Genomic DNA, 227,773 nt, shown 5'->3' with positions numbered 1-227,773 from the left:
CCGGGCAGGCCCTGGCGGACGTGCTGGCCGGCTGGTCCGACCGGCCGGTGCATCTGGTGGTCGGCATGAAGCAGACCAAGGACGCCGCCGGCTTCCTCTCCCCCATGCTGCCCCATGCCGCCAGCGTGCAGGCGGTGGCCGAGGCGGGCCAGCATCTGGCCCTGCCGGTCGAGGCCATCATCGCCGCGTCGTCCGGGCGGGCCACGCCCGGCCCCACCCTGCGCGCGGCGCTGGGACGGCTGACGGGCGAGCCGGCGCGGGTGGTGATCTGCGGCAGCCTGTATCTGGCGGGGGTGGCGCTGGAACAGGATGGGTGGCGGGCGGGTTAAGGCCACCACCATGAAGGTCATCTTCGACACCGACCCCGGCGTGGACGACGCCATGGCGCTGCGGTTCCTGACCCGCCGGCCGGAATTCGAACTGCTGGCCATCACCACGGTGCACGGCAACCTGGACGTCGATACCGTCACCCGCAACGCGCTGTGGCTGGCCGGCTGGATGGGGCTGTCCGTGCCGGTGGCACGCGGGGCGGAGGCGCCGCTCTGCCGGGACGCGGGCCGGGGCGCGCCGCATGTGCATGGCGCGGGCGGGCTGGGCGACCTGACCCTGCCCGACCCGCTGGACCGTACCGCCGATCCCCGCCCCGCCTGGCAGGTCATCGTCGACCTGGTGCGCGCCCACCCCCACCAGGTCACGCTGATCGCGGTCGGGCCGCTGACCAACCTGGCGCTGGCACTGCGGCATGACCCCGCCATTGCCGGACTGGTGGCCGGCGTCAGCCTGATGGGCGGGGCGTTCGGCATGCACGGCCATACCGGCAACATGTCCCCGGTGGCAGAGGCCAATATCCTGTCCGACCCCGAAGCCGCGGATCAGGTCATGACCGCGCCCTGGCCGGTGTCGATCCTGGGGCTGGACGTGACGCAGCAGGTGGTGATGGACGCGGCCTACCTGGACCGGCTGGGCGCGCAGGGCGGGGCGGACGGTGCCTTCCTGCGTGGGGTGTCACGCTTCTACCAGGCGTTCCATGAGCGTTCGCGCGGGCTGGCGGGGATCTTCGCGCATGACAGCCTGGCGGTGATCCATGCCATGGCGCCGCACCTGTTCACCCTGCGCCACGGACCGGTCCGGGTGGTCTGCGGGGGACTGGCGGACGGCCAGACCATTCAGAAGCCCGACGGTTTTCCCTGCCCCCCCACCGCCGCGTGGGACGCGTTTCCGGCGCGGGCCGTGGCGGTGGACGTGGATGTCGCGGGTGTCCTGGCGTTGTATGCGGGGACGTTCGGGGTGTCCTGATCCGTTCAGGGACGATGGTCCGGATGCATCGGGCCGGCGGCGCGGACCCGTCCGACCGTGATGCCGTTCCAGTTGCGCAGGTCATGCTGCGCCAGGCCCCGCAGCACCGGATTGTCGCGGGCGTCGGGCCCGAGGAAGCGCATCAGCAGGGCGGCCATCGCGACCTCGGCCGCGCGGGGGGCGCCGTCATGGCATTTCACCGCGATGCCCAGCCCCTGGTCCGGCAGGCTGGCGGCCATGATGCCCTCGGCCCCCATCTTGCTGAACACGGCGGGGCCCATTTCCTGCATCAGCACACTGTCGAAGCGACCGGTGCCGCCGACCATGAAGGGCGCCGCGGCCACGGCGGCGCGCAGGCGTGCCGCCGCCCGTGCCCGTTCTGGGCCCAGCCCGTGCCCGGTGCCGAACCGGGCGAAGCCGTGCGCCAGCGCGCGCAGCGGAATGGCGTAGGTCGGGATCGAACAGCCGTCGATGCCCATGTTGTCCGGGCCGTGCGCGGCCCCCGTCACGTCGGCCAGCGCCGCCGTGACCTCGCGCATCACCGGGTGGTCGGGATGAATGTAACCGCCCAGCTTCTGGTCCTGGTCGCAGGCCAGGCAGACGAAGCCGGCATGCTTGCCCGAGCAATTGTTATGCAGGGCCGAGGGCGCGCCGCCCGCGCGGGCCAGCGCATGGGCGGCATCGGCATCGACCGGCCAGTGCGTGCCGCATTCCAGGCAGGCGGCGTCATGCCCGGTGCGCGCCAGCATCCGCGCCGCGACGGCGACATGCGCGGCCTCGCCGGTATGCGAGGCACAGGCCAGGGCCAGTTCCTCGTCCTCCAGCCCCAGCCGGCCGGCGGCGCCGCTTTCGACCAGCGGCAGGGCCAGGAACGCCTTGACGGCCGAACGCGGATAGGTCGGGCGGTCGATATCGCCCAGCGAAAACACCACCTTGCCGGCCGCGTCCACCACCACGGCAGTGCCGGCATGGCGCGATTCCACGCGCCCGCCGCGCTCGATCTCGGCGATGGCTGATTCCATGGGAGTATCCTTGGTCTGGGTTACACGTTGCCGGTCAGGAAATAGCACGGGCTGCCCGAGCTGCGGGTCGAGTCCGGATCGTCCTCGATCAGGTCGTCGATCATGAAGCGCTTCATGCGCAGGACGGCGATATCCGCGGCCTCGTCCCCGACCATGTCGGCGTCGTCGGCCAGGACGGCCAGCCAGTACGGCACGCCGCCGCGTTCCGTCAGCAGCAGCGGGTTGCGGCGACTGGGCGCCAGGCCGTCGCGCAGCATCGCCTCGGCGTCCCGCCCGGTTGCGATATGGTAGAGATAGCTGTCGGCCGGGTCCGAGGATTGCAGCCCGCGATAATGCACGCGCGCCAGTTGGACGGACTCGGCGTCCAGATGCTCGGCCCGGCGCCGGGGCGGGGCCGGGGCAACCGGTTCCGGCGCAACGGGTTCGGGGATGGCGGCAGGAGGCCGGGTGAACAGGTCGTCCTGGCCGATCTCGGCCGCCGCGCGCGGGGCGGCTGGCACGGCGCGGGCGCGGGGCGGCTTGCGGCGCGCTTCGGGTGTCTCGATGGCGGGCAGCGGCAATTCGCCGGTGCCCGCGCGGATGCGCGCCATGTCGATGCTCCGTCGCAGCGTGGCGCCCAGGCTGTGATGCGGCCCGGGGCGCGGCAGGATGTCCGCCAGGGTCTGGCCGCCGCGCCGGCGCCAGAACAGGGCCAGCGCGCGCATGGCGTCCGATGCCGCGATCCGCGCCACCGGACGGCCCCGCGCGTCGTCGATCCGGAAGATCATGCGCCCCGTATCGCGGGCCCTCAGCCCGGTCGGCCGGACCCTGTAACCGTTCTTCACCATGCCCTCGATTGTAACGTCATCCATGGCAACGGGAAACCGCCCTACGCCGCGTCCCTGCAGGCGGCGCACAGCCCTTCGGCCTCGACGGTCGAATGCCGCACCGTGAAGCCGATGGTGCGCGTGGCGTCGACCAGCGCGTGCAGGATGCCGTGATCGTCCAGTTCGGTCACCTGGCCGCAGCCGGTACAGATCAGGAATTGCGCCGCATGCGGATGGTCGCCGCAGGCCCGGGTTCCATCCAGCGCATGGGTGCAGCCCACGAAGGCGGACAGGCGTTCGATCTTGTGGATCAGCCCCTGTTCCAGCAGGAAATCCAGCGCGCGATAGACGGTGGGGGGGGCCGCGCTCTTCTTGTCGGTGCGCAACCCGTCCAGCAGGTCGTAGGCCCCGACCGGCCGGCCGGCATCCAGGACCAGGCCCAGCACCTGCCGCCGCAAGTCGGTCAGCCGGGACCCACGCGCCGCGCACAGCCGTTCGGCGTTATCCAGCCAGGTCTCGGTCCTGTCGGCGAAGCTAAGTCCTGTCATGCCGGCTCGCGACGCGCCCCCTTCATGCTGTGTCCCCTGCCCGGTTTCCATACGCCGGAAAGCACGCTATATGAAGGCTCGATATTTGTTACATTATAACATAGTCTGTCCCGTGCCAGCTTGTCCCCCCTCCCTTTTCCGTTCCGGATTTTCCGCCATGCTCCGCGTCGCCACCCTGGCCGTCCTGCTGTCGTGGGCGCTGGCGGGGGCCTGCGGGCCCGCGCGCGCGGCGGGGCCGATCGCGGTGGTGGCGGCGGAGGCGGTGTGGGGCGACATCGCGCGGCAGGTCGGCGGCCCGGACGTGGCCGTGACCACGATCCTGAACAACCCGGCCACCGACCCGCATCTGTTCGAGGCCAGCCCGTCCGACGGGCGGCGGGTCGGGGCGGCACAGATCGTGATCGCCAATGGCGGGGGGTATGACGGGTGGATCGACCGGCTGACGGACGGTGCCGGCCCCGCCGCGAACGGCGCGCGTCCCGTGCTGCTGACGGTGGCGGGGCTGGCCGGATGGCGGGACGGCGACAATACGCATTTCTGGTATGACCTGTCCGACGTGCGGACCTTCGCCACCGCCTTCGCCGCCGCATGCGGCGACATCCTGCCCGACCATCGCACGGCGCTGCAGGCGCGGCTGCACCAGTTCCTAGACACGCTGGCGCCGTTGCAGGCACGGATCGACGGCATGCGGGGCCGGTATGGCGGCACGCCGGTCGCGGCGTCGGAGCCGATCTTCGGCCTGATGGCGCGCGTCACGGGCCTGGCGATGCGCGACGAATCCTTCCAGCACGCCGTGATGAACGGCACCGATCCCGCGCCGTCGGACGTCGCGCGGGTCGAGGACGACCTGACGGCACGGCGGGTGCGCGTGCTGATCCTGAACGACCAGACGGCGGGGCCGGCGACCGACCGGCTGGACCAACTGGCCCGCGATGCGGGCATTCCGGTCCTGCGCGTGGGCGAGAGCCTGCCGCCGGGCATGCGCTACCAGGACTGGATCGCCGACGTGCTGGACCGCCTGGGGCAAGCCCTGGCCCGGAAGCCGGCATGAGCGGAATCGCCAGCCCCGGCGACGCGCCGCCGGTCCGGTTCGACCGCGCCACGTTGCGCATCGGGGAGCGCACCATCCTGTCCGATGCCAGCCTGACGGTGCCGGCAGGGGCGTTCGTGGGCGTGCTGGGACCGAACGGGGCGGGCAAGAGCAGCCTGATGCGGGCGATCCTGGGCATCGTGCCGGTGCCGGACGGGCGGATTTCGGTTTTCGGCCGCCCGGTGGGGCGGGGCAACCACGATATCGGCTACATGCCGCAATTCCAGGCCCGGCCAGCCCCGCGCCTGGACGGCCGCAGCTTCATCGCCGCCGCCCTGCATGGCGAGCGCTGGGGCCTGCCCTGCGACTGGCGCCCGGGGCGCCACCGCCGGCGCGATGCGGCGGAAATCGACCGGGTGCTGGACCTGGTCGGGGCGACGCACCTGGCCCGCCGGCCGATCGACCATCTGTCGGGCGGCGAGCGCCAGCGCCTGCTGCTGGCGCAGGCCCTGCTGGGGCGGCCCCGCCTGCTGCTGCTGGACGAACCGCTGGCCAGCCTGGACCCCCATCGCGCGCGGGACGTGGTGGCGCTGGTGGACCGCATCCGCCGCCGGCTGGGCATCGCGGTACTGTTTTCCACCCACGACCTGAACCCGCTGCTGGGGGTGATGGACATGGTGCTGTATGTCGGGCGCGGCGCGGCGCGGCTGGGGCCGGTGGACGAGGTCGTGACCGGCCCGGTCCTGAGCGCCCTGTACGGCACGCCGGTCGAGGTGATCCGCGCGGGCGGGCGCATCTTCGTCGTCGCCGACGGCGCGGACGCGCAGGCCAGCGACTTTTCGATCTTCGAGCCGGGGCGGTAGCATCCATGTTCGCCTTCGAATTCATGCGCCACGCCTTCGCGGCCACGGGGATCGTCGCCGTCCTCGCCGGGCTGGTCGGCTATTTCATGGTGCTGCGGGGCGAGAGCTTTGCCGGCCATGCGCTGTCGCATGTCGGCTTCGCCGGCGCCACCGGGGCGATCCTGCTGGGGGTGCCGCCGCTGTGGGGGCTGATGACCCTGACGGTGACGGCCGGCGTGGCGATGGGGCTGGGCGGGCGCGGCACCACGCAGGGGCGCGACGTCGCGATCGGGCTGGTCCTGTCCTGCACGCTGGGGTGCGGCCTGCTGTTCCTGCATTTCCTGACGACATCGGCCACGCGGGCCACCGCGCTGCTGTTCGGCAACGTGCTGGGGGTGGACCGGGCCATGCTGGGATGGCTGGCGCTGCTGGGGGCAGGGTGCGTCGCCGCGATGGCCGTGCTGTCACGGCCGCTGCTGTTCGCCAGCCTGCAGCCCGAAACCGCCGAGGCGCGGGGCGTGCCGATGCGCGCGGTCTCCACCATCTTCCTGGCCATCGTCGCGGTCGCGACGGCGGAATGCGTGCAGATCACCGGCGTGCTGCTGGTCTTCGCCCTGATGGTGGGGCCCGCCGCCACGGCGCAGCGCCTGACGGCCACGCCGGGCTGGGGGATCGTGCTTTCGGTTCTGCTGGCGGTGGCCGAGGGCTGGGGCGGGCTGGCACTGTCCTGGTGGACCGACTGCCCGACATCGTTCTGGATCAGCGTGCTGAGTACCGGGGCCTATCTGGCCGCCTACGCGCGCAGCCGCGTCCGTCAGTAAACGCGCGTCGGGCCGTCACCGGCGCGCATAGGCAGACAGGCGGTCAGAGGTCGTGGCCGCCGTGGGGCAGGACGTGATAGGTGCGGTTGAAATAGACCAGCCCGCCGAGTGCCGCCCCCAGGCGGATGGCATCGACCACCCCGAACATGACGCTGTGGGTTCCGACCTCGACAATCCGGTCGATCCGGCAGTCGAACGACGCCATCGCCTCTTCCAGAGCCGGAGCGCCGCTCGTCATCGTCGTCCAGTGGCCGACGGTGAAGCGTTCGTACATGTCCATCGGCCCGGCGAAGGTGCCGGAAATGTCCCGCTGCCCGGCCGAAAGGACGTTGATGCACATCGCCCCGCCGGTGTGGAAGGCGGTACGCGCACGGGCCGAACGGTTCATGCAGACCAGCAGGGTGGGGGGCGCGTCGGTGACGGAACAGACGGCGGAGGCGGTGAACCCCACCGGATCGTCCAGCGTGCCGGTCGTCACCACGTTCACGGCCGCGCCCAGCCGCGCCATCGCGTCCCGATAGGTCTGGGAATCCACCGTCATGTCCATGCCCTTCCTGCCGTCGTCCGTGTCCGTCTGGTCCGTTTCGACGGGGCGACACACCAACGCCGCATCTTCTGTCATATTATCGCGCAAGGGAAAACAGGAGGAAACCACCATCATGGATGCCGCCATGGACGCCGACACGCTGCTGATCACCCGCCAGGGCCGCCTGGGGCGGATGACGCTGAACCGGCCGAAGGCGCTGAATGCGCTGGACAGGACGCTGTTCGCGCGCATCGCCGCCTGCCTGGCGGACTGGCGGGAGGACCCGTCGGTCGAAACCGTGCTGATCGACAGTTCCAGCCCGCGCGCCTTCTGCGCCGGGGGGGACCTGCGGGCCATCCATGCCACGCTGGGCGCCGCCGGTCCGGCGGCGGCGGCGTCGATCTTCCGCGACGGCTACCGGCTGGTATCGGTCCTGGCGGGGTATCCCAAGGCCGTGGTCTCGTTCATGGACGGGATCACGATGGGCGGCGGGGTGGGACTGGGCGGCCATGTGCGGCACCGCATCGTCACCGAACGGGCGGTGGTCGCCATGCCCGAGACCGCCATCGGCCTGACGCCGGACGCGGGCGGGTCGTATATCCTGTCGCGCGCGCCGGGCCTGTCCGGCCTGCGCCTGGCCCTGACCGGCGGCCGGATGCAGGGCGGCGAGGCCGTGGCGGCGGGCTTCGCCGACCGGATGCTGGCGGCGGCGGACCTGCCGGCCCTGGCCGAAGGCCTGGCCCGCCGGCCGGCCGGCCAGGTCGTGGACATGGCCCCCGCCGCGCCACGGGACGGGGCGTGTCCCGACCATGCGGCGATCAATACGCTGTACGACGCGCCGGACGTGGCGACGATCATCGACCGCCTGGACCGCCACGGCGCCCCCTGGGCCGAGGCGGACCGCGCGGCGTTGCGGCAGGCATCGCCGCTGTCGCTGCGCGTGACGTTCCGCGCGTTTCATGCCGCGCGGCGGCTGCCGGACCTGGATACGGTGCTGGAACAGGAATACCGGCTGATCGCCAGCCTGCTGGAGCAGCCCGATTTCGCCGAGGGCGTGCGGGCCAAGATCGTGGACAAGGACAACGCCCCGCGCTGGATGGACAAGGCGGCATGGAGCGATGCGGCGATCGAGGCGTTCTTCGCCCCACGAGCGGACTCGTTGGACCTGCCGATCTTTTCCTGACTCGTCTCAAGAGTTTTTGGTGACACAAGATGCCCCTTTCACCCACCTACCGCCCCGCCCGCAATCACCTGACCCTGGGCGATGCGTTCTACGACCCGGTGGCGGCGGCGGATTTTCCCGCCCATATCCTGCGCTTCCGCAACCAGGAGGCCGCGGCGCAGGTCGGGCTGGACGGCCTGACCGACGCGGAATGGATCGATCATTTCGGCCGGTTCGTCCCGCTGCCGGACAACCTGCCGACACCGCTGGCCCTGCGTTATCACGGGCATCAGTTCCGGGCGTACAACCCCGACCTGGGCGACGGGCGGGGGTTCCTGTTCGCGCAGGTGCGCGATGTGCGGGACGGACGGCTGCTGGATATCGGCACCAAGGGCAGCGGCCGCACGCCCTGGTCGCGCGGCGGCGACGGGCGGCTGACGCTGAAGGGCGGGGTGCGCGAGATCCTGGCGACGGAAATGCTTGACGCGCTGGGGGTCGAGACCTCGCGCAGCCTGAGCGTGATCGAAACCGGCGAGGCGCTGCATCGGGGGGACGAGCCCTCGCCCACCCGGTCATGCGTGCTGGCGCGGCTGAGCCATTCGCATATCCGCATCGGCACGTTCCAGCGCCTGGCGGCCCTGGACGACCAGGCCAGCCTGGCGCACCTGGTGGCCTATGTGATGGACACCTACTTCCCCGACCGGGCCGGCGCGGGCGATCCGGCGCTGGCGCTGTTCGACATCGTCTGCGCCCGCGTCGCGCGCCTGGGCGCGCAATGGATGGGGGCGGGGTTCGTCCACGGGGTCCTGAACACCGACAATATCAACGTCACGGGCGAAAGCTTCGATTACGGCCCGTGGCGCTTCCTGCCCCGCTACGATCCCGGCTTTACCGCCGCCTATTTCGACCACTCCGGCCTGTACGCCTTCGGCCGCCAGCCGGAGGCCCTGCTGTGGAACCTGGCGCGGCTGGCCGAATGCCTGCTTCCGCTGACGAACGTTGACGGCCTGCAGAAGATTTTCGACGATTTCCCAGATCGTTATGGAAAAGAGATGAACGGCGTGATCGTGAAACGCCTTGGCCTGTCATCACTTTCCGAAGCCGATGACCGCGCGCTGGCGGCCGCGGCATGGCGCTTTCTGGAACGATCGGCCATTGGATTTGAATCTTTGTTCTTCGACTGGTATGGTGGAACGGACAGCAGGCACCGTGCCGCGAACGGCCCCAATGCCCGCCTCTACGAGGGTGCGGATTTCGAACCATTGCTTCGGCAGATCGAATCCCATCCTGCCCGGCCGGGCCTGGATCTTTCCGATCCCTATTTTTCCCGGGCCACGCCCTGCACGATGCTGGTCGATACCGTGGAGAGCATATGGCAGCCGATTGCAACCGATGACGACTGGGGCACGTTGCACACCATGCTGGACACGATCGCACAGATGAAGGCGGCGCTGTCCGGGCCACCGCCGGGATCACCCGCATGAAGCCATGTACCGTGGCAAGGGGTGTGGCAGGAAAGTGAGCCTCTTTCCGAGCAAGGAGAACAGGATGCAGAATTTTTCACCGCAGGCCCCTTCGGTTCCCGCCCTGTCCGATTTCGAGGTTTCGGACAATGCGGGGCGGACGCTCTGGCTCGCAGCCGCCGTGGCCGCCATCTGTGGCGGCCTCTACGGCTACGACACCGGTATCATTTCGGGTGCGTTGCTTCTGATTACCCGGGATTTCCATCTGGGCAGCCTGTATCAGGAACTGGTCGCCTCCGCGATCCTGGCGGGGGCGGTGCTGGGCGCCGTCGGCACCGGCTGGCTGTCGGAACGGTTCGGCCGCCGGACGTCGGTCATGATCGTCACCGCCGTGTTCGTGACCGGCGCGCTGGCCTGCGCCGCCGCCCCGGATGTGGACATGCTGATCGCGGCACGCGTCTATCTGGGGCTGGGGGTCGGCGGATCGACCCAGGTGGTTCCGATGTATATCTCGGAACTGGCGCCGGCGGCCCGGCGCGGCAAGCTGGTCACGCTGTTCAACGTCGCGATCGGGATCGGCATCTTCGTCGCCAACATCATCGGTTTCGCCGCGCGCGACGCCTGGGGCTGGCGGCCGATGATCGCGGTCGCGGCCCTGCCGGCGGCACTGGTATTCGTGTCCATGTTCTTCCTGCCCAAGAGCCCCCGCTGGACGGCGGAAAACGAGGGACTGGATTCCGCGGTCACGCATCTGGCGCGCGTGCGGACGTCGCGCAAGGAAGTCCGCAAGGAAATCCGCAGGATCCACGAAGCCGCGGAAGACGTCGATGACGCGCATCGCGGCTGGCGCGGCCTGATGCAGCCCTGGGTGCGCCCGGCGCTGGTCGCGGCGCTGGGGGTGGCCTTCTTCACCCAGTGCGGCGGGCTGGAGATGATGATCTATTACGCCCCGACCTTCCTGTCGGACGCGGGCTTCGGCCATTCCTCGGCGCTGCTGGCCAGCCTGGGGGTCTCGATGGTCTATCTGGTCATGACGATGCTGGGCTCGGCGATCGTCGATCATGTCGGCCGGCGCCGCCTGATGCTGATCATGGGGCCGGGATCGGTGGCCAGCCTGCTGGGGCTGGGGCTGATGTTCGCCATCCATCCCGACAAGGGCAGCGTCGGAAGCTGGATGATCATCGTGTTCCTGCTGATGTTCATGGCGTTCAATTCCGGCGGCATCCAGGTCGTCGGCTGGCTGCTGGGGGCGGAAATGTTCCCGCTGTCGATGCGCGGCACCGCCACCAGCCTGCACGCCGCGACCCTGTGGGGCAGCGACCTGCTGGTGACCAGCACGGCGCTGACGCTGGTCAACCTGATCTCGCTGGGCGGGACGATGTGGTTCTATGCCGGGGTCAATCTGGCGTCGGTCGCGTTCATCTACTTCCTGGTGCCAGAGACGCGCGGTGCATCACTGGAAGACATCGAAACCGCCCTGCATGAGGGGCGCTTCCGGCCCACCAGGGGCCATACCGCGATCGTCGAGACCTGACACCCGGCCCGGACGGGGCGGCGTCCGTGTAGAGCGGCGGCATGAAACATGCCATCATGCCGCCGACAGGAACAGCACACCGCCCGGAACCCTCGGCCATGACCAGCATCTTCGTCGTCTCGGCCGTACGCAGCGCGATCGGCGGTTTCGGGGGCGCCCTGCGCGGTACCGCCCCTTCGGTGCTGGCGGCGCGGCTGATCGCGGCCGCCGTGGACCGGGCCGGGCTGCCGGCGGATGCGGTGGGGCAGGTGGTGCTGGGACAGGTGATCCCGACCGAACCGGCCGATCTGTACCTCGCGCGCCACGCTGCGCTGCGGGCGGGCCTGCCGGTCGAGACGGTGGCGATGAACGTCAACCGGATCTGCGGTTCCGGCCTGCAGGCGATCATATCGGCCGCGCAGGCCATCCGCCTGGGCGATGCCGATATCGCCGTCGCCGGCGGTGTCGAAATCATGAGCCGCGCGCCCTACCTGGCGACCGATGCCCGTTTCGGCGGGCGGCTGGGCAACCAGACCCTGCTGGACCTGCTGGTCGGCGCGCTGACGGACCCGTTCGACCACGTGCATATGGGCGTCACGGCGGAAAACGTCGCCACCACCCACGGCATCACCCGCGCCATGCAGGACGACCTGGCGTTCGAAAGCCACCGCCGGGCGTCGGCGGCCATCCGCGCCGGCCGGTTCGACGGCCAGATCGTCCCGATCGAAATCCGCGCCAATGGCCGCGCCACGCTGTTCGACCGGGACGAGCATGTGCGCCACGACGCCGTCCGGGCGGATTTCGATGCCCTGCGCCCGGCCTTCCGCAAGGATGGCGGCACGATCACGGCCGGCAATGCGTCAGGGATCAATGACGGCGCCGGCATGGTCGTGCTGGCGTCCGGGGACGCGGTGCGGCGGCTGGACCTGACGCCGCTGGCGCGACTGGTCGCCTATGGGCACGCGGGGGTGGAACCGTCGCAGATGGGCATGGGCCCGGTCCCCGCCACCCGTCGCGCGCTGGATCGCGCCGGCCTGGGCATCGCGGACCTCGACCTGCTGGAAATGAACGAAGCCTTCGCCGCCCAGGCCTGCGCCGTCAGCCGGGTGCTGGAACTGGACCCCGCACGGGTCAATCCGAACGGCAGCGGTATCTCGCTGGGCCACCCGATCGGGGCCAGCGGCGCCATCGCCACCGTGCGCCTGGTCCATGAACTGGCCCGCATCGGCGGGCGCACCGGGCTGGTCAGCCTGTGTATCGGCGGCGGGCAGGGGATCGCGGCGGTGTTCCAGCGGCCGTGACGGCCGGGCTACAGGATGGCCTTCAGGCGCGTCTCGACGGTTTCGCGTAGTGTCGCGGCCTCGGGCCTGTCCATGCCGGCCAGGGTGCGGGCCATGGCCTGCAGGATGTCCGGGGTTGCCGTCCGGGCGGCCTGTTCCCACAAATGCAGGGCCTGGTCGGGCTTGCCGGCTTCCAGCAGGAACGTGGCGTAATTGTGCTGGCCGCGATAATCGCCCCCTTCGGCCGAGCGCCGATACCACGACAGGGCGGCCTGCCTGTCCCGCGGGATGGTCCAGCCTTCTTCCAGGAAGCGGGCGTAGAGGTTCATGGATTTCGCATGCCCCGCATGGGCGGCCTGCCGGAAACAGGCCAGGGCCGTGGCAAGGTCCTGCGTGACGCCCAGGCCGCGCATGGTCAATATGCCCAGATTGTACCGCCCCCACTCATCCCCCAGTTCGGCGGCCCGGGCGTAGCATCGGGCCGCCTGCTGGAAATCCTGCCGGCAGCCCCAGCCGAAATGGAAACAGCGCCCCAGCATGTTGTGGCCGGGCCCGTACTGGGCGTTGGCCGCGATGGTGAACCAGGTCCGGGCCGCTTCCGGGTCGCTGGGAACATAGACACTGTTCAGCAGGATCTTGCCCCACAGCACCTGTTCCAGCGTATGGCCTTTCTCCGCCTGCTGCCGGATCGCCTCGATCTCGGCAGGGAGCGGCGCCCTGGGCTGGGACCGGGGCTGACGGCGGCGCAGGCGGGCTAGAGCACGCACCACTGCCTCATCAGGTTGTGGTAGCAGTTCGTCAGGTTCAGCACCGCCAGGTCGTCATCGGGCAGGCGCGTCCTCAGGTCCATGATGGTCCTGTCCAGTTCGAACATGATCCGGCGCCGCGCTTCATCCGCGATCATGGATTGCGTCCAGAAGAACGAGGCAAGGCGGGAACCGCGCGTCACCTCGTTGACGCTGTGCAGGGCCGTGGTCGGATAGAGGACCATGTCCCCGGCGGGCAGCTTGAGCTCCTGCGTGCTGCCGGGCTCGTGCAGCACCAGTTCGCCGCCGTCATATTCATCGGGTTCCGACAGGAACAGGGTCGATGACAGGTCGGTGCGAACGCGCGCCCCGGTTTCATGGATCGGGCGGATGGCGTTGTCGACATGGGCCGCGAACGACATTCCGGCATCGTACCGGTTGAACAGCGGCGGCACGACCCGCAGCGGCAGGGCCGCGCTGTTGTAGGTCGGATTGCGGCCCAGTGCGCGCAGGACGATATCGCGCATTTCCCTGTGCGCATCGGACGAAAGCGGGATCTGCAGGTTGTTCTTGACCATGGCGGACTGGGGGCCGGCCGTGACCCGGCCGTCCACCCATTCCGCGCCGGCCATGATCTGGCGGCAATGCGCGACCTCCTCCACCGTCAGGACCGAGGGAATATGGATCAGCATCGTGAAAACCTTAATAGGTGGCCGAGATGTTGAACAGGAAAGCCCGGCCGGTCGACGGCGTCACGCGGTCGCTGAACAGGTTCGAATAATTGAGCCTGTTGGCAAGGTTGTAGCCGTTCATGGCCACTTTCCAATGCTTGAGGAAGCTGTGCGAAATCATCGCATCCCATTCAACGGTATCCGGTACCTTCGCCGTATTGGCGGGGTCGAGCCAGACGCTCTGCCGCCAGGTCAGGCCGCCGCCGAACGTGACGTTCCATGGAGTGGCCGGTGCGATCGTATAGGTCGACCAGAATGTCGCCGAATTCTTCGGCGCATATTGAATGCGCTTGCCGACATCCGCCGCCGTGGCGGACGCGATCGTTTTCGCATCATAATATGCGTAGGTCGCAATCACGTTCCAGTTCTTCAGGATTTCGCCGGATGCGCTCAATTCGAATCCCTGGTTCCGCTGGCGGTCGCTCGACGGCGTGACGTCACCGGTGGTCGGATCGGTCAGAAGGGAATTGCCTTTTTCCAGCCTGAAGGCGGATACGGTAAAGCCCATACGACCGTGGAAAGCATTGTATTTCGCGCCGATTTCGTAAAGGCTGCTGCGTTCCGGCGCGTATCCTTCATTCGTCGCCCGGAGCGGTTCGGAACTGTTGGTGACATACAGGCCGAGAGGTGTGGTCGACTGTGCCCAGTTGAAATAGACCATGGTGTCATCATTGGGCGTGTACATCAGGTTGACGGTCGGATTGTAGGTATCCTGGTTCTGGCCGTAGGAAACGCCCGTGCCGACCATTCCCTCGTTGGCGGAATAATGGCTGTCCCAATGGTCCCAGCGGAAACCGGCGCGGGCCGAGAACCACGGTGCGAACCAGACCTGATCCGAGAAGAAAGCCCCGACATCGGTCGCAACGCCGGTTTTGTGAAGCGCGCGTCCGACACCGCTGATATTCACAAGGTTGCTGCTGTATTGGCCGACATTCCCAAGCAGGAGTCCTGGCACGAAATTGGTCGGATTGACGAGGCCGGTCGTGTCGGTCTGCGTTCCATTCAGGCCATTGTAGTTGTAGGCGTAATTCGTACGACGGTCATAGACATGGGCCACGTCCCACCCGGCGATGATCTGGTGCTTCAGCATGCCGGTATTGAATTTCGCAATCGCTGACGCGACGTTCTGCACCGACCAGTCGTTCTGCTGGTAGGGTTCCGGACCACCCAGATGGCCACGGCGATCGACAAGCGCGCTGGCGGGATCGTTTCCGAAATATGCCGCGTTACACGTGGCATTACACCCTTCCCACGACGCGGAGAAATAACGCTGGTACATCCCCCCCCGCAGGTCGTCATAGAAGGTGATATGGCTGTTGAATTCGTGCTTGAGATGCGCCGACAGCATATCGACGTTCGAATCGTCCTGGTCGTACTGCGTGCCGTACCAGTTGTTGCGATTCACGCCGAATTCGGTGGCCGGACGGGCGATGGTCGTGCCGGGCTTGGTCAGCAGCGGCACGCCGTAATCGGGAATGCGGTTATCGGTCTGATGGAAATATTCAATCGTCAGCGTCGTGGGCTTGCCCAGGCCGAAGGCGATGGACGGCGCGATACCCCAGCGATGGGAATAGACGTCGTCACGCCCGACCTCGTCATTTTCATTGCCCATGCCGGCGATGCGGATGGCCGTGGATTCGCCGATCTGCTGGTTCACGTCCAGCGTCCCGCGGTAATAGTCCGCCGAGCCGCCGGAAAACTGGCCGCTATAGCTGTTCCCCAGATGGGGCATCTTGGTGACCATGTTGATGGCGCCACCGGTGGTGCCGTTTCCGAAGACCTCGGACGACGGTCCCTTGATGACCGAAATATGGTCATAATCGAAACTGTCGCGGCTATAGACGCCATAGTCGCGCAGGCCATCTTCATAGATATCGTTCTGCGCCTGGAAGCCGCGGATCAGGAACTGGTCGCCGCTCATCCCGCCTTCGCCCTCACCGACCGATGCGGTAATGCCGGGCACGTTTCTCAGCGCCTCGTCGAGGGTTTTCACGTTCTGCTGTTCCATCAGCACCTGCGGCACGACATTGACGGTCTGCGGCGTGTGCATGACATCCTGCGGCATGCGGCTGAGACCGATATCCTGATGCAGGATGTTCATCGGACTGCCAACGACAGTCAGGTTTTCTTCCGTCGGGGTAATGGTGCTTGTCGTCCCCGGCGGGGCATAGAGCGGCCGGGCGGCCGTCGTGCCGGTCGCGGCGACGGCCGGGGCAGGGGCGGCCTTCGCCGGATTATGCGCCGCCGCCTTTCCCGCAGCAGCCGCCTTGCCGGCGGCGTGGCGATGATGCTTGGGCTTGGATGTCTTGGTGTCGGTTGCCGCGTCGGCGGCATGGACGTGAATCCCGGAATAGAGCAGCGCCAGGCCCGCCATGAACGGGGCGGGATAAATACGACGGCGGATCAGGGAAGGCGGCATTCTGTCGTTCTCACAACCACGGATAGGTGGCTTCGTTAAAACCACAAATGCGAATTACTCACAATTGCAAAATGTGTCGGGGTGGGGTATCCTTAAGTATATGTTGCTGGTGGGTTAACGTTTTCTAATATGACCGTTTTAATTCACTATTTGGAACGGTCTTATCCAGGAACAGAATAGGGGGCGCGACTGTCTTGTTTCACCACATGAAACAGGAGGTTGCGGTCGAAAGAGAGGAAAGCGCGAGGCCGATGCGGGGCTGGTTGTGGTGCGCGACGACGCTGATTGCCGTGCTGGTGTTCGGTATCACATTGTTTCCGTCCCATGACGCCTTCGGCGTTCTGTACGTGCTGGTCATCGTGCTCGCCGCCGATCGCGCGACCATGCGGATGCTGCAGATGATCGGCGCGGCCTGCGTCGTGCTGGAATGCGCGGCCTTCTCGATCGTCCATCATGGCGGCTCCTTCGACGGCGCCTATGCGCGGCTTGCCCTGAGCATCACCGCGACGATTGTCGTGACGATCCTGACCATTCGCAATAAACGGGCCAGGGACGATCTGGCGCGCCACGCCCGGGCGCTGACGCATGCGGATCGCATTGCCACGCTCGGGCATCTGGCGCTGTCGATCGCCCACGAGGTCAACCAGCCCCTGTCGGCGATGACGACCCTGGCCTTCTCCGGCGGCCGATGGCTGGACCGGACACGTCCCGATCTCGACGAGGCCCTGTCCTGTTTCCGCCAGATCGAGGCCAACGGCAGGCGGGCCGCCGACATCGTCGGGCATGTGCGCGAACTGACCCGCAAGGCGCCGGTCGCGCGGTGCCCGCTGGACCTGAGACGGATCGTCGAGGATACGATCGCCCTTCTCCAGTCCGAGACGACGGCGCGCCGGGTCGTGGTGCAGAAAATCTTTCAAAACGACCTTCCCATGATCCACGCGGACAGGATCGAAATTCAGCAGGTCGTCGTGAATCTGATGATGAATGCGGTACAGGCGCTGGAACCGGTGGCCGGACGGCGCAGGACGATCACCGTTTCCCTGCGGGCGGACAGATCCCGTCCCGGCGCCATCGAAATGGAAATCCGGGATACCGGGCCCGGATTTTCCCAACCGGACCCGAATGCGCTGTTCGAGCCTTTCGTCACCACCAGGCCGGACGGGATGGGAATGGGACTGGCGATCTGCCGGAACATCGTCCGGTCGCATGGCGGTGCGATCACGGCCGCAAACGGCACGCCCTCCGGCGCCGTCATAACGGTCAGGCTGCCCGCCGCGCACGCCACGGCGGCGGCAGCGGCATGAGCGGGCAGGCACCGGAAGACCGGCCCCGGCCGCATGTCGTCGTCGTCGATGACGATGCCGGGGTGCGCGCGTCGCTGGACAGCCTGTTCCGTTCCGCCGGCTTCACCGTGACCCTGTTTGCCGACCCGCACGCCTTCCTGAAGGCCGGCGTGCCACAGGGGCCGTGCTGCCTGGTACTGGACGTGAAGCTGGGCCGGATCGACGGCCTCGACTTCCACGAGGCGATCGTCGACGCGGGACTCCGCATCCCGACCATCATCATGACCGGTCATGGGGACATTCCGATGGCCGTCCGGGGCATGCGGACGGGGGCGATCGATTTCCTGGCCAAGCCGTTCGGCGACCAGGCGATGCTGTCGGCTGTCTCGGACGCGGTGGAGACATGGTGGCGGCAATGGCGCCAGGACCAGGGCGCGGCCGACGCCCGGCAGCGTTACGCCACCCTGTCGGCGCGCGAGCGCGAAGTCATGGCCCTGGTCGTCGCGGGCCTGATGAACAAGCAGATCGCGGCCCGTCTTTCCCTGAGCGTCGTCGCGATCAAGGCCCATCGCTCCGGCGTCATGAGGAAGATGGGCGCCGATTCCCTGGCCGACCTGGTCCGCCTGGGGGAAAGGCTGGGCGTCCGGGACGAGGAGGTCAGCCGGTACGGAAAGGTCTGACGATGCAGACCATCAGGACCGCATGACCACCCGTTCGCTGACATCCGGAACCGTGAAGCCGAACACCTGTCCATAGAAATCCAGTTCCAGGTCCAGCGCGCGGCGTATGGTGGCCTCGCGCCGGAAGCCGTGGCTTTCGCCGGGAAATTCATAGTGGGCATGGGGCACGGCGTTGCCGGACAGGGCCGTTGCCATGGCGCGGGCCTGTCCGGGCGGAACGACGGCGTCGTCCAGCCCGTGCAGGAACAGTACCGGGACCTGGATTCCCGTGGCCTGCGTCAGGGGCGAGCGGGCCAGGTAGGTGGCCTCGGCCGCCGGATAGGGGCCCACCAGGCTGTCCAGATAGCGGGATTCGAACTTGTGGGTTTCCTGCGCCAGGGCGCGCAGGTCGGTGACGCCGTACAGGCTGGCCCCGGCGGCGAACAGGCTGGACCGCGCCAGCGCCAGCAGCACCGTCAGCCCCCCGGCGCTGCTGCCGCGAATGGCGATGCGATGGGGGTCGACGCGGCCGTGCTCGATCAGGAAGCGGCAGGCGGCGATGCAGTCCGCCACGTCGATTTCGCCCCACTTCCCCTCCAGCCGACGGCGATAGGCACGGCCGAAGCCGGTCGATCCGCCGTAATTGACGTCCACCACGGCGAAGCCGCGACTGGTCCACCATTGCACCTTGAAGGAAAACGCCTCGCTCGCCCGGCCGGTCGGGCCGCCATGGGCCATCACGATCAGGGGCGGCTTTTCGTCCGCCGGGCCGCGAAAGCGGCTGCTGGCCGGGGGGTAGAAGAACGCATGGCCCCGCTGCACCCCGCCCGGCGCGTCGGGCAGCGGGAAACGAATCGTCTCGGCCCGGGCGATGTCGCCGGGGGCCAGGTCCAGGACCGCGGCGGCCCGCAGGGTATCCGGCGGCGCGCCCACGCGGCCGTGCACCACCGCCGGAGGGCCGTCCGGCGGGGTGTCGATCCACGCCAGCGATCCGTCCGCCAGCGGGGCCGGGCATTGTGCCGGATGGCCGAATGCCACGGCATGGACCCTCATGGACGGGTCCGGATCGTCCTTGATCCGGATCGTCCGCGCCTCGCCATGGTCGATCGCGATGGCCAGGATCGATCCGTCCGGCAGCGGACGGTAGCTGCATTGGCCGAACACCCAGTGCGGCAGGCCGATCTCGGCCGCCATCGGGGCGACGGGTTCGGGGCCGCCGCCCGGCAGGGTGAAGCGCCACAAATTCCACCAGCCGCTGCGGTCCGACGCCGCGTACAGGGCCCGTGGGCCGGCCCAGGCGGGTTCGATGACCGATTCAGGATCGCCGTCGCCCGCCAGGGTGCGCGCGCCGGCCAGGGTGCCGTCCCGCTCCAGACGGCCCACGCGCAGGCGTGTCGCATCCCACGGCATGGCGGGATGGTTCCACTCGATCCAGGCCAGATGGGCGCCATCGGGCGACGGGCGAGGCGAGCTGACGAAATCGGGGCCGGACACCAGGACCTGCCCCGCCTGCGTGGCCGGGTCGCCGCCCGCCAGGGGAAGTGCGACCAGCGCCGAGACCGGCTCGCCGCCCGCACGGTGGTCCTCGCGCACGCAGAACAGCCGTGCGCCGGCGGGATCGAAGGTGAAATCGGCGAAGCGCAGGCCGGCCACCGTGCTGATCGCCCGCGCGGGTCCGTCGGCCTCGATCACCCAGACGCTGCCGTCGGGGCGGTGGCTGAAGGCGATGCGGCCGCCGGATACGGCATAGGCCCCGCCCCCATATTCGTGCACCCGCGTGCCGACATCCAGCGGCGGCGGCGTCAGGTCGACCGCGCCGGTGCCTGCCGTCCAGCGGACCAGCACCGTCCGCCCGGCTTCCGAGGGGCGGGTTTCCAGCCAGAGGATCGCATCGCCATCGGCCTGCACCGCCGACAGCCCCACCGTCCTGCCCGCGACCAGGGCGGTGGTGACGGCGGACGGCCAGGTGCCAAAGGGCTGCGTCAGGACGGACGCCCCCTTCGCGACGGTCGGATCTGTCATGTGTGTACTCCTGTTCCGCTGTTCCGTTCGTCGTATTGACTTGACACGGAGCCGGCCAGACGGTTCCTCAGCCTGTTCTTCGCAACAGGTCAGGTCCGGTCCGCTGGTTCATCAGTTCGAATCCCTCTTCATCCAGTACGGATACGGCGTGATCGGCGTGATCGTCATGCTGGAAAGCATGGGCCTGCCGCTGCCGGCCGAAACGCTGATCATATCGTCCGCCCTGTATTGCGCGGCCACGCACCGGCTGGATATCGGCTGGGTCGCGGTGGCGGCCGTCCTGGGTGCCATCATGGGGGACAATTTCGGCTATCTGATCGGGCGCACATACGGCTATCGCCTGCTGGAACGGCACGGGTCGAAAGTCTACCTGACGTCTCAGCGCCTGATGCTGGGACGCTACCTGTTCCGCCGCCATGGCGGCAAGGTGGTCTTCTTCGGCCGATTCATCGCCATCCTGCGGGTCTTCGTGGCCCTGCTGGCGGGCGCGAACCACATGCCATGGCACACGTTTTTGCTGTTCAACGCGCTGGGCGGCATCGGCTGGGCGGGTGGATACGCCTATGGTGCCTATTTCCTGGGCCATCAGGTGCTGAGCATTTCGGGTCCCGTCGGGGTCGCCCTGGGCGTGCTCGCGACGCTGGTCATCGGCGGCAGTTTCGTCTTCCTGAAGAAGAACGAACGGCGCCTGACCGAGGAAGCGACCCGGGAGGCCGAACGGGAACAGCAGAAGGAGCCTGCGCGATGAGCGTACCCCTGAAATGGACGATCGACCGTGCCCCCGACCTGACCGGCCGCGTCGCCGTGGTGACGGGGGCGACCGGCGGGCTAGGGTACGAGACCGCATGCGGCCTGGCGTCGCGCGGGGCCACGGTCATCCTGACCGGGCGCAATGCCGATCGCGGCGCCGCCGCCCTGGCGGGGCTGCGGACGCGAGTTGCGGATGCGCGCGCCGAATTCATGGTGCTGGACCTGGCCAGCCTGCGGTCGATCGCCGATTTCGCGGGCGACCTGACCGAGCGGCTGAAGGGGCAGGGACCGGGGGCGGTGGACATCCTGGTGAACAATGCGGGCGTGATGGCCCCGCCCCGGCGACAGGAAACCGAAGACGGGTTCGAACTGCAGTTCGGCACCAATTACCTGGGCCATTTCGCCCTGACCGGGCGGCTGCGGCCGCTGCTGGTCCGGGCCCCGGGCGGGGCGCGGGTCGTCACCGTCGCCAGCCTGGCGGCCCGGCAGGGGCACATCACGTTCGACGATCTGCAGGCACGGCATCGCTACAGCCCCTTCGGGGCCTACCAGCAGAGCAAGCTGGCCAACCTGATCTTCGCGCTGGAACTGGACCGGCTGGCACAGTCCGGGGGCTGGAAGCTGCATTCCATCGCCGCCCATCCGGGCTGGTCGCAGACCGACCTGGCCATCAGCCGCTCGGCAGCGCGGCAGGGCGTGGCGGAACGCCTGCTGCGCTGCCTGACGGAGGTCGCGTTCCGGACGCTGGGCCAGTCGGCCGCGGCCGGGGCGCGGCCGATCCTGTTTGCGGCAGCGGGGGCCGAGGCCGTGGATGGCGGGTATTACGGCCCCGGGGGACGGGGCGAACGGCGGGGCCGGGTGACGGATGCGCGCGTCCCGGCGCAGGCCCGCAACCTGCCCGTGGCGCGCCGCCTGTGGGCGGTGTCCGAGCGGCTGACCGGGGTGGCGCTGTCGTAGGGAAGCCGGAATCGGTTTCCAAAGGCCCCCGGCCTTTGGCGGGGCATGGGGCAGAGCCCCATATCTATCACGGCACCAGGATCGTACTCCCTACCGTCGTCCGCGCCTCCAGCGCCCGCTGGGCTTCCGCCGCGTCGGCCAGGGCGAAGCGCTGGCCGATCCGCACCGAAAGCACACCCTGCGCGATCAGCCCGAACAGTTCCGCGGCGCCTGCCAGCAGCGCCGGACGCTGGGCGATATAGGTCGTCAGCCCCGGCCGGGTCAGATACAGGCTGCCGCGCGTGGCCAGCATGCCCACCGAAATGCCCGTGATCTCGCCCGACGCGTTGCCGTAGCTGACCATCAGTCCGCGCGGTGCCAGGCAATCCAGGCTGGCGACGAACGTGTCCTTGCCGATACTGTCATAGACGACGGGCACCATGGCGCCATCCGTCAGCTTGCGCACGCGCGCGGCCAGGTTGTCGTACCCGACCAGGATGTCGGACGCCCCGTTCTGCCGGGCCAGTTCGCCCTTTTCCTCGGTCGACACCACGCCGATCATCCGCACGCCCAGATACCGCGCCCACTGGCACATCAGCAGGCCGACACCGCCCGCCGCCGCATGGACCAGGATCGTCTCGCCCGGTTGTACCGCATGGACCTCGCGCAGCAGCATATGCACCGTCAGGCCGCGCAGCATGCAGGCGGCCGCGACTTCGGACGAAATGTCGGGCGGCAGGGGCACGACGCGATCGGCCGCGATGGTGCGGCATTCGGCATAGCCGCCCAGGGCGGTGGGATAGGCCACCCGGTCGCCGGGAACCAGGTCGGCCACGTCCTCGCCCACGGCGAGCACGGTTCCGGCCCCTTCCATCCCCGGGATGGCGGGCAGGGTGGGCAGCTTGTACAGCCCGGTGCGAAAATAGATGTCGATGAAATTGACGCCGATCGCCTCCTGCCGGATCAGGATTTCCCCCCGTCCGGGCACGGGGCTGGGCAGCGTTTCCAGCTTCAGGACTTCGGGCCCGCCGTAATCATGGATGCGAATCGCCCTGTACATCGCTCTCTTCCTTTCCGTGGTGGCTGTGTCAGGCCGTCTCGTGCGCGTGGGCTGGAATGGGGGCGCGTTCCAGGCCCAGAAGATAGAGCTTGTCGGTCAACCCGCCATCGCCGGAATAGCCGCCCAGGCCCTGGACGGAGACGACGCGATGGCAGGGAATCAGGATGGGAATGGGATTGACGCTGTTGGCGTTCCCGACCGATCGGGGCGAACCGCCGGCGATCTGCGCGATCTGCCGATAGGTCCGGGTCTGGCCCAGGGGTATGGCGCGCACCGCCTGCCATACCGTGCGCTGGTAGGCGGTGCCGTGCGGTGCCAGGACCAGGTCGGCGAACGGGTCCGGCGCGCCGTCGAAATAGGCGTCCAGCCGATCGCAGGCGTGGCGCAGCAGGGGGTTTTCGTCCTGGTCGCGGCCCCATCCCCAGTCCAGCGCGATGATCGCCCCGTCTTCCTCGGTCAGGGTCAGGTCGCCGATGGGCGAGTGCATGGAAAGCTGCGGCATCGTCGTATCCCAGGTCATCCGCCACGGTGCGGAACGCGCATATCGGTTCGGTCGCGTATTCTGTACTCTTCCGCCGCAGGATGCGACATGCAAGAGGGATCACGCACACGCCGGGACAACGGGGACAGGACAGATGCCGACCGAACAGATGCCGATCTTCGCGCTGGCGACCGGGGCGGGACGCGCGGCCATCGCCGTCATGCGCCTGACCGGGGCGGGATGCGGCGACATGCTGCAACGGCTGTGCGGCCCGCTGCCGCCGCCGCGCCAGGCATCCCTGCGTGGCCTGTGGCGGCGTGACGCGGCGGCGGCGCCGGTGCTGCTGGACCGGGCGCTGGTGCTGTGGTTCCCCGGTCCGCGCAGCTATACCGGCGAGGACAGCGCGGAGCTGCACCTGCATGCCGGCCCGGCGGTGATCGCGGGCGTGGCCGACGCGCTGGTGGCACTGGGCGCACGGCCGGCGGAGCCGGGCGAATTCACCCGCCGTGCCTTCGCCCATGGCCGACTGGACCTGATCGAGGCCGAGGGCATCGCCGACCTGATCGATGCCGAGACCGAAGCGCAGCGGCGGCAGGCCCTGGACCAGGCGGACGGGACGCTGAGCCGGATCTATGACGGCTGGGCGGCCCGGCTGCGGACCCTGCTGGCACATCAGGAGGCACTGATCGACTTCCCGGACGAGGACCTGCCGCCCGGTGTGGAACAGGCGCTGCTGGATGACCTGACGGCGCTGCGGTCCGAGATGCAGGCCCACCTGGACGATGGCGGCCGGGGCGAGAAGCTGCGCAGGGGGCTGGTCTTCACCATTGTCGGGGCGCCCAATGTCGGCAAGTCCAGCCTGCTGAACGCGCTGGCCGGGCGGGACGCGGCCATTGTTTCGGCCATTGCGGGGACCACGCGCGATGCCATCGAAATCCGCGTGGTGCTGGGCGATGTGCCCGTGACCCTGATCGACACCGCCGGCCTGCGCGAGACACAGGACGAAATCGAGGCCGAGGGCGTAAGGCGGGCCCTGTTTCACGTGAAACATGCCGACTGCGTGATCGCGATGTTCGACGGCGAGACGGTGCCCGACGATATTCCGGCGGATGCGATCAGGGTGCGGAACAAGGTCGACCTGGCACCGGTGCCCGCCGGGGCGGATGCGATCGGGATCAGCGTCCGGCAGGGCACGGGCATGGACGCGCTGCGCACGGCGCTGGCCGAACGCGCCCGGGCGCTGACCGCGTCAGCGGCCGGCCCGCCGCTGACGCGGGCCCGCCATCGGGCGGCGATCGAAGAAACCGCTGGCCATCTGGCCGCCGCGTTGGATATGCACTGGCCAGAGATGCGGGGCGAGGAAATGCGCCTGGCCATGCGCGCCCTGGGGCGCCTGACCGGGGCGGTAGGGGTGGAGGATCTGCTCGATACGGTGTTCGGGCAGTTCTGTATCGGGAAGTGAAGGGGTGTTCTTTTTCTTCAGAAAAAGAAGCACTTAAACGGGGGCAGGCAAACGTGACGACCGAGTACGATGTCATCGTCATAGGCGGAGGCCACGCAGGGTGCGAGGCCGCGGCGGCGGCGGCCCGGTGCGGCGCGCGCACCCTGCTGCTGACCCATCGGCGGGACACGATCGGCGCCATGTCGTGCAACCCGGCCATCGGCGGCATCGGCAAGGGCCACCTGGTGCGCGAAATCGATGCGCTGGACGGGTTGATGGCACGGGCCGCCGACCGGGCGGGAATTCATTTCAAGCTGCTGAACCGCTCCAAGGGGCCGGCGGTGCATGGCCCCCGCGCGCAGGCCGACCGGTCGCTGTACCGCCGCGCGATCCAGGATCTGCTGGCCGAAACCGCGAACCTGGACATCGCGGAAGGGGCAGCCGGCGACCTGATCGTGGACGATGCCGGCCAGGCCGCCGGCGTGGTGTGCGAGGACGGGCGACAGTTCCGCGCCGGGGCGGTGGTACTGACCGCCGGCACCTTCTTGCGCGGCGTGATCCATATCGGCCATGACAGCCATCCGGCCGGCCGGGTGGGGGAACCACCGGCCCACGCGCTGGGCGAGCGGCTCCAGGCGCTGGGCCTGCCGATGGGGCGGCTGAAGACCGGCACCCCGGCCCGCCTGGACCGTACAAGCATCGACTGGGACAGCCTGGCCGAGGACCGGGGCGACGCGGTGCCCGAACCCTTCAGCCGCCTGACGCAGGCGATCGACAACCCGCAACTATCCTGCCGGATCACCGCCACCACGCCGCGGACCCATGCGCTGATCCGCGAACACCTGCATCTGTCGGCGGTCTATGGCGGGGCGATCGCCGGGCGCGGCCCGCGCTATTGTCCGTCGATCGAAGACAAGGTGGTGCGCTTCGCCGAACGCGACAGCCACCAGATCTTCCTGGAACCCGAGGCCCTGCCGGGGAACGCGGGCGGCGACCTGGTCTATCCCAACGGCATTTCCACCAGCCTGCCGGCCGATATTCAGGAACAGCTCATCCATTCCATTCCGGGACTGGAACGCTGCAGGATCGTCCGGCCCGGCTATGCGGTGGAATATGATTATGTCGATCCGCGCGCGCTGGCGCCGACGCTGGAGCTGACCGCGCTGCCGCGCCTGTTCCTGGCCGGGCAGATCAACGGCACGACGGGGTATGAGGAAGCCGGCGCCCAGGGGCTGCTGGCCGGCCTGAACGCCGCGCGGCGGGCCGGGGGCGGCGAGGGGATCGCGATCGATCGCGGCGCCGCCTATCTGGGGGTGATGATCGACGACCTGACGACGCAGGGCGTGTCCGAACCGTACCGCATGTTCACCTCACGCGCCGAATATCGGCTGAGCCTGCGGGCGGACAATGCCGATTTGCGCCTGACCGGGCAGGGGATCGGGTGGGGCTGCGTGGGCAGTGCGCGCGCGCACCTGTTCACGGCGGAACGTGACGCCATCGACACGGCGATGCAGCGTGCGGGGGCCGAAAGCTTCCTGCCCGACGCATTGCAGCAGGCCGGGATCACGGTATCCGCCGACGGGCGCCGCCGCACCCTGCTGGACGTGCTGGCCACGGCCGCGACCCCGGATGCGATCGCGCGCATCGCCCCGTGGTTCGCCGCCCTGCCGTCGCGCGTCAGCCGCCATGTCGAAACCGAAGCCCGGTATAGCGGCTATCTGGTCCGCCAGGCGCGCGAGATCCGGCAACTGGAGGCCGAAACGCGCATCACCCTGCCGGCCGACCTGGATTACCGGCGCATCGGCGGGCTGAGCAGCGAGATGCAGGAACGCCTGGCCGCCGCCCGCCCCGCCAGCTTCAGCGCGGCGCAGCGGGTGCCGGGGATCACGCCCTCGGCACTGATGGCACTGCTGTCGCATGTGCGGCAGGTGGCATGATGTTTCACGTGAAACCACAGGGGGGCAATGGCGTGCCGGATGCGCTGCGGGCGAAGCTGGACCGGTTCGCCGAAATCCTGACCCGCTGGAACAGCCGCATCAACCTGGTCTCGCCCCGGGACCTGGCACATCTGTGGGACCGGCATATCGCGGACTGCCTGCAACTGGCGTCGCTGATCCCGCCCGGCGTGCGGCTGGCCGACATGGGGTCGGGCGGGGGCTTTCCCGGGCTGATCATCGCGATGGCCACCGACGCGGACGTGACCCTGATCGAATCCGACCAGCGCAAGGCCGCCTTCCTGCGCGAGGCCGCGCGCGCGGTGGGCGCACGCGTCACCATCATCGCCCGCCGGATCGAGGACGCGGACATACCGCCCGTGCAGGTCGTCACCGCCCGCGCCCTGGCCGCCCTGCCTCAATTGCTGGAATGGAGCAGCCATTTCCTGGCCCCGGATGGATTTTGTCTGTTCCTGAAGGGCCGAAATGTCGAGGATGAGTTGACCGCTGCCGCCGCCGACTGGCACATGGCGGTATCCCGATTGCCAAGCCGCACCAACGCGGACGGCACCATTCTCAGACTGGGTGATATCAGGCGTGTCAGACACTCAGAACGCGCGCCGGGTCGCTGACGCCGCGCGCGTGCCTCGCATTCTTGCCCTGGCCAACCAGAAGGGCGGCGTCGGCAAGACGACCACGGCCATCAACCTCGCCGCCGGCCTGGCGGCGCAGGGTCTTTCCGTCCTGCTGATCGACCTCGACCCGCAGGGCAATGCCTCGACCGGCCTGGGCGTCGGCTACGACGCGCGTCGCCTGGGCACCTATGCCCTGCTGATGGACGACGCCGCAGCCGCCGACCTGGTCCAGGCCACCGAAATCCCGAACCTGGCGATCATCGCCGCCGATACCGAACTGGCCGGCGCGGAACTGGAACTGGTCATGCAGGACCGGCGCGAATTCCGCCTGCGCGATGCCATAGCCCGCGTGGGCAGCGGGTACGACGTGATCCTGATCGACTGCCCGCCCAGCCTCGGCCTGCTGACGCTGAACGCGCTGGTGGCGTCGGACGGGGTCGTCGTGCCCCTGCAGTGCGAATTCTTCGCGCTGGAAGGGATCAGCCAACTGGTGCGCACGATCGACCGCGTGCGCCGCGCCTTCAATTCCGACCTGCATGTCGCGGGCATCGTGCTGACGATGTACGACCGGCGCAACAATCTGTCGGAACTGGTCGCCGCCGATGCGCGCGGCTTCTTCGGCGATCAGGTGATGGACACCCTGATCCCGCGCAACATCCGCATTTCCGAGGCCCAGAGCCATGGCCGCTCGGTCATGGCCTATGATGCGAAATCCAGCGGTGCCATGGCCTATCAGGCGATGGCCAAGGAACTGATCGCCCGCATGAAGCTGGCGAAACCGAAAGGGAAGGCGGTCCGGGCATGAGCACGAAGAAGGATCAGGCCCGTCCGCGCCTGGGCCGGGGCCTGGCGGCATTGCTGGGCGATCAGGCGCCCACCGCCATCGCCCGCGTTTCGGGCCGCACAGAACAGGACCGCGCGGGCACGCTGCCGGTCGACCTGCTGGAACCCGGACCGTTCCAGCCGCGCCAGGTCATGGAACCCGATGCCCTGGCGGAACTGGCGGATTCGATCCGCACGCGCGGCATCCTGCAGCCGATCCTCGTGCGGCCGCACCCCGACCACGCCGATCGCTACCAGATCATTGCCGGCGAACGCCGCTGGCGCGCGGCCCAGATGGCATCCCTGCACGAGGTCCCGGTCCATATCCGCGCCCTGGATGACGGGGACGCCATGGCCGCGGCCCTGGTCGAAAACCTGCAACGCGCCGACCTGAACGCGATCGAGGAAGCCGAGGGCCTGCAGCGCCTGCTGCAGGATTACAGCCTGACGCAGGAAGAACTGGCCGGCGCGCTGGGCAAGTCGCGCTCGCACGTCGCGAATATGGTCCGGCTGCTGAACCTGCCGCCGCCGGTGCGCGCGGCACTGCGCGACGGCAAGCTGACGGCGGGCCATGCCCGCGCGCTGCTGGGCCATCCCGACCCGGTCGCGGCCCTGAAAATCGTGCTGGAGCAGGGGCTGAACGTCCGCCAGACCGAGGCCCTGATCCAGAAGGCCACCCGCCAGCAGCAGCAGGCCCCCGCCAAGGCCGCCGAACGCAAGGACCCGGAAATCCAGGTCCTGGAACGCGACCTGTCCGCGCGATTGGGGCTGAAGGTGCAGATCGCCTTTGACGGGCGGGGCGGGTCGATCCGTATCCTGTACCATTCGCTGGATCAGTTCGATACGGTCCTGGCGCGGCTGAACGGGTGAGGTCGAGGCATGGTCCTTCGGAACCATGCCGACCGACCGATATGACAATACAGGGAATTTTTTTCGATAAACCGCTTGCCCTGTTCCCGATGCGCTGTTAGAAGCGCGTCACCCGAGAGGGCCACTCCATGGGCGCATAGCTCAGTTGGTAGAGCAGCTGACTCTTAATCAGCGGGTCCAAGGTTCGAGTCCTTGTGCGCCCACCATGGAGCCCCGGGTTTTCTTCCAGCCGAACATCCGCACATCATCATCGTGCGCGCCCCGTCATGTTGCGGCACCATCACATCGCATCTATGGTGTCATCTCGTCCTTACGGGCGATCCTTATCCTTGATGTAAGGTTGCCCTTTTGTGGACGTCACGCCTGCACAATGCTGCGCCGCGGCGCCTTGCTGAACTGGTCGCAGCGTCAGCTTGAAGCGTCATCCCAGACGCCGGGCCGCTGTCCCTATCCCCGTTACCATCCACGCCATCCGCACCGCCCTGGAATTCGCCGGGGTGGAGTTCATTGCGAAGAATGGTTGGGGGAGCAGGCGTGAAGGTGAGGAAGAACAAGGAGCTATCAGCATGAGAAACGGATTTTTCGGTAAGGCTGGCATTCTGGCGATTGCGGGAATGCTGCTGGGGCCGATGTCTCAAGCTATCGCGAACGACACGAATTCATGCATCTCGGGCGCCTGCCAGACTGCCGAAAAAAGCTGGCATACCGTGAAGAACGGAACGGTCAACGCCGCCCACGACACGGCTCAGTGGAGCGAAAAGGCGGGCAGGAAAAGCTGGAACACGGTACGCGACGGGTCCGTCGACGCCGCTCACAACACGGCGAAGTGGAGCGAAAAGACCAGCGGCAAGATCGGCAAATGGGGACAGAACACGGGCCGGAAGGTCGGACATTGGGGGTCGGATACCGCCAAGGACACCAAGACCTTCTTCACCGGTCACTGAGCACCGAATACGCCGCTTGAAAGCGGCCGGTCTCGAATTCGGCACCGGACATGGCGGTGGAGCGGCCCGGATCGCTCTGCCGCCTGGATAATCGAAGCGCCTGGACCCAATCGCGACCTGCTCTGAGCGTCGCGTTCGCCGGAATCGGCGCGAACCCGGGCTGCCGCCACGCATTCCCTGAATTTCACGCGCTCCGGGCCCGTTTGGCCGTCGGCCCTGCCGGGCAGGCGTGCCGCGACATGCGGGATCGATACCCCCTGCCTGGGCGGCAATCTGTGTTAAATTTTACAACAGATAAGGCGGATAGGCATCGAAATGCCTATAAGATAAATTCACATTTAATCGAGCAGATGATACACGGGAGTCGAATCGTTGTTTCCATAAACAACTATAATAAATAGTATAATGGAGCCCCCATCGTGCCTTCCATCCGCTCCCTCGCTCCGGATTTCGCACCTGCCGGCAGAAGAACGCCTCTGGCAGGATATCGTCTCCACCCCCGGCATGCGTTGCTGGCGGCCTCGATCCTGACAGCGCTGCCGATCGCGCAGGCGATGGCGGCGGACGAAACGGCGGAAACCACGGCCTCGCAGGATACCGCCAGGAAGCGCGTCGCATCCTCCAGCCGCCAGCGTGCGCAGGCGGCCGACGGCGCGGCCCAAATTGCCGTTCCGATGCAGGCCGCCCGGCCGGCCGATACCGGCGAGGCCATCATCGTGACCGGCACGCGTGAGATCGGGAAGAAGGCACGCGACAGCGTGGCGCCGATCGATATCGTATCGGCGCGGCAGCTTGCGCAGACGGGGCAGCCGACGCTACGCGAGGCGCTGGGCCAGTTGCTGCCGTCGCTGACGCTGCCGACGGGCGGCTTCGATACCGGCGCGCTGACGTCGGCCTTCAGCCTGCGCGGCCTCAGCCCCAACGAGACGCTGGTACTGGTGGATGGCAAGCGGCGCCATACCACGGCCAACCTCTATGCCGATGGCGGCCCGCAGCAGGGCACCACGCCGGTCGATATCGACATGATCCCCATGGCGGCGATCGACCATGTGGAGATCCTGCGCGACGGGGCTTCGGCGCAATACGGGTCCGACGCCGTGGCGGGGGTGGTGAACATCATCCTCAAGAAGCAGGACCATGGCTTCAATGCCGAGTCGATCACCGGCATCACCGCTGCCAAGGACGGGTTCCAGCAAGGTGTGTATCTGGATGGCGGCGCGAAGCTGGGGGCGCGCGGGTTCGTCCATGTCAGCGGCGATTTCGTGCACGAGGACCACACGTTCCGCAGCGCGCCGGACCTGCGGACGGGGACCAAGATCAACAAGATCCAGGGCCGGCCCGAGCAGACGCGCGAAAGCCTGGCGATCAAGGCCGGGTACGACCTGACGGACGATATCCAGGCCTATGCGCTGGCGACCTATGCCCACCGGCATGCCGAGGCATACCAGAATTATCGCCTGCCCGGCTCGCTTGCAGCCTATCCGCTCTATGCCGCCATCTATCCGGACGGCTATTCGCCGCTGGAGACGATCGATGAGGATGACTGGGAGGTCACGGCGGGCGTGAAGGGCGTCCTGCGGGGATGGAACTGGGACCTGTCCTCGGTCTATGGCCGCGATTATGACGCGATCGGGCTGAAGGATTCGGCGAATTTCGCGGTCGCGGCCGCGACCGGCCGCACGCCGACGGTCATCCAGGCCCAGGGGTTCAACAATTCCCAGTGGAGCAACACGTTCGATATCAGCCGGGCGTTTCATGTCTCCGGTTGGCCGCACAGCATCAACGTCGCCGGCGGGGCGACCTATCGCTACGAAAGCTACTCGGTCGGCACCGGATCGCCCGATTCGACCTATGGCAGCGGGTCGGACGCGCTGGCCGGGACCAATGCGGGCAATGCCGGCAATTTCAACCGCGATGTCGTCGGCGGATATGTCGATGTCTCCACGCATCTTCTGAAGAACTGGCAACTCGATCTGGCCGGGCGCTACGAGCATTATACCGATGTGGGGGACACCGAGACCGGCAAGGTGTCCACGCGCTATGATGCGTTCAGGTGGCTGGCGTTCCGCGCCACGATCTCGAACGGGTTCCATGCGCCGACGCTGGCGCAGGAGCATTACAGTTCGCTGACGCTCTCGCCCACGGCCGCGCGCGGGCTGATCGCGGCCAATTCGCCCGGCGCGCTGGCCAACGGCGCGGCGCCGCTGAAGCCCGAGCGCTCGACCAACGCCACCGGCGGCATCATCGTCGAGCCGGTACGGAACCTGCACGTGACGGTCGATGTCTATCAGATCAATCTGCGCGACCAGATCCTGCCGGGCGGCAACATTACCGGCAATGCGGCGCGTTCCGCCCTGACGATGAACGGCTTTACGCTGCCTGCCGGATCGGATCAGTGGACGGCGGCCTCGCTGTCGACCAACTGGTTTGCGAACGTGGCAAGCACGCGCACGCAGGGGCTGGACCTGACGGCGACCTATCCGACGCGGCTGGGCGATGTCGGGCGGATCGACTGGGATGTGGCCATCAACCTCAACCGGACCCGCCTGAGCCATCAGACGGACGCCGCGACGGGGCAGCCGCTCCTGTCCGCACAGAGCGTTGCCTACATCACCACGGCCTATCCGCGCAGCAAGATGATCTTCGGCGGGCGCTTTACCCACGGGGCCTGGACGGTCGGCGTGCATGAGATCCGCTATGGCCAGACGACATCGCAACTGACCTATTATACGGGTGCGGCCAATACGGGCTCGCTCTCCAGCACGGTGTTCCTACCCTTCCGGAACACACCGAAATTCATCACCAATCTGGACATCACCTATCGCGCCAACCGCAACTGGTCGTTCACGCTGGGGGCGAACAACCTGTTCGACGCCCGGCCCAGCCGGGTGCCGGACGGGAACCGCTATCTGGGCGTGCCGCAATACTACATGAGCACGTCGCAGCTCGACATGAATGGCGGATATTACTACCTGCGTGCCAATTTGACGCTGTAGCAGTCTGTCACTGCGTGGAAGCGGGCTCGCACGGGCCCGCTTCCATGACGGTTGGCATCAGGCGCGGGGCACTGTCCCTGGATCGACGCGGACGCGACCTATCTGCGGTCCGCCAGGTCAGCGACACCGTCGAGACGATCCGCGATGCTGGCGATCAGGTGCTTCACATCGTCGCTGGCCTGAGTCTGATCCAGCAGGACAGCCACCTTTTCGATGTCGGTCTGCAATTCGGAAATCAGGCCCTGGAGTTGCGTGCGCACTCCATCGTCATTGTCGGTATAGTCTCTCATGACGGTCTCCCGGTTCCGTATCGTTTCTACGACAGGCCGAACCGGGTAGGCCAGTAATAGAAGCCTAGCCAACAGCAAAAGGTCGCTTCACGTCAATTGGCCGGACGCAGCGCGAACCGTCCCGGTCCTGCCGCCGCCAGGGCCAGAAGACCGCCGATAATGCTGATATTCTTGTAGAAATGGATCATGTTGTCGTAGCGCATCATGCCGGACATGGACCAGAATGGATGGCCGATCAGGCCCGTTACCAGCGTATAGGCCGCCAGAACCAGTGCGATCGGCACGGTCAGCACCCCGGCGAGGACCGCAAGGCCCAGCCCCAGTTCGGTTACCGTCGCGACCGCCGCCGCCAGGGCCGGAAAGGGGACGTGGGTCTGGGCCATATAGGCAACGGCGCCGGAAAAGTCGGTCAGTTTCCCCCAGCCCATGATCAGGAACAGGGTGGACAGCAGAATGCGGGCGGCCAGCAGCATCGTGTCGCGCATCTGCGCGTTCAGCATGAACATGACAAGGATTCTCCAATAAGCGCGGGACCCGGACCTCGGGCCTGGCACGCCGTGCCGCCGTGTGTCCGTCTGTCTGTTCGAAACCGTATCGATGCTGACCGCCAACAGAAATAGAAACGACGTAAACTCATCGTTTCCTTATTTTACAGGATTCGCAGCCCGCTCGTCAGGACCGCCGCGCATCCTGCGCCAGACGTTCCACCAACGGGGCCAGGCGCTGCACGATGACGCCGACACCGGCCGGATTGGGGTGGATGTGGTCCGGCTGCTCCAGTTCGGGATGCGCCGCCACGCCCTTCAGGAAGAACGGGTCCCACATGATGCCGGGCCGGTGCGACAGCCGGTCGAACACGGCGCGGAAGGACTGGCCGTAGGACGCGCCCATGTTCGGCGGTGCGTACATGCCCGACAGCAGCACCGGCACATGCGCCTGCCGCAACCGGTCGAGAATGGCGGTCAGGTTCCGTTCCATCCGCGCGGGCTCCAGCCCCCGCAGCCCGTCATTGCCGCCCAGTTCCACGATCGCGGCATCGGGCGCATCGCCCAGCGCCCAGTCCAGCCGTGCCAGCGCATCCGCGCTGGTATCGCCCGACACGCCACCATCCAGGATAGTGATGCCGCCCCCCTTTTCGTCCAGCGCCGCCTGCAGGCGCGGCACGAAGCTGTCGGCGTGCGCCAGGCCGTAACCGGCCGTCAGCGAATCCCCCAGCGCCAGGACCCGGATCGGCCGGTCGGCGGCCCGGGCGGGCATCGCGGCCGCCGGCAGCAGGATCAGCCACAGAAAAAGGGCTCGGGCCATCCGGCCGCGCCATGTAGCGTAGCGGGCGCAGGACCACGCAATGTCGGAAGGATAGCGCATGGACGGCGACAGGTTCCCGAACGGACGGCCAGCCCTGGTGGAGGCGGATGACCTGTGGCTGACAGTGCCGGCCCGCCCCGGCAGGGTCAACCCGCGCGACGGCGGGGCGCGGGGTGACGGGGCGCTGACGATCCTGCACGGCGTCAGCCTGCGGGTGGCCGAGGGCGAGGCCGTGGGCCTTGTCGGCCCGTCCGGATCGGGCAAGACGTCGCTGCTGATGCTGCTGGCGGGGCTGGAACGTCCGACGCGGGGCACGATCCGGATCGCCGGCACCCGTCTGGACACGCTGGATGAAAATGCCATGGCCCGCTTCCGCCGCCAAACGACGGGCATCGTCTTCCAGTCCTTCCAGTTGATCCCGACCATGACGGCGCTGGAAAACGTGCTGGTACCGCTGGAACTGGCCGGCCGGTCGGACGGCATGGCGGCTGCCACCGCATCCCTGGACGCGGTCGGGCTGGCGCATCGGCTGGGCCATCTGCCCGCCGAACTCTCGGGCGGCGAGCAGCAGCGCGTGGCCCTGGCCCGGGCATTCGTCACACGGCCGCGCCTGCTGCTGGCCGACGAGCCGACGGGCAATCTCGACACCCGCACCGGGGCGGCGGTGGTGGATCTGCTGTTCAGCCTGCAACGGCAATACGGCACCACGCTGCTGCTGATCACCCATGACACGGCCCTGGCCGCGCGATGCGGCCGCTGCGTGCAGGTGCGCGACGGGCACTTGGAAGACGGGCGCCTGGAATCGGAACAGCCGGCACGGCCGTCCGCGCCGTGATCCGGGACCCCGACCGGAAACCCGTCGCCGCCATGCTCGCCACCCTGCGGCTGGCGGCCCGGCTGGCGCTGCGCGACCTGCGGGGCGGAATCGGCGGCATGCGGATCGTGCTGGCCTGCCTGGCGCTGGGGGTGGCGGCGATCGGCGCGGTGGGCGGCCTGCAGGGCATGATCCATGACGGCATCGCCGGCCAGCAACGCAGCCTGCTGGGCGGCGATCTGTCGATCGAAAGCAGCGATCCGTTTCCCGCCGAGCTCGCCACCTTCGTCACCGCCCACGGCGCGCGGGTCTCGGAAATCCTGCGCATGCGCTCGATGCTCTACGCGCCGGGCGGGCGGATGCTGGTGGAACTCCAGGCCGTCGATGCGGCCTATCCGCTGGTGGGCACGGTCACGATCACGCCGCCCGGCCCCCTGGACCGCGCTCTGGCCGCCCCGGGGACCGTCCCGGCCGCGCTGCTGGCCGATCCGCTGGTGATCGCGCGGCTGGGGCTGGCGCCGGGGGCCGCCGTGCGGGTCGGGTCGGCCCAGTTTCGCATGGCCGGTACGCTGGCCCACACCCCCGACAGCGCGACCACGGTGGTGCTGGCGCCGGCCGTGATGATCGCCCGGCCGGCCCTGGACGCGGCCGGGCTGTTGCAGCCGGGGGCGCTGGTCAACCGGGCGCTGCGCATTGCGCTGGATGGCCCGGACCAAGGACGCGCCGCCCGGGCACAGGCCCTGGCCGGGGCAATCGCGGCCCGCTTTCCCGACCAGGGATGGCGCATCCGTGGCACCGCCGACGCGGCGCCGGCCCTGACCCGGACGATCGACCAGATCGCGCGCTTCCTGCGACTGATCGGCCTGACCGCGCTGCTGCTGGGCGGGCTGGGGGTTTCGGCGGGGGTCACATCATGGCTGGAAGGCCGGGGAGGAACCATTGCCATCCTGCGCTGCCTCGGCGCACCCAGCACGCTGGTCTCGCTGACCTTCGGGCTGCAGATCGCGGTTCTGTGCATCCTCGGCATCGGCGGCGGCATGGTGCTCGCCCTGCTGTTGCCGCCGTTGGCCGTTCATGCGCTCTCCGGCCTGCTGCCGCTGACCGCGACACTGGCACCGCCGGTGCGTCCGGCGCTGCTGGCCGGTCTGTTCGGCGTGCTGGTCGCCCTGCTGTCGGTAATCCTGCCGCTGACGCGGGCCAGCGCGATTCCGCCCGCCGCCCTGTTCCATGACCAGGGGCGGCAGCGGCCGCTGGGGCGGAGCGGGCGCCTTCGTGCGGGACTGGCCATGGCGGCGTGTGCGATCCTGCTGGGCGGGCTGGCGGGACTGCTGGGCGGCGATCGCCTGTTCGTCGCGGGATTCCTCGCCATCGCGCTGGCGGTGGGCGGGGTCCTGGCACTGGCGGGCGGGGCGCTGCGCCGCGTCATGGCGGCCCTGCTGCCCCGCATGGGCACCGATCGCGGGGTGTTGCGGCTGGGCCTGGCCCTGTTCGCCCGCCCGGGTGCGCCGACCGCGCGCTTGATGGTGGCGCTGGGCGCCGGGCTGACCGGCATGGCGACCATCACGCTGGTCGAGGGCGCGATCATGGCCCAGTTGCGCGACCAGATGCCGCGCAACGCCCCGGCCTTCTATTTCGTCGACATCCAGCCCGCCGACCTGGACCGGTTCGATACCCTGGCGCGGTCCCAGCCTTCGGTGCGCGCCATCCAGCAGGTGCCGTCGATGCGCACCCGGATCGTCGCGGTCAACGGCGTGCCGGCCGAACGGGTCGCGGCGACGCCACAGACGCAATGGGCGCTGCGGGGCGACCACGGACTGACGCTGTCGGCAATGCCCCCGCCGGGCACCCAACTGGCCGAGGGCACATGGTGGCCGGCCGATTATGACGGGCCGCCCCTGCTGTCGCTGGATGCCGGGCTGGCTCAGGGGTGGGGGGTACGGATCGGATCGGTGATCCGGCTGAACGTGCTGGGCCGGTCGATCGACGTCCGGGTGGCCAATCTGCGCCGCGTCGCCTGGCGGTCCCTGCAACTCAACTTCGCCTTCGTGGTGTCGCCGGGCCTGTTGTCCCATGCGCCGCATACCTTCGTCGCCACGCTGGCCACCGATGGCCGGGCGGATCGGGACGCCGCCGTGCTGGCCGCGATCACCGACGCGCTGCCCGGCGTGACCGGCATCCGGGTGGCCGACGTGCTGGCCGAGCTGGGGACGCTGGTGGGCCGGCTGGCCGCCGCCCTGACCGCCGCGTCCTCGATCATCCTGATGTCGGGCGGGCTGGTGCTGGCGGCGACGCTGGCGGCGGGGTGGCGGCAGCGCGTCACCACCGCCGCCACCCTGCGCGCGCTGGGTGCCGATTCGGGGCAGATCCGCACGATCTGGCTGGTCGAATTCACCCTGCTGGGGTTCACGGCCGGCCTGGCCGCCACGATCCTGGGAACGCTGATTGCCTGGCTGGTGACGCGCACGGTACTGCAGATGCCCTGGACCGCCGACTGGACGGCCCTGATCGGCACGATGGCGGGAACGCTGCTGGTGACGACGCTGTGCGGCATGGTGGTCTGGCGCCGCACCTTGCGGCAGGCGGTTCGCAGCACGCGGGGACGAAGCACATAATGCGGCACGCCGCTATCGGGGAGTCCCGATACCGGCCGATGCCGCGATCACCATGTCCGAAAGAAAACAGGCGGAGGAACTGGTGGAGCCAATCGGAATCGAACCGACGACCTCCTGAATGCCATTCAGGCGCTCTCCCAACTGAGCTATGGCCCCGCCGGCACTGGCGCCGTCATCCGACGCCGTGCGAGTGCGCGGGGTATAACCGTGGGTCGGACGCTTGGCAAGCCCCGGGGGTGATATTTTTGGAAGGGCAGGTCAGGCTGTGTCCTTGTCTCAGGAAAGGACAACACCATGCTGGCGCAGGAACCCCAGCAGCGGCAGCAGAGGCAGGCCAAGAATGGCGGCGTGCTCACCCACGATGCCGTCGAACAGGTGAACCCCGCATCCTTCCAACCGATAGGCTCCGACCGAGGACAGGATCGCGTCGCCCTCGATGTCGAGATACGCGTCCAGGAACGCTTCGGAAAACGGGCGCATCGTCAGTTCGGGCCGCGCGACGTGGCGCCAGATCACCTGCCCGTCGCGCATGACCACGACCGCGCTGTGCAGCACGTGCATCCGTCCGCGCAGCCGCCATAACTGCGCCCGCGCGGCCTGGCGGTCGGCCGGCTTTTCGAACCATTCGCCCTCGCAGGACAGGATCTGGTCGGCCCCGATCACCACGCAGCCGGGATCGCGAATGCGCCCGCCCTTCAGTTCGGCTAGCAGCAGGGCGCAGGAATCGGGCGACAGGCCCGCCGCCCGGGCCGATTCCCGGACCCCGTCCTCATCCACGCGGGCGGGGCGGCATTCGACGCATAATCCCGCCTGTTCCAACAGGATACGGCGCGTGGCGGACTGGCTGGCCAGTACTATCAGGGGCGACTCGGCCTGTAGAGGTCCGCCCGGTAGTACTAATGACGAGTCGCTCATGCGCTGGCTCTCCGTACTCGAAAAATGAAACCCTGTGTCCGGCCCGAACGAGTACTGGGGTACATGGGGATAGTACTCCAGACACTTCTTGAGCGTACCGAGTACCGTGGACAACATCCCCGGACGCCGACACGGTGGGTTGTACACAGCCCCTTGTCGGCAGTTTCGGGATAACTCCGATAAGCGGTTGAAGATCAGGCTTATAGAAACTGTACACCCTGTGGGAAAGACGGGGTACGTTTTTGGAAACGTGGGTACCCCGCCATCCACAGGCCCTATCTCCCTCTCCAGGATTTCTTTCTTCTTATTTCATGTTTAGAGGTGGGTCCCGAAATCCGGTGACGGCGTACCGGACCTTGGCGCGTGGTCCTGTCATCCTCGATGAAAGTACGGGATATTCCCGTGAGTGAACGGGATCGAACGACCATGGCTGAAACCACGATGACGGGCAGGCGATGACGGATACAGGCAAACCCCTTCTGCGGGTCCTTCAGGGCGAGGCCGTATGGCCCCCGCCGATCTGGCTGATGCGTCAGGCCGGACGGTACCTGCCGGAATTCCGTGCCCTGCGCGACCAGGCCGATTTCATCACCCGATGCATGACGCCCGACCTGGCGACGGAAATCACGCTGCAACCGATCCGGCGCTACGCCATGGACGGGGCGATCCTGTTTTCCGACATTTTGATCCTGCCATGGGCGATGGGCCAGTCGCTGGATTTCGTGGCCGGCAAGGGACCCATCCTGGGCGCCATCCGCAGCGAGGCCGACCTGGCGCGGCTGGACCCGAAGCGCGTGCCCGACGCGACGGCCCCGGTGATGGAAACCCTGAGCCGCCTGCGCGCGATTCTGGATGGGCCCGATCCGATCGGCGCGGCCCAGGGCGGGCGCGTCACCCTGCTGGGCTTCGCAGGCGCGCCCTTCACCGTGGCGTGCTACATGGTCGAGGGCCATGGCTCGCGTGAATTCGATGCCACGCGCGGCATGGCCTATTCCGATCCGCTGCTGTTCGACCGGCTGATGGCGACGCTGACCCAGGCCACCGCCGACATGCTGGTCGCGCAGATCGACGCGGGGGCCGAGGCCGTGATGCTGTTCGACAGCTGGTCCGGCCTGCTGCCGCCGGCGCAGTTCCGCCGCCACGTCATCGCCCCGACCCGCGCCATCGTGCAGGAGATCCAGGCCCGCCGCCCCGGCGTGCCGGTCATCGGCTTTCCGCGCCTGGCCGGGATCATGGCGGCGGAATATGCGCGCGAGACCGGCCTGCGTGTCATGGCGCTGGATACCGGCGCCGACATGGCGGCGATGGCCGGCCTGCTGCCGCCCGGCATGACGGTGCAGGGCAACCTGGACCCGCTGCTGCTGCTGGCGGGCGGCGATGCCATGGCGCAGGAAGCCCGCGCCATTCGCGATGCGATGAAAGGGCGGCCGCACGTCTTCAATCTCGGCCACGGCGTGGTGCCCCCGACGCCGCCCGAACATGTCGGTGATCTTGTGCGCACCGTCAGGGAGGTCTGAGCATGGAGCCCGGAACATCATGGCCCGCGGCGACGCTGCCCCGGTCGGTCCGGCCGGACGGCCGGCTGCGGCTGGTCATCTTCGATTGCGACGGCGTGCTGATCGACAGCGAGGGCCCGTCCTGCCGTGTCGTGGCACGGGAACTGCGCCAGATCGGCGTCGAACTGGATGACGAAGCGGCGGTGGAACGCCTGGCCGGACGGGCCCTGACGCGGATCAAGACCGAAATGGAGGCCGAAACCGGCCGCGTGCTGCCCGATGACTGGGCGGCGGTGGTGCAGCAGAAGCTGGTCGAACTGATGCAGCGGGAGGCCCGCGTCATCGATGGCGCGCACGGCATGCTGACGGCGGTGATCGGCCTCGACCTGCCGGTGCGGGTCGGTTCCAACTCCTCGATCGCTGAGATGGACGTGAAATTCGCCCGGACCGGGCTGGATCGCTTCGTCGCCGACCGGATTCACTCGGCGCGCGACATGGGCAAGCCGAAGCCCGATCCGGCCGTCTACCTGCATGCCGCCGAAATCGAAGGCGTTGCCCCGGACGAATGCATCGTCCTGGAAGATACCGACACCGGCGCCAGCGCCGCCCGGGCGGCCGGCATGGCCTGCGTGCTGCTGCGCCCGCTGGACCTGCCGGCGCCCGACTGGCCGGGGCTGTTCCGTATCGCGCATCTGTCCGAATTCGCGCCGTTGCTGGAACGGATCCTGGCGGCGCAGGCATCAGGCGGAACACGGTCTTGATCCTGGGTTTCCTGCCCTGGCTGGCATGGTTCAAGGCGCTGCATGTGATGTCGCTGATCGCATGGATGGCCGGCCTGTTCTACCTGCCGCGCCTGTTCGTCTATCACTGCCAGGTGGACCCTGCATCGGCCGAGAGTGCCCGCTTCAAGGTGATGGAACGCAAGCTGCTGCGACAGATCATGACGCCCGCCATGCTCTGCACCTTCCTGTTCGGCATCCTGCTGGCGCTGACGCCGGGTACCGTCGATTGGCATGCCGGCTGGTGGTACACCAAAATTGCCGCCGTACTGGGCCTGGCGGGTTTTCATGGCGCCTGCGCCGGCTGGCGGCGGGGGTTCGAGCAGGACCGTAATACGCGATCCGAAAAATTTTACCGTGCGGCTAACGAAATTCCGACCGTGCTGATGATGGTCGTCGTTATCATGGTGATTGTTCGTCCCTTTTGAAGGGGTTCTCCTTCTTCAGAAAAAAGAAGGGAGAACGCCACGCAGGAGGATGGAATGACAGATCATGTATTCAGCTCCGACCGGTTGAGCGTCCGGGTCGCCGAACACGGGGCGGAACTTCAATCCCTGACCGACGCATCGGGCCAGGAACGGATCTGGGCGGGCCTGCCGGCATGGCCGCGTCATTCGCCGGTTCTGTTTCCCATCGTCGGCCGGTTGAAGGACGACACGGCCTGGATCGACGGCCGCCCCTTTCACATGACCCAGCACGGTTTCGCCCGCGACCGGGCCTTTCGCTGGCTGGACCGGAAGGCCGACGGCTGCGCGCTGATCCTGACGGATGATGCCGAGAGCCAGGCCGTCTTTCCCTTTCGCTTTGCCCTGACGCTGGAATACCGGGCCGAGGGCGACAGGCTTCATGTCGGCTACAGGCTGCAGAATCCCGACACCGGACGGACGCTGCCGGCCTCGCTGGGCGCGCATCCGGCCTTTGTCTGGCCGCAGCGCGCAGGCGTGGCCAAGCGGGATCATGTCCTGGAATTCGACCGGCCCGAACCGGCGCCGATCCGCCGGATCGCGAATGGATTGCTGCTGCCGGAACATTTCGCGTCACCGATCGTCGGGCGTACCCTTCATCTGTCCGAGGACCTGTTCGCGGACGATGCCATCATCCTGGATGCGCCGGCCAGCAACCAGGTCCGTTTCCGTGCGCCGGATGGCACGGGATTGGCCATGGAATGGCAGGGCTTTCGCGAGCTGGGACTCTGGATGAAGCCCGGGGCGGATTTCCTGTGTATCGAACCCTGGCACGGGTTTGCGACACCCGTGGATTTTTCAGGTGATTTCGATACAAAGCCGGGCCTGATCCATATCCCGCCGGGTGGGGAATGGCGTGGATCGTGGTCGATGACGGCCGAGTACGCCTCGTCTTAGGGAAAGGCCGGGCTCTGCCCGGACCCGGCAGGGCATGATGCCCTGCACCCCAGACGAATGGGTTTCCATAGGGGCAGGTTCAAGGACAGGGTTTTTACCTATCTCTTTCGATAGAAAGCCGGGTTTCATGTGCGGACGTTTCGCCAACGACCTGCCGAAGGATCTGATGCAGCGGATCTTCCGGACCACCGGACCGGCGCCGGAATGGATGCCGTCATGGAATATCGCGCCCAGACAGCCCGCGATGGTGGTTCGCCGCCATCCGGCCAGCGAAACATTGCGTCTGGACCTTCTGCTTTGGGGATTGGTGCCGAACTGGGCGCATGAGATGGGGCGGCAGCCGATCAACGCGCGTGCCGAAACCGTGGCGGAGTCCGGGATGTTTCGCGCGGCGTTCCGCTCGCGCCGGTGTTTGGTTCCAGCCACGGCCTATTACGAATGGCGTGCCGGCCCCACACCCCGGCAACCCTATGCCTTCGCGCGGCGCGACGGCGCCCCGATGGCCCTGGCCGCGGTGTGGGAATCCTGGGAGCATGAGGGCGATATCCTGCGCAGCTTCGCCATCATCACCACGCGCGCCAATGACAGTGCCCGCCCCATCCACGATCGCATGCCCGTCGTGATCGCGGACCAGGATCGTGACATGTGGTTTCACGCGCCGCCCATGGTCGCGTCCACCCTACTGGCGCCCAGCCCCGATGCAGTGCTGCATGCCTGGCCGGTCGGAACGCGGGTCAATTCCGTGCGCAATGACGGCCCCGACCTGATCGCCCCCATGCCGGACGGCGCGCCGTCCGGGCCGTGCTGACGATGCGTGTCATTCCGTGGGGAACTGGAACCGTTCGAACCGGTGCAGCATGTCTTCGATCCGGCCCTTGTGGGCGTCCGAACCGGGACCGATCCAGGTCCATTGCTGAATCTGCAGGCTGCGGCGCCGCCGATCGGCCTTGAGGTCGATCGCCGCCACGATCGTGTCGCCGACCAGGACGGGCAGGGCAAAATAGCCGAAGACCCGTTTTGCCTTGGGCACATAGGCCTCGAACCGGTGATCGTAGCCGAACATCTGCCGCAGTCTCCGGCGCTGGATGATCAGCGGATCGAAGGGGGACAGGATGTGAACCGGCGCGTGGTCCATGGGGGGCAGGGGGGCTAGGTCCTCGGGGCGGGCCCAGTGTCCGGTCCTGCCCGCATCCTCCAGGGCGACCGGCACCAGGTGGTTCCGGCGCACCCGGTCTTCGATGACCTGGCGGATACCGGCCTTGCGTGGTGCATCCAGGTGACAGATGGACTCCAGGCTGACGACCCCTTGTGACCGCAGGGCGCGGTCCAGCAGGTAATCCAGGGTCCGTCGTTCCGATACCGGCCGGGGCGGGGTCTCCCAGCCGAAATGGCGGTTTGTCAGCTCATAGGTCTTCAGCATGCCCGCTCGCGCGCTGACGGCCAGGGCACCGGTCAGGAAGGCCAGTTGCAGGGCGCGTTTCGAGGGCTTCCGGCTGGCCCAGGCATGATCTTTCTCGACCAGCACGTCGTCGTCGATATCGCGGATCGACAGCGCGCCGTCCCGGCGTACGCGGGCCAGGACCTTGCGCAGATCCTCCGGCGTAACGGTATCGAACCAGCTTCCGGGTGACTGCCGCCTCTGCCGCATATCCGCCAGGAAGAACCGCAGGTCCCGGGTGGGAACGTAGGACAGGGCGTGCGTCCAGTATTCAAAGACGGTCTTGTCGATGCTCTGCGCCTGGTGCAGATGTTCGCGCCGGTAATCCGGGATGCGTGACCACAGGATATGATGATGGCAGCGTTCGATGACGTTGATCGTATCGATCTGCACATAGCCCAGATGTTCCACGGCCCGGCGCGTGGCGTCCGGCCCGCTGCCGAAGGGTGCTGGTTCGTCCAGTCGTTGGGCGTGCAGCCAGATGCGCCGGGCCTGGGCCCGGGTCAGCGGATGGGGAGACATGGAGGGTGTTATCTTCTTTTGTCTTGCGAAAAAGAAGAGGAAAGCGGGACTATCGCCCGTCGAACAGCGCGAAATCCGCGCGATAGAAAGCGCGGATCCGCTCCTGCTGCCGGTCCGTCAGGGTCAGGGGATAGGAGCGGCTTTCGTTCAGATGCGGCAGGCGCAGCGTACGCAGTTCCGGTACGCGATCGGGCAGGTGCGAGATATCGCGCAGGTCCGTGATGTACCAGGATTGCGGGCGGAAGATATGGTCGATGTGATAGAGCGAGCGCGCCTGCTCCAGATGATCCAGCGCGTCGTCGACCGAACCGAACCGCATATAGCGGTCGCGAAAGGGCGGTGCGACGTTGCGGTGCCGGCTGCCGCCATCGCGCGCATAGCGATAGGCCGAGGCGAACCGTTCCACCGGGTCCCGCAGGATGGCGACGCTGGGCAGCGTCCTGGCCAGACGCGGCGCGACGTCGAGGAACAGGCGCATCGATTCATGCGACAGCGCCCGGCCATACAGCGCGGTGGCAACCGAGGTCCCCGCGTTCTTCGGCACGTGGATGAACAGGATGCCGCGCCGGGCGATCACGTCGATGCGTTCCTGCCGTTTGGTGCCCAGAGGCAGGCGGACGCCGATTTCCGATGCCCATTCGTGAAGGTCGGTCTGCGGACGCCGATTTCCGATGCCCATTCGTGAAGGTCGGTCTGTAGCCGGAACCCCATCAGCCGCGTGACATGGCCGAACAGCGGCAAGGCCGGTCCGGTCGCCTGAGACCGGCGAGCGGCACTTTCTCCTTGTTGCAGCGCGAGAGCGGCCTTGGGGGAGGTGGGCATGCTTCTCTCCAAACCGCGCGAAACGGAGGTGGTCCCGGCAGGACATGATGGAATGAAGTCAAGCCATAACAGAAAAAAAGATTTTAATACTCGAAACAATAACCATGTTACATTATGAAATTCCGAGCGTTACATTTGAAACATGACATGATCTGACGTAAATATATAAACTGAATGATATTGTATATGTCATTATGATTTTGTTATTTATCCGTTTATAGGCATGGAATAGTCGTTTCAGACTGTCTTGTGGCGAAGCGCCGCTCATCGCGTGCCACGGTATCGAAAGATTCCCCACTCACCATAAAATAATATCTTGCAATTCATTCATGGATGAATGCCAATAAGGTAATTGAAAGAAAGAGGACGAACAGTCCCGATGCCCCTTGGTCGCCTTGGTCGCCTTGAACGCCGCACGGCAGAACCGTGTCCCGTCCAATTAAGGATAAGCGTCAGTGGGGGGTCATGATGAACGATAGCCATAATCAGTCCCTGGAGGCGCACGTCGCCCTCCTGGAAAGTCGTGTCGCGACAATATCGTCGTGCCTCGACCGCTATCCCCTGTCGGAGATGGGACGTCGCATTGGCCTGCTGACCCAGGTCATGCATGGAATGGCCGGGACGCTGCGCCAGCTTGTCGCAAAGCACCGGGACGCGTCGATGATGGGCGGGACGGTACATCCGCGCCGGCGCGCGGCGTCCCGCCCCTGAAGCGGGTAGCCGCTTCGGGACGAGACGCCGGATCGCTGGGTGGTGGTGCTGCTGCCCCGGCTATTTGCCGCGGGGGGCACCCGGTTTGGCGACGCGGCCGGCCACGTCGGTGTCGCGGAGGTCCAGCAGCCGATCGGTGCCGGTCTTCGTCGAGCTCTTGGCGTAATGCGCGGCGCCGTAATGCGGGGCCTTGTGCCGGCCCGGGGTGTGTTTGTGGGGGTGGCCTTTGGATGACATGACTGCCTCCTGGTTGACCATCGACACATGGTCGTCCGGTCCGGATTGGCCAGGATGCGCCGCCATCACGATCGCGGGAAGTGGAACGGGGCCGAACTCGAGTGGGTCCGGCATCACAGGCTGACGCCGATCTTCGGGGCCAGCCACGCCATGCCCAGATACAGCAGGACCGTCAGGCCGCATCCCAGCCCGAGCGCCATGTAGAACTGCACGCCATGGCGCATCATCCACGGAATCAGCAGGAACATGGGCAGGGACGGGATCACGTACCAGAAGGTCGCGCCGACATGGGATTCCATCCGGACCGGGTCCTTTGTCTCCAGCCACAGCCAGATCATGCCGAATACCGAGATCAGGGGCAGGGACGCCACCAGGGCGCCCAGCCCCGGATAACGCCGCGCGATGGTCGAGACGAGCGCGATCAGGAGGCCGGATAGCGCGGCCTTCAGAATGAAGAATATCATGGACCGTCCTTCAGGCATCGCGTCCCGCTGATGCCCGGAACGATAGTCTCCGTTCTTTTTCGTCAGAAAAAGAAGAAATTATCTTCCAATGATTTTCTGTGAAGATTGTCGGCCAGTGGTGGAGCTGAGGGGAATCGAACCCCTGACCTCCTCATTGCGAACGAGGCGCTCTCCCAACTGAGCTACAGCCCCACTGCCTGACGGGGTGGATAAATAACGGGCGCCCGGCGTTTGTCAAGCGGCGATCAAAGCGGGGACGGTACGGGGTCGCGCCCGATTCCGGGCGGGGTTTCGGGTCGGTCCGCGGGGCACCGTCGCGGGCGGGGGCGGTGTTGTGCGGCTGGTCCGGCTTCGGTAGGATTCCGCCCTGCCACCGACGGGGAACGCTATCTTGCTCACGCTTGTCTTCAGCCTGCTGCTTCAAGCCATCAGACTGTATACGTGGGTGATCATTCTCTCCTGCGTGTTCAGTTTTCTCTACGGTTTCGGCGTCCTGGACACGCGCAACCCGATCGTGTGGAACATCGGGCGCTTTCTCAATCGCCTGACCGAGCCGGTCCTGCGGCCGATCCGAAATATCCTGCCGGTCATGGGCAACATGGATTTCAGTCCGCTGGTCCTGTTGCTGCTGATTCAGTATGTGCTGATCCCGTTGGTCCGGCAGCTTTACTATACGTTGGTCTTTAACGCGCCACTCTGACCGGATGTGATATCGCCCATCATCGTCTGGACAGAATGGCGGCCCATGCTTGCGACGACAACAGGAATAGGACCCGAAACATGACCCGTCATTTCGCGACCCTGTCGCTTGCAGCGGCCCTTTCGGTGGCCTCCGTCGCCTCCCTTTCGGCGGCGCGCGCCCAGATGCCGACGATGCCCGGCATGCCCGGGGGCAGCATGTCCGGCATGGCCATGGGCGGCGGCAGTGGCGTGGGGATGATGGGCCTGCCGTCCGTGTCGTCCGCCGGTCCCAGCAACCTGGCCGGTCTTCTGGGCTTCTGCGTGCAGAACAATTACCTGGGGGCCAGCGCCGCGTCTCCGGTCATGAGCAGCCTGGGGCAGAAGGCCGGCATCAACGGCCAGGGCGACAGCCAGTACCAGGCGGGGCAGAACGGCATCCTGAACACGGGAAATGGCGGCACGTTCTCGCTGGCCGGCGCGGGACATGGTATCAAGCAGCAGATGACGCAGAAAATCTGCAACATGGTGCTCAGCCGCGCCCAGTCGATACTGTAATGTAATACGGTTCGGGCCCTGCCCGAACGGGGCAGGGGCCTCGGTCCTTGCATCACAATTCGGTGATAAGACAGGGGCAAAGCCCCTGATCCCTATCCCCCGATTTCAAGCATGACCTTGGATGCGGCCTGCCGGTTCGACGATGCGTCGAAGGCCGCCGCGTAGGCGTCGAACGCGAATTCATGGGTCACCAGCCCGTCCGCGATCTGCGGATGGGCGGCCAGCAGATCCAGTGCCTCGGCGAATTCGGCGTCGAAGCGGAACGTACCGCGCAGGTCCAGTTCGCGGGCGATGATCTGCGCCATCGGCACTTCGATAGTCCCGGGCGGAAACATGCCGACCTGCACCAGGACACCACCACGCCGCGTGTGGGCGATGGCGAACGGCAGGGCCGCGACGACGCCCGTGGCTTCGAACACGATGTCGAATTCCTCGTCGCGGGAGGCGTCCGGCGCGGGCGCGCCGGTATTCCACGTCTCGGTCGCGCCCAGGCGGCGGGCCACCGACAGCGGGAAATCATGCAGGTCCGCCGCGACGATCCGCGCGGCGCCCCGTACCGCCAGTCCCGCGACGATCAACGCCCCGATCGGGCCGGCCCCCTGGACCAGAACCGATTTGCCCGCGCACGACCCGGCGCGGGCAATCGCGTGCAGCGCCACCGCGAACGGTTCGGCCAGCGCGGCGCGGCGCAGGTCCAGCCCAGGCGGCAGGCGGTGCAATTGCGACGCCGCCACGGTCATCGTGCGGCGGAATCCGCCCTGCGTGTGCGGCAGATAGGCCGCGCTGCCGAAGAACCGCATGTTGCGGCACAGGTTATGCAGCCCGCGTCGGCATTCGGGGCATGTCCCGCACGGTTTGGCCGGATGGATGGCCACCGGCTCTCCCGCTTGCCATCCGTGGACGTCGGGGCCGCAGGCTTCGACGGTGCCCGAGACCTCGTGCCCCAGCACCATCGGTTCCCGCAGGACCGACGCGCCGACCCCGCCATGGCGCAGATAATGCATGTCGGACCCACATATTCCACCCCAGGCGATGCGGACACGCACCTCGCCCGGGCCGGGCGGCGGGGTCGCGATCCTGTCCATCCGCAGGTCGCCCTTGCCGTGAATGACCAGCGCATCGTGGGTCGAAAGATCTGTCATGTTGGTATCCCGCACAGGAATGGGACTTTTGAAACAGTCCTTTATCGGTCGGGCTGGTGGGATCGAAATCACGATAAAGTAATTCCCCATTGGGATCGTATGGCCGATGATACCGTTCACATTCCCCAGGCCGAATATCGGGGAACGCATGAACGGAGGACGAGGCATCATGGCGGAACAGGCAGGGGCAGGGATTATCAGGTCGGACGATCCGGCGCTGGCGCGCGATCTGGAACGGATCGCCCGGCAGGAGCGCGAACTGATCCTGCCGGGCCTGACCGAGGAAGACGCGTGGATCATGGGCTGCTGGCTGCGCCAGACAGCCAATGAGCGCCGGCATCCGATCGCGATCGACATCCGCCGGGGTGGCCACACGCTGTTCAGCGCCAGCCTGGACGGGGCGACGCCGGACAATCTGGGTTGGATCGCGCGCAAGGCCCGCGTGGCGGCGCGCTTCCACCGGTCCTCGTACGCGGTGGGCCTGCAGCTTCTCCAGGAAGGCAAGACCATCGCCGAGCGGTTCGGCCTGCCCGAGGCCGAGTACGCCCCCTTCGGCGGGGCGTTCCCCCTGCGCGTGCGCGGGGTGGGGGTGGTCGGCACGCTATGCGTCTCCGGCCTGCCGCAGCGCGAGGACCATCGGCTGGTGGTGGAGGCCCTGGCGACCTTCATCGACGTGCCGCTGGATACGATTCAGATACCATCCTGAAAAAGACTGAATAATTTTGCACTGCACAAATACGAATTTGTGAACCGGTTGGGGGTGGCGCGCTCTTGCGGGGCTGGTGACGATGGCCTCTATGATCGAATCTCGTATCCTGTCGGGACCAGCGGACGCGCTGCCTGGCAGGGGCGGATTGTCAGGATAGCCGACCGTCATGGCGGGGTAAGCCGAGGGACCATCGTTCCATCCGGACAGACCCGTTCCGCCGCGCGGTATTCTGCCGGTCGCTCATCCGGGTCTTTACGACAATCAATAATACGAACAAGGACCGGGGCCTGGTGCCTCGAAGGAGGACGGTATGACGCATCCGACCGGATGGGGTCTGATAGGGGCAAGCAACGTCGCGCGGGAGTGGATCATCGACGCGATCCGCGCCCAGCCCGGCAGCGACGTGCGCGGAGTGCTCAGCAGCGATGCCGGGCGCGGTGCGGCGTTCGCCGAGGCCAACGGCATCGCCTATCACACGACGTCCCTTCAGGACCTGCTGTCCAGGCCGGACATCGACGCGGTCTATATCAGTACCAACAACCGCCTGCATTTCGAACAGACCATCGCCGCCGCGCGGGCGGGCAAGCATGTCATGTGCGAAAAGCCGCTGGCCCTGTCGGTCGATGACGCGAGCGAGATGGTGCGCGTCTGCCGCCAGTCCAACGTCGTGCTGGGAACCAACCACCATCTGCGCAATGCCGCGACCCACATGGCCATCCATGGCCTGATCGAGGACGGGCGGATCGGCGGCCTGATCGCGGCCCGGTTGTTTCACGCCAATTTCCTGGCCGCCGCGCTGCAGGGATGGCGCGTCAACGACCAGGGTGGCGGGGTGATCCTGGACAGCACGATCCACGATATCGACACGCTGCGTTTCCTGTTCGATGAAAACCCCGTCAGCGTCTTCGCCATGACGCAGAGCGGGCGCCTGGCGCAGGACGGGATCGAGGACGGCATCATGGCCGTCCTGCGCTTTCCCGGCGATGTCCTGGTGCAGATTCATGGCGGATATACCACGCCATTTTCACCGGGCGGCGTGGAGATCATGGGCGAGCGCGGCATCATCATCGGCCGCGATTGCATGAGCCAGCGGCCCATCGGCACCGTATCGGTGCGCGACGGCGAGGGCGAACATGACATACCGTTGAAGCATCATAACCTTTATCATCGCGCCTTCGCCCTGTTCACCGCCGCCATCCATGGTGACGGCCGTCCCGCCGCCACGGGCGAGGACGGTGTGGCATCGCTGGGTATTGCGCTGGCCCTGCGTGAATCCGCCCGCACCGGACGTGAAATCGGGATCAACCTGCCATGAAACAGCCAGTTCTCGCCGGGGTGGCCCAGGCAGGCGTCCCCCCGGGCCGGTCCCGCACGCCGAACCGCGAGATGGAGCTGTCGCGCCCCGAGGTCACCACGGCCGACCTGCGCCGCGCGGCCTGGACCAGTTCGCTGGGCAGTGCGCTGGAATATTACGATTTTGCCTTGTACAGCCTGGCGGCGGCCCTGGTCTTCGGGCCGCTGTTCTTCCCGCACCAGGGGACCAGCATCGGGCTGATCGCCAGTTTCGCGACCTATTTCCTGGGGTTTGCCGTTCGCCCCATCGGCGGAATCCTGTTCGGCATGGTGGGCGACCGGTTCGGGCGCAAGCTCGTCCTGCTGCTGACGGTGACGCTGATGGGCGGTGCCAGCACCGCCATCGGCCTGGTTCCCACCTATCAGACCATCGGTATCTGGGCGCCGATCCTGCTGATCGTGCTGCGCCTGTTGCAGGGTCTGGGCGCGGGGGCGGAGCAGGCGGGTGCGGCCGTGCTGATGACGGAATATGCCCCCAAGGGCAGGCGGGGTTTCTATGCCGCCCTGCCGTTCCTGGGCATCCAGATCGGGACCGTGATCGCCGCCATCGTCTATTTCGCGCTGCTGTTCCACGTGACCAATGTACTGCAGAGCTGGCTGTGGCGCCTGCCGTTCCTGCTGAGTTCCGTCATCCTGATCATCGCGCTTTATATGCGATTCAACCTCAAGGAATCGCCGGCTTTCGCGGAAATCGAGGAAGAGGAACATGCCCGGGCCATGTCCCTGCCCGAAGTGGTCCGGGAATCGTGGAAGACGATCCTGCTGGGCATGGGCCTGCGCATGGCCGAGAATGGCGGATCTTCGATCTATCAGGTCCTGGCCGTCAGTTATTCGGTCAATGTCGTGGGTATGCGCAATGCGACCGGCGCGCTGTCGCTGCTGTGCGCCGCGATCGTGGGGGCTTTCGTGGTGCCGGCCGCCGGCCTGCTCAGCGACCGGTTCGGGCGCATTCCCGTCTATCGCGGGTTCGCCATCCTGCAGATGCTGGCCGCCCTTCCGGTCTGGTACGCGCTCAGCTTCGGCTATCTGCCGCTGACGATCGCGGCGCTGTCGCTGGCGCTGGGCTGTGCCACCTGGGGCATGTTCGGTACCCAGGGCGCGCTGCTGCCGGAAATGTTCGGGTCCCGCCATCGGTATCTGGGCGTTTCCCTGACGCGTGAGGTTTCGGCCGTGCTGTCCGGCGGTATCGCGCCGCTGGTCGGGTCCGTGATTATCGCGGTGGTGACCAGCCACGATGCCGGTGCGGCCCGTCCCGGCCTGATCGCCTGGGTGCCGCTGGCACTGTATGTGATGGTGCTGGCGGCCATCACGATCGTGACCACGCTGTTCGCCCCCGAACCGCGTGACCGTGATTTGCTGGACCGGCGTGACCTGATCAATAGCTAGGGTGTGGGTCCTCGTTCTTTCTTGAATACAGAAGATTCCATCTTCCCTGGGCAGCACAGGAGCATGTGTGTGACCGTTTCCACCGACCCACTGGTTGATCAACTGACTGAAGCCTTCCTGCGGGTCCGTGCCGGCGCCCCCCCGCTGGCCCACGTGCCCGAAGGGTGCGAGGTTCCCTCGGACGACGTGGCGTATCGGGTGCAGCATGCGACCATGCATGCCATGGGTGACCGGATCGCGGGCTGGAAGGTCGGCGCCCGCACGCCGGATTCCGAACCGTTCGCGGCCCCGATCCTGGCCGCGACCCTGTTCGACGGCGAAACCGTGCTGCCGCCCGGCTTGTGCCGGCTGATCGGCGTCGAGGCCGAAATCGCCTATCGGTTCGGGCACGGCCTGCCGCCGCGCGACGCGCCCTATACGACCGCGGAGGTGTGTGATGCGATCGTGTCGGTCCACACCGCGATCGAAATCATCGATACGCGCTTCGCCACCGCCGGCAGCCAGCCCGCGCTGGACCATCTGGCGGACCAGCAGAGCCACGGCGCCCTGTTCGTCGGCCCGGGGATCACCGACTGGCGGTCCCTGGTACCGGTGGAGGAACGGGTGATCCTGACGGTCGGCGACAAGGTGGTGGACGATCACGTCGGCGGCAATTCGGCCGGCGATCCGATCCGCACCCTGGTGTGGCTGGCGGCGCATGCCGCGCGCTATGCCGGGGGACTGGCCGCCGGCACCATCGTCACCACCGGATCGACCACCGGCACCCTTTTCGTCGAACCCGGCACGCGGGTCAGCGCGACATTCCCGCATCTGGGCACATTGTCGCTGACCTGCGGCTGAGTCCGCCTGCTCATTGGGGCCCATGGCGGGCCCTGAACCGGAGAACATGAATGAAACCCGATATTCTTCTGATCGAGCCGATGATGCCGCAGATCGAGAAGGCCCTCGACGATGCCTATACCGTGCATCGTTTCACCGACGTCGCGGCGCTGGCGGGCGTTGCCGGGTCGATCCGCGGCATCGCGACCGGCGGCGGCAGCGGCGTGCCGGCCGATGTGATGGCGGCCCTGCCTGAACTGGGAATCATCGCGATCAACGGGATCGGGACCGACGCGGTGGATCTGAACGTGGCGCGCCAGCGCGGCATCCGCGTCACGACGACGCCGGGCGTGCTGACCGCCGATGTCGCCGACATGGCGCTGGGCCTGATCCTGATGGCCTGCCGGGGCCTGGGCACCGGCGACCGCTATGTTCGCGCCGGATCGTGGGGCAAGGCCCCGATCGCGCTGGGTCATACGGTGACGGGGCGGAAGCTGGGCATTCTCGGCCTAGGGCAGGTCGGGCGCGCGATCGCGGCCCGGGCGCGGGCGTTCGACATGCCGATCGCCTATCACGATATCCGGGAAATTCCCGAGAGCGGCTATACCTATTTCGCCGACCTGACCGAGCTGGCGCGGGACAGCGACGTGCTGGTCGTGGCGGCGTCCGGCGGCGCGCAGTCGCGCAATATCGTCGACAAGACGGTGCTGGAGGCCCTGGGTCCCGACGGCGTGCTGATCAACGTCGCGCGCGGCACCGTGGTGGACGAGGACGCGCTGGTCGCGGCACTCCAGGCCGGGACACTGGGCGGCGCCGGGCTGGACGTGTTCCAGCATGAACCCCATGTGCCCGATGCGCTGAAGACGATGGACAATGTCGCCTTGCAGCCCCATCGCGCCAGTGCCACGGTGGAAACCCGTCTGGCAATGGGCGACCTAGTCGTTCGCAACCTCGCCGCCTGGTTCGCCGGGCAGTCGCTGCTGACCCCGGTGGTGTAGCATAACGTACCCGGTCCTGCTCCCGCCCCGGGGCCGCCGGGGCAGGAACGGGACAAGGTCCGTGGCCCATCATCCATCGCCTGGCATGTCATCGCTCCCAGACACTGGGCCGCGCATGTTGGCCCATGTCATTCTCGATGACGTCGATGATGGGCTGGGGGCCGGCCGGGTCCGGCGGAACGATGTCGCCCAGGCGATCGCCGACCTGCACCAGACGGCCCGCTTCGTCCCCCAGGGACTGGTCGGGCCGTTCAACCTGCATCTGTCGGTCCAGACCAACGGCCTGATCTTCGATATCCGCAGTGTGCAGGATGTGCCGCTGCGGATCTATCGGGTCTCGCTGACCCCATTCCGCCGCCTGATCAAGGATTACGTCCTGCTGGTCGACAGCTTCGACCAGGCGGTGACCGAGGGGAATACGATGCGCATCCGCGCGATCGATATGGGCCGGCGCGGGCTGCATAATGACGGCGCGGCGCTGATGATCGAACGCCTGCGCGGCAAGATCGACATGGATGAGGAAACGGCCCGGCGGCTGTTCACGCTGGCCTGTATCCTGCAGCAACGGCGCTGAGAGGTCGGGCTCTGCCCGAACCCGGCAGGGCATGATGCCCTGCACCCCGGACGAATGGGTTTTCAAAGGGCAAGGTCCTTGCCGACATCTACAGCCATCCGTTGGCGCGGGCGATCCGCCCGGCTTCGATGCGGTTGGCGGCGTTGAGCTTGCCAGCGGCGGTCGAGAGGTAGTTGCGCACGGTGCCGGGCGACAGGCCCAGGCGGCGGGCGATGTCCTTGTTGGAAAGGCCTTCTTCCGCAAGGCGGAGCGCGTCGCGTTCGCGGGCGGTCAGCGGGTCGGCGCCGGCGTCCCAGGCGGCGGCCATGAGGTCGGGGGGAATGAAGGTCCCGCCCGTGGCGACGGTGCGGATGGCGGCGGCAAGCTGTTCCACCGGGGCGTCCTTCAGAAGGTAGCCGCGTACTCCGGCGGTGCGGGCGCGGGCGAGGTAGCCGGGGCGCGCGAAGGTGGTGACGATGATCGTGCGTGTCGGCAGGCTGGCCGCGGCGATATCCCGCGCGACGTCGATGCCGCTCGGGCCCGGCATTTCGATATCGGTCAGCAGGATGTCGGGGACGAGGGTGCGGACAAGGTCCAGCGCCGCCGTTCCGTCCTTCGCGCGGCCGATGATGGTCAGGTCGTCTTCCAGTTCCAGCAGGGCGGCGATGGCCCCGAGCACGAGCGTCTGGTCTTCGGCGATGACAAGACGGATCATGCGGGCACCGTGGCGACAAGCCGGATGCCCTGCCTGCCGGCCTCCGGCGTGCCGGGCTGAAAGGCCAGCGCGCCGCCCGCGGCCGCCAGCCTCTGGCGCATTCCGGTCAGGCCCCGTCCTTCCGTGAAACTGCGTCCGTGGCCGTTGTCGCATACGGACAGGCGGGCGGTGCCGTCGTGATGGTCCAGCTGAATGACGCAACATGTGGCTTCGGCGTGGCGGATGACGTTGGTGACGGCTTCGCGCAGGGTCATTGCGAGGACGGCGCCGGCATCGGCGGGGATGGCGGCGGGGTCCCCGGCAAGGGTCGAGGCGATGTTCGCGGCTTCAAGGGCGGCGGTGGAGGCGGCGATTTCATGCGCCAGGCTTCCTCCGGCGTGTCCGGCCAGGGCGGCACGGATTTCGGCCAGGCCCTCGCGCGCCAGGGCGGCGACGGCGCGCATCTCGGCTTCGGCGGCCTCGGCGTCCCGGGGGGCGAGCCTGGCGGCGAGGTCGGCCTTCAGCGCGGTCAGGGTCAAAGCGCGGCCGATGACGTCGTGCAGGTCACGCGCGATGCGTTCGCGCTCGGCCGTCCCGGCAAGGCGGCGGACTTCTTCCTGGCTGGCCAGCAGGGCCTGGGTGCGTTCATGGAAGGCCACCCGCGACATGGTGCTGCCGCCGATGATGATGACAAGCAGGATTCCGGGGAACCACCACAGCACGGGCTGGTGCCAGGCCAGCCCGGCCAATGCCGTCGCGACGGCAATGGCCGCGACTGTCGCGACGGCGAAACGGACGGGTCGCAGGTGGCCGGCCACGGCGCTGGCGTAGATCGGGAAGACGGTCCAGCTGCCGAACGGGGCGAGTGCGATGCCGATGCCCAGCATGATGCCGGCACAGGCCAGCAGCGGCAGGTCGGTGAGGCGGTGACTGACAAAATACACCGGCAGGAACACGGCCAGCCCGATGGCCGAGGCGATCAGGTCGGTCGCATGGGGTGGCTCCCACGCCCAGGGCAGGACGTAGAAGATCAGGTAGACGAGCCAGGGCCATGGCCCCTCCCACCAGCGCTCGCCCCGTGTGTGCATCGTCGGATCGTTGCGTGTGGCGGGGGCGGGCGTCAAGCGGCGCTCCTGCGCCAGCCGGCCCGGGCCCAGAGGAAGGCGGCGGCTGTCATGGCCAGCAGGGCGGCGGCGTGCGTGGCGACGGTTCCGATCGTGTCGGCGCCGACCAGGAAGCGGGCCAGTTGCCCCAGGTGGTACGAGGGCAGCACCTCGCCGATGGCGCGCATCCACCCCGGCAGTAACTGCGAGGGAAACCACAGGCCGCCCAGGATGGCGGACCCCAGGAACAGGACATTGGCGAGTGCGACCGCCCCCTTTGCGCTCATGCGCATGCCGATTCCGAAGCCGACCAGGGCGAACGGGATGGCCGATGCGAGGTGGAGCAGTGTCAGGGCGCCCCATTGCGCGGCGGTCAGCCTGACACCGGCAATCAGGCTGAGGGCGTCGATCAGCATGATGGCGGCGGCCGTGGCGGCAAGGGTGGCGACGAGTTTCGCCGCGACATAGGCCCCGGCAGGCATGGGGGAGGCGCGCTTGAGTTCGATCAGCCCCTGTTCGCGTTCCGACGCGATGCCGGCGCCGAAGCCGAACAGCGCCGGACCTATGGCGGCAAAGACGCCATAGGTCGCCAGGGTGGCGGTGGCTTCCGATGGCGACGGGTGCGCGGGGATGGCAAGCGTGAACAGGGCGTAGAAGGCGGCGGGGGTCAGGACGGTCGGGACGATGAATTGCGGCAGGCGCCAGGAGCGTTTCAGCTCGGCGGCGCATTCGCGGCCATAGATGCCGGCGGGCAAGGCGAGGTCGGTCATGCGGCGAGGCCCTTTTCCGGGGTGAGGAGGATGGCGATGGCGTCTTCGAGCGTGGCGTCGTGGATGCGCAGGGCGGCCAGGGCCGGGTCGCGGTCGCACAGGCCGCGTGCGGTGGCGACGGCGTCGGCGGTGACGAGGCGGAGGTCGGCGCCGTCACGGACGGCCTCGCGCACGGCGGGGAGCGTCGCGGCGATGGCGGGCGGAAGGGCGGACCGGCAGCGGATGACCGAGCCGCCGGTGCGGGTGCGCAGGGCGGCCGGGGTATCGTCGGCGACGATCTGACCGGCATTCATGACGACGACGCGGTCGGCGAGGGCGTCGGCTTCCGCCAGGTCGTGGCTGGTCAGCAGGATCGCGGCCCCGTCGTCGGCGGCATCGCGGACGGTGCTCCACAGGGCGCGGGCGGAGGCGCGATCCATGGCGGCGGTGGGCTCGTCGAGAATGAGCAGGTCGGGCCTGCCGCAGATGGCGAGCGCATACTGCACGCGGCGGGCCTGGCCGCCCGACAGGGCGGCGCAGCGGCGGTGGGCGAGATCGGACAAGCCGGCGAGGGCAAGTGTCTCGGCGACGGGGCGCGGACGGCGGTAATAGCCGGACTGGAGGGTGACGAGTTCCGCGACGGTCATGGCGTCCGGCAGGCCGGCGGCCTGGAGCATGACGCCCATTCTCGCGCGGGCGGCGGCCCGGGCGGGGTCGAGACCGAACAGGCGGGCCTGACCCGCGTCGGGGCGCAGACGGCCGGTCAGCAGGCCGATGCCGGTGGTCTTGCCGGCGCCGTTGGGGCCGAGAAGGGCCGTGACCTCGCCGGCCCCGAGTGTCAGGCTGAAATCGCAGAGTACGGTCTTGCCGACCAGTCGTTTCGTGACGGCCGACAGGCAGGCCGGTGGTGGCTGTGTCATGGGGTCCTCCTCGGTGTTCGAGTGTGGAGGACGTGGTCCTGGCGAGGAATTGCCGGGTGTCAGGTGCCGGGCATGACATCTGTCATGGTGGTCTGTCCGGAATGGTCTCTCGTTTTGAAGGAAAGGAAGCCTTCGTTCAGAAAAGAACGAACGGTTCAATCTGCCGCCGAACTGACCACCAGTTCGATCTCGATCAACGTCGCCGCGTCGGTGAAGCCCGGCACCCGGCGTAGCGTCGTCGCGGGGCGGCCGGTTCCGAAGGCCTCGCGCAGCAGCGGGAAACAGGTGGAAAAGGCATCTGTATCGCGCAGCATGAAGACAATGCGGGTCACGTCCTGCATCGCATATCCGTCGCGCGCCAGGATGGCCGCGCCATGGTCCAGGGCGATGCGGCATTGCTCGACCAGGTTGGGGGCCGGACGCCCGGTCGTGGGGTCGATCCCTGTCAGGTGCCGAACATGGATGTCCTGTCCCATCATGCGGTGCGCGATGCTCCTTCGCCGGATGTATCAATAACGAACCTGAAAATAACAAAAGTGTCATATTGTGTTCACGATAAAATTCAACCCCGGCAAGGCGATTTCGAGGAATCATGGAACCGTATCCATCGCAGAAGAATCAGATTCATGCCGGCTGTGCCGCTAGGCGCGGCCCCCGGGGGGTAGACGGCCACCAAACGGACAGCCAGGGCGTGCTGCTGCTGGGGCCGCCGGGGGCGGGCAAGTCCGACCTGCTGCTGCGGCTGGTCGATGCGGGCTACGACCTTGTGGCCGACGACCGGGTGGACCTGGCCGGCGGCTGGGCCTCGGCCCCCGCTGCCCTGGCCGGTCTGATCGAGATCCGGGGCATGGGCATCGTGCGCATGCCCTTCCTGGCGCGGGCGCGGCCCGTGCTGGTGGTCCGGCTGGTCGGACCGGACGACCGGCCCGACCGGTTGCCCCTGCCGGCGCACGATCCGGTGACCGGCCTGCCTGAAATCCGGCTCGATCCGGCGCTGGCCTCGGCGGTGGCGCGGGTCAATCTGGCTCTTGACTGCCAGCATGGACGTTGCAAAATTTTAACGTCCGAGCAGATGTGATGCCGATGTGATGCCTGTGTGTCCTTTTCATGGCGGTGCTTTGGGTGTCAGATGGACGTTGACGCATCATTCCCTTGCGGTGCGGCGACTGTTCTCGGGTCCGGAACTGTCCGGCCCGTTGTTCAGCCAGGATTTCCCGTGACGGATTCTTCACATGACGGAGTACCGGCGCCGCGTCGCATCCTGCTGGTCACCGGTCTGTCCGGGGCGGGAAAATCCTCGATTCTGCGCATTCTCGAGGATCTGGGATACGAGGTCATAGACAATCCGCCGCTGGGCATGATGGACGAGATCGTGACCCGCGCGGAACAGCCGGTCGCGATCGGGGTGGATTCCCGCACCCGGGGCTTCGACGCCGCCGCCGTGCTGGCCGCCCTGGGGCGGCTGCGCGTCAATCCCGACCTGCAGGCCGAGCTGATCTATGCCACGGCCGAGGAAAGCGTGCTGCTGCGCCGTTATACCGCCACGCGGCGGCGGCACCCGCTGGCCATGCGCGGTACGGTCAAGGAAGGGATCGAGGCGGAAATTGAACTGACCGCGCGGCTGCGGGCCGCCGCCGACATGGTGATCGATACCTCCGACCTGCCGCCGCCCGAACTGCGGCAGGTCGTGGAAATGCGCTTCGCCCCCCGCCATGACCGCATGGCCGAAGGGCTGACCGTCGCGCTGATGTCCTTCGCCTTTCCCGCCGGCCTGCCGCGCGAGGCCGACATGGTGTTCGACGCGCGGTTCCTGCGGAACCCCTATTACGATCCCGACCTGTCCGTCCGGAATGGGCTGGACCAGGCGGTGGCGGACTATGTGGCGTCCGACCCCGATTATCCGCGCTTCCTGGACCAGATCGACGGCATGTTGGGCCTGGTGCTGCCGCGCTTCGTGCGCGAGGGCAAGAAATACGCGACCATCGCCATCGGCTGTTCCGGCGGCCGCCATCGCTCGGTCACGCTGGTCGAGGCGCTGGCGCGGCGCCTTGCGGCCAAAAATCTTGCGGAACCCGGTGGAACATGCGACAGCCCCGGGAAACCTGCCCATATTGAAAAGGGCGCGGCCCCGACCGATGTGCAGTCGGGCGGCGCGGATGCTCAGGGTGCGTGGCCGATCATCGTCATGCACCGCGAACTGGCCCGGCAGGGGCGATCTAGCTGGCGCTGGGCCAGCCGACCGAGGGAGCACGCGGCGGACGTGGTGGAAGGGCAGTATTCCTCATGATTGGTATGGTCCTCGTCACCCATGGCGAGCTCGGCGACACGCTGAAACGCGCGATGGAGCACGTGGTGGGGCCGCAACCCCAACTGGCTACCCTGAACATCGAGGCTGGTGACGATCCCGTCCTGCGACGCGCGGACCTGCAATCGGTGATCGCCGGCGTCGATACGGGTGATGGCGTCCTGCTGCTGACCGACATGTTCGGCAGCACGGCCTCGAACCTCGCCATTTCCACGATGGAAGCGGGCCGGGTGGAAGTCCTGGCCGGCGTCAACGTGCCGATGATGGTCAAGCTGGCGCAGATCCGCAACGGCCACACGCTGGAGGAATGCGCGGACCTGGCCGAGGGCGCGGGCCGCAAATACATCTCCACCGCCTCGCACCTGCCGCCGCAATGCCTGGGGGGCGCCCGGAGCTGCCTGCTGGGCGAACGCCCCGCCGACATGCCGCCGCAGGCGCTGTACCGTCCTGCGCCGCGGCGGGTCGCCATGGGCTGACCGGGCATGTCCTCGCCCGGCATGTCGGCTCCTGGCGGGCTGGACCCCCAGGACCCCGATGTCCTGTCCGTGACCCTGACCATGGTCAATCGTCGCGGGCTGCATGCGCGCGCGGCGGCCAAGCTGGTGACGGTGGCCGAGCAGTTCGACGCGAATGTCGAGGTCACGCGGGCCGACCAGACCGTATCGGCGCGCTCGATCATGGGCCTGATGATGCTGGGGGCCGGTCGGGGGGAATCCATTACCCTGATGGCCACGGGATGGGATGCCCATGCGGCGATCGAGGCCCTGGTGGCCCTGATCGAGGCGGGCTTCCATGAAGACGACTGACGCCGCCGGCCCCTCGTCCGCGCCGCGCCGGCGGGCTGCCGGCCGGCGGGGAACGCGGGCGGAACACCGGCTGTCCGGCGATGCCACGGTGCGCGGCATCGCCATCGGCCCGGCGGCGGTGGCGCTGGAAAGCCCGGCGCCGGATATGGATCCCGACGCCCGCGCCGCCGACCCCGCACCCGAGCTGGAGCGCCTGGCCGAGGCCGTGGAACGGTCGGTGCGGCAGGTCGAACGCCTGCGCGACCGCCTGGCGGTGCTGCCCGAGGACAGCCAGATCGAAATCGGATCGCTGCTGGAGGTCTATCGCCGGATGCTCGGCCCGTCGCGCCTGCAGCGCGGCATCCGCCGCCGCATCGTCCAGGACGGACTGACAGCCGAAGCCGCCGTCCGGCAGGAAACCGAAAGCCTGGCCCTGGCCCTGCTGGGCGGGGCCGACGCCCCGGTGCCCGAGGGCGAGGACGCCGCCGCCGCCCAGCGCCGCGCGGGCGAATTCCGCGAAATCGGCCGGCGGCTGCTGCGCAACCTGGGGCGCATGCCCTTTCGCTCGTTCAGCGCGCTTCCCGAGGGCGCGGTGCTGGTCACCGAACAGTTGCGCCCCGCCGATGCGGCGCTGATCGACCCGTCGCGCATCGTCGCGGTCGCGACCGAGGAAGGGGGCGCCACCGACCACACCGCCATCATGCTGCGCGCCCTGGGCATTCCCGCCGTGCTGGCCGCCCACGGGCTGATGGCGCGGGTGCGCGAGGGGGCCACCGTGGTGGTGGACGGCACCGCCGGGCTGGTGGTGGTGGACCCGACCGAGGATACGCTGGCGGCGGCGCGCGGCGGGGTGGCCGAACATGCGCGCGAACGCCAGGCGCTGGGCCGGCTGCGCCGCCTGCCGGCCCGCCTGTCCAGCGGCGAGAAGCTGCATCTGCAGGCCAATCTGGAACTGCCGGCCGAACTGGCGCTGATCGCGCAGTCCGGCGCGTCGGGCATCGGCCTGCTGCGCACGGAATTCCTGTTCATCAATGCCGAAACCATGCCGGACGAGGACAGCCAGGCCGCGATCTATTCCGAAATCATCACCGCGATGGCAGGGGATACCACCACCATCCGCGTGGTGGACTGGGGCGGCGAAAAGCATAGCGAGGCCCTGAACCGCGCGGGGCTGGACCGTGACGGCGACAACGTCAATCCGGCGCTGGGCGTGCGCGGCCTGCGGCTGCTGCTGCGCCATCCCGCGATCCTGGAAACCCAGTTCGCCGCGATCCTGAAGGCGTCGTCCGCCGGGCCGATGCGCGTCATGCTGCCGATGGTCACGACCGTCCCGGAACTGCGCGAGGCCCGCGACATCTATCAGCGCGTCGCGCGCCGCCTGCGCCGCCGGGGGGTGAAGCTGGGTGACAGCCTGCCGCCGCTGGGCATCATGGTCGAAACCCCGGCCGCCGCCATCATGGGCGATGCGCTGGCGCAGGAAGCCGAATTCCTGGCCATCGGCACCAACGACCTGACGATGTACACGCTGGCGGCCGATCGCGCCCTGGCCGATGTCGCGTCCCTCTACCAGCCGCTGCATCCCGCCGTGCTGCGCCTGATCCAGACGGTGACCGAGGCCGCGCTGCGCCAGTATCGTCCGATTTCGATCTGCGGGGAAATCGCCGGCGATCCGCGGGTGGTGCCGCTGCTGGTCGGGCTGGGCCTGCGCAGCTTCTCGATGACCGCCTCCGCCGTGCCCCGGGTGAAGCGCAGGGTGCGCGCCCTGTCGTTCGAGGACTGCCGACGGCTGGCCCACCGCGTGATGGAATCCCCGGACGTGGCCGAAGTCCTGTCCCTGATCGACGCCTTCGCCGCGGGGGGGTAGCGGTCATGGATGGTCCGGTTGGCATCGGGGACCTTCACGCCGTCGAACTGCCGTGGCGGGACCCTGATGACGTGCTGTGGGCGTGGCGGGACGAACCGTGGCTGGCCTGCCTGGACAGCGGCGGGCCGGCGGGGCCGCGCGCGCGCTGGACCATCCTCTGCCGCCGGCCGCGCCAGGTCCTTGAATGGCGGGACGGCGGGGCCCCGCTGGCATCTGATCCGCTGGCGGCCCTGCGCGCCCTGCTGCCGCCGGCCGGATCGCCGCCCGTGACCGCATCCGGCGAGGCCCTGCCGTTCGCGGGCGGGGTGATCGGCTTCGCCGGGTACGGGGTGGGGCGGCGCCTCGAAGGGATCGCGACCCGCCACGTGGCCGATCCGGCCCAGCCGGACCTGGCGGCGGGGTTCTATGACCATGCCGTCCTGTTCGACCGTGTGCGGCGGCGCGCCTACCTGGCGACGATCCGCCCCGATCCGGACCGGCTGATCGCCGACGTAAGCGCCGCGTGGGCGGCCATGGAGCCGGCCCCGGCCCCCGCCGCCCTGCCGCGCCTGGCCTTCGCCGCCGACCAGGCGCCGGGGCAGTACGCCGCCGCGGTGGCGCGCGCGGTGGAGCGGATCGCGGCGGGCGACATCTTCCAGGTCAACATCACCGGGCGCATGGCCGCCCGCCGCCCGCCCGGCCTGACGGACGGCGCCATCTACCGGGCCCTGCGCCGGGCCTCGCCCGCGCCGTTCGGGGCGTGGCTGGCCTGCGGGCCGGGTTTCGGCCTGCTGTCGGCCTCGCCGGAGCGGTTCGTGCATCTCGGCCCTGACGGGGTGGCCCGCACCCGGCCGATCAAGGGCACCCGCCCGCGCGGCGCCACCCCGGCACAGGATGCCGCCCGCCGTGTCGAACTCGCGGCCGATGAGAAGGAACGGGCGGAAAACCTGATGATCGTGGACCTGATGCGCAACGATCTGGGTCGTGTCGCGCGGATCGGCAGCGTCGGTGTCCCGGAACTGCTGTCGGTGGAGACCTTCACCCATGTCCATCACCTGGTGTCCGAGGTCACGGCCACCCTGGCCCCGGGACGGGATGCCATCGACCTGCTGCGCGCCACCCTGCCGCCCGGATCGGTGACCGGCGCGCCGAAGCACCGCGCGATGCAGATCATCGACGAACTGGAATCGTCGGCGCGGCAGGCCTATTGCGGGGTGGTCTTTCGCATCGGCACCGATGGCGCGATGGACAGTTCGGTCGTCATCCGCGCCCTGGCCACGACGCCGGATGCGATCGTGGCGGCGGCGGGGGGCGGGATCACGATCCTGTCGGACCCCGGGCGGGAATATGCGGAAATGTGCCTGAAGATCGCGCCGCTGCTGGCCCTGTTCGGGGCCGAGCCGGCCGGGATGGCGTCATGACGATGCTGTGGCTGAATGACGGGCTGGTCCCGGCGGACCGGGCGCGGATCGATCCCGCCGATCGCGGCCTGACCCTGGGTGACGGACTGTTCGAGACGATGCGCGTCGCGGGGGGGCGCATCGCCCATCTGGCCCGGCATCTCGACCGGCTGTGCCAGGGTGCGGACCTGCTGATGTTTCCGGGCCCCGACCTGGACCGGATCGAGGACGCGTTGCGCCAGGTGGTGCGGCACAATGCGCTGGCCGAAGGCGCGCTGCGCCTGACTCTGACGCGCGGCTGCGGCCCGCGCGGCCTGTTCCCGCCCGCCTCTCCGCAACCCAGCCTGCTGATCGTGCCCTTTCCCCCGGCGCCCGCCCCGGGACCGGCCCGCCTGGTGGTCAGCACCCGCGTCCGGCGGGATGCGGCATCCCCGCTCTCGCGGGTCAAGAGCCTGAATTACCTGCCCAACATCCTGGCCCGGCTGGAGGCCGAACAGCGCGGCGCGGATGACGCGCTGCTGCTGAACGCGGCGGGGCGGGTGGCCGAAAGCACGGTCAGCACGGTGCTGGTCCATCACCAGGGGCGCCTGGTCACGCCGCCGGTCGGCGACGGCGCCTTGCCGGGGATCGCTCGCGCCGTGCTGCTGGCGGCTTGCATGGTGGAGGAGGCCTCGCTGATACCCGACGATCTGCGGGGGGCAGGGGGTGTGGTGCTGGTCAACAGCCTGTCGGTGCGTCCGGTTGTCAGTCTGGACGGGATGGCGTTGTCTGTTCTGCCGGGGTTGGTCGAGGACATTCGGGCGTGTGTACAAGGGCTCAGCCCTTGACCCGCCAAAGGGCCGAGCCCTTTGGAAACCCAATCGTTCGGGGTGCGGGGCATCATGCCCAGCCTTGCTCCCGTGGTCCAGGTTGGATAAGGACGCGGGCTTTGCCGCCCGTCCATGTGAAAGGTCGCTTCCCGCGATGACCCAGACGCCCGTGCCGGTCCGCCGCGCCCTGATTTCCGTTTCCGACAAGGCGGGGTTGCTCGACCTCGCCCGCGCCCTGATCGCCCATGGGGCGGAAATCCTCTCGACCGGGGGCTCGGCCCGTGCGCTGCGCGAGGCCGGACTGAAGGTGACCGAGGTGTCGGACCATACCGGCTTTCCCGAAATTCTCGACGGGCGGGTGAAGACCCTGGTGCCGCAGATCCATGGCGGCATCCTGGGCCGCCGCGACCTGCCGGCCCATCTGGCGCAGATGGACGAACACGGGATCGCGCCGATCGACCTGGTCGCGGTGAACCTCTACCCGTTCGAGGCCACGGTGGCCTCCGGCGCGGGGGAAGAGGACTGCATCGAGAACATCGATATCGGCGGCCCCGCCCTGATCCGCGCGGCGGCCAAGAACCACGGCCATGTCGTGGTGCTGACCGATCCGGCGCAGTACGGCGCGGTGATCGACGCGCTGGCCCAGGGCGGCACCACGCTTGCGGCGCGGCGCGCGCTGGCCGGCGCGGCCTATGCCCGCACCGCCGCCTATGATTCCGCCATCGCGGCGTGGTTCGCCGTGCAGCGCGGCGACGTGCTGCCGGAACGCCTGGCCGTCGCGGGCCTGCGCCGCGAAAGCCTGCGCTATGGCGAAAATCCGCACCAGCAGGCGGCCTTCTATGCCGACGGCAGCAGCCGGCCCGGTGTGGCCACCGCCCGCCAGGTGCAGGGCAAATCCCTGTCCTACAACAACCTGAACGATACCGATGCGGCGTTCGAGGCCGTGGCGGAATTCGACGGCCCGGCGGTGGTGATCGTCAAGCACGCCAATCCCTGCGGCGTCGCCACCGCCGATACGCTGTCGGCGGCCTGGGACCTGGCGCTGCGCTGCGATCCGGTCTCGGCCTTCGGCGGCATCGTCGCGCTGAACCGCACGCTGGACGCCGACGCCGCCGCGCGCATCGCGGCCATCTTCACCGAGGTCATCGTCGCCCCCGACGCGACGGAGGAGGCCCAGGCGATCCTGGCGAAGAAGAAGAACCTGCGCCTGCTGCTGACCGGCGCGATGCCCGACCCGTCCGTGGGCGGGGTGGCCATCCGTTCGGTCGCCGGCGGCTTCCTGGCGCAGACCCGCGACAATGGCCGGATCGTCCCCGCCGGCCTGAAGGTGGTGACCCGCCGCGCCCCGACCGAGGCCGAGATGGCGGATCTGATCTTCGCCTTCCGCGTCGGCAAGCATGTGAAGTCGAACGCCATCGTCTATGCCAAGGGCCAGGCGACCGCCGGCATCGGCGCGGGGCAGATGAGCCGCGTGGACTCGGCGCGCATCGCCGCGATCAAGGGGGCGGAAGCCGCCCGGGCCGCCGGCCTGGACCAGCCGCTGACGACGGGCAGCGTGGTGGCGTCGGACGCGTTTTTCCCCTTCGCCGACGGGCTGGAGGCCGCGATCGCGGCCGGCGCCACGGCGGTGATCCAGCCGGGCGGATCGATCCGCGATGACGAGGTCATCGCCGCCGCCGACCGGGCGGGCATCGCCATGGTGTTCACAGGTATGCGCCACTTCCGGCACTGATCCGACGCAAGCGGGGATTGTCGCGCCGGGCGGGATCGACTTGACTGTTCCGCCCCACGCACGACGACCACGCAGAGACGAGACCAGGCATGGAAATGTTCCAGGATATGTTCCGCCGTTTCCCCCTTCTTCCGGTGGCGGCCGGCCTGTCCGTCCTGCTGGCCGGATCGGCGGCCGCCCGGCCGTCGGCCGCGCCCGCGCGTCCCGCCGCAGCGCCCGCTGCCGCGGTGTCCACGGGGCAGCCGGTTTCGGCCTACGACTTTTCCCCGCTTCCCGTCACCTCGGGCACGGTCGCGCATTACCTGCCCACGCCGGCGGGTGACGTGGACGGGCTGATCCTGACCGACGGGACGGAAATCCTCTGCTCGCACGAACTCGGGCTGGCCATTGCCGGGCTGGTCAAGCCGGGCGACCGGGTTTCGGTCAGCGGCCTGCGGGGCCGTACCCTGCCGATCGTGCGGGCCTATGCGGTCGATGGCCCGCGCGGCCGCCGTATCGAGGATGCGGGGGCCGTCTCGGTCCGCCTGCCCACGCCCACCAGCGGGCCGGACATCGTGGTGGACGGCACGGTGCGCGCGCCGCTCTACAGCCTGCACGGGCAATTGATCGGCGCGGTGATGCAGGACCACAGCGCCATTTACCTGACGGCGGCCGAGGCCGCGCGCCTGGCCGCCTGGCTGCAGCCCGGCCGTCCGCTCTATGCCGTGGGCAACGGCAGCACCGGCGCGTTGGGAACGGCGATCGACGCGCGCGACATCGGGCCCTCGGCCGGGCAGACCATGCGGGTCGCCCCTCCCGACGCGCCGATGCCCGGCGCCTTCCCCGGCAGCGCGGCCTATGACGAGATCCCGGGGGCGAGTGCCCACCCGTGACACAATTATGCGTTCGCGGCATGACAGTTATGTTATGAATGCATATACGTCACGAATGCATGCAACCCGGGACGGAACATCCCTGTTTTCCCCAATATCAAATACGACCGGTCGCTTGACAGCCTCATGCCGCGTCGTTAGCTAGCGCCTGCACCTGCCTGGAGGTGTGAATTTTGGGTAAGGATACGGACAGTTCCCGTCAGTCCTTCGACGCGCGCCTGCGGCAGGCCCGGGACCGGAATATTTCCGGCCGGGAGACGCAGGGGGCGACGACGCAGGGCAGCGACATGTCTGTCCTGGGGTTCGCCCTCAGGGCTGGCACCGAGATGGTCTCCGCCCTTGTGGTCGGCGTCGCGGTCGGGTGGGGGCTGGATCGATGGCTGGGCAGCCGTCCGGCTTTCCTGATCCTGTTCTCGTTCCTGGGCGGTGCTGCGGGTGTGCTGAATGTCTGGCGTCTGGTCAGGCCCATGGACACGCCGGGGGACAAGCCGGATCCGTAGGCGGGCCGGCGCGGTAGAGGGAAGACGAAGTTGGCGGCTGGATCCACCATCGACGCACTGGGTCAGTTCGAACTCCATCCCGTCCTGGGCGGACTGGGCGAATCCTTGCGCTTCAGCCAGTCGCCCGTCATGATGATCGTGGCGTCCGTCCTGGTCCTGGCGTTCCTGTATGTCGGCATGCGTCCCGCCGCCATCGTGCCCGGCCGCCTGCAGGCGGCGGCGGAAATCTGCTACGATTTCATCCATGACATGGCGGTGGACACGATCGGGCCCGAGGGTCGGGCGTTCTTCCCGTTCATCTTTACGCTGTTCTTCTTCATCCTGGCCGGCAACTATCTCGGCCTGCTGCCCTTCTCGTTCGCCTTTACCAGCCATATCGCCGTGACGCTCGCGCTCGCGCTGCTGGTGTTCGTGCTGGCGGTCATCGTCTCGCTCAAGGCGCAGGGCCCGAAGTTCTTCGCGCATTTCATGCCGGCGGGGGCGCCCGTCGCCCTGGCCCCACTGCTGGTGCCGATCGAAATCCTCTCATTCCTTTCCCGTCCCGTCAGCCTGTCGATCCGTCTGTTCGCCAACATGGTCGCCGGTCACGTGATGCTGGAAATGTTCGCCGCCTTCACGATCATGCTGGCCGGGCTCGGACTGTTCGGCGACGTGCTCGCCGTCGGGCCGGTGGTCATCAATGTCGCGTTGATGGCACTTGAATTGCTAGTGGGTGCGCTGCAGGCCTATGTCTTCGCCATTCTCACCTGCATCTACCTGCGGGAGGCGGTCGCGCACTGATCGCGACGTATCCCCAGCCTCTTTGAACGCCTGAACAACCAAGGAAAGCCTCGCTATGGACATCGCTGCAGCCCGGGAAATTGGTGCCGGTATCGCCGTTATCGCCCTCGCCGGCGTCGGCATCGGCCTGGGTAACATCTTCTCCACGCTGGTCAGCAGCATCGCCCGCAATCCGGCCGCGCGTCCGCACGTGTTCGGCCTGGGCATGCTGGGCTTCGCCCTGACGGAAGCCGTTGCCCTGTACGCCCTGCTCATCGCCTTCCTGATCCTGTTCGTCTAAGAACGGAGGCCGAAATGGCACGTTCCGCGGTGTCGATCACCCGCAAGGCGGCGTCGCTCCTGACGTCGTCCGCGCTGGCCCTGCCCGTTATGGCGATGGCCGCGCCGGGCGCGCGCGCCGTGGGCATGCCGCAGCTTGATTTTGCCAACCCCCTGATCATCGGTCAGGTGGTCTGGGGTGGCGTGATCTTCCTGGTCCTCTACCTGCTGCTCAGCCGTTCGGCCCTGCCGAAGGTTGACCGGGTGCTGGCCAACCGGCGCCAGACGATCGAAAACGACCTGGATATCGCCCATCGCGCCAAGGATGAAGCCGACGCGGCGGTGGACGAACTGCACCAGGCCCGTCGCGCCGCGATGGCCGAAGCGCAGGCCAATGTCGAAAAGGTGGTCGAGGACGCCCGTCTCGCCGCCCTTCACGAGACACAGAACATGAATGCCCGCCTCGCGGCGGAAATCCGTGATGCCGAGGCCCGGGTGGCCGCGGCGCGCGCCGCGGCCCTGGGGTCGCTGCGCCAGATCGCGGACGATACCGCGCAGGCCTTGGTTCATCAGCTGTCCGGCACGTCGGTTCCGGCCGACCAACTGGCCCGCCGGGTCGACGACGCCGCGACGGCGCACGGTTTCTGATCGCGGACGCAAAGGAACAGGTCCAAGACCATGCTGCATGAACCCCGTTTCTGGTCGGCCGTCGCCTTCGTCCTCTTCTTCGTCCTGTTCGGCAAGAAGCTCTGGACGCCGCTGGCCGCCGCCCTGGACAGCCGCGCCGACCGCATCCGCGCCGACCTGGACGAGGCCGCGCGCCTGCGTCGCGAGGCCGAGCAGATGCTGGAAGACGCGACCCGCGAGCGTGAAACCGCGATGGTCGAGGCCCGCGCCCTGGTCGAGCATTCGCTGATCGAGGCCGCGCGCATTGCCGACGAGGCCCGTCGCGAGGCCGAAGCCGTTGCCACCCGCCGCGAACAGATGGCCCGTGACCGCATCGCGGCCTCGGAACGCAGCGCGGTGCGCGAGGTCCGGCAGGTCGCGATCGACGTGGCGATCCAGGCCACGCGCGATGTGCTGGCCACGGCGCTTCCGGCCGGCGCGGACCATGCGATCGTCGATCGGGCGATCGCCGACCTGCCGTCGGCCCTGTCCCACCGCGCCGCCTGACCGGGGTCGCCCTTCTGACCGTGTCCTCATCCCCTGATCGTTCGGAGCCCGTCCTTTCGATCGTGGCGGCCGTCCTGAACGAGGCGGAGAACATTCGGCCCGTCTGTGCCGAACTGGCCGAATCGCTCCGCTCCCTGCCGCCGTGCGAAGTCGTCTTCGTCGATGACGGCAGCACCGACGGCACCGTGGACGCCCTGCTGGCTGCCCGGGCCGAGGGTGTGCTGCCCGGCCTGCGGGTCCTCTGCCACGATCGCCGGCTTGGAAAATCCGCCGCCCTGCGTACGGGGATCGAGGCCGCGCACGGGCGCTGGATCGCGACGATCGACGGCGACGGGCAGGACGATCCTTCGGAAATCGCCGATATGCTGGACCTGGCGCGGAATGCGCCGGGCCGCGCGCCGCTGGTCGTGGGTGTCCGGCTGCGGCGCCGCGATACGCTGTCGCGCCGGTTTGCGACGCGCTTTGCCAACGGCCTGCGCGGCCGGCTGCTGCGCGACGGCTGCCCCGATACCGGCGCACCGCTGAAGGTATTCCTGCGCGCGGATTTCCTGCGCCTGCCGCAGTTCGAGGGGCTGCATCGCTTCCTGCCCGCGCTGCTGGGGCGGCAGGGCGTGCCCCTGCTGTGCCGGCCGGTGCGGCACCGCAACCGTCTGCACGGGCATTCCAAATACACCAACCTGAACCGCGCGCTGGTCGGTATCCGCGACCTTCTGGGCGTGATGTGGCTGAACAACCGCACACGGCTTCCCCATCATATCACCGAACGCTAGGGCGCGGCGGATGACGCGGCTGACCTTGCGGCATTACGTCATGCTGGCGTTGTGTACGTTCATGATCTTCCTGCCCGGGCGGGCCAGCCTGCCGCCCCTGGACCGGGACGAGCCGCGCTATATGGAAGCCAGCGCGCAGATGCTGCGCAGCGGCAATTTCATCGATGTCCGGTTCCAGGACCAGCCGCGCTATCTGCAGCCCGCCGGCATCTACTGGCTGGAGGCCGCCTCGGTCGCCGCCACCGGCACCCTGCGCCAGCATGCGGTGTGGGCCTATCGCATTCCGTCGCTGCTGGCGGTGACGGCCGTGGTGGTGCTGACGGCCTGGATCGGCGCCACCCTGTTCGGTCCGGCCAGCGGTCTGCTGGCGGCGGGACTGCTCGCCGTGTCGGTGCTGACGACGGCCGAGGGCCGGATGGCCACCATCGACACCACCCTGCTGCTGGCGGTGCTGCTGGCGCAGACGGGGCTCCTGCGCGCCTATCTGGACCGTGAACGCGACCGGCCGACGCCGCTTTCGGCCGCGCTGCTGTACTGGACGGCGCTGGGGGTGGGGCTGATGCTCAAGGGGCCGGTGGTGCTGATCCCGGGCTTCGGCACGCCGCTGGCGCTGGCGCTGGTGGAACGGCGCATCGACTGGTGGCACCGGCTGCGGCCCGCGTGGGGCTGGGCGGTGATGCTGGCGATCGTCCTGCCCTGGTGCGTCGCGATCGGGGTCGTCAGCCATGGCGATTTCTTCTCGCGCGCGGTGGGAACCAATTTCCTCGGCAAGGTGGCCCATGGCCAGCAGGCGCACGGCCTGCCGCCCGGGTATCACCTGCTGGCGTTCGCCATCGCCTTCTGGCCCGGCTCGATCTTCGCGGCGATGGCGCTGCCCTTCGTCTGGGCCCGGCGGCATGCGCCGCCGGTGCGTTTCCTGCTGTGCTGGATCGTGCCGCACTGGCTGGTGTTCGAAGCCATCGCGACCAAGCTGCCGCATTACGTGCTGCCCACCTATCCGGCGATCGCGATGCTGACCGCGGCGGCGATCATGACCATGCCCGACCGCTGGTCATGGCCGGCCGCGCTGTGGGGCCGGGTGGTGCTGGCGGTGTACGGCGTGCTGTGGCTGGTGCTGGGGGTCGCGCTGTCCGTGGCGGGGCCTGTGCTGCTGTGGCGGCTGGAGCATCGGGTGGAGCCCGCGGCGCTGATCGTGCCGCTGGGCGCGTTGCCGCTGGTGCTGGTGTCCGCCTGGCTGCTGGTGGGGCGCCAGCCCCTGCGGGCCGCCATGGCGGCGGTCGCGGCGGCGGTAATCATCCATGTCGGCCTGTTCGTGACCGTGATCCCGAACCTGCAGGCGATCTGGCTCAGTCCGCGCCTGGCCGCGCTGGTGGACGATTACCGGCCGTGCCCGGATACGATCGTGGCCTCGCCCTCGTTCTCGGAACCCAGCCTGGTGTTCCTGGTGGGGCAGAATACGGCGCTGGTCGATCCCGTTGCCGCGGCCGACCTGCTGCGCGACAACCGGGCCTGCGGCCTGGCGCTGGTGGACCGCCGCGACGAACCGGCCTTTCGCGCGCGCCTGCGGCGGGACGGCCTGAACGTGATCGAATTCGGCCGCGTCGCGGGGCTGAATTATTCGACGGGCAAGCATCTCGATATCGGGCTGTTTGGACCGACACCCCCATAAAAAAGCCGGGCTGTGCCCGGACCCGGCAGGGCATGATGCCCTGCACCCCGAGGATAAGGACTCACGCCGTGACCGGATTGCTGCGCGTGTTGACAGGTCTGGCGGTCCTGTCCCTGTCCGTCCTGTCTCCAGCCCGTGCCCAGGTGCCGGACACGGTGACGGTCATTCTCGACTGGTTCCTGAATGCCGATCACGCGGCGCTTCTGGCGGCCGACTATAGCGGCGCGTTCCGCCGGCATGGATTGCAGGTGCACCTGATCGCCCCGTCCGATCCCGGGTCCCCCGCGCGGCTGGTGGCGGCGGGGCAGGCGGATCTGGCGGTGTCCTACGAAACGCAGCTGGGCATGCTGGCCGAGCAGGGGATTCCGCTGGTGCGGGTGGGCACGCTGATCGACACGCCGCTGGATACGCTGATCACCGGGCCGGACATTCATTCCCTGAAGGACCTGAAGGGCAGGACGATCGGGATTTCCATGGCGGGGGTCGACGACGCGGTGCTGGCGGCCATGCTGGGGTCGGTCGGGCTGTCCCTGTCCGACGTGCATCAGGTCAACGTCAATTTCCAGTTGGAACAGGCCCTGATGTCACACGCGGTCGATGCCGTGATCGGGGCGACGCGCACCTATGAACTGATCGACCTGCGGCAGAAGGGATTCGCCCCCGGCGCGGTCTATCCCGAGGAACATGGCGTGCCGCTGAATGACGAACTGATCTTCCTGGCCGCGCGCGACCATGCCCATGACCCCAGGATCGTCCGCTTCATGGACGCGCTGGAGGAGGGGACGAACGTCCTGCTGAACCATCCGGACGATATCCTGGCCCAGGCCGTCCGGGAGCATCCCGAACTGGATACGAAGCTGAACCGTGCCGCCTGGACGGCGACCCTGTCGCGCGTCTGCAAGCAGCCCTCGGTCCTGAATGCGCGGCGCTATCGGGCGTTCATGGCATTCCTGCGTGCCCGCGGCGTGGTGCATCGGGACATGAACCTGTCCGACTACGCCGTCGATCCGGCTGACGGCACGCCGTAGGCGGAAAGCTCGGCGTCAGGCAATCCGGTCGGCGACGGCGGTGGCGACCATCAGCGCGGCAACCAGCGGCAGGAAGGCGACCATCGGCAGGACCGACGCGACGTCCATCGAGTGGGCGACCAGATTACCGATTTCCTGAATAAGCATTATCCAAAATCCTATGGGTTGGTTTCGGGCGGAACCAACACCGAATTCCTGCCCCACGCAACAGGAAAGAAGAGGGAGGCAGGTGACTGGAAAATGCATAGTAAACAATAAACGAATATTCTGTTCATTCTTTGAACATGAGAATGTTTATTGATTGGAGTCGAAAAACACGCCGTGCTGAATCGTGACGCGTTTCTATGCGATCGTGGGGAGATCATCAGGGTTCGACGGAAGAAATGATCAATAAATGGGCATTGTGCACATTTATTGATCTTATGCGTTTGTAATGAAAAATTCGTGCTTCGACGCGGTCGTCTAGATCTTCGGCTTGATCGATCGTGCCCAGGATGTGGTCATCCGCAACCCATGCCACGCCAGCAGGCTGTCGCACAGGAACATGGCCAGCGCCCCCACGGTACAGCACAGCGCCACGCCGAACATCACGACCAGCCACGATGCCACCGAGGAATCCCGCAGGCTGCCCAGGAACAGCACGAAGGCCGCGCCGCAGGCCGACGCGCCGCCGACCGCGCCCAGCAGGATGGCGGCATCCAGCAGCAGCGTGCGCCGGTGCAGATGGCCCAGGTGCCGGTGCAGGTGCCGGCGTTCGGACGGCGTCTTGGTCTGCTCCAGCGTCTCGTTCGCCTTCTCGATATGGTCGGACACGCGCGCCAGGCGGGTATTGAACAGGTTCAGCAGCGTCCCGATCCCCGACAGCATGAAGATGGGGGTCAGGGCGGTCTGGATCAGGTGGGCGACGGTGTCGACCGGCTCGTCGGGCAGTAATCCGGGAAAGGGGGACACGGGGCTTCCTTGACCTGGGGGCGGGCCTGCTGGTGGATTGAGGTATGTTGGTGTTGAAGCCGTTCGGCCTGCGGAATGCAACCGGGGAATGGCTGTTCGTCTTGCGCCGTCCGCCGTGCGCGGGCCACTCTGGAATGCAGGAGGCCCCCGATGTCCCATAATTATGCGACGCCGATGACGCCCGAACGCCGGCTGGCCCGGCTGCTGTCGCGCATCCCCGACGACAGGATCGTGCGGATCGAGAAGACGGCCGATCCGCATGGGGCCCTGCGCTGGCGCGCCGCGATCGGGGGGGCCGACGCCGCCCCCGGCGACGCGCCGGACTGGAGCGCGTTCTGCGATACCATGCCCGACGCGCTGGAGGCCGCATGGAGGGCGGTGCGCGGCGCAGGTCCGTAGGGGCGGGCTTGAGTTCCGGCGGCCGGCGCCTATTGTGACGGACCAGGCTGGACGGACCAGGCTGGCGCGTGCCCGTGGATTGTCCGACATGACCCATCATCAGGTTCCGGCAAGCTTTACAGTGACGCTGTCCTGTCCCAACCGGCCGGGCATCGTGGCGGCGATCGCCACCACGCTGTACGAAGCCGACGGCAATATTACCGAGGCGCAGCAGTTCGACGACGTCGAAACCGGATTGTTCTTCATGCGCGTCGTCTTCAGTATTCGTACGGACGGCGAGCGCCTGGACTGGCTGCGGGCGCGGCTGGGTGCCGTGGCCGAACGCTTTCACATGAACTGGACCCTGCATGACCGCGCGGTGCGCCGCCGCGTCCTGCTGATGGTCTCGAAATTCGACCACTGCCTGGCCGACCTGCTGTACCGCTGGCGGATCGGCGAGCTGCCGATGACGCCGACGGCCATCGTCGCCAATCATCCGCGCGCGGCCTATGGCCATATCGACATGGCCGATATCCCGTTCCACCACCTGCCGGTCACGCGCGACAACAAGGCCGAGCAGGAAGAGCGCCTGTGGACCCTGGTGCGGCAGACCAATTCCGAACTGGTGGTGCTGGCCCGCTATATGCAGGTCCTGTCGGATTCCCTGACCGCGCGGCTGTCGGGGCGGTGCATCAACATCCACCATTCCTTCCTGCCGGGCTTCAAGGGCGCGCGGCCCTATCACCAGGCGCATGCGCGGGGGGTGAAGCTGATCGGGGCGACGGCGCATTACGTGACAGCCGACCTGGATGAAGGCCCCATCATCGAACAGGATGTGGAACGCGTCAGCCATTTCGATACGCCCGCCGACTTGGTGCGCAAGGGGCGTGACATCGAACGTCGCGTCCTGGCCCGCGCCGTACGCTATCACCTAGATGATCGTGTGATCCTGAACGGCAACAAGACGGTCGTGTTCGGTGATTGACGCGGAGGAGGTTGCTTTATCGTATTGACTGATCTGGCATATTCTCCGTAACGTTTCGTCATGATATTGTCCTGGGTGATGAATCGTTGCCCGGACGGGCCAGTGGACGGCATCGCGGTCCGTGTGCCGGCGGCCGGCTGCGGAACGTTTTTCCTGCTTCGTTTCCTTCCCATTTTTCGGACCAGTACCGGTCGCCGGACCCTTCATGACAGGTGGATATTTCTTCAGCGGTTCGGCGGAGTCTGAATTGAATGGCGAGACATGGCGCTTCTGACGGATTCCTCGCAATTCTCCGGTGTCATGCCGGGCACTTTCGCCGTGGTCCCGATCATGTCTGATCGGTTCGTCTGTCTTCTCGACCCATCGGGCCGTGTCGCGGCCTGGGGCGCGGACGCCCGCAACCTGACGGGCTATACGGCCGACGACATGCTGGGCCGTCCTCTGGCCGCGCTGTTTTCGCCGTGCCGGGGCGCCGGGGAAACAGGGGCCGCCCTTCCGGTCCAGGGACAGGCCGAGCGGGTCGAACTGATCGCCCGCAGGGACGGCACCCGGTTCCACGCCCGCATCGAATGTCATGCCCTGGACCATTCCCGCCATATCGGCGCGATCCTGGCGGACATGCCGGCGGCCGTCGTCGTGGTGCAGGATGTGTCGGCGGCGGGTGGGCCGGCGCAGGGTGCCGATCCGGCGCTGCGTCCGGTCCTGGACCGGATTCCCGACGGCATCGCCCTGTTCGGGGCGGATTGCGGCCTGCTCTATCGCAATGACCTGTTCGGGAGCACGCTTGCCCTGCCGGATGACCTGCTGTGGCCCGGTACCCAGGCCCGGGCGATCATGGCGGTGCTGTCCGGCGATACCGCGCGGACGGCGGACGGTGCGTGCGACTGGACGACCGAAATCCTGCGGCAGGGGCGGTCGCTGCGCCTGTCCTGGACCGGGCTGCCGGATGGGCGCCGGCTGCTGCTGTGCCGGGACCTGACGGACCTGCGCCGGTCGGAAAGCCGCGCGCGCTTTCTGGAACAGCATGACGATGTCACGGGTCTTGCCAACCTCCCGGGATTGCAGACGCATCTCCAGATGTTGTGCGAACGGCCGTCGGAACGCTTTACGGTCCTGTATTTCGACCTGTTCGGCTTCAAGCGCATCAACAACACCATGGGCCACGCGGCAGGGGACGAATTGCTGCGCCTCGTCGCCGACCGGGTGCGCCGGTTGATGGAGCCGGACGACGTCGCCGCCCACATCCGGGGCAATAAATTCGCGCTGGTCATGCGGGCGGAACAGGATAGCGACATGATCTGGGCGCACGCGCAGCATCTGCGCAGCGTCCTGTCGCGCCCGATGTCGGTCCTGGGCCACGACGTCACGGTCGGGGTCGGGATCGGCGTGGTGCGCTTTCCCGCCGACGGCAGCGATCGCGATACCCTGATGTGGAACGCCGATATCGCGCTTCAGTATGCCAAGGACGGCAAGGGCGAGGGAATCCGGTTCTACAATCCGGTCATGGACCGCATGCGCCAGAAACGCATGGACCTGGAACGCGACCTGCAGCGTGCGCTGGCGCAGGATGAATTCGTCCTGTTCTACCAGCCTTTTCTGAATATCGGGACCCATCGCATCGTGGGTGTCGAGGCGCTGATCCGCTGGATGCATCCCGTCCGTGGCCTGATCCCGCCGGGCGACTTCATCCCGGTGGCCGAGGGCATGGGCCTGATGTACGATATCGGCGTCTGGACGCTGAACACCGCATGCCGTCAGGCGTCTGCCTGGCCGGAGGATATCGTCGTTTCGGTCAATGTGTCGGCGGCGCAGTTCCGGCATGACGGACTGGTCGAAACCGTGGCCCAGGCGCTTCTGGGGTCGGGGCTGGATGCCGGGCGCCTGGAACTGGAAATTACCGAAACCGCGATGATCGACGACGTGCCGCGCGCGGCACGGGTGCTGCGGCAGTTGCGCGAGATGGGCGTGAAGATCGCGCTGGACGATTTCGGAACGGGGTATTCCTCGCTCAGTTTCCTGCAGAGCCTGCCCTTTACCCGGATCAAGATCGATCGCAGCTTCGTCCGCGAACTGGGCCAGGGTGTCGGCGACGGGGCGGCGATCGTGGGGGCGATTACCAGCCTGTGCGGCAGCCTGAACGTGGTCGCCACCGCCGAGGGCGTGGAAACGCAGGAACAGTTCGATTACCTCAAGCAGATCAATTGTTCCGAAATCCAGGGCTTTTTCATCTGCCGGCCCCGTCCGGCCTCCGAAATCCAGCCGCTGCTGGATCAGATCAACTGATCGTCGCCGGGTCCCGGATCCGTCCGGTGGCCGCAATGGCGGGCATAGTCGCTGGGCGTCAGGCCGGTCAGCGCCCGGAAGCGTGCCGTCAGGTGGCTATGGCTGCTGAAGCCGCACAGGCCTGCGATCCGCTTCGGGGATTCGCCCAGGCGTAGCAGATGCCGGGCGCGTTCGATGCGCAGGCGCGTCAGGAACTGGTGCGGGGTCTCGCCATGCGACTGGCGGAAGGCCCGTGCGAAATGAAAGCTGCTCAGCCCCGCGGCCATGGCCAGATCGTCGATGGACAGGGCCCGGTCCATCTCGGCGTCGATCAGGGCGCGGACCCGGCGGAAGGCCGCGACCGATAGCCCGCCCCGTCGTGGCAGGTCCAGCCGCCGGTCGGTCATGTGTGCCAGAAGATAGGACAGCAGGTCCATTCCCGCCTGTGTCACCGCGACACGGTCCGCCGGCTGGGCCCAGTGTCGCGGCAGAATGGCCGAACGGATTTTCGCCTCGATCCCGGCATGGCGGAAATAGGCATCCTCGCGCAGGCTTATGCGGGCGGGGTCCAGGTCGAACATTTCGGATGTCGCACGGTCGAAAGCGTGCGGCGCGATATAGAGATGGAACATCCGGATCGGCCCGCTGACGTCCCAGTCGCTGGTGGCACGTGCGGGCATCAGGCACAAATCTCCCGCGCCATTGCTGCATTTCCAGCCTTGATCAAGCCTTTTCCGGAATCCTTCGCCGTGTTCCAGGTACAGGCTCAACGTATGATGGTTGGGGGTGTCGTACCGCGTCAGGGCGACCTCGTCGCGGTCCCATATGGCAACGGCCAGCCCTTCGCCGACATGGGCCGACGCGCGCAGCGTCGCGTCGGTATCGTGCAGGGTGCGAAAGATCGTCAGGTCGGCCAGTTGTGTCATCGCGAGCGGCCATGGGGGTGGGGACTGGAGAGGGTATCATAGAGCGGGTCCTCACGGACAGGACAGGTGGCCGCGCGAACCGGATCGCAACAAAGCGCAGGATTCTGACAGGCGCGGCCACTCCGGGACCGGCGCGCTTCGCTAGAGTGCGCGAGGCAGGGCCGCCGGCCCGGTCATGATCTTGTTCCAAGGATAAGGCGTCACATGCTGGGTGTGCTGTTTTTCGCCGTCGTGCTGATCTGGGGCACGACATGGTTCGCCATCCACGTGCAGGTGGGCAGCACGCCGCCGGAAACCGCGATCTTCTGGCGCTTCCTGATCGCATCGCTGACACTGGGGGGCTGGCTGGGCCTGGCCGGGCGTCTGCGTCGGGTGCCCCTGCGGCTGCATGCCTGGCTGGCCCTGATGGGTGCGTGCATGTTCTCGGGCAATTTCCTGGCGATCTACGGGTCGGAGACCTACCTGGCCAGCGGCACGGTGTCGGTCATTTTCAGCCTCGCGACATTGTTCAATACCCTGAACCAGTGGCTGTTCTTTCGCCATCGTCCCAGCCTGCGCGGTATTGCCGGCGGCTGCATCGCGATTCTGGGCATCGTGTTCATGACCGGCATGGCCGGGGCAGGCGGGATCTCGCGGACCGGGGCGCTTCTGGCATTGGCGGGAACGGCCCTGTTTTCCTGCGGCAACATGGTGTCGCGTCGCGTGGTGATGGCTGGCGTGGACCTGCCCAACGCGATCTTTCGCGGCATGGCCTGGGGCTGTGTGTTCCTTGCCGTGCGCCTTGTTGCCGGTGGCGAATCCCTGGCGGGTTCGACCGACCCGGCATGGATCGGGGCATTGCTCTATCTGGCGCTGCCCGGATCGGTGGTGGCGTTCCTGGCGTATCTGCATCTGGTCCACCGGATCGGTGCCGACCGGGCGGCCTATACCACCATCCTGTCGCCTGTCGTGGCGCTGGCGATATCGATCCTGTTCGAGGGAACGCGCTGGACGTCGGGCATGACGCTGGGGATCATCCTGGTCCTGCTGGGCAATCTCGTGACCTTCGCCCGGCCCGGCCTGCTGCGCCTGCCACGCGCTGTGCGGTTATGACCAGTCGCAAGGCAGGCCGATATCATACGGCGATGCGCAGCGGAAACGGGGCATCGCTTATCACAAGCGGCAGGTGGCCCGATGCGTCGCCGTCATGCTGGACCGGGGCGCAGGCGGGCGCGATCAGGCGGATATGCGACGCCCGGACGCGCCGCATGCCCGGCACCTGATCGGGGCGGTCGCGCAGCAGGCCGAGCCCCGCCCTGGCCATCTGGCCCGTCCCCGGCGCATCCAGCAACGTCACGGAAAATCCGCGCCGCAGGGGCGTGGCTTCGGGCGCCAGGACGTGGCGCCCCCCATAGAACCGTCCCTTGGAGACGACGACTCCGAACGTCCTGCATGCCTCGCCGTCGATCGTGACATGCAGCGGGGGGAAATCGTAGCGGCCGGCTTCGCGGATGGCCTGCACGGCATAGGCGGTGCGGCCCAGCAGGCGCTTGCCGCGCAATGACACGTGATGCACGACCTGCGCATCGAAGCCCGCGCTGGCCATCTGCATGAACAGGCACGTCTGTGTGCCGGTCTGAAGCTGGCCCGGCCATATCGTGCGAGATGCGCCCGACAGCAGCGCCCGGGCGTTGTCGGCCGGCGCGAACGGAATCCCGAGTTCATGGGCCAGGACGTTGGCCGTGCCCAGGGGCAATACGCCCATGGTCAGGTCGGACCCCGACAGGCCGTCGGCGACCTCGGAAATCGTACCGTCGCCGCCTGCCGCCACGATATGGGTAACGGTCCCTGCCTGCCATGCGGCGCGCGACAGGATACGGCCATGCCCGGCATGGGCCGTCGCCGCCACCGTTACCGCCGCGCCCGCTGCCTCCAGGCATCGGACAAACTGTCGCAGCCGGCCCAGGCGTCGCCGTCCCGCCGTGGGATTGTAGATAACCAGAATACGCATTCAGGCCGCCAAGGATGATCCGGTCGATCAGTACCCGGATGTGTCCACGCGGCCAAGGGGGACAGGGCGGGGATTTTATGCGTCCTGGGTTCCCGCCGGCACGCGGAACCGGTCTCCGTCAGGTATTCTGGGGGGATATGGTCTGGAAACCATATGTCTCATAGCGGGTTTTCACGGTTCCGTTCGCGACGTCCACCACCATGAACCCTTCCGGGGTGCCGTAGCGCGTTCCGTGCCACCAATTGCCGCTGACGGCCCCGCCGGTGATGTAGGGCACACCATGCCAGTCGATCCGCTCCAGGATATGCGTATGGCCCTGGAACACGCCGATGACGTTGTACCGATCGAACAGCGGCAGAACCTCGTAGGCGTTGACGACGCTCAGGCCGTGATGGGCGGCCGGTCTGGCCGGCGGGGCCGCGTAGTCCTCGACAGCGGTGACGAGGGGGATATGTGTGACCACGATGATGGGCGTACCCTCGGGCTGCGCGGCCAGATCCTTTGCCAGCCATGCAAGCTGGACCGCGTCGATCCGTCCCTCGTAGGCGCGATCGGCCGTGATTCCGATCGAATCCAGGACCACCACGTGGACACCCTTGTGGTCGAACGCATAATAGAGGCGGCCGAAACTGTCCTCGAAATATTTCTTGCCATATAGCGGATCGGTCGGCCGCGCGCCGCTCTGGGTATAGACCCCGAAGCAGTCGTGATTGCCGATCGTGTGATGGACCGGCAGCGTCAGGTCGTCCGCCGTGCGCTTGTAGAGATCCATCAGCATCGTGGCGCGCCCGGCATTGACGCCCAGCGCGTCGAAGACGTGATCGCCGCCCTGGATCGCGAAATCCGCCGGCACCGACCGGGCCTTGGCAAACGCCATGTGGCACCCGCTGTTCGCGTTCAATTCCGGCTGGAGGTGCGTGTCGGTGATGAACAGGAAGGTGAACGGTTCATGCGCGCGCAGCGGCGGGCGGCTGGGCACCGACGCGAACGCGCCACCCGTGCCCGTCAGCGCCAGGCCTGCACCCAGCGCGAGAAAGGAACGTCGGTTAACGTGAAGCATGAACAGCGTACCCCGTATCAGGCATGGATCACCGGCCAGGAAGAAAACTGCGGATATTTTTGTAAAGATTCAACGGTTTCATAAATGTTTCACATTGTCGGAGACGGCAGTTTCAGATCCGCCAGCGATCGGTTCAGGACCCAGGCCAGGCGCACCCCGGCCTTTTCCAGTTGCAGCGTCGCGGTGTCGCGCGCGGCGGCGTCATAGCCCGGCGGCAGCGATACCGGCGCCGCGTCGGGATCGCATCCGCTCGGTGCGTCCAGGTGATAGGCGACGTCTCGTGCCAGGCTGAAGCTCTCCTCGGCCCATTGCCGCGCGTCACCCTGCGACCATTCGTTCTTCTGCGCGACCGTGATTCGCGAAAACAGCGTGTCGGCGAAATGGCGTGCGTCCGGGTCGATTTCGCTGACGGTCACCGAATCCCAGTAGCTGTGCAGATTGACGGTGCGCGGGCCGCCCATCGCCAGGCGCACGCAGTTGCCGCCCTTGTCGTGCCGGTCGGCCGCATGCAGCGGCTGATGAATGTCGCCAACGAAATGCACCACATATTTCAACGCCAGCACCCGTTCAGCCGGGGTTGTGGCGGGATCGGCCAGTTCGCGGGTGAACTCTTGAAGCTTGTTGACGACGCAATCCTGGGCCGGTCCGGTGCTGGCCGGCTGGGCGGAAGGAAATCCGTAGCACGCCTGCGCCAGATCGGGCCGGTCGATTTCCAGGTCGACGAAATGCCAGGAACCGGTTTCCTTGTGACCGGCGGCGCGCCACGCATCGGCCCAGCTCGCACGGGCCGCCAGGTCGGGCGCCGTCAATGTGTCATGGTCCTGTGCCAGGATGGCCGTGACCTTCTGCCGGGTATCCGGCGACAGATAATCCCAGGCCAGATCGGCGACGATCGCGTGGCCTTCCCGCCCCCAGGCGCGGGCGGCATGGTCCGGCAGCGTACCGGCCAGCGCCAGCAGACCCACGGCGAGCAGACGCGTCATGCCGCGCCGGAAGCGCGAATCGTGTGACATGCCGATTTTTCCTTCGATTTTCCCATTGATGGCCTGGAGTGCCGCACTCTCAAGCAGGCTCTAGTTAGAGGCCGGGCCGTGCCGAGGCCACTCCTTTTTTCCGGGACGGTCGCAAATTCGCAAAAGGCCGGGGACCTTGCCCGCGCCGGTGGGCGCTGAATCGCGGTTTTGTGAAGATTAAATGAAACTGCGATTCGGAATGGTGCAAATCGAAACAATTTTTAATAGATGGTCACGCAGACCGGCCTCGGGGGGTCGTCTTACAGAAATGTTTTGAAATACGGCCACACGGAATAGGGGATATTCCATGCGTTGTCGCTCGCTCTGGGCTTTCTTTTGTTGTTCGACTATCCTGACTTCCCATGCCCTGGCGCAAACGGGGGCACCGGCCGTGGTGTCGAGTGTTGCGCCCACCGCTGGCGCTCAGTCCAAGTCCCCGTCCCATCCCGGGAAGGCTCCATCGGACAATAATGACGCGCCTTCGATGATGGGGGCGACGGCGCCGACGGACGCCCGGGGCGAAGTCGTGGAGGTGCATGGTTCGCGCCATACCGCCGTGGGCGGCGGCATGATGACCCACGAGGATGCGGCGAAGTCCCGTTCCACGGTCACGGCCGAGTTCATCGCGAAGCAGACGCCGGGCCTGAACCCGATGCAGCTCATCCAGTATCTGCCGGGCGTGAATACGACATCGGTCGATCCGCTGGGCATCAATGGCGGCGAAATGACGATGCGCGGGCTCAACCAGAGCCAGATCGGTTTCACGCTGGAAGGCTTTCCGATCAACGATATCGGCAACTATGCCGTCTATCCGCAGGAAATCGTGGATTCCGAAAACCTGCGCATGATCAATGTCGAACAGGGTTCGGCCGACCTCGACAGTCCGCACATCAGCGCCACCGGCGGCGCGGTCGATATGTATCTTATCGACCCCACCGACCATTTCGGCGGCACCGTGGATGGAACCTACGGCAATTACAATTCCAGGCGGATTTTCGGCCGCGTCAATACCGGGTTCATCGGCAACACCAATCTCAAGGGCTTCGTGTCCTTCTCCGCCGCCGACGAACATTCCTGGCGTGGCCCGGGCGATCAGTCCAAGCTCCATGGCGAAACCAAATGGGTGAATGCCTGGGGCAATGGAAACGTGATTTCCTTCTCGCTGATCGGGAACCAGAGCGAAAGCACCCTGTTCCCGTCGATGTCGCTGGCGAACTGGAAGAAATACGGCGCCTACTATACCTATGACGTGAAATGGAATCCGAAGGCGCCGGATGCGAACTACTACCAACTGCATCGCAATCCGTTCACCAATATCTATGCCAGCGCGCCTTCGACCTTCACGCTGACGGACAACCTGACGCTGACCGAAACGCCGTATTTCTGGTACGGCAACGGGAACGGCGGCGGTGCGTACAACGAGAGCCTTACGAGCCAGCAGTGGGGCGCGCAGAGCCTGACGGGCTCCATCGGGCCTTATAATGCGTCCAATACCAAATCGATGCTGCTCTATAACCCCTCCAATACCCAGACCTATCGTCCAGGCGCCGTTACCAAGCTCAGCCTGCATACCGGGATCAACCGCCTGACGGTGGGGTACTGGTTCGAATATTCGAAGCAGTTGCAGACCGGCCCCTACAGTCTGGTCAACATGGCGACCGGCCAGCCCTACGACGAATATGGCGGCGGGCCCAACATGGTTCTCTCGAACGGGATGACGGCCGAGTACCGCGACACGCTGACGCAGACCCGCATCCATACGATGTTCATCGATGACAGCCTGTCGCTGCTGCACGGCCGGCTGACGATCGAAGGCGGGCTCAAATATGCCGTCGTCGACCGTGACGGGCATAATTTCCTGCCGGACACGTCGACCGGTCCTTATATCCATGGGTCGTGGCAGGAGCCGCTGCCGGCCGTGTCCATCCGCTACAAGATCAACGACGAAAACCAGCTCTTCGCGTCCTCAACGACCAATTTCCGTATTCCGATGAACACGTCGCTGTACGATTCCGGAGCCTACAAGCAGGGCGTCGGCTACACCGCGAAGGCCAATGCCGACACCAAGCCGGAAATTTCGATCTCGGAGGAATTCGGCTGGCGCTATCAGGGGCCGCTCCTCAACAGCACGCTCAGTTATTTCCATTATAACTTCACCAATCGGCTGTATACGCAGACGCTCATCGACCCGAGCGGCGCCATTTATACGCGCAGCATCAACGGTGGCGGCTCCCATGCCGACGGCGTCGATTTTGAAGTCGGGACGCGGCCGATCCTCTATCATCTCCGTCCCTATTTCTCGGCTGAATATGTCAATGCGCGGACGGACAGCAACGTGGGCGCCGGAAATGGCGACTATGTGTTCAGCAAGGGCAAGTTCGCGCCCCAGACACCGAAATATCAGCTCGCTTTCCACCTGGATTATGATGACGGTCACCTGTTCGGCGGTTTCGGCCTGAAATACGTCGCCAGGCAGTATTCCACCTTCAATAACGACCAGTCCATTCCGGACTACCTGACGATGGATGTGAATGCGGGCTACCGCTTCAAGGATGTCGGTCCGCTCAAGGCGCCGACCTTGCGGCTCAACCTGCAGAACATCACGAACAATCATTATCTGGGCTTCGTCCATGGTACGTCTGCCAACGCCCTGCCGACCACGGGTGTCTATGGAACGAAGATTGCCGGGGCCAGTACGTCCTTCGACGTCGCAGCGCCGTTCTTCGTCGGCGGCACGGCGAGCGTGGATTTCTGATCTGCCGGCCGGTGACCGATTTTTACGGTTGCCGGTTGTCCCCATCCCGTCGGCGTCCCACCGACGGCCGGACAGGCCGGATGTTCTGCTGACCTACGTGTTTGGTCCCGGGATTTGGTGGTGCATTATTTTCACATGAGTGGAAGGATGCGCTATGGGCCAGGTTCACCACGGAAGCGCCACGACGACAGCGGCAGTCCGTCGAGCGATACAACATAGTCAAGAGAGCCTGAGGGTTCTGGCGAAACGCTACGGGATCAACCCGAAGACGGTCGCCAAATGGAAGGGGCGGACCGATACGTCGGATCGACGCACCGGTCCGAAGGTCGCATCCTCAACCATCCTGTCGACCGAAGAAGAAGCGATCGTTGTGGCCTTCCGTCGCCATACCCTGCTGCCTCTTGATGATTGCCTTTATGCGCTTCAGGCGACGATCCCGCATCTGACGCGATCTTCCCTGCACCGTTGTTTTCAGCGCCATGGGATCAGCCGCCTGCCCGAGACCGAAGGCGACAAACCAAAACGGTCGAAGTTCAAGAGTTGTCCGATCGGCTATTTTCACATCGACATTGCTGAAGTCCGCACTGAAATGGGGCGCCTTTATCTTCTGGTGGCGATCGACCGGACCTCGAAATTCGCTTTTGTCCAATTGCACGAGAAAGCGACACGTCGCGTTGCCGGTGACTTCCTGCGTGCTCTGGCCGCTGCGGTTCCCTACCGCATCCATACCGTGCTGACCGATAACGGCACGCATTTTACCGATCCGGCCGGCAATGGATGGACACCCGAAGACATCAAGGCCATGCGGGCGGATGGTGTCCTGTTCCGGTGCCACTCTTTTGAACTGGCCTGTGCTGATCTCGATATCGAGCATCGACTGACAAAGCCGCGACATCCCTGGACGAATGGCCAGGTCGAGAGGATGAACCGCACGATCAAGGACGCCACCGTCAAGCGCTTCTACTACGAAACACATGACCAGTTGCGTCAACACCTCGCCGACTTCGTTACCGCCTACAATTTCGCCCGCAGGCTCAAGACCCTGCGCGGCCTCACTCCATATGAATTCATTTGTCAGCAGTGGGAAAAAGAACCATCACGGTTCATACATAATCCGCACCACCAAATCCCGGGACAAAACACCTACGTCGGCATGAACGAAGGCCCGTCATGGCTGAATGCCCGGGACGCCAGGCGGGCTCCGGTCGCCCGTAGCAGGTGAGTGGCATCTTGTGCGAATCTACTGATTCCAGCCATGCACCAAGATGGAGGCGATCATGACATCGAATAACCGCAGGCCGTCCGAACGATGGACCTGAGACCCGTTCCCTCAGGCTCGGAGCATGTGGGCGATGGGCCGCAGGGTATGAATGCAACCGGCCCCGAGGCGCATTCCGACGTTCCTCCCGCGCGGGGCTGGTCGCTCACCGTCACCCTGCTGCTCGGCGTGGCAGGCATGCTCGACTTCATCGACCGGTTCGTCTTCTCGACCGCCAACGACGCGATCAAGCACGACCTTCATCTCTCGGACGCGACGGTCGGCCTGCTGGGCGGGACCGCCTTCGCGCTGCTCTACGGCGTGATGATCCTGCCCTTCGCCCTGATCTCCGATCGCGGCTTCGCCGCGCGCATGGCGTCGATCGGCATTGCACTATGGAGTGTCGCCACCGCCCTGATGGGACGCACGCATGGAATCGCCGCCATGGCGACCACCCGCGTCTGCGTGGGACTGGGGCAGGCGGCGTTCTCGCCCTCCTCCGCAGCCCTGAATGCGGCGTATTCGACCCCCGCGAAGCGCAGCACGTCGTTCGCGATCTCCTACGGCGTGTCCTATCTTGGCTATATCATCGGGCTGGCGGGTGGTGGCTATCTGGTCGAGCACATCGGCTGGCGCGCGACCTTCGCGGCCGTCGGGCTTGCAGGGGTTCCGGTCGCGATCCTGATGCTGCTGTTCGTCCGCGAGCCGCGGATACCGCGGGCGAGCCGGGGCGGGGAATCCTGGCTCACGTTGCTCGCCAACCGGCCGTTGCGCGACCTGCTCCTCTACGGTGTCACCAGCCAGGTCGTGAGCTACGGCGTCACCTTGTGGGGCGTTTCCTTCTATATGCGGTCCTTCGGCCTGACGGCGGGCCAGGCCGGTACGTGGTTCGGCCTCGGGATCGGAATCGCGAGCGTCGTCGGGACCTTCATCGGCGGACCGATCGCCGACCGGGTAGCAAGACGCACCGGTTTCGGCGGCGCGATGCGCTTCGTCTTCTGGGCCTACCTCGTCTCCCAGCCCTTCCAGATCGTCCAGGTGCTGACGCACTCGCTCGATCTCTCGCTGACGATGCTGGTGCTGAGTGCGACGATCTCGGCTTTTTGCACCGGCCCGATCTACGGAGCAATCCCGAGCATCGTGCCGGCACATCGCCGCGCGGCGGCGGTGGGGCTGTATGCGCTGCTCGCCAACGCAATCGGTATCGGGCTCGGCCCCCCGCTCTTCGGCTGGATCAGCGATATGCTGACGCCGCATTTCGGCATCAACGCCCTGCGCATGTCGCTGCTGGTGGCCGCCATCCTCAGCTTCTGGCCGGCGGTCCACCTCTTCCAGTTGCAACGCCGGTTCCGGGGGTAGAGAACGGGGTGGGATGCCCCGCCCATCTTCAGGCCCTGATAGCGCGAGGATGGCGTGTGTCCGGTAATTCCGGCGGGGCGGCATGCGACTATACGAGTTCGCAAGCACACAGTCGCTTACCGGCCGAAACCGCTAATTTTGGAAAACTTTAAAAGGAGAATGGCGCACCCGAAAGGACTCGAACCTCTAACCCCCAGATTCGTAGTCTGGTGCTCTATCCAATTGAGCTACGGGTGCCGCTTGGGGCGCTGTTTAACCGAGTGCTGGGGAAACGGCAACCCCCTCCGGTTCATTTTTTTTCGTGTGGGTTTCGGTGGGGCGGGGTGGGGGTGGAACCGGGCGGGGTTCGGAGGGTTAGGCCCGTGGAGCATCCGCGCGGCGCGTTCGGGTCGTCGTCGGCGCGTGTCTTGAAGCGGGCAGCGAAAGGGGCGTCATGACCGGGTTCCGTCCATCTCATGTTCTCGTGATCGCCTGTCTGGTCTGCCTGGTCATGGCCGGGGGGGCGGCCCGGGCCGCTTCGGCCGGCGGTCTGCGGCTTTGCGGCGAGATGCCGGTCTTTCATGACGAGTTCGATGACCTCCGGCTCTCGGCCTGGCAGTTGGGGGGGGCGCGCTGGATCACCCATACCCCGTGGGGAGGGGATTTCGGGGATGCGCGGTTTACCGATCCCGGCCCGGGCTCCGCCTTTTCCGTCCATGACGGTATCCTGTCGATCGCGGCGCGCAAGGATGCCGCCGGGCGCTGGACGGCCGGCCTGCTGGCGTCGGCGGACGGGGCCGGCAACGGCTTCACGGCGATGTACGGATATTTCGAAACCCGCATGAAACTGCCGCCCGGCCCCGGTACATGGGTCGGGACATGGCTGAACGAATCGGCTCCGAAGGACTGGATGCTGCCGACCGTCGAAATCGACACGATCGAATATTATGGCCAGTTCACCGACGGGTTTCACACCACGGTCCATGTCTGGCACGGGCGGTCGTCACAGCCGGACGGGGGTGCCGGGACGATCATCAAGGTGCCGGCCCATTCCCTGGTCGATGATTTCCATACCTACGGCACGCTGGTCACACCGCGATGGATCACCTTCTACCTCGATCGCAAGGAAATCTGGCGCAGTCCGACCCCGCCGGAACACCGGTCGCCGTTCATGTTCCTGATCAACCTGGCGCTCGGTTCGGGCTGGCCGATCGACAAGACCCTGAATCCGGCCATCATGAAGGTGGATTACGCCCGCGTCTATCCGGCCGCCGATCCCGCCGCGTTCGCCCGTTGCCTGGTGGGACAGGCGCATTAGGACGACCCAGGTTTTCAGGTCCGTCTTGTTTCAAGGACGCAGAAGATGTTCGAAAGAGTCGTTTCAAACCTGGGTCGGCTGATCGGCACGATACCGGCGCTGTACAGGCGTCCGAAGGACGACACGAAATACAACCCCCAGATCGACGGGCTGCGCTGCCTGGCCGTCGCTTCGGTCCTGCTGTGGCATGGGGGATTGCGGATGGTGCGCCATGGCGACTGGATCGATCCCACCGGGCGGAACACGGGATCGCTGTACCGGTTCCTGCCACATGGCGAGATCGGGGTCGTCCTGTTCTTCATGATCAGCGGACTGATCATCGCAAAACCGTTCCTGAGCCAGCCCGATCGCCGGATCGTACTGGGCAAATTCTACTACCGCCGTATTCACAGGATCTATCCGCCCTACATCATTGCGCTTGTCCTGTTCAGCATTCCCGTGTTCCTGGATTTCGTTCACGCCAACCATGCATGGGTGATTTCTCCGACCGAGAGTTTCCTGGCCAGCCTGTTCTATGTTCACGGAATCGTCTGGAATGCGTCCTCGATGTTCATTCCTCCGCTGTGGTCGCTGGAGGTCGAGGTGCAGTTCTACCTGCTGTTTCCCCTTATGATGTGGATCTACCGGGCCATGGGGCCGTCGCGGATCGCGGCGACGATGACGGCCATGGTGCTGTATGTCGCGGTTTTGGGGTACGTCCATAGCGTGTTCCCGTTCGACGGGCGGTTCCGCTATGGCGTTTTTGCACATCTTCCTTATTTCGTCATGGGAATCGTTGTCGCCGACCTTGTCCAGACCTATGGTTACGCCATGCGGACCAGCCCGCGCCGGTTCGACCTGGTTTTTGCCGTGGGCATCGTCCTGTTCCTGCTGGTCGGGCTGGCATTTACCCGGGTCAATGCCGAAGCGCGGCAGGCCGTGCCCTATAGCGGGCTGGAGGCCGCTGCGATCGTCGCCTGCGCCCTGGTGATGCTGGGTGCCATGTATGGCGGACGATGCCGGAGGATCTTTGCGAATTCGTGGATCTGCCTGACCGGGACGATGTGTTATTCGATCTATCTGGTGCATGTGCCGCTGATGGAAGCCATCGAGCGGCTGGTTCTGCATCATCTGCCGCTGGAATCGGTCGTGCCCTGGTGGGCCGTGGATGCGATGATCCTGTTTCCTTCGGTATGGGTCGCCGGTCTGGCGTATTATATCCTTGTGGAACGGCCCTTCATGAATCGGGAAACGCGTCCTGCTCCGGTCGTTCCGGCCGGGGGGACGCCGGTCGAGGGGGCGCCGGCGTTGCGGGTCTCGGGCCCTACGGCGTAACCCCGCCCCGGGCGGGTATGGCATGGTCCAGCAGGGCGCGCAGCATCGCCCCGGTATCAGGGGCGGCATCGGGGCGCTGCGGCGTGCGGTGGTAGGTTGCGTTGGCGCGCACGGCCGGTGTGCCCTCGACGGTTGCCAGGCCCTGGACGAAGACCAGGCTGCGTGTGATGCGCAATGTTTCCGACCGCAGTTCGACCCAGGCGCCGTGCGCGACCGGCGTCAGGAAATCCAGCCCCAGCGACACGGTGGGCAGGAAATCGGTCCGCAGATCCTCGCGGAACAGGGCGGCCAGCGCCAGATAGACGTCGCAGACGGTGGCCAGCTTGCCCCCGTGGCAGATCCCGCCCCGGTTGCAGAATGCGGTCGTGACCCGAAACCCCCCGATCAGTTCACCGGCTTCCAACCCCACCAGGAAGCCGCCGCTTGCGGTGTTGAACCCGCCGGGAAAGGGTTCAGGCATGGGTATGAAGCCGGGCGGGGGCGGCAGTGTGTCCTTGCCCGTGTCTGTGTCCGTGTCTGGGGCCATGCCGGATCTCCGTCGTGGCGGGTATGGCGGTGTTACGCGCCAGCGTCGTCGCGGGATGCCGGGCGGGCGCAAAACACTGCGTGACCGGGGCCCGTTACGTCGCCAGCAGGATTCGCGCGGCTTCGGTGGCGACATCGTGGCGCAGGCGCACGATGCCGCGGCCGCCGCCGCCGCTGGGGTGCACCCGGTTGGTCAGGATCAGCACGAAACTGTCGCTGGCCGGGTCCATCCACAGCGACGTGCCGGTGAATCCGGTATGGCCGAACGAGCCCACGGGGAAGATATCGCCGCGCGGCGTGGAATAATGGGTGCGGATGTCCCACCCGATGCCGCGCAGGTCCGGCTTGCCGGCGGGCTGCTGGGGCGTGGTCATCAATACCAGGGTTTCGGGCTTCAGCGGATAGGCGCTGGGCCGTCCGGCCCGCCGGTCCAGCAGCGCCTGGGCGTAGATGCTCATGTCGGCGGCGTTGGAGAACAGGCCGGCATGGCCCGCCACGCCGCCCATCCGCCGCGCCGTCGGGTCGTGGACGATTCCGCGCAGCATGACCCCGTCCGCATCGAACTGGGTCGGCGCAATGGCGGGGCGCCATGCGGCGGGGGGCAGGAAGCGCGAATGGGTCATGCCCAGCGGGTCCAGCACGCGTTCCTGCACGGTGCGGTCCAGGGGCTGGTGCGACAGATGTTCGACCAGAAGCCCCACCGTGATGAAATTGATGTCGCTGTAGACGAACCGCTCGCCCGCCGGGTGGTCGGGGCGCGTGTCCATCACGCGGCGCACGGCTTCGTCCTTGCCGGTCCAGGATGTGGACAGGTCCAGGTCGGGCGGCAGGCCCGAATAATGGGTCAGCAGGTGGCGGATCGTGATGTCCGCTTTGCCGTTGCGTGCGAAATCCGGCAGGTACCGGCAGACCGGGTCGTCCAGCCGGAAGGCCCCGGCCTCGAAGAACTGCATGGCCGCGACCGTGGTCGCCACCGGCTTGGTCAGCGACGCCATGTCGTACAGCGTGCCCTCGTCCAGCGGCTCTGCCGTGGGCAGCAGGGCACGCCTACCATAGGCTTGGTGATGGACGATCGCCCCGCCATGCGCGATGACGACGACCGCGCCGGGAATCTGCCTGTCCGCGATCGCACGGTCCACCAGCCGGTCGACCGGGGCGAACGGGCGGGCGGGGGCGGCGGCGCATCCGGCGGCCAGTCCCGCGCCTCCGGCCGCGACCATCGCCCGCAGGATCGTCCGGCGGCCAAGATCCGTCATGGCGTCTGTCATGGTGTCGGCCGCTCCGTCGGCTGGTCGGTGGGGATGGGGTCCGGGCGCAGGCGGCAGGCGCCGCCGATCGCCAGGCTGGCCGCCACGCCGATCGGGACCAGCCAGGGAAAGGCGATGGCGTGTCCCCCGGGATGCACGCCCAGGATCAGCGCCGTCATGATCGCCAGCGTGCCCAGGAAGGCCGCGACCGCATCGCGCTGCCGCGCGCCGCGGACCAGCAGGCCCAGCAGGAACGCGCCCAGCAGCGCCCCGTAGGAATAGCCCGCGATCGACAGGCCGAAGATCACCACCGACTGGCCGGTGGCCGAGAAGCACGACGCCGTGACGACCAGCATCACCGCCCACGCGGCGGTAATGGCCCGCGACAGCGCCACCGCGCCGGATCGCCGCGTCAGGCGGGTGGGCAGCAGGTCCGACAGGGTCGATGCCGTCATGGCGTTCAGCGCCGAGGCCAGCGATCCCATCGTCGCGCTGACGATCCCCGCGATCAGCAGCCCCGCCAGGGCCGGCGGTAGGTCGCGGGCGATGAAGGCGGGAAACAGCGCGTCGGGCGAGGGCAGGCCCAGCGCCGCCGGCGATGCCCCGCCATGGCGGAGCCATAGCAGCACCCCCACCGCCGACAGCAGGCCGAACAGCAGCGTGACGACGATGGCGCTGCCGATCATCGCGGCCTGGGCCGCGCGCAGCGACCGGGCCGCCAGCACCCGCTGGACCATCAACTGGTCCGTGCCGTGCGACGCCATGGACATGATGGCCCCGCCGACGATCGCCGTGACCGGGGCGTAGGGCGAGGTCAGGATCGCGCCCCCCCGCTGGAACAGCGCGAACCGCCCCGCCAGCCAGGCCGCGTGCAGCGATGTCATGTCGAGCGATCCGGCGGCATCCCGGGGCAGCAGCAGGGCGACGCAGAACGCGGCCCCTGCGGCATACACGCCGAACTGGATGCTGTCGGACCACACGACGGCCCGCAACCCGCCGATGGCGGTATAGAGCGCGGTCAGCGCCGTCAGCCCGATCAGCACCGGCATGCGCCCCGCCGGCAGGTGCGCCGCCGCCAGCAGCGCGCAGATCGGCAGGGTGGAGGCGAACAGCCGCACGCCCTCGGCCAGCAGCCGGGTCAGGAGGAACGCGCCGGCCGCCAGGCGCTGCATGTCCCGTCCGAACCGGTGGCCCAGATATTGATACGCGCTGGCCAGGCTGCCCCCGGGGCCGCCCCGCATGTAGAGCGGCAGCAGGATGCGCGCCACCGCGATCCGCCCGACCAGATAGCCCAGCCCCAGCCCGACGAAGACCATCCCGCCGCCATAGGCCACGCCGGGGACGCTGACGATGGTCAGGGTCGATGTCTCGGTCGCGACGATCGACAGGCAGATCGCCCAGGTCGGCATGTCGTGGCGGCCGGCCAGATAGTCGGCCGCGACATGGCGGCCGCGCGACAGGCCCAGCGACACGGCGGCCAGGACCAGCAGGTACAGGCCGATGATGACGGGTTCGGCGTGGGGCATGGCGGCGCGGTGGTACTCCCGTGGCGGGGGGCAGGGCAGGGGAAGGGGCCGAGGGGGGCGGGTCGGGAACTTTGGCCCTTCGCCGGGGTTTGCGAGGATATCAACCTATAGAGGAGGTTTTCATGCATCACGACCGTTTTCCGGCATCCAGCCTGTCCCGTGCTGCGTTGCTGGTGGTGGCGATGCTCGGCCTGGCGGGGGGATTGACCGCGTGCAACACGGTCCGCGGGGCGGGCCAGGATGTCAGCTCGGTCGGCCATGATGTGTCGCGTGGGGCGAACGCCTCGCAGAACGCGATCACCAAGTCGACGGGGGCGTCGCCCCGGTAATTCATGCCCTGAACGGCGGCCGGAACGGGACGCGCGCGCGTCCCGTTCCGCATTCCGTCCGGCATTGCCCGCGTGGCAGGCCCGCAGATGGGCCTTGCATTTCCACCGGTCCTTTCCCAATAATAAAAACGTTCCGGTCCTTGCGGCCGGTCGAATTGACGTTCTCGGGGCGGGGTGAAAGTCCCCACCGGCGGTATTTGCGCCCGGTCATCAGGCCGGGGTGCATCAGCCCGCGAGCGCCCGCCAGGCCTTTGGGCATGGCGGGGACAGCAGATCCGGTGTGATTCCGGAGCCGACGGTTACAGTCCGGATGATAGAGAACGATGCCCGCCCGGGCGTGCCGCGCTGTGTCGTGGTGCGTCGGCGGGTCCGTACGCCCTGGGTCCGTCCGGATGGATGGGACCGTTCGTGTTGGCTGCGCACTTGCGAGATTCGGGGACCGTGGAGGCCGCGCATGACGCGGCCGGCCGTTCCGTGTCCGCTGCCGCCCTCGCCCCCCCTGTCGATCCGGCCCGCATCGCGCGGGCCTTCCGTGCCGCGCTGGCCGAGGCCGCGCGGTATATGGGTGCCACCGCCCCCAACCCCCCCGTCGGCTGCGCCATCCTGGACGCGCGTGGCGAGATCCTGACCGTCGCCGCCCATCACCGGGCCGGCGCCCCGCATGCCGAGGCCCTGGCCCTGCGCCAGTGCGCGGAACAGGGGCTGATGGATCGCGCGTCGGTGGCCGTCGTGACCCTCGAACCCTGCAACCATACCGGCCGCACCGGCCCGTGTTCCGAGGCGATCCTGGCCTCGCCCATTCGCACGGTCTGGGTGGGCGCCGCCGATCCCAATCCCCGCGTGGCCGGGGGCGGGGCCGCCCGGCTGCGCGCGGCGGGCTGCGCCGTGTATGTGCTGGGGGAAGCGGGGGGCGAGCTGCTCCCCGATCCGTTCCCCGAACTGGCCGCTGCGTGCCGGGCGCTGATCGCCCCCTTCGTGCACTGGTCGCGGACCGGTCGCGCGTGGCTGACGGTCAAGCAGGCGGTCGATGCGGACGGATCGATGATCCCGCCGGCCGGGCGGACGACCTTTACCTCCGACGCCGCGCTGACGCTGGCGCACCGGTTGCGCCGGGCGACCGATGCCGTCGTGACCGGCAGCGGCACCGTGCTGGCCGACCGGCCGGGCCTGGATGTGCGGCGCGTGGCCGACCATGCGGACCGGGCCGCGCGGCCGCTGGTCGTCTGCGACCGGCGGGGGCGGGTGCCGGAGGACTGGCGCGCCGCCGCCAGGGGGCGCGGGTTCGACGTGCGGACCTGCGACGATATCACCCGGCTACCCGCGATGCTGGGGGCCGACGGCGTGCTGTGGGCGCTGGTCGAGGCCGGGCCGGCCCTGCTGGATGCGCTGCGCGCGGCGGGGCTGTGGGATGACTGGCTGACCATCGGGGTCGGCCCGGACGGGACGGAACGGATGGATGTCGCCGTCCGCTGCGGCACGGATACGCCGCTGCGCCTGTTCGCGGAACTGGCGGCGCCGGGGACGGCACATCCAGGGACGGTACATGGGGAGGAAGCATGTTTTCCGGCATCATAGAGCATCTGGGCACCGTCACGGCGGCGCGGCGCGGCGACCGGTCGCTGCATGTCGCGGTGGCCACGGGCATCGGCGACCTGTCGATGGGCGAGAGCATCGCCGTCAACGGCGTGTGCCTGACGGTGACCGCCTATGACGCGGCGGGCAATGCCTCCTTCTTCATCAGTTCGGAGACCCTGGAGCGCACCAGCCTGGGCCGCCTGGCCGAAGGCAGCCGCGTGAACCTGGAACGCGCCGTCACGCCGGCCACGCGCCTGTCGGGCCATATCGTGCAGGGCCATGTGGACGGCACGGCGCGCCTGCTGTCGGTCGAGGATGCGGGCGAATCCCGGCGCATCGTCTTCGGCATCCCGGCCGCGCTGCGCCGCTATCTGGTCGAGAAGGGTTCGATCACCCTGGACGGCATCAGCCTGACGCTGAACGAGATCGGCGAGGTCGGAACGGGTGCGGGCGGCGCGGAGGAATTCCCCGTCGCGCTGATGATCATTCCCCATACCTGGACCCATACCACGCTGGGCACCCTGTCGCCCGGCGATGGCGTGAATGTCGAGGTCGATGTCATCGCGAAATATGTGGAGACCCTATGCCAGTACCGGTGATGAGTCCCGGCCTGCGGACCGCGGTGGCGGCGATCCGGGCGGGCGGCATGGTGATCCTGGTCGATGACGAGGATCGCGAGAACGAGGGCGACCTGGTGATGGCCGCCGACATGGTCACGCCGCAGGCGATCAATTTCATGGTCACGCACGGGCGCGGCCTGGTCTGCCTGCCGCTGGAGGCCGAACGGGTCGAGCAGCTTGGCCTGTCGATGATGACGCAGGTGAATACCTGCCCGCGCGAGACCGCCTTCACGGTGTCGATCGAGGCGCGCGAGGGTGTGGAGACCGGCATTTCCGCCGCCGACCGCGCCCGGACCATCCAGGTCGCGGTGGCGGACGGCGCGGGACCTGCCGACCTGGTGTCGCCCGGGCATATCTTCCCGCTGCGCGCGGTGCCGGGCGGGGTGCTGGCCCGCAACGGTCATACCGAGGCCTCGATCGAACTGGCGCGCATGGCGGGCCGCGCGCCGTCCGCCGTGATCTGCGAGATCATGAACGAGGACGGGTCCATGGCGCGGATGTCCGACCTGCGCCCCTATGCCGAGCGGCACGGGCTGCCGATCCTGTCGATCGCGGAACTGGTGTCGTGGATGAAGACCCAGGCCGGACAGGCATCCGGGCAGGCCGCTGGCGATTCCGGGGAACGGATCGAGACGGTCGCCGAGGCCGCGCTGCCGAGCTGCTATGGCGGCGAGGACCTGATGATCCACGCCTTCCGCGCCGCCGATGGGACCGAGCACGTGGCGCTGGTCAAGGGCGATCCCGCCGCCGCCGGCGCGGTGCCGCTGGTGCGGCTGCATTCGGAATGCGTCACGGGCGACGCGCTGGGCTCGCTGCGCTGCGATTGCGGGGCGCAGCTCCAGACCGCGCTGGCGCGTATCGGCGCGGCGGAAAGCGGGGTCCTGCTGTATCTGCGCGGGCATGAGGGGCGCGGTATCGGCCTGGCGAACAAGATCCGTGCCTATGCGCTGCAGGATCGCGGGCTGGACACGGTGGACGCCAATCACCGCCTGGGCTTCGAGACCGATGCGCGGGACTGGAGCGCCGCCGGCGCCATCCTGCGCACGCTTGGCGTGCGGACGCTGGACCTGATGACCAACAACCCGGCCAAGGTCGTGGCGGTGGAGCGGCACGGCTTTACCGTGCGCGAGCGCGTCGCGGTCGAGATCCCGCCCAATCCCTTCAACCGCGCCTATCTGGACGCCAAGCGTACCCGGATGGGACACCATCTCTGCTCCACCGTCAGCGCGGCGGCCGAGTGAGGCGCCGCAGACCACCGACCGGATAGAATCGACATGAGCACCAATACGCCGTCTTCCTCGCCCGACCTGACCTTCGCGCGGCCGCCGCGCCTGGCGATCGTGGTCAGCCGCTTCAACGAAACCGTCACCCACGGCCTGCGCGACGGGGCGCTGGAATGGCTGGGCGAGCACGGCATCACCGTCGCGGACGACGACGTACTGTATGCCCCGGGCGCCTACGAACTGCCGCTTCTGGCCCAGACGCTGGCCCGTACCGGCCGCTATGAAGGGGTGATCTGCCTGGGCTGCGTGATCAAGGGCGACACGGCGCATTTCGAATTCATCAGCCTGGGCGCCGCGATCGGCCTGATGCAGGCCTCGCTGGCGACCGAGATCCCGGTCGCGTTCGGGGTGCTGACCACCTACACCGACGAACAGGCCGTGCTGCGCTCGCGCACCGACGAACATAACAAGGGGCGCGAGGCCGCGGCCGCCTGCGTCGAAAGTCTGGCCTTGATACGCAAAATCAAGGGCTGATACGCTGGCCTGACACGGGTCGGCGCCACCGCCGGCCCATGGTCCCGGGGGGCCGGGCGGCGGGGGCGCGGAATGAAGCTGGTGACGTTGACGGCCGGACTGTTCGGGGTCGCGCTGACGGTCTGGCTCCTATCCCGCTTCGGCGTCCACGCAATCGCGCATCTGGTGGCCCAGGGGGGCTGGGGCATCCTGGCCGCCATCCTGTTCCATACCGTGCAGGTCCTGCTGTCCGCCGGGTCGTGGCGGGCGATCGCGGGCCAGGACCGGGCCGGCCTGCCGCTGCGCGATTACGTCGCCCTGCGCTGCGTGCGCGAGGGTGTGAACAACCTGCTTCCCGTCGCCCAGGTGGGGGGCGAGGTCATATCGGCCCGCCTGCTGGCCCGGCGTGGGGTCGGGCTGCGCCGGGCCGCCGCCGCGACGATCTGCGACCTGACGATCGAGCTGCTCAGCCAGGTCGTCTTCACCCTGCTGGGGCTGGGCCTGCTGCTCTGCCTCGTCAAACGCTCCACGGTTACTGATGAACTGGTCGAAAGCGCGGGGGTCGCGCTGGTGCTGGGGGCGGTCTGCCTGGGCAGCCAGTGCCTGGGGGCGGTGTCGCTCATCGAACGGCTGCTGGTGCGCATCGCTGCCCACCTGGGATGGACGGGCGTCGAGGGCATTCGTGGACTGCATGGCGAGATCATGGGCCTGTACACCGCCCCGGGCCGCGCGTTTCGGGCAGGGGTCTATCAACTGGTCGCATGGTCGCTGGGTGCGGTCGAAGTCTGCCTGATCCTGCATTTCATGGGCCATGACCGGTCGCTGACCAGCGGTTTCGTGATCGAAAGCGTGGGCCAGGCCGCCAAGTCGGTGGGCTTTGCCGTGCCCGGCGCGCTGGGCGTGTCCGAGGGCGGGTTCATCCTGATCGGCAGCCTGTTCGGCCTGCCGCCGGCGGTCTCGATCGGCCTGTCGCTGATCAAGCGGCTGCGCGAGATCGCCTGGGGCCTGCCCGCGCTGGCCGGCTGGCAGTGGATGGAAACCCACTGGCGGGGCCCCAGCAAGCTGGATCACGGTATCGGCCTGCCCGGCCATTAGGGGCGGGGGGGCATGTACCTAAGTATTTATCCTTTATAATGTTTTTCCTCGCATGCCGATGATTGGCGCGTCCGGCGCGGGCGGGGTGACGCCGGCGGGCAGGGCTGTCCGCCGAACATGCGTCTTGCATCCTTCCGCCATCCCGGGTCAAACGATCCCCCATTGCGCGGCGTTCTGGGCGCCGCGGTCGCGCCGCCAGTTTCTCAAGGGCTGAATTACGAATCATGCTGTCCCTTCCGATCGGTCGCCTCGTGGCGTTCTGTTCCCGTCGCGCCGTGCTCGTATTGCTGCTGTTCGCGGCGCTGGTCGGGGGTGCGGTCGACTGCAGCATGCACCGGCTGGGGGTCACGACGGATACCGGCACCATGTTCTCGCGCACCCTGCCGTGGAAGCAGCGCTCGGACGAACTGGCGCGCCTGCTGCCGCAGCAGCAGGACCTGCTGGTGGCGGTGGTCGAGGCCGACCTGCCCGAGGAAGCGCAGGCGACGGCCCGCGCGCTGGCCGACCGGCTGCGGGGCGACAGCGCGCATTTCCTGTCGGTCACCCTTCCGCAGGATAATCCCTATCTGGTCCGCAACGGGCTGATGTTCCTGGATCAGAAGAACCTGGGCGGGGTGCTGGACACCGTCGTGACGGCGCAGCCCTTCCTGGGCGGCCTGGCGGCCGACCCGTCGGGGCGCGGCCTGTTCGATTCCCTGTCGCTGATCGCGCTGGGCGTGTCGCAGGGCCAGGCGAACCTGAAAGGCTTCCAGCCCGCGCTGGATGCTTTCGCCACCACGCTGGAACAGGCGGCCGACGGCCACGCCCAGCCCCTGTCGTGGGAGCGGATGCTGGCCGGCAGTCTGGCGGACATGGGCGGGAAGTTCGTCTTCGTCGTGACCCGGCCGCGCATGGATTATGGCTCGTTCCAGCCCGGCGGCGCGGCCAGCGACGCGATGCGCCAGGCCATCGGCCAACTGGAATTCGTCCGGTCGGGCCACGCCAAGGTGCATCTGACCGGCGACGTCCAGATCAGTGACGAGGAATTCGCCACCGTCGCCCAGGGCATGGTCGCGGGGCTGATCGGGTCGCTGGTGCTGGTCACGCTGTGGCTGTTCCTGGCCGTGCGGACCTGGCGGATCATCGCGCCCATCGTCATCACCCTGGTGGCGGGCCTGTTGCTGACGACGGGCTTCGCGGCGCTGGCGGTCGGCACGCTGAACCTGATTTCCGTGGCCTTCGCCGTGCTGTTCGTGGGTATCGCGGTCGATTTCGCGATCCAGTTCTCGGTCCGCTTCCGCGCCCAGCGCCTGCCCTCCGGCGCCATGCCCACGGTCCAGGCGGCGCTGGAGCATACCGGCGAGGAAACGGGGCACCAGATCCTGGTGGCCGCCATGGCGACGATGGCGGGATTCCTGGCCTTCACGCCCACCGCCTTCGTCGGCGTGGCGCAGCTTGGCCTGATCGCCGGGTTCGGCATGATGATCGCCTTCATCTGCACCGTCACGCTGCTGCCGGCGCTGCTGCGGCTGTTCCGCCCGTCGCTGGACCATCCGGCGACCGGCTTCGCCTTCGCCCGCCCCGCGGATCGCGCGGTGCGGCTGCATCGCACCCCGATCCTGAGCGTCTTCACCTTCCTGGCGGTGCTGGGCGCGGTGCTGATTCCGGTGCTGACCTTCGATGCCGATCCGCTGCATACCAAGGACCCGAATTCGGACGGCATGCGGACGCTGAAGCTGCTGATGACCGATCCGCAGACCTCGCCCTACGGGGCGCAGGTGCTGGTCCCGAACCTGCAGCAGGCCCATGCCCTGGCGGACCGGCTGTCGCAACTGCCGCTGGTCGATGACGCGATGTGGCTGGGCTCGCTGGTCCCGGCCGATCAGCCGCCCAAGCTGGCGATGATCCAGGACGCGGCCTCAATCCTGCTGCCCACCCTGGTCGTGCCCAATCCGCGTCCCGCGCCGGACGCCGATGCCCTGCGTGCCTCGGCGGCCAAGGCCGCCCGGGACCTGGGCGGCGTGCTGGACAAGCTGGCCCCCGGCGATCCGCTGCGCCGCATCCAGGCTGCACTGGCGCGGCTGTCGCACGCGCCGGACGCACAGGTGATGGCGGCGAACAGCGCGCTGGTGCGCTTCCTGCCCGGGCAGCTCGACCAGTTGCGGCAGATGCTTTCGGCGCAGGCCGTGACCCTGGACGACGTCCCGCAATCCATCCGACAGGATTACCTGCTGCCCGACGGGCGCGCGGTGGTGGCGATCCATCCCAAGGCCTCGATGGACAGCAGCACCGAACTGCACCGCTATGTCGCGCAGATCCGCAGCGTGGCGCCCGACGCGGGCGGCGATGCGATCGACGTGGTCGAAAGTGCGTCCACCATGGTCCGGGCCTTCGTCTTCGCGGCGATGTCCGCCATCGTCATGATCGCGGTGATCCTGCTGGTGGCGCTGCGCCGCCTGCTGGACATGGCGCTGGTGCTGGCGCCGCTGCTGCTGTCGGCGCTGATGACGGTCATCCTGATCGTCGTGGTGCCGGAACAGCTCAATTTCGCGAACATCATCGCGCTGCCGCTGCTGCTGGGCGTCGGTGTGTCCTTCAACATCTATTTCGTCATGAACTGGCGGTCCGGCGTCCAGGCCCCGCTGTCCAGCCCCACGGCGCGGGCCGTCCTGTTCTCGGCCCTGACGACCGGGACCGCATTCGGCTCGCTGGCGGCATCGCACCATCCGGGCACGGCCAGCATGGGGCGGCTGCTGCTGCTGTCGCTGGCCTGCACCCTGCTGGCGACGCTGATCTTCGTGCCGGCGCTGCTGCCCAAGCGTGCGATCGACGAGCGGTAGTAAAAAAGGCCGGGTCCTGCCCGGACCCGGCCGGGCAGGAGATTTCGCATCCCGATCTGTTGATCCTTGCAACCCTGCGTGTCATTCGTGCGCTAGAAATACTCCAGCCACATTTTGACATACTGGCGCGACGCCGGACGCGGCGTCCGCGAGAGGGAGATATTCGCACCGATGAGACATGATTACGTCGCCTCGATGTCCGGCGTCCGCCACTGGTTCGACTGGCTTCCCGCCCCCGTCGCCTCGATCCTGCTGCTGGTCATCGCCGCTTTTATCGCGCGTCTGTTCAGCCGTCTCATTACGGATGCCATTCCGCGCCTGCCGGGCCTCAGGCGTTTCCCGATCATTCCGCTGCTGATGGTCCGGCTGCGGCCGTCCATCCGCATGCTGCTGATGCTGCTCGCCGCCAGTGCCGCCCTTCCCGCCGCTTCGGTCGGATTGTCGAGCGAGACGCTCTACATGCTCGGCAAGGTGTTCGCGTTCCTGTTCATCCTGATCCTGGGCTTCGGAATCATCCGCGCGCTGCGGATCGCCACGGACAGCTACCTGACGCGCATGGGCCAGCGCGACCCGGGTGACGACATCACGGTCCGTTCCCACCAGACGCAGATCCGGGTCCTGCGCCGGCTGGTCGAAATCACGCTCGGGGTCATTACGGTGGCGTCGGCGCTGATGGTGTTCGATACCGTGCAGCGTTTCGGCCTGTCGCTCTTCGCTTCGGCCGGCGCGGCCTCGCTGGTCGTCGGCCTGTCCGCCCGTCCGGCGCTCAGCAACCTGATCGCCGGCGTCCAGATCGCGATCACGCAGCCGATCCGCATGGAGGACATGCTGATCCTCAACGGCGACTGGGCCTGGGTGGAGGAAATCAACGCCACCTATGTCGTGCTGCGGACGTGGGACAAGCGCCGCTATATCGTGCCGATCGCCTATTTCCTTGAAAATCCGTTCCAGAACTGGACGCACAGCGCGCCCGCGCTGGTCGGTTCGGTCTTTCTCTGGCTCGACTACCGCACGCCCATGGACCGTATCCGCCAGTTCCTGGAGGAAGAGATCGTCCATTGCCCCGATTGGGACAAGGACCGCGCCAATCTGGCCTGCCAGGTGGCCGACAGCAACGCGCAGGTCATTTCCATCCGCATCATCGCGGGCGCGGCGGGTGCGGGACAGATGTGGAACCTGTGCTGCGACGTGCGCGAGCGCATTCTCAAGCGCATCCGCGAGGAAATCCCCGAATGCATCCCCCGCGGCCGGACGGCGCTGGTCGGCGACGGGGCGGGCAACGATGCCTGGCCGGAGGCCTTGGCGGCCCCGCACGTCAATCGTCCCGACCGGGGCCCCTATACCGGCCCGAACCTGCAGGTATCCCCGCCGCGCACATAGGGGGCAGGGCGGGGGCCGGGCGCGCAGGCCCGGCCCCGGATGGCGTCAGGCGGTCTCGACCGGCTTGTGCGGCACGGCGACGTCGCGGCCGGTCAGCATCATGTGCCAGTACAGTTTGGGGAACACCTGGGTCTTGAGGAACCAGGCGAAGCGGCTGGGCTTGCGCTGGTCGTAATGGAAGCTGGGGGCCGGCACGCCGCCATACAGGAATTCGGCCAGCACCACGCGCCCGTACGACACCGTCAGCGGGCAGGCGCCGTAGCCGTCATATTTCCCGTCCAGCGGCCGTCCGTCCAGCGAGGCCAGCAGGTTCGCCACCACCACCGGCGCCTGCGCCCGCGCGGCGGCGGCGGTCTTGGCGTTGCTGGTGCCGATGACGTCGCCCAGGCCGAACACGCTGTCGAAGCGGGCATGGCGCAGGGTCGCGGCATCGACGTCCAGCCACCCGCCGCCATTGGCCAGCGGGCTGGTCTTGACGAAGTCCGGCGCGCTCTGCGGGGGGGTGACGTGCAACATGTCGAACGTGCGGGTCACGGTCGTGCTGCTGCCGTCCGGGCCCGTGACGGCGAAGGTCGCGGTGCGCTTCGGCCCGTCGACCGCCACCAGGTTATGCTTGAACTGCAGGTTCACGCCGTAATAATCGATCGCGTCCTGCAGCGACGGAATGAAATATTTCACGCCGAACAGCGCGTCGCCGGCCAGGCAGAAATCCACCTTCATGCGGTTCAGCACGCCTTCGCGGCGCCAGTGGTCGGACGCCAGGTACACGATCTTCTGCGGCGCGCCCGCGCATTTGATGGGCATCGGCGGCTGGGTGAACAGTGCCGTCCCGCCCTTCAGCGACTGGATGCAGGCCCAGGTATATTCGACCGTTTCGGCCGAATAGTTGCTGCACACGCCGTTGCGGCCCAGCGTGTCCTGCAGTCCTTCGATCTTGCCCCAGTCCAGTTGCAGGCCCGGGCAGACGACCAGGCGGCGATAGGCGATGCGCCGCCCGTCGGCCAGGGTGACGATATTCTCCTCGGGCGTGAACGAGGCGACGGTCGCGCGCAGCCAGCGCACGCCCTTGGGGATCAGGCCGCCTTCCTGGCGCAGCGTGTCCTTCAGTGCCATGACGCCCGCGCCGACCAGCGTCCATCCGGGCTGGTAGGCATGGGTGGTGGCCGGATCGATGACCGCGATCGACAGGTTGGGCCGCTTGCGCCGCAACTGCGCGGCCACGGTCAGTCCGGCCGCCCCCCCGCCGACGATCACGACCGTGAAGCGGTCGCTATCCGGGATATCCGGCTGTGTTGGGACCATGGGACACACTCCTTGCTGACGATGTCCGTGTCTGTCCGCAAACGCGGTCTGGTGGCGATCCGGCGCATGGTTGCTTGCCGGACCGCGTTTCCGGACAGACACACCAAGTATTGACCCTATCACCTTTTTCCGGAAGGGCGAGGGGGCGGCGGCGCGCGCCGGACGCGGGTCAGCCCTTGAACCAGACCTCGACCGGGCCCTGCAGCTTCATGGTCATCGGGTTTCCGCGGCGGTCCATGGTCTTGCCGACCGCCAGCCGCACCCAGCCCTCGCTGACGCAATATTCCTCGACATTGGTCTTCTCGACGCCCTTGAAGCGCACGCCCACGCCGCGTTCCAGCAGGGCGGCATCGTGAAAGGGGCTTTCGGGGTTGGCGGACAGGCGGTCCGGGGGAGTATCACTCATCGGGTTGACCTCTGCTGGTGACGATCATGGATGCTGAGATAGCGGGTGCTGACATAGCGGGTCCCGGCCACCAATCCAACCGCCCGGCCGCCTGGCGCGAATGCCCCGGGCAGCGCCTGGGGGCGGACGGCGCGGCCGGCATCGTGCGGCCCCTGGCCGAGGAGGTTCCGGTCGGCCTGACCTATAACGGCCTGGCGCATGCCGTGATGATGGCGACACCGGCCGACCTGGAGGATTTCGCCACCGGCTTTTCGGTGACCGAGGCGATCGTGCCCTCGGCGGCGGCGATCCGCGACCTGCGCGTGACCCATGCGTCGGGCGGCATCACGGTGGACATGCGCATCCCCGGCGATGCCTTCGCGCGCCTGCTGGCCCGGCGGCGGCACCTGACCGGGCGCACCGGCTGCGGCGTCTGCGGGGTCGAGGACCTGGCGGCGTTCGACCCCGCGCCGCCCCCGGTGCCGGCGGGCGGCCGCGTGGCGCTGTCGGCGGTGCGTGCGGCGCTGGACGGTCTGGCGGCGCGGCAGGTCCTGAACGCGCGGGTCCATATGGTGCATGGCGCGGCCTGGGCCGGCCCCGACGGTGCCCTGCGCCTGGTGCGCGAGGATGTCGGCCGCCACAACGCGCTGGACAAGCTGGTGGGCGCGGGCCTGCGGGACGGGATCGCGTTCGATGGCGGGTTCGGCCTGATCACCAGCCGCTGCTCGTATGAAATGGTGCAGAAGGCCGCGATGGCGGGCCTGACGGTGCTGGTGGCGATTTCCGCCCCCACCGCCCGGGCGGTGGACATGGCGCATGCCGCGGGGCTGACCCTGGTTGCGCTGGCGCGGCACGACGCGCAGATTATCTTCACGCATCAAGGCCGGATCGACACGGCCGCCTGATCACGCAAGCGGGGGGCATCCATGTCCGACGAGGTGAAATTCCGTCCCTACACCCATCCGGCCGGCGGCTGGGGGGCGGCGAAGGCTACGGCGCGGGTCCTGCTGGAACAGAGCGTGGTCACCACCGGGTCGCGCGCGCTGCTGTCGATGAACCATCCCCACGGGTTCAAATGTCCCAGTTGCGCCTGGCCCAATCCCGACCGGGAAAAGACGCTGGAATTCTGCGAAAACGGCGCCAAGGCCCTGGCCGTCGAGGCGACGAAGCGGCGGATCGGGCGTGATTTCTTCGCCGCCCATACCGTCACCGAACTGATGGAACGCAGCGATTACTGGCTGGAGCAGCAGGGACGGCTGACCGAGCCGATGCGCTACGACGCGGCGACCGACCGCTACGTGCCCTGCGACTGGGACGCCGCGTTCGCGATGATCGGCGACGCGCTGCGGGCGCTGGACCATCCGGACCAGGCGGAATTCTATACGTCGGGCCGCACTTCGAACGAGGCCGCGTTCCTGTATTCCGTATTCGTGCGGGAATTCGGGACCAACAATTTCCCCGACTGCTCCAACATGTGCCACGAGCCGACCAGCCGGGGCCTGCCGGCATCGATCGGCATCGGCAAGGGCACGGTGATCATCAACGATTTCGCCCATACCGAGGCGATCTTCATCATCGGCCAGAATACCGGCACCAACAGCCCGCGCATGATGACCGAGCTGGTCCATGCGCGGAAGCGCGGCGTGCCGATCGTCGTCATCAACCCGATGCCCGAACGCGCGCTGATGCGCTTCACCGAACCGCAGGACCCGGTGAAGATGGCGACGTTCGGTTCGACCGAGATCGCCAGCGAATTCTGCCAGGTCCGGATCGGCGGCGACATCGCCGTGATCAAGGGCATGATGAAGACGCTGCTGGAACTGGATGACGCGGCCCGGGCGGCCGGCGCGGCGCGCCTGCTGGACGTCGATTTCATCGCCGCCCACACGGATGGCTTCGACGCGGTGGCGCAGGATGCGCGGGCCACAAGCTGGGCCGACATCGTCGCGGTGTCGGGGCTGGAGGAAGCGCAGATCCGCCGCATCGGTGCGATCTATGCCCATGCTGGCGCCAGCATCGTCTGCTACGGCATGGGCATCACCCAGCACCAACAGGGCGCGCGGGCGATCCAGCAGATCGCCAATCTCCTGATGATGAAGGGGAATTTCGGCAGGGCCGGGGGCGGGATCTGCCCGGTGCGCGGCCATTCCAACGTCCAGGGCGACCGCACCGTGGGCATCGACGAAAAGCCGACCCCCGCCTACCTGGCCCGGCTGCAGGCCGCCTTCGGCTTCACCCCGCCGAGCGAGCATGGCCACCATGTCGTCGAATCGGTGAAGGCGATGATCGACGGGCGCGCGCGCGTCTTCATCGGCATGGGCGGCAATTTCATCCACGCCATCCCCGACACGCCCATCGCGTACCGGGCGATGGCGACACTGGACCTGACGGTGGGCATCGCGACCAAGCTCAATCGCGGCCATCTGGTCCACGGGCGGCAGGCGCTGATCCTGCCCGTCATCGCGCGGTCGGAGATCGACATCCAGGCCAGCGGCCCGCAATTCGTGACGCTGGAGGACGCGATGTCCAATGTCGGCGCGTCACGCGGTGTGCTGGAGCCCGCCAGCCCGCATCTGCTGTCGGAAATCGAGATCGTCTGCCGGATGGCCAAGGCGACCCTGCCGCACAGCGTCGTGCCGTGGGGCACCTATATCGACGATTACAACCTGATCCGCGACAAGATCGCCGAGGTCTATCCCGATTTCGCGGACTTCAACGTCCGCATCCACGAACCCAAGGGGTTCCACCTGTACAATCCGCCGCGCCATCGGGAATGGCGGACGGCGACGGGCAAGGCCAACTTCCTGCCGTTCGCTGGGCTGGCGATGGACCCGCCGGTGGACGACGCCGCCATGCTGCGGCTGGCGACGGTGCGCTCGCACGACCAGTACAACACCACCATCTACAGCAATACCGACCGCTATCGCGGGGTGTACGATACCCGCATGGTGGTGCTGATGAACGCGGACGACATGCGCGACCGCGCCATCGCCCCCGAAGCCCTCGTGGTACTGGAAACCCTGTCGGATGACGGCATCGTGCGGCGGGTGGGCGACCTGCGCGCGCTGCCCTATTCCCTGCCGCGCGGTGCGGTGGCGGGCTATTACCCCGAACTCAACCCCCTGCTGCCGCTGGACCATTTCGACGAGATCAGCGGCACCCCGGCGGCGAAGTCGATTCCGGTGCGGGTGGTGGCGGCCTGACCGCCGCCGCCGCCGCCGCCGGCGGGGGGACCATCGCATCCAGCAGCACGTGCGGGTCGCCCCCGCAGGACGGGGCGGCCAGCAGGGGGTCGAGCCGCCGGTCCAGCAGCAGGGTGCAGAACCCGTGCAGGAGCGACCAGCGATAGGTGACGTGGCCCAGGGTCGTCAGGTCGGTCGTCGTCAGGTCGGCCTGCGCCGCGCTGTCGGTGTCCGAACCGACCGACCGGAACAGGATGCTCCAGGCCTCGCGCGACGCGGCGGCCAGCGACTCCCGTCCGTAATCGAGCCGGTCGGAGCGGAACATCAGCGTGTACAGTCCCGGATGGTCCTGCGCGAAGCGGACATAGGCATGCAGCGGCGCGCGCGGCGCGGGGTCGGTCGCGGCGCGGCGCATGGTCTCGGCCAGGCGGGTGAAGCCGGTCGCGGCCAGGTCGGCCAGCAATCCCGGCAGGTCGCCGAAATGATGGGCGGGCGCGGTATGGGACACCCCGGCCTCTCGCGCGATGGCCCGCATGGTCAGGGCCGCCGGTCCGTCGCGTTCCAGCAGGCGTTCGGCGGTCTTCAGCAGGGCGGCGCGCAGGTTGCCGTGATGGTAGGGGCGGGGGGACGGGTCCATGGCCACACGATAGGGCGGCGCGCCTTATCTTTACAATGGAAAGATTCATGTGGAATCGGGGCGGCCCGATCCGGTAGGGTCGGGGCGGAATCGTTCCGTCATGAAGGAAACACGTCGATGACCCTGCAAGATCCGCCCCCAGCCTTCGCGCCGGCCGCCGCGCCTGCCGCGGGGCCGGGCATGGGCCTGACGGTCCCGGGATTGCTGCGCGAGGTGGGGCTGAACGTCGTGCTGCCCTGGGGAATCATGTTCGGGGCCGGGCGGCTGGGATATGGCGGCCTGGCCGCCAGCCTGGCGGCGTCGGCGGCGATGCTGGCGGTCATGCTGGCGGGCCTGGTCCGCCGTCGCAGCCTGGACGCCATGACCATCCTGGCCCTGGCGGCGATGCTGGCCGGGGTGGCCTGCGCGCTGTGGTTTTCCTCGCCGCGCCTGGTGCTGGTGCAGTCCTCGCTGGTGACCGGGATGATCGGGCTGGTCTTCCTGGTGTCGCTGCTGCTGCCGCGCCCGCTGGTCTATTTCCTCGCCCGCGCCATGATGGGCACGCCCGACCGGATGGCGGCGTTCGCGGACCGGTGGGTCTATCCGTCGTTTCGCTGGTTCATGCGGGCGCTGACCCTGGCGTGGGCGGTGCTGCTGCTGGGCGAGGCCGCGCTGCGGGTCGCGGTCGTGATGTGGTGGCCCGATCCCGTCCTGCTGGGGGCGATGCACGTGCTGTGGATCGTGCTTCCGATCGCGCTGATGCAATGGAGCATCCGGACCGGCCGGCGGATGGCGGCCCGGGCGGGACGCCCGATGCCGCCCGCGTGAGGATGATCCCGGTTTTTTGCTTCTGTTTCAAAAAAGAATGAAGAGCACTGCCCGCGCGCGTCTGCCATGTTTCCGGCGGGGCCCGCCGTGAGGGATAGCGATGGACAAGTGTCGCGGAAACCGTGACATACGGTGCCCCTTGTTCATCGGGTTCACGACCTTGCCCATGTCTTCCTCCACATCCTCGCTTGCCTATCGCCATCGTATTCCCGTCGGCGCGCTGCCGGCGTGGCTGGTGATTCTGCTGGGCCTGGTCACGGCGATCGGGCCGCTGGCCACCGACATGTACCTGCCGGCCTTTCCGGCGGTCGATCGCGACCTGGGCGGCGGTCCGGGCTCGGCGCAGATCACGCTGGCATCGTGGTTCGCGGGGCTGGCGATCGGCCAGTTCAGCCAGGGCCCCCTGTCGGACCGGCTGGGGCGGCGGGTGCCGCTGCTGGGCGGCCTGACGCTGTTCAGCATCGCCTCGGCGGGGTGTGCGCTGTCGTACAGCTATCACATGTTCTGCGTCTGGCGCTTCCTGGCCGCCCTTGGCGGCTCGGCCGGCGTGGTGGTGCCGCGCGCCATCGTGCGGGACGTCGCGACCGGCATGCAGGGCGCGCGGATCATGGCGCAACTGACCCTGGTCTTCGGCCTGATGCCGATCCTGGCCCCCAGCCTGGGCAGCCTGGTGCTGTCGGTCGGCCACTGGCGCTGGATCTTCTGGTTCGCGGTCGTCTATGGCGCGCTGGGTGTCGTTGCCATCGCCTGGACGCTGCCCGACACCATGCCGCGCGACCGGCGCATCGCGCTGTCGATCCCGACCGTGCTCTGGCGCTATGTCACCATCGCGCGCGAGCCGATGTTCCTGTCGGCGGCGCTGCTGCTGGGCTTCTCGGCCTTCGTGATGTTCGGCTACCTGGCCAGCGCGCCGACGCTGTTCGAACACATCCTGTCCTTCACCCCGGGGCAGTTCGGCCTGTTCTTCGGCGTGAATGCCGCGCTGTTCATCACCGGGGCGCAGGTCAACGGGCGGCTGGTCCACCGGGTGGCGCTGGATGTGCTGATGCTGCGCGGCGTGACGGTGGTGACGATGGCGGCCGTTCTGTTCCTGGCCCTGTCCCTGGCCGGAATTGCGGGGCCGCGCCATCCGGCGCTGGTGTGCTGCCTGATCGGGCTGATCACGGGCTCGCTGGGGTTCGTCAACCCCAATGCCACGGTGCTGGCCTTCACCCGGCACGGCCATCATGCCGGCAGCGCCTCGGCCCTGCTGGGCACGCTGCAATTCACCATCGGCTCGCTCAGCGGCGTGCTGCTGGGCTACCTGCCGCTGGATACGACGGTGCCGATCGCCGGTACCATGGCGGCGGGCATCGTCGGCATGCTGTTCTGCACCGTGTGGCACCGGCGGCATTCGGCGGGCTGAAGGTCAGGGCCGTCCTACGGAATGATAGGCGAACCCTGCTTCCTGCATCGCCACGGGGTCGAAGATATTGCGCAGGTCGACGACCACGCGGCCCCGCATCGCCGCGGCAAGCCGGCCCGGCGCCAGGGCACGGAATTCGGTCCATTCCGTCAGCACCACCAGCGTGTCGGCGTCCGTCGCCGCGTCCAGGGCGCTGTCGCAATAGGTGACGGCCTGCGGCAGGTGCGGCCGGGCGGCCGGCATGCCCACCGGGTCGAAGGCGCGGATCTCCGCACCCTGTTCCGCCAGGCGGACCAGGATGGGAATGGACGCGGCCTCGCGCATGTCGTCGGTCTCGGGCTTGAAGGTCAGGCCCAGCACCGCGATCCGCCTGCCGCGCACCGACCCGCCGCTGGCGGCGACGATCCGTCCCGCCATCGCGACCTTGCGGGCGTCGTTCACGCCCACCGTCGCCTCGATCAGGCGGGTCGGCGCGCCGGCTTCCTGGGCGATGCGGGTCAGGGCCAGCGTGTCCTTGGGGAAGCACGATCCGCCATAGCCCGGGCCGGGATGCAGGAATTTCCGGCCGATCCGCCCGTCCAGCCCCATGCCGCGCGCCAGGTCGTGGACGTTGGCCCCCACCCGTTCGCACAGGTCGGCCATTTCGTTGATGAAGGAAATCTTCATCGCCAGGAACGAGTTCGAGGCGTATTTGGTCAGTTCCGCCGTTTCCAGCTTCATGAACAGGACCGGCGCCTCGATCAGGTAGAGCGGCCGGTACACCGCGCCCAGCACCGCGCGCGCCCGCGCGCCGCCGTCGGGCGCGTCCTCGTCCAGGCCCACGATGACGCGGTCGGGCTTCATGAAATCGCCGATCGCATTGCCTTCGCGCAGGAATTCGGGATTGGACGCGACATCGAAATCCAGGTCCGGCCGGGTGTCGCGCACGATCTCGGCAATGCGGCGGCTGGTGCCGACGGGAACCGTCGATTTGGTGACGATGACGGCGTAATCCGTCATCGCCCGGGCGATCTGCCGTGCGGCCTCGTGGACATAGGTCAGGTCGGCATGGCCGTCGCCGTTGCGCGGCGGCGTTCCCACGGCGATGAAGATCGCCTCCGCCCCCTGGACCGCCGCCGAGATATCGGCGCCGAAGGACAGGCGACCCGCCCGCATGGTATCGGCGACCAGCCCGTCCAGCCCGGGTTCGTAGATGGGAATGCGCCCTTCGCGCAGGGCTGCCAGGCGGTCGGGGTCGATTTCCACCACGGCGACGTCGTTGCCGAATTTGGCGAAGCAGGCCGCCGAGACAAGGCCGACATACCCGCCGCCGATCATCGCGATGCGCACCGCCATTCTCCTGTATTTGTCATGGGGCGTTAGGATTCGGCGCGACTATGGCGCGTGCCCCGCGATTTGGCCAGCGAGACGCCGGGTGGCCCCATGACGACCCCGTGGGAGCGTGCATATTGCACTGCACAATATTCTTGACTTATGGCCGCGCCAGTGGTCATGAAGACCATGAAGTGGCGTTGTGCGCGCTTCATGGATGTTTCCTCCCTAGACTACGGCGGCGTTCTGCGTGACGCCGTTTTTTTTTGTGCTGCGCGTTTCTTTTTGTGACAGCCGCCTGTTTGGCGGACCCGTCCTTTGACGTGCCGGTCTTCCCGCGCTACGGCAGGAACCATGTCCGATCGACTTGCCAGATTTTTTCGCGCGGGCTGCCCGCGATATCCCGCGTGAACGCCGTTCTCGACTTCATAGCGGCGCTGGGGCGTGCCGCGCTGAATCTGGTCCGGACCGCCGGGGCCCTGACCCTGTTCGGGGCGCAGGCCCTGTCGCATCTGGTGCGTCCCCCGTTCTACTGGCGCATCTTCTTCGGCGCGCTGGTTGAAATCGGTTTCTTTTCCCTGCCCGTGGTCGCGCTGACGGCGCTGTTCTCGGGCGGGGTGATCGCCCTGCAATCCTATACCGGCTTCGCCCAGTACCATGTGCAAAGCGCCATTGCCGGCATCGTCGTGCTGGCCGTCACGCGCGAACTGGGCCCGGTGCTGGCCGGGTTGATGGTGGCGGGGCGCGTCGGGGCCGCGATGGCGGCCGAAATCGGCACGATGCGCGTGACCGACCAGATCGACGCGCTGACCACGCTGTCGACCAACCCGATGAAGTACCTGGTGACGCCCCGCCTGCTGGCCGGCACCCTGGCGCTGCCGTGCCTGGTGCTGGTGGCCGATATCCTGGGCGTGCTGGGCGGCTTTACGGTGTCGGTGGCCAAGCTCGATTTCTCGGCCCCGGTCTATATCGCCGCGACCTTCGCGGCGGTGAAGCCGATCGACGTCACGGTCGGGCTGGTGAAGGCGGGGGTCTTCGGCTTCCTGATCGCGCTGATGGGCTGCTATCACGGCTATAACAGCCGGGGCGGCGCCGAGGGCGTGGGGGCCGCCACCACGGCGGCGGTGGTCGCGGCGTCGATCCTGCTGCTGGCCTCCGACTACCTCCTGACCGACGTGTTCTTCTCGCAATGACCGACGCCGCACCCAAGATCCGCATTCGCGGCCTGCGCAAGGCGTTCGGGTCGAAAATCGTCCTGGACGGGATCGACCTGGATGTCATGCAGGGCACGTCGATGGTCATCATCGGCGGATCGGGCAGCGGCAAGTCCGTGCTGCTGCGCTGCATTCTGGGCCTGATCGCCCCCGATGCCGGGTCGATCGAAATCGACGGCGTCGATGTGGTGGCCCTGTCCTCGCGCCGGCGCGAGGCGGTGATCGAGACGATCGGCATGCTCTTCCAGAACGCGGCGCTGTTCGACAGTCTCAGCGTGTGGGAAAATGTCGCCTTCGGCTTGCTGGCCACCGGGCGGCGGCACGGCAAGCGGCTCAGCCGGGCCGAGGCGCGCGCCCATGCCGGGCGCATGCTGGAACAGGTGGGACTGGACCCGTCGGTGGGTGCGCTCTACCCTTCGGAACTGTCGGGCGGCATGCAGAAGCGCGTGGGCCTGGCGCGGGCCGTCGCCGGGCAGCCCGACATCCTGTTCTTCGACGAGCCGACGACCGGGCTGGACCCGATCATGGGGGCGGTGATCGACGGGCTGATCGTCGATTGCGTGCGCCGCCTGGGCTCCACCGCCATCGCCATCACCCATGACATGGCGTCCGCCCAGCGCATCGGCGACCAGGCGGCCATGCTCTACCAGGGCAAGCTGATCTGGCAGGGCGCGGCATCATCGCTGCTGGACAGCGGCAACCCGGTGGTGGACCAGTTCACCCACGGCCGCCGCGAAGGCCCGATCAGCATGGAACTGCGCCGCTAGGCCGTACGCGCCCGGCAACAGGTCCTGAACGGCACGAAAACCGGAGTACCCTACGTGGCCCGCCGTCCCTCGCATCATTACGTCTGCCAGTCCTGCGGCGCGGTCTTTCCCAAATGGGCCGGACGGTGCGAGGCCTGCGGGGCGTGGAACAGCATCGTCGAGGAAGCGGCGGCGCCCTCGGCGACCGGCGGGACGGCGCCCCGGCGCGCCCGGGGGGCCGCGATCGACTTCGTCAGCCTGGACGGCGTGGCCGAGCCGCCGCCGCGTGTCGGCACCCGCATTGCCGAACTGGACCGCGTGCTGGGCGGCGGGCTGGTGCCGGCGTCGGTGGTGCTGGTGGGGGGCGATCCGGGCATCGGCAAATCGACGCTGCTGCTGCAGGCGGCGTGCGCCCTGGCCAATGGCGGCCGGCGGGTGATGTATATCTCGGGCGAGGAAGCGGTGGACCAGATCCGCCTGCGGGCGCGCCGGCTGGGGCTGGACGCGCCGGGGCTGCATGTGGCGGCGGCGATCAACGTGACCGACATCGCCGGCACGCTGGAGGCCGAGCGCGACGTGGCGCTGGTCATCATCGATTCGATCCAGACCATGTGGCTGGAAACGGTGGAAAGCGCCCCCGGCACGGTCAGCCAGGTGCGCGCCACGGCGTTCGAACTGATCCGCCTGGCCAAGCAGCGCGGCTTCAGCCTGATCCTGGTCGGCCATGTGACCAAGGAGGGCGCGCTGGCTGGTCCCCGCGTGCTGGAACACATGGTCGATGCCGTGATGTATTTCGAAGGCGATCGCGGCCACCAGTTCCGCATCCTGCGTGCCGCCAAGAACCGGTTCGGCGCCACGGATGAAATCGGCGTCTTCGCCATGACCGACCAGGGGCTGGTCGAGGTGCCGAATCCCTCCGCCCTGTTCCTGGCCGAACGGCGCGGGCATATCGCGGGATCGGCGGTCTTCGCGGGGATCGAGGGCACGCGGCCGGTGCTGCTGGAAGTCCAGGCCCTGCTGTCGCCCAAATCCGGCGATTCCGCGCCGCGCCGCGCGGTGGTGGGCTGGGATTCCTCGCGCCTGAACATGCTGCTGGCGGTGCTGGAGGCCCGGTGCGGCATGAAGCTGCATGGCATGGACGTGCATCTGAACATCGCGGGCGGGCTGCGGGTGCTGGAACCGGGGGCCGACCTGGCGGTGGCGGCGGCGCTGGTCTCGGCCGCCACCGGCCGGCCCACCCATGCCGGCGCCGTCTATTTCGGCGAGGTCGGGCTGTCCGGCGAGGTCCGGCAGGTCGCCCAGGTCGATGCCCGGCTGAAGGAGGCGCAGAAGCTGGGCTTCGACGCCGCCTTCCTGCCCCGGCGCATCGCGCGCGGCCATACCCGCCTGGTCGCGCCGGATGGGCTGCACCTGAATGAAATCGGCCATCTGGGGGATCTGGTGGCCCTGTTCGGCGGCGGGGACGCGGCCGACGACGGGTCATGAGCGGCAGCCGGGCCGACAGCCAGGCGGGGGGCCGCGTGATGCTGGAAGCCCCCGCCCGGCTGGAGAAGGAGGTCCGCAAGAGCGTGTTCCTGGCCCAGGCGGCGCCCGTCGCGACGCCGGCCGAGGCGCTGGATTTCGTCCGTGCGGTGTCCGTCGCGGATGCCACGCATAACTGCTGGGCCTATCGCATCGGGCAGGATTACCGCAGCGACGATGCCGGCGAACCCGGGGGCACGGCGGGCCGGCCGATCCTGCAGGTGATCGACGGGCAGGGGTTCGACCGGACCGTGGTGGTGGTGACGCGCTGGTTCGGCGGCATCAAGCTGGGGGCGGGGGGGCTGGTCCGCGCCTATGGCGGCACGGCGGCGGAATGCCTGCGCCTGGCGCCCCGGACCCCGATCGTGACCCTGGTCCGGCTGGCATTCCATTGCGGCTTCGCCGACCTGGCCCTGCTGCGCGCCCGGCTGGGGGCGCTGGACGCGGTGGTGGAAGAGGAAGCGTTCGACGCGACGGGGGCGGATCTGGTGGTCGCGGTGCCCGAGGCGCGGATGGACGAGGCGGTGGCGCGGATCGGCGATCTGACGCGGGGGCAGTCGGTGCCCAGGGTGCTGGACTAGACCAGGAACGTGCCCCGTTACTCATGGACCAGGTCCAGGTCCCCGAACCGGGTGAACTCGCCCTCGAAGAACAGATGCACGGTGCCGGTGGGCCCGTGGCGCTGTTTTTCCAGGATCAGTTCGGCGCGGTTATGGGCCAGGTCCATCTTGCGCTGCCAGTCCTCCAGCGCGGTCTGGTATTTGTCCGTCGAGTCGTACGCCGTTTCCTTGGGCTGGCGCTGCTGCAGGTAATACTGGTCGCGATAGACGAACATGACGGCGTCGGCGTCCTGTTCGATCGACCCGGATTCGCGCAGGTCCGACAGCATCGGGCGCTTGTCCTCGCGGCTTTCGACCTGGCGGGAGAGCTGTGACAGCGCGATCACCGGCACGCTCAGTTCCTTGGCGATGGCCTTCAGCCCCTGGGTGATCATCGAGATTTCCAGAACGCGGCTTTCCGGTCGCGTGCCCACCGATGGGCGCATCAGCTGCAGGTAATCCACCACCACCAGGCTCAGCCCCTTGGTACGGGCCAGGCGGCGGCAGCGGGTGCGCATCGCCGACAGCGAAATGGCCGGCGTGTCGTCGATATGCAGCGGCAATTGCGCCAGTTCGCGGGTGACGTGGACGAAGCGGTCGAATTCCTTCTGCCCGATCTCGCCGCGCCGGATGCGCTCGCCCGACACGCTGGCCTGTTCGGACAGGATACGGGTGGCCAGCTGCTCGGCCGACATTTCCAGCGAGAAGATCGCGACCGATCCCTTGGTCTGCGTGCCCGGCGCGGCCTCCTGCGCCTCGCGCAGCAGGGCCCGCGCGGCGCTGAAGGCGATCTTGGTCGCCAGCGCCGTCTTGCCCATCGCCGGCCGGCCGGCCAGGATCAGCAGGTCCGACGGATGCAGGCCGCCCGTCTTCTTGTCCAGGTCGCGCAGGCCGGTGGTCAGGCCCACGACATCGCCGGTGCGGTGGAATGCCTTCTCGGCCACGTCCAGCGCGTCGGCCAGCGCGCGGTCGAAGCTGGTGAAGCCGCCCTCCTGCCCCTTGTCGGTGGCCAGGCGGAACAGCGCTTCCTCGCTGGCGGCGATCTGGTCCACGCCGTCCAGGTCCGGCCGGGCGCCGAAGGCGTTGTTGACTACCGTCTCGCCGATATCGATCAACTGGCGGCGGACCCAGGCGTCATGGATGGCGCGGCCGTAATCGCCGGCATTGATGATGCCGACCATCGCCGTCAGCAGGCGGGCCAGGTACGCCGTGCCGCCCACGCCGTCCAGCACGCCGGAATGTTCGAATTCCCCGCGCAGGGTCACCGGGTCGGCCAGTTGCCCGGCCTCGATCCGGCGGGCGATGGAATCGTAGATCCGCCCGTTCACGGTATCGGCGAAATGCTCGCCGGTCAGGAAGTCCGATACCCGGTCGTACGCCCGGTTGTTGGTCAGCAGCGCGCCCAGCAGCGCCTGTTCCGCCTGGATGTTGGCGGGGGGCTGCCGCTGCGTCAGGCCCAGCAGGGTACCGTCCCGGGACTGGGACTCGTCTTGGGGGGAATTGATCTGGTTCACGTCGCCCTCATACCAGATCCGGGCGGTCCTTCGGTTGTGGATAACCGAGGAAGCCGGGGATAACTTCCCCGGCAGCGTCACGCGCCCGGACGGGCCTCGTTCACCAGCCGGTCCAGTTCCGCATAGCCCGCGACGATATGGTAGAAGGAACTGGCCGGGATCTTGTCGCCCACCGGGTGCCCTGCCGCATCCAGCTGGTCGTTCCATGTTCCGGCCGGGCAGCCGGTGAAATAGGGGCCCAGCAGGTTGTCCACGATCCGCACGATCTGGGCGCCGTTGTCCGCCTGCGGGCCGTGCGTGACGATTTCCGCGCGCAGGGCCTCGGTCTGTGCCCACAGGCGCGCGCAGCCGCGCACGATGGCGCCGTCGCGGGTCAGCACGTCGCGGACCAGCCCCGTATCCGGGTCCACGCCGTGCCGCCGGCCGAAGGCGAACAGGCTGCGCGCGTGGCCCGGCAGCGTCCGGCCGGTCAGGCGGCCATATTCATGCAGCAGCCAGACCCATTCGTACTGATGGCCCGGTTCGACCAGCGTGCCGTCCAGGCCGGAAACGGGCTGCCAGGATTCGGTGAAGAATTCGCCCAGCGTCCCGGCGCGCTCGTCGAACAGGCAGGTGCGGAACAGTTCCACCAGATCGTGCGCCAGCGCGGCGTCGGCGTCGTCGCCCGTCGTCTCGAACAGCGCCAGCGCGGCTTCCAGCAGGTGCATGTGCGGGTTCTGCTGACGGGGGCCGTCGGTGCGCGGCAGGGTGTTCAGGAACCCGCCATTACCGGTGGCCATCGTGGCGCGCAGCCATGCGACCGTGCGGCGGGCCAGGCGCACCGGCTCGCCGGACCGATCCAGCCGCGCGTACCACGACAGGGCGAAGAGGATGAAGGCCAGGTCGTACAGATCCGCCGTGCGGTCCAGCACCGCGCCTTCCGGCGTCAGGCGGGACACCCATCCGCCGTCCGCCCGCAGCCCGGACAGCATGAAGCGATAGATCCCGCGCGCCCGCTCCGCCCCGCCCGGCCAGCCGTACAGGGCGGCGCGGGTGAAGGCATATAACTGCCGCGCCTGCACCCGCATGCGCTTGAAGCCCGGGCGGGCGGGCCGGCCGTCCAGGGCCAGATGTTCCTGCGCGCCCCAGCGGGCGGGGTCGTCCGCCGTGCCGTCGCACCCGGCATCGCCCCATGCCGGCAGGGCGGTCTCGAACAGCCACGACCGGAACGCGGCATGGGCCTGGCGGATTTTGTCGTCCGCCACGGCGGGGGGGGTGACGGGGGCCATTCCGTCGGCGGTCATCGGTCGGCCGCCCCGGCGGCACGGATGCGGCCGATCGTGCGGGTGGTCGATTTGCCGTCTTCCAGGTCGGCCAGCACCACGCGCCCGCCGGCCTGCCGCACCACGTCCGCGCCCACGACCTGGTCGGGGCGATAGTCCGCGCCCTTGACCAGCACGTCGGGCAACAGCAGCCGGATCAACTCCAGCGGCGTGTCCTCGCCGAAGGCGACGACGGCATCGACGTGGCGGATCGCCGCCATGACCCGGGCCCGGTCTTCCAGCGGGTTGACCGGGCGTTCGGGGCCCTTCAGCCGCGCCACGCTGGCATCGTCGTTCAGCGCCACGATCAGCCGGTCGCATGCCCTCCGGGCCGCCGCCAGCAGCGCGACATGGCCGGGATGGATGATGTCGAAACAGCCGTTGGTGAAGCCGACCCGCAGGCCCTGCGCCTTCCAGCGCGCGACCTGCTCGGCCGCCTGCGCGCGCGACAGCAGGGACGGCGTGCCGCCCATGGCATCGGCGTCCTGGGCGTTCAGTTCGGCCAGGACCTCGGCGATGTCGGCCGTCGCGGTGCCCAGCTTGCCGACCACGACCCCGGCGGCGGCATTGGCCACGTGCATCGCCTGGGCCAGCGTCATGCCCGATCCCGCGGCCAGCGCCAGGGCGGCGATCACGGTGTCGCCCGCGCCCGACACGTCGAAGACCTCGCGCGCGCGGGCCGGGACGATCTGGACCCCGCCCTCGCGCTCGACCAGCGCCATGCCCTTCTCGGACCGCGTGGCCAGGATGGCGACGGCGTCGGCCCGGGCCATCGCCGCGCGGGCCGCCTGCTCGATCTCGGCGTCGGTATCGATGGGCAGGCCCGTGGCCTGGGCCAGTTCACGGGCGTTGGGCGTGATGCAGCTCGCCCCGCGATAGCGTGCGAAATCGCGCGATTTCGGATCGACGAACACCGCGATCCCCCGCGCCCGCGCCGTGGCGATGGCATGGGCGATCACCGGGTCGGCGCAGGTTCCCTTGGCATAGTCCGACAGCACGACGATGTCCGCCGCGCCGATATGGGCGTCAATGGCGGCGATCAGGGACGTGGCCTCGTCGGGTTGCAGCGCCAGGCGGCTTTCCTCGTCCGCGCGGACGACCTGCTGGTTGGCGGCGATGAAGCGCGTCTTGCAGATCGTCGGCCGCGCGCCGGTTTCGACCAGTGCGTCGGTCAGGCCCGGGCGCTGGCCCAGCAGGCCGCGCAGGGCCTGCCCCGGCGTGTCCCGTCCCACCAGGCCGACCAGGATCGCCCGGCCGCCCAGCGACAGGATGTTGTTGGCCACGTTGCCCACGCCGCCGGGCATTTCGCGCGTGCGGCCCAGCCGCAGGACGGGCACCGGGGCCTCGGGGGAAATGCGCTCCATTTCGCCATAGACGAAACGGTCCAGCATGATGTCCCCGATGCACAGCACCGTGATCGATGAAAAATCCATGGCCGGCTACGCGCCGAATCCGGCGACGAAGGCCGCCAGCCCTGCCTGCCGCCGGGTCTGCAGCCGCGCTGCCGTCAGGACCGACCGGGCCTCGCCGATCGCCCGGTCCAGGTCGGCATTGATGATGACGTGATCAAATTCCTGCCAGTGCGCGATTTCGTCGCGCGCCGCCTTCATCCGCCGCTCGATCTCCTCGGGGTGGTCGGACGCGCGATTGCACAGCCGGCGCTCCAGTTCCGCCAGTGACGGCGGCAGCACGAACAGGCTGATGACGTCGTCGGGCAGGGCGGCGCGGATCTGCCGGTGGCCCTGCCAGTCGATGTCGAACACCATGTCCCGCCCCTCGGCCAGGGCCGATTCGACCGGGCCGCGCGGCGTGCCGTAGCCCCGGCCGAACACCGTCGCCCATTCCAGCAATTCGCCGGCCTCGGCCATCTGCTGGAACTGTTCCATGCTGCGGAAATGATAGTGGACGCCGTCGGTCTCGCCGGGCCGGGGCTGGCGGGTGGTGACGGAAACCGAATGCAGCAGCCGGGGCTCGGCCGCGCGCAACGCATTGGCAATGGTCGATTTTCCGGCCCCCGACGGGGCCGAGATCACCAGGCACACCCCGCGCCGCGCCACGACCGGGCCGCCCGCCGGACCCTGGTGATGGGCGGGGGGGCGTTCGCCCGGCTGTCGTTCGCGGCTGTGCGTCATCGGCGGCGTGTCCTTGGGTCCTGAACCGGTCCGCGCCGGCCGCGCGGATTTGCGGTCTTTTATCAGGAGGTCTCTATTCTGGCGAATATGAAACAGGATACGATTCTTATCACCGGTGCTTCGTCGGGTATCGGTCGGGCCATCGCGCTGGCGCTGGCGGCTCCGGGCGTGGTGCTTCATCTGGGCGGGCGCGATGCCGGGCGGCTGGATGCGGTCGCGCGGGCCTGCGCGGACCGCGGGGCGCGGGCGCAGACCCGGCGGCAGGATGTCCGCGACCAGGATGGCATGGCGCGCTGGATCGGCGATGCCGGGCCGCTGGACCTGGTCTTCGCCTGCGCGGGCATCACCGCCTCCACCGCGCGGCCCGCCGGCGGGGGCGCCCCGCGCGAACCGGACGGGCAGGTCCGGCGCATCATGGATGTCAATGTGGGGGGCGTGGTGAACACCGTGCTGCCGGCCCTGGCAACGATGGGCCGGCAGGCGCGCGACCCGCTGGGCGTGCGGGGGCGCATCTGCGCCATTGCCTCGGTCGCGGGGTATGTCTCGTTTCCCGGCACGCCGTCCTATTGCGCGTCCAAGGCGGCGGTGGACCGGTTCATGGTCGCGACCGGCGGCAACACGGCCCGCGACGGCATCCTGCTGTCCAGCGTCTGCTGCGGCTTCGTCCGCACGCCGATGGTGGCGGCCAACCGCTTTCCCATGCCCGGGCTGGTCGAAGCCGGCGACGCGGCGGCGGCGATCCTGCGCGGGGTGGCGGCGGGGCGGCGGCGCATCGCCTTTCCCTGGTGGCTGGCGGCCGGGTCGCGCCTGATGGACCGGCTGCCCCTGCGCTGGGCCGAGGCCTATTACGCCCGCCAGCCGGCGGGCCAGGCCGGGTCGATGCCGGAAACCGGGGGCATGGCTTCCTTCACGGGCGACTTGCCATAACCGGTCCGATTACGCGACGATCGCGGTGATACGCTCTCGAGGAGCCGCATCCGTTGCCGATGTCGTTTTTGCGTCCGCCCGTCATGGAGGAGTTCGGTGCCGCCGCCGTGTCCCGGCCGGTGCCGGCCGCGCGCAAGACGATGCCGATCGATCGCGTGTTCTGGAGCCATTTTTCCCCCAACCTGGGGCCCGGCGGCTGGGTGACGGGCGTGCTGCTGGTCGCGCTGGGGCTGGATTTCCGGGCCGGGCTGCTGGCGATCCTGGTCGGCAACGTGGTGGGCGCGCTGCCGGTGGCGCTGGCCGCCGCGATCGGCCCGCCCACGGGGCTGACGCAGATGGAGGCCTCGCGCCGGGCGCTGGGGCGGCTGGGGGTGCGGCCGCCGGCCTTCCTCAACTGGATCTATTGCGTGGGCTGGGACGCGGTGAACAACGTGCCCGCCGCCACGGCGCTGATGGCGTTCCTGTCGATCGTGGCAGGGGCCAGCCCGCCCTTCTGGCTGGCGCTGGGCGTGCTGGCCCTGGTACAGATGGCGGCCAGCATCTACGGCCATGACATGGTCCAGGCGTTGCAGAAATATCTGGGCGCCGTGCTGCTTCTGGCCTTCCTGGTGATCGGCGTGCAATGCGTGTCGCTGGGGGGCGCGCTGCCGCGCGCCGCCCATCCCCCCACGCTTGCGACCATGCTGCTGGCGATCGCGATCCTGGCCAGCTTCAACCTGTCCTGGGCGTCCTATTCGTCGGACTATACGCGCTATCTGCCCGCCGACAGCGACCCGAAACGGGTGGTCGGGCTGGCGCTGGCCGGCCTGCTGGGCTCGGCGGTGCCGTTCCAGACGCTGGGCCTGCTGACGGCGGCCAGCATCGCCGAACCGTCACCCACCGCCGTGATCGCCAGCCTGCAGCACGCGGCGGGGCCGTTGGGGCCGGTGGTGCTGGCGGCCATCGCGCTGTCCTCGGTCACAGGCAATTCCTTCAACGACAATACCGCCAGCTACAGCCTGATTTCGGCGGGCATTCACATCCCGCGCGTTCTGGCGGCCATCATCACCGCCCTGCTGGGCTATGGCCTGGCGGTGGCTGGGGCGGGGCGCTACGCCGCGCTTTATACCGACTATCTGGTGGTGACGATGTACTGGATCGCACCGTGGATTGGCATCGTGCTGGCGGACTGGTATCTGGGCGACCGGACCGCCCATCCCGTGCCCCCGGGCTGGACGCGCGGGGCGACCATCTTCATCATGACCACGGTGGTGACCATCCTGCTCTTCTCGACCAGCCAGCTCTATACCGGTCCTGTCGCCCGCTGGCTGGGCGGGGCCGATATCGGCTATTATGTCGGCTTCTTCGTCGCCGCCCTGTGGTACGGCCATGGCGCGGCGCGGGGCCGCCGGCCGGTGGTGCGGGCGTGACGCACGACGGTCATCCGCCGGGCGCCGCATGAATCCCTGTCGTCCCTTCATCCTGCGGCCGGTTGCCACGACCCTGATCTCGCTGGCGCTGGTGATCGCGGGGCTGTTCGCCTATCGCGCGCTGCCGGTGGGCGACCTGCCGAACATTTCGGTGCCGATCATCTACGTGGTCGCGACCCAGCCCGGGTCCTCGCCCCAGCAGATGGCAACGTCGGTGACCACGCCGCTGGAACGCCGGCTGGGGCAGATTTCCGGCATCAGCGCCATCGAATCCGATTCCACCGACAGCACTGCCTTCATCCTGCTGACCTTCGACGACAGCCGGAATATCGACGGCGCCGCCAACGACGTGCAGGCGGCGCTGCGGGCCGCGACGCAGGACATGCCGGCGACGTTGCAGATGGTGCCGCAATACTGGAAGGCGAATCCGGCCGACAATCCGATCATGATCATGGCGCTGACGTCGGACACGCGGCCGATGGCCGACCTGTACGACGTCATGAAGACACACCTGCAGCCCATGCTGTCGCAGATCAAGGGCGTGGGCTGGATCGAGATCACCGGCAGTTCGGCCCCCGCCGTGCGGGTCGAGATGAACCCGTATCCGCTGTTCAAATACGGCATCGGGTTCGAGGACATCCGTTCGGCCCTTGCCTCGGCCAACGCCAACACGCCCAAGGGCTTCGTCGATGTCGGGCCGCAGCGCTACAGTATCTCGACCAACGACCAGGCGCGGCACGCGGCGGATTATCGCGACCTGGTGGTGGGCTATCGCGGCAGCCGCCCGGTGCGGCTGACGGATGTCGCAAGCGTGGTGGACGGGGTCGAGGACGAACGCCAGACCGGCTATTTCAACGGGCATCGCGCCGTCATGGCCATCGTCCGGCCGCAGCCCGGCGCCAACGTCATCCGCGTGATGGACGAAATCAAGGCCCGCACCCCGGCCATCATCGGCGCCCTGCCGCGCGGGATGACGCTGACGCCCGCCATGGACCGGTCGATCACCATCCGCGCCTCGCTGGCCGACACGCAGCTGACCCTGCTGATCTCGGTGCTGCTGGTGGTGGGGGTGGTGCTGGTGTTCCTGCGCGCCCCGCGCTCGACCCTGATCCCGGCGGTGACGGTGCCGATCTCGCTGGCCGGCACGCTGGCGGCGATGTACCTGCTGGGCTTCTCTCTGGACACGCTGTCGCTGATGGCGCTGACCATCGCCACCGGCTTCGTGGTCGATGACGCGATCGTGGTGGTGGAAAACATTGCCCGCCACATGGAAGCCGGGATGGACCGGCGCGCGGCCTCGATGCTGGGCGCGGGCGAAATCGCGTTTACCGTGCTGTCGATCACCATCGCGCTGGTCGCGGTGTTCCTGCCGCTGCTGCTGATGCCGGGCACGCCGGGCAAGATCTTCTACGAATTCGCCATGACGCTGGCGGTGACGGTCGGGATTTCGCTGTTCCTGTCGATCAGCCTGACGCCGATGATGTGCAGCCTGCTGCTGGACGTGGCCCATGGCGCGCCCCTGCCGGCCGGGGCATCGCGCACCCGCCGGGCCCTGCGCCGCCTGTCGGACGGGATCGAGGCGACGTTCGAGGCCATCCTGCACACCTATGTCCGTTCGCTGGACTGGGCGCTGCGCCATCGCTGGTGGGTGCTGTCCACCCTGCCGCTCAGCCTGGTGGCGACGGCGGGCATCATCGTGCTGATGCCCAAGAACATCATCCCCAAGCAGGACGTGGCGCTGATCGTCGGCTATTTCCGGGGGGACGAAACCGGATCGTTCCAGAAGATGGACGGCAAGATCCGCGCCGTCAGCGCCGCCATGATGGCCGATCCCGACACCGAATCCGTCGCGGCGTTTTCCGGCGACACGCGGGTCGAGGGACAGGCCTTCGCCCAGATGACCGACAAGCACGATCGCAGCGACGGCCCGGACGAGATGATCGCCCGTATCCACAAGCGCCTGGAAGGGCTGACCGGCGTGCGCCTGTCGCTGTTTTCGGCCGGCGACGTCAACGGCGGCGGCGGCCGCCAGCAGCAGGGTGCCTATCGCTACGTCCTGCGCAGCGACAATGCCGAGGACATCTATACCTGGACGCCCCGGCTGGTGCAGGCCCTGCAGGGCAGCAAGGTGATGACCGACATCACCACCAACCTGACCAACCGCGCGGCGGCATCGTATGTCGACATCGCCCGCGATACCGCCGCGCGCTATCTGGTCACGCCGCAACTGATCAGCAATGCGCTGTTCGACGCCTACGGCCAGCGCAGCGCCTCGAACATCTCGACGCCGATCGCGACCTATCACGTGGTGATGGAGGTCGCGCCGCCCTATCGCCAGTCGCCCGACGTGATGCAGGCCTTCCGGGTTTCGACCTCCGGCGGGTCGGCGGGCGGGGGGACCGTGTCCAATACCGTGCGCGTGGCGCTGTCCGACCCGGCCGCGACTTCGCAGGCCTCGTCGCTCAGCCAGCAATCCTTCCGTAATGCCGTGGCCAACCGGCTGGCCGGGGGCGCCGGCGCGTCCAGCGGCTCGGCCGTGTCGTCCAGTATCGAGACGATGGTGCCGCTGCCGGTGGTATCGCGGATCGAACAGCGCCCGACGTCGATCTCGGTCAGCCATCGCGACGGGTTCGTCTCGGGCGCGGTGTCCTTCAACCTGGCCAAGAACCGGTCGCTGGACGAAGCCGCGGCGGAAATCCGCGCCACGATGGTGCGCCTGCATGTGCCCGAATCGGTCCAGGGCGGCTTCACCGGCGAGGCCGCGCAGTTCCAGACGGCGATGATCAACGAACTGCTGGTCTTCATCGCCGCCCTGGCGACGATGTACGTCACGCTGGGCATTCTGTACGAAAGCTACGTGCATCCGCTGACCATCCTCTCGACCCTGCCGTCGGCGGCGGTGGGGGCGGTGCTGGCGCTGTGGCTGACCGGGCAGGAATTCTCGCTGATCGCGATGATCGGCGTGATCCTGCTGGTCGGCATCGTGAAGAAGAACGCGATCCTGATGGTGGACTTCGCGCTGCACGCCGAACGCGACGGCGCCATGTCGCCCGAGGAGGCGATCCGCGAAGCCTGCGCCAAACGCTTCCGCCCGATCCTGATGACGACGCTCGCCGCCGCCTTCGGGGCGGTGCCGCTGATCCTCAGCGGCGGCTACGGGATCGAACTGCGCCGCCCGCTGGGCATCGCCGTGGTCGGCGGCCTGGCCATGAGCCAGTTGCTGACGCTCTACACCACGCCGGTCGTTTACCTGCTGCTGGAACGCATCCGCTCGTGGGTGGTCCGGACCGCCTCGTCCCGCTGGCGGTCGCATATTGGCCGCGCTACGTCGCTGGATCGGCCGACGGCGTAGGGCGTTCGGTGCGTCTGTGGCGAAGGACTTCTTTTTCTGAAGAAAAAGAAGCAAAAAGACTTTGATTCGTTAAGAGACTTTGTATGACGCTCGCGCATAATACCAACGGTTATAGACACAGACCTGTGTGAGCCCACTTTCTGAGCCCGATGGATCGGATGGTGTCAGGCAGGGCGGCAAGCTTGTTCCAGGCGGAACAGGCGGCGTCGATGATATGATCGATGCCGTCGAAGACGGTGTTGGACAGCCAGTTGGCGCGCAGGAACTGCCAGACATTTTCGACCGGGTTCAGTTCGGGCGCGCGGGACGGCAGGAAGATCAGGCTGATATTGCGGGGCAGCTTCAGCTTGTCGGTGGTATGCCATCCTGCGCGATCGAGCAGCACGACGGCGTGGGCACCGCGGACGACGCAGCGCGAGATTTCCTCGATGTGCAGTTGCATGCTGGCGGTGCCGATGAACGGGAGCGCCAGGCCGGCGGCTTTGCCACGCGCCGGACAGATCGCGCCGAACAGCCAGGCATTCTCGTAGCGCTGATCAGCCGGCTGGCGTGGCCGCGTGCCACGCCGGGCCCATTGTCGGACGATGCCGTTCTTCTGGCCGATCCGGGCCTCGTCCTGGAACCAGATCTCGATCGGCTTGCCCTTGGGCAGATGGCCGGTATGGGCATTCAGGATGCGGGGGAAGTTTTTTTGAATGCCTCCATGACGCCAGCGTCCTGACCCGGGTGACGTGGCCGGGCGCTGACATAGGAAAAACCAAGCCGTTTCAGTAGAGTGGACACATGACGCTCATGATAGACGACGCCGAAGCGCTCTTCGATCACGCGTTGCAGATCGACCCGGCGCCAGCGCACCACGCCATCACGCTGCCGATCCGGCCCCGCCTCGACCAGGGCCTTCAATTCGGCCTGCTGTGCCCCGCTCAGGCGGCAGGCCGGCCCTGCGTGCAGATGATCGCGCAGGCCATCCGGCCCTTCAGCATTGAAGCGGTGAACCCAGTCCCGCAGCGTCTGGCGGTCCATGCCGCCTACGCGGGCCGCATCGGTGCGGCTGGCCCCGTCACGGATCGCCGCCAGGGCCAGAAGCCGGCGCGCAGCGTTCGCCTGCCGGCTGCGCGCCGCAAGTCGCCTCAGATCAGAGGCCGAATAGTCATCCCGTAGCTTCACCGCTCTCGTCATCTGCCAGATCCTCCCAAAATCAAGAGAATCAGAGCCGGCGCCGTTCGTCACTTCACACACGAGTCAGTGGCTACGGCCTTTGGTATAACTTCTGAATGAAGCAGCGTACATGGCTAACTACCATTCGGCTGGTTTTCGGCCCGCTCGAACTGGCTGACAAACTTCACATTGTAGGCATAGAATTCGCCTTCCGGCGTAATGACCATCTCTGTAATATTGGTACGATGAAAGGTATCGTCGTTCTCTTGATCATTTATTTTTAAGCTAGCAGGCTGTCGGGTTGGGGTACCTGGCTCTGGCGATCTGCGGTAAGCTTTCAGGATGAGCAGCTTCATTCCGTTTGATCGATCGCAGCCGTATCTTCTGCCGCCGGATCTGAAGTCATGGCTGCCGTCGGACGATGTGGCGCATTTCATCGTGGCGGCGGTAGAGCGGGTGCCGTTGAGGGCATTTTCCGTTCCTGTGCGGACTGGCGGCAAGGCGCAGTATCATCCGCGCCTGATGCTGGCGCTGCTGATTTACGCCTATGCGAACGGCGTGTTCTCATCGCGTCGGATCGAACGGGCGACATATCGTGATATCGGTATGCGCTTTGTGGCGGCGAACCTGCATCCTGACCATGACACGATCGCGACGTTCCGGCGCGGCAACCGCACGGCGATCGAGGCAGCGTTCATGCATGTACTCCTGCTGGCACGCGAGACGGGACTGGTGCGGCTTGGCACGGTGTCGATCGACGGCACGAAGATCGATGCCAATGCCTCGAAATACCGTTCCATTCGTTATGATCGCGCGAAAGAGCTGCGCGAGAAACTGGCCACCGATATCTCCACCCTGATGGAACGGGCAGAGGCGGCGGATACAACCGATGTGGATCATCAGGCGTTGCCGGAGGAACTGGCCCGGCGGGAGGCTCTGAAGGCAAAGCTGGATGAAGCCTGTGCGCGACTGGAGGCGGAAGCCCGCGAGCAGGCCAAGACCGCCCGACCAGAATATGAGCGCAAGAAGGCAGCTTTTGATGCGAAGCGGGGACGGCGCGGTCGGCCGCCGAAAGAACCGGACGATGAACCGCCACCAGACCGGCAGATCAACCTGACCGATCCGGACAGCAAGCTGATGCGCCGCTCCGACGCGCATGAATACCGGCAAGCCTACAATGCCCAGGCCGTGGTTTGTGCCGAGGGCAGCCAGTTGATCTTGGAAAATGGCGTCGTTGCGACGACGGCGGACGCGCCCAGCTTCGCCGCCACCATCCTGGGTATGGAGGAGAGGATCGGCCTGCCACGAACCGTCCTCGCCGACACGGGTTTCGCCAGCGGCAAAGCCGTCGAAACGTTGCAGGCCAGCGGCGTGGACCCGCTGGTCGCCATCGGACGCCCTGTGAATCGGCGCCCTTATGACTTCCGGCCAGAACCGCCACCCAGGGAGCCGCGCCGGATCACCGAGCCCTGGCGCCTGGAAATGAAGGCCAGGCTGCAACAGAACCCGGCAAAAGCCCTTTACGCCTTACGCAAGCAGACCGTCGAACCGGTCTTCGGTATCATCAAGAGCGCCATGGGCTTCACCCGTTTCCATCTCCGTGGCCTCCCCAACGTCGCAACAGAATGGACGCTCGTCGCCCTCGCATATAATTGCCGTAGGATCACGCGACTGACGGCCGCATAAACGCCGTCGTCGCCATCACTCATCACTACGGCAGCGCCCAATCCGACAGCCTGCTAGAGCATTCAGAATGCTGGAAAAGTCCTGGTCGGCGTGTATTGTTTCACTTCGTGTACGCTCGCGGCGCGGCGATAAAAAAGATCGCGCGGGGGGTGCTTGTCTTCACCCTTTCGCGACGATCGAGTGGCATGTTCAAGACGTTCACATGGATACTGTCCTGTCCCATCTGGGCGCTTCAGCTTTTTACCGGCGCGAAATCATTCCGTGACAATCCGCTGATCGGCAGCCGGGCGCTGAATGAACGGGGGCTGCATGTCCTGCGCCAGGCCATGGCGCATCGGGCCACCGCCTGGCGGCGGCGGCGGCTGGGGCGCGGCGTTCCCGCTCCTCTGGCGGCCGCGTTCGCGCGGGATGGTTTCGTCGTCGTCCCGGATTTCCTGCCGGCCGAAGCATTCAGCCAGCTTCTTGATGACGTCACGCGCTATCGCGGGCCGGCGCGCGAGACCATACAGGGCGACACGGTCACCCGCCGCATCGCGCTCGATCCCAGGGTGCTGGCCGGGATGCCCGGCATGCGGCGCCTGCTGGACAGGCGGCTGCTGGGCAAGCTGACACGGCTGGCCGGTGGCCGCGATTGCGAACCGCTTTATTATATCCAGACCATTCTTCCGCATGCCGTCACGGGCGACCCCGACCCGCAGCTTCAGCTTCATGCCGATACCTTCCATCCGACGGTCAAGGCGTGGTTCACCCTGACCGACGTCGCGGAAGACAGCAGCCCGTTCATCTATGTCCCTGGTTCGCACATCATCACCCCAGCGCGCCGGGCCTGGGAAAAACGAATGAGCATCGAGGCATCCGGATCGGAAAACCGTCTGACCGGCCGGGGATCTTTCCGTGTCGATGAAGACACCATTTCCGCCATGGGCTACCCGCCGCCGCGCTCCTTTCCGCTGCCGGCGAATACGCTGATCGTCGCGGATACGGGTGGCTTTCATGCGCGCGGGGCCGCCCGGGACGCCGGTATGCGGGTCGAGGTCTGGGCGTACGAACGCGGGAATCCGTTTTGTGCCCCGCCGGTCGATCTGTGGCGCATTCCGGCCCTGGGCCGGTGGCGCGTGCCTGTGATGTGGGCTTTTGGCGACTGGCTGGAGGAAAGCGGCCTGGGGCGGCAGGTCTGGCGCAGGCGCGGCACTGTCGGCGCGTTCGACCGCGACGTTGCCGGTCATGCGGCGGCCAAGGTTCGGCAGGACATGTCGGGGTGGCCTGGGCGGGTCAGCGCTGGTTTGGTGCGGAAGGGTCTTCTTTTTCTGAAGAAAAAGAAGCAAAAAGACTTTTGATCTGTTTCGGGACATCGTACGCGCCCGGCACAATGCCCCTGAACAGATCAAAAGTTTTTTGGTTCTTTTTTTCAAAAAAGAACTTAAAAACTGGCCTTCAGATCCGCAACATACGTCCGCATCGGAAACGGATGATATTCGTAATACCGGGCATTGTTGATATTATCGATGCCGGCATCGAACGTCAGCGGTCCCGTGACGTGCCAGTGAACATGCACGTCCGCAACAAGGAATTTATCGAACGCGCCGAAGACGTGGCCGACACGGTCGGTATTGTCCAGCGTGGAATACATCCGGCCCTGGTAGCGAAGCGCCGCCGACAGATCGAGGCGCTTCGTCGCGTGCCACGTGGCCTGTACCGTGTCGCGCCAGTCCGGCACATAGGGCACATGCTTGCCGGCGGCGGTGGTGCCGGTCGAACTCTGGAAGCCGGGGTCGGAGAGAATGCGGGAATCGACATAGGTCAAGCTGTTTGACAGGTCGAAGCCCTTGATCAGAAGGTCGCGCCGTTCCGCCACGAATTCCACGCCGCGATTGCGCACCTCGGTCACGTTCTGGAACGTCGTCGTATAGATGTTGTTCAGCAACGTGCTTTGCGAGATCAGTGCGTTGTGCGTGTTTTCCTGGAACAGCGACAGGCGCAGGCTGCCGCTGTGCGTGCGGCGTTCGATCATGGCCTCGCTGGAGAACACCTGTTCGGGCCGCAGGGTGGCGTTGGGGACGGCATATGTTCCGCCGGTCGAGACGATCTGGTACAGCTCGGACACCGTCGGGTAGCGCCAGGCCTCGCCGAAGGACAGTTTGGCGGTCCAGTCCGGGTTGATCCGCCACGCCAGCGTCGCCTTGGGCGAAAAATTGGTCGAATGTTCCGGCGGCTGGCTGGCGGCGACGGCGCCGGCCTGGTTGAAGCCGTTGGAGGCCCGCCAGAATTCCAGCCTTCCGCCGACCGTCAGCGTAAAGCCCGGCGCGAACTTCCATGCCTCCTGCGCCCAGAGGGCATAGGTCGTCGTCGTTCCACGCCCGCTGGAATGGAGCGTGCCGTTTCCTGCCGCGGGCGAGGACGCCCAGTTGCCGGTGTTGTAGGTCGGGTTTTCCAGGTCGTACTGGTCCCGATGGCCGCCGAAGCTGAGTTCATGCGCGCCGCCGACGCCGCTGGGGCGCCAGATTCCCTTGACGTCCGCCGTCATCCAGCCGGACCCGTCCATGCGCGCGATATAGCCGTTCGGCGTGAAGTTCGTGCCGCCCAGCACGCCGGCCGGATTGCGCTGGATGTCCTTCAGGTAGTCATAGTCCGTGAAGATGGCTTCCCCGTCCCAATGGCCCTGCGTCCTGGTCTTCAGCGAGACCGCGTTCATCAGGTGCTGTTCGTCATACGTGTAGGTGTCGTTGGCGAAGCCCGCGACACCGCCGAAGGTGGCGGCACCGGCGGCATTGGTCAGGTAGGATTGCGACCGGGCGCGGGTCTGGTTGTCCCAGTATCCGACCGTATAGTTCAGGCGCAGCCATGGCGTGAAATCATAGGCAAGGCGCAGCGTCACGTTATCGGTCGTGCTGTGCTGCAGCCCGCCCGCTCCCATGACGTTTGCGACCGACCCCGTCTTGCTCAGCGCCGCGATCCCGCCCGTCGTGCCGGCCGGCATGCCGGAACTGGTGACGAAGAACAGCGGCTGGCCCAGGCTTTCCTCCCGGTTGGCGCTGAACAGCCAGGACAGGCGGCCGATCCGGTCGCCGATCGTCACCGCACTGTTCGCGGTGCCGTAGTTCCCCCTGGTCCGGTAGGCATCATAGGTCTGCACGCTGCCGGTCTGCTTGACCGTGGCCGTGAAACGGTCGGGCATCCGCGTGGTGACCAGCACGACGCCGCCCATGGAATTGCCGGGATATTCCGCCGCGAACGGGCCGTAGAGCATGTCGATCCGTTCGATCTGCTCGGGTGTCACCATGCCCCAGCGCGGCGCGCCGTTCGTGTTGTTGTTGGAAATCAGGGCCGAGATCGGGGCATCGTCGACATAGACCAGGCTGCGGGCACTGGAATTGACGCCCCAGGTCCGGGTTTCGAGCGTGGCCTGCGTGTCGCCGTTGTTGCGTTTGCGCAGCAGCAGGCTGGGCAGGTATTTCAGCGCGTCTTCGGTATCGACGATGTTGACGGTCGCCTCGATCGTCCGCCGGTCGATGCCCGCGCTGGTCTGCGGCAGCGCGAAGCGCCTGGCGTCCGGCGCCGTGGCCTGCCGGGTCACGACCAGCGTCTCGGCCTTGGGCGCGGGCGCGGGCGGCGCGGCGGCGTGCGTTCGCGGATCGATCTTCTGTGCCGGCGCGACCGGTGTCCTGCTGGAGGTGCGGTTGGAGGGGAGGGGCGTGGCCGCCGATTGGGCGGGTACGGCCGCGCCATGCATGGAAAGCACGAAAACGGCTAGCGCTACGCGGCGCGGACCGGCCCTGTGCGTTGGGCGCGCGGGCCGTGGATGACCTGACATGATGTCTGTCCTGGGCTGACCTGGAAAAAGCCGGCAGGGGGGCGGTCATCGGGCCTCGTGGATTGTCCGCACGGCGCCCTGGTCGTCATCCAGGGGCATGCGGGAAATCCATGGGGGAATCGGGGCGGCCTGCCGGCGTCGGAGCGGCGTCATCCGCGCGGATGGTTCATCCGGGCGGGACGCCGTTCAGGCCGTGGCAGGCGGTGCGCGCGAGGGGGGAAGAAGACGGCTGCCGGATGCCGGGGGCGCCCGGGGTTGCGCGGGCCGGCACTGGGGCCGCATCCACCCCGTGGGCGGAAGCGGTAGAAAGGCCAGGCCGGTGAGGATGATGGCCGGAATATGCAGCAGCGGGCAGAGCGGGCACGACCCGTCATGATGGTGCCGGGGCGCATGTGACGGAAGGGGCGCCGCCTGCGTCATACCCGCCTGCATCATGCCCGGCATGGCCATGTGCATGGCCGGCATGGCGCAGGTGCCGGCGCAGTCTTCGGGGGCGATGTCGATGCCGGTCAGCCGCTCGATCGTGGCGCGCGGCGCCTCGTCGGGCCGTGCCTGGTTCTGGACCAGCAACTGGCCCAGAAAACCCAGCAGCGTGAACGCGACGATCAGCCACGCGCCCAGGGCAGGGTGTGTCCCAGGGCGTATCGCGGGTCGTTTCGCAGGATGCAGGACGCGGGCCATGGTGGCAGCGGGGTGCCTTGTTCTCGACTCTCGCGTTGGTAAATGCCGAGGACTGGATTGTCAAAATTTTGATCGTCTATGCGGCGTCCTCCGCCATGTCGCGCAGCAGGCGGCCCAGATCGGTCTTGCGGATCGCGCCCGCGACGTCGCGCAGTTGCGCGGCGTCGATGAAGCCCATGCGGAAGGCGACCTCGGCGGGCGATCCGACCAGCATGCCCTGGCGGGACTGGATGGTCTGCACGAACATCCCGGCCTGCATCAGCGCGTCGGGTACCCCGGCATCCAGCCAGGCGCAGCCCCGGCCCAGCTTTTCCACCTGCAGCGAGCCTTCTTCCAGATAGATCCGGTTCAGGTCCGTGATCTCCAGCTCGCCCCGGGCCGAGGGGCGGATCGCGCGGGCGAAGGCGCTGACGCGGGAGTCGTAGAAATACAGCCCCGTCACCGCCCAGCGCGACGTCGGCTGGGCGGGCTTTTCCACCAGGTCCCGGGCGCGGCCGTCGGCGTCGAAGCTCACCACGCCATAGCGTTCGGGGTCCTGCACCTGGTAGGCGAACACCGTGGCGCCGACATCGCGCCGCGCCGCCGCCTGCAGCAGCACGCTCAGATGGTCGGCGAAGATCAGGTTGTCGCCCAGCGCCAGCGCGCAGGCCGCGCCCTGCAGCCAGTCCTCCGCGATCAGGAAGGCCTGGGCGATGCCGTCCGGCGAAGGCTGGACGCGATAGGTGAAGCGCACCCCATACTGCGTCCCGTCGCCCAGCAGGCGGCGGAACTGCGGCAGGTCGTCGGGCGTCGAGATGATCATGATGTCCCGGATGCCCGCCAGCATCAGCGTCGAAAGCGGGTAGTAGATCATCGGCTTGTCATAGACCGGCAGCAACTGCTTGCTGGTCGCCAGCGTCATCGGGTGCAGCCGCGTGCCCGACCCGCCGGCCAGCAGGATGCCCTTCATCGCGGGCGGGGCGGCGGTGCCGGATAGGGCGGTTCGGGATACAGGCGCGTTCATCGACTTCCACATGCTGCGTTCCGTTGCTGCTGGCTCGCGCCGTCGCGGGGGGACCCATGCGGGGCGGTGTGATTGATGGCCCTGCCGCGTTCGCGCATACTGATGATGGAAATAGGGATTTTTATGTGCTCGCCGATCATCTGACCCAGGACCTGGCGTCCGTCCTCGACCGTCCCGACCTGCGCGTGATCGCGGGGGAGCGGCGTATCGGCCTGGACCCGGCGCTGCCATTGCCGTTTCGCGTCGGCGCCGACGGCATGATCGTGCTGGGCGCGCCGTGCCTGGCCATGCCGGCGGCGGCGCCGGTCCTGCTGCGGCACGCGCTGGAACTGGTCCGGCTGCTGGAGGTCGCGCCCGGCGAACCGGTCCTGGCCGGGTTGTGCGCCGCGCGTACCGCCGCGCTGTTCGCCGGGCTGGACGGTCCCGCCGCCGGGCGCAGCCGCCCCGCCTGGCATGCCGACATGGCGGCGGATGTGCCGCCCGAACCGGCCCGGCTGGCGGATGTGTGGTCCACCCTGTCCCCGTTGCAGCCGCCCGTCACGCCCCCGGCGGACGGGGCTGTCGGGTTCGGCGGCCTGCGCGCGCGCCTGACCCTGCTGTGGTCCCTGCTGGGTCCGGCCGAATCCCTGATGGCCGAGGGCGGCGATGCCCGCCTGGCGATCGATCCGGCGACCGGGCTCAACCATTACGGCTGTTCGCACCGGCCCCGGCCGTGGGCGGTCACGTTCGCGTCCTCGACCGCCTCGTCGCTGTCCGAACGCGGCTTCGCCGGGGCCGAGGCCGCGCGCCTGCGCCTGATCCGGGGCGAACTGTCCGGTGACGGCGCCCGGGTGCGGGCCGAGATGGTCGAGGACGTGCGCCGGCAGATCGCGTGCCATTACCGGATGACGGACGCGGAATGCGTCGTCCTGGCGCCCTCGGGCACCGATTGCGAATTGCAGGCCCTGGCCATGGCGACGCTGGGTTTCGCTGGGCATCCCGTCAGCAACATCCTTCTGGCCCCCGAGGAAACCGGGAGTGGCGTACCGCTAGCGGCAAAAGGTTGCCATTTCGCCAACGACACCGCCCTGGGGGCGCAGGTGACGAAAGGCCAGCGGATCGCGGGCTTTCCCGACGACACGCAATTGCTGTCCGTTCCCCTGCGCCTGCCGGACGGCGCGCTGCGCGCGCCCGCCGACATCGACCGGGCCTGCGACGACCTGGCACGGCGGGCGCGGGCGGCGGGTCGGCATGTGCTGATGCACCGGCTGGACCTGTCCAAGACCGGGCTGCTGGCCCCGGGGCTGGAGATGCTGGACGGGCTGGCGGAGGATGGTTCGTCGCCGGATGTGCCCCCGCCGGATGTGCCCTTGCCCGATGTGGTCGTCGATGCCTGCCAGGCGCGGCTGGACCCGGCGCGGGTGCGGGCCTATCTGGACCGGGGCTGGATGGTGATGATCACCGGGTCCAAATTCTTCACCGGCCCGCCCTTCTGCGGCGCGCTGCTGCTGCCGGCCGGCGTGGCGGCGCGGCTGGACCATGGCAGCCTGCCCGTGGGGCTGGCGGATTACAGCCATCGCGGGGCGTGGCCGCCCTGCGCGGCCGCCGGCATCCTGCTGCCGGGCGAGAATCTGGGCCTGGTGCTGCGCTGGTATGCGGCGCTGGCGGAAATGACCGCGCTGCAGGACATTCCGCGGGCCGTGGTGCGCGACCGGCTGGACCGGTTCCTCGACGCGCTGGAAGGCGCCATCGACGCCGATCCCGACCTGTGCCGCCTGGTGGTGCCGGCACCGGCACGGCCGCCATTGGCCGATGCCTGGGACGACCGCACGACCATTATGTCCTTCTTCGTGCGCGATCCGCACGCGGCGAAGGGAGTGGAATCCTTCGTCCCGCTGGGGCTGGATGCGGCGCGCGCGCTCTATCGCTGGCTGAATACCGACCTGTCGCGCCTTCTGCCCGGCCCGGCGCTGGATGGTGGGGCGGATGGGGGGCTGGGGGGCCTGCTGTGCCATGTGGGCCAGCCGGTGCCGCTGCCGCACACCGCGCGCGCGGACGGGCCGGCCGGGGCGCTGCGCCTGTCGGCCGGCGCGCGGCTGATCTCGGGCGAGCCGTCGCATGGTGGGCTGGTGCCCGATCGGCGCATGGATTGCGAAATCCGCGATGGATTGCGGGTCCTGGCCAAGATCGGACTGATCCTGCGGCACTGGGCGGTGCTGGCGGCGGCCGACCCGGTACAGACCTACGCTCCACTTCCGGCTATGGATACAGGGGTGTCTCGGTCCCGTCCCTGACACGTTGCCCCCTGACCCTGACCGGATCGGCGTACATGAACCAGAATCACGGCCATTTCCTCGACACTCCGAAGCTGCAGGACGGCGTCACCCGCTTCTGGATGATCCGCCACGCACTGGTCGAGGAAAATGCCCGCATGAAGCTCTACGGCGCGCTGGACGTGCCGCTATGCCCCGAAAGCCTGATCGCCCAGCGGGGCATGTACCAGGCCCTGGCCGCCCGGCTGCCGCGGAACGCACTGTGGTTCACCTCGCCGCTCAGCCGCACCCAGCACACCGCGCGCGCGATCCAGGAGGCCGGATACGGCCCGGCGGACTGGACGGTGGAACCCGGCTTCACCGAGCAGTCGATGGGCGACTGGCACGGGCTGCGCCATCATGAACTGCCCGACCAGTTGACGCTTGCGCCGCATCTGTTCTGGTCGGTGGCCGCCACCGAATGCCCGCCCGGGGGCGAAAGCATGCTTGCGGTCTGCGCCCGCGTGGGCGAAACCATGGATCGCATGGTCCGTGCCCATCCGGGCCGGGACATGGTCGTCGTCAGCCATGGCGGCGCGATCCGGGCGGGGCTGGCCCATGCGCTGCGCGTGCATGCGGAGACAGCCCTGCATTTCTCGATCCAGAACCTGTCCCTGACGATCGTCGAGCGCTTCCCCGAGGCATGGCGCATCGTCGCCGTCAACGAACTGCTGGGGATCTGACGCCCGCTTTTTATGGAGTAAAGCGACCATGAACCGACCCGCCCGACATACCCTGCGGGGCACGGCACTGCTGAACGACCCGGCCTTCAACCGGGGAACCGCCTTTACGGCCGCGGAACGGCAGACCTACGGGCTGGAAGGCCTGCTGCCGCCGCAGATCGAAACGCTGGAACGGCAGGCCGAGCGGGCTCTGCGTCACCTGGACGCCAAGCCGACGGATCTGGAACGCTATATCTACCTCGCGGCCCTGGTCGACCGGAACGAGACCCTGTTCTACAAGGTGCTGATGTCCGACCCGGCGCGCTTCGTGCCGATCGTCTACGCCCCCACGCTGGGCGAGGCCTGCAAGGCATTCAGCCACATCTATCGCCGCCCCCGGGGCATGTATATCAGCCTGGAGATGAAGGGCCGCATCGCGGACATCCTGCGCAACTGGCCGGTGTCCGACGTGCGCTTCATCTGCGTCACCACCGGCGGGCGCATCCTGGGCCTGGGCGATATCGGCGCCAACGGCATGGGCATTCCCATCGGCAAGCTGCAGCTCTACACCGCCTGTGGCGCCGTGCCGCCGCAGGTCACGCTGCCGATCCAGCTGGATATCGGCACCACCAACGCGGCGCTGCGGGCCGATCCGCTCTATCTGGGCCTGCGGCACGAACCCCCGCCGCAGGCCGAACTCGACGCCTTCGTCGAGGAATTCGTGACGGCGGTGCAGGAGGTCTTTCCCGCCTGCTGCATCCATTTCGAGGACTGGAAGGGCACGGACGCGATCCGCTACCTGGAGCGCTACCGGGAGCGGGTGCTGTGCTACAACGACGACATCCAGGGCACGGCGTCGGTGACGCTGGCCGGGCTGGTCACGGCGCTGCGGATCAAGGGCGAAAAACTGTCCGACCAGACGGTGCTGTTCCTGGGTGCCGGGTCGTCCGCGCTGGGCACGTCGGACCTTCTGGTCAAGGCGATGCAGGCCGAAGGCCTGTCGCAGGCCGACGCCCGCGCCCGCATCACCATGATGGACGTCAAGGGGCTGGTCGAACCCTCGCGCACCGACCTGTCCGAGGAACAGCGGCGTTACGCCCATGCGGCGGAGCCCACGCGCGACCTGATGGCCACCATCCGCCGCGTGCGGCCCAGCGTGCTGATCGGCGTGTCCACCGTGGGCGGCGCCTTCACGCAGCCGGTCGTCGAACTGATGGCCGCGATCAATGCGCGGCCGATCATCTTTCCGCTGTCGATCCCGCATTCGGAATGCTCGGCCGAACAGGCCTATGCCTGGTCCGACGGCCGGGCGCTGTACGCGGCCGGGGTCCAGTTCCCGCAGGTCATGCGCGACGACCATGTCTTCCGCCCCGGGCAGGCCAATAATTTCTACATCTTCCCCGGGCTGGGGCTGGCGGTCTATGCGACGCGTCCGCGCCTGATCCCCGACGCGCTGATCATCGAGGCCGCACACGCCCTGGCCGACCAGGTCGACGTGACGGCGCAGGCGCGCGGCATGCTGTATCCGCCGCAGAACCAGATTCTCGAGGTCCAGGTCACGTCGGCCTGCCGCCTTGCGGAATATCTCTTCGATGCCGGGCTGGCCACCGTGCCGCGTCCGGACGATATCCGGTCTTGGATCGAGGGCATGACCTACAGCCCGACCTACGCGCCGGACGCCTGAGGGGGGAGGAAGGTCGGGCTCTGCCCGAACCCGCAAGGGGTCGCGGACCCCTTGACCCCTGTTCGTTTCAGGCCTGGCGGTTTTCCAGCAGGCTGCGCCGGATGTGGCGGCCGCGTTCGATCCGGTCCACGATGAACGCCTCGTCGCCCCATCGGATCGCCCGGGCCATGGCCTGGGCGTCCTCCATGAAGCGGGCCAGCATTTCCAGCAGCGCCTCGCGGTTGTTCAGGAAGATGTCGCGCCACATCACCGGGTCGGACGCGGCGATGCGGGTAAAGTCGCGAAAGCCCGACGCCGCGAAATCCAGGACCTCGGACCGCGTTTCGTCGGCCAGGTCGTCGGCGGTGCCGCAGATGGTGAAGGCCAGCAGGTGCGGCAGGTGGCTGACGATGGCGCAGACCCGGTCGTGATGGGCCGGGTCAATGATCCGAGTGCGCGCGCCCATGCGGTGCCACAGCGTCTCGATGGTCGCGATCGCGGCCGGGTCCGTGTCCTCCAGCGGCGTCAGCAGGCACCACCGGTCGTCGAACAGGGTGGCGAATCCCGCGTCGGGGCCCGAATATTCCGTGCCCGCCATCGGATGGGTCGGCACGAACGCGATGTCGGCGCGCAGTGCGGGGGCGATGGCGCCGATGATCGACTGCTTGGTCGATCCGACCTCGCTGAGGATCGCGCCGGGCTTCATGGCCGGCAGCACCATGGCGCCCACGGTGGCGATCGCGCCCACCGGCACGCACAGGATGACGCAGTCGGCATCCGCCACCGCACGCAGCGCGTCCTGCTCCACCCGGTCGGCCAGGTCCAGGTCGCGCACCCGGCGGCAGACGTCGGGCTCGACGTCGCACGCCACCAGTTCGGCCGCGATCGTGCCGTCCTGCCGCGCGCGGCGCAGGATGGACGATCCGATCAGGCCCGGCCCGATGACGGCAAGCGTGCGGAACAGGGGCTGCGGCGCGGCGGGCGAGGGATCGGTCATGGCGTATCCGGTCAGCGCGACCGTTCGGACGCGGCATAGGCACCGCCGTCCGGGTCCTGGGCCAATGCCTTGGTCTGGGCCAGCGCCGTGGCCGGTCCCAGCGCCTTGCGCTGCCGGCGCAGCACCCGCATTTCCGATGCCTGCCACAGCAGCAGCACGGGAATGCCGATCGCCAGGTCGCGCCCCCGGCGCAGCAGCGACAGGCCCAGCGAGATCGACGGGTCGATGCCGAAGGCCGACCCCAGGGCTATATAGGCCGCTTCCTGCACCCCCAGCCCCGCCGGCACCAGGAAGGAGGCCGACATGATGCCGCAGGCCACGCCCTCGATCGCGATGGCGTCGCCCAGGCTGAGGTGCGCGCCGAGGAAATAATAGGCGACCCAGACCGCGCCCGCGCTGCCGATCCAGGCGATCAGGTGCGTCGCCGCGGCTTCGGCGATGCGGCCGGGATGGGACCAGACCGCGTCCAGGTTCTGCTGCAGGGTGTCGGCGCTGCTCAGCATCGCGCTGTGCCATTGCGTGGCGATGTTGCGGCTCAGCCCGCTGGCCAGGCGCTTCAGGATGGTGCCGCCATGCTGCTGGGTCCAGATGAACCCGCCGATTCCCATGGCCAGCAGCACGGTCCCGATGATGACGGGCTTGGCGAACGGGCTGGATTGCTGGTGCGCGACCAGGAACACCACCGCGATCAGCACGAACACGACCTGGCCGATGACCTCGGTCGTCAGGTCGACGATATTGGCGCTGGCGGCTTCCGGCCATTCGATGGCGCGGCCGCCGGTCCGGGGCGACGGCGGGGCGCCGGTCGCGCGGATGCCGACCAGGATGCCCCCCAGTTGCGAGAACGGCAGGCACGTCGCCGCCGCGTCGCGCACCATGCGCGCGGCCGTCAGGTGGACCAGCCCGATCTCGCGGCAAGCCGCGTGCCAGGCAAGACCCAGTACTGCGTCCACCGCAAGCTGCGCCAGTACGGTGGCGCCGAATCCGACGATGCCGATCGACAGGATCGCCTTCAGGACCGAACCCGCGCCCAGCCAGGCGGTGCAACCGGTGATCAGGGCAAGTCCCAGGAAGGCCAGCAGGATCGTAAGTTTTTTCAAGGATGGACCGCACTTCGTCTGCCGCGCCGTGGGACGTCCTGGGCAGGGCGTTCCAGCGCATGGGTTGGGCCTGACTTACACCAGAGGAGGGTCTGGCGCCACCATGAGGTGTCGGGATAAATGGTGCCGCATCGTTTCGCCGCCAACCGGCCGCCCCATGGGGGTTTCCCCCGGGACGTCCGCCTGCTGACATATACCGGAGCATCCGATCGGATCATGACTGCCCCCACGCTTGTTACCGGCGCGACCGGTTTTGTCGGTTCGGCCGTTGCCCGTACGCTTCTCCAGCGGGGGCATTCGCTGCGCCTGATGGCGCGCAAGGGGGCGGACCTGACCAATATCCGCGACCTGCCGGCGGAACTGGTCGAAGGCGACCTGTCCGCGCCCGCCACCTTCGCCGACGCGGTGCGGGGGTGTCGCTACGTCTTCCATGTCGCCGCCGACTATCGGCTGTGGGTGCCCGACCCCGCGCCCATGATGACCGCGAATGTCGAGGGAACGCGCCGCCTGATGCTGGCGGCGCAGGACGCGGGGGTGGAACGGATCGTCTATTGCTCGTCGGTCGCGGCGCTGGGGCTGATCGGCGACGGCACCGTGTCGGACGAGGACACGCCGGTTCACGAGCACGCGGTGATCGGGATCTACAAGCGGTCCAAATACCGGGCGGAGCAGGAGGTCCTGCGCCTGGTCCGCGAACGCGGCCTGCCGGCGGTGATCGTCAACCCGTCCACCCCCGTGGGCCCGCGCGACATCAAGCCGACGCCGACGGGCCAGATGATCCTGGATTGCGCGGCGGGGCGCATGCCGGCCTATGTCGATACCGGGGTGAACATCGTCCATGTCGACGACGTGGCCGAGGGCCACGTCCTGGCGCTGGAACGCGGCCGGGCGGGTGAGAAATACATCCTGGGCGGCCAGAATTTCCTGCTGCGCGACCTGTTCGCCATGACGGCGGACATCGCGGGCGTGCGGCCGCCGCGCGTCAGCCTGCCGCAATCGGTGATCTGGCCGGTGGCGGTGGTGTCGGAATGGCTGTCGCGCGGCTTCGGCATCGCCCCGCGCGTCACGCGCGAGATGCTGGCCATGTCGCACAAGAAGATGTTCTTTTCCTCGGCCAAGGCCGAACGGGAGCTGGGCTATGCCCCGCGCCCGGCGCGCGACGCGGTGGCGGATGCCGTGGCCTGGTTCCGCCAGAACGGCATGCTGGGCTAGGAGCGCGATGGCAATGCTCCTGCTGGCCGTCTCGCTGCTGTGTGCCGCGATCTGGATCGTGCTGATCGGTTTCCATGGACGCTTCTGGCAGGGCGGGCCGATCCTGGCCCCGGCCCGGCCCTCCGCCGGCATGGCGGGGCAGGGGGAATGGCCGGCGGTCTGCATCGTCGTTCCCGCCCGGGACGAGGCCGAATCGGTGCAGGCCTGCGTCGCCTCGCTGATCGGCCAGGATTATCCGGGGGCGCTGCACCTGATCCTGGTGGACGACAACAGCACCGACGGCACCGGCGCGCTGGCGCGTGCGGTGCCCGACCCCCTGGCGCGGCTGACGGTGATCACCGGCCGGGAGCGCCCCCCGGGATGGAGCGGCAAGCTCTGGGCCGTGTCCCAGGGCGTGGCCGAGGCCCGGCGCCAGGTGCCGGAGGATGTCGGGTACGTATTCCTGACCGATGCCGACATCACCCATGACCCGGCCCATGTCGCCACCCTGGTGGCCAAGGCCGAGGGGGACGGGCTGGACATGGTGTCGGAAATGGTGGAACTGAACGTCGCCAGCGTGGCCGAACACATGCTGGTGCCGGCCTTCGTCTTCTTCTTCGCGCTGCTGTATCCGTTCGCGCGGGTCAACGATCCGCGCAGCCGCGTCGCCGGGGCCGCGGGCGGGTCGATCCTGATCCGCCGCACCGCGCTGACCCGGATCGGCGGGATCGAATCCCTGCGGGGCGCGCTGATCGACGATTGCACCCTGGCCGCGCATGTCAAGCGCAGCGGCGGCGGCCTGTATCTGGGCCACAGCCGACTGGCCCGCTCGATCCGCCCCTATCCGCATCCGGCCGACGTGTGGCGCATGGTGGCGCGCACCGCCTATGTGCAATTGCGCTATTCGCCGCTGGTCCTGCTGGGCACGGTGCTGGGCATGGTCCTGGTCTGGATCGCGCCGATGCTGCTGGCCCTGTTCGGGCACGGGGCGCCCCGCCTGCTGGGGGTGGCGGCCTGGGTCGCGTCGATGGCGTGCTTCGTGCCGACCCTGCGGCGCTTCCGCCTGTCGCCGGGCTGGGCGATGCTGTTGCCGCTGGTCGCGGTCTTCTATACCGCCGCGACCCTTGGCTCGGCCATCGACCACCATCGCGGCCGTGGCGTGGTGTGGAAGAGCCGTGCCTATCTCGAACCGACCGGGGCCGGCGGGCCCGTGCCAGATGACAGGACATGACGTGAACGCCATCCAGGGCCAGAAAGAAGCTTCCTCCCCCTCGACCGACGGGGGCGTGTGGGGGACCGAGGACGTCTCGTCCGGCAAGGGGGCGGAGGACGAGAATTTTCCCGTGGGCTCGCTGCTGATCAGCCGCCGGCTGCGTCCGCATGTCCATGCCTATTACGATTTCGCCCGGGTGATCGACGATATCGTCGATACCGACCGGCTGGCGCCCGACGCCAAGATCGCACGGCTGAATGCGATGGAGGACGTGGTGCTGGGCCGCCGGGCCGCGCCCCCGCGCCGCGACGCGCAGACGGCGGCGCGCGTGGCCCACGCGCTGGCCGTGACCGGCGTGCCGGTGACGACGGCGACCGACCTGATCGTGGCCTTTCGCCAGGACGCCGTGAAGAACCGGTACGAATCGTGGGACGAACTGGTCGAATATTGCCGCTATTCCGCCAATCCGGTCGGCCGCTTCCTGCTGTGCCTGCATGGCGAGGACCCGGCCACCTTCGCGCCTTCGGACGCGCTGTGCACGTCGTTGCAGGTGCTGAACCATCTGCAGGACTGTGCTGCCGACCTGCGGGCGCTGGACCGGTGCTACCTGCCCCTGCCGTGGCTGGCGCGCGAGGGCGCGTCGCTGGACGATCTGGGGGCCTGCCGGGCGTCGCCGGGGCTGCGCCGGGTGATCGACGCCCTGCTGGACCGGGTGGACGACCTGAACGACGAAGCCGCCCGCCTGCCGGGCCTGGTCCGCGACCGGCGCATGCGGCTGGAGGCGGCGGTGATCGTGGGGCTGGCCCGGCGCCTGACCGCGCGCCTGCGGCGCGAGGACCCGCTGGCCGGGCGCGTGAAACTGTCGCGCGGCGACGTGCTGCGGGCGGGGCTGGGGGCGCTGCGCGTACTGCCATGAGGGGCCAGGCTTTGTCACGGACGCGATTCCGCCCTACACAGCCTGCGTCGGCGGATGCATGACGGGAACAGGAAGGCGGGAATGGGATTGACACGGATACGCACGGCGCGGGCACGGACGGCGGAGCCAGCCCCCCTTGGGTGTGATCCGGCCGATCTGGCGCAGGTCGAATCCGTGGTCGTCGCGTCGGGCACGTCGTTCGGCAAGGGCATGCGCATCCTGGCGCCCGACCGGCGCTACGGGATGTATGCCGTCTACGCCTTCTGCCGCCTAGTCGACGACGTGGCGGACGATGACGGCACGCCCGAGGACAAGAGCGCGCTGCTGCGTGCGTGGCACGAACGGATCGCCGGCCTGTATGCCGGGCGCGCGACGGACGCGCTGGACCGCGTGCTGTCGGTGGTCATCGCCCGGTTCGACCTGCGGCAGGCCGATTTCGACGCGGTGATCGACGGCATGATGATGGACGCCCAGGGCCCCATCGTCGCCCCCGACGAAGCGACCTTCGACCTGTATTGCGACCGCGTGGCCTCGGCGGTGGGGCGCCTGTCGGTGCGGGTGTTCGGCGATGCGTCGGCCGAGGCCGACCGCGTGGCCTTCCATCTGGGCCGCGCCCTGCAGATCACGAACATCCTGCGCGACGTGGCCGAGGACGCCCAGCGCGGCCGGCTGTACCTGCCGCGCGAATTGCTGACCCGCTTCGACGTGCCGCTGGACGCCGCCCGCGCGGTCCGCGCGCGGGGGCTGGAGGGCGTGGGCCGCGTGCTGGCCGGCCGGGCGCGCGATCATTTCCGTGCCGCCCACCGGGCGATGGCCCGCTGCGACCGCCACGCGATGCGGCCGGCGCGGCTGATGGGCGCCACCTATTCCGCCATCCTGACCGCGCAGGAAAAGCAGGGCTGGCGCCACCCGGAACGGCGGGTTTCGCTGTCGCGGCCGCGCAAACTGCTGATCGCCGCCCGCGCCCTGGTGGGCTAGGCGCATGGCGGGACATGTCCATATCGTCGGCGGCGGCCTGGCCGGCCTGTCGGCGGCGGTCGAACTGGCCGGCAGCGGCGTGCGGGTGTCGGTGTACGAGGCCGGTCCGGCCTGCGGCGGGCGGGCGCGGTCCTATTACGACCGGCAGCTCGACTGCCGGATCGACAATGGCAACCATCTGCTGCTGTCGGCGAACGACGCCGTGTTCCGCTATCTGGGCCTGATCGGCGCGGAACGCAGCCTGGTCGGTCCCGGCCGGCCGATTTTCCCGTTCGTGGACCTGGGCGACCGGTCGCGCTGGACCCTGGACCTGTCGCGGGGCCGCCTGCCGTTCTGGCTGCTGTCCAGGCGGCGGCGGGTGCCGGGCATGCGGCTGGGCGAAATCCGGTCGCTGACGCGGCTGATGCAGGCGGGGGCGGACCAGACCGTGTCCGACTGCCTGCTGCCGGGCATGCTGTCGGCGCGGCTGCTGGCACCGTTCGCGGTCTCGGCGCTGAATACGCCGTGCGAAACCGGCAGCGCGGCCCTGCTGGGCGCGGTGATCCGCGACAGCCTGGCCAAGGGCGGGCAGGCCTGCATTCCGTGCTTCCCGGCCGTCGGCCTGTCCGAAAGCTTCGTCGATCCCGCGCTGGACCATCTGGCGCTGCTGAAGGCCGAAATCCGCACCGGGTGCCGGGTGTCCGGTATCGAAGTGACGGGTGGCCGCATCGCATCGCTGCGCCTGCCCGAGGGCGCGGTTCCGGTCGGGCCGGACGATGCGGTGATCATGGCGGCTCCCGCCCCGGTGGCCGCCGACCTGCTGTCCGATGCCGTGCCGGGCCTGCCGGTGCCCGATGCGTTCGAAAGCATCCTGAACGTCCATTTCCGCCTGCCCCAGGCGCCCGTGGCGCTGGGCACGCTGGCGCAGGCGCGCTTCATCGGCGTCGTCGGCGGGATCAGCGAATGGGTATTCGTCAAGGGCGACATCCTGTCGGTCACGGTCAGCGCCGCCAACCGCTATGCCGATCGCGGCAATGACGACCTGGCGGCGCGGATCTGGGACGAGGTCCGGGCCGCAATCGATCCGGCCCTGGCCCATCCCCTGCCGGCGGACATGCCCCCCATGCGCGTGGTGCGGGAGCGGCGGGCGACCTTCGCCGCGACACCGGCGCAGGAACGGCTGCGCCCGGGCACGCGCACGGTGCTGGACAACCTGTTCCTGGCCGGGGACTGGACGGCGACGGGATTGCCCGCGACAATCGAAGGTGCCATCAGGTCGGGCGCCGCTGCCGTGCGTGCCTTTCGCGCGCGCGACATGGCGGGGATGCCGGCGGGGTGATCGCGCCGGGTGCGAAACATCCGTATACAGGAATTTTTGGACAGGTCCCGCCCGGCGGGGAACAGGAAATGATGGCGAACGCGACCGATACAATCGAACTCCCCCCGTCCCGCGCGGCGGACCGGATCGTGCCGATGACCGACATCGACCAGGCGGTCGATGCGGCGCATGCGGCACTCGGCCGCCGGCAGCAGGATGACGGGCACTGGGTGTTCGAGCTGGAGGCCGATGCCACCATCCCGGCGGAATATGTCTTGCTGGAACATTACCTGGACCGGATCGACCCGGCGCTGGAGGAGCGGATCGGCGTCTATCTGCGCCGCATCCAGGGCGACCATGGCGGCTGGCCGCTCTATCACGGCGGCAAGTTCGACGTCTCGGCCACGGTCAAGGCCTATTTCGCGCTGAAGGCGATCGGCGACGATATCGACGCCCCGCACATGGCGCGCGCCCGCGCGGCGATCCTGGATCATGGCGGGGCCGAGCGCAGCAACGTCTTCACCCGCTTCCAGCTTGCCCTGTTCGGCGAGGTCCCGTGGCATGCGACGCCGGTGATGCCGGTGGAACTGATGCTGCTGCCGCGCAAGGCGTTGTTTTCGGTCTGGAACATGTCCTACTGGTCGCGGACGGTCATCGCGCCGCTGCTGGTGCTGGCCGCGCTGCGCCCGCGCGCGATCAATCCGCGCGACGTGCATGTGCCCGAACTGTTCGTCACCCCGCCGGACCAGGTGCGGGACTGGATTCGCGGCCCCTACCGGTCGCAGCTTGGGCGCCTGTTCAAATATGTGGACATCGCCCTGCGCCCGGCCGAACGGCTGATCCCCGACGCCACGCGGCAGCGCGCGATCAAGGCGGCGGTCGATTTCATCGAACCCCGCCTGAATGGCGAGGACGGGCTGGGCGCGATCTATCCCGCCATGGCCAACACGGTGATGATGTATCGCGCCCTGGGCGTGCCCGACAGCGACCCGCGCGCCGCCACGGCGTGGGAGGCCGTGCGCAGGCTGCTGGTCGAACTGGACGGCGAGGCCTATTGCCAGCCCTGCGTCTCGCCGATCTGGGACACCGGCCTGGCCGGCCATGCGATGATCGAGGCCGCGTCCGGCCCCGAGGGCATCCGCCCCGAGGACACGAAGAAGAAGCTGGCCGCCGCCGCCGAATGGCTGCGCGAGCGCCAGATCCTGAACGTGAAGGGCGACTGGGCGATCAACTGCCCCGACGTGCCCCCCGGCGGCTGGGCCTTCCAGTACAACAACGATTACTACCCCGACGTGGACGACACGGCAGTGGTCGGCATGCTGCTGCACCGCGAGGGCGACCCCGCGAATGACGAGGCGCTGGAGCGCGCGCGCCAGTGGATCATCGGGATGCAGAGCAGCAATGGCGGCTGGGGCGCGTTCGATATCGACAACAACCTCGATTTCCTGAACCATATTCCCTTCGCCGACCACGGTGCGCTGCTGGACCCGCCGACGGCCGACGTGACGGCGCGCTGCATCTCGTTCCTGGCGCAGCTCGGCCATCCCGAGGACCGGCCGGTGATCGAACGCGGCATCGCCTACCTGCGCACGGACCAGGAACGGGAAGGGTGCTGGTTCGGCCGCTGGGGCACCAATTACATCTACGGCACCTGGTCGGTGCTGTGCGCCTATAACGCCGCCGGCGTGGCGCATGACGACCCGTCGGTCGTGCGCGCGGTGGACTGGCTGCGTTCGGTCCAGCGCGAGGATGGCGGCTGGGGCGAGGATTGCGCGTCGTACGAAGGCGCCACGCCGGGCATCTATACCGAAAGCCTGCCGTCGCAGACCGCCTGGGCGGTGCTGGGCCTGATGGCGGTGGGCCTGCGCGACGACCCGGCGGTGATGCGCGGCATGGCCTACCTGACCCGCACGCAGAAGGATGACGGCGAATGGGACGAAGAACCCTATAACGCCGTCGGTTTCCCCAAGGTCTTCTACCTGCGCTATCACGGATACCGTCAGTTCTTTCCGCTGCTGGCCCTGTCGCGCTACCGCAACCTGGCGTCCAGCAACAGCCGCCACGTCGCGTTCGGCTTCTGAAGGACAGGCGGATGGCACCCGACGGTTCGGCACCCGCGCAGGCGCGCCTCTCCCCCTCCGGCGCGCCCCTGGCGGGCACGCTGGGCGTCGTGGTCGGGATGGAGGCCGAGGCCGCGCTGATCCGCGCGGCGGCCCCGCAGGCGCACGTCGGCATCAGCGGTGCCACGGCGCCGGGCGCGCGTGCCGCCGTGGCCGACCTGCTGCGCCAGGGGGTGGGCGCGCTGCTGTCCTTCGGGCTGGCGGCGGGGCTGGACCCCGCCCTGCGCCCCGGGGCGGTGCTGGTGCCGGGCCATGTCCTGCTGCCCGACGGGCAGCGGCTGGCCGCCGATCCCGCATTGCTGGACTGGCTGGGCCATGGCCGGCCGGATGTCGTCCCCGCCGACCTGCTGCACAGCGATGACGTGATTGTGACGGCGGGGCGCAAGGGGGCGTGTTTCCGCCGTACCGGCTGTGCCGGGCTGGACATGGAAAGCGGTTTCGTGGCCGACGGCGCGGCGCGGGCCGGGGTGCCGTTCGCGGTCCTGCGCGTGGTCTGCGATCCGGCGGAACGCAGCCTGCCACCCGCGGCGGTGCTGGCCCTGGGGCCGGATGGCGGAATCGGAATGGGCCGCATCCTGGCCAGTGTCCTGCGCCGCCCGACGCAGATTCCGGCCCTGATCGCGCTGGGCCGCGATGCGGCGCGCGCGCGCGCGAAAGCGACCGAAATCCTGCGGGACCGGTTCGCGGCGGGTCTCGACCCCCGGCCCCGATAACCGTAAAGAACTGGTGGCCAAGGCCCCGGCCTTACAGTCTGCTCATCCGGCATTGACACGCGTCAATGCCGTCCCGCGTCCCAGGCGGTAACAGGATAAACGAGTACCGCGGATCAACAGGGGAGGTTCTTCCATGGCGACGGCGATTCTCGCGCTCAATGCCGGCTCCTCCAGCATCAAGTTCGCCCTGTTCCACCAGCAGGATGCATCCGGCGCGCAGCGCATCGCGCATGGCGAGCTGGAAGGCATCACCACCCATCCGCATTTTTGCGCCACCGCCGCCGACGGTACGGTGCTGGTCGACCGGACATGGCCCAGGCCCGACACAGGGGCCGATCCCCATCAGGGCCCGGTCGGCAGCCTGATTGACTGGGTGGCCTCGCACCTGGGGGACGTTCCGCTGGTCGGGGTAGGGCACCGGGTGGTGCATGGCGGTCCCGACTTCATCGCCCCGGTGCGGATCACGCCCGATGTCCTGGCGCGGCTGGACGCGCTGACGCCGTTCGCGCCGTTGCACCAGCCGGCCAGCCTGGGGCCGATCCGCGCCCTGACGGCCCTGCATCCCGACCTGCCGCAGGTCGCCTGCTTCGATACCGCCTTCCACCACACCATGCCCGCCACGGCCACGCGGCTGGCGCTGCCGGACGCCTATGGGCGCAAGGGGGTGCGGCGGTATGGGTTCCACGGCCTGTCCTACGAATATATCGCCTCCTGCCTGCCCGGCCTGTCGCCCCGGCTGGCGGCCGGGCGCACGCTGGTGGCGCATCTGGGCAATGGGGCCAGCCTGTGCGCGATGCAGGCGGGGCGCAGCATCGAGACCACGATGGGGTTCTCGGTACTGGACGGGCTGGTGATGGGCACGCGCTGCGGCCAGCTCGATCCCGGCGTCATCCTGTACATGCTGCGCGCGGAAAAACTGGACGTGGCGGGGATCGAGGACGTGCTGTACCGCCAGTCGGGCCTGCTGGGCCTGTCGGGCGTTTCCAGCGACATGCGCGACCTGCAGGAACGCGCGGCCGGGAATGACGGCGCCCGCCAGGCGCTGGAGATGTTCACATACCGCCTGGTCCAGCAGGCGGGTTCGATGGTCGCGGTGCTGGGTGGACTGGACGGACTGGTCTTTACCGCCGGCATCGGCGAGCATGACGCCCCGATCCGGGCGGCGGCGTGCGCGCGCCTGTCCTGGCTGGGGCTCCGCCTGGACGCTGCCGCCAACGCGGCCCACGCCCCGGTGATCAGCACGCCGGACAGCGCGGTGGAGGTCCGCGTCATTCCCACGGACGAGGAAAGCATGATCCGCCGCCACGTCGCGGATTGCCTGGCGGGGGAATGACGTCCGCCCCCCGCATGTCAGTTTCGGAAGGAACGAAGATGAACGAGATGTCCCCCCTGTCCACCGCGCCCCTGACGGCCACGCCGCTGTCGGCGGCGGAACTCGGCCTGTTCAACCGGTGGTGGCATGCGGCGAACTATCTGTCGGTGGGCCAGATCTACCTGCTGGCCAACCCGCTGCTGCGTGAACCGCTGAAGCTGGAACATACCAAGCCGCGCCTGCTGGGCCACTGGGGCACGACCCCGGGGCTGAACTTCCTCTACCTGCACCTCAACCGCATCATCCGCGCGCGGGACGCCAACATCCTCTTCATCGCCGGTCCCGGGCATGGCGCGCCGGGCGTCGTGGCCAATACGTACCTCGAAGGCACGTACAGCGAATATTTCCCCGAGGTGTCGCAGGACGAAAACGGGCTGGGCCGACTGCTGAAGCAGTTTTCCTTCCCCGGCGGCATTCCCAGCCACGCGGCGGCGACGACCCCGGGCTCGATTCATGAGGGTGGCGAGCTGGGCTACTCGCTCTCGCACGCCTATGGCGCGGTGTTCGACAATCCCGACCTGATCGTGGCCTGCGTCATCGGCGATGGCGAGGCCGAGACCGGTCCGCTGGCCACGTCGTGGCACAGCAACAAGTTCCTCGACCCGCAGACCGACGGCGCCGTGCTGCCGATCCTGCACCTGAACGGCTACAAGATCGCGAACCCCACCATCCTGGCCCGCATTCCGCAGCCCGAACTGGAAGCGCTGCTGCGGGGCTACGGGTACGATCCGATCTTCGTCGAAGGCCACGACCCCGACCCAATGCACCAGAAGATGGCGACGGCCATGGACCTGGCCTTCGACCGGATCGCCGCGATCCAGAAGGCGGCGCGCGAGGGCGGGCAGACCGAACGCCCCACCTGGCCGATGATCGTCATGCGCAGCCCCAAGGGCTGGACCGGGCCGAAGGAAATCGACGGCCTGCGGACCGAAGGCTACTGGCGGTCGCATCAGGTGCCGTTCTCGGACCTGACCAAGCCCGGGCACCTGCAGGCGCTGGAAACCTGGCTGCGCAGCTACAAGCCCGAGGACCTGTTCGACGAATCCGGCCGCCTGTTCGCCGACATCGCGGCCCTGGCCCCGTCCGGCGCACGGCGCATGAGCGACAACCCCCATGCCAATGGCGGACAGTTGCGCCACCCGCTGAAACTGCCGGACATCGCGAACTACGCCGTGCCGGTCACCACGCCGGGCAGCGTGACGGGCGAGGGCACGCGCGTGCTGGGCACGTGGCTGCGCGACGTGATGAAGGAAAACCTGCCCTCGCGCAATTTCCGTGTCCTGGCCCCGGACGAAAACAATTCCAACCGCCTGAACGCGGTGCTGGACGTCACCAACCGCGCGTGGAACGCGGAAACGGTGGATTATGACGACCACTTGGCGCGCGACGGCCATGTGATGGAAATCCTCAGCGAGCACACCTGCCAGGGCTGGCTGGAAGGCTACCTGCTGACCGGCCGCCATGGCTTCATGTCGTGCTACGAGGCGTTCATCCACATTGTCGATTCGATGGTGAATCAGCATGCGAAATGGCTGAAGACCTCGGCCGAAGTGCCGTGGCGGCGGTCGATTTCCTCGCTGAACTACCTGCTGACGTCGCATGTCTGGCGCCAGGACCATAACGGCTTCAGCCACCAGGACCCCGGCTTCATCGATCATGTGATCAACAAGAAGGCCGATATCGTCCGCGTGTACCTGCCGCCCGATGCCAACACCCTGCTCTGCACCGCCGCGCACTGCCTGCATAGCTGGGACCGCATCAACGTCATCGTGGCCGGCAAGCAGCCGGAACCGCAATGGCTGAGCATGGAAGACGCCATCCGCCATTGCAGCGCCGGCATCGGTATCTGGGAATGGGCCAGCAACGACAAGGGCAGCGAACCAGACGTGGTGATGGCCTGCGCCGGCGACGTACCCACCATCGAAACGCTGGCGGCGGTCAAGCTGTTGCGTGAGCACGCGCCGGACCTGAAGATCCGCGTCATCAACGTTGTGGACCTGATGACGCTGGAATCGGCCAGCCAGCACCCGCACGGCCTGACGGATTCCGCCTTCGACGCGCTGTTCACGCTGGACAAGCCGGTCATCTTCGCCTTCCATGGCTATCCGCAGCTGATCCACAAGCTGATCTACCGCCGCGCCAACGCCCGGAACTTCCACGTCCACGGCTTCCGCGAGGAAGGATCGACCACCACCCCGTTCGACATGGTGGTGCGCAACCACCTCGACCGGTTCCACATCGTCTCGAACGTCATCGACCGCGTGCCCGGCCTGGCCACCCGCGCCGCCTACGCCAAACAGGCCATCCGCGACAAGCTGGTGGACCACACCCGCTACATCGCCGAATACGGACGCGACATGCCGGAAATCGAAGACTGGCGCTGGTCGTAAGACCACGCCGGCCCCGGACGAAGAATGGTGCGTGACGGGTCCATCCCGTCACGCATTTTTTTTATCCTGCCGACCAATCAGTGGAAATACTGATGCCTGCGGGAAGAAGAGCCGGGCTCTGCCCGGGCCCGCAAGGGGTCGCGGACCCCTTAACCCCGATTACTTGGGAATACGTTTTTCTGAAAGCTTTTCGGATTGGCGCTTATACCCGTCATTGAGATGGGGTGATCGGAGTCCGGAAGTGGACATCGATTCGGGCGGGACGTAGGTTCGAAAGGGGGGAATACCTGACATGAGGGCGTCAGCGGTAATAGGTGATACCCTGGCTGATGGCCGCTTTTCGTATATTCGACCCATAATACGTCGGCTTGTTTCCCGCCGCTTACTTCGCAATGGGAACGCGCTTACTGTGGACGTTCGGCAGGCTCCATGCGTTGCTTTTTAACGTATCGGAGGTCGGCACGGGAAAGCCGGACCTCCAGTCGGGCGGTGACGCTTTTGATTGCCCTCCGGAGGGATGGGACGGTGATCGGGAACGGGCGCGGTTTCAGAAGTTGGTCGTGAACTGGCCGCCCACGACTGCCGCGCCGCCGAAGGTGGTGGTGGCGCCGGGGTGCTGGAGGTACTGGAAGTCGAACTGGAGCGCGGTCGCGCGTAGCAGGTGGACGCTGTAGAAGGCTTCGTAGACCCGTTCCCAGTTCTGCACGCCGTAGACCGTGCCCCATTGATTCGAGAGGAAGGGCACGCCGAGGGCGGCGGAGGATTGCTGTTGCAGGCGCAGCGTGTGGCTCATGTCGATGTTCTGGAACATGATGCCGGCCTGGTCCATCGGGCGGTTCCAGGGCGTGCCGCTTTCCAGCAGGCCGATCCATTCATGGTCGCGCATGGCGACGATATTGCCCTGCGCGTAGCCGAGGCCGCCGATCGCGATCAGGCCGTTGGCCACCCCCTTGCCGTTGCGCACCAGCATCTGGTCGAACATCAGCCATGACGACCATTGGCCGGATTCGTACCGCCGCGGCAGTCCGGTGGCCTGGAACGAATTTCCGTTGATGTCCTCATACAGGTTCGGATACCGGGAATTGTCGTAATAGGCGCCGATCTTGTAATGGCCCAGCAGATCGTCCTGACCGAACGAGGGAGCCCAGCCGAGTTCCACCTGCGTGGATACCCCGCTCATTTTCTGTCCCCAGGACCAGCCCGATATGCCGCCGTTATAGCCGGCCTGCGTCACGCCGAAGGCGCCGGCCATGATATAGGTCCGCTCCGTCGGCCGGAAACGCACGATGCCGCCCAGGTTGCCCGACGGCCAGTCGCGCCCGCCGGGCACATATTTGCCCGGTGCGAAATTTCCGCAGATCGCAACATTCATGAACGAACAGGCCAGATAGTCGAAATTGAAGAAGCTGCCGGTCGGCATCCACCCGAACGAGAGAATGATCCTGTCATGAAGGAACGATTTGTCGGCGTAGAGGGAGACAAGGTGCGCGACCACGTTGCCGCGCGCGCCATAGATCTGTTCCGGATTGGCGACGTAATCACCCAGCGTGTGGCTGAAATTGTTGCCATGCCCGTTGACGACCAGCATGTGGGTCCAGAAATCGGGGATGCCTGCCAGCTTCCGCCAGTCGATATCCACTTCGCCCGCGACCTGTCCGGCCAGGACGTGGTCGCGCGTCCGGCCGCCGGTTATGTTGCCCATGAATTCCTCGTTCACCCCGACATTGACGAAGATGCCGCGCTTCATCAGCCAGGGCTGTATGCCGCCCCAGTCCCCCAACAGATGCGGGTTGCCATAGAGCGACGTGACCAGTGGACCGATCGGGATCTGTCCCGCGCCGCCCAGGGGAAAACTCACCGCTTCATCGGTAGGGGTAAAGGCGCTCTTGGATGTCTCCGACTGGGCGAGCGCGGATGGCAGGCCGGTCCCCCAGAAAGCGATGGCGGTCAGGACGGCAAGGACATACGCGCGGCAGCGAGGCGAAAGAGGTAACGTAATGACAGGCATAGTCCGAAAATGGTTCCTTTATTATTGTTTGTTGTTAGTTCTTATGAAAACGAGGAAGATAGATAGAAATAATAAAAATACATATCGGCGGAACGATGGCAATTTGTGTACGATTTTGCGGGAAATCGTGCCGCGTGGTCCGGATATTCGAGGTTGGACGCGGACGAACTGTGATCCAGAATGGAATTAACGGCAAAAGCCCATTTTATATTCATGAGATGCATCTAAAATTTTTGTTATGCCGCACGTGACGCATCTGAGGTTGAAGCGGAGCCTCCCGATCTTTCATAGTCGGCGCATGATGTCTCTTGCCCCCTCAGGCGCGCCTCGGTGACCAGTGGGCAGCGTTCCCTGTTCGGGCTGGCGGGCATCATCGCCCTTGCGTTTGCCACCGAAATGAACGAGCAGGTTTCGGCATAGGCGCTGCCGGATATCGCGGGGGCCCTGGGCCTTAGCCGCGACCCGCAGCGCTGGTTTTCCTGCCTGTATATCACGGCCGAGATCGTGGGGATGTCGGTTTCCCCCTGGCTGGCCGTCACCCTGACGTTGCGCCGTTTTTCCCTGGCGGTCCCCTGGCTGGCCGTGCTGTCCTCCAGCCTGATTCCGCTGACCGGCAATCTGACGCTCCTTTACATCCTGCGGATCTTCCAGGGGCTGTCCGGTGGGTTTACCGTTCCGCTGCTGATGACGACGGCCCTGCGGGTGCTGCCGCCGCCCATCCGGCTTTACGGCCTGGCGGCCTATGCCCTGACCGCCACCTTTTTTCCCAGCCTGAGCACGGCCTTTGCGGGCCTGTGGACCGATCTGGTCGATTGGCGCTTCGTGTTCTGGCAGTCCATTCCGCTCTGCACGATCGCCTTCGTCCTGCTCTGGTATGGAATGCCCGTCGAACAACCCCGGCACGAGCGCTTCTGGCGTTTCGACTGGCAGGGGTTCCTGCTTGTCCTGATCGGAATGGGCGCGTTTTCGACCATGCTGCAAATGGGCGACTGGATGGACTGGTTCAACAGTCCGGCCATCTGCGTCATGGCGTTGCTCAGTGGGGTCTGCATTCCGCTTTTCGTGCTGAACGAATGGTTCCATCCGTTGCCCCTGTTCAAGTTCCAGCTTCTGGAACGGCGGAATTTCGCCTACGGCGCCAGCACCCTGCTGACATTCATGATCATCTCGCTGTCATCTTCCGCCCTGCCGGCAGATTTCCTGCGTGAAGCCGCCGGATACAGGCCGGAGCAGACCTATCCCATCACCCTGGAAATCGCGGCGATCCAGATCGTCATGCTGCCGCTGATGGCGGTGCTGCTGAACCGGAAAGGGGTGGATTCCCGTATCGTCAGCCTTATCGGCATGGCCTGCATCCTGACGGCCTGCATCGGGGACTTCTTCGTGACGTCCAACTGGAACCGGGACCAGTTCTATCTGTGGCAGGCGTTTCAGGGCGTCGGCAACGCCATGATCGTCATGCCGTTGCTGATGATGTCCACCAATGCCCTTGTCCCCGAGGAAGGGCCCTTTGCCTCCGCCATGGTCAACACGCCCCGCGCCGTGGCCGAGGCCGTGGGGATCTGGCTGATCCAGCTTGTCCATCGCGAGCGCGGCGCGCTGCATTCCGACCGTATCACCGACCGGCTCGGCCAGGATCGGTTCCAGCTTGTCCAGGGCATGAATCCGGTGCTCCAGCGACCCGCCGCGCTGACGCCGGACGGGCTGCCGGCCTTTCCCGGCAGCATGACCGCCCTGCACGCGCAGGTCACGCGACAGACCGCGACCCTGACCTACAGCGACGACTGGCTCATCATTGCCGGGATCGTGGTGTGCCTGATGGTGTGGGTTTGTGTCCTTCCGGTCCGAACCTATCCCCCCCGTATCGTGTTCCAGTCGAAATAGTCCGCGGACGCCCGCCTGTCCCCGTCGGAAGCAGAAAGGAAACATCGCCGCATGGCGGATGAAGACCGGAACGGAAACCGTGGTCACACGGACAGCAAGCAGAAGCATGGCAGTCCCGTCATGCGCGGGCTCTTCATTGGCGGAGGTGCGGTCGTCGTCGTTTTCATCGCTGTCGTCCTCGCCATTATTTTCGTGCCCACACGCCGCGTCTGGACCGATGACGCCTACGTCACCGCCCATTACACCGTCGTGGCCCCCCGCGTGTCCGGGCAGGTCGTCGCGGTGAATGTGACGGACAACCAGTCTGTCAAGGCGGGCCAGGTCCTGGTGGAACTGGATCCGCGCGATTACCGGACCGCGCTGGACCAGGCCCGGGCCACCCTTGAACGGGACCGCTCGCTGGTGCAGGACGCCGCCAGTGCCGTGACGCGCCAGCCGTCGATCATCGACGAAAGCGTCGGAGCCGCCGCCCGTGTCCGGGCCCAGCTTATCTTTGCCCGCCAGAACGCCCAGCGTTACGCCAACCTGGCGAAAACCGGCGCCGGTTCGACGCAGGAAAACCAGCAATCCACCGCAACGCTGCGGGACATGGAGGCGAACCTCCAGTCGCTCGAGGCCCGCGTCGCCGCCGCCCGGGCGCAGCTTCCCATCCTGCAGGCCCGCCACAAGGCCGCGCAGGCGACGGTGGACCTCGATAATGCCAGGGTCCGCCAGGCCGAACTCAACCTGTCCTACACCCGTATCCGCGCCCTGGAAGACGGCATGATCGGCGAGCGCAGCGTCCAGACCGGCAACTACGTGTCCCCCGGCGCGGCGCTGATGGCGCTTGTCCCGCTCGACCAGATCTGGATTCGCGCCAACTACCGTGAACTGGCCCTGCGCCATATGCGCCCCGGGCAGCCCGTCCGGATCCACGTCGATGCCTATGACGTCACCCTGAACGGGATCGTGGACAGCATTCCCCCGGCCTCCGGCGCGGTTTTCGCCCCCATCGCGCCGGAAAACGCCACCGGCAACTTCACCAAGATCGTCCAGCGCCTGCCGGTCAAAATCATCCTCGCCCCGAACCAGCCCCTGGCGAAGCTGCTTCGTCTCGGCTTCTCGGTCGAAACGACGGTCGATACCGGCTTTGCCGATGTCGTGGGCGCGCAGGGGCACGATGCCGCCGCGACCGTCACCGGCCGCGAGGGTGCCGGCCCATGAAACGGGCCGTCCCGCGTGTCGCCGCGTTCGCCCTGCCGCTGGCCATCGCCCTGGCAAGCTGTACCGTCGGCCCGGCCTTCCACCGCCCCCGGATCGACGCCCCGCCGGCCTGGGGCGCCGAACCGAAGGCCGGAAGCCAGACCTATGCCGGCGCCATCGACACCCGGTGGTGGCGCAGCTTCGACGACGCGGAACTGACCGGCCTGGTGGACCGGCTCGGCCGGCAGAACCTCGACCTCCAGATCGCGGCCCAGCGAATCCGTGAAGCGCGCGCGCAGATGAAGGCCGTCGCCGCCGCCGGGCTGCCGCAGGCCAACTGGTCGGGTTCCTACGCCTATCGCCAGCTCAGCACGCACGGCATTTTCTCGCTGGCCGAACCAAGCCCCGGCGCCAGCCTGAACTTCAACCTGTACAGCAATGTCCTCAGCACCAGCTGGGACCTGGACCTGTTCGGCGCCATTCGCCGCGGGGTCGAGGCCCAGCGTGCTGATCAGGCCGCCGCCCTTGCCGCCCGCCGTGCGGCCGCCCTGGCCGCCGTCAGCGACCTTGCCGCCAGCTACATGCAGCTTCGCGGCGTGCAGGCGCCGCAGGTCATCCTGCAGTCCAACATCGCTCTCGCCCGGACCAATCTGCAACTGGTGCGGGACCGCTTCGCCAACGGGGTCGCGGCGAACCTCGATGTCTCGCAGGCGGCTGCCCAGCTTGCCAGCATGGAATCCGGCCTGCCCGAACTGGAAAATGCCGAGGCCGCCCTGATCAACGCCATCGGCCTGCTTCTGTCCGAGCCACCCCGCGCGCTGGAAGGCGAGCTGAAAAACCGGGCCCCCCAGCCACGCCTTCCCGTCAGTGTTCCCGTCGGCCTGCCTCTGGACCTGACGCGTCGCCGGCCGGATGTTCTGGAAGCCGAGGCACGCCTTCATGCCGCCACGGCGGAAGTGGGCGCCGCCATCGCCGCCTTCTATCCGGACATCACGCTTGCCGGAAACATGGGCACGGAATCCTTCGCGGCCTCGGATTTCTTTTCTCTTCCCGCCAAGCAGTTCAGTGTCGGCCCCACCCTGAACGTTCCGGTCTTCCAGGGCGGGCGGCTGATCGCCAGGCTGGCGTTCCGCAAGGCGGCCCAGCAGGAAGCCGTCCTGACCTGGCGCAATACCGTCCTGAACGCCTGGCGTGAGGCCGATGATGCCCTGACCGCCTATGCCAAGTCCCAATCCACCCATGCCCTGACCGAGCAGGCCCTGCTGCAGGACCGCGCCGCCTACACCGCCGCACGGCAACGCTACGGCGAGGGGGCGACGGATTACCTGAACGTCGTCGCGACGCAGGCCGCCCTGCTGTCCACCCAGTCCGCCCTTGCCGACAGCCAGACACGCTCGGAAACCACGCTCGTGGCCCTGTATCGTGCGCTTGGCGGGGGATGGGAGTATGCCGAGCCGGGGCGATAAACCTTTATTCTACGGCTCGCCCCGCTCGGCCGCGCTCGCCGCGCGAATGCCGGCGAATTCCGATCCGGGTTTCCACTGGGGCCAGGTGTGCGAGAACGCGACGGTCCGGCCGACCTGATAGACCAGGGCGGCATCTTCCGCCGCGCCGCGCAGGTCCCAGTGCGGGTCCCAGGTGTCGCAGGGCTGGTGATAACAGGCGGCGTAGGCCTTCAGCCATGCCGCGCCGGCCGGGATGCCGCCGGACAGCAGGTCGTAGGGGCCGGCCATGCCCATGATGGCCACGACGGGCACGCCGGCATGGGCGAAGGGCAGGTGGTCGGCGCGGTAGAAGGCACCGCGTTCGGGCCTGGCCTCGGGCTGCGTGACGCGTCCCTGCGCGCGGGCGGCTTCCGTCAGGTCGTCCTGCAGCGTGTCCTGTCCCGCGCCGATGATGAAGGCATTATGGGCCGGGCCGGCGGTCTGCAGGACGTCGATGGTGAAGTTCGCCGCTGTCCTGGCCAGTGGTGCCAGCGGGTGGGCGGCATACCACGTCGAACCCAGCAGCCCGCGTTCCTCGGCGGTCCAGGCGGCGAACAGGACCGTCCGGTCCGGCCGATGCCCGGCCTTGAACGCGCGGGCAATTTCCAGGATCGCGGCAATTCCCGATCCGTCATCCACGGCGCCGTGCCGGATCACCTGCCGGCCCTGTGCGTCCGTGCCGACGCCGAATGCGTCCCAGTGGGCCCCGTACATGACCGTCTCGTCGGGATGGCGGGCGCCGGTCAGCTTGCCGATCACGTTGCGGCTCTGCAATGTCGCGGTTTCGACCGGCAGGTCTGCCGTCAGGGTCGTACCGGGCAGCGTGACCGGATGGAAATCCGGGTCGCGCGCCTTCACGCGCAGCGCCGCAAGGTCCAGCCCCGCGCGGGCGAACAGGCGGTGCGCGGCGTCGCCCTCCAGCCAGCCTTGCAGCGGCACCGGCTTGTTCGCATCGCCCTGCCGCACGATGTCGAAGGCCTCGCCGCCCGGCGCGATGACCGTGGTCCATGGATAGGACGCGCCCGGCGTGTCATGCACGATCAGGGCGGCGATGGCGCCGCGTCGGGCCGCTTCCTCGTATTTGTAGGTCCAGCGGCCGTAATAGGTCATCGTCCGGCCGCCGAACCGTCCGGCCACCGCCTCGCCCGGTCTGGCGTCGAAATCCGGATCGTTGATGAGGAAGACGGCAACTTTTCCCTTCAGGTCCACGCCCTTGTAATCGTCCCAATGGCGTTCGGGCGCGTTCACGCCGTACCCCACGAAGACCATCGGCGCCGCGTCCACCCTGATGCGTGTGACCGGCGACAGGGTGGTCAGGTAGATGTCCTTCTTCAGCTCCAGCGCCATCGGCGCCCCGTTGATGGTGGCGTCCAGCCGGGCCGGGGTGCCGATCCGGGTCCGCAGCAGCGGTACGCTCTGCGTCCAGCCGCCATTCTCGCCACCGGGTTCCAGCCCGATGTCGCGATACTGGGCGATCAGCCAGTCCACGGTCTTCGCCTCACCGGCCGTGGCGGGCGCGCGCCCGGCGAACGCGTCGGACGCCAGCGTGCGGATGGTGGCCGACATGCGGCCGGGGTCGATCGGCGCCCACGGGGACGCGGCATGCGCGGGGGACGCCGCCGCCAGAAGCATGGCGGATACAAGGGCGGCGCGCGGACGATGGGGGGGCATGGAACGCATTTCCGATCAGGCTGCGGGGCAGGATACCGGGCAGACTATCCGCATTGACGCGGGCGGCAAGCCTGGCCGCCACCCGTTTCAGGCGGCGCCGAACAGGTCGGCCAGCCGGCGCTGGGGGGTGTCGGGCGCAAGGTCCGCCGCACCGTGGCGCATCCGTGCGCGAAGCTGCTCGCTCAGCGCCGCGTAGCGCAGCCGGACGTCGCGCATCGCCGCGCCGACCCCGGGGGCCGCATGAAGACGGTCGAGCTCGCGGTCCATGTCGGGCATCCAGGCCTGGATGCGGGTATCGTGCACCATGGTGTCCGACCCGTGCTGCTTGAGGAACATGGTGGCGAATTCGGGATCGATTCGCTCCGGGTCCATGTCCTGTCGCATCTGGTGGTCGCCCCGGTTGCGCGAGAATTTCCAGACGAATTCCTCGGCCGATTTCAAAAAGTAATGATTGATCCAGGCCAGGTCGGTCTCCGGGGCTTCGGAAAACGACGCGCCGTCGGGGCTGCGATGCAGGCCGCCCGACGCGGTGCGCGTCACGACATGGTCGCGCGGGTCGAAGGCGGGATGGTGGGGGTGGGCGTGGATCGGCAGGTGGCTGCGGACCATCGTCTTGATATGCGGGTCCTGCCAGGGCAACCGGTGTACGATCCGCTGGATCAGCTTCTCGTCGGTGCGGAACACGGCGCCGCTGGAACCGAAGACCAGCCAGTTCAGGGCGATGGCATCGACCGGGCGGGCATCCTGCCAGGCGACGAAATCGCCGATGGAGGCGAAGCGCCGCGTGTCGAAGGCGAAGAATTCGTCCAGGTCGATCACCAGCGTCCAGCGATTGTCCAGGACCTGCGGCAGCATGCCGAATGCGTGGCCATAGGCCTTGGGCTGCGCGGCATGGCCCTGGCCGAGTTCGCTGCGAATCCAGCCGATCAGCCCGGCTTCGGACAGGGCGGCCAGCAGCGCGTCGGACCCGTCGTCGTTGTTGTTGCTGTAGATGAAGATATCGCCCACGCCGATGGCGCGGTGATAGGCGATCCATTCCAGCAGGTACAGCCCCTCGTTCCGCGCCGTGGCCACGATGGCGACGTCCCGCCGGGGCCGGACGATCCGCCGGGCAGCAGCCCCGCACAGATGCGCGAACGAGGTGCAGGTCCCGTCCAGCCCTGCGGTGGCCAGGGAATCATAGGCGGCGGGAATGTCGGTCCGCGTCAACTTCGGCCGGGCCTCCAGCCATGCCGCCAGGTCGGGCAGGGCGTGGCAGGCGAACAGGTCCGTGGGAAAGAACCGCTGCATCGTCCGCCGCAGGGCCGGGTCGTCCAGGATGCGCCGTGCCATCCAGTCGATTTCCGCGCGGGGCAGGAAGCGCGCGACGACATCGAACGCCATGACCCTGTCGGTCCCGATTCCGGCCCGCAGGACCTCCAGCCACGTCGCCCCGTCGGGCGGCAGGGCCGCGTAGTGCTGCACGGCTTCCAGGATCGGCAGCAGGGCCGGCATGTCGGGCAGCAGACTCAGTTCCTCCAGCCGGAACGCATAGGGCTCCGCGCCCTCGTCGCGGCTGAAGCACGGCACGGCCACCTCGCCGTCCGCCGCGTCGTCGAGGAACAGGGACAGGCCGCTGAACGGGTGGTACAGCACGATCGATCCCGCCTCCGCGCCGTCCTGGTAGCGCACGGGCAGCAGCGGATGCGGCGTGGTATCGCCGGCCACGAACAGGGGCGGGAACGTGCCGGTCGCGGAAACCAGGACGCCGATGCGCGCGGCGCAGTGCGGCAGATAGAGCAGCACCGCCCCACGGTCGGACGACGCGCGGCCGGCGACGATCTGCCCGGTCGTCGTGTCATGGCACATGATGCGGCCTGCCTGCGTCAGAATCCGGAACAACCCGACCATAAGACTGTCACGCCCCCATTTCATTGTTGTGCGCCATGGTGTGGCACAGGGGTTTACGCAAATTTAAGACCGCTCCGGAACCTGGCTGACCTGGAAAGCAAGTATTAATCAAATTCCCGTACACACCCCCTGCGATGCTGTGCGGGAGGAGTCGGTTGGAATTTTCGGTTCATGCCGAGGCCGGGATACCGGGAATGATCCTCGGACTGTCGGACGACCTGTTTCGGACCGGCGCCGAGGGGGATGTGGGCGTACTGCTCGATGGCGTGTATCGGGGGCAGGCGTCCGTCCGGCGCGAGGCCGGCCGGGTCCTTGTTGGCCTGCCGACCCATCTGCTGGCGCGCGAGGTCGATCTGCTGGATCTGCGGGACGGGCGAAGCCTTCTGAAGACGGCGTGCTTCATCCTGCCCTGTTACGAACTGACGACGGGTGCGATCACGGTATCCGGCGGCGCCATCGTGGGCGATTTCTCGGTGCGCGGACTGGACGACCATGTCCTGGTCGAATGTATCGAGAACGGCCAGGTCCTGGCGCGGGGCTTCGCTACCCGTGCCGGGGGGACGGATTACCGGTTTCATCTTCCTTTCCCCACCCTGCTGACTCCGCAGCAGCAGGTAGCCTGCCTGTTCAGGATCGCCGGCCTGTTCCTGGACGGGCCGCCCTTCCTGCTGACGATGCAGACGTTGGGCTATCTGGGTTATGTCGACCGGCCGGAACCGGGGTGCGTCACCGGCTGGGTGTGCGACATGACCATGCCGGACCGGCGGGTGGCCGTCGATCTGGTGCGCGACGGCGTGGTGCTGCAGACCGTCCTGGCGGACCGGTTCCGCGAGGATCTGCTGGCCCTCGGCATCGGGGACGGTCACGCCGGGTTTTCCTTCACGCTGCCGCATGACGGATCGTTCCGCAATCCGGCCGATGTCTCGGTCGTCGTATCCGGCGGCAGCCTGAACCTGGTCAATTCCCCCCTCATGGTCTTCGCGCCGCCGCCGTTCCGGGGCGCGTTCGACCGGCTGCACGGCATGTCCGCCCATGGCTGGGCCCTGAACATGGCGGACCCGAAAACGCCCGTGCAGGTCGAGGCCGTCTGCAACGGCCAGGTCCTGGCCACGGCCACCGCGCGGCTGTTTCGCGGCGACCTGCTGGATGCGGGTCTGAACGAAGGTTTCTGCGCCTACAAGATCGACATCGGCAAGCAGATCCTGGATCTGCTGGGGCAGGAGATCCAGGTCCGCATCGCCGGCCATCCCGACCTGGTCCTGACGGGTTCGCCGCAGGTGGCGACGCAGAACCCCAACCTGCTGCGCTACCTGAAGCCCGCGCGCGGGATGAATCCGGCCTTGCTGCCGCGCCTGCGCCGGACACTGGATCACCGCGTGGGGCCTTTGCGATTATCCATCGTCATGCCGGTGTACAATACGCCGCGCGACTGGCTGGTCCAGGCGATCGAAAGCGTCCTGGCCCAATGGTGCGGACGGTGGGAACTGATCTGCATCGACGATTGTTCGACCGCGCCGCATGTGGGCGCGGTGCTGCGCGCGTACGCGGACAGGGACCCGCGCATCCGCGTGCTGACGCCGCAGGTCAATGGCGGCATCGCGGTTGCGACCAATCTGGGCCTGCGCGCCGCGCGCGGCGATTATGTCACATTCCTGGACCATGACGATGTCCTGGAACCCGATGCGATCTACCACCTTCTGAAGACGGCGCGGGAGACGGATGCCGATTTCATCTATTCCGACGAGGCGACGACCGACGAGAACATCGACAGCATCGCGGACGTCAAGGCGCGGCCCGCCTTTTCCTATGATTACTATCTGTCGCACCCGTATTTCGTGCATATGCTCTGCGTCCGGCGTCGCCTCGCCCATGAAATCGGCGGATGGGACGAACGGATGGCGATTTCCGCCGACGTGGATTTCGTGCTGCGCGTCCTGGCCCGGGCCGCCAGCATCGCCCATGTTCCCCGAATCCTGTATCGCTGGCGGACCCATGGCGGCAGCACAGGCCATGCGAAGAAGAAAGCGGTGATGGAGGCGACATGCGCCGCCATCCAGCGGCACCTGGACCAGGCCCACCCGGGGGCGATGGTGTCCGCCGGGTTGGGGTTCAACCAGTTCCGTGTCGACTGGCCGGCGACGGAAGGGAAAATCCTGATCGTCATCCCGACGAAGAACAAGGCCGACCTGGTGCGTGTCGCCATCGACTCCATCGCGCGGACATCCGCCGGCGCGGACTACCGGATCGTCGTCGTCGATCATGATTCCACCGAGCCCGAATCGGTCGCCTATTTCAAGTCGATCCGCGATCGCTGCACGGTCATGAAATATACCGGCGAATTCAACTATTCCCGCATGAACAACCTGGCCGTCCGGAAACATGGCAGGGACGCCGATTTCATCCTGTTCCTGAACAACGATATCGAGGCGATCACCGACGGGTGGCTGGACAGGATGCGGCGGCTGGCCCATCGGCCGGAGGTCGGGATCGTCGGTGCCCTGCTGCTCTATCCGGACCGGCGCGTACAACATGCGGGCGTCATCATGGGATTCAATGGATCGGCCGATCATGCCTTCAAGTTCGAGGATGTCTATCTGAACGACGGAAACCAGAGGAGTTTCGGCTATAATTGCAGCCTGACATCGGTGCGCGATTTTTCCGCCGTCACCGCGGCCTGCATGATGATGCGCAGATCCGTCTTCGATCAGGTGGGGGGATTCGACGAAACCCTGAAGGTCGGGTTCAACGATACCGATTTCTGCCTGCGTGTTCGCGAGGCGGGGCTGAAGGTCCTGTATGACGGCTATACCGTCCTGTTCCATCATGAAAGCGCCACGCGCAGCCAGACCAGACAGGTCATGCACCCCGAGGATACCGAGCGGATGCTGCACCGGCATGGCCGGATACTGGAAGGCGGCGACCCGTTCTATAATCCCAATCTGAGCGTGACGGCACAGGATCATGTCGTGCGCGACGATAACGGATGCGGGCGGGGCCGCGTGCGCGTCACGCGCCTTTGTGCCTCGATGTAAAGCATGACGATCCTGTCGGCACCGTCTCCGGAAGATCGGCGTACGCTGCATCAGGCGCTGGAGATGTGGGACGGCTTCGTGCTGTTGCGGGAAGGCGAGGCGACACTGCCCCCCGACCTGCACGTCGCGCCGCTGGCGCGGCCGATGTGGGCGGATATGTTCGACGAACATGTCCTGACCGGGCAGGCACCGGATATCGGCTGCCATTTCCTGCGCGACGTGACCTATTGCGGATTTCTCTATCCTTTTCATCGGAACGCGCTGGTCGAGGACCCATCCCACCTTTCGCTGGTCGCGCGGCACTGGCTGTCCAGCTTTCCGTCGCATCATCCCGGAAAAAGCGGCATATCCCCGCGGTTCATCGCAGATCCGGTCCTGGCGGTCGCGGGGCCGGGCCATCGGACCTACGGGCACTGGATCATCGATTTCATTCCCCGCATCGGAATCGCCAGGCAGGTCCTGGGGCCGCATTTCAGGGACCTGAAATTTCTTGTCCTGTCCGACACCCCGGACTGGGCCCTGACGCTGCTGGAGATATTTTTCGGGATCAGGCGGAAGGATTGCATAAAATTCGTGTTCGGCGAGGACGAGTTCGTCTGCGCGCGCGCCTGCATGCCGACATTTCCGAATGCCTATCCCTTCCTGCTGCATGGGTTCATCAGGATGTTCTATCGCAGCTTCTTCCGCCCGCAGCCCGGCGGGCGCAGGATATGCGTTCTGCGCCGCACGGACAGGGAGGACGGGCGTCCCTTTCTGGACAGGGACGCCTTCGAGACGATGGCGTGGAACAACGGGTTCGAACTGATCGACCCGCTGGACCTGTCCTTCCTCGAACAGGTCCGGACATTCAGCGAGGCCTCGGTCGTCGTCGGGGAATACGGATCGGCGCTGCATAATTCCGTCTTCAGCGCCGCGCAGACGGTGTTCGGGGTCGTGAATGCGCCGGGCGTGGAACAGACTCGGCTCTGTGCGGCATTCGGCCAGCCCATCATCTACATGCCTGGGCAGCGCGAGGAAAACGGCTGGTCCCTCGACGCCGCGCAGATGCGCAGTTTCTTCGTCGAGGTGCAGCGTGTCGCCGCCGCCCGGTGAACCAGCATCCGATCCGTTTACCGGTACGGGATCTTTTCTTCTGCGTTTCGCCGCGATGGTGGCCACCGGTCTGGCGGCGTTGGTCCGCCCGGGCTTCGCGGAAGATCGTGTGATCGCCCACGCGGCCTATGGTTACGGAAATCAGGCGCAATCGCTGGGTATTTACACGAACCAATCGCCCTCCTCGGTCGAGGAGGGATGCGCCCTGGGTGGATTCGGCCGGCATATGGAAAGCCGGAGCTATGTGGCATCGACCGATCAGGTGGGACTCTGCCAGAAATTCACCATGGCCCTTCCGGTCGCCGTCCTGCGCTATGCATCGAACGGCCCGAGCGATATCTCCTTCGCGAATGACGAAAATACGAAAGTTTCACAGGAAAAATTCTCATCATTCGGTTCGGTGCCCGTCGCGGGACTCATGCCCGGTAGGGCCGTGGCCACCGTCATCACGATGGCAAATCCCCTGTCGGGGGAGCAGGTGGCCCGGCTGAGGCGCAACATGTTCGTGCAGACCTCCACGGGGTGGAGCGCGTTCGTGACGTCATGGGACCCGGACGGGCGCTGGGTCGCGGTCGATGCCTGGTGCAATATCGTCGTGGCGCCCTTGACGGTTTCCTATGTCGGATACGACCCCCGGGCGCTCAATATCGACCCGGACGGCAGGCGCGTCGGCAGCCTGACCCTGACCATCGGGGCGAATAATAGCGGGTATGGCGCGAACAGCATCGTGGAGATGCCGAGGAGCGTCTATTGTCTGTTCGGCGTCAGTTGTCAGGTCGAAGGCAGCGAGATGACGCTGATCAATAACGGCCGTCCGTTTTCACGCGACGAATTCAAGTGGTTTTCCGATAGCCCGCGGAATGTCGGCATGCTGGTCGGGGCGCAGGGACCTTATGGAAACAGTGTGGGTTATGCGGTGGCGGGCGGACGGTGGGACAAGGGGTTTATCGCAAGCGAGGGCCAATATGCCGGCTTTCTCGTCGCCCCATTCGGGGATTACGGCATGGGCGACGGCTTCATGTCCCAGCAGATACAGGGGAACGCCTTTTCGGTCAGGCACAGGGGCGGGTATGTCTACAGGGTCGACAGCGACGGGAATATCGTTACGAAAGCATCGGTACAAGCCTCAGGGTATCGGGAAATATTGACGACGCCCGCTTCATCTTCCGCACCCTGTATCCCCGGCCAGTTTACGGACGATGCGAATTATCATTATGTTTGCGTGGCACGGAATGTCTGGAAAAGGGTGATGCTTCACACCTGGTAGGAAGACGACGGGATATCGGCATTCCCAAGCCCCCATCGCAGGAATGCGGGATCGACCTCATAGGATTCGTGGCCAAGGTCGGGGCGCATGGTCCCGAAAACATATCCGATCCTCTGGTGGCAGGCGGCTGCAAGCCCAGTCTGTAAAAACCCGGGTGATGTCAGCGTTCCTCTCAGGCATGTTATGGTCGCGTGTGGGGGCGAGAAGATGCTCGTATGGAGCCCCGATCCGTATTCTCCGGCAATGTGGGTCGCGGTGGCGAACAGGCGGATCTGTTCCTCGACCGGCATATGTTCGGGAGCGATGAGATCATATCCGAAATCGACGGCGATCGATTCCACCTCGGGCCTGTTCAGGAGGGCCCTGTGGGACGATACCCTGGTCCTGGAAATGAAGATCTTTCGCCGGTCCGGTTTTTCCTGTGGTCCAGAAGTGGAAAATCGGGATTTGATCCAGTCGCAATAACCGGAAAACATCGGATGCACCAGCGGCGCGGCCGTCAGGTTGACCGGGCAGAGCAGGGCGCCGATGGACAGTATCTCCTCGCGGTGGTCGAATGGCGCAAGATGCGCGTCGTCCAGGCCGCACTGCCGGATCAGGCGCAGGGCATAGTCCGGCAGGTCGCGGGGGACGATCCATTTGAGGCGGGATGGATCGATGCCGCAGCAGAGAATGGAAAAGATGCGCGGCAGGAAATCGCTCAGCCAGTGGCCCCATGTTCGCCATCCCGGTCCGTAGAGCAGGACGCAGGGGCCGTCGAGATGCCTGACCGGGATGGGACCCTCCTCGGGCAGGGCCCATGCCAGGACATCCTGGCAGTGGGGCGGCATGACGTTCATTTCCTGGCACATGACCTTGCGGCCGTCGCGCAGGATAATGCCATCATAGGTCAGGTGGCAGCGTTCGATGCTGTAGTAGCCGATCCTGTGTACGGATGTTTTGTGGAACATCTCGCGGCACAGATGGGCAGGAATGTCGCCGAACAGGAAGTTCGGGGCGAGGGGGAGCACGTCTCGTACCCCTGATAGTTCGAAGAACGAGATTCCGGGCGGCAGGCTTTCCGCATGGGTCAGGTCGAGAAATCCGGATGACAGGATGTCGTTTTTGTAGAAACCGGATCGTGTCATGAATGGCCCGCTCCACCGTGGCGGGGTCAGGGTGGGGCAGGGGGGCTTAATAAAGGTTGAAGGACCTTCTCTTCTTTTTCTGAAGAAAAAGAAGCAAAAAGACTTTTATCCGTTTTGGGGCGTCGTATGTCTCCGGCACATGGTCCCCAGACGAATCAAAGTTTTTTGGTTCTTTTTTCAAAAAAGAACGCCCCTCCTCAATCCTGGAACGCCCGCGCCAGGACGTTCTGCTTCTCCAGCGACACCGGCAGGGCGGAGGCGGTCACCCCCACGCCCTGCCAGCCGGCACCCATGGCGGTATAGAGGTCGATGGCATCCTGCAGGCGTTCCAGCCGCGCCACGGCCTCGGCGTTCTCGGCGGCCAGGGCGGTGCGCTCGGTGGTCAGCACCTCCAGGAAGCCCACCAGCCCGGCGGCATACAGCTTGCGCGCCCGGTCGCTGGCCAGCCGGCTGTCCTCGGCGGCGCGGTGCAGCAGTTCGGTGTGCTCCACGTCGTCATGCCACGCCGCCATCGCGTCCTCGACCTCGCGGAACGCGCCCAGCACCGTCTGGCGGTAGGTCAGGCGGCTGGCTTCCGCCGCCGCCTGGGCGGTGCGGATCTGCCCGGTCAGCTTGCCGCCATGCATCAGCGGCAGCGACGCCAGCATGAAGAACTGCCAGCTCAGCGCCCCGGCCTCGAACACCTGGTACATCGCCGACGCGTTGGGGTTGAAGTTCAGCGGAATGGCGAAATTCGGATACATCTGCGCCACCGCCACCCCGATCCGCGCCGTCGCCTCGGCATAGGCGCGCTCGGCGCGGCGGATGTCGGGCCGGTTGCCCAGCACGATCGAGGGCACCGTCGCCGGGAATTCCGGCACCTGGGGCAGCGGCCGCGCCACCTTCAGTTCGGCCTCGGTGGTGCCGGGCACCTGGCCCATCAGCACGTCGATGGCGTGGGTGATCTGCGCGATATGGGTGCGCAGCGGCTCGCGCGCCGCCTGCTGGGCGTCCAGCTCGGCCTTCGCCTGGGCGATCTGCAGCGTGTTGCCCACGCCCTCCAGATACAGCCGCCGCGTCAGGTCGTAGGCTTCCTGCGCCACCCCGATGTTGCGGTTCGAGATCTCCAGCCGCAGCTGGGTGTCGCGCAGCACCATGTAGTCGCTGACCAGCGACGACAGCATGGTCATCAGCACCGCGCGCCGTTCCTCGACATTCTCCTCGACCGCGTGTTCCGAGGCCTCGACCGCGCGGCGGATGCGGCCGAACACGTCGATCTGCCAGCTGGCGCTGACGCCGTAGGACAGGTACGACGCCCCCGGCCGGTTGGCCGGATCGCCCGGGCGCAGCGGCCAGTTGTCCACGTTGATGGAATAGCGGCTGTCACCGTCGGTGGTGTTGGCATCGACCTGCGGATACCAGGCGGAGGCCTGGACGTCGCGCAGCGCGCGCTCGGCCAGGATGCGCTGGCCGGCGATCTGCAGGTCGTAATTGCCCGCGATCGCCCGGTCGACCAGCCGGTCCAGCTCGGCGTCGCCGAAGCGGTGCCACCAGTCCTTCAGCTCGGCATTGGTGCGGGCGATTTCCGCCGGCGTCGCGGCATGCTCGTCCTCGGCAAAGCCCGGCGGCAGCTTCATCCGGTCCGGCTGGTAGCGCGGCCCCACCGTGCACCCCGCCAGCATCGTGGCGGCCAGCAGCATCAGCCCGGCCCGGTGGAATGTGCGTCTCGTCTTCATGCTCATGATCGCGCGGGGGGCCTTATAGATGGTCTTGCAGCCAGGTGGTCAGGCGCCCCCGCTGGCCGCGCGACTGCGGGCCGACGGTGACGGTGCAGGTCATGCCGGCCGCCAGCGTGATGCTGTCGGGCACATGGTCCAGATGGACGCGCACGGGAATGCGCTGCGCCAGCCGCACCCAGGTGAAGATCGGGTTGACGTCCTGCAGGCCCAGCCGGTCGGGGGTGCCGTTCTGGTCGTTGATGCCGCGCGCGATGGACACGACATGGCCGGGGATGATCTGCTTGTAGCCCATCAGCTTGACGCGGGCGACGTCACCGACATGCACGCCCCACATCTTGGTTTCCTCGAAATACCCGTTCACCCAGTAGGAATCGGCGTCGATCACCGCCAGCCGCGGCTGCCCCGCCGTCAGGTAGTCGCCCACCCGCAGGTTCAGGTTGGTGATGTAGCCGTTGACCGGCGAATACAGCACCGAGCGCTGCAGGTTCAGCTTCGCCAGGTCCAGCGCCGCCCGCGCCGCATCCACCGCCGCGATCTGCGTCGCCACGTTCGAGTTGAACACCTCCTGCTCTTCCGCCGAGACGATGCCGCCCAGCCCCATGCGGCGCTTCGCGTCGTTCTGCTTCAGCTTCAGGTCCTCCAGCGCCCCGTCCAGCCGGGCCTGCGCCTCGCGGATCGCCAGCCGGAAGCGCACCGGGTCCAGCACGAACAGCGGGTCCCCCTTGTGCACGAACTGGTTGTCCACCACCGGAACCTGCACCACCGTGCCCGGCACTTCCGGCGCCACGTCCACCACATACACCCGCACGCGACCGTCGCGCGTCCAGGGGGCAATCATATACGTGTCCCACAGGGTCACGCCCATGACGATCGCCAGCGCAACAACGCTCAGGGTCAGGACCACGCGGATCAGGGTGCGCAGAAGGGGCATTGCAGGATCTCGAACCTTCCAGGGGATAGTCGTTCAGACGTACAGGATCAGCAGGCAGAGCACGCAGGTGTACAAGGCGACCTCGAACAGCGCGAGGTGCCAGAACCATTTCATGATGCCGCTCCACCACAGCAGGAAGCGGATCAGCATGGTCACCGGCAGGGCGGCGATCGCGTAGACGACGATCGGCGCCATGAACACGCCGAAGAAATTGAACTCGGTCAGCATCACGCGGCTTTCATTCCGAACGGAGTCGTTGCGGGTTGGATGGCTATGTTCAGCCTGTTATTGGCCCCGGGCATGTCGCTCGACAATTGCAGGGGGCCCCGTTTGTGGAAGAAGCCGGGCGTCGCGTCCAGCAGAAGCGACGCCTGTTCCAGGCAGGCGGCAATCCGTCGGGTGGGGACGTGCGACGCGGCCTCGCGTCCTTCGACATGGGCCATGATGTCCAGCGCGGCGGCGCGCAGGGCCAGGGCGGTCCGGTGCGGATGGCTGCTCAGATGCCGGAATGCCGCCAGCGCGGCGCGGGTGCGCGCGCGATCCTGTTCATGCACCGCGGGGTGCAGCGCCAGCCGGCGCAGGCGGGTGATCAGCCGGCCGACCGAGACGCAGACGAACGCCGCGTCGGTGGTTTCGTAAACCCGAATCGGGGGGGCGACCAGGGAAAAGCGCTGGATCATCCGCAGGATTTTCTGCATCTGCAGGTTTTCCCATACCGTCCAGTCCACGGGACGGTGAAGCGGCTGGCGGGCCAGCCGTTCGGTCGCGCGGTTGATCGACATGACCAGGCGTCCGGTATCCAGCCGGTGATCGGCCGGAAGGATCACCCGGAACACCAGCGCCAGGCCGATCAGCGCGATCAGGTAGGACAGCCACAGATTCATCAGCGACAGGTCGTCATAGGCAATCGGGTTGCGGATCTGCACCATGGCGTTGAAGAACACCGCATAGCCGAAGCCGCGCATGGCATGGCGGGGATGGAACTGGATCCAGATTCCCGGCAGCAGGCAGACCGACAGCGACAGCCACAGCAGCGGATACCCGTCGATGCGGGGCAGCATGTAGGTCTGGCAGATGAAGGCGGCCGGGATCGCGGCCAGGGTGCCGCTGGCGAACATGACGCTGGCCCGCGACGCCAGGGGACTGGTCGCCAGCAGGCACGATGCCGGGATCAGGTAGGTCAGCATGTTCGCGCCGCTCGACCAGCGGCAGACATACCACATCAGGCAGCCCAGCAGCGTCACGCACGCCCCGCGCGCGCCGTTGCGCAGCGCCGCCGGCCAGTCGAAATAGACCTTCAGCCGGATGCGGCGGATATGCCGCTGCGGCCCGACGAAATCCTCCAGCGCGGCGCGCATCTGGTCCAGGATGTCGCGTTCGTTGTCGATGAACGCGATCGTCGGCAGGTCCTCGGTTTCCTCGGCCAGTTCATCCAGCGTGGCGATGGCGGCCGCGATGCGGGCGCGCATCTGGCCGGGGTCGTCCAGATGCAGGTTTTCCGCCGGGGTGGCGGCGAAGGCCGCCATGACGTCCTGCACGATCTGCCGCGCCCGGACCGCCTGGGGGGTGCGGGACGGCTGTTCGCGCCAGACCGGGTGATGGGTGCTCAGCAGGCCCAGCAGGCGGGCCACGCCGGCGCGCAGGCCCCGGGCCCGCCGCCCGATGGCGAAATTGTCGGCGGCGGCATATTCGATCGCCTCGACCAGGGCGTTGGCCTGCGACAGCAGGCGCGCCCGCGCGTCGTAGCTGGTCATCGTCATGGCGCGGAACGACAGCGGCTGGCCGCTGTCGTCGGGCATCGGGGTGTGGTCGACCGCGGCCCCGTCATGGTCGGCGGAATGCGAAAGCTGCAGGGCGATGTTGCGCAGGGTCTGGTCCACCTGGCGCAGCACGGTCTCGGGCCGGCTGATGGTGGTGACCAGGAACACGACGGCCGTGCTGAGGATTCCGACCGTGACCGCCGACAGGCGCGACATGGCCGCCATGAAGATATGGTCGGGGGCGGCAAAGGCCGATACCGAGATCAGTACGATCGTATAGCCCGTCAGCACCGCGGCATACGCCTTGTAGAACCGCAGCAGCGTGGACACGCAGCACGCGATGCCGATGATGGTCGACAATCCCATGAAATACAGCAGGGGCGACTGCGGAAAGGCCGCCATCAGGACGATGGCCGCCGTCGCGCCGATCACGGTGCCGAAGATGCGCCAGAAGCTCTTGGACACCATCGCGCCCACGACCGGGTTGGCGACGATCAGGACCGTCGTGACCGACGACATCGGGGTCTGGAGCTGGAAATAGAAGGCCAGGAACAGCGCAAGGCCCACGGCCAGCAGCGCGCGGGCCGAATAGCCCAGCGTGGGCGCGACCGACGTCCATTCCGGAAAGGCGAAGGTGCCGAAACGCAGCAGGGACCGTGACAGGGACAACGAGCCGCCGGGCGGGATCAGCCTCATGCGACGGCGCCCATCTTCGTGGGCCTGCGGGACGAGGGGTCGCGCCGCGCGCCCAGCGCGGAGTCGATCCGGTCGAACACCGCGTAGCAGGTCTGCAGTTCATCGTCGGTGACGGTGGCCAGCAACCGTGCGGAGACGCTGTCGGCCGCCTGGCGCACCTGCTGTTCGATCGCGTGGCCCTGCCGGGTCAGGCGCACCAGATTGGACCGCCGGTCTTCCTCGTCGCGGATGCGGACGATCAGGCCCTGCCGTTCCAGCACGTCCAGCAGCCGCGCCAGGGACGGGGCCTCGATGTCCAGCACCCGCGCCAGGGCGGTCTGGCGCACCGGGGCAGGAAGCTGGCCCAGATAGAGGATGGGGCGCCACGTGGCTTCGGTCAGGCCGAAATCCCGCAGATCGTGATCGATCTGGCGGCGCCAGGCTGCTCCCAGATGGGCCAGACGACGTCCAAAGGACCGTTCCCGCACGCTACGCTCGGAGTCGTCCATCCGTGATGCTACCTGATTTCCCTGACACTGATGAGCATCCGAATGGTTCGTATGCTCACGATGATATGGATCAAGTGCACGTTTCCAGAAATGCCGGGCTGGGGCCAATGCAATTTCGGCATGGTCCCCAATCGGCAATGTCGTCTCTCGCCTTACCGGGGACTAACGATATGCTGGCGATATGCCGGGGGGGAATGCGGGCGCGCGGCGGATTGCCCGGGCGCGCGCCCGTGGACAGGCTGCCGGTGGGCAGGCTGTCAGACGCGTCCCTTGCCGCCGAAGACGGAGCGGACGATGTGCCAGATTGCCCGCCCGGCCTGGCGGCCGACAGGCCCGGCGACGGCGGTGGTGACCGCCGTCAGGGCCATGGCCTGGCGCAGTTCGTTGATCGCATGGTCGCGCTCGAAGCGCGCGCGGATTTCCGCGGGCGTCATGATCGAGCGGCGGCCCAGCAGAAGGAACAGAAGGGCCATCACCGCATCGACGGCGAAGACCAGCACCGCCGCCCACAGCACGCTGAACTTCAGCACCTGGACGGCGAAGGCCCATAGCAGGGCATGGCCGGACAGCACGGCCAGAAGGCCAAACACCCCCGCGATGACCAGGAAAGCCGCCTGCCGGCCTATGCGGACGGCCATCTGGCGGCGTACGGTCAGTTCCGCCTGGACAGTGGCCTTTCCAAGTTCGGCTATTCTCATGGTCCTCGCTTCGTCCCTCTGCTGCGTTTGGCCGGGCGCGCCTTACCGGGACGCGCGTCCGGCCAGATAGCCGATCGCGGCGACAATGGCGATGGCGACCAGAGGCTTCGCGCGCACGCGGTTCGTGACGTCCTTCATCTGATGATCCGTCAGTTCGCGCGCATTGGCAACGACATGCTCCGCCCGATCGGCGGCGTCCGCCAGCACCGGGGTCACGTGCGCGTTCATCAGGCGCTCGACCTGTTCCTTCAGCGATGTCAGTTCGTCATGGGTCGCCTTCAGGGCTTCCTGGGTGGGTTTTTTGGCCTTGCTTCGGAACACAGGTCGTATCCTTCATCCGGGTTGTCTACACTCTACCCAACGCGTCGCTCGTTCGTCAGGTTTCGGTTTTTGCATGTCTCCCTTCTCTCCACGTCTTGACGTTCGCGGACTTGTGTGTGCCCCGCTGGGGCAATCGACGCCGGCACTGACCTTCCAGATCGATCCCGGCACCTGCCTGGCGCTGCTGGGCCATCGCGCGGCCGACCTGTCCCGCGTGCTGGACACGCTGGCCGGCCACCTGCCGTGTCCGGCCGGCGATATCCTGGTCGACGGGCGGGAGGTGTCGGCGCTGGTGCCCGGCGGGCGGGGCATGGGGCTGTTCAGCGCGCGCGACCCGCTGTTCGCGCACCTGACGGTGCGGCAGAACCTGGCCTTCCCGCTGCGCGCACGCGGTCTTTCGCGCGCCGCCGCCGCCGCCCGGGTCGATGAAATCCTGGCCCTGACCGGGCTGGACGGCCAGGCGGCCCGTCATCCCCGCGATCTGGACCCCGAGGACTCGTGGCGTGCGCGCCTGGGCCGGCTTCTGGTCTTCGCGCCCCCGGTGCTGCTGCTGGACGACCCGTTCGCAAGCCTGGAGCCCGAAGGCAGGCGGGCGATGCGCCAGCTTCTGGGGCGCCTGATGCGGGCGCGGGGGCTGACGATGCTTCTGGCCACCCGCGACCGCGAGGACGCGCTGCTGCTGGGCGGGCGGATCGGCATCCTGTCCGGCCGCGCGCTATTGCAGGTGGGGCAGGCAGCCGACCTGTTCGACCGCCCCGCCTGCGACCGGGTGGCCACCGCGTTTGGGGACGCCAACGCCCTGACCGGCCGCGTCGCGTGGGTGGAGGACGACCTGGCCCGCGTCCGCCTGGCCAGCGGCGCGGTGGTCGAGGCCGCGGCCGCCGAGGGGCTGGCGGCCGATGCACTCTGCACGCTGTGCATCCGCCCCGATCGCATCGCCACCCTGTTTCCCACGGGCCGCCCGTCCGAGGGCGAGGAGGGCGACCTGCCCGCGACCCTGATCGCGCTGCATCACATGGGCGACCACGTCCGCCTGCGGTTCCGCCTGGGGGACGGGCAGGAAGTCCTGGTCCGGCGCCCGCCGGCACAGACCCTGGCGGGCCTGGTGCCCGGCCGGCCCGCACTGCTGGCGTGGCAGCCGGCACATGCCGTAGCCTTTCCGTTTCGTGCTGAAATAGGGTAGCGTTCCGCCCTCGTTCTGCCCTTCGAAAGTTCAGCCCCCTGTCCGGTTCGTCCCGTCCGTCCCTCCGTCCGTTCCCGCGTCCGTCCCGGCGCCTGTTCGGGACCTTCGTGCTGTTCTGTCTCACGGTACTGGTCGGGAACGATGCCCGGGCCGGATGGCGGGCGCACGCCCTGGTTGTCGAAGGCTGGGGCGGCGCCCTGGGCAAGGCGCAGGACCAGGCCTTCTTTCGTCCCTTCGCCGCCAGTACGGGGACCGGAATCCTCCGCTATGTGTGGGATGGCGGCAGCCTGCCCGCTCCGGCGGGCCGGCATGCCTGGGCCCTGGCCCTGGTGGAGGACAGCACGGCCCGCATCGCCTGCATGCAGGGCCGCCTGCAGCGCCTGGGCGGCAGCCCCGGCAGCGCGGATGCGTGCGGCGTGCCCGCGCTGCATGACGGCATTGCCCTGGCATGGGACCGTGGCCGCATTCCGGCCGCCCCGCACTGGAGCGATTTCTGGAACATCGTCCGCTATCCCGGCAAGCGCGGCCTGCGCAAGGACCCGCGCTCGACGCTGGAAATCGCCCTGATGGCCGACGGCGTGGCGCCGTCGGACGTCTATACCGTGCTGGCGACGCCCGAGGGGGTCGACCGCGCGTTCCACAAGCTCAGCCAGTTGCGTCCCTATATCGTCTGGTGGACCAGCGCCGCGGAATCCGCGCGGATCATAGGTGACGGCAGCGTGCTGATGACCAGCGCCGCGGGGGGCGAGGTCGCGGCGTCGGCCAGTTCCGGCCACCGCGATGTCGGCCTCCAGTGGGCGCAGAGCCTGGATGACGGCCTGTCCTGGGGTGTCGCACCGGGGCTGGACAGCACGGTTCGCGACCGGGCCCGCGCCCTGCTGCATTATATGTCCCAGCCCGAGCAGATCGCGCGCTTCGCCGGCCTGTACCACGCCCGCCCCGACGATCCGTCGCTGCAGCCGATGCCGATGGACGCCGCGTTCTGGCAGGCCCATCTGCCCGGGTTGGCCAAGCGGTTCGCGGACTGGCTGGCGACGCCGTGACCGGCCTGTCGCTGGCCGGCCTGTCCTGGCCGGCCGTGGTCATCCGCCTTGTCGCAGCGGCAGGGGGCGGGGGCGTGGTGTGCGGGGCCTGCCTGCTGCTGCGTGCCGGCGGGTGGGGGCGCGTGCTGTCCGCCGGCCGGGCGGCGGCCCTGGCGCTGGCCATTCCCGGCGTGGTGGCGGCGGCACTTCCCGGCCTCGTGTCCGGTGACCCGGCGGTCCGGGCGATGCTGCAGGGATTCTGCCTGGTGCCGCTGGTCCTGCTTGCGCCGTTGCGCGCGCTGGATCGCCTGCCGCCGGGGCTGACCCGCACGGCAGCGGGGCTGGGCGCCGGGCCGGGCGCGCGGGCGCGCGGGCTGTGGCTGCCGCTGCTGGGGCCGGCCGGCCTGGTGGCGCTGGGCCTGGCGGCCGGCGGGGCGGTGCTGGCCGGTGTGTCTGGCGGGCGATAGGGCCGGCGGTCGTTTTCCTTCTCAGTCCGTGCCGGATTCAGTATGAGGTTCGGCCATGACCGATACGCCCCCTTTCTGGCAAGTCCGCAGCCTGGACGAGATGACGACCGAGGAGTGGGAATCGCTCTGCGACGGGTGCGGGCGCTGCTGCCTGCATAAACTGCGCGAGGATGTCACGGATCAGGTCCTGTACACCGACGTCGCCTGCCGCCTGCTGGACCTGGAAAGCTGCCGCTGTTCCGATTACGCGCAGCGCCGGCGCAAGGTGCCCGACTGCGTGCAGCTGACCCCGGCGGCCCTGGCCGATATCGACTGGCTGCCGCCCTCCTGCGCCTATCGCCTGCTGGCCGAGGGGCAGACGCTGGCCTGGTGGCACCCGCTGGTCTCCGGCTCGCCCGATACGGTGCACGAGGCCGGGATTTCGGTGCGCGGCCGCGCGGTCAGCGAACGCCGGGCCGGCCCGCTGGAACATCACATCGCCGACTGGCCCGGCACGATGCCGCGTCCGCGCCGCCCGCGTATCCGCCGCCCGGCATGATGGCCGGCCTCTCCAGCCCGGAGCAGGTGGGGGAGGAGAATATCCGGCTGGCGGGGCGCGACATTCCCGTCCGCTGGCGCCGGTCCGCCCGCGCGCGGCGCGTTTCGCTGCGGATCGATCCGCGCAGCCCGGCCGTCGTCGTCACCCTGCCGCCCCGCGTGGGGCGCGAGGCCGGACTGGCCCTGCTGCGGACCCATGCCATCTGGATAACGACGCGGCTGGACCGCCTGCCGGCGGAATCGCCGTGGCATGACGGCGGCCAGGTGCTGCTGGACGGACATCCGCATACGATCCGCCATTGCCCCGACGGACGGCGCGGCGTGTGGATCGAGGGGGATACCGTCATGGTCAGCGGCGAGGCCCCGTTCCTCCGTCGCCGCCTGGCCGCCTTCCTGCGGCAGGAGGCCGGGCGCCGGCTGGGCGCGCGCATGGCGCTGCTGGCCGACCAGTCCGGCCTGCGTCCCCGGCGGCTGACGGTCAAGGATACCAGCAGCCGCTGGGGCAGTTGCACATCCGACGGCTCGGTGATGCTGAGCTGGCGCCTGCTGATGGCCCCGGCAGAAATCCAGCACTACGTCATCGCCCATGAACTGGCGCATCTGCGGCACCTGAATCACGGGCCCGATTTCTGGATGCTGGTTACCAGCCTGACCCCCCATCGCCACACGGCCGAAGCCTGGCTGCGCCGTCACGGCCCCGCCCTGCTGCGCGCGTCGTGACCCGGCAGAAAACATGCGCCAAACATGCGCCGCCGGATTTTACCGGCCCCGCGAGTATGCTAGATGACGGGCCGGGCGAGCTTGGCGGAATGGTAGACGCACGAGACTTAAAATCTTGCGCCCGCAAGGGCGTGCGGGTTCGAGTCCCGCAGTTCGCACCATAAACTGTTGAAAAACAGAGGCATTTTGTCCGAGAGGAAATTTTCCCATAATGGGAAAACTTCATGCTCCGCGCCATCCCGTCCCGACGCACAGGACAGCCCCGTTATCACTTCCGCCGTATCGTCCCGGCAATGCTCCGCCCCCTGCTGGGCAAGACCGAGATTTCCCTCGTCCTCCATACCTCTGATAAACTGGTCGCCCGTGAACGTGCAGCCGCCCTGTATGCCAGGACGGGACAGCTTTTCAGAGCAGGCAAGATGCAAAACCCCTCCAGAGAGGACCTTCTGGTCCTCTACAGCGAATTGATTGAAAACTACGAAATCGCTCTGAAGGCTCAGGAGGAGAGTGCCAGAAAAGTGCTGGAAGCCGAACGGGCCCAGCATCTCATTGAAAAAGCCGATCTGGTCTCACGACAGTCGACCTTCCTCAACAAGGTCCAGCCCCACATGGACAGCCTTCTTCAGGCACTGGGGCAACTGAAGCACACGCTCGACAGACGGGATGTCTGGAACGTCGCTGAAAAACAGGGACTGCAGAACCAGATCACCACCCTCAGCACCCTGATCCAGACCAGCCTGCATAGAGGTTCAGAGAACCCGGAAGAACAAACACCTTCCCCCAAACAGCCACGCAGCATGAAACTGTCGGCGGCGGCTGAGAAATTTGTCTTCTCGGTTTCCTCCAAAAGTGCCGGGACCATCAAGGGAACGGGCAAGACCGTAGCCCTCTTCACCGAAGCCTTCGGCGATATGCCAGTTCATCAGGTAACCGGGGAAGTCGTGGGAGAATTTTACGACCTACTGTCAGGCCTCCCGGCAACACATGGCAAAGGCAAGACCACTCTTCCCCTTCGGGACGCGGTCCGAGAGGCCCAAAAAAGCGAGGGAGAAACCGTATCGGGCAAAACCGTCAAAAACCATTTCTCGCGCATGTCCGCGATCTGGAGTGAACTGGTCCGGCGTGACCACGCCCCCAAAAATCCATGGGCCAACTGGTCTTTCGATCTGACGCAGAAAACCAACCGCCGGGCCTGGTTGGAAGAGGAACTGAGAACACTCCTGAACTCGAAATGGCTGGGCCGGGTTTTCCCCGAACGCACCTATCGGGGCATTGTGCGCATAGCCCTCTATACCGGCATGCGTCTGGGTGAGATCTGCAATCTGAGAAATCAGGATATCGAAACCCTGAACGGCATTCCCTGTTTCCATATCCGGCCCCATACAGTCGAGATCGACGGCAAAACCCGGGAATGGTCTCCCAAGACATCAGCCGGCACCCGTATCATTCCCATCCACAGCAAACTGCTGGAAAAAGGGATCATTGAGGAATTCAGAAATTCCGGCCCCTATCTCTTCAGCGAACTGCCCATCTCCGCTTCCGGGGTCCGAGGCGCAAACTTCGAAATGGTCTTTTCCAAACATAAACGGCGTCTGAACCTGCCAGCGGACGTCACCTTTCACTCCTTCCGCCATCTGGTTTCGACAGTGCTCAGAAACCAGGACAGTCACATCCGGGAACTCTGGATTGATGATCTGCTGGGTCATGAAGCCACCCACAAAAGTCAGGGCACAACCCAATACACGTCAGCTATTGATCTGCAGAACCTCCAGCGGGTTGTGGAGGCCATTACCTATCCCGACGACATCGCAAACTGGTGAATTCCTAAGATGCCTGACTCGGTTTCATGACCCTGAATGAGGAACAAAAGGGATCGGCACCATGCGACCAATGGTCGCATCACAGCGACCGATGGTCGCACGGCCAGCCCTCCCCGAGCGAGACCAATTGCCGCACAGCCACCTTCCGAATGCGACCAATGGTCGCGTCACAACGACCATTGGTCGCCTGAGACAGTCCTCACACGTCCTGCAAACAGACACGACATTGCCCGTCCGGGCAGTTCTTTACAGAGAGTTTATGGTGTAAAATCAGTGAATTAGTTCAAGGCCCAGCACCGTGAGGTCGGTACATTCTGGTCTGTCTGTGGGGTAAGCGCTGTTAACACACACAACACAGTCTGCTTCCGGCCAACCAATGTCAGAAGAATGCCCGCCCCCGCATACTCCGTTGTGCTGGTCACCGAGAAGCCCTTGTTCAATAACTCGGTCAAAGACACAGGAAGTGGTTTCAGTGTCGTAGGAACAGCCAGAGGACTATAGGGTGATTTCATACCCGACTGGGGGAGCCAGTCTCCCGGTGACTGGGCAAAGCCACAAACCGGTCCTAAAAGGCCAAGGACTGTCATAAACATAAAACCGGCTTTTCGCATGAGACTTTCTCCTTCTAATGCTGTCAAAGCCTGTAACGGATCGCCTCCTGTTTATCACACCAGGCTTTAAGGGAGCGCTTCTGTGCAACACACCTCTCTGGAAGATCAGGCGCGCACTCTTCAAGCCACTGGCGCTTACCGGGTTTTACGCCGTATCGCACCCCTTCCGCTTGAGACACAGATACCCCGCGATCAGACCCGCGTAGGCATCTTTCTAGATCTGGAAACCACCGGCCTCGACCCCATCCGTGATGAGATCATTGAATTCGGGATGGTGCCCTTCGTCTATACTCTGGACGGACGCATCCTCGGCACCTTACCGGTCTTCAGTCGTCTGAGAGAGCCGTCTCAACCCATTCCTCCAGAGATTACCGCCCTCACCGGCATCACACAGGAGATGGTTGCAGGTAAAACCATAATGAATTGCCCCGGGTTTTGTGGAGACAGAACGACCCGAGAGGTAAGAAGGATTCATGAGCAACAAATCGAAGCGTTTTCCGCCTGAATTTCGTGACCGTGCAGCCCGTATGGTTCTGGAGGAAGAGAAGAACCATCCATCACGCTGGTCCGCGGTGATGATGATAGCGCCAAAGCTGGATATTCATCCTGACACGCTGTCAAAATGGACCCGTCTGCATGAACGTGCCAATGCGCCTGCGGTAAGTGACCTGCCTGATCGGGAGAAGATCAGGCAACTGGAACGAGAGAACCGCGAATTGCGGCAGGCCAATGAAATCCTGCGCAAGGCGTCGGCATATTTTGCCCAGGCGGAACTCGACCGCCGGTTCAGGCCATGACACGCTTCATTGAGGAGCATCGGCAGACATATGGTGTCGGGTCAATCTGCAGGGTTCTGTCGATTGCACCATCTGCCTATTATGGTTATCGGGCGAGACAGAAAAATCCCTGTGTGCGCAGCCAGAAAGACAAAGAGCTATGTCATGAAATCCGCAGGGTCTGGAACGATAATTTCTGCGTCTACGGAGTGCGCAAGGTCTGGCATCAGCTCAGACGTGATGGTCTGGATGTCGCCCGCTGCACGGTAGAGCGGCTGATGCGCCGGATGGGACTGAAAGGCGTCATTCGTGGTAAGAGCCTGTTTGGAAAGTCATGGATGAGCGTTTCTTCGGGTGAGATTGGCGCCCATGGCGACGAAGATCATGGCCTGTGAGACATCGATGCGACGCTCGTAATCGCGCACGAGGCGTCGCCATCGGGTCATCCATCCGAAGGTTCGCTCCACGCCCCAGCGCCGGGGGAGAACCTCAAAGCCTTTCGCTCCGTCCCTGCGACGGATCACCTCGACGACGAAGTCCAGGTAGGCAGCCTTGTCCATCAACTGGAGCCGGTCATAGGCACCGTCCGCGAATAGATGCTTGACCCACGGCCAGCGCTTGCGGATCGCGTCCAGGATCATCTGCGCTCCGGCGCTGTCGGAGATGTCCGCCGGCGTCAGGTTGACCATCAGCAGGCGTCCGTCCGTATCCACGGCGATATGCCGCTTGCGCCCGACAATCTTCTTTCCAGCGTCGTAACCTCTTGTTTTCGCGTGCGGCGCCTTGATGCTCTGGCTGTCGATCACTCCGGCCGAAGGGCTGGCTTCACGGCCCGAGCGCTCCCGGTCAAGCATCAGTTCCACATCATGAATGGTCTGGAACAGGAACCGCCGGGCCAATTCCCTGAACCAACCATAGACCGTACGCCAATGCCCGAAATGGATCGGCAGCATTCGCCAGCCGCAGCCGGATCGAACCAGGTAACGAACCGCGTTGATCACCTCGCGGAATTCGATCTCGCGCGGACGCCCCGTGCGTCCCGGCTCGGGCATCAGTGGCGCGATGCGCGCCCATTCCTCCTCCGTCATATCAGACGGATAACGCTTCGTCTTGCGGGTAATCCTGGCCATGCGGCCTCTCTGCTCTGGCGTCCACATCCAGAGCTTGAATCACACTTCAGCGACTTTCCAAACAGGCTCTAAGGGTGTCAGAACCACACGGCCCGATCCGGCGCGGCCCTGTCCACAGGATCTGGTGCAGCGACAGTTTCATGCACCAGCCCCCAACAGACTGTGGGTTTCGGATTTCACGTATGTTTCCACCTGGCAGGGCTTTGTTTATGTGGCCTTCATCATTGACGCCTTTGCACGGGTGTTAATTTCTGCTGAGATTTGACCCTGGGTTTTCATCGAGAACTGACCCGGCCTTTGGTTATCTCTGCTATGTTTTATGGGCTGGTCAAGCGGTTGCCTTTTCCTTCCGGTTCCTGGGGGCGGCGGAGCTTGCGCGGAACCGGTAGCTGTCATTTCCGGTTTCGAGGATATGACAGTGGTGGGTAAGGCGATCGAGCAGGGCTGTCGTCATTTTGGGATCACCGAAGACTTCGCCCCATTCGCTGAAGCTCAGATTGGTGGTGATGATGACGCTGGTGCGCTCGTAGAGACGGCTGAGGAGATGGAACAGCAGGGCACCGCCTGATGCGCTGAACGGCAAATAGCCAAGTTCGTCCAGGATCACGAGATCGAGGCGCAGGAGACGTTCCGCGATCTGTCCTGCGCGATTGGCGGTTTTTTCCTGTTCGAGGGCGTTGACGAGGTCGACCGTGGACCAGAACCGTATCTTCTTGCGGTGATGTTCGATCGCCTGCACGGCAAGTGCGGTGGCCAGATGGGTCTTGCCGGTTCCTGGTCCACCAATGAGGACGACGTTGTCGGCACGGTCGATGAAATCCCCGGCATGGAGTTGACGGACCATGGCCTCGTTGACCTCGGCGGCCGAGAAATCGAACCCTGCCAAATCTTTGTAGGCCGGGAACCTGGCAGTCTTGGTTTGATAGGCGATGGAGCGCACCTCTCGCTCGGCGAGTTCCGCCTTCAAAAGCTGGGAGAGGACGGGGATGGCGGCCTCGAATGCCGGCGCACCCTGTTCGGTCAGTTCGGCCGTGGCCTGGGCCATGCCATACATCCGCAGGCCGCGCAGCATGACGACGAGGGCACCGGCCGCGGGATCATGACGCATGACGGGCCTCCCCGCGCAGGGCGTCATACCGTCCGGTATCGGCCTGAGGCTCGCGTTCGAGCACCAATGCCTGCGGCGCGTCGAGCCTGGGTGCTCCTGTTTTCTTGGCGTCCGTCAGACGATGCAACGTATTGAGGACGTGTGTCTTGGTGGCTACTCCCTCCTCGAGCGCGAGTTCAACCGCGCAAAGCACGGCCTGCTCATCATGCTGCAGCACCAGGGCGAGGATCTCGACCATTTCCCGGTCGCCGCCCGTGCGCCGGAGGAGGTGCGTCTGCAGCGTCCGGAACGCCTCGGGCAATTCAGAGAAGGGCGCGCCATTGCGCAAGGCCCCGGGTTTGCGCTGGAGCACCGCCAAGTAATGCCGCCAGTCATAGATCGTGCGACCGGGCACGCCGTGGGACCGCTCGACGATCCGGGGATGTTCGCATAGGATCCGCCCCTCGGCCGCGATCACCAACCGGTCGGGATAGACGCGCAGGCTGACCGGCCGATTGGCAAAAGAGGCGGGCACACTGTAGCGGTTGCTTTCGAACTGCACGAGGCAAGTCGGCGAAACCCGTTTGGTATGTTCGACGAACCCGTCGAACGGGCGCCCTGGAACCATCAGGTGAGGCACTTCCGCCGCATGGGCCTCGGCGAGGCTGCCGGGCAATTCGACATGCCTCAAGATAGTCCAACGTTCCCGGCAACGCGCCTCGAGCCAGACGTTCAGGGAGGCCAGATCAGGAAAATGCGGCATCTCCTGCCAGATCTGCCGCCGGGCGTCCTGGACGGTCTTCTCGATTTGACCTTTCTCCCAACCCGCTGCCGGATTGCAGAACTCCGCCTCGAACAGATAATGGCTCACCAGGGCCGAAAAACGCAGATTGACCTGGCGGACCTTGCCGGGCCCAACCCGGTCCACGGCGGTTTTCATATTGTCAAAAATACCTCGACGCGGCACCCCGCCCAAAACGCGAAAGGCTTCCGTCAGCGCGTCGAACAGCATCTCGTGAGTCTGGAGCGGATACGCCCGCAGAATGAAGGCCCGGCTGTAGGACAGCTTGGTGTGGGCGACCTGCAGCTTGACGCGCCGCCCCCCGATCACCGCCCAGTCCTCTCCCCAGTCGAACTGGAAGGCCTCTCCGGGTTGAAAGCGCAACGGAACGAACACGCCGCGTCCCGTCGTCTGCCGCGCCCTTTGCTGTTCCGCCTTCCAGTTCCGGATAAAGGCCGCAACCCGTCCATACGATCCGTCATAACCCAGCGCTACAAGATCCACATGCAGGCGCCGCCCCGTGCGGCGCTGCTTGCGCGACTTTGACGTCTCCAGAGCAAGCCAGGTCGCCAGTTTCTCCGCAAACGGGTCCAGCCGGCTCGGACGCTCGGCAACCTTGAACTGCGGCTCAACCGTCTCCGCCCGGAGATACTTGCGGATCGTGTTGCGCGACAATCGCGTCCGACGCTCAATCTCGCGGATCGGTACATGATCCCGGTAATGCCACCGCCGGATCACACTCAACAATTCCATGCTGATCACTCCTTTAACCCCCGGACAGTTGCTCCGGGGAAGTGTCAGACACGGGTCAATTCTCAATGAAAATTTCCGCCCCTACAGGGTCAGTTCTCGCTGGAAATCAACACTCCTGTTCCCACCGTGCCCGCAAAACGGCCCGTGACGGGAGGTCTGACTTGGCTGCGCGCGTATTCCTGGAAATATGTTCGGCCGCTTCCCTATGGTGGGCTGTCTGTATCCCCCTTTTACGCGCTTCCTGTTCAATGGCCGCCCGCCTTTTTGAGAAGCGCTCTTCCACACTGGGCGCCACACCGGCCACCCGGAAATTCCGACCATCCTTGAGTGTTGTCAGACCAATGTCTCGTTCCAGCGCCTCACTCAATGCCAGACGATAGACGGCACCCATTTCCTGTTGATGTAAAAGAAGTTCCCGATTATCCACTGTGCCAGTTGAGCCATCCTTACGGCGACACACATTCATCAACACGGCATGCGTATGGATCTGGGGATCCCCCGCACGACTGGTGGTGTGCAGAAATGTGCCGGCCATTAACTCAGCGGGCGTTTCTCTTTGACCGCCATTGTGACCTCGACGGGTGACGATCAGACCTGTTCTGAGGGCGTAATCAAGTGCCGCAAAAACGGCTTTCGCCTGGGCCGATTCAATTCTGGCACGCTGAATGTCTGTTCCCATGGCCCACAAAACCGATACCGATTTGGGGGCTGCAAATTGCAGATCATACCCAACACGACGTTGCCCTTTGCTCTGAACCAGAGCCTGACCCGTCAGCGGATCGCATCCCCTCGCCAACGCCCTGAAATCAGATGGACTGACCTCGGCACTCTGACAGACAAACGGAAGAGGCTGTACCGGAGCCTTCAGGACATTCGTCCACCAGATGCCGGGTTTTTCACCTGTGCCATTGTCCACATAATAGGCAGCCCGATCCCGCCCTGACCAATCCCCCCGCTTGCGATGTCCTCGTGCGGGACGTTCCCGCTCTCCCGTCAAAGCAGTTTGCGCCGCGAGCCCCTCATCGATAGACTCAATATAATATTCGACATCCGACAAAGGCGTGCAAGTAAACATGCTTTTGTATCCTGACCTGACTGAACTGTCTGATCAGGATAGCCCCGTCTGAACGGGATCCTCTGTTCCGGTCAGGCCTCATCCGGTGAACTGTCGGAGAACCCGGACAAATTCCCCATAACGATAGGAATCATCCTGAAAGATATCTGGAATAGCCGACAATTCTTCACAATGGATTCCGGGATACAAACGGCGTTTTCCTGCCAGAAAATATGCCTTACCACTCCCCGGAAGCATCGAAGATGCGTGGTGTGTTGCCAATTTCTAAAGGGAACAGGGGAAAGACCTCATTCTACAAAGAGACGGATGAAACCATGCCGTATCTCTGACGATGTGAGGACGATCTGCTGAGAGGATACACTCTGCGTATCATGACCTGACATGGTCCTGACACTCTGTCGTATAACAGGAGGGACGATCATGCCCCGTAAAGACAAGATTTCTTCGGTCACGATGCCCGGCACGATTGAAGATCTGATTGCCGATCTGGAAAATGAACGCAAGGAGCGTGCCGCCAGAAAACCGGCCACGGCCTTTGGTGTCATCACACAGATTTATCCAACCCTTCTCAGTATGAAGGCCGATGGCTGGTCAGATATGGAAATCTGCACCACGCTCAAAACACGGGGTATCACCCTCAGCCCCGGAACACTCTCCACATACATGAAGAAAATTGGTCGGGAAAAACGGACCATAAAGCCCAAACCACCGCGCACACCCAAGGTCGATTCCGCCACACCGCCTCCTCCGCCACCGTCGATGCGTAGCTTTACTTCCCAGCCACCGCCACTTCTGGACGCATGAGGTCGTCCCGGTCTCCCAGTGTCGTCTCTTCAGCCCTGTCACGATCTGAGTTTTTCATCAGGCGACCCTACACTCTTCACAGGAATGGCACTGAGGCCTTCCCTGTGAAGAGGACGATGGATTATGAAACAGCCCGTCAAACGCCTTGTAATGATCGTTTCTGGCAAGGGCGGGGTTGGCAAAACAACCTTTGCCCGGCTTCTGGTCGATACCTACCACTCCCGGAGCATACAGGCCTCCTTCTTTGACGCCGATGGTCAGGTGGGTGGCCTCGCACGGGTCTACCACGATGTGGGTGTCCAGTTTTACGACCTCAGACAGGATGGAGAGCGTGACACCCTTCTGAACTCCATCGATACCGACAAGGCCATCGTCCTGCATGATCTGCCGGGTGGATCACGGTTTGAAATTTCGAGGATCATTGACACTGGTGATGGCAAAACCGTCGAGGGGTTTCTGACTGCCCTGACAGAGAACCATGTCCGACTGACCCTTGTGCATCTGCTCGACAATGAAATCGAGAGTGCCCAATCCGTCGGCCATCACCTGGAAACCTTCGGCACAGATCTGGTCGACCATGTCGCAGTCCTCAACCTCCGGGAAAGCCGACATCTGCGCGACGACTTTCCATACTGGTATGGCCATGAAGTCGCAGGTCAGCGCCGTTACGGCAAAGCCCGTGATCTTCTCATCTCTAAAGGGGGTGTTGAAATCACCATGCCCGGCCTTCAGCCCGGCATCCGTGCCAAGGTCAATGCGCTGAACCTGCGATATGCCCAATGCCTGACACACCCGGACCTGACCATTACAGAACGGAGTGCCGTGTCTCACTTCGTGCGGGATTTCCACAAAGGCCTCGCCCCGGCGGCAGGCCTTCTCGGTCTGGCATGAGAAAGGGGAATATCATGACGATCTTTCACGATACTGCCAAAGCCCTGAAGATGGCTCCCGAAGACCGACAGCGTGTCTGGGCCGCTCTGGAAACCATGGCCCTCAGTCCCGATGACCCTGAGGTCGTGCGCCTTCTGGTGACGGAATTCACCAGAACGACCCTGAACGCGCTTTCCGCCAATCTGGAACAGGCGACGACCCGAGCGCTCAATGCATTTGAAACCGCCCAGTCACAGGCAGAGGCAACCGCTCAGGCCCGCCTTGCAGCCCGACAGGCTGAACTGGCCCAGACCCTGACACGAAGCATCGCAGACTCTCTCGAACAGACCCTGGAGCGGCAGACACGCGCGAAAGAGAAGAACGTCGCCATCACACAATGGATCATAGGCCCAGTGCTTGTCCTGTTCGGCGTCTGGCTGGCAAAAACATGGGAGGGGTGGTCTGTCGGCTCTGATGGCAATTTCTCAGAGGGACTTTGCTCCTACAGTCCCTGGGCCCTTCTGGGTGCAGGCACAATGCTTTTTGTGACCCTTCGCCTCATCATAGGCTGGACGATTGGAAGCCGCCTGTTCAGAGCCCTTCTGGTCCTTCCTCCCCTTGAAGATGTAAGAGCCCGATCCGAAAGTTCTTCAACCGTGACAATGCCTTGCTGTCCGTCGTGTGAGCATTCGGATCGAGGCGATCAATGTCCATGCGGTTGAGGAAGCAATGGATTGTTCCCAGTCTTTGGCGAGCCGCCTGCACCGTCCCAGCCATGCGAATGTCCGTTCAACCACCCAGCGGCGCGGCAGGATCTGAAAGCCCTTCGCCGTATCGGACCGCCTGATGATTTCAAGGGTCCATTTTCCCATGGAGGCGAGCGCGGATCGCAATTTGTCGCCAGCATAGCCGCCATCAGCGAAGATGTGGCGCAGCCAGGGAAAGCGCCTGCGTATCGCTGCCAGGACATCAACAGCCCCATCACGGTCCTGGATGTCGGCGGCATGAACGAGGAGAAAGATCAGGAAGCCGCAGGTATCCGTCACAATATGGCGCTTGCGGCCCTTGACCTTCTTCCCCGCGTCATAGCCCGAAAGCCCGCCACTTTCCGTGGTTTTCACCGACTGGCTGTCAATCACGCCCGCGCTCGGAGAGGCTTCACGCCCCTCGATCTCGCGCAGGCTCATGACCAGCACCGTATTCATGACTTCGAACACTCCGGCACCACGCCAGGCGTAAAAATAGCGCCTGACGGTCGAGACCGGCGGAAAGCATTTCGGCAGCAGGCGCCACGCACACCCGGCCGAGGCTATGTAGAGCATCGCGTTGACCACCTCGCGCATATCCGTAGTGCGGGGGCGACCGCCCCGTTTCGCCGGGGGTACAAATGGCATGATCAAAGCCCACTCCCCGTCCGTCATATCCGATGGATATCGCAACCCTTCCCGGCTATGTTCACGTCGGGCAATACCAGTCCATGTCACCATTCACTCCATCTCTTCGCAAAGACGGATGAATCACAACAGGCTGGTATTGTTCAAAAACTTTCGGATCGGGCTCTAAGAGGCTGGAGAAAATACCGCGATTGAGAGCCTCAATAAACCAAAGCCCAGAGGGGAGCACTTTATGCCTCCCCTTTTTTATTTCCCCGCCCAGAGGAGGCCTACACACGCTCATTCTGGCAAGGCAAAGCGCTCCTGAGTCCAAGACCCTCCCTGAGGTGTTCAAGACGAAGCCAGACGTCCTCCCAAAGGCTGATACCCCTCTGGAGGGTCATCAGATGGTGTAGACGCTGAAATGATAGCGATGAAACAGGGGGAATTTCAGATCCGATGCCCCATCCCTCCCTGTTGGGCGCGCATAGCCACCTCTGCCGCCATGATTTCCCGCCAGAACGCATCCTCTACGCCCCCCTCATCAGCACAATCTGCCACCAGTCTGGGAGAGTTAGCATACATAAACCCTCTCTCATCGTCAGGATTATGCTGCGGGGCGAAAAGGCGCGCCAGAGCGCCCGAGGGGCGGCCAGACCACCCGTTCTTCTGCGCCCACCCAAGAGCCTGCAGGTGATGCCGTCGGAGAAGACCAAGGTTACGCTTCCCCTGTTCGGTCACAGGCGTCAGCGTGAAATTCCTGACCAGCGTATGGGGCTGCCAGATACCAGCCGCAGTCGGTGACGGGCGCTCCCGCGCCACAATCATATTCTCCACCGGCGCTTTTTTCGCTCCCGGTCTTACGCTTCCCTTTGGAAAAGGAGAACTGTCCGCGCCGGACAGGATCCGCGAGCTCAGTTTCCTGGTTCTGACCAGTTTGTGACCAGGGGTCGGGTTTTTCGGCGTTGGAACGGCTTTCTTCCGGACCACCTTCTCACCGCTTGCTTTCAGCTTTCTCCGAAACGCGGCAAAGTCCCCTCGCGGGGTTACATTGCGCATCCCGTTCAGTTCTTCGAGAAACCAGATTGCCGCCTCATCGGACAGATCGGAAAAAAGAAGTTCGTCCTTCTTTGTTCGCTCTGCCTTATACAGCTTGACCATGTAATCCATAGTGTCGCTATGGGAGCGAACAGGACCATCAATATAAAATCCGAGCTTAAATTTCTCTCTTACGGTCTGACAAAAACCTGCCCAAATCTCCTTGGGCATGCGCTTGCTGAGCGTATAGAAGAAATTGACATGCCCGTTGACCTTAACCTCTCGTTTGGAACAGTGCGCGAAAGCAAAGTCATTCATGAGCAAATGAATTTGAAAGCCAAACTGCGCATAAAAACTGGTGTTATACCAATAGAGCATTCGACTGATACGAGTCCGCAGTTGCTTCATCTCTTTTTTAAGATCACCATAAACGCCAACATGTTCTTTTGAGGTAAATGTTCCAACACATAGGGGGATGACAGGAACAAGTTTTCCCGCACAGTTCCTGGTATCCCGGCTGTTTGAAACACAGCGTTTTTTCGGGAAGGTCAGCGTATGAAAATACAAAAGATCGTCTGCTAACTGCCGCCGGATGCCATAGGCCTGCGAAGGAATGAGCAACGTGCGGCGCAGGCGCATGCCGGGCAGGTGCTCAACCCCTAAGGTCACATCGCCCACACGATCCATCGCCTCGGTTCTGGTATAGATCGCAAGACCTGCCTCTTTCATAAGGCGGAGAGGACGGGCATCCATATTCTGAAGGCGTTCACGCAAGTCGTAATCGATACCGGTTTTGCGTCCCGTCCACGGGGCTGCCAATTCCGTAAATGTCGCGCATCGCTTCCGAGAAGAGACCATGATCCACCTCCTGAGAGAGTTCCATTACCTCGACCTGATATATCCAAGGCCTTGTGGAAGGATCATAGCGTAGGAAATTGGTGATTTCATGTTTTGTTCTGGTTGGATATCAAGGCGACAGGCTCGGTTCTTAAGACATAACGGTGCCCGAAGAAGTCAAAAAAGCACTTCGTTAAATCGAGAATGGTCGGCAGCCAGTCAGTAGCATATGATCAGACGCAACATCACATAATCGTGAGATAAATTACGCTTCACGGATTCCTCTTAAACCGGCTTCCAACCTTGTCCAGCTACCGAAGCCCCTCTAAAAAAGGTGTAATGTTTCTAAACGGCGGATTATTTTTTATGACTATGATTTCAGATAAAGAGAGCCATCCTGACATCGAAGATATTCTCGATTTCTGGCATAAATGTGAATTCTTTCTTCCATTTGACCTACAACGCGCCGTCCTTGACGTTAAAAAAGAAGACAAATGGTCAATCAAAAGTCTTGAGCTATCGGAGTTATCCCCGAACAACACCTCTATATGGAATTTTTCACCACCTCCTGAAAAGGAAATCGTTGGCTTCGACATCTATATCGGTGTCTTCGATAAATCCGCGATAGCCGATCGTGTTCAGAAAGTTCTTGGTGCATCGGAAGATCTCGAAGCCATCGAAGAAGACGAACTCAGAAAGCTTGAAGGTCCGACCTGTATGGCCCGGATCGGCGTGAATAACAATGGAGAGCCTACTTTTAGCTCAGTGGCTATCTCGACAGTCTCATGGGCGCTTGGGAGCTGTCGTGAAAATCTGAGTCTGGACAAACTGGATATTGATAATTTTGAAGACGATGTGCGCTGGCTAAAACAGTCTCTTCTGGAATTTAACCATGACACGCCTTCCGATAGTGAAAGTGGTCAGCCCAACCCTCTCAGGGGCTCAGATCTACTCAGGATCCTTGAAATTTTTGTTACCTGGTCTAAAGAATGGCCAGGCCCTGTTAGCCAGGCTTTCTCCAAGGGACCTGTGCTCGTCATCAAAGCAAAAGCAGCCAAACCACGAAAACAGGCACAGGTTGGGAACAAAGAGAGTTCCGCCAAAACAGTTCTCGAGAACAGTGATGAAACGGATGAGGAGGAAGTTGATATCCACCCTCAGTCAGATGCTGATATCGACATTCTGAACAGTTTCTATGCACGGGATATCGCCCGGGTCATCAGGTCCGTCAGACAAGGATCAAAGGCTGGACTGGTCAGCACCTATCTCTCAAAACCGGACATACAAAAGCGGGTAGATCTCTATACCCCTGAGGGATTACAGAAAATCATGGAAGGGCTTGAACCTTCCAGACTTCCCTCAGCACACTGGCCATCAGACCCCTTGCATGCCATGAGTCTGATGCAGCAGTTTGCACTCAATACACTGCTTGGCACCCTGCATGATGGGGATATTTTTTCCATCAACGGCCCCCCCGGAACAGGCAAGACAACCCTGTTGCGCGATGTTTTTTCGGAACTGATGACAAGACGGGCAAGAGTTTTATCGCGTCTTGCTCAAGCCAAGGATGCTTTTCTTAGAAAAATAAAAATCGAATTTGATAATGGACAGGAAACAAGCTCTCTTAATCTTCTCAATGACGATCTAACCGGTTACGAGATGGTTGTTGTATCTTCCAACAATGCAGCGGTCGAAAATCTTTCTAAAGATATCCCAAAAGCATCAGCTATAGGAGAATTCTGGAGAGCACAGGATAACGATACTTCCGTCAGTTATCTTCAGCAGGTAGCACATAATATTGCTTCACGTCGATCCAACGGAAAATATGAAAAGCTGAAACCTGATAATGTGCCGTGGGGGCTATTTGCCGCAGCACTGGGTCGGTCCCAGAACAGGCGCCACTTTCAGTCGGGACTGCAATTTGACGGCACCCCCTCTGGCAAATCCCAGGAACGCAAACTCCTACCGAATTACGATCCGGATCTTCAGCAATCCATATGGAACTGGCGGAAAAGACACAAGAGCATATCGTTTGAATCAGCAAAGAAAGCCTTTATCAAAGCAGATAAAGCAGTAGCTGAACGCATTGCCAATCTGGAAAATTATAAAAAACTCCATACTTCCGAAAGTAATCTATCTGAAAAAGACTTCTGTCTTTCCTTGCAACAGGCATTTGATATGGCCACTCTGACATATGAAAATGCCTTGATGGAATTCAGTTCCATAGAATACAAACTTAATCAAGCTGAATCCCAACTCAATACTCTTTCACAAAGAGAAGAGTTAATTATAGCCACCTCTCCACGAGGATTTTTTGAAAAACTCTTAAAGAAGGAGGAGAAGAAAAAGTGTGACAAAGCACTTTCGGATATTCGCAACCTAAAAGAAGGAGAGCTCAAAAAAATTTATGACCTCCGAAACAGTCTGGAAGAAGCAAAATCAAAACTCGCAACCACCAAGTCTTCTGTAACGACAACCCGTGATAACCTGGCTGCAGGACAGATCTCATGGAGAGAAAAACAAGACGAAATTTGCAAACTCCGAGCACTATTCCCTTCTATTCGTTTCCCTTCAGATGAAGTAGACCTTGAGCAGGATAACTGGCAAACTGACGGTTTGTGGTACGACGCAAATCTGAACAGACTTCGCTCCGAGCTTTTTGCTGCAGCCATGACCTTGCACGAAGAATGGCTCTATGAGGTAACACAAAATAATGGTGGATTTGGCGGCAATCTCGTGGCCATTACCAAGCTGCTTGGAGGAGGAAGACTCAACAACCCGAAGGAAGATGCTCTTCCTATATGGCAAAGCCTCTTTATGGTTGTGCCTGTCATTTCCAGTACATTTGCATCGATTGCAACCCAGTTCAGGGATCTTGGCGAAAGCTCTCTAGGATGGCTTTTTGTCGATGAAGCGGGGCAGGCTATCCCGCAGGCTGCTGTTGGCGCTCTCTGGAGAGCAAAACACGCCGTTGTGGTTGGCGACCCGATGCAGATCGAACCTGTATTTACCGTCCCTCCCAGACTGGTCAGTCTGCTTGCGCAACATAGTGGCCTTGGTTCTTCAGATCCTGAAGTTCCTGTTTTTTCACCATCCCACACATCCGTACAGGTGCTGGCTGATCGCATCAATGCAACCGGCGCCTATATAGAAAACAATGGCACAGAGCAGTGGGTCGGTTGCCCTTTGCGTGTTCATAGACGATGTGCTGACCCGATGTTCTCTATTGCAAATACGATCGCTTATAGTGAAAAAATGGTTTTTCACGGATACAATAAACCTGAAAGTCGGCTTCCTCCTGAAAATAGCTTCGACCTTGGCCAGAGCTCATGGATCACCCTTGGTGGTTCAGCATCAGACCATCAGGTCGTGACAGAGCAGATCCACTTCACGCTGAGAGCAGTAAGAGAGGTTCTACACCTTACCGGTGGTCTACCAGATTTTTATATCATCTCACCCTTCCGTCGTATCAAGGCCGCTCTTATCGAAACCCTCGGCAATCTTGACAATTGGGAAATGGGGAACAGCGACTATCTACCTAAAACTGCCCTGACGAAGTGGTGTCGAGAGAGAATTGGTACCGTTCACACCTTTCAAGGGAAGGAAGAAAGCACGGTTCTTATGGTGCTTGGATGTGACGGAGAAACTGCGGGAGCTGCTCAATGGGCCGCCAGCAAGCCCAATCTTTTGAATGTTGCATTAACTAGAGCAAAGCACCGATTTTTCATGATTGGTGACCCTGTAATCTGGGGTGGTCTGCCTCATTTTTCCGTGGCATCCGAACAGGATCTGCCACGCATCACACCTGAAGAATTTATGCGCAGGATCGAAATAGCCTGTGAAAAGGAAAATGAAGGTTAAACCAGTCTGGCGTTTATAATGTGTTTTTCTGCCCCGGCTTTCAGGAAGCCGGGGCCGTATTCTTATTTCTACGTGAACGGTTTTCAACATAAACGCTCTCAATATCTGGTTCGATATCAAGAATCACTAGTCGTGAAGCGACGCTGGGCACTGTTCGTCCTATTTCGGCGCCAGTCTGCTCAAGGGTTGAGCCTTTGAACCACAGAGCTGCCAAATCCTTATCATGGGCTTCTGTCCAACGAGTACCCATGTTGGCCGGCTTGGTCGTCGTGGTCGCCGAAGCACTGGGATGAGCTACGCCTGATGGCACGTGGTGCGTTATATCCGCCTGTGCTGCTTTAACCTGGCCAAAAACACCAATAACCCCGGAGAGAATTTTCCATTCAGCTAAAGTCATAGCGAGAAGATGCGACCTGCCAGCATAAAGAGCCAGCCTCTCTCCTTCGTGCCTCAATTCATACACTGTCTCATCAACAGTCCATGACATGGATTGAAACTGAGTTGATTTGCTACACATAATGTTTCGTCCAGATAGAAGTAGAATTTCAAAATATTTTATCCGATATCGAAGATACACCCTGAATAGTATTGAATGAAACAGGCTCTACCCACCCATCCTGAATACGAACATGGCAACCAGCATAGGAGCGTTGGTTTCCGTCGAAACCAACGCGATTTACTGCGCCGTGTAAAAATCAAAAAACAGGACACGCTCAGTTTATTTTTATCTTTTTTAACGTACCATATATAATACTCAATATGAAATTTGGGTATTATATATGATGCGAATTTGAAAATGCTGTCACCCTTACGCTGAATATGATAGCGTCTGAGAGCCTGTTTGGAAAGTCGCTGAAGTGTGATTCAAGCTCTGGATGTGGACGCCAGAGCAGAGAGGCCGCATGGCCAGGATTACCCGCAAGACGAAGCGTTATCCGTCTGATATGACGGAGGAGGAATGGGCGCGCATCGCGCCACTGATGCCCGAGCCGGGACGCACGGGGCGTCCGCGCGAGATCGAATTCCGCGAGGTGATCAACGCGGTTCGTTACCTGGTTCGATCCGGCTGCGGCTGGCGAATGCTGCCGATCCATTTCGGGCATTGGCGTACGGTCTATGGTTGGTTCAGGGAATTGGCCCGGCGGTTCCTGTTCCAGACCATTCATGATGTGGAACTGATGCTTGACCGGGAGCGCTCGGGCCGTGAAGCCAGCCCTTCGGCCGGAGTGATCGACAGCCAGAGCATCAAGGCGCCGCACGCGAAAACAAGAGGTTACGACGCTGGAAAGAAGATTGTCGGGCGCAAGCGGCATATCGCCGTGGATACGGACGGACGCCTGCTGATGGTCAACCTGACGCCGGCGGACATCTCCGACAGCGCCGGAGCGCAGATGATCCTGGACGCGATCCGCAAGCGCTGGCCGTGGGTCAAGCATCTATTCGCGGACGGTGCCTATGACCGGCTCCAGTTGATGGACAAGGCTGCCTACCTGGACTTCGTCGTCGAGGTGATCCGTCGCAGGGACGGAGCGAAAGGCTTTGAGGTTCTCCCCCGGCGCTGGGTCGTGGAGCGAACCTTCGGATGGATGACCCGATGGCGACGCCTCCTGCGCGATTACGAGCGTCGCATCGATGTCTCACAGGCCATGATCTTCGTCGCCATGGGCGCCAATCTCACCCGAAGAAACGCTCATCCATGACTTTCCAAACAGGCTCTAACAGGCTGTCGGATTGGGCGCTGCCGTAGTGATGAGTGATGGCGACGACGGCGTTTATGCGGCCGTCAGTCGCGTGATCCTACGGCAATTATATGCGAGGGCGACGAGCGTCCATTCTGTTGCGACGTTGGGGAGGCCACGGAGATGGAAACGGGTGAAGCCCATGGCGCTCTTGATGATACCGAAGACCGGTTCGACGGTCTGCTTGCGTAAGGCGTAAAGGGCTTTTGCCGGGTTCTGTTGCAGCCTGGCCTTCATTTCCAGGCGCCAGGGCTCGGTGATCCGGCGCGGCTCCCTGGGTGGCGGTTCTGGCCGGAAGTCATAAGGGCGCCGATTCACAGGGCGTCCGATGGCGACCAGCGGGTCCACGCCGCTGGCCTGCAACGTTTCGACGGCTTTGCCGCTGGCGAAACCCGTGTCGGCGAGGACGGTTCGTGGCAGGCCGATCCTCTCCTCCATACCCAGGATGGTGGCGGCGAAGCTGGGCGCGTCCGCCGTCGTCGCAACGACGCCATTTTCCAAGATCAACTGGCTGCCCTCGGCACAAACCACGGCCTGGGCATTGTAGGCTTGCCGGTATTCATGCGCGTCGGAGCGGCGCATCAGCTTGCTGTCCGGATCGGTCAGGTTGATCTGCCGGTCTGGTGGCGGTTCATCGTCCGGTTCTTTCGGCGGCCGACCGCGCCGTCCCCGCTTCGCATCAAAAGCTGCCTTCTTGCGCTCATATTCTGGTCGGGCGGTCTTGGCCTGCTCGCGGGCTTCCGCCTCCAGTCGCGCACAGGCTTCATCCAGCTTTGCCTTCAGAGCCTCCCGCCGGGCCAGTTCCTCCGGCAACGCCTGATGATCCACATCGGTTGTATCCGCTGCCTCTGCCCGTTCCATCAGGGTGGAGATATCGGTGGCCAGTTTCTCGCGCAGCTCTTTCGCGCGATCATAACGAATGGAACGGTATTTCGAGGCATTGGCATCGATCTTCGTGCCGTCGATCGACACCGTGCCAAGCCGCACCAGTCCCGTCTCGCGTGCCAGCAGGAGTACATGCATGAACGCTGCCTCGATCGCCGTGCGGTTGCCGCGCCGGAACGTCGCGATCGTGTCATGGTCAGGATGCAGGTTCGCCGCCACAAAGCGCATACCGATATCACGATATGTCGCCCGTTCGATCCGACGCGATGAGAACACGCCGTTCGCATAGGCGTAAATCAGCAGCGCCAGCATCAGGCGCGGATGATACTGCGCCTTGCCGCCAGTCCGCACAGGAACGGAAAATGCCCTCAACGGCACCCGCTCTACCGCCGCCACGATGAAATGCGCCACATCGTCCGACGGCAGCCATGACTTCAGATCCGGCGGCAGAAGATACGGCTGCGATCGATCAAACGGAATGAAGCTGCTCATCCTGAAAGCTTACCGCAGATCGCCAGAGCCAGGTACCCCAACCCGACAGCCTGCTAAGGGCCTTCTTTTTCTGAAGAAAAAGAAGCAAAAAGACTTTGATTCGTTTTAGGTCCTCGTATGCACACGGCACATGTTTCCCAGACGAATCAAAGTTTTTTGGTTCTTTTTTTCAAAAAAGAACTTTAATTCCGCGTCTTGTCCACCAGCTTGTTCTTGCCGATCCACGGCATCATGCCGCGCAGCTTCTCGCCGACCTGTTCGATCTGATGCGCGTTGTTGCGCGCGCGGATCGCCTTGAAGCCGACATTGCCCGACTGGTTTTCCAGGATGAAATTGCGCACGAACGTGCCGTCCTGGATATCGGTCAGGACGCGCTTCATCTCGGCCTTGGTTTCCGGCGTCACGATGCGCGGGCCGGTGGCGTATTCACCGTATTCGGCGGTGTTCGAGATCGAGTAGTTCATGTTCGCGATGCCGCCCTCGTAGATCAGGTCGACGATCAGCTTGGTTTCGTGCAGGCACTCGAAATACGCCATCTCGGGGGCGTAGCCGGCCTCGACCAGCGTTTCGAACCCGGCGCGGATCAGTTCGACCAGGCCGCCGCACAGCACCGCCTGTTCGCCGAACAGGTCGGTTTCGACCTCTTCCTTGAAGCTCGTCTCGATGATGCCGGCGCGGCCGCCGCCGTTGGCCGAGGCATAGGACAGCGCGATTTCCAGCGCATTGCCCGACGCGTTCTGCGCCACCGCGACCAGCGAGGGCACGCCGCCGCCACGCTGGTATTCGGAGCGCACGGTGTGGCCCGGGCCCTTGGGCGCGATCAGGAACACGTCCAGGTCGGGACGGGCCTCGATGATGCGGAAATGGATCGACAGGCCGTGCGCGAAGGCCAGGGCGGCGCCCTGCTTCAGGTTGGCCTCCAGATGCTCCTTGTACAGCGCGCCCTGGCCCTCGTCCGGGGTCAGGACCATGACGACGTCGGCCCAGGCGGCGGCCTCGGACGGGCCCATCACCTTGAAGCCCGCGGCCTCGGCCTTGGCCACCGCGGACGAACCCGGACGCAGGCCGATCACCATGTCGGTGACGCCGCTGTCCTTCAGGTTGTTGGCATGGGCGTGGCCCTGGCTGCCGTAGCCGATGATCGCGACCTTCTTGGACTTGATCAGGTTCACGTCGGCGTCGCGATCGTAATACACGCGCATGGGAAGACTCCTGTTGAGACAGATGGAAGGAAAGACCCGTGGTCAGATCGTCCGGGGGCCCCGGATGATCGCGGCCACTCCGGTGCGGGAGACCTCGGCCAGGCCGAGCGGACGCATCAGGTCGATGAACGAATCGAGCTTCTCGGTCGCGCCGGTCAGCTCGAAGACGAAGGATGTGGCCGTCGTATCGACGGCACGGGCGCGGAAGGCCTCGGCGATGCGCAGGGCCTCGGTCCGGGCCTCGCCGGACGAGACGACCTTGACCAGCGCCATCTCGCGCGCGACGTGCGGGCCCAGCGTCGTCAGGTCCGCCACGCGGTAGACCGGCACCAGCCGCCCGACCTGCGCCTTGATCTGCTCGATCACCTGGCGGGTGCCGGAGGTCACGATATTGATGCGCGACTGGTGGCGCGATTCCTCGACCGGGGCCACGGTCAGGCTTTCGATATTGTAGCCGCGACCCGAGAACAGGCCGATCACGCGCGCCAGCACGCCGCTTTCGTTTTCGACCAGAATGGAAATGACCGCGGAGATCGTCGTCTCCTCCTGCGTGGTCATGATGGATTCATTCCTGAAAGGGACCGGCGGGGAACGTGCCCCGTGCCGGTGAACGATGAAAGACGCGGCCGGGGTCCGCCCGGCCGGGGGACGAGGGTGCCGTGGTCAGACCAGCATGCGTCCTTCGGCACTGACCGTGACCTCGCCATCCTGTTCGGGGCCGAGCAGCATCTGGTTGTGGGCCGCGCCGGAGGGAATCATCGGATAGACGTTTTCGTCCTGCGCCACGCAGATATCGGCCACCACCGCACCGGGTTCGGCCAGCATGGCGCGGATCACGTCGTCCAGTTCACCCACGCAGGTCGCGCGCATACCCCTGGCATGGAAGCTTTCGGCCAGGCGGACGAAATCGGGCAGCGCCGCGCTGTAGCTTTCGGAATAGCGCGAACCATGCAGCAGTTCCTGCCACTGGCGGACCATGCCCATATACTGGTTGTTCAGGATGAACAGCTTCACCGGCAGGCGATACTGGGCGATGGTCCCCAGTTCCTGGATGTTCATCAGGGTCGAGGCCTCGCCCGCGATGTCGATCACCAGCGCGTCGGGATGGGCGATCTGCGCCCCCACCGCCGCCGGCAGGCCATAGCCCATCGTGCCCAGCCCGCCCGAGGTCAGCCAGCGGTTCGGCCGGTCGAACTGGAAATGCTGGGCGGCCCACATCTGGTGCTGCCCGACCTCGGTCGAGACATAGGTGTCGCGGCCGGTTTCCATGGCCAGTTCATACAGCCGCCGCACCGCATGCTGGGGGCGGATGATGGCCGACGGCGTCATGTCCTGCGTGAAATGCAGGCTGCGGATGCCGCGCCAGGCGTCGATCTGCTGCCACCACTGGGCCAGCGCCGCCTTGTCCGGTGCTCCGTTCTGGCGCTCCCATTCCTCGATCATCATGTCGATGACGCGGCCGGCATCGCCCAGGATCGGCACATCGACCTGCACGATCTTGTTGATCTGCGACGGGTCGATATCCGCATGGATCTTGAACGAGTCCGGCGAGAACGCATCCAGCCGCCCGGTGACGCGGTCGTCGAACCGCGCGCCCAGCGCGATCAGCACGTCGCACCCATGGGTGGCCAGGTTGGCCTCGTACGTGCCGTGCATGCCCAGCATGCCCAGGAACTGGCGGTCCGTAGTGGGAAATGCGCCCAGGCCCATCAGGGTGGAGGTGCAGGGAAAGCCGGTCATGCGCACCAGACGGCCCAGCGATTCCCCGGCGCCGGGGCCGGAATTGATGATGCCGCCGCCGGTATAGAACAGCGGCCGCTTCGCCCCCTTCATCGCCGCCACCGCGCGGAACACGGCCTCGCGGTCCGGTTCCGTGCGCGGACGATAGGACGGATGCGGCGCGCGCGAGGCCGGCTGATAGGGCGCGGGGCCCACCGTCAGGTTCTTCGGCAGGTCCACCAGCACCGGGCCGGGGCGGCCGCTGCGCGCGATGTGGAAGGCTTCATGCACCACGCGGGCCAGGTCGCCCGGGCGCCGGACCAGGTAATTATGCTTGGTCGCCGGACGGGTGATGCCCGTCGTGTCGGCCTCTTGGAACGCATCGGTGCCGATCAGCGGCACGCCGACCTGCCCCGAGAAGCAGACGACCGGGATCGAGTCCATCAGCGCGTCGACCAGGCCGGTCACCGCGTTGGTGGCGCCGGGGCCGCTGGTGACCAGCACCACGCCGACCTTGCCGGTCGAGCGGGCATAGGCCTCGGCGGCGTGAACAGCCGCCTGCTCGTGCCGGACCAGCACGTGGCGGATGGCGTTCTGCCGGAACAGCGCGTCATAGATCGGCAGCACCGCGCCGCCCGGATAGCCGAAGACGACCTCGACCCCCTGATCGGCGAGAACGCGAAGCAGGACCTCGGCCCCGGAGAGGACGACGTCCCCCGCCTGGGCGCGCGCGGTCGGCTTCAGATCGTTCAGGTTCGGTGTCGCGTTCATGATCCCTGCTCCTCCGTCCGGTGGTTCCGATTGGGCCCGACAGGCCCCGCCCGGACGGAATGTCGGCTGGGTTTAGGGAAACTGTCGGCCCACGTCAATGCGCATTAGAATAAAAGAAACGGCATCCGCATAATTTCTTTCCATTTGTTGCGCATCCCCACCCATACGGGTGCCGATCACCAGACTGTCGGCGGGTACGGCCAGGTCGTGATGGGCAAACCACGTCGATTGCCGCCGCGTGTAGCGCCCCGTCGCCAGCACGGCGCGGTGCGTGGCCTCGTCCAGCGTCAGGTCGCCGCGCAGGTGGGCGGCCAGTTCCGGCACGCCATGGGCGCGCATGGCCGGCAGGGCGGGCGGCAGACCCTGGGCCAGCAGGGCCCGGACCTCGTCCAGTGCCCCGCCCTGGACCATGGCGGCGAAGCGCACGGCGATGGCCGCGCGCAGGGTATCGCGCGGCGGGTCCAGGCGGACCGCGACCCGCCGGCAGGCCAGAGGCGGCAGGGTGGCCGTGCGGCGCCAATGGGCCATGCCGTGCCCGGTGCCCGACCAGACCTCCCACGCGCGGGCGACGCGCTGGCTGTCGGCGGGGTGCAGCGCGGCGGCGCTTTCGGGATCGACGGCGGCCAGGCGGTCATGCAGGGCGGCGGGCCCTTCGGCATCGACCAGCCGGCGGGCCTCGGCCCTTGCCTCGGGCCCGGGGTCGGGAATGTCGGTCAGCCCGTCGGTCAGGGCGCGCAGATACATGCCGGTGCCCCCGCACAGGATCGGGGTGCGGCCCGCCGCCCAGGCGGCTTCGATTTCCGCCACGGCGCGGCCACGCCACCACGCCACGCTGCCGGTTTCCGTCGCGGGCAGGACGCCGTACAGCCTGTGCGGGCATTCGGCCTCGTCCGCCGGGGTGGGGCGGGCGGTCAGGATGCGCAGGTCGCGATAGACCTGCATCGAATCCGCGTTGACGATCGTGCCGTCCACCGCCCGCGCCACCGCCATGGCCAGGGCCGATTTGCCCGAGCAGGTCGGCCCCGCGATCACCAGCACGGGCCGGTCCCGTGCATCCGCCGCTTGCGTCATGCGGTCATCCCTGCCACACGCCTGTGCGCCATGTCGCTGTCCCATATCCTTACGCTCGTCGCCAACCGCGACGCCACGACCCTGACCGATGCCCATGTCAGCGCCGCGCGCGACATGGTGAAGGGCGGGCCGCCCAGCATCCTGTCGCCGGGCGAGGCCGTGGACATTCCCTGCCCCGCCCCCGGTCCGGGCATGCCGACGCTGGACACGATCCGCGCCGTGTTCGGCCCGCGCCATATCGACACCCTTCTGACGCGTTCGCGCGGGCGGCGCAAAGGGCTTCTGATCGCGGACATGGACAGCACCATCGTCGCCAACGAAACGCTGGACGACCTGGCCGCCCATGCCGGCATCGGCGAACGCATCGCCGCGATCACCCGCCGGTCGATGAATGGCGAGATCGATTTCGCCACCGCCCTGCGCGAGCGTGTGGGCCTGCTGGCCGGCCTACCGGCGTCGCTGCTGGAAACCGCCTGGAAGGATGTACGGCTGAACGAGGGCGCACGCACCCTGGTGGCCACCATGCGCGCGCGCAACGCCCGCACCGCGCTGGTCTCGGGCGGATTCACCTTCTTCACCGGGCGGGTCGCGGCGCTGTGCGGGTTTTCCGAACACCACGCCAACACGCTGGACATCCGCGACGGGACCCTGACCGGCACGGTCGGCGAGCCGATCCTGGGCCCGGACGCCAAGCGCGCGCATCTGCACCGCCTGGCCGAGGCCGGGCGGCTGAAGCTGGCCGCCACGCTGGCGGTGGGCGACGGGGCGAACGACCTGGACATGCTGCGCGATGCCGGGCTGGGCATCGCCTTCCACGGCAAGCCGATCGTGCGTACCGCGATCGGCAACCGGGTGGATCATACCACCCTGCGGACGCTGCTGTTCGCGCAGGGGTATCCGGTGGGGGCCTTCGTTACCGGGGAATAGGACGTTCCTTTTCCGAGGAAAAGGAAGAGATCATCCCCAGATCCGGTGACGGCTGCCCCCTGGCCCGCCGGGACGACGCATCCTGCGCCTCGATGAACACATGGCTGACCTCGGGGAAGGCCGCGCGGATGCGATCCTCGATGCGCGAGACGCTGCGTTCCACGTGGCCCGCGCTCTGCCCGTCATCGAAATCTAGGCTGATCGCCACCAGCACGTCGGACGGCCCGAAATGCATCGAGCGGATCTCGTTCATGCCCAGCACGCCCGGTTCGGCCAGGGCGATGGCGCGGATGCGCGCCAGGCCCTCGGCCGCCATGCCCTCGCCGGTCAGCAGGGACTGGGTTTCCCACGCCAGGACGGCGGCGGTCAGCGTCAGGATCACGCCGATCAGCACCGACGCCACTCCGTCCAGCATCGGCTGGCCAAGCCATTCCGACAGGATCGTGCCCAGCAGCGCGACCCCCAGCCCGCACAGGGCGGCCGTGTCCTCGAACAGGACGGTGAAGACGGTGGGGTCCTTGCTATGGCGCACGGCCTCGATCCAGCCCCGTCGCCCCTTGCCGTGGCGGCGGAATTCCCGCAGCGCGGTCAGCCAGACCGCGCCCTCGAACAGGATAGCGAGGCCCAGCACGACATAATTGACCACCGCATGGTCCACCGGATGGGGATGGCGGATCTTGCTGACCCCCTCGAAGATCGACACCCCGGCGCCGACCCCGAAGATCAGCAACGCCACCACGAAGGTCCAGAAATACAGCTCCAGCCCGTACCCGAACGGATGCAGCGGCGTCGCCGGCCGGGCGGCGCGGCGCAGGCCGACCAGCAGCAGAACCTGGTTGCCGGTATCGATCAGCGAATGAATGGCCTCGCTCAGCATCGCGGCGCTGCCGGTCAATGCGGCGGCGGCGAACTTGACGATGGCGATCAGCAGGTTGCCCGACAGGGCGGCATAGATCACGAAACGGGAAGAGGAGGCAGCCATGAACGCTCCAGGCCGGGCAGGGGATGAAACCATAGACCGGATCATGGCCACGCCGAAGGGGGCGAGCCGCGTTGATGCCGGCGGATGTTGCAGGCCGGTCGGGACGCATTTTATAAGAAACTGTTTCAAACGCCTCCAAGAGCCTGATTGAAAATGTGGGCTGGTGAGCGAGAGCGGCCCTTCGGCCGCGTCCGGCGTGTGTTTTTGAGCACCGGAGCGGAGCGGCCTTGATGGCCGTGAGCACCGGAGCGCAAGAAACGCGCGTCGGATCGCCACCAGCGCGCATTTGCAAACAGGCTCCAAGCGGGTGGGACAACCCTGCCATCGACCCACCTCCTCGGACGGAGTTTCCGGTGCGTACCACAGTCATCCAGATGGCCCCCGGCGCGTCCCTGCCGGACAATATCGCCCAGACCGGCCGCCTGATCGCCGAAGCGGTGGCCGCCGACCGGCCCGACCTGGTGGTCCTGCCGGAAATATGGAGTTGCCTGGGCGGCACGGCCGAGGTGAAGTTCGCCAACGCCGAGGACCTGCCCGCCCCCGGACAATCCATCCCGAATCCGCCCGGCGCGGGACCGCTCTATCGCTTCCTGAGCGAGGCCGCGCGCGCCCACGGCATTACCCTGCATGGCGGGTCCATCGGCCAGCGCCATGGCGACCGGCTGCTGAACACCACCCTGGTCTTCGGCCCGGACGGGGTGGAACGCGCGCGCTACAGCAAGATCCATCTGTTCGACATCACCACGCCGGGGGGCGAGGGCTACCGCGAAAGCGCAACCTATGCCCCGGGTGATACGGTGGTGACGGTGCCGGTGGGGCCGTTCACCGCCGGCCTGGCCATCTGCTACGATATCCGCTTTGGCGAACTGTTCCTGGCCCTGCGCAAGCGGGGGGCGAACCTGATCGTGCTGCCGGCGGCCTTTACCGCCGAAACGGGCGAGGCCCATTGGGCCACGCTGCTGCGGGCCCGCGCGATCGAAACCCAGTGCTGGGTCGTGGCCTGCGGCACCACCGGCACCCATATCGATGCCGGCGGCCATGCCCGGCGGACATATGGGCATTCCATGATCATCGATCCCTGGGGCACCGTCGTGGCCCAGGCATCGAACGGGGTCGGGTGGGTCACGGCGCGCCTGGACCTGGACCACGTCGCCCGTGTCCGCGCCGGGATACCGGTGATGGACCACCGCCGCCTGACGGCGTGACCGGGATGCGCCCCGTCCGGCCCGCGTCCTCCATGAAAGCAGGCCCGCGATGAACGACGTTCATCCCCCTGTCTGGCCCTCTGGCGGGGCGCCGCGCCGCTTCGCCTTCGTCGCCGCACCGAATGCCGCCGCGCGCCGGATGCAGGCGGACCTGATCGCCCGCTATGGCCAGCATACGCCCCACGAGGCCGAGGCCGTGATCTGCCTGGGCGGCGACGGGTTCATGCTGGAAATCCTGCATACCATGCTGGGGCGGCCGACCCCGGTCTACGGCATCAATTGCGGAACGGTCGGCTTCCTGATGAACCCCGCCGTCCCCGACGACCTGCCCGAGCACCTGGTCCGGACGCAGGCTGCCACGCTGCACCCGCTGCGGATGCGCACCACCACGAAATCCGGCACCGTGACCGAGGCCCTGGCCCTGAACGACGTGTTCCTGTTCCGCCAGACGCGGCAGGCCGCCAAGATCGAGATCCAGGTGGACGGCCGGGTCAGGATGCCCGAACTGATCTGCGACGGCGTGCTGGTCGCCACCCCGGCGGGATCGACGGCCTACAACCTGTCGGCGCACGGGCCGATCGTGCCGTTATCGGCGAACCTGCTGCCGCTGACCCCCATCAGCGCCTTCCGCCCCCGACGCTGGCGCGGCGCGCTGCTGCCCTCGACCGCGCAGGTGACGGTCACGATCCTGGAAAGCGACAAGCGCCCCGTCGCAGCGGTCGCGGACTTCACCGAGGTGCGCGACGTCGTCTCGGTCCAGATCGCCGAGGACCGCGCCATGCAGACGACGCTGCTGTTCGACCCGGACCAGAGCCTGTCGGAACGGATCCTGGCCGAGCAGTTCACGGTGTGATCTTACCGCCCAACCGGCCGGAACGTTCCGGACCGCAGTGAATCCTCGATGTCCTCCAGCGTCGTCCCGACCGTTTCCGGCACGTATTTCCAGACGAACAGGAAGGAAATGACGTTGATGACGCCGAACAGCCAGAAGGTTCCGGTCGTGCCCATGGCCTGGACCAGCGACAGGGTGACGAGCGAGACGATCGTGTCGCACAGCCACACCGTCGCGCTGGCCAGCCCCATGGCCTTGCTGCGGATGGCGAGTGGGAAGACCTCCGCCGCCACAAGCCAGACCGCGACCGAGAGAGAGCCGAAATTGAAGAAGATATAGCCCAGCAGCGAGGCGACCATCAGCACCATGCGCACGCCGCCGAGCGGCGCAGGGTCCAGGAAGACGGCGCCGAGCACGAAAAGCGACAGGGCGGCAAAGGGCAGCATGACAAGCATCATCCGCCGCCGGCCGACCCTGTCGATCAGCGCGATGCCCATCGCCGTGGTGATGGTCGATGTCACCCCCACCGAGACCGATGTCAGCAGGGCGGCGGAATGCGCCAGCCCCGTCTGCGAGAGAATGATCGGGGCGTAATAGACGATCACGTTCGGGCCCGAGAGCTGCGACAGGGCCGCAATGCCCAGGGCCGCGATCAGGGCCGGGCGAACCCAGCGACGGCGCAGGTCCCCCCATCCTGCCTTGGTGGTCTCCGTATCGGCCGCCGTCAGCACATCGGTCAGTTCGCGACGCACATGCCGATGGTGGCCGCGGAGCCGGTACAGGATCGATACCGCGCGTCGCTCCTGCTGGTGATGCAACAGCCAGCGGGGGCTTTCGGGCAGGAACATCATGCCCAAGGCCAGGAGCACGGCCGGGATCACCCCCAGCATGAACATGGGCCGCCAGGAGTCCGCCGTTCCCGACAATTCGTAGCCGACGAAAAAGGACAGCAGCAGCCCGAGGGAAAAGACAAGCTGGAACAGCGAGACCAGCCCGCCGCGCCGTTCTGCGGGGGCGAGTTCGGCGACATAGACCGGAACGATCTGCGTCGTCGCGCCGATCGCCACGCCAAGCCACAGCCGCGCGAAGATCAGCACGCCGACGGTGGGCGCCATGCCGCATCCGATCGACGCCACGATAAAAATGGCGGCCGCGACCATGATGGCGGGGCGCCGCCCCCACCGGTCCGAGATCGGCCCGCTTGAAACGGCGCCGAAGATCGCCCCGATATTCAGCGCCGCCGCGATCCATTCCTGTCCCGACGTCGACAGCGAGAATGTCTGCGTGATGAAGATCAGCGCCGACGCGATGATGCCGGTATCGTATCCGAACAGCAGCCCGCCCACGGCCGCCACCACGGCGGCGACCGAGACATAGCGCCGCGCGGATACGGTGCGGTCGCCCAGTCGCTCGATCGCCGGCATGACCGAAAAGGCCCGCCGGTGCCTTTCGCTGTTTTCGGTGTCACGCGCAATGTCGGCCGTGCTTGAGCTTGCCATTCCCCGGGTCCCTTCGCGATCGGGCGCTGCCGTCGTTCACATCAGTCGGACGAACCGAAAATGTCCTGGAGCGCGCGCTTCATGACGCCGGCATCCAGCGTCTTGCCCAGCCACAATTCCACGCCGATCACGCCCTGATTGACGAGCATGCCCAGCCCGTCGAGCGGCGTGCAGCCCCGCGCCTTGGCCTCGCGGAGCAGGTGTGTCCTGGGGGGATTCGGGATCACGTCGGCGACGATGTGCCCTTTCTTCAGGCTGTCCAGCGCGATGGGCGGAATGGCCTCCTTGTCGCCCAGGCCGATCGAGGTGGCGTTGATGACGATATCGACGTCGTCCGGGACGCGCGCCTCGCCGTCCCATGGCTTCGCGGTCGCGTCGCTTCGGGTATTGTCGCGCACCAGCGCCGCGATGGTTTCGGCCTTCGCCGGGTCGCGGTTGATGACGGTGATATGGGCCGTGCCGGCCAGTCCCAGTTCCACGGCAATCGCCCGGGCGGCGCCGCCCGCGCCCAGCAGCAGGATCTTCTTGCCGCGCGGGTCGGTGACGTCCTTCAGCGAGGCCAGGAAGCCCTTGCCGTCCGTGTTGTCGCCGGTCAGCTTGCCGTCGCGGATCGTCACGCAGTTGACCGCCCCGATAATCCGCGCGGCCTCGGACAATGCGTCCAGGTGCTGGATCACCGCGACCTTATGCGGCAGCGAGCAATTGAATCCCACCCATTCCATCGCCTTCGCGCCGCGAACGGCATCGGCCAGATTGTCGGGTTTCACATCGCAGTTGATGTAGCGCGCGTCGATATCGTGATGGCGATAGGCCGCCTCGATCATGGCGACCGTCGGGTTGTCGGCACACGGCGTGGAGAAAGATCCCGTCAGGATACTCAGGAAGCTCTTGTCGGTCATGCGGCGCTCCGGAAACTAGGGTTGCGGCTGTCTTGCATAGCTATGCACAATGGTATCGGTATGTCCAAGGTTGGGACATGACGCAAAGTTAAAGCCGTGACCGGGCGCTGCCGCATGCGATCAATTGTGCGTCAGTCACGGTTTTACGAAATGTTGGCGGAGACGGGATACGATGGGTGCCGAAGGCAGGACGGAGCAGATCGGTAAGCGGATAATCGCAGCGTTTCTATTCTGTGCGCTGGCGGCGCCCTGGGGCGCACGCGCGGCGGACAGCGTGGACCATGGCGCGCCCCCCTCGGGCAACGTGACCGTCGCGGCGCGCTTTGCCGACATGCAGCCGTCGGGCATCGTGGTGCTGCCCGATGGCAGCGTGATCCTGGGCTTTCCCCGCAGCGCGCAGGATCATGCGGGGCCGAGGCTGGCCCGCCTGACCGTGACCAGGGACGGACCACCCGGCCTGGCCCCCTACCCCGACGCCGCGACGCAGGCCCGGCTGATCTCGCCGCTGGGCATGACGCTGGACGCGCGCGGACGGATCTGGATCGTCGACGAGGGCACCGTGGCCGGCACCCCCGGCCCGGCAACGCCCGCGCTGGTGATGATCGACCCCGCGCCGGGCGGCGCGGGGGTCAGGACGCTGAAGCTGCACGCCCCCGCCATCCGTCCGGACAGCCATGTCAACGACCTGCGGATCGACCTGACGCACGGTCGCGCGGGCCTGGCCTTCGTCACCGATACGTCGCTGGCCGACCATCCGGCGATCATCGTCGTCGACCTGGCGAGCGAAAAGGCATGGCGGGTGCTGGACGACGACGCCTCCACCCGCGCCACGCCGGGCTTTGCGATGGAGGTGGACGGCCAGATGCACCGCTTCGACCTGACCCATCCCGCCATGGGCCAGGGCGGCGCGGACGGAATCGCGATCAGCCCCGACAGTGCGACGCTCTACTGGCAGCCTTTGTCCGGGCGCCGGCTCTACAGCGCGCCGACCGCCGTTCTGGGCAATCCCCTTGCCAGCCGTGCGGCACTGGCGCAAACGGTGCGCGATGAAGGCGAGACTGGGGTGGTGGACGGCATGGCGACCGCGCCGGACGGCAGCCTGTACCTGACGGACCTGGAACGCCACGCCATCCTGCACCGCGCGACCGACGGCACGCTGTCGATGGTGACCCACGACCCGCGCCTGATCTCGCCGGACGGGCTGGCGCTGCAGGGCGATACGCTGTGGCTGACGGTCGGCCAGTGGTCACGCCTGCCGGTCTTCCATGGCGGCCATGACCGGCAGGAACGCCCGTGGATCGTTGCGCGTATCCGGGTTCCGTAGTGCGGTAGTCTTTGTTCTTTTTTGAAAAAAGAATCAAAAAACTTTCAATTGGTTTGAGGACTTTGTGCCGGGTGCTGCGATGCAGCTTAACGAATAAAAGTCTTTTTGCTTCTTTTTCTTCAGAAAAAGAAGCACCCTTCCAGGTCTGCGAACTGCGGGACTCGAACCGACACGTTACAGTTGCCCATAGGCTTTTACCCAGGGAAATTCCCCTTTGTTTCGTATGGTCAATATCTACGCCAAGCATTATGGGAAAGGCAAATAGGGGGCAGGGTGAGGCCAATATTAATTGATATTCTTATAAGTCTCTCTTTAAGGTTGATTGGCTGATTTGGGGGGATGCCGACGTGATATGAAAACACCCCCGTCATTCCATTATGGGATGCTGCGCACCAAGCGCCTGCCACTCCCTGAGCCTCACCAATGCAAAGAAAAGCGCCTCCTAACCACTGGCAACAACTCTCCCGACACACAATTGGATCGGGGGATCCTTTAACCGGGCATATTGCTTCCGGTCAGCGTTTTACGTCTCGGGAAAAACCAGCGCATAGCTTGTGCTTCTTCCTCCTGCCGCCTCCTTGGCCAGAATATTACGCGACACAAGATCATTAATATCTCGCAGGGCTGTATCCGGTGACGTCTTCGCCAGCTTCGCCCATTTGGATGATGTGAGCTTGCCCTCGAACCCGTCCAGAAGACGATTGAGCATGAGGCGTTGACGGTCATTGATCGATTGCCCGGCCAGATTGTCCCAGAAGCGGGCCTTCCGGATGACCTTTTCCAGGACCAGTTCAGCACGATCAAAGGCGCGATCCAGAGTCCCCAGAAACCAGTACAGCCAGGGCGTGATGTCCATATCGCCCTTCTGGGTGGCCTCAAGGATTGCGTAGTAATCCTTCCGGTCGTGGCGGATCTGAGCTGACAGGCTATAGAAACGCTGGTCTGTCTGTTCCGAACGCGCCAGCATGAGGTCACCGATGGCCCGGGCCATGCGCCCGTTTCCGTCCTCGAACGGATGAATGGTAACAAGCCACAGATGCGCAATGGCTGCCTTCAGCACTGGGTCCAGTGCATGCCCAGCATTGCACCAGTTGAGGAAGGCCTGCATCTCTACGGGCACCCTGCTGGCTGCCGGCGCCTCATAATGGACCTTCTCCCGTCCGACAGAACCTGACACGACCTGCATTGATCCGGTTCTGTCATCACGCCACTCGCCAACCAGAATGCGTGACATCCCGTTTCGTCCTGTGGGAAACAAAGCCGCATGCCAGGAGAACAGCCTTTCTTTGGTCAGCGGATCGGCATAATGCCGGGTCGCATCTAGCATCATCTCCACGACGCCTTCGACATCCCGATCCACCGGTGCCAGCGCGCCAATATCCATGCCCAGTCGCCGGGCGATGGAGGAGCGAACCTGCTCGCGATCAAGGTTTTCACCCTCAATCTCGCTCGACTTGATGACGTCTTCCGTTAGGGTCTGGATTACGGCTTCCGACCTGAAATCGAAGCCGAGACTTTCCATGCGCCCCAGAAGCCGCCCCTGCCGGTGACGCACCGCAGCCAATTCATGGGAGATAGTGTCTTTATCCCACCGGAAGCCCGGCCAGTCTTCATGCTGATGAATGTATCGCGTCATATTCCCGGCACTCCTCGCGGAGAATATGACGCTTAATCGTCGCAAGCCGCAAGGCTATATCCGCATTATATGCGACGAATACGTCTATTATTCAACGCACACACTGGTCGAGCGCCTAGCAGAGGAACTCCCGCTGTCTTCTCCACCCCTTCCAAAAAGCTGTGCCGCCTTTTTATTCCCGCAGCAACACCAGATCACCCTTCACCCTTTTAACGACGGAAAATGACGGCGATGGGGGGGGGAGCCGGTTGTCGGCTATGGGGCACCTATATCGGAAAGCAGCCATTCCCTGCGCTCATGACTATGACGGCTCCCGACCCATCCTTGGCATTCATTCACCCGACGGCGCGCTCAAGATGATCTTCAGTCGGGAGCATTTTACCGATCTGACGGCTCTTGTCGTGGTCTCGAGCGACCCGCCGGCGGCAGCCGCTATCGCTCCAGCTTATCCATGTTCAAACATATCATGAACAGGGATGGGGACGAGGAGCAGCACATTCACTTGAAAGATTGGCGGTCGACGGAAGGGCAGCGGCGGCGACCCCGCAGTCAGACGTAGTATTTGAAGGGCTGCTTCTCTTGTCCCTTGGCTGATCCCATCGTGAGGATGTCCCCGACCATGCGCGCGAACCGGACCGTTACCGGGAGGCCATCGTTGAAGTTGCAGCTGTTATAGTTGATCTTGGTTAGGCCCATGATGTCCTCGAGAACCGATCGTATCTCGGGCGTGGCATATTTGCTGCGCATGATCGTGATGTGGAGCGGATTTGGTGTCTCAGGCCCGATATAGGTATCCAGTTGGGGCACGTAGCCAGTCGTCCAGAGGTAGGCGGTCTGCTGATCGAGCAACAGCGCCGTGCCCCGCAGGACCGGATAATCCCCATCACGGAAGAGCTTGGTTTCACCGCCAGTCGTTCGAATCCGGACGCCGACCACGTTGGTCCCCTTGGGTGCGGCCGCGCAGAATGCGTTCCACTCCTCGTCGTTGAAGTAGGTCTGGCCGTGAATGAATAGCTCCAAGGGCGGCTCGTTATAGAGCTCTTGGTATGTCTCGAGCACAAGACTGAGCAGCCGCTTAGCTGCGTCGGGTTTCAGGTGATACTCATAGTCGCCCGTCTTCCATGGACCGTTAGCCCCGCGGAATACGACACCGTCTCCTTCGTTCAGAAACATCTGTGCTGCGCAGCAGGCATGTCCGTCAGGGTCATGGGGGAGGCTCTTGTAGACCATCCCGATATAGCAGACGCCTGGGCGGATCGTCGCCAGGCGCCACGGCGGCTTGGGTTGCGTCTTGTAATAGAGGCCTGTGGCAAGGTTCCAAGCGACCGTCGCAGCGTCCTGTGTCTTGCGTAGCGGATAGCCAGCCTTGTTCTTGAAGGCTTCAGGCGCGAGCGTGGTTTCGCGCACCAACTGCGTCGGCGCGATATTGAGGAACTCGGCTTTGATGCGCCGATGGAAATCCGGGACGTCAGCAAAGATGTCCTCGTCCGTCTGATCGATCACGCCGGCGGCCACCAGAAGTGGCAGGACCTTCTTGGCCTTCTGGCGCCGCGCGAATTCACCCGGAGCCATGGTGACCCCGCTGCGGCGGGATTCAGGGCGGCAACGGTCATAAATGATCTCGGGTAAAGCAAGCACCCATACATCGACCGCCTGCTCTTCGTTTCGCAAATGCTTACGCACGCGGTCGATGAAGAGCTTGGCGACCTTGTCGACGGCCTCGTGCAGGTTGACGATACTCGTCGCCTTCTCGATGTCCGCCGCTGGGATCGAGAGCGTGCTGATCTCGTCGGGCTCGAAGCTGATGCCAAATGCTTCCTCAAGACCGGGAAAATTCGCGAGGTGGAGGCGATCCTGCTTTTCGCCCTTGCCCGGCGGCGGGACGGAGACGACCTGCTGGATTTTACGGGACCAGGAGCGGAAATGACCGATCCCTTCCGTCGTCCCAACCACGCCGACTCGAATCTCGCGCATTTTTTTTGAACGGGCATGCGGGCCGTAGAGGAACAGGCCATCTTTCGGGTGGGGGCTCAGTTGTCCGAAGGCAAATTCGAGATCGGGCTCATGGATATGGTCGACAATGAGTGATGTCTCCGGGAACTTCATGCCGGATACTCCGCGTCGGATTCAGGACGACCCAGTGTGCTCAGGTCGGTTTCTTCATCGTCTCCGCTCTGCGAATCCGGCAGGTCCGTGCTGACCGGCGATGAGAACAGGATGGGAGCCGCTTCCAGGACGACATCTTCTGATGCCGATAGCCGAAGGCGGATATAGGCGGATTCTCCCGACAGCAATTCGAGAAACGCGAGCATGCGTCCATACCACTGTTTGTTGCGCCAGCCCTTACAGATCGTCCGCCGCAGCTTGTGCATCTTCCGCTTGTCGTCGATCTTAAGGCCATTAGCGGTCCCATTGTCGCCGGCAAACAGGACGCGAGACTTCAGCTTGAAGTGCCAGAAGGGCCAGAAATTCGGAAGCGCAGTGACCCCGAACTGCCAGATATGTCCTTTCGCGCGGTTGCGCAGCATAGAGGATCGGCGGTCACCCTGTTTGCCCCAGGGAATGCGCTGGCCGATCGCCGCGATCGCGGGGGAGGCGTGAAAGCCGGATCCGCCTGAGAATTGGTATTCGATCAGCCCCTTTTCCCGGCAGAAGGCGAACCAAGCCTGTTTCATCATGACATGGATCAGGTTCTGGGCCGGCTGCTTCCCGAGCCGCAGCTTGCGATCCCCCTCCTGGACGAGCCGATCCAGTGGGATGCTGCGTTTCAGTTTGAACCGCCCAACCGATGCGAAGGCTTCGGCGATCGCATCTTCCCTTTCGAAGGTGAGGATGCCGCCTCCTTGAACGGCAACAGGAAAAGGGTGGTTCGCCGCAAAGCGCTTCATACGGTCAAGATCGACGACGCCGGATGGCTCGTAAAAGTGAATGGCATCTGGGGCTTCGACGATCCGTAGCCAATTGGAAGTGAGCCGCTCCGGCTCATTCTTGAGTGGGATCGCGTCCCTTCGACGAAAAATCTCCCAGTTGGGGTTGATGATGGCAACATCCGCCTGTTTTGGTGCGCGCTGCCGTTTGAGTGTGTCGAGGAGTGTTCCCAGGCCCTCGCCCCAGCCTCGCACGAAATCGACGGCGATTGAGTCGCCGAGCCCCTTGATCTTGCGGCCCGGCTCGAGCTTGAGCTGAATGATAAAGCGATTATCGTTGATCGTTTTGGCAACGTCGAGTGCGATGTCGATGTCGTCCTGCATCGCCTGGTCATCGGCGGTCGCATTTCGGCACACGAGAAGGACCTTCGCTGCCCGGTGCTCAAGCGCGCGACTGACGTCGCGGCGCCAGCGATCGCCCGGCTGCAAAGTCAGGATGTCGGCAAAGACGTGATAGCCCTCTGCCTCCAGTTTTGGCGCAAGCCACAGAGTGAACTCGTCGTCCAATGGCGACGCTTTCAGGATGAAGAGAACGTCACGTGCCGGTGATTCAACATCGGAATTGGTGACTGTCGGCAATAGCCGGGCGAGGGCTGTCGGCATCGGCGCCGGCTTTGGCAAGGCGTCGGAGACAGCTTGTGTGACGATGGTCTTGAGGACGGCGCTATCCTGCGTCCAAAGCGCTTGATGGGTGACCTTGCCCCCTGAAATGCCCTCGCATTGAAGTAAGGTCTGTCCACTGGAGACAGACGATGAAGAAAGCGCGATTTACGCAGGACCAGATTATCGGGGTCCTGAAAGAGCATCAGGCGGGCGCTACGGCTGCGGATCTGTGCCGCAAGCACGGGATCAGTGACGCGACCTTCTACACCTGGCGGTCGAAATACGGCGGGATGGAGGTGTCGGAAGCGCGGCGCCTCAAGGCTCTTGAAGAAGAGAACGCGAAGCTGAAGCGGCTTCTGGCGGAGAGCGTGATGGACGTCTCGACGCTGAAGGAACTACTGGCAAAAAACTCGTGACGCCCGGTTTGCGGCGGGAAGCCGTGACCTGGGCGATCCGGGAGAAAGAGTATTCGCAGCGACGGGCCTGCCGGCTGATCGGCATGGACCCGAAGACCTGGCGCTATGCGTCACGCCGCCCGGATGATGCCGCAGCGCGCGGGCGGCTGCGCGAACTGGCTGGGGAGCGACGGCGATTTGGCTACCGGCGACTGCATATCCTGCTCGGCCGGGAAGGAATGACGATGAACCACAAGAAGCTGTTCCGGCTGTATCGCGAAGAGGGGCTGTCGGTCCGCAAGCGTGGCGGCCGGAAACGGGCGCTGGGCACGCGCTCGCCGATGATGCTGCCCGACGGGCCGAACCAGCGCTGGAGCCTGGATTTCGTCTCGGATGCATTGAACAACGGACGGCGCTTCCGGGTGCTGACGGTGGTCGACGACTACACGCGCGAATGTCTGGCGCTGGTGGCGGACACCTCGTTATCAGGCGAACGCCTCGGTCGTGAACTCGACCGGATCGGCGAGCATCGCGGCTGGCCGCTGATGATCGTTAGCGACAATGGCACCGAGATGACATCGAACGCGATCCTGGCCTGGCAGCAGAAGCGATCGGTGCTGTGGCACTATATCGCACCGGGCAAGCCGCAGCAGAACGGGTTCGTCGAGAGCTTCAACGGCCGGTTCCGCGACGAATGCCTCAATGAGCATCTGTTCCGTAACATCGCCCACGCTCGGACGGTCATCGAGGACTGGCGGGCCGACTACAACGCCGTCAGGCCTCACACCAGCCTCAATGGCATGACGCCAGAGGCTTTCGCTCAACACGCCACCAAGGCATACAACAATACACAGACCCTAACTCAAAACTGAGGGCACGTTCGGGGCAGGGTCAATGGGCGATGACGATATGCGGGAATTTTCGCAGCAGGCCGTTGAGGTCGTCCTGACCAAAAATATCGCTGGTGCTGTGCAGCCAGGGTCCGATCGCGCCGGCCAGATCGGACTTGTTTTTAGGGGTTAAGGTGGCCGATGTCGTCAGGATGTATCGACTGGGCCCCAACCCATCGATGCTCGCACGCTCCGCCTTCATCTTCGAAAGGAGCTTGACCGACCCGGAGCGCAGATAGTGCTTGGCCTGCAGGATGATTGCGCCGTCTGCTGTGACATGCCGACCGTCCATCCCGTCGTCAGGCCCTTCAGGAAAGGCCTCGAAGCGAACCTCCAGTTCAGCACCAATCAGATCGCGGCACAGATCCTCAAATTGAGAATGGGATAGGTTGGCAAAATCATAATCCATCAGAACTATTTGTGGGATGCGTCGTGCGCGGTCAAGAACGCCTTGCAGATATATCGGGTGGTACCCCCGCATCTCCTTTCTCCAGACGATGCAGGGTTGAGCGGGAGACACCCATGGAAGCTGCGAAATCATCAACCGAGATTTTCCGGGCCCAGCGCGCAAGTGAAATGTCCGCCTCAAGCTTCGTGAGCACCCGACCGACAGACGGATAGACCGGTGCATTTTTTGATCTGGCTTTGTTGGCTCTGGCATTCATTGGTTCAAACCTGATACTTAATGCTTAAATTTTGTGTCATATAGTCAGAGCCTGTTTGGAAAGTCATGGATGAGCGTTTCTTCGGGTGAGATTGGCGCCCATGGCGACGAAGATCATGGCCTGTGAGACATCGATGCGACGCTCGTAATCGCGCAGGAGGCGTCGCCATCGGGTCATCCATCCGAAGGTTCGCTCCACGACCCAGCGCCGGGGGAGAACCTCAAAGCCTTTCGCTCCGTCCCTGCGACGGATCACCTCGACGACGAAGTCCAGGTAGGCAGCCTTGTCCATCAACTGGAGCCGGTCATAGGCACCGTCCGCGAATAGATGCTTGACCCACGGCCAGCGCTTGCGGATCGCGTCCAGGATCATCTGCGCTCCGGCGCTGTCGGAGATGTCCGCCGGCGTCAGGTTGACCATCAGCAGGCGTCCGTCCGTATCCACGGCGATATGCCGCTTGCGCCCGACAATCTTCTTTCCAGCGTCGTAACCTCTTGTTTTCGCGTGCGGCGCCTTGATGCTCTGGCTGTCGATCACTCCGGCCGAAGGGCTGGCTTCACGGCCCGAGCGCTCCCGGTCAAGCATCAGTTCCACATCATGAATGGTCTGGAACAGGAACCGCCGGGCCAATTCCCTGAACCAACCATAGACCGTACGCCAATGCCCGAAATGGATCGGCAGCATTCGCCAGCCGCAGCCGGATCGAACCAGGTAACGAACCGCGTTGATCACCTCGCGGAATTCGATCTCGCGCGGACGCCCCGTGCGTCCCGGCTCGGGCATCAGTGGCGCGATGCGCGCCCATTCCTCCTCCGTCATATCAGACGGATAACGCTTCGTCTTGCGGGTAATCCTGGCCATGCGGCCTCTCTGCTCTGGCGTCCACATCCAGAGCTTGAATCACACTTCAGCGACTTTCCAAACAGGCTCTTAACCCACCACCCCATTCCCCGGCTGCAACAGTTCGCCCATGAACAGCGCGATCTTGTGCGAATGCACGGTACTGACGGTATGGATGGCATAGAAGGTAGCCGGGTCAGGCTCCCAGTCCTCCATCACCGTCACCAGTTGCCCAGCCCGCAGATGCGCCTCGACCTCCCATAATGATTTCTGCGCCAGGCCCAGCCCGGCCAGCGCCCACACCACCGGCAGTTCGGAATGGCTGGAGGCCAGCCGTCCTTCCACCCGGTGAATGCGGGCCTTCTCGCCCCGGCCGAAGCGCCAGGTTCCCCGGCACTGGCCGGTCATGTTGGCCACCAGGCAGGCATGGCGGGCCAGGTCGGCGGGGGTCTCCGGCCGGCCGTGACGCGACAGATAGGCGGGACTGGCCACCAGCACGCGCCGGCTTTCCATCAGCCGCCGGCCGGTCAGGGCGGTGTCCACCACGGGCGCGGCACGAATGGCGATGTCGTATCCTTCGCCGACAATATCCACCATCCGGTCCTCCAGCGTCAGATGGATGCGGATGTCGGGATGGCGGCTGATGAAGCCCGCGACGAAGGGCGCCAGCCGGACCCGGCCGAAGGGCATGGGGGCGGTGATGCGCAACATGCCGCCGGGCGCGTTCACCGTCTCGCGCACCCGGGTTTCCATGGCGTCGGTGGCGGCCAGGATGGCGGTGGCCTCGTCCAGGTAGATCCGCCCGGCTTCGGTCAGGGTCTGGCGCCGCGTGGTGCGCACCAGCAGGCGGGTGCCCAGGCGCTGCTCCAGCCGGGCCAGCCGGTCGCTGACCACCGACGGCGCCAGCCCCAGATGGCGCGCCGCCGCCGACAGGCTCCCCTGGCGGACGATTTCGACGACAATCCGCATTTCGTCCGCGTCGCGCATCGTTCCTTCGCCCTTTCCGGAAACTGTTTTCCGGATTCGACGGTTATCATTCCCCGGTGCGGGCGCCCATAGTTCCGCGCAATCAATCTGACGGGAGACAGTCCATGCACTATCGCCAGCTCGGCCGTTCCGGCTTGCGCGTATCCGTCTTCACTCTCGGCACGATGACGTTCGGCGGCAAGGGTGCCTTCGCCAAGACGGGCAGCACCGATGTCGCCGGCGCGAAGCGGCAGATCGACATGTGCATCGAAGCCGGCATCAACATGTTCGATACCGCCGACGTCTATTCCTCCGGCGTGTCCGAGGAAATCCTGGGCGAGGCGCTGAAGGGCCGGGCGGGGGAAATCCTGGTGGGCACCAAGGCGCGCTTTCCCATGGGCAAGGGACAGAACGACGCCGGCTCGTCCCGCTATCACCTGATATCGGCGGCGGAAGCCAGCCTGCGCCGCCTCGGCCGCGACCATATCGACCTGTTCTACCTGCATGAATGGGACGGCCAGACCCCGCTGGACGAAACGCTGGAGGCGCTGGACACCCTGACCCGCGCGGGCAAGATCCGCTATGCCGGCGTGTCCAATTTCTCCGCCTGGCACATCATGAAGGCGCTCAGCACGGCGGAACGCCATCGCCTGATCGCCCCGGTGTCGCAGCAGATCTATTATTCGCTGCAGGCGCGCGAGGCCGAATACGAACTCCTGCCGCTCGCGCTCGACCAGGGGATCGGCGTGCAGGTCTGGAGCCCGATGGCCGGAGGCCTGCTGTCCGGCAAGCACCGGCGCGGCAAGCCCGAACCCGAGGGCACGCGCCAGCTCGCGCAATGGAACGAACCGCCGGTCTATGACGTGGAAAAGCTCTACGATGTCGTCGAAGTCCTGGTGGCGATCGGCGCGGAACGCGGCGTGTCCGCCGCCCAGGTCGCGCTGGCCTGGGTCGCGCATCGTCCTGCGATCACCTCGGTGGTGATCGGGGCGCGGACCGACGCGCAACTGGCCGATAACCTCAAGGCGGCGGAACTCAGCCTGTCGGCCGAGGAAATGGCCCGGCTGGACGAGGCCAGCGCGCCGCCGCTGCTCTATCCGTACTGGCATCAGGCCAGCACGGCGTCGGACCGCCTGTCGCCGGCCGACCTGCTGCTGCTCGGCCCCGCGATCGACAGGAAGAAGGGCTGATCGCGCGTGGCGCGGCGCCAGGTCGCGGTGGCGGCATGCGCCGTCCTGCTGGCCGTTTCCCCGGCCCGGGCCGGGGAAACCGGTATTATCACCACCCAGAAACTGTCCTGGGACCTGGCGGACCGGCTGGCCGCGGCGGCGGTGCGGATCTGCGCCGCGCGCGGCTGGTCGGTGACGGCGGCGGTGGTCGACCCGTCGGGGCATGAACAGGTGATCATCAAGGGGGACACCGTGCCCCTGCAATCGCTGTCGGTGTCCTATCGCAAGGCCTATACCGCCTACGCCTACGGCATGACCTTCGACAAGGATACGATCAGCGCGCTGATCGCGGCCAAGGTCACGGGTCCGCCCAACGGCGCGCTGAACACGATCCCGCAGGTCCTGTTCGTGCCGGGCGGCGTGCTGCTGCGCCGGGCGGACCGCTCCGTCCTCGGGGGGCTGGGAGTCTCGGGCGCCCCCGGCGGCGACCTGGACGAAGCCTGCGCCGTCGCGGCGGTGAAAGAGGTCTCGCCCCGGTTCCACTGACCGGGCGGCCGACCAGGGCTGTCCGTTCCGGGGGGCAGCCATGCCCCTGCCGGGCCGGACGCCTCCGGGGGCAGGCCCTTGTCATAACGTCCCATTATCCCCATCTCGGATCTGTCGCCGGGTCTGCCATTGCCTCTTCAGGGATGGCGTTTCCCGGCCTTCAGGTCGCCTGAGTGAAAGGGACATGGGATTATGAATATCGAAAAATTCACCGAACGGTCGCGCGGCTTTCTTCAGGCCGCCCAGACGATCGCGGTGCGTGACTATCATCAGCAACTGACGCCGGAACATCTGCTGAAGGCGCTGCTGGACGACCCGGAAGGGGCGGCGTCCTCGCTGATCCGTGCCGCCGGTGGGCAGGCACCGGCGGTCCAGGCGGCGGTCGAGGCCGCGCTGGCCAAGGTGCCGCGCGTACAGGGTGGCGGGGCCGGGCAGCCGCAGGCCACGCCCGACCTCGTCCGCCTGTTGGATGCCGCGCAGACCGCGGCGCAGAAGGCCGGTGACGAATATGTGGCGCAGGACCGGCTGCTGGTCGCCATCGCCGCGTCGGACACGCCGGCCGGCCGCGCCCTGCGCGACGGCGGTGCCACGGCGCAGGCGCTGGACAAGGCGGTGGCCGCCATCCGCAAGGGCCGCACCGTGACCAGCGAGAACGCCGAGGCCAGCTTCGACGCGCTGAAGAAATACGCCCGCGACGTAACGGAAATCGCCCAGCAGGGCAAGCTGGACCCGGTCATCGGCCGCGACGAGGAAATCCGTCGCGCGATCCAGGTCCTGGCCCGGCGCAGCAAGAACAACCCGGTGCTGATCGGCGAGCCCGGCGTGGGCAAGACCGCGATCGTCGAAGGGCTGGCCCTGCGCATCGTCAACGGCGACGTACCCGAGGCGCTGAAGAACAAGAAGCTGCTGTCGCTTGATCTCGGGGCGCTGGTGGCCGGCGCGAAGTTCCGCGGCGAGTTCGAGGAACGGCTGAAAGCCGTGCTGAAGGAGATCGAAAGCGCCGAGGGGCAGGTCATCCTGTTCATCGACGAGATGCACACCCTCGTCGGCGCCGGCCGCACGGACGGCGCGATGGATGCCTCCAACCTGATCAAGCCGGAACTGGCGCGCGGCACCCTGCACTGCATCGGCGCCACGACGTTGGACGAATACCGCAAATATATCGAAAAGGACGCGGCCCTCGCCCGGCGCTTCCAGCCGGTCTATGTCGGCGAGCCCTCGGTGCCCGACACGATTTCGATCCTGCGCGGCATCAAGGAGAAGTACGAGCTCCATCACGGCGTGCGCATCACCGACAACGCGCTGGTGGCGGCGGCGACGCTGTCCAACCGCTACATCACCGACCGCTTCCTGCCGGACAAGGCGATCGACCTGGTGGACGAAGCTGCCAGCCGCCTGCGCATGCAGATCGACAGCAAGCCCGAGGAACTGGACGAACTCGACCGCCGCCTGATCCAGCTCAAGATCGAGCGCGAGGCGATTCGCAAGGAAGACGACTCCGCCAGTCGGGAACGGCTGGTGAAGCTGGAAGCCGAACTGGCGGACATCGAGGAAAAATCGAACGCCATGTCTGCGGCGTGGCACGCCGAGAAGGACCGGGTGAACGCAGTCCAGAAGCTGAAGGAACAGCTCGACCAGGCGCGCTCGGACGTCGAGGTGGCGCAGCGGCGCGGCGATCTGGGGCGGGCGTCGGAACTGATGTACGGCGTCATCCCGAACCTGCAGGAGAAGATCGCCCAGGCGCAGGAGGAAAACGAAAGCGCGGCCCAGGGGGCCGGCTTGGTCAGCGAGGCCGTGACCGAACAGGGCATCGCCTCCG

Annotated in this window: 202 protein-coding genes, 5 tRNA genes, 2 pseudogenes, 1 riboswitch and 1 other annotated feature (2 of these 211 running past the window's edge); of the genes and pseudogenes, 125 read left to right on the top strand and 84 right to left on the bottom strand. The window is 66.2% G+C overall.

The features are described from left to right. Positions 1-329 carry the 3' end of a bifunctional folylpolyglutamate synthase/dihydrofolate synthase gene (locus GDIA_RS09900; RefSeq protein ID WP_012554060.1) on the top strand. Its footprint begins 970 nt before the window's first position, so only the last 329 of its 1,299 coding nucleotides appear in the window; its start codon lies off the left edge, out of view; its stop codon occupies positions 327-329. A gap of 10 nt (positions 330-339) precedes the next feature. Then, on the top strand, positions 340-1,296 hold the full coding sequence (locus tag GDIA_RS09895) for a nucleoside hydrolase (protein WP_043458863.1): 957 nt from the start codon (positions 340-342) through the stop codon (positions 1,294-1,296). A 5-nt stretch (positions 1,297-1,301) separates the two neighbouring features. Here GDIA_RS09895 and GDIA_RS09890 read toward each other — a convergent pair whose 3' ends face one another. From GDIA_RS09890 to GDIA_RS09880, 3 genes are read right to left on the bottom strand one after another with little or no spacing between them, the layout of a single operon-like run. Continuing rightward, positions 1,302-2,318 carry an asparaginase gene (locus GDIA_RS09890; RefSeq protein ID WP_012554058.1) on the bottom strand — a complete coding sequence of 339 codons (1,017 nt, stop codon included), beginning with the start codon at positions 2,316-2,318 and terminating at the stop codon, positions 1,302-1,304. Positions 2,319-2,338: 20 nt separating this feature from the next. After that, a complete protein-coding gene (locus GDIA_RS09885) occupies positions 2,339-3,169 on the bottom strand; it encodes a hypothetical protein (protein WP_012224406.1) in 831 nt (276 codons plus the stop codon). Positions 3,170-3,186: 17 nt separating this feature from the next. Beyond that, positions 3,187-3,672 (bottom strand): transcriptional repressor, encoded by a 486-nt coding sequence (locus GDIA_RS09880; RefSeq protein WP_012554056.1) that lies wholly within the window; start codon positions 3,670-3,672, stop codon positions 3,187-3,189. 157 nt (positions 3,673-3,829) lie between these two features. Between GDIA_RS09880 and GDIA_RS09875 the strand changes: the two genes are divergently transcribed. Genes GDIA_RS09875 through GDIA_RS09865 form a run of 3 tightly spaced genes read left to right on the top strand, consistent with a single transcriptional unit; the run spans position 3,830 to position 6,365 of the window. Then, positions 3,830-4,723: a metal ABC transporter solute-binding protein, Zn/Mn family gene (locus GDIA_RS09875; RefSeq protein ID WP_012554055.1), complete on the top strand. Its 894-nt coding sequence runs from the start codon at positions 3,830-3,832 to the stop codon at positions 4,721-4,723. Continuing rightward, entirely contained in the window at positions 4,720-5,565 is an 846-nt protein-coding gene (locus GDIA_RS09870) for a metal ABC transporter ATP-binding protein (protein ID WP_012224402.1), read from the top strand. Before GDIA_RS09875 ends, GDIA_RS09870 begins: the two co-directional genes overlap by 4 nt. Positions 5,566-5,570: 5 nt before the next feature. Next, positions 5,571-6,365, top strand: a complete 795-nt coding sequence (locus GDIA_RS09865; protein ID WP_012224401.1) for a metal ABC transporter permease — start codon at positions 5,571-5,573, stop codon at positions 6,363-6,365. 43 nt (positions 6,366-6,408) lie between these two features. On the opposite strand, the gene GDIA_RS09860 is transcribed toward GDIA_RS09865, so the two are convergent. Beyond that, positions 6,409-6,906, bottom strand: a complete 498-nt coding sequence (locus tag GDIA_RS09860) for a flavin reductase (RefSeq protein ID WP_041249709.1) — start codon at positions 6,904-6,906, stop codon at positions 6,409-6,411. 118 nt (positions 6,907-7,024) lie between these two features. On the opposite strand from GDIA_RS09860, the gene GDIA_RS09855 reads away from it, so the two are divergent. The 4 genes from GDIA_RS09855 (at position 7,025) to bktB (ending at position 12,330) form a co-directional block, all read left to right on the top strand. Then, complete coding sequence (locus tag GDIA_RS09855) at positions 7,025-8,074, top strand: enoyl-CoA hydratase/isomerase family protein (RefSeq protein WP_012224398.1); 1,050 nt, start codon at positions 7,025-7,027, stop codon at positions 8,072-8,074. 29 nt (positions 8,075-8,103) lie between these two features. Beyond that, positions 8,104-9,537, top strand: coding sequence for a protein adenylyltransferase SelO (locus GDIA_RS09850; protein ID WP_012224396.1), 1,434 nt, complete (start codon positions 8,104-8,106; stop codon positions 9,535-9,537). Between the two features lie 64 nt (positions 9,538-9,601). Then, entirely contained in the window at positions 9,602-11,050 is a 1,449-nt protein-coding gene (locus GDIA_RS09845) for a sugar porter family MFS transporter (RefSeq protein ID WP_012224394.1), read from the top strand. A 98-nt stretch (positions 11,051-11,148) separates the two neighbouring features. After that, complete coding sequence (gene bktB, locus GDIA_RS09840) at positions 11,149-12,330, top strand: beta-ketothiolase BktB (protein ID WP_012554053.1); 1,182 nt, start codon at positions 11,149-11,151, stop codon at positions 12,328-12,330. 8 nt (positions 12,331-12,338) lie between these two features. Here the strand turns inward: bktB and GDIA_RS09835 are convergent, their stop codons facing one another. From GDIA_RS09835 to GDIA_RS09825, 3 genes are read right to left on the bottom strand one after another with little or no spacing between them, the layout of a single operon-like run. Further along, positions 12,339-13,076 carry a tetratricopeptide repeat protein gene (locus GDIA_RS09835; protein ID WP_012554052.1) on the bottom strand — a complete coding sequence of 246 codons (738 nt, stop codon included), beginning with the start codon at positions 13,074-13,076 and terminating at the stop codon, positions 12,339-12,341. Further along, positions 13,064-13,747 carry a Fe2+-dependent dioxygenase gene (locus tag GDIA_RS09830; RefSeq protein ID WP_012224388.1) on the bottom strand — a complete coding sequence of 228 codons (684 nt, stop codon included), beginning with the start codon at positions 13,745-13,747 and terminating at the stop codon, positions 13,064-13,066. Before GDIA_RS09830 ends, GDIA_RS09835 begins: the two co-directional genes overlap by 13 nt. 10 nt (positions 13,748-13,757) lie before the next feature. Continuing rightward, a complete protein-coding gene (locus tag GDIA_RS09825; protein WP_012224387.1) occupies positions 13,758-16,205 on the bottom strand; it encodes a TonB-dependent receptor in 2,448 nt (815 codons plus the stop codon). Positions 16,206-16,456: 251 nt separating this feature from the next. Between GDIA_RS09825 and GDIA_RS09820 the strand changes: the two genes are divergently transcribed. Then, positions 16,457-17,509 (top strand): sensor histidine kinase, encoded by a 1,053-nt coding sequence (locus tag GDIA_RS09820; RefSeq protein WP_231854228.1) that lies wholly within the window; start codon positions 16,457-16,459, stop codon positions 17,507-17,509. Beyond that, complete coding sequence (locus GDIA_RS09815) at positions 17,506-18,168, top strand: response regulator transcription factor (RefSeq protein WP_012224383.1); 663 nt, start codon at positions 17,506-17,508, stop codon at positions 18,166-18,168. The genes GDIA_RS09820 and GDIA_RS09815 overlap by 4 nt, the downstream gene beginning before the upstream one ends. A 12-nt stretch (positions 18,169-18,180) precedes the next feature. Here the strand turns inward: GDIA_RS09815 and GDIA_RS09810 are convergent, their stop codons facing one another. Further along, the gene (locus tag GDIA_RS09810; RefSeq protein WP_012224381.1) at positions 18,181-20,169 is read right to left on the bottom strand and encodes a S9 family peptidase; all 1,989 of its coding nucleotides are present in this window, start codon (positions 20,167-20,169) and stop codon (positions 18,181-18,183) included. 166 nt (positions 20,170-20,335) lie between these two features. Between GDIA_RS09810 and GDIA_RS09805 the strand changes: the two genes are divergently transcribed. Both GDIA_RS09805 and GDIA_RS09800 read left to right on the top strand, forming a co-directional pair. After that, positions 20,336-20,917 (top strand): DedA family protein, encoded by a 582-nt coding sequence (locus tag GDIA_RS09805; protein WP_144880002.1) that lies wholly within the window; start codon positions 20,336-20,338, stop codon positions 20,915-20,917. Next, a complete protein-coding gene (locus GDIA_RS09800) occupies positions 20,914-21,876 on the top strand; it encodes an SDR family oxidoreductase (protein ID WP_012224377.1) in 963 nt (320 codons plus the stop codon). The genes GDIA_RS09805 and GDIA_RS09800 overlap by 4 nt, the downstream gene beginning before the upstream one ends. A gap of 67 nt (positions 21,877-21,943) precedes the next feature. Here the strand turns inward: GDIA_RS09800 and GDIA_RS09795 are convergent, their stop codons facing one another. Next, positions 21,944-22,915, bottom strand: a complete 972-nt coding sequence (locus GDIA_RS09795) for a quinone oxidoreductase family protein (RefSeq protein WP_012224375.1) — start codon at positions 22,913-22,915, stop codon at positions 21,944-21,946. 28 nt (positions 22,916-22,943) lie between these two features. Then, positions 22,944-23,417: a methylated-DNA--[protein]-cysteine S-methyltransferase gene (locus GDIA_RS09790; RefSeq protein ID WP_012554050.1), complete on the bottom strand. Its 474-nt coding sequence runs from the start codon at positions 23,415-23,417 to the stop codon at positions 22,944-22,946. 133 nt (positions 23,418-23,550) lie between these two features. Here GDIA_RS09790 and mnmE point away from each other — a divergent pair, with 133 nt between their 5' ends. From mnmE to GDIA_RS09750, 8 genes are all read left to right on the top strand, one after another. Beyond that, positions 23,551-24,858 carry a tRNA uridine-5-carboxymethylaminomethyl(34) synthesis GTPase MnmE gene (mnmE, locus tag GDIA_RS09785; RefSeq protein ID WP_012224371.1) on the top strand — a complete coding sequence of 436 codons (1,308 nt, stop codon included), beginning with the start codon at positions 23,551-23,553 and terminating at the stop codon, positions 24,856-24,858. Positions 24,859-24,911: 53 nt separating this feature from the next. After that, a complete protein-coding gene (gene mnmG / locus GDIA_RS09780) occupies positions 24,912-26,774 on the top strand; it encodes a tRNA uridine-5-carboxymethylaminomethyl(34) synthesis enzyme MnmG (RefSeq protein WP_012554049.1) in 1,863 nt (620 codons plus the stop codon). Beyond that, positions 26,774-27,403, top strand: coding sequence for a 16S rRNA (guanine(527)-N(7))-methyltransferase RsmG (gene rsmG, locus GDIA_RS09775; RefSeq protein WP_012554048.1), 630 nt, complete (start codon positions 26,774-26,776; stop codon positions 27,401-27,403). The genes mnmG and rsmG overlap by 1 nt, the downstream gene beginning before the upstream one ends. 10 nt (positions 27,404-27,413) lie before the next feature. Next, positions 27,414-28,211: a ParA family protein gene (locus tag GDIA_RS09770; protein ID WP_012224364.1), complete on the top strand. Its 798-nt coding sequence runs from the start codon at positions 27,414-27,416 to the stop codon at positions 28,209-28,211. Further along, the gene (locus GDIA_RS09765; protein ID WP_012554047.1) at positions 28,208-29,098 is read left to right on the top strand and encodes a ParB/RepB/Spo0J family partition protein; all 891 of its coding nucleotides are present in this window, start codon (positions 28,208-28,210) and stop codon (positions 29,096-29,098) included. Before GDIA_RS09770 ends, GDIA_RS09765 begins: the two co-directional genes overlap by 4 nt. A 130-nt stretch (positions 29,099-29,228) precedes the next feature. Then, positions 29,229-29,304 (top strand) — tRNA-Lys (locus tag GDIA_RS09760). Positions 29,305-29,511: 207 nt separating this feature from the next. After that, positions 29,512-30,042 (top strand): hypothetical protein, encoded by a 531-nt coding sequence (locus GDIA_RS09755; protein WP_012224361.1) that lies wholly within the window; start codon positions 29,512-29,514, stop codon positions 30,040-30,042. Between the two features lie 554 nt (positions 30,043-30,596). Beyond that, positions 30,597-33,038: a TonB-dependent receptor plug domain-containing protein gene (locus tag GDIA_RS09750; protein ID WP_012224360.1), complete on the top strand. Its 2,442-nt coding sequence runs from the start codon at positions 30,597-30,599 to the stop codon at positions 33,036-33,038. Between the two features lie 98 nt (positions 33,039-33,136). On the opposite strand, the gene GDIA_RS09745 is transcribed toward GDIA_RS09750, so the two are convergent. The 3 genes from GDIA_RS09745 to GDIA_RS09735 all read right to left on the bottom strand — a co-directional run bounded on the left by GDIA_RS09745 (position 33,137) and on the right by GDIA_RS09735 (position 34,633). Continuing rightward, entirely contained in the window at positions 33,137-33,328 is a 192-nt protein-coding gene (locus GDIA_RS09745; RefSeq protein ID WP_012554045.1) for a hypothetical protein, read from the bottom strand. Between the two features lie 92 nt (positions 33,329-33,420). Continuing rightward, a complete protein-coding gene (locus tag GDIA_RS09740; RefSeq protein ID WP_012554044.1) occupies positions 33,421-33,834 on the bottom strand; it encodes a DoxX family protein in 414 nt (137 codons plus the stop codon). Positions 33,835-34,000: 166 nt separating this feature from the next. Then, positions 34,001-34,633, bottom strand: a complete 633-nt coding sequence (locus GDIA_RS09735; RefSeq protein ID WP_012224353.1) for an arylesterase — start codon at positions 34,631-34,633, stop codon at positions 34,001-34,003. 58 nt (positions 34,634-34,691) lie between these two features. Between GDIA_RS09735 and GDIA_RS09730 the strand changes: the two genes are divergently transcribed. Further along, the gene (locus GDIA_RS09730) at positions 34,692-35,468 is read left to right on the top strand and encodes an ABC transporter ATP-binding protein (protein WP_012224351.1); all 777 of its coding nucleotides are present in this window, start codon (positions 34,692-34,694) and stop codon (positions 35,466-35,468) included. Next, on the top strand, positions 35,465-38,059 hold the full coding sequence (locus tag GDIA_RS09725) for an ABC transporter permease (RefSeq protein ID WP_012554043.1): 2,595 nt from the start codon (positions 35,465-35,467) through the stop codon (positions 38,057-38,059). The genes GDIA_RS09730 and GDIA_RS09725 overlap by 4 nt, the downstream gene beginning before the upstream one ends. An 80-nt stretch (positions 38,060-38,139) precedes the next feature. Here GDIA_RS09725 and GDIA_RS09720 read toward each other — a convergent pair. Together GDIA_RS09720 and GDIA_RS09715 are read right to left on the bottom strand one after the other, a co-directional pair. Continuing rightward, positions 38,140-38,215: transfer RNA gene (locus GDIA_RS09720), tRNA-Ala, on the bottom strand. Positions 38,216-38,335: 120 nt separating this feature from the next. Beyond that, positions 38,336-38,974: a Maf family protein gene (locus tag GDIA_RS09715; RefSeq protein ID WP_012554042.1), complete on the bottom strand. Its 639-nt coding sequence runs from the start codon at positions 38,972-38,974 to the stop codon at positions 38,336-38,338. A gap of 455 nt (positions 38,975-39,429) precedes the next feature. Between GDIA_RS09715 and hemE the strand changes: the two genes are divergently transcribed. The 5 genes from hemE (at position 39,430) to GDIA_RS09690 (ending at position 43,418) form a co-directional block, all read left to right on the top strand. Further along, on the top strand, positions 39,430-40,491 hold the full coding sequence (gene hemE / locus GDIA_RS09710; RefSeq protein WP_012224346.1) for a uroporphyrinogen decarboxylase: 1,062 nt from the start codon (positions 39,430-39,432) through the stop codon (positions 40,489-40,491). Positions 40,492-40,493: 2 nt separating this feature from the next. After that, positions 40,494-41,231 carry an HAD family hydrolase gene (locus GDIA_RS09705; RefSeq protein WP_012224345.1) on the top strand — a complete coding sequence of 246 codons (738 nt, stop codon included), beginning with the start codon at positions 40,494-40,496 and terminating at the stop codon, positions 41,229-41,231. A 47-nt stretch (positions 41,232-41,278) separates the two neighbouring features. Beyond that, the gene (gene hemJ / locus GDIA_RS09700) at positions 41,279-41,677 is read left to right on the top strand and encodes a protoporphyrinogen oxidase HemJ (protein WP_231854300.1); all 399 of its coding nucleotides are present in this window, start codon (positions 41,279-41,281) and stop codon (positions 41,675-41,677) included. Positions 41,678-41,731: 54 nt separating this feature from the next. Further along, complete coding sequence (locus GDIA_RS09695) at positions 41,732-42,610, top strand: aldose 1-epimerase family protein (RefSeq protein WP_012224343.1); 879 nt, start codon at positions 41,732-41,734, stop codon at positions 42,608-42,610. 127 nt (positions 42,611-42,737) lie between these two features. Continuing rightward, positions 42,738-43,418: an SOS response-associated peptidase gene (locus GDIA_RS09690; protein WP_012224342.1), complete on the top strand. Its 681-nt coding sequence runs from the start codon at positions 42,738-42,740 to the stop codon at positions 43,416-43,418. Between the two features lie 9 nt (positions 43,419-43,427). On the opposite strand, the gene GDIA_RS09685 is transcribed toward GDIA_RS09690, so the two are convergent. Both GDIA_RS09685 and GDIA_RS09680 read right to left on the bottom strand, forming a co-directional pair. After that, on the bottom strand, positions 43,428-44,570 hold the full coding sequence (locus GDIA_RS09685; RefSeq protein WP_012224341.1) for a winged helix-turn-helix domain-containing protein: 1,143 nt from the start codon (positions 44,568-44,570) through the stop codon (positions 43,428-43,430). Positions 44,571-44,619: 49 nt separating this feature from the next. After that, a complete protein-coding gene (locus GDIA_RS09680; protein ID WP_012554041.1) occupies positions 44,620-45,249 on the bottom strand; it encodes a sulfotransferase family protein in 630 nt (209 codons plus the stop codon). Positions 45,250-45,962: 713 nt separating this feature from the next. Between GDIA_RS09680 and GDIA_RS19530 the strand changes: the two genes are divergently transcribed. After that, positions 45,963-46,103, top strand: coding sequence for a hypothetical protein (locus tag GDIA_RS19530; RefSeq protein ID WP_211205820.1), 141 nt, complete (start codon positions 45,963-45,965; stop codon positions 46,101-46,103). 60 nt (positions 46,104-46,163) lie between these two features. Here the strand turns inward: GDIA_RS19530 and GDIA_RS19525 are convergent, their stop codons facing one another. The 3 genes from GDIA_RS19525 to GDIA_RS09660 form a co-directional block, all read right to left on the bottom strand. Continuing rightward, the gene (locus tag GDIA_RS19525; RefSeq protein ID WP_157864182.1) at positions 46,164-46,340 is read right to left on the bottom strand and encodes a hypothetical protein; all 177 of its coding nucleotides are present in this window, start codon (positions 46,338-46,340) and stop codon (positions 46,164-46,166) included. Between the two features lie 113 nt (positions 46,341-46,453). Further along, positions 46,454-46,801, bottom strand: a complete 348-nt coding sequence (locus tag GDIA_RS09665) for a DUF3147 family protein (RefSeq protein ID WP_041249704.1) — start codon at positions 46,799-46,801, stop codon at positions 46,454-46,456. Between the two features lie 119 nt (positions 46,802-46,920). Further along, positions 46,921-46,996, bottom strand: a tRNA-Ala gene (locus GDIA_RS09660). Between the two features lie 199 nt (positions 46,997-47,195). On the opposite strand from GDIA_RS09660, the gene GDIA_RS09655 reads away from it, so the two are divergent. Together GDIA_RS09655 and GDIA_RS09650 are read left to right on the top strand one after the other, a co-directional pair. Next, positions 47,196-47,504, top strand: a complete 309-nt coding sequence (locus tag GDIA_RS09655) for a YggT family protein (RefSeq protein ID WP_012554037.1) — start codon at positions 47,196-47,198, stop codon at positions 47,502-47,504. An 80-nt stretch (positions 47,505-47,584) separates the two neighbouring features. Further along, positions 47,585-48,040: a YjjA family protein gene (locus GDIA_RS09650; RefSeq protein WP_012554036.1), complete on the top strand. Its 456-nt coding sequence runs from the start codon at positions 47,585-47,587 to the stop codon at positions 48,038-48,040. Positions 48,041-48,132: 92 nt separating this feature from the next. On the opposite strand, the gene GDIA_RS09645 is transcribed toward GDIA_RS09650, so the two are convergent. Then, positions 48,133-49,182 (bottom strand): L-idonate 5-dehydrogenase, encoded by a 1,050-nt coding sequence (locus GDIA_RS09645; RefSeq protein WP_012554035.1) that lies wholly within the window; start codon positions 49,180-49,182, stop codon positions 48,133-48,135. 148 nt (positions 49,183-49,330) lie between these two features. Here GDIA_RS09645 and GDIA_RS09640 point away from each other — a divergent pair, with 148 nt between their 5' ends. From GDIA_RS09640 to GDIA_RS09615, 6 genes are all read left to right on the top strand, one after another. Further along, the gene (locus GDIA_RS09640) at positions 49,331-49,888 is read left to right on the top strand and encodes a heme-degrading domain-containing protein (RefSeq protein ID WP_231854227.1); all 558 of its coding nucleotides are present in this window, start codon (positions 49,331-49,333) and stop codon (positions 49,886-49,888) included. Positions 49,889-50,201: 313 nt separating this feature from the next. Continuing rightward, on the top strand, positions 50,202-51,206 hold the full coding sequence (locus tag GDIA_RS09635) for a Gfo/Idh/MocA family protein (RefSeq protein ID WP_012224321.1): 1,005 nt from the start codon (positions 50,202-50,204) through the stop codon (positions 51,204-51,206). Continuing rightward, entirely contained in the window at positions 51,203-52,630 is a 1,428-nt protein-coding gene (locus GDIA_RS09630) for an MFS transporter (protein WP_012554034.1), read from the top strand. The genes GDIA_RS09635 and GDIA_RS09630 overlap by 4 nt, the downstream gene beginning before the upstream one ends. A 63-nt stretch (positions 52,631-52,693) precedes the next feature. Next, positions 52,694-53,470: a 2-keto-4-pentenoate hydratase gene (locus tag GDIA_RS09625; protein WP_049762906.1), complete on the top strand. Its 777-nt coding sequence runs from the start codon at positions 52,694-52,696 to the stop codon at positions 53,468-53,470. 50 nt (positions 53,471-53,520) lie between these two features. After that, positions 53,521-54,447, top strand: coding sequence for a 2-hydroxyacid dehydrogenase (locus GDIA_RS09620; RefSeq protein WP_012224314.1), 927 nt, complete (start codon positions 53,521-53,523; stop codon positions 54,445-54,447). Between the two features lie 115 nt (positions 54,448-54,562). After that, complete coding sequence (locus GDIA_RS09615) at positions 54,563-55,021, top strand: UPF0262 family protein (RefSeq protein ID WP_231854226.1); 459 nt, start codon at positions 54,563-54,565, stop codon at positions 55,019-55,021. An 88-nt stretch (positions 55,022-55,109) separates the two neighbouring features. Here GDIA_RS09615 and GDIA_RS09610 read toward each other — a convergent pair whose 3' ends face one another. From GDIA_RS09610 to GDIA_RS09590, 5 genes are all read right to left on the bottom strand, one after another. After that, positions 55,110-55,715: a response regulator transcription factor gene (locus GDIA_RS09610; RefSeq protein ID WP_012224310.1), complete on the bottom strand. Its 606-nt coding sequence runs from the start codon at positions 55,713-55,715 to the stop codon at positions 55,110-55,112. Beyond that, complete coding sequence (locus tag GDIA_RS09605) at positions 55,712-56,818, bottom strand: sensor histidine kinase (RefSeq protein ID WP_012224309.1); 1,107 nt, start codon at positions 56,816-56,818, stop codon at positions 55,712-55,714. Before GDIA_RS09605 ends, GDIA_RS09610 begins: the two co-directional genes overlap by 4 nt. Further along, positions 56,815-57,567, bottom strand: coding sequence for an ABC transporter permease (locus tag GDIA_RS09600; protein WP_012554032.1), 753 nt, complete (start codon positions 57,565-57,567; stop codon positions 56,815-56,817). The genes GDIA_RS09605 and GDIA_RS09600 overlap by 4 nt, the downstream gene beginning before the upstream one ends. Beyond that, positions 57,564-58,466: an ABC transporter ATP-binding protein gene (locus GDIA_RS09595; RefSeq protein WP_012224307.1), complete on the bottom strand. Its 903-nt coding sequence runs from the start codon at positions 58,464-58,466 to the stop codon at positions 57,564-57,566. The genes GDIA_RS09600 and GDIA_RS09595 overlap by 4 nt, the downstream gene beginning before the upstream one ends. Positions 58,467-58,621: 155 nt before the next feature. Beyond that, on the bottom strand, positions 58,622-58,945 hold the full coding sequence (locus tag GDIA_RS09590; RefSeq protein ID WP_012554031.1) for a RidA family protein: 324 nt from the start codon (positions 58,943-58,945) through the stop codon (positions 58,622-58,624). A 113-nt stretch (positions 58,946-59,058) separates the two neighbouring features. On the opposite strand from GDIA_RS09590, the gene GDIA_RS09585 reads away from it, so the two are divergent. From GDIA_RS09585 to GDIA_RS09505, 17 genes are all read left to right on the top strand, one after another. Next, positions 59,059-59,544, top strand: coding sequence for an HPr kinase/phosphorylase (locus tag GDIA_RS09585; protein ID WP_012224304.1), 486 nt, complete (start codon positions 59,059-59,061; stop codon positions 59,542-59,544). Positions 59,545-59,682: 138 nt separating this feature from the next. Beyond that, entirely contained in the window at positions 59,683-60,753 is a 1,071-nt protein-coding gene (gene rapZ, locus GDIA_RS09580) for an RNase adapter RapZ (protein ID WP_012554030.1), read from the top strand. Next, positions 60,750-61,247 carry a PTS sugar transporter subunit IIA gene (locus tag GDIA_RS09575; RefSeq protein WP_012224299.1) on the top strand — a complete coding sequence of 166 codons (498 nt, stop codon included), beginning with the start codon at positions 60,750-60,752 and terminating at the stop codon, positions 61,245-61,247. Before rapZ ends, GDIA_RS09575 begins: the two co-directional genes overlap by 4 nt. Positions 61,248-61,253: 6 nt before the next feature. Next, a complete protein-coding gene (locus tag GDIA_RS09570) occupies positions 61,254-61,577 on the top strand; it encodes an HPr family phosphocarrier protein (RefSeq protein WP_012224298.1) in 324 nt (107 codons plus the stop codon). Continuing rightward, on the top strand, positions 61,564-63,420 hold the full coding sequence (gene ptsP, locus GDIA_RS09565; RefSeq protein WP_012224296.1) for a phosphoenolpyruvate--protein phosphotransferase: 1,857 nt from the start codon (positions 61,564-61,566) through the stop codon (positions 63,418-63,420). The genes GDIA_RS09570 and ptsP overlap by 14 nt, the downstream gene beginning before the upstream one ends. A 5-nt stretch (positions 63,421-63,425) precedes the next feature. Beyond that, positions 63,426-64,820, top strand: coding sequence for an anthranilate synthase component I family protein (locus GDIA_RS09560; protein ID WP_012224294.1), 1,395 nt, complete (start codon positions 63,426-63,428; stop codon positions 64,818-64,820). Continuing rightward, positions 64,817-65,626 carry an aminotransferase class IV gene (locus GDIA_RS09555; RefSeq protein ID WP_012554029.1) on the top strand — a complete coding sequence of 270 codons (810 nt, stop codon included), beginning with the start codon at positions 64,817-64,819 and terminating at the stop codon, positions 65,624-65,626. The genes GDIA_RS09560 and GDIA_RS09555 overlap by 4 nt, the downstream gene beginning before the upstream one ends. Before the next feature lie 136 nt (positions 65,627-65,762). Further along, a complete protein-coding gene (gene purH, locus GDIA_RS09550; protein ID WP_012224290.1) occupies positions 65,763-67,340 on the top strand; it encodes a bifunctional phosphoribosylaminoimidazolecarboxamide formyltransferase/IMP cyclohydrolase in 1,578 nt (525 codons plus the stop codon). A gap of 89 nt (positions 67,341-67,429) precedes the next feature. Beyond that, positions 67,430-68,212 carry a hypothetical protein gene (locus tag GDIA_RS09545; RefSeq protein ID WP_012554028.1) on the top strand — a complete coding sequence of 261 codons (783 nt, stop codon included), beginning with the start codon at positions 67,430-67,432 and terminating at the stop codon, positions 68,210-68,212. Positions 68,213-68,385: 173 nt separating this feature from the next. After that, complete coding sequence (locus GDIA_RS09540) at positions 68,386-68,712, top strand: AtpZ/AtpI family protein (protein WP_012224286.1); 327 nt, start codon at positions 68,386-68,388, stop codon at positions 68,710-68,712. 30 nt (positions 68,713-68,742) lie between these two features. After that, on the top strand, positions 68,743-69,492 hold the full coding sequence (locus GDIA_RS09535) for a F0F1 ATP synthase subunit A (RefSeq protein WP_012224284.1): 750 nt from the start codon (positions 68,743-68,745) through the stop codon (positions 69,490-69,492). Between the two features lie 55 nt (positions 69,493-69,547). Next, positions 69,548-69,772, top strand: a complete 225-nt coding sequence (locus GDIA_RS09530) for an ATP synthase subunit C family protein (RefSeq protein ID WP_012224283.1) — start codon at positions 69,548-69,550, stop codon at positions 69,770-69,772. A gap of 14 nt (positions 69,773-69,786) precedes the next feature. After that, positions 69,787-70,398, top strand: coding sequence for a F0F1 ATP synthase subunit B (locus GDIA_RS09525; RefSeq protein WP_012224281.1), 612 nt, complete (start codon positions 69,787-69,789; stop codon positions 70,396-70,398). A gap of 30 nt (positions 70,399-70,428) precedes the next feature. Further along, on the top strand, positions 70,429-70,923 hold the full coding sequence (locus tag GDIA_RS09520) for an ATP synthase subunit B (protein WP_012224279.1): 495 nt from the start codon (positions 70,429-70,431) through the stop codon (positions 70,921-70,923). A 20-nt stretch (positions 70,924-70,943) separates the two neighbouring features. Next, on the top strand, positions 70,944-71,693 hold the full coding sequence (locus tag GDIA_RS09515; protein ID WP_012224277.1) for a glycosyltransferase family 2 protein: 750 nt from the start codon (positions 70,944-70,946) through the stop codon (positions 71,691-71,693). A 10-nt stretch (positions 71,694-71,703) separates the two neighbouring features. Next, positions 71,704-73,362: an ArnT family glycosyltransferase gene (locus GDIA_RS09510; protein ID WP_012224275.1), complete on the top strand. Its 1,659-nt coding sequence runs from the start codon at positions 71,704-71,706 to the stop codon at positions 73,360-73,362. Between the two features lie 68 nt (positions 73,363-73,430). Further along, positions 73,431-74,390 carry an ABC transporter substrate-binding protein gene (locus tag GDIA_RS09505; protein WP_012554027.1) on the top strand — a complete coding sequence of 320 codons (960 nt, stop codon included), beginning with the start codon at positions 73,431-73,433 and terminating at the stop codon, positions 74,388-74,390. Positions 74,391-74,405: 15 nt separating this feature from the next. Here the strand turns inward: GDIA_RS09505 and GDIA_RS19785 are convergent, their stop codons facing one another. After that, the gene (locus tag GDIA_RS19785) at positions 74,406-74,537 is read right to left on the bottom strand and encodes a hypothetical protein (protein WP_012554026.1); all 132 of its coding nucleotides are present in this window, start codon (positions 74,535-74,537) and stop codon (positions 74,406-74,408) included. A gap of 315 nt (positions 74,538-74,852) precedes the next feature. Continuing rightward, entirely contained in the window at positions 74,853-75,341 is a 489-nt protein-coding gene (locus GDIA_RS09500) for a DUF2721 domain-containing protein (RefSeq protein ID WP_012224269.1), read from the bottom strand. A 150-nt stretch (positions 75,342-75,491) separates the two neighbouring features. On the opposite strand from GDIA_RS09500, the gene GDIA_RS09495 reads away from it, so the two are divergent. The 3 genes from GDIA_RS09495 to GDIA_RS09485 all read left to right on the top strand — a co-directional run bounded on the left by GDIA_RS09495 (position 75,492) and on the right by GDIA_RS09485 (position 78,987). After that, a complete protein-coding gene (locus tag GDIA_RS09495; protein ID WP_012554025.1) occupies positions 75,492-75,740 on the top strand; it encodes a hypothetical protein in 249 nt (82 codons plus the stop codon). A gap of 88 nt (positions 75,741-75,828) precedes the next feature. Then, entirely contained in the window at positions 75,829-76,704 is an 876-nt protein-coding gene (gene purU / locus GDIA_RS09490; RefSeq protein WP_012554024.1) for a formyltetrahydrofolate deformylase, read from the top strand. Between the two features lie 261 nt (positions 76,705-76,965). After that, a complete protein-coding gene (locus tag GDIA_RS09485) occupies positions 76,966-78,987 on the top strand; it encodes a putative bifunctional diguanylate cyclase/phosphodiesterase (protein WP_012554023.1) in 2,022 nt (673 codons plus the stop codon). Here the strand turns inward: GDIA_RS09485 and GDIA_RS09480 are convergent. Beyond that, positions 78,975-79,892 carry a helix-turn-helix domain-containing protein gene (locus GDIA_RS09480; RefSeq protein ID WP_012224263.1) on the bottom strand — a complete coding sequence of 306 codons (918 nt, stop codon included), beginning with the start codon at positions 79,890-79,892 and terminating at the stop codon, positions 78,975-78,977. The genes GDIA_RS09485 and GDIA_RS09480 overlap by 13 nt on opposite strands. A gap of 204 nt (positions 79,893-80,096) precedes the next feature. Between GDIA_RS09480 and GDIA_RS09475 the strand changes: the two genes are divergently transcribed. Further along, the gene (locus GDIA_RS09475) at positions 80,097-80,984 is read left to right on the top strand and encodes a DMT family transporter (protein ID WP_012224262.1); all 888 of its coding nucleotides are present in this window, start codon (positions 80,097-80,099) and stop codon (positions 80,982-80,984) included. 22 nt (positions 80,985-81,006) lie between these two features. Here the strand turns inward: GDIA_RS09475 and GDIA_RS09470 are convergent, their stop codons facing one another. The 3 genes from GDIA_RS09470 to GDIA_RS09460 form a co-directional block, all read right to left on the bottom strand. Beyond that, the gene (locus GDIA_RS09470) at positions 81,007-81,882 is read right to left on the bottom strand and encodes a diacylglycerol/lipid kinase family protein (protein ID WP_012224260.1); all 876 of its coding nucleotides are present in this window, start codon (positions 81,880-81,882) and stop codon (positions 81,007-81,009) included. A 118-nt stretch (positions 81,883-82,000) separates the two neighbouring features. Continuing rightward, positions 82,001-82,942 carry a metallophosphoesterase family protein gene (locus GDIA_RS09465; protein WP_012554022.1) on the bottom strand — a complete coding sequence of 314 codons (942 nt, stop codon included), beginning with the start codon at positions 82,940-82,942 and terminating at the stop codon, positions 82,001-82,003. 89 nt (positions 82,943-83,031) lie between these two features. Beyond that, positions 83,032-83,955, bottom strand: coding sequence for a S1/P1 nuclease (locus tag GDIA_RS09460; protein ID WP_012554021.1), 924 nt, complete (start codon positions 83,953-83,955; stop codon positions 83,032-83,034). Positions 83,956-84,439: 484 nt separating this feature from the next. On the opposite strand from GDIA_RS09460, the gene GDIA_RS09455 reads away from it, so the two are divergent. The 3 genes from GDIA_RS09455 to GDIA_RS09445 all read left to right on the top strand — a co-directional run bounded on the left by GDIA_RS09455 (position 84,440) and on the right by GDIA_RS09445 (position 89,327). Then, on the top strand, positions 84,440-86,710 hold the full coding sequence (locus GDIA_RS09455; RefSeq protein WP_043458854.1) for a TonB-dependent receptor: 2,271 nt from the start codon (positions 84,440-84,442) through the stop codon (positions 86,708-86,710). Positions 86,711-86,864: 154 nt separating this feature from the next. After that, positions 86,865-87,932 carry an IS481-like element ISGdi9 family transposase gene (locus GDIA_RS09450; RefSeq protein WP_012554019.1) on the top strand — a complete coding sequence of 356 codons (1,068 nt, stop codon included), beginning with the start codon at positions 86,865-86,867 and terminating at the stop codon, positions 87,930-87,932. 144 nt (positions 87,933-88,076) lie between these two features. Beyond that, positions 88,077-89,327, top strand: coding sequence for an MFS transporter (locus GDIA_RS09445; RefSeq protein ID WP_244410069.1), 1,251 nt, complete (start codon positions 88,077-88,079; stop codon positions 89,325-89,327). A gap of 160 nt (positions 89,328-89,487) precedes the next feature. Here the strand turns inward: GDIA_RS09445 and GDIA_RS09440 are convergent. Next, positions 89,488-89,564 (bottom strand) — tRNA-Arg (locus tag GDIA_RS09440). A 196-nt stretch (positions 89,565-89,760) separates the two neighbouring features. On the opposite strand from GDIA_RS09440, the gene GDIA_RS09435 reads away from it, so the two are divergent. Next, on the top strand, positions 89,761-90,624 hold the full coding sequence (locus GDIA_RS09435; protein ID WP_012224253.1) for a glycoside hydrolase family 16 protein: 864 nt from the start codon (positions 89,761-89,763) through the stop codon (positions 90,622-90,624). Between the two features lie 45 nt (positions 90,625-90,669). Continuing rightward, complete coding sequence (locus GDIA_RS09430; RefSeq protein ID WP_012554017.1) at positions 90,670-91,938, top strand: acyltransferase family protein; 1,269 nt, start codon at positions 90,670-90,672, stop codon at positions 91,936-91,938. On the opposite strand, the gene GDIA_RS09425 is transcribed toward GDIA_RS09430, so the two are convergent. The 3 genes from GDIA_RS09425 to GDIA_RS09415 all read right to left on the bottom strand — a co-directional run bounded on the left by GDIA_RS09425 (position 91,928) and on the right by GDIA_RS09415 (position 95,236). Next, positions 91,928-92,398 (bottom strand): PaaI family thioesterase, encoded by a 471-nt coding sequence (locus GDIA_RS09425; protein WP_244410068.1) that lies wholly within the window; start codon positions 92,396-92,398, stop codon positions 91,928-91,930. The two genes, GDIA_RS09430 and GDIA_RS09425, sit on opposite strands and share 11 nt — an antisense overlap. 160 nt (positions 92,399-92,558) lie before the next feature. Beyond that, positions 92,559-93,731, bottom strand: coding sequence for a serine hydrolase domain-containing protein (locus GDIA_RS09420; protein ID WP_012224247.1), 1,173 nt, complete (start codon positions 93,729-93,731; stop codon positions 92,559-92,561). After that, the gene (locus GDIA_RS09415) at positions 93,728-95,236 is read right to left on the bottom strand and encodes a sodium:solute symporter (RefSeq protein WP_012224245.1); all 1,509 of its coding nucleotides are present in this window, start codon (positions 95,234-95,236) and stop codon (positions 93,728-93,730) included. Before GDIA_RS09415 ends, GDIA_RS09420 begins: the two co-directional genes overlap by 4 nt. A 122-nt stretch (positions 95,237-95,358) precedes the next feature. Here GDIA_RS09415 and GDIA_RS09410 point away from each other — a divergent pair, with 122 nt between their 5' ends. The 8 genes from GDIA_RS09410 to GDIA_RS09375 all read left to right on the top strand — a co-directional run bounded on the left by GDIA_RS09410 (position 95,359) and on the right by GDIA_RS09375 (position 104,790). Then, positions 95,359-95,565, top strand: coding sequence for an entericidin A/B family lipoprotein (locus GDIA_RS09410; protein WP_012554015.1), 207 nt, complete (start codon positions 95,359-95,361; stop codon positions 95,563-95,565). A 156-nt stretch (positions 95,566-95,721) separates the two neighbouring features. Continuing rightward, positions 95,722-95,891: riboswitch (FMN riboswitch) on the top strand. Between the two features lie 148 nt (positions 95,892-96,039). Then, positions 96,040-97,140 (top strand): bifunctional diaminohydroxyphosphoribosylaminopyrimidine deaminase/5-amino-6-(5-phosphoribosylamino)uracil reductase RibD, encoded by a 1,101-nt coding sequence (gene ribD, locus GDIA_RS09405; RefSeq protein WP_012554014.1) that lies wholly within the window; start codon positions 96,040-96,042, stop codon positions 97,138-97,140. Then, on the top strand, positions 97,122-97,739 hold the full coding sequence (locus tag GDIA_RS09400) for a riboflavin synthase (protein ID WP_012224240.1): 618 nt from the start codon (positions 97,122-97,124) through the stop codon (positions 97,737-97,739). The genes ribD and GDIA_RS09400 overlap by 19 nt, the downstream gene beginning before the upstream one ends. Then, the gene (gene ribB, locus GDIA_RS09395; RefSeq protein ID WP_043458850.1) at positions 97,739-99,001 is read left to right on the top strand and encodes a 3,4-dihydroxy-2-butanone-4-phosphate synthase; all 1,263 of its coding nucleotides are present in this window, start codon (positions 97,739-97,741) and stop codon (positions 98,999-99,001) included. The genes GDIA_RS09400 and ribB overlap by 1 nt, the downstream gene beginning before the upstream one ends. Positions 99,002-99,034: 33 nt before the next feature. Then, positions 99,035-99,517, top strand: coding sequence for a 6,7-dimethyl-8-ribityllumazine synthase (ribH, locus tag GDIA_RS09390; RefSeq protein WP_012224236.1), 483 nt, complete (start codon positions 99,035-99,037; stop codon positions 99,515-99,517). Positions 99,518-99,589: 72 nt separating this feature from the next. Continuing rightward, positions 99,590-100,591 carry a lysylphosphatidylglycerol synthase domain-containing protein gene (locus GDIA_RS09385; RefSeq protein ID WP_012224231.1) on the top strand — a complete coding sequence of 334 codons (1,002 nt, stop codon included), beginning with the start codon at positions 99,590-99,592 and terminating at the stop codon, positions 100,589-100,591. Positions 100,592-100,815: 224 nt separating this feature from the next. Then, positions 100,816-103,410, top strand: a complete 2,595-nt coding sequence (locus GDIA_RS09380) for an MMPL family transporter (RefSeq protein WP_012554012.1) — start codon at positions 100,816-100,818, stop codon at positions 103,408-103,410. Between the two features lie 171 nt (positions 103,411-103,581). Beyond that, positions 103,582-104,790: a mechanosensitive ion channel family protein gene (locus GDIA_RS09375; RefSeq protein WP_012554011.1), complete on the top strand. Its 1,209-nt coding sequence runs from the start codon at positions 103,582-103,584 to the stop codon at positions 104,788-104,790. 45 nt (positions 104,791-104,835) lie between these two features. Here GDIA_RS09375 and GDIA_RS09370 read toward each other — a convergent pair whose 3' ends face one another. Together GDIA_RS09370 and GDIA_RS09365 are read right to left on the bottom strand one after the other, a co-directional pair. Continuing rightward, positions 104,836-106,092, bottom strand: coding sequence for an NAD(P)/FAD-dependent oxidoreductase (locus GDIA_RS09370; RefSeq protein ID WP_012554010.1), 1,257 nt, complete (start codon positions 106,090-106,092; stop codon positions 104,836-104,838). A gap of 169 nt (positions 106,093-106,261) precedes the next feature. After that, positions 106,262-106,498 carry a DUF3297 family protein gene (locus tag GDIA_RS09365; protein ID WP_012224224.1) on the bottom strand — a complete coding sequence of 79 codons (237 nt, stop codon included), beginning with the start codon at positions 106,496-106,498 and terminating at the stop codon, positions 106,262-106,264. 26 nt (positions 106,499-106,524) lie between these two features. Between GDIA_RS09365 and fdhD the strand changes: the two genes are divergently transcribed. Next, a complete protein-coding gene (gene fdhD, locus GDIA_RS09360; protein WP_012554009.1) occupies positions 106,525-107,382 on the top strand; it encodes a formate dehydrogenase accessory sulfurtransferase FdhD in 858 nt (285 codons plus the stop codon). Positions 107,383-107,403: 21 nt separating this feature from the next. Beyond that, positions 107,404-109,680 (top strand): FdhF/YdeP family oxidoreductase, encoded by a 2,277-nt coding sequence (locus GDIA_RS09355; RefSeq protein WP_012554008.1) that lies wholly within the window; start codon positions 107,404-107,406, stop codon positions 109,678-109,680. Here GDIA_RS09355 and GDIA_RS09350 read toward each other — a convergent pair. Beyond that, positions 109,628-110,296 (bottom strand): TetR/AcrR family transcriptional regulator, encoded by a 669-nt coding sequence (locus GDIA_RS09350; protein ID WP_012554007.1) that lies wholly within the window; start codon positions 110,294-110,296, stop codon positions 109,628-109,630. The two genes, GDIA_RS09355 and GDIA_RS09350, sit on opposite strands and share 53 nt — an antisense overlap. 117 nt (positions 110,297-110,413) lie before the next feature. On the opposite strand from GDIA_RS09350, the gene GDIA_RS09345 reads away from it, so the two are divergent. Further along, positions 110,414-111,103: a VC0807 family protein gene (locus tag GDIA_RS09345; protein ID WP_012554006.1), complete on the top strand. Its 690-nt coding sequence runs from the start codon at positions 110,414-110,416 to the stop codon at positions 111,101-111,103. 166 nt (positions 111,104-111,269) lie between these two features. Continuing rightward, the gene (locus GDIA_RS09340) at positions 111,270-112,508 is read left to right on the top strand and encodes a multidrug effflux MFS transporter (protein WP_012554005.1); all 1,239 of its coding nucleotides are present in this window, start codon (positions 111,270-111,272) and stop codon (positions 112,506-112,508) included. A gap of 3 nt (positions 112,509-112,511) precedes the next feature. On the opposite strand, the gene GDIA_RS09335 is transcribed toward GDIA_RS09340, so the two are convergent. Continuing rightward, the gene (locus tag GDIA_RS09335) at positions 112,512-113,825 is read right to left on the bottom strand and encodes a UDP-glucose dehydrogenase family protein (RefSeq protein WP_012224212.1); all 1,314 of its coding nucleotides are present in this window, start codon (positions 113,823-113,825) and stop codon (positions 112,512-112,514) included. A 401-nt stretch (positions 113,826-114,226) separates the two neighbouring features. Between GDIA_RS09335 and GDIA_RS09330 the strand changes: the two genes are divergently transcribed. Genes GDIA_RS09330 through GDIA_RS09315 form a run of 4 tightly spaced genes read left to right on the top strand, consistent with a single transcriptional unit; the run spans position 114,227 to position 117,881 of the window. Then, a complete protein-coding gene (locus GDIA_RS09330; RefSeq protein ID WP_012224210.1) occupies positions 114,227-115,012 on the top strand; it encodes an MlaE family ABC transporter permease in 786 nt (261 codons plus the stop codon). Continuing rightward, on the top strand, positions 115,009-115,800 hold the full coding sequence (locus tag GDIA_RS09325) for an ABC transporter ATP-binding protein (RefSeq protein ID WP_012224208.1): 792 nt from the start codon (positions 115,009-115,011) through the stop codon (positions 115,798-115,800). Before GDIA_RS09330 ends, GDIA_RS09325 begins: the two co-directional genes overlap by 4 nt. Positions 115,801-115,854: 54 nt before the next feature. After that, positions 115,855-117,264 carry a DNA repair protein RadA gene (gene radA, locus GDIA_RS09320; RefSeq protein ID WP_012224206.1) on the top strand — a complete coding sequence of 470 codons (1,410 nt, stop codon included), beginning with the start codon at positions 115,855-115,857 and terminating at the stop codon, positions 117,262-117,264. Continuing rightward, positions 117,261-117,881 (top strand): IMPACT family protein, encoded by a 621-nt coding sequence (locus GDIA_RS09315; protein WP_012224204.1) that lies wholly within the window; start codon positions 117,261-117,263, stop codon positions 117,879-117,881. The genes radA and GDIA_RS09315 overlap by 4 nt, the downstream gene beginning before the upstream one ends. A 17-nt stretch (positions 117,882-117,898) precedes the next feature. On the opposite strand, the gene GDIA_RS09310 is transcribed toward GDIA_RS09315, so the two are convergent. From GDIA_RS09310 to gmk, 4 genes are all read right to left on the bottom strand, one after another. Beyond that, on the bottom strand, positions 117,899-119,413 hold the full coding sequence (locus GDIA_RS09310; protein ID WP_012224201.1) for a replicative DNA helicase: 1,515 nt from the start codon (positions 119,411-119,413) through the stop codon (positions 117,899-117,901). A 77-nt stretch (positions 119,414-119,490) separates the two neighbouring features. Then, complete coding sequence (locus GDIA_RS09305; RefSeq protein WP_012554003.1) at positions 119,491-120,696, bottom strand: AGE family epimerase/isomerase; 1,206 nt, start codon at positions 120,694-120,696, stop codon at positions 119,491-119,493. Then, positions 120,693-122,147: a D-glycero-beta-D-manno-heptose-7-phosphate kinase gene (gene rfaE1 / locus GDIA_RS09300; protein ID WP_012224197.1), complete on the bottom strand. Its 1,455-nt coding sequence runs from the start codon at positions 122,145-122,147 to the stop codon at positions 120,693-120,695. Before rfaE1 ends, GDIA_RS09305 begins: the two co-directional genes overlap by 4 nt. Positions 122,148-122,153: 6 nt before the next feature. Next, a complete protein-coding gene (gene gmk / locus GDIA_RS09295; RefSeq protein ID WP_012224195.1) occupies positions 122,154-122,846 on the bottom strand; it encodes a guanylate kinase in 693 nt (230 codons plus the stop codon). An 87-nt stretch (positions 122,847-122,933) separates the two neighbouring features. Here gmk and GDIA_RS09290 point away from each other — a divergent pair, with 87 nt between their 5' ends. From GDIA_RS09290 to GDIA_RS09280, 3 genes are read left to right on the top strand one after another with little or no spacing between them, the layout of a single operon-like run. After that, positions 122,934-123,773, top strand: coding sequence for an SDR family NAD(P)-dependent oxidoreductase (locus tag GDIA_RS09290; protein ID WP_012224194.1), 840 nt, complete (start codon positions 122,934-122,936; stop codon positions 123,771-123,773). A gap of 59 nt (positions 123,774-123,832) precedes the next feature. Then, positions 123,833-125,182, top strand: coding sequence for a purine-cytosine permease family protein (locus tag GDIA_RS09285; RefSeq protein ID WP_041249312.1), 1,350 nt, complete (start codon positions 123,833-123,835; stop codon positions 125,180-125,182). Between the two features lie 28 nt (positions 125,183-125,210). Further along, entirely contained in the window at positions 125,211-128,534 is a 3,324-nt protein-coding gene (locus GDIA_RS09280) for an efflux RND transporter permease subunit (protein ID WP_012554001.1), read from the top strand. Positions 128,535-128,643: 109 nt separating this feature from the next. Here GDIA_RS09280 and GDIA_RS18605 read toward each other — a convergent pair. Further along, positions 128,644-129,713 (bottom strand): IS630-like element ISGdi5 family transposase gene (locus GDIA_RS18605; protein WP_012553677.1). Its coding sequence is split into 2 segments (ribosomal slippage): positions 128,644-129,227 and positions 129,227-129,713, totalling 1,071 coding nucleotides; the frame shifts between segments, so codons are not numbered across the junction. A 113-nt stretch (positions 129,714-129,826) separates the two neighbouring features. Next, a complete protein-coding gene (locus GDIA_RS19190) occupies positions 129,827-130,048 on the bottom strand; it encodes a hypothetical protein (RefSeq protein ID WP_041249353.1) in 222 nt (73 codons plus the stop codon). On the opposite strand from GDIA_RS19190, the gene GDIA_RS09260 reads away from it, so the two are divergent. Then, positions 130,035-131,378: an IS1182-like element ISGdi13 family transposase gene (locus tag GDIA_RS09260; protein WP_012223140.1), complete on the top strand. Its 1,344-nt coding sequence runs from the start codon at positions 130,035-130,037 to the stop codon at positions 131,376-131,378. The two genes, GDIA_RS19190 and GDIA_RS09260, sit on opposite strands and share 14 nt — an antisense overlap. Positions 131,379-131,563: 185 nt before the next feature. Then, positions 131,564-132,715 carry a phytanoyl-CoA dioxygenase family protein gene (locus GDIA_RS09255; RefSeq protein ID WP_012554000.1) on the top strand — a complete coding sequence of 384 codons (1,152 nt, stop codon included), beginning with the start codon at positions 131,564-131,566 and terminating at the stop codon, positions 132,713-132,715. Positions 132,716-132,798: 83 nt separating this feature from the next. On the opposite strand, the gene GDIA_RS09250 is transcribed toward GDIA_RS09255, so the two are convergent. From GDIA_RS09250 to rfbA, 3 genes are all read right to left on the bottom strand, one after another. Continuing rightward, positions 132,799-135,108 carry a TonB-dependent receptor gene (locus GDIA_RS09250; protein WP_231854307.1) on the bottom strand — a complete coding sequence of 770 codons (2,310 nt, stop codon included), beginning with the start codon at positions 135,106-135,108 and terminating at the stop codon, positions 132,799-132,801. Between the two features lie 267 nt (positions 135,109-135,375). Beyond that, complete coding sequence (locus GDIA_RS09245) at positions 135,376-135,870, bottom strand: hypothetical protein (RefSeq protein WP_012225057.1); 495 nt, start codon at positions 135,868-135,870, stop codon at positions 135,376-135,378. A 76-nt stretch (positions 135,871-135,946) separates the two neighbouring features. Continuing rightward, a complete protein-coding gene (rfbA, locus tag GDIA_RS09240) occupies positions 135,947-136,819 on the bottom strand; it encodes a glucose-1-phosphate thymidylyltransferase RfbA (RefSeq protein ID WP_012225056.1) in 873 nt (290 codons plus the stop codon). Positions 136,820-136,929: 110 nt separating this feature from the next. Here rfbA and GDIA_RS09235 point away from each other — a divergent pair, with 110 nt between their 5' ends. The 3 genes from GDIA_RS09235 to GDIA_RS09225 are packed head-to-tail and all read left to right on the top strand — an operon-like array spanning position 136,930 to position 141,510. Continuing rightward, a complete protein-coding gene (locus GDIA_RS09235; protein ID WP_012553999.1) occupies positions 136,930-139,146 on the top strand; it encodes a hypothetical protein in 2,217 nt (738 codons plus the stop codon). Positions 139,147-139,181: 35 nt separating this feature from the next. Beyond that, positions 139,182-139,847, top strand: a complete 666-nt coding sequence (locus GDIA_RS09230; RefSeq protein WP_012553998.1) for a histidine phosphatase family protein — start codon at positions 139,182-139,184, stop codon at positions 139,845-139,847. Between the two features lie 28 nt (positions 139,848-139,875). Further along, positions 139,876-141,510 (top strand): NAD-dependent malic enzyme, encoded by a 1,635-nt coding sequence (locus GDIA_RS09225; RefSeq protein WP_012225053.1) that lies wholly within the window; start codon positions 139,876-139,878, stop codon positions 141,508-141,510. A gap of 67 nt (positions 141,511-141,577) precedes the next feature. On the opposite strand, the gene GDIA_RS09220 is transcribed toward GDIA_RS09225, so the two are convergent. Together GDIA_RS09220 and GDIA_RS09215 are read right to left on the bottom strand one after the other, a co-directional pair. Continuing rightward, entirely contained in the window at positions 141,578-142,486 is a 909-nt protein-coding gene (locus tag GDIA_RS09220; protein WP_012225052.1) for a prephenate dehydrogenase/arogenate dehydrogenase family protein, read from the bottom strand. 11 nt (positions 142,487-142,497) lie between these two features. Continuing rightward, a complete protein-coding gene (locus GDIA_RS09215; protein WP_012225051.1) occupies positions 142,498-143,586 on the bottom strand; it encodes a lysylphosphatidylglycerol synthase domain-containing protein in 1,089 nt (362 codons plus the stop codon). A 216-nt stretch (positions 143,587-143,802) separates the two neighbouring features. On the opposite strand from GDIA_RS09215, the gene hpnA reads away from it, so the two are divergent. The 9 genes from hpnA to GDIA_RS09170 all read left to right on the top strand — a co-directional run bounded on the left by hpnA (position 143,803) and on the right by GDIA_RS09170 (position 155,776). After that, on the top strand, positions 143,803-144,798 hold the full coding sequence (gene hpnA / locus GDIA_RS09210) for a hopanoid-associated sugar epimerase (RefSeq protein WP_041249738.1): 996 nt from the start codon (positions 143,803-143,805) through the stop codon (positions 144,796-144,798). Between the two features lie 13 nt (positions 144,799-144,811). Continuing rightward, positions 144,812-146,008: a glycosyltransferase gene (locus tag GDIA_RS09205; protein ID WP_012553997.1), complete on the top strand. Its 1,197-nt coding sequence runs from the start codon at positions 144,812-144,814 to the stop codon at positions 146,006-146,008. A 1-nt stretch (position 146,009) separates the two neighbouring features. After that, positions 146,010-146,906: a squalene synthase HpnC gene (gene hpnC, locus GDIA_RS09200; RefSeq protein ID WP_012225048.1), complete on the top strand. Its 897-nt coding sequence runs from the start codon at positions 146,010-146,012 to the stop codon at positions 146,904-146,906. 81 nt (positions 146,907-146,987) lie between these two features. Next, entirely contained in the window at positions 146,988-147,884 is an 897-nt protein-coding gene (gene hpnD / locus GDIA_RS09195) for a presqualene diphosphate synthase HpnD (protein WP_012553996.1), read from the top strand. Between the two features lie 4 nt (positions 147,885-147,888). After that, a complete protein-coding gene (hpnE, locus tag GDIA_RS09190; RefSeq protein WP_012225046.1) occupies positions 147,889-149,202 on the top strand; it encodes a hydroxysqualene dehydroxylase HpnE in 1,314 nt (437 codons plus the stop codon). 134 nt (positions 149,203-149,336) lie between these two features. After that, positions 149,337-151,262, top strand: coding sequence for a squalene--hopene cyclase (shc, locus tag GDIA_RS09185; protein WP_183116281.1), 1,926 nt, complete (start codon positions 149,337-149,339; stop codon positions 151,260-151,262). 11 nt (positions 151,263-151,273) lie between these two features. Continuing rightward, positions 151,274-152,014, top strand: coding sequence for a phosphorylase family protein (locus tag GDIA_RS09180; protein ID WP_012225044.1), 741 nt, complete (start codon positions 151,274-151,276; stop codon positions 152,012-152,014). 133 nt (positions 152,015-152,147) lie between these two features. Further along, positions 152,148-153,347, top strand: coding sequence for an acetate/propionate family kinase (locus GDIA_RS09175; protein ID WP_012553994.1), 1,200 nt, complete (start codon positions 152,148-152,150; stop codon positions 153,345-153,347). Positions 153,348-153,385: 38 nt separating this feature from the next. After that, on the top strand, positions 153,386-155,776 hold the full coding sequence (locus GDIA_RS09170) for a phosphoketolase family protein (protein WP_012553993.1): 2,391 nt from the start codon (positions 153,386-153,388) through the stop codon (positions 155,774-155,776). A 547-nt stretch (positions 155,777-156,323) separates the two neighbouring features. Here the strand turns inward: GDIA_RS09170 and GDIA_RS09165 are convergent. Further along, complete coding sequence (locus GDIA_RS09165; RefSeq protein WP_012553992.1) at positions 156,324-157,784, bottom strand: carbohydrate porin; 1,461 nt, start codon at positions 157,782-157,784, stop codon at positions 156,324-156,326. Positions 157,785-158,207: 423 nt separating this feature from the next. Here GDIA_RS09165 and GDIA_RS09160 point away from each other — a divergent pair, with 423 nt between their 5' ends. Genes GDIA_RS09160 through GDIA_RS09150 form a run of 3 tightly spaced genes read left to right on the top strand, consistent with a single transcriptional unit; the run spans position 158,208 to position 162,316 of the window. Beyond that, on the top strand, positions 158,208-159,668 hold the full coding sequence (locus GDIA_RS09160; protein WP_259650205.1) for an MFS transporter: 1,461 nt from the start codon (positions 158,208-158,210) through the stop codon (positions 159,666-159,668). Positions 159,669-159,719: 51 nt separating this feature from the next. Further along, positions 159,720-160,871, top strand: a complete 1,152-nt coding sequence (locus GDIA_RS09155; protein ID WP_012553990.1) for an HlyD family secretion protein — start codon at positions 159,720-159,722, stop codon at positions 160,869-160,871. Then, positions 160,868-162,316, top strand: coding sequence for an efflux transporter outer membrane subunit (locus GDIA_RS09150; RefSeq protein ID WP_012553989.1), 1,449 nt, complete (start codon positions 160,868-160,870; stop codon positions 162,314-162,316). Before GDIA_RS09155 ends, GDIA_RS09150 begins: the two co-directional genes overlap by 4 nt. A 9-nt stretch (positions 162,317-162,325) precedes the next feature. On the opposite strand, the gene GDIA_RS09145 is transcribed toward GDIA_RS09150, so the two are convergent. Together GDIA_RS09145 and GDIA_RS09140 are read right to left on the bottom strand one after the other, a co-directional pair. Next, a complete protein-coding gene (locus GDIA_RS09145; protein WP_012553988.1) occupies positions 162,326-164,005 on the bottom strand; it encodes a M28 family metallopeptidase in 1,680 nt (559 codons plus the stop codon). An 87-nt stretch (positions 164,006-164,092) separates the two neighbouring features. Next, positions 164,093-165,853 (bottom strand): glycosyltransferase family 2 protein, encoded by a 1,761-nt coding sequence (locus GDIA_RS09140; RefSeq protein ID WP_157871011.1) that lies wholly within the window; start codon positions 165,851-165,853, stop codon positions 164,093-164,095. A 236-nt stretch (positions 165,854-166,089) separates the two neighbouring features. Here GDIA_RS09140 and GDIA_RS09135 point away from each other — a divergent pair, with 236 nt between their 5' ends. From GDIA_RS09135 to GDIA_RS09125, 3 genes are read left to right on the top strand one after another with little or no spacing between them, the layout of a single operon-like run. Continuing rightward, positions 166,090-168,927, top strand: coding sequence for a glycosyltransferase family 2 protein (locus tag GDIA_RS09135; protein ID WP_157864178.1), 2,838 nt, complete (start codon positions 166,090-166,092; stop codon positions 168,925-168,927). 3 nt (positions 168,928-168,930) lie between these two features. Next, complete coding sequence (locus GDIA_RS09130; RefSeq protein WP_012225019.1) at positions 168,931-170,019, top strand: glycosyltransferase family 61 protein; 1,089 nt, start codon at positions 168,931-168,933, stop codon at positions 170,017-170,019. Further along, the gene (locus GDIA_RS09125) at positions 170,000-171,286 is read left to right on the top strand and encodes a hypothetical protein (protein WP_012553985.1); all 1,287 of its coding nucleotides are present in this window, start codon (positions 170,000-170,002) and stop codon (positions 171,284-171,286) included. Before GDIA_RS09130 ends, GDIA_RS09125 begins: the two co-directional genes overlap by 20 nt. Here GDIA_RS09125 and GDIA_RS09120 read toward each other — a convergent pair. The 8 genes from GDIA_RS09120 to GDIA_RS09085 form a co-directional block, all read right to left on the bottom strand. Next, positions 171,274-172,413 (bottom strand): glycosyltransferase family 61 protein, encoded by a 1,140-nt coding sequence (locus tag GDIA_RS09120; protein ID WP_012225017.1) that lies wholly within the window; start codon positions 172,411-172,413, stop codon positions 171,274-171,276. The two genes, GDIA_RS09125 and GDIA_RS09120, sit on opposite strands and share 13 nt — an antisense overlap. Positions 172,414-172,610: 197 nt before the next feature. Then, positions 172,611-174,134: an efflux transporter outer membrane subunit gene (locus GDIA_RS09115; RefSeq protein ID WP_012553984.1), complete on the bottom strand. Its 1,524-nt coding sequence runs from the start codon at positions 174,132-174,134 to the stop codon at positions 172,611-172,613. Between the two features lie 16 nt (positions 174,135-174,150). After that, on the bottom strand, positions 174,151-175,062 hold the full coding sequence (locus GDIA_RS09110; RefSeq protein WP_012225014.1) for an HlyD family secretion protein: 912 nt from the start codon (positions 175,060-175,062) through the stop codon (positions 174,151-174,153). A 33-nt stretch (positions 175,063-175,095) separates the two neighbouring features. Further along, positions 175,096-175,290 (bottom strand): DUF1656 domain-containing protein, encoded by a 195-nt coding sequence (locus tag GDIA_RS09105; RefSeq protein WP_012225012.1) that lies wholly within the window; start codon positions 175,288-175,290, stop codon positions 175,096-175,098. After that, the gene (locus tag GDIA_RS09100) at positions 175,290-177,518 is read right to left on the bottom strand and encodes an FUSC family protein (RefSeq protein ID WP_012553983.1); all 2,229 of its coding nucleotides are present in this window, start codon (positions 177,516-177,518) and stop codon (positions 175,290-175,292) included. Before GDIA_RS09100 ends, GDIA_RS09105 begins: the two co-directional genes overlap by 1 nt. Beyond that, positions 177,515-178,006, bottom strand: coding sequence for a MarR family winged helix-turn-helix transcriptional regulator (locus GDIA_RS09095; protein WP_012553982.1), 492 nt, complete (start codon positions 178,004-178,006; stop codon positions 177,515-177,517). The genes GDIA_RS09100 and GDIA_RS09095 overlap by 4 nt, the downstream gene beginning before the upstream one ends. 257 nt (positions 178,007-178,263) lie before the next feature. Further along, positions 178,264-178,704: a hypothetical protein gene (locus tag GDIA_RS09090; RefSeq protein WP_012225001.1), complete on the bottom strand. Its 441-nt coding sequence runs from the start codon at positions 178,702-178,704 to the stop codon at positions 178,264-178,266. Positions 178,705-178,746: 42 nt separating this feature from the next. Continuing rightward, complete coding sequence (locus tag GDIA_RS09085) at positions 178,747-179,025, bottom strand: hypothetical protein (RefSeq protein ID WP_012225000.1); 279 nt, start codon at positions 179,023-179,025, stop codon at positions 178,747-178,749. Between the two features lie 112 nt (positions 179,026-179,137). Here GDIA_RS09085 and GDIA_RS09080 point away from each other — a divergent pair, with 112 nt between their 5' ends. From GDIA_RS09080 to GDIA_RS19670, 9 genes and pseudogenes are all read left to right on the top strand, one after another. After that, the gene (locus GDIA_RS09080; protein ID WP_244410065.1) at positions 179,138-180,208 is read left to right on the top strand and encodes an ABC transporter ATP-binding protein; all 1,071 of its coding nucleotides are present in this window, start codon (positions 179,138-179,140) and stop codon (positions 180,206-180,208) included. Between the two features lie 107 nt (positions 180,209-180,315). Then, positions 180,316-181,251: an extracellular solute-binding protein gene (locus GDIA_RS09075; RefSeq protein ID WP_012224994.1), complete on the top strand. Its 936-nt coding sequence runs from the start codon at positions 180,316-180,318 to the stop codon at positions 181,249-181,251. Beyond that, a complete protein-coding gene (locus GDIA_RS09070; protein WP_012224992.1) occupies positions 181,248-181,697 on the top strand; it encodes a hypothetical protein in 450 nt (149 codons plus the stop codon). Before GDIA_RS09075 ends, GDIA_RS09070 begins: the two co-directional genes overlap by 4 nt. A 55-nt stretch (positions 181,698-181,752) precedes the next feature. Continuing rightward, positions 181,753-182,235: a YcgN family cysteine cluster protein gene (locus GDIA_RS09065; RefSeq protein WP_012224991.1), complete on the top strand. Its 483-nt coding sequence runs from the start codon at positions 181,753-181,755 to the stop codon at positions 182,233-182,235. Then, positions 182,232-182,954 carry a M48 family metallopeptidase gene (locus GDIA_RS09060; RefSeq protein ID WP_012224989.1) on the top strand — a complete coding sequence of 241 codons (723 nt, stop codon included), beginning with the start codon at positions 182,232-182,234 and terminating at the stop codon, positions 182,952-182,954. The genes GDIA_RS09065 and GDIA_RS09060 overlap by 4 nt, the downstream gene beginning before the upstream one ends. 75 nt (positions 182,955-183,029) lie before the next feature. Further along, positions 183,030-183,115, top strand: a tRNA-Leu gene (locus GDIA_RS09055). 63 nt (positions 183,116-183,178) lie between these two features. Then, a complete protein-coding gene (locus tag GDIA_RS09050) occupies positions 183,179-184,774 on the top strand; it encodes a tyrosine-type recombinase/integrase (protein WP_012224988.1) in 1,596 nt (531 codons plus the stop codon). A gap of 693 nt (positions 184,775-185,467) precedes the next feature. Then, positions 185,468-185,890 (top strand): exonuclease domain-containing protein, encoded by a 423-nt coding sequence (locus GDIA_RS18595; protein ID WP_169307524.1) that lies wholly within the window; start codon positions 185,468-185,470, stop codon positions 185,888-185,890. Continuing rightward, positions 185,859-186,484, top strand: a pseudogene (locus GDIA_RS19670) (IS3 family transposase); the annotation flags it as partial. The gene GDIA_RS18595 and the pseudogene GDIA_RS19670, both read left to right, overlap by 32 nt. Beyond that, positions 186,137-186,253, top strand: a sequence feature (AL1L pseudoknot). Its footprint overlaps the pseudogene before it by 117 nt. A 9-nt stretch (positions 186,485-186,493) precedes the next feature. Here the strand turns inward: GDIA_RS19670 and GDIA_RS09035 are convergent. Continuing rightward, the gene (locus GDIA_RS09035; RefSeq protein ID WP_012553978.1) at positions 186,494-187,318 is read right to left on the bottom strand and encodes an IS5-like element ISGdi2 family transposase; all 825 of its coding nucleotides are present in this window, start codon (positions 187,316-187,318) and stop codon (positions 186,494-186,496) included. Positions 187,319-187,361: 43 nt separating this feature from the next. Between GDIA_RS09035 and GDIA_RS19185 the strand changes: the two are divergent. After that, positions 187,362-187,541, top strand: a pseudogene (locus GDIA_RS19185) (DDE-type integrase/transposase/recombinase); the annotation flags it as partial. Positions 187,542-187,619: 78 nt separating this feature from the next. Here the strand turns inward: GDIA_RS19185 and istB are convergent. The 3 genes from istB to mobF all read right to left on the bottom strand — a co-directional run bounded on the left by istB (position 187,620) and on the right by mobF (position 190,987). Continuing rightward, positions 187,620-188,399 carry an IS21-like element ISGdi17 family helper ATPase IstB gene (gene istB, locus GDIA_RS09030; RefSeq protein WP_012224987.1) on the bottom strand — a complete coding sequence of 260 codons (780 nt, stop codon included), beginning with the start codon at positions 188,397-188,399 and terminating at the stop codon, positions 187,620-187,622. Next, positions 188,389-189,912, bottom strand: a complete 1,524-nt coding sequence (gene istA, locus GDIA_RS09025) for an IS21-like element ISGdi17 family transposase (protein ID WP_012226833.1) — start codon at positions 189,910-189,912, stop codon at positions 188,389-188,391. Before istA ends, istB begins: the two co-directional genes overlap by 11 nt. Positions 189,913-190,018: 106 nt before the next feature. After that, complete coding sequence (gene mobF, locus GDIA_RS18585) at positions 190,019-190,987, bottom strand: MobF family relaxase (protein ID WP_012553977.1); 969 nt, start codon at positions 190,985-190,987, stop codon at positions 190,019-190,021. Between the two features lie 420 nt (positions 190,988-191,407). Here mobF and GDIA_RS19180 point away from each other — a divergent pair, with 420 nt between their 5' ends. The 3 genes from GDIA_RS19180 (at position 191,408) to GDIA_RS19175 (ending at position 193,383) form a co-directional block, all read left to right on the top strand. Beyond that, a complete protein-coding gene (locus GDIA_RS19180; RefSeq protein WP_012553976.1) occupies positions 191,408-191,791 on the top strand; it encodes a hypothetical protein in 384 nt (127 codons plus the stop codon). 123 nt (positions 191,792-191,914) lie between these two features. After that, positions 191,915-192,682: a hypothetical protein gene (locus tag GDIA_RS09020; protein ID WP_012553975.1), complete on the top strand. Its 768-nt coding sequence runs from the start codon at positions 191,915-191,917 to the stop codon at positions 192,680-192,682. 14 nt (positions 192,683-192,696) lie between these two features. Next, positions 192,697-193,383 carry a hypothetical protein gene (locus tag GDIA_RS19175; protein WP_144880578.1) on the top strand — a complete coding sequence of 229 codons (687 nt, stop codon included), beginning with the start codon at positions 192,697-192,699 and terminating at the stop codon, positions 193,381-193,383. On the opposite strand, the gene GDIA_RS09015 is transcribed toward GDIA_RS19175, so the two are convergent. Continuing rightward, positions 193,312-194,148 carry an IS5-like element ISGdi1 family transposase gene (locus GDIA_RS09015; protein WP_012222260.1) on the bottom strand — a complete coding sequence of 279 codons (837 nt, stop codon included), beginning with the start codon at positions 194,146-194,148 and terminating at the stop codon, positions 193,312-193,314. The two genes, GDIA_RS19175 and GDIA_RS09015, sit on opposite strands and share 72 nt — an antisense overlap. A 336-nt stretch (positions 194,149-194,484) precedes the next feature. Continuing rightward, on the bottom strand, positions 194,485-195,930 hold the full coding sequence (locus tag GDIA_RS09010) for a hypothetical protein (RefSeq protein WP_012553974.1): 1,446 nt from the start codon (positions 195,928-195,930) through the stop codon (positions 194,485-194,487). A gap of 345 nt (positions 195,931-196,275) precedes the next feature. Between GDIA_RS09010 and GDIA_RS18580 the strand changes: the two genes are divergently transcribed. Beyond that, the gene (locus GDIA_RS18580; protein ID WP_012553973.1) at positions 196,276-199,770 is read left to right on the top strand and encodes a DEAD/DEAH box helicase; all 3,495 of its coding nucleotides are present in this window, start codon (positions 196,276-196,278) and stop codon (positions 199,768-199,770) included. A 40-nt stretch (positions 199,771-199,810) separates the two neighbouring features. Here GDIA_RS18580 and GDIA_RS19665 read toward each other — a convergent pair whose 3' ends face one another. Next, positions 199,811-200,287: a hypothetical protein gene (locus GDIA_RS19665; protein ID WP_012224953.1), complete on the bottom strand. Its 477-nt coding sequence runs from the start codon at positions 200,285-200,287 to the stop codon at positions 199,811-199,813. A gap of 358 nt (positions 200,288-200,645) precedes the next feature. Between GDIA_RS19665 and GDIA_RS09000 the strand changes: the two genes are divergently transcribed. Beyond that, on the top strand, positions 200,646-201,470 hold the full coding sequence (locus GDIA_RS09000) for an IS5-like element ISGdi2 family transposase (RefSeq protein ID WP_012553965.1): 825 nt from the start codon (positions 200,646-200,648) through the stop codon (positions 201,468-201,470). 72 nt (positions 201,471-201,542) lie between these two features. On the opposite strand, the gene GDIA_RS08995 is transcribed toward GDIA_RS09000, so the two are convergent. From GDIA_RS08995 to miaA, 5 genes are all read right to left on the bottom strand, one after another. Beyond that, complete coding sequence (locus GDIA_RS08995) at positions 201,543-202,886, bottom strand: IS1182-like element ISGdi13 family transposase (RefSeq protein ID WP_012223140.1); 1,344 nt, start codon at positions 202,884-202,886, stop codon at positions 201,543-201,545. Between the two features lie 182 nt (positions 202,887-203,068). After that, positions 203,069-204,088: a ketol-acid reductoisomerase gene (gene ilvC / locus GDIA_RS08990; protein WP_012222275.1), complete on the bottom strand. Its 1,020-nt coding sequence runs from the start codon at positions 204,086-204,088 to the stop codon at positions 203,069-203,071. 42 nt (positions 204,089-204,130) lie between these two features. After that, positions 204,131-204,646 carry an acetolactate synthase small subunit gene (gene ilvN, locus GDIA_RS08985; protein ID WP_012222274.1) on the bottom strand — a complete coding sequence of 172 codons (516 nt, stop codon included), beginning with the start codon at positions 204,644-204,646 and terminating at the stop codon, positions 204,131-204,133. A gap of 105 nt (positions 204,647-204,751) precedes the next feature. Further along, the gene (ilvB, locus tag GDIA_RS08980; protein ID WP_012553972.1) at positions 204,752-206,578 is read right to left on the bottom strand and encodes a biosynthetic-type acetolactate synthase large subunit; all 1,827 of its coding nucleotides are present in this window, start codon (positions 206,576-206,578) and stop codon (positions 204,752-204,754) included. Positions 206,579-206,650: 72 nt separating this feature from the next. Continuing rightward, the gene (gene miaA / locus GDIA_RS08975; protein ID WP_012553971.1) at positions 206,651-207,649 is read right to left on the bottom strand and encodes a tRNA (adenosine(37)-N6)-dimethylallyltransferase MiaA; all 999 of its coding nucleotides are present in this window, start codon (positions 207,647-207,649) and stop codon (positions 206,651-206,653) included. A 30-nt stretch (positions 207,650-207,679) separates the two neighbouring features. Between miaA and serB the strand changes: the two genes are divergently transcribed. Then, on the top strand, positions 207,680-208,576 hold the full coding sequence (gene serB / locus GDIA_RS08970; protein WP_012222271.1) for a phosphoserine phosphatase SerB: 897 nt from the start codon (positions 207,680-207,682) through the stop codon (positions 208,574-208,576). Here the strand turns inward: serB and GDIA_RS08965 are convergent. Then, positions 208,563-209,558 carry a cation diffusion facilitator family transporter gene (locus GDIA_RS08965; protein WP_012553970.1) on the bottom strand — a complete coding sequence of 332 codons (996 nt, stop codon included), beginning with the start codon at positions 209,556-209,558 and terminating at the stop codon, positions 208,563-208,565. The two genes, serB and GDIA_RS08965, sit on opposite strands and share 14 nt — an antisense overlap. A gap of 353 nt (positions 209,559-209,911) precedes the next feature. Here GDIA_RS08965 and GDIA_RS08960 point away from each other — a divergent pair, with 353 nt between their 5' ends. Together GDIA_RS08960 and GDIA_RS08955 are read left to right on the top strand one after the other, a co-directional pair. Then, positions 209,912-210,763 carry a carbon-nitrogen hydrolase family protein gene (locus GDIA_RS08960; RefSeq protein WP_012553969.1) on the top strand — a complete coding sequence of 284 codons (852 nt, stop codon included), beginning with the start codon at positions 209,912-209,914 and terminating at the stop codon, positions 210,761-210,763. Between the two features lie 49 nt (positions 210,764-210,812). Next, on the top strand, positions 210,813-211,616 hold the full coding sequence (locus GDIA_RS08955) for an NAD kinase (protein WP_012222268.1): 804 nt from the start codon (positions 210,813-210,815) through the stop codon (positions 211,614-211,616). Positions 211,617-211,618: 2 nt separating this feature from the next. Here GDIA_RS08955 and GDIA_RS08950 read toward each other — a convergent pair whose 3' ends face one another. Together GDIA_RS08950 and aroE are read right to left on the bottom strand one after the other, a co-directional pair. Beyond that, positions 211,619-213,094 carry a sugar porter family MFS transporter gene (locus GDIA_RS08950; protein ID WP_012553968.1) on the bottom strand — a complete coding sequence of 492 codons (1,476 nt, stop codon included), beginning with the start codon at positions 213,092-213,094 and terminating at the stop codon, positions 211,619-211,621. 41 nt (positions 213,095-213,135) lie between these two features. Next, a complete protein-coding gene (gene aroE, locus GDIA_RS08945; protein ID WP_012222266.1) occupies positions 213,136-213,993 on the bottom strand; it encodes a shikimate dehydrogenase in 858 nt (285 codons plus the stop codon). A gap of 172 nt (positions 213,994-214,165) precedes the next feature. On the opposite strand from aroE, the gene GDIA_RS08940 reads away from it, so the two are divergent. Next, the gene (locus tag GDIA_RS08940) at positions 214,166-215,317 is read left to right on the top strand and encodes an L-dopachrome tautomerase-related protein (RefSeq protein ID WP_012553967.1); all 1,152 of its coding nucleotides are present in this window, start codon (positions 214,166-214,168) and stop codon (positions 215,315-215,317) included. A 523-nt stretch (positions 215,318-215,840) separates the two neighbouring features. Here the strand turns inward: GDIA_RS08940 and GDIA_RS08935 are convergent. From GDIA_RS08935 to GDIA_RS08925, 3 genes are all read right to left on the bottom strand, one after another. After that, a complete protein-coding gene (locus GDIA_RS08935) occupies positions 215,841-216,953 on the bottom strand; it encodes a Fic family protein (RefSeq protein ID WP_012553966.1) in 1,113 nt (370 codons plus the stop codon). A gap of 549 nt (positions 216,954-217,502) precedes the next feature. Continuing rightward, positions 217,503-219,059 (bottom strand): argonaute/piwi family protein, encoded by a 1,557-nt coding sequence (locus GDIA_RS08930; protein ID WP_012222259.1) that lies wholly within the window; start codon positions 219,057-219,059, stop codon positions 217,503-217,505. After that, positions 219,056-220,483, bottom strand: coding sequence for a toll/interleukin-1 receptor domain-containing protein (locus tag GDIA_RS08925; RefSeq protein WP_244410063.1), 1,428 nt, complete (start codon positions 220,481-220,483; stop codon positions 219,056-219,058). Before GDIA_RS08925 ends, GDIA_RS08930 begins: the two co-directional genes overlap by 4 nt. Positions 220,484-220,632: 149 nt before the next feature. On the opposite strand from GDIA_RS08925, the gene GDIA_RS08915 reads away from it, so the two are divergent. After that, a protein-coding gene (locus GDIA_RS08915; protein ID WP_157864127.1) for an IS3-like element ISGdi11 family transposase occupies positions 220,633-221,750 on the top strand; the annotation gives its coding sequence in 2 pieces (ribosomal slippage) (positions 220,633-220,885 and positions 220,885-221,750; 1,119 coding nt in all). 19 nt (positions 221,751-221,769) lie between these two features. Here GDIA_RS08915 and GDIA_RS08910 read toward each other — a convergent pair. The 4 genes from GDIA_RS08910 to GDIA_RS08900 all read right to left on the bottom strand — a co-directional run bounded on the left by GDIA_RS08910 (position 221,770) and on the right by GDIA_RS08900 (position 224,260). Then, positions 221,770-222,177, bottom strand: coding sequence for a restriction endonuclease (locus GDIA_RS08910; protein ID WP_157864176.1), 408 nt, complete (start codon positions 222,175-222,177; stop codon positions 221,770-221,772). Between the two features lie 31 nt (positions 222,178-222,208). Further along, positions 222,209-222,292, bottom strand: a complete 84-nt coding sequence (locus tag GDIA_RS19900) for a hypothetical protein (protein ID WP_407635502.1) — start codon at positions 222,290-222,292, stop codon at positions 222,209-222,211. Positions 222,293-222,496: 204 nt separating this feature from the next. Beyond that, a complete protein-coding gene (locus GDIA_RS08905; protein ID WP_012553965.1) occupies positions 222,497-223,321 on the bottom strand; it encodes an IS5-like element ISGdi2 family transposase in 825 nt (274 codons plus the stop codon). Between the two features lie 42 nt (positions 223,322-223,363). Continuing rightward, complete coding sequence (locus tag GDIA_RS08900) at positions 223,364-224,260, bottom strand: LysR family transcriptional regulator (protein ID WP_012553964.1); 897 nt, start codon at positions 224,258-224,260, stop codon at positions 223,364-223,366. A gap of 104 nt (positions 224,261-224,364) precedes the next feature. On the opposite strand from GDIA_RS08900, the gene GDIA_RS08895 reads away from it, so the two are divergent. The 3 genes from GDIA_RS08895 to clpB all read left to right on the top strand — a co-directional run. Then, complete coding sequence (locus GDIA_RS08895; protein WP_012225063.1) at positions 224,365-225,429, top strand: aldo/keto reductase; 1,065 nt, start codon at positions 224,365-224,367, stop codon at positions 225,427-225,429. A gap of 6 nt (positions 225,430-225,435) precedes the next feature. Further along, entirely contained in the window at positions 225,436-225,954 is a 519-nt protein-coding gene (locus GDIA_RS08890) for a GlcG/HbpS family heme-binding protein (protein ID WP_012225064.1), read from the top strand. A 192-nt stretch (positions 225,955-226,146) separates the two neighbouring features. Further along, a protein-coding gene (clpB, locus tag GDIA_RS08885) for an ATP-dependent chaperone ClpB (protein ID WP_012553963.1) crosses the window boundary here: on the top strand, positions 226,147-227,773 show its 5' portion. It continues 977 nt past the right edge of the window; only the first 1,627 of its 2,604 coding nucleotides appear in the window; the start codon lies at positions 226,147-226,149; the stop codon falls past the right edge of the window.

This window comes from Gluconacetobacter diazotrophicus PA1 5, from assembly GCF_000021325.1.
GTDB classification, from domain to species: Bacteria; Pseudomonadota; Alphaproteobacteria; order Acetobacterales; family Acetobacteraceae; genus Gluconacetobacter; species Gluconacetobacter diazotrophicus.
This window is presented reverse-complemented; position numbering and strand designations above follow the sequence as displayed.

What these genes read in the sequence shown, in the direction of transcription:
- GDIA_RS09895 (WP_043458863.1), top strand. Translation starts at nt 340, where the DNA reads ATGAAGGTCATCTTCGACACCGACCCCGGCGTGGACGACGCCATGGCG.
- GDIA_RS09890 (WP_012554058.1), bottom strand. Translation starts at nt 2,318, where the DNA reads ATGGAATCAGCCATCGCCGAGATCGAGCGCGGCGGGCGCGTGGAATCG.
- GDIA_RS09885 (WP_012224406.1), bottom strand. Translation starts at nt 3,169, where the DNA reads ATGGATGACGTTACAATCGAGGGCATGGTGAAGAACGGTTACAGGGTC.
- GDIA_RS09880 (WP_012554056.1), bottom strand. Translation starts at nt 3,672, where the DNA reads ATGACAGGACTTAGCTTCGCCGACAGGACCGAGACCTGGCTGGATAAC.
- GDIA_RS09875 (WP_012554055.1), top strand. Translation starts at nt 3,830, where the DNA reads ATGCTCCGCGTCGCCACCCTGGCCGTCCTGCTGTCGTGGGCGCTGGCG.
- GDIA_RS09870 (WP_012224402.1), top strand. Translation starts at nt 4,720, where the DNA reads ATGAGCGGAATCGCCAGCCCCGGCGACGCGCCGCCGGTCCGGTTCGAC.
- GDIA_RS09865 (WP_012224401.1), top strand. Translation starts at nt 5,571, where the DNA reads ATGTTCGCCTTCGAATTCATGCGCCACGCCTTCGCGGCCACGGGGATC.
- GDIA_RS09860 (WP_041249709.1), bottom strand. Translation starts at nt 6,906, where the DNA reads ATGACGGTGGATTCCCAGACCTATCGGGACGCGATGGCGCGGCTGGGC.
- GDIA_RS09855 (WP_012224398.1), top strand. Translation starts at nt 7,025, where the DNA reads ATGGATGCCGCCATGGACGCCGACACGCTGCTGATCACCCGCCAGGGC.
- GDIA_RS09850 (WP_012224396.1), top strand. Translation starts at nt 8,104, where the DNA reads ATGCCCCTTTCACCCACCTACCGCCCCGCCCGCAATCACCTGACCCTG.
- GDIA_RS09845 (WP_012224394.1), top strand. Translation starts at nt 9,602, where the DNA reads ATGCAGAATTTTTCACCGCAGGCCCCTTCGGTTCCCGCCCTGTCCGAT.
- bktB (WP_012554053.1), top strand. Translation starts at nt 11,149, where the DNA reads ATGACCAGCATCTTCGTCGTCTCGGCCGTACGCAGCGCGATCGGCGGT.
- GDIA_RS09830 (WP_012224388.1), bottom strand. Translation starts at nt 13,747, where the DNA reads ATGCTGATCCATATTCCCTCGGTCCTGACGGTGGAGGAGGTCGCGCAT.
- GDIA_RS09825 (WP_012224387.1), bottom strand. Translation starts at nt 16,205, where the DNA reads ATGCCGCCTTCCCTGATCCGCCGTCGTATTTATCCCGCCCCGTTCATG.
- GDIA_RS09820 (WP_231854228.1), top strand. Translation starts at nt 16,457, where the DNA reads ATGCGGGGCTGGTTGTGGTGCGCGACGACGCTGATTGCCGTGCTGGTG.
- GDIA_RS09815 (WP_012224383.1), top strand. Translation starts at nt 17,506, where the DNA reads ATGAGCGGGCAGGCACCGGAAGACCGGCCCCGGCCGCATGTCGTCGTC.
- GDIA_RS09810 (WP_012224381.1), bottom strand. Translation starts at nt 20,169, where the DNA reads ATGACAGATCCGACCGTCGCGAAGGGGGCGTCCGTCCTGACGCAGCCC.
- GDIA_RS09805 (WP_144880002.1), top strand. Translation starts at nt 20,336, where the DNA reads ATGCTGGAAAGCATGGGCCTGCCGCTGCCGGCCGAAACGCTGATCATA.
- GDIA_RS09800 (WP_012224377.1), top strand. Translation starts at nt 20,914, where the DNA reads ATGAGCGTACCCCTGAAATGGACGATCGACCGTGCCCCCGACCTGACC.
- GDIA_RS09795 (WP_012224375.1), bottom strand. Translation starts at nt 22,915, where the DNA reads ATGTACAGGGCGATTCGCATCCATGATTACGGCGGGCCCGAAGTCCTG.
- GDIA_RS09790 (WP_012554050.1), bottom strand. Translation starts at nt 23,417, where the DNA reads ATGCCGCAGCTTTCCATGCACTCGCCCATCGGCGACCTGACCCTGACC.
- mnmE (WP_012224371.1), top strand. Translation starts at nt 23,551, where the DNA reads ATGCCGACCGAACAGATGCCGATCTTCGCGCTGGCGACCGGGGCGGGA.
- rsmG (WP_012554048.1), top strand. Translation starts at nt 26,774, where the DNA reads ATGTTTCACGTGAAACCACAGGGGGGCAATGGCGTGCCGGATGCGCTG.
- GDIA_RS09765 (WP_012554047.1), top strand. Translation starts at nt 28,208, where the DNA reads ATGAGCACGAAGAAGGATCAGGCCCGTCCGCGCCTGGGCCGGGGCCTG.
- GDIA_RS09750 (WP_012224360.1), top strand. Translation starts at nt 30,597, where the DNA reads ATGGCGGCGGACGAAACGGCGGAAACCACGGCCTCGCAGGATACCGCC.
- GDIA_RS09745 (WP_012554045.1), bottom strand. Translation starts at nt 33,328, where the DNA reads ATGAGAGACTATACCGACAATGACGATGGAGTGCGCACGCAACTCCAG.
- GDIA_RS09740 (WP_012554044.1), bottom strand. Translation starts at nt 33,834, where the DNA reads ATGTTCATGCTGAACGCGCAGATGCGCGACACGATGCTGCTGGCCGCC.
- GDIA_RS09735 (WP_012224353.1), bottom strand. Translation starts at nt 34,633, where the DNA reads ATGGCCCGAGCCCTTTTTCTGTGGCTGATCCTGCTGCCGGCGGCCGCG.
- GDIA_RS09730 (WP_012224351.1), top strand. Translation starts at nt 34,692, where the DNA reads ATGGACGGCGACAGGTTCCCGAACGGACGGCCAGCCCTGGTGGAGGCG.
- GDIA_RS09715 (WP_012554042.1), bottom strand. Translation starts at nt 38,974, where the DNA reads ATGAGCGACTCGTCATTAGTACTACCGGGCGGACCTCTACAGGCCGAG.
- hemE (WP_012224346.1), top strand. Translation starts at nt 39,430, where the DNA reads ATGACGGATACAGGCAAACCCCTTCTGCGGGTCCTTCAGGGCGAGGCC.
- GDIA_RS09705 (WP_012224345.1), top strand. Translation starts at nt 40,494, where the DNA reads ATGGAGCCCGGAACATCATGGCCCGCGGCGACGCTGCCCCGGTCGGTC.
- hemJ (WP_231854300.1), top strand. Translation starts at nt 41,279, where the DNA reads ATGTCGCTGATCGCATGGATGGCCGGCCTGTTCTACCTGCCGCGCCTG.
- GDIA_RS09695 (WP_012224343.1), top strand. Translation starts at nt 41,732, where the DNA reads ATGACAGATCATGTATTCAGCTCCGACCGGTTGAGCGTCCGGGTCGCC.
- GDIA_RS09690 (WP_012224342.1), top strand. Translation starts at nt 42,738, where the DNA reads ATGTGCGGACGTTTCGCCAACGACCTGCCGAAGGATCTGATGCAGCGG.
- GDIA_RS09685 (WP_012224341.1), bottom strand. Translation starts at nt 44,570, where the DNA reads ATGTCTCCCCATCCGCTGACCCGGGCCCAGGCCCGGCGCATCTGGCTG.
- GDIA_RS09680 (WP_012554041.1), bottom strand. Translation starts at nt 45,249, where the DNA reads ATGGGCATCGGAAATCGGCGTCCGCAGACCGACCTTCACGAATGGGCA.
- GDIA_RS19530 (WP_211205820.1), top strand. Translation starts at nt 45,963, where the DNA reads ATGGGACGTCGCATTGGCCTGCTGACCCAGGTCATGCATGGAATGGCC.
- GDIA_RS19525 (WP_157864182.1), bottom strand. Translation starts at nt 46,340, where the DNA reads ATGTCATCCAAAGGCCACCCCCACAAACACACCCCGGGCCGGCACAAG.
- GDIA_RS09650 (WP_012554036.1), top strand. Translation starts at nt 47,585, where the DNA reads ATGACCCGTCATTTCGCGACCCTGTCGCTTGCAGCGGCCCTTTCGGTG.
- GDIA_RS09645 (WP_012554035.1), bottom strand. Translation starts at nt 49,182, where the DNA reads ATGACAGATCTTTCGACCCACGATGCGCTGGTCATTCACGGCAAGGGC.
- GDIA_RS09640 (WP_231854227.1), top strand. Translation starts at nt 49,331, where the DNA reads ATGAACGGAGGACGAGGCATCATGGCGGAACAGGCAGGGGCAGGGATT.
- GDIA_RS09635 (WP_012224321.1), top strand. Translation starts at nt 50,202, where the DNA reads ATGACGCATCCGACCGGATGGGGTCTGATAGGGGCAAGCAACGTCGCG.
- GDIA_RS09630 (WP_012554034.1), top strand. Translation starts at nt 51,203, where the DNA reads ATGAAACAGCCAGTTCTCGCCGGGGTGGCCCAGGCAGGCGTCCCCCCG.
- GDIA_RS09625 (WP_049762906.1), top strand. Translation starts at nt 52,694, where the DNA reads ATGTGTGTGACCGTTTCCACCGACCCACTGGTTGATCAACTGACTGAA.
- GDIA_RS09620 (WP_012224314.1), top strand. Translation starts at nt 53,521, where the DNA reads ATGAAACCCGATATTCTTCTGATCGAGCCGATGATGCCGCAGATCGAG.
- GDIA_RS09615 (WP_231854226.1), top strand. Translation starts at nt 54,563, where the DNA reads ATGTTGGCCCATGTCATTCTCGATGACGTCGATGATGGGCTGGGGGCC.
- GDIA_RS09610 (WP_012224310.1), bottom strand. Translation starts at nt 55,715, where the DNA reads ATGATCCGTCTTGTCATCGCCGAAGACCAGACGCTCGTGCTCGGGGCC.
- GDIA_RS09600 (WP_012554032.1), bottom strand. Translation starts at nt 57,567, where the DNA reads ATGACCGACCTCGCCTTGCCCGCCGGCATCTATGGCCGCGAATGCGCC.
- GDIA_RS09595 (WP_012224307.1), bottom strand. Translation starts at nt 58,466, where the DNA reads ATGACACAGCCACCACCGGCCTGCCTGTCGGCCGTCACGAAACGACTG.
- GDIA_RS09590 (WP_012554031.1), bottom strand. Translation starts at nt 58,945, where the DNA reads ATGATGGGACAGGACATCCATGTTCGGCACCTGACAGGGATCGACCCC.
- GDIA_RS09585 (WP_012224304.1), top strand. Translation starts at nt 59,059, where the DNA reads ATGGAACCGTATCCATCGCAGAAGAATCAGATTCATGCCGGCTGTGCC.
- GDIA_RS09575 (WP_012224299.1), top strand. Translation starts at nt 60,750, where the DNA reads ATGATTGGTATGGTCCTCGTCACCCATGGCGAGCTCGGCGACACGCTG.
- GDIA_RS09570 (WP_012224298.1), top strand. Translation starts at nt 61,254, where the DNA reads ATGTCCTCGCCCGGCATGTCGGCTCCTGGCGGGCTGGACCCCCAGGAC.
- ptsP (WP_012224296.1), top strand. Translation starts at nt 61,564, where the DNA reads ATGAAGACGACTGACGCCGCCGGCCCCTCGTCCGCGCCGCGCCGGCGG.
- GDIA_RS09560 (WP_012224294.1), top strand. Translation starts at nt 63,426, where the DNA reads ATGGATGGTCCGGTTGGCATCGGGGACCTTCACGCCGTCGAACTGCCG.
- GDIA_RS09555 (WP_012554029.1), top strand. Translation starts at nt 64,817, where the DNA reads ATGACGATGCTGTGGCTGAATGACGGGCTGGTCCCGGCGGACCGGGCG.
- purH (WP_012224290.1), top strand. Translation starts at nt 65,763, where the DNA reads ATGACCCAGACGCCCGTGCCGGTCCGCCGCGCCCTGATTTCCGTTTCC.
- GDIA_RS09545 (WP_012554028.1), top strand. Translation starts at nt 67,430, where the DNA reads ATGGAAATGTTCCAGGATATGTTCCGCCGTTTCCCCCTTCTTCCGGTG.
- GDIA_RS09530 (WP_012224283.1), top strand. Translation starts at nt 69,548, where the DNA reads ATGGACATCGCTGCAGCCCGGGAAATTGGTGCCGGTATCGCCGTTATC.
- GDIA_RS09525 (WP_012224281.1), top strand. Translation starts at nt 69,787, where the DNA reads ATGGCACGTTCCGCGGTGTCGATCACCCGCAAGGCGGCGTCGCTCCTG.
- GDIA_RS09520 (WP_012224279.1), top strand. Translation starts at nt 70,429, where the DNA reads ATGCTGCATGAACCCCGTTTCTGGTCGGCCGTCGCCTTCGTCCTCTTC.
- GDIA_RS09510 (WP_012224275.1), top strand. Translation starts at nt 71,704, where the DNA reads ATGACGCGGCTGACCTTGCGGCATTACGTCATGCTGGCGTTGTGTACG.
- GDIA_RS19785 (WP_012554026.1), bottom strand. Translation starts at nt 74,537, where the DNA reads ATGCTTATTCAGGAAATCGGTAATCTGGTCGCCCACTCGATGGACGTC.
- GDIA_RS09495 (WP_012554025.1), top strand. Translation starts at nt 75,492, where the DNA reads ATGTCCCATAATTATGCGACGCCGATGACGCCCGAACGCCGGCTGGCC.
- purU (WP_012554024.1), top strand. Translation starts at nt 75,829, where the DNA reads ATGACCCATCATCAGGTTCCGGCAAGCTTTACAGTGACGCTGTCCTGT.
- GDIA_RS09485 (WP_012554023.1), top strand. Translation starts at nt 76,966, where the DNA reads ATGGCGCTTCTGACGGATTCCTCGCAATTCTCCGGTGTCATGCCGGGC.
- GDIA_RS09480 (WP_012224263.1), bottom strand. Translation starts at nt 79,892, where the DNA reads ATGACACAACTGGCCGACCTGACGATCTTTCGCACCCTGCACGATACC.
- GDIA_RS09475 (WP_012224262.1), top strand. Translation starts at nt 80,097, where the DNA reads ATGCTGGGTGTGCTGTTTTTCGCCGTCGTGCTGATCTGGGGCACGACA.
- GDIA_RS09470 (WP_012224260.1), bottom strand. Translation starts at nt 81,882, where the DNA reads ATGCGTATTCTGGTTATCTACAATCCCACGGCGGGACGGCGACGCCTG.
- GDIA_RS09465 (WP_012554022.1), bottom strand. Translation starts at nt 82,942, where the DNA reads ATGCTTCACGTTAACCGACGTTCCTTTCTCGCGCTGGGTGCAGGCCTG.
- GDIA_RS09460 (WP_012554021.1), bottom strand. Translation starts at nt 83,955, where the DNA reads ATGTCACACGATTCGCGCTTCCGGCGCGGCATGACGCGTCTGCTCGCC.
- GDIA_RS09455 (WP_043458854.1), top strand. Translation starts at nt 84,440, where the DNA reads ATGATGGGGGCGACGGCGCCGACGGACGCCCGGGGCGAAGTCGTGGAG.
- GDIA_RS09450 (WP_012554019.1), top strand. Translation starts at nt 86,865, where the DNA reads ATGGGCCAGGTTCACCACGGAAGCGCCACGACGACAGCGGCAGTCCGT.
- GDIA_RS09445 (WP_244410069.1), top strand. Translation starts at nt 88,077, where the DNA reads ATGAATGCAACCGGCCCCGAGGCGCATTCCGACGTTCCTCCCGCGCGG.
- GDIA_RS09435 (WP_012224253.1), top strand. Translation starts at nt 89,761, where the DNA reads ATGACCGGGTTCCGTCCATCTCATGTTCTCGTGATCGCCTGTCTGGTC.
- GDIA_RS09430 (WP_012554017.1), top strand. Translation starts at nt 90,670, where the DNA reads ATGTTCGAAAGAGTCGTTTCAAACCTGGGTCGGCTGATCGGCACGATA.
- GDIA_RS09425 (WP_244410068.1), bottom strand. Translation starts at nt 92,398, where the DNA reads ATGCCTGAACCCTTTCCCGGCGGGTTCAACACCGCAAGCGGCGGCTTC.
- GDIA_RS09420 (WP_012224247.1), bottom strand. Translation starts at nt 93,731, where the DNA reads ATGACAGACGCCATGACGGATCTTGGCCGCCGGACGATCCTGCGGGCG.
- GDIA_RS09415 (WP_012224245.1), bottom strand. Translation starts at nt 95,236, where the DNA reads ATGCCCCACGCCGAACCCGTCATCATCGGCCTGTACCTGCTGGTCCTG.
- GDIA_RS09410 (WP_012554015.1), top strand. Translation starts at nt 95,359, where the DNA reads ATGCATCACGACCGTTTTCCGGCATCCAGCCTGTCCCGTGCTGCGTTG.
- GDIA_RS09400 (WP_012224240.1), top strand. Translation starts at nt 97,122, where the DNA reads ATGTTTTCCGGCATCATAGAGCATCTGGGCACCGTCACGGCGGCGCGG.
- ribB (WP_043458850.1), top strand. Translation starts at nt 97,739, where the DNA reads ATGAGTCCCGGCCTGCGGACCGCGGTGGCGGCGATCCGGGCGGGCGGC.
- ribH (WP_012224236.1), top strand. Translation starts at nt 99,035, where the DNA reads ATGAGCACCAATACGCCGTCTTCCTCGCCCGACCTGACCTTCGCGCGG.
- GDIA_RS09385 (WP_012224231.1), top strand. Translation starts at nt 99,590, where the DNA reads ATGAAGCTGGTGACGTTGACGGCCGGACTGTTCGGGGTCGCGCTGACG.
- GDIA_RS09380 (WP_012554012.1), top strand. Translation starts at nt 100,816, where the DNA reads ATGCTGTCCCTTCCGATCGGTCGCCTCGTGGCGTTCTGTTCCCGTCGC.
- GDIA_RS09375 (WP_012554011.1), top strand. Translation starts at nt 103,582, where the DNA reads ATGAGACATGATTACGTCGCCTCGATGTCCGGCGTCCGCCACTGGTTC.
- GDIA_RS09370 (WP_012554010.1), bottom strand. Translation starts at nt 106,092, where the DNA reads ATGGTCCCAACACAGCCGGATATCCCGGATAGCGACCGCTTCACGGTC.
- GDIA_RS09365 (WP_012224224.1), bottom strand. Translation starts at nt 106,498, where the DNA reads ATGAGTGATACTCCCCCGGACCGCCTGTCCGCCAACCCCGAAAGCCCC.
- fdhD (WP_012554009.1), top strand. Translation starts at nt 106,525, where the DNA reads ATGGATGCTGAGATAGCGGGTGCTGACATAGCGGGTCCCGGCCACCAA.
- GDIA_RS09355 (WP_012554008.1), top strand. Translation starts at nt 107,404, where the DNA reads ATGTCCGACGAGGTGAAATTCCGTCCCTACACCCATCCGGCCGGCGGC.
- GDIA_RS09350 (WP_012554007.1), bottom strand. Translation starts at nt 110,296, where the DNA reads ATGGACCCGTCCCCCCGCCCCTACCATCACGGCAACCTGCGCGCCGCC.
- GDIA_RS09345 (WP_012554006.1), top strand. Translation starts at nt 110,414, where the DNA reads ATGACCCTGCAAGATCCGCCCCCAGCCTTCGCGCCGGCCGCCGCGCCT.
- GDIA_RS09340 (WP_012554005.1), top strand. Translation starts at nt 111,270, where the DNA reads ATGTCTTCCTCCACATCCTCGCTTGCCTATCGCCATCGTATTCCCGTC.
- GDIA_RS09335 (WP_012224212.1), bottom strand. Translation starts at nt 113,825, where the DNA reads ATGATCGGCGGCGGGTATGTCGGCCTTGTCTCGGCGGCCTGCTTCGCC.
- GDIA_RS09325 (WP_012224208.1), top strand. Translation starts at nt 115,009, where the DNA reads ATGACCGACGCCGCACCCAAGATCCGCATTCGCGGCCTGCGCAAGGCG.
- GDIA_RS09315 (WP_012224204.1), top strand. Translation starts at nt 117,261, where the DNA reads ATGAGCGGCAGCCGGGCCGACAGCCAGGCGGGGGGCCGCGTGATGCTG.
- GDIA_RS09305 (WP_012554003.1), bottom strand. Translation starts at nt 120,696, where the DNA reads ATGACCGCCGACGGAATGGCCCCCGTCACCCCCCCCGCCGTGGCGGAC.
- rfaE1 (WP_012224197.1), bottom strand. Translation starts at nt 122,147, where the DNA reads ATGGATTTTTCATCGATCACGGTGCTGTGCATCGGGGACATCATGCTG.
- gmk (WP_012224195.1), bottom strand. Translation starts at nt 122,846, where the DNA reads ATGACGCACAGCCGCGAACGACAGCCGGGCGAACGCCCCCCCGCCCAT.
- GDIA_RS09290 (WP_012224194.1), top strand. Translation starts at nt 122,934, where the DNA reads ATGAAACAGGATACGATTCTTATCACCGGTGCTTCGTCGGGTATCGGT.
- GDIA_RS09285 (WP_041249312.1), top strand. Translation starts at nt 123,833, where the DNA reads ATGTCGTTTTTGCGTCCGCCCGTCATGGAGGAGTTCGGTGCCGCCGCC.
- GDIA_RS09280 (WP_012554001.1), top strand. Translation starts at nt 125,211, where the DNA reads ATGAATCCCTGTCGTCCCTTCATCCTGCGGCCGGTTGCCACGACCCTG.
- GDIA_RS09260 (WP_012223140.1), top strand. Translation starts at nt 130,035, where the DNA reads ATGAGCAGCTTCATTCCGTTTGATCGATCGCAGCCGTATCTTCTGCCG.
- GDIA_RS19190 (WP_041249353.1), bottom strand. Translation starts at nt 130,048, where the DNA reads ATGAAGCTGCTCATCCTGAAAGCTTACCGCAGATCGCCAGAGCCAGGT.
- GDIA_RS09255 (WP_012554000.1), top strand. Translation starts at nt 131,564, where the DNA reads ATGTTCAAGACGTTCACATGGATACTGTCCTGTCCCATCTGGGCGCTT.
- GDIA_RS09250 (WP_231854307.1), bottom strand. Translation starts at nt 135,108, where the DNA reads ATGCATGGCGCGGCCGTACCCGCCCAATCGGCGGCCACGCCCCTCCCC.
- GDIA_RS09245 (WP_012225057.1), bottom strand. Translation starts at nt 135,870, where the DNA reads ATGGCCCGCGTCCTGCATCCTGCGAAACGACCCGCGATACGCCCTGGG.
- rfbA (WP_012225056.1), bottom strand. Translation starts at nt 136,819, where the DNA reads ATGAAGGGCATCCTGCTGGCCGGCGGGTCGGGCACGCGGCTGCACCCG.
- GDIA_RS09235 (WP_012553999.1), top strand. Translation starts at nt 136,930, where the DNA reads ATGCGGGGCGGTGTGATTGATGGCCCTGCCGCGTTCGCGCATACTGAT.
- GDIA_RS09230 (WP_012553998.1), top strand. Translation starts at nt 139,182, where the DNA reads ATGAACCAGAATCACGGCCATTTCCTCGACACTCCGAAGCTGCAGGAC.
- GDIA_RS09225 (WP_012225053.1), top strand. Translation starts at nt 139,876, where the DNA reads ATGAACCGACCCGCCCGACATACCCTGCGGGGCACGGCACTGCTGAAC.
- GDIA_RS09220 (WP_012225052.1), bottom strand. Translation starts at nt 142,486, where the DNA reads ATGACCGATCCCTCGCCCGCCGCGCCGCAGCCCCTGTTCCGCACGCTT.
- hpnA (WP_041249738.1), top strand. Translation starts at nt 143,803, where the DNA reads ATGACTGCCCCCACGCTTGTTACCGGCGCGACCGGTTTTGTCGGTTCG.
- GDIA_RS09205 (WP_012553997.1), top strand. Translation starts at nt 144,812, where the DNA reads ATGCTCCTGCTGGCCGTCTCGCTGCTGTGTGCCGCGATCTGGATCGTG.
- hpnD (WP_012553996.1), top strand. Translation starts at nt 146,988, where the DNA reads ATGGGATTGACACGGATACGCACGGCGCGGGCACGGACGGCGGAGCCA.
- hpnE (WP_012225046.1), top strand. Translation starts at nt 147,889, where the DNA reads ATGGCGGGACATGTCCATATCGTCGGCGGCGGCCTGGCCGGCCTGTCG.
- shc (WP_183116281.1), top strand. Translation starts at nt 149,337, where the DNA reads ATGACCGACATCGACCAGGCGGTCGATGCGGCGCATGCGGCACTCGGC.
- GDIA_RS09180 (WP_012225044.1), top strand. Translation starts at nt 151,274, where the DNA reads ATGGCACCCGACGGTTCGGCACCCGCGCAGGCGCGCCTCTCCCCCTCC.
- GDIA_RS09175 (WP_012553994.1), top strand. Translation starts at nt 152,148, where the DNA reads ATGGCGACGGCGATTCTCGCGCTCAATGCCGGCTCCTCCAGCATCAAG.
- GDIA_RS09170 (WP_012553993.1), top strand. Translation starts at nt 153,386, where the DNA reads ATGAACGAGATGTCCCCCCTGTCCACCGCGCCCCTGACGGCCACGCCG.
- GDIA_RS09165 (WP_012553992.1), bottom strand. Translation starts at nt 157,784, where the DNA reads ATGCCTGTCATTACGTTACCTCTTTCGCCTCGCTGCCGCGCGTATGTC.
- GDIA_RS09155 (WP_012553990.1), top strand. Translation starts at nt 159,720, where the DNA reads ATGGCGGATGAAGACCGGAACGGAAACCGTGGTCACACGGACAGCAAG.
- GDIA_RS09150 (WP_012553989.1), top strand. Translation starts at nt 160,868, where the DNA reads ATGAAACGGGCCGTCCCGCGTGTCGCCGCGTTCGCCCTGCCGCTGGCC.
- GDIA_RS09145 (WP_012553988.1), bottom strand. Translation starts at nt 164,005, where the DNA reads ATGCCCCCCCATCGTCCGCGCGCCGCCCTTGTATCCGCCATGCTTCTG.
- GDIA_RS09140 (WP_157871011.1), bottom strand. Translation starts at nt 165,853, where the DNA reads ATGTGCCATGACACGACGACCGGGCAGATCGTCGCCGGCCGCGCGTCG.
- GDIA_RS09135 (WP_157864178.1), top strand. Translation starts at nt 166,090, where the DNA reads ATGATCCTCGGACTGTCGGACGACCTGTTTCGGACCGGCGCCGAGGGG.
- GDIA_RS09130 (WP_012225019.1), top strand. Translation starts at nt 168,931, where the DNA reads ATGACGATCCTGTCGGCACCGTCTCCGGAAGATCGGCGTACGCTGCAT.
- GDIA_RS09120 (WP_012225017.1), bottom strand. Translation starts at nt 172,413, where the DNA reads ATGACACGATCCGGTTTCTACAAAAACGACATCCTGTCATCCGGATTT.
- GDIA_RS09115 (WP_012553984.1), bottom strand. Translation starts at nt 174,134, where the DNA reads ATGAGCATGAAGACGAGACGCACATTCCACCGGGCCGGGCTGATGCTG.
- GDIA_RS09110 (WP_012225014.1), bottom strand. Translation starts at nt 175,062, where the DNA reads ATGCCCCTTCTGCGCACCCTGATCCGCGTGGTCCTGACCCTGAGCGTT.
- GDIA_RS09105 (WP_012225012.1), bottom strand. Translation starts at nt 175,290, where the DNA reads ATGCTGACCGAGTTCAATTTCTTCGGCGTGTTCATGGCGCCGATCGTC.
- GDIA_RS09100 (WP_012553983.1), bottom strand. Translation starts at nt 177,518, where the DNA reads ATGAGGCTGATCCCGCCCGGCGGCTCGTTGTCCCTGTCACGGTCCCTG.
- GDIA_RS09095 (WP_012553982.1), bottom strand. Translation starts at nt 178,006, where the DNA reads ATGGACGACTCCGAGCGTAGCGTGCGGGAACGGTCCTTTGGACGTCGT.
- GDIA_RS09090 (WP_012225001.1), bottom strand. Translation starts at nt 178,704, where the DNA reads ATGAGAATAGCCGAACTTGGAAAGGCCACTGTCCAGGCGGAACTGACC.
- GDIA_RS09065 (WP_012224991.1), top strand. Translation starts at nt 181,753, where the DNA reads ATGACCGATACGCCCCCTTTCTGGCAAGTCCGCAGCCTGGACGAGATG.
- GDIA_RS09060 (WP_012224989.1), top strand. Translation starts at nt 182,232, where the DNA reads ATGATGGCCGGCCTCTCCAGCCCGGAGCAGGTGGGGGAGGAGAATATC.
- GDIA_RS09050 (WP_012224988.1), top strand. Translation starts at nt 183,179, where the DNA reads ATGCTCCGCGCCATCCCGTCCCGACGCACAGGACAGCCCCGTTATCAC.
- GDIA_RS09035 (WP_012553978.1), bottom strand. Translation starts at nt 187,318, where the DNA reads ATGTGGACGCCAGAGCAGAGAGGCCGCATGGCCAGGATTACCCGCAAG.
- istB (WP_012224987.1), bottom strand. Translation starts at nt 188,399, where the DNA reads ATGCGTCATGATCCCGCGGCCGGTGCCCTCGTCGTCATGCTGCGCGGC.
- istA (WP_012226833.1), bottom strand. Translation starts at nt 189,912, where the DNA reads ATGGAATTGTTGAGTGTGATCCGGCGGTGGCATTACCGGGATCATGTA.
- mobF (WP_012553977.1), bottom strand. Translation starts at nt 190,987, where the DNA reads ATGTTTACTTGCACGCCTTTGTCGGATGTCGAATATTATATTGAGTCT.
- GDIA_RS19180 (WP_012553976.1), top strand. Translation starts at nt 191,408, where the DNA reads ATGCCCCGTAAAGACAAGATTTCTTCGGTCACGATGCCCGGCACGATT.
- GDIA_RS09020 (WP_012553975.1), top strand. Translation starts at nt 191,915, where the DNA reads ATGAAACAGCCCGTCAAACGCCTTGTAATGATCGTTTCTGGCAAGGGC.
- GDIA_RS19175 (WP_144880578.1), top strand. Translation starts at nt 192,697, where the DNA reads ATGACGATCTTTCACGATACTGCCAAAGCCCTGAAGATGGCTCCCGAA.
- GDIA_RS09015 (WP_012222260.1), bottom strand. Translation starts at nt 194,148, where the DNA reads ATGGTGACATGGACTGGTATTGCCCGACGTGAACATAGCCGGGAAGGG.
- GDIA_RS09010 (WP_012553974.1), bottom strand. Translation starts at nt 195,930, where the DNA reads ATGGTCTCTTCTCGGAAGCGATGCGCGACATTTACGGAATTGGCAGCC.
- GDIA_RS18580 (WP_012553973.1), top strand. Translation starts at nt 196,276, where the DNA reads ATGACTATGATTTCAGATAAAGAGAGCCATCCTGACATCGAAGATATT.
- GDIA_RS19665 (WP_012224953.1), bottom strand. Translation starts at nt 200,287, where the DNA reads ATGTGTAGCAAATCAACTCAGTTTCAATCCATGTCATGGACTGTTGAT.
- GDIA_RS09000 (WP_012553965.1), top strand. Translation starts at nt 200,646, where the DNA reads ATGTGGACGCCAGAGCAGAGAGGCCGCATGGCCAGGATTACCCGCAAG.
- GDIA_RS08995 (WP_012223140.1), bottom strand. Translation starts at nt 202,886, where the DNA reads ATGAGCAGCTTCATTCCGTTTGATCGATCGCAGCCGTATCTTCTGCCG.
- ilvC (WP_012222275.1), bottom strand. Translation starts at nt 204,088, where the DNA reads ATGCGCGTGTATTACGATCGCGACGCCGACGTGAACCTGATCAAGTCC.
- ilvN (WP_012222274.1), bottom strand. Translation starts at nt 204,646, where the DNA reads ATGACCACGCAGGAGGAGACGACGATCTCCGCGGTCATTTCCATTCTG.
- ilvB (WP_012553972.1), bottom strand. Translation starts at nt 206,578, where the DNA reads ATGAACGCGACACCGAACCTGAACGATCTGAAGCCGACCGCGCGCGCC.
- miaA (WP_012553971.1), bottom strand. Translation starts at nt 207,649, where the DNA reads ATGACGCAAGCGGCGGATGCACGGGACCGGCCCGTGCTGGTGATCGCG.
- serB (WP_012222271.1), top strand. Translation starts at nt 207,680, where the DNA reads ATGTCGCTGTCCCATATCCTTACGCTCGTCGCCAACCGCGACGCCACG.
- GDIA_RS08965 (WP_012553970.1), bottom strand. Translation starts at nt 209,558, where the DNA reads ATGGCTGCCTCCTCTTCCCGTTTCGTGATCTATGCCGCCCTGTCGGGC.
- GDIA_RS08955 (WP_012222268.1), top strand. Translation starts at nt 210,813, where the DNA reads ATGAACGACGTTCATCCCCCTGTCTGGCCCTCTGGCGGGGCGCCGCGC.
- GDIA_RS08950 (WP_012553968.1), bottom strand. Translation starts at nt 213,094, where the DNA reads ATGGCAAGCTCAAGCACGGCCGACATTGCGCGTGACACCGAAAACAGC.
- aroE (WP_012222266.1), bottom strand. Translation starts at nt 213,993, where the DNA reads ATGACCGACAAGAGCTTCCTGAGTATCCTGACGGGATCTTTCTCCACG.
- GDIA_RS08940 (WP_012553967.1), top strand. Translation starts at nt 214,166, where the DNA reads ATGGGTGCCGAAGGCAGGACGGAGCAGATCGGTAAGCGGATAATCGCA.
- GDIA_RS08935 (WP_012553966.1), bottom strand. Translation starts at nt 216,953, where the DNA reads ATGACGCGATACATTCATCAGCATGAAGACTGGCCGGGCTTCCGGTGG.
- GDIA_RS08930 (WP_012222259.1), bottom strand. Translation starts at nt 219,059, where the DNA reads ATGAAGTTCCCGGAGACATCACTCATTGTCGACCATATCCATGAGCCC.
- GDIA_RS08925 (WP_244410063.1), bottom strand. Translation starts at nt 220,483, where the DNA reads ATGCCGACAGCCCTCGCCCGGCTATTGCCGACAGTCACCAATTCCGAT.
- GDIA_RS08910 (WP_157864176.1), bottom strand. Translation starts at nt 222,177, where the DNA reads ATGGATTATGATTTTGCCAACCTATCCCATTCTCAATTTGAGGATCTG.
- GDIA_RS19900 (WP_407635502.1), bottom strand. Translation starts at nt 222,292, where the DNA reads ATGGGTGTCTCCCGCTCAACCCTGCATCGTCTGGAGAAAGGAGATGCG.
- GDIA_RS08905 (WP_012553965.1), bottom strand. Translation starts at nt 223,321, where the DNA reads ATGTGGACGCCAGAGCAGAGAGGCCGCATGGCCAGGATTACCCGCAAG.
- GDIA_RS08900 (WP_012553964.1), bottom strand. Translation starts at nt 224,260, where the DNA reads ATGCGCGACGCGGACGAAATGCGGATTGTCGTCGAAATCGTCCGCCAG.
- GDIA_RS08895 (WP_012225063.1), top strand. Translation starts at nt 224,365, where the DNA reads ATGCACTATCGCCAGCTCGGCCGTTCCGGCTTGCGCGTATCCGTCTTC.